224 protein-coding genes, 3 tRNA genes, 4 pseudogenes and 1 riboswitch (2 of these 232 only partly in view) are annotated in these 222,157 nt (G+C 65.4%); of the genes and pseudogenes, 133 read left to right on the top strand and 98 right to left on the bottom strand.

Annotation, left to right across the window (positions count from 1 at the left end; all coding sequences use genetic code 11):
* The 5 genes from AC1G9C_RS15910 to AC1G9C_RS15890 form a co-directional block, all read right to left on the bottom strand.
* Positions 1-687: the 5' portion of a cytochrome c biogenesis CcdA family protein gene (locus AC1G9C_RS15910; protein ID WP_480408135.1), read on the bottom strand. The gene continues 24 nt to the left of window position 1, outside the view; the window shows 687 of its 711 coding nt (coding positions 1-687); its start codon is at positions 685-687; the stop codon falls past the left edge of the window.
* The gene (locus AC1G9C_RS15905) at positions 684-1,055 is read right to left on the bottom strand and encodes a thioredoxin family protein (RefSeq protein ID WP_480408134.1); all 372 of its coding nucleotides are present in this window, start codon (positions 1,053-1,055) and stop codon (positions 684-686) included. Before AC1G9C_RS15905 ends, AC1G9C_RS15910 begins: the two co-directional genes overlap by 4 nt.
* 213 nt (positions 1,056-1,268) lie before the next feature.
* The gene (locus tag AC1G9C_RS15900; RefSeq protein WP_480408133.1) at positions 1,269-1,670 is read right to left on the bottom strand and encodes a hypothetical protein; all 402 of its coding nucleotides are present in this window, start codon (positions 1,668-1,670) and stop codon (positions 1,269-1,271) included.
* Positions 1,671-1,735: 65 nt separating this feature from the next.
* Positions 1,736-2,548 carry an alpha/beta hydrolase gene (locus AC1G9C_RS15895; protein ID WP_480408132.1) on the bottom strand — a complete coding sequence of 271 codons (813 nt, stop codon included), beginning with the start codon at positions 2,546-2,548 and terminating at the stop codon, positions 1,736-1,738.
* 75 nt (positions 2,549-2,623) lie between these two features.
* Positions 2,624-3,196: a carboxymuconolactone decarboxylase family protein gene (locus AC1G9C_RS15890; RefSeq protein WP_480408131.1), complete on the bottom strand. Its 573-nt coding sequence runs from the start codon at positions 3,194-3,196 to the stop codon at positions 2,624-2,626.
* Between the two features lie 321 nt (positions 3,197-3,517).
* On the opposite strand from AC1G9C_RS15890, the gene AC1G9C_RS15885 reads away from it, so the two are divergent.
* The 13 genes and pseudogenes from AC1G9C_RS15885 (at position 3,518) to lapG (ending at position 16,319) form a co-directional block, all read left to right on the top strand.
* Positions 3,518-4,048 (top strand): TetR/AcrR family transcriptional regulator, encoded by a 531-nt coding sequence (locus AC1G9C_RS15885; RefSeq protein ID WP_480408130.1) that lies wholly within the window; start codon positions 3,518-3,520, stop codon positions 4,046-4,048.
* Positions 4,049-4,119: 71 nt separating this feature from the next.
* Complete coding sequence (locus tag AC1G9C_RS15880; protein WP_480408129.1) at positions 4,120-4,812, top strand: haloacid dehalogenase type II; 693 nt, start codon at positions 4,120-4,122, stop codon at positions 4,810-4,812.
* A gap of 65 nt (positions 4,813-4,877) precedes the next feature.
* Positions 4,878-5,858, top strand: coding sequence for an arsenosugar biosynthesis radical SAM (seleno)protein ArsS (gene arsS / locus AC1G9C_RS15875; RefSeq protein WP_480408128.1), 981 nt, complete (start codon positions 4,878-4,880; stop codon positions 5,856-5,858).
* A gap of 13 nt (positions 5,859-5,871) precedes the next feature.
* Positions 5,872-8,064: an FAD-dependent oxidoreductase gene (locus AC1G9C_RS15870; RefSeq protein WP_480408127.1), complete on the top strand. Its 2,193-nt coding sequence runs from the start codon at positions 5,872-5,874 to the stop codon at positions 8,062-8,064.
* Positions 8,061-9,140 carry an FAD-dependent oxidoreductase gene (locus AC1G9C_RS15865; protein WP_480408126.1) on the top strand — a complete coding sequence of 360 codons (1,080 nt, stop codon included), beginning with the start codon at positions 8,061-8,063 and terminating at the stop codon, positions 9,138-9,140. Before AC1G9C_RS15870 ends, AC1G9C_RS15865 begins: the two co-directional genes overlap by 4 nt.
* Before the next feature lie 77 nt (positions 9,141-9,217).
* Positions 9,218-9,622: a DoxX family protein gene (locus tag AC1G9C_RS15860; RefSeq protein WP_480408125.1), complete on the top strand. Its 405-nt coding sequence runs from the start codon at positions 9,218-9,220 to the stop codon at positions 9,620-9,622.
* 116 nt (positions 9,623-9,738) lie between these two features.
* A pseudogene (locus AC1G9C_RS15855) lies at positions 9,739-11,070 on the top strand (OprD family porin).
* Between the two features lie 231 nt (positions 11,071-11,301).
* Positions 11,302-12,342 carry a methyltransferase domain-containing protein gene (locus tag AC1G9C_RS15850; RefSeq protein ID WP_480408124.1) on the top strand — a complete coding sequence of 347 codons (1,041 nt, stop codon included), beginning with the start codon at positions 11,302-11,304 and terminating at the stop codon, positions 12,340-12,342.
* 10 nt (positions 12,343-12,352) lie between these two features.
* A complete protein-coding gene (locus AC1G9C_RS15845; protein WP_480408123.1) occupies positions 12,353-13,162 on the top strand; it encodes a phosphate ABC transporter substrate-binding protein in 810 nt (269 codons plus the stop codon).
* A complete protein-coding gene (gene pstC, locus AC1G9C_RS15840) occupies positions 13,128-13,985 on the top strand; it encodes a phosphate ABC transporter permease subunit PstC (protein ID WP_480408122.1) in 858 nt (285 codons plus the stop codon). The genes AC1G9C_RS15845 and pstC overlap by 35 nt, the downstream gene beginning before the upstream one ends.
* Positions 13,982-14,812, top strand: a complete 831-nt coding sequence (pstA, locus tag AC1G9C_RS15835) for a phosphate ABC transporter permease PstA (RefSeq protein WP_480408121.1) — start codon at positions 13,982-13,984, stop codon at positions 14,810-14,812. Before pstC ends, pstA begins: the two co-directional genes overlap by 4 nt.
* A 3-nt stretch (positions 14,813-14,815) precedes the next feature.
* On the top strand, positions 14,816-15,589 hold the full coding sequence (locus AC1G9C_RS15830) for a phosphate ABC transporter ATP-binding protein (RefSeq protein WP_480408120.1): 774 nt from the start codon (positions 14,816-14,818) through the stop codon (positions 15,587-15,589).
* A gap of 28 nt (positions 15,590-15,617) precedes the next feature.
* Positions 15,618-16,319: a cysteine protease LapG gene (lapG, locus tag AC1G9C_RS15825; RefSeq protein ID WP_480408119.1), complete on the top strand. Its 702-nt coding sequence runs from the start codon at positions 15,618-15,620 to the stop codon at positions 16,317-16,319.
* 33 nt (positions 16,320-16,352) lie between these two features.
* Here lapG and AC1G9C_RS15820 read toward each other — a convergent pair whose 3' ends face one another.
* The 5 genes from AC1G9C_RS15820 to AC1G9C_RS15800 form a co-directional block, all read right to left on the bottom strand.
* Positions 16,353-16,967, bottom strand: coding sequence for a DUF6088 family protein (locus AC1G9C_RS15820; RefSeq protein WP_480408118.1), 615 nt, complete (start codon positions 16,965-16,967; stop codon positions 16,353-16,355).
* A gap of 2 nt (positions 16,968-16,969) precedes the next feature.
* Positions 16,970-17,233, bottom strand: coding sequence for a BPSL0761 family protein (locus AC1G9C_RS15815; RefSeq protein ID WP_045735151.1), 264 nt, complete (start codon positions 17,231-17,233; stop codon positions 16,970-16,972).
* Positions 17,234-17,347: 114 nt separating this feature from the next.
* Positions 17,348-17,656 carry a hypothetical protein gene (locus AC1G9C_RS15810; RefSeq protein WP_480408117.1) on the bottom strand — a complete coding sequence of 103 codons (309 nt, stop codon included), beginning with the start codon at positions 17,654-17,656 and terminating at the stop codon, positions 17,348-17,350.
* A gap of 89 nt (positions 17,657-17,745) precedes the next feature.
* Entirely contained in the window at positions 17,746-19,146 is a 1,401-nt protein-coding gene (locus tag AC1G9C_RS15805; protein ID WP_480408116.1) for a DEAD/DEAH box helicase, read from the bottom strand.
* Positions 19,143-19,733: a hypothetical protein gene (locus tag AC1G9C_RS15800; RefSeq protein WP_480408115.1), complete on the bottom strand. Its 591-nt coding sequence runs from the start codon at positions 19,731-19,733 to the stop codon at positions 19,143-19,145. The genes AC1G9C_RS15805 and AC1G9C_RS15800 overlap by 4 nt, the downstream gene beginning before the upstream one ends.
* 104 nt (positions 19,734-19,837) lie before the next feature.
* Between AC1G9C_RS15800 and AC1G9C_RS15795 the strand changes: the two genes are divergently transcribed.
* Positions 19,838-20,059 carry a helix-turn-helix domain-containing protein gene (locus tag AC1G9C_RS15795; RefSeq protein ID WP_480408114.1) on the top strand — a complete coding sequence of 74 codons (222 nt, stop codon included), beginning with the start codon at positions 19,838-19,840 and terminating at the stop codon, positions 20,057-20,059.
* A 345-nt stretch (positions 20,060-20,404) separates the two neighbouring features.
* Positions 20,405-20,617 (top strand): SdiA-regulated domain-containing protein, encoded by a 213-nt coding sequence (locus AC1G9C_RS15790; protein WP_480408113.1) that lies wholly within the window; start codon positions 20,405-20,407, stop codon positions 20,615-20,617.
* A 23-nt stretch (positions 20,618-20,640) separates the two neighbouring features.
* Here the strand turns inward: AC1G9C_RS15790 and AC1G9C_RS15785 are convergent, their stop codons facing one another.
* From AC1G9C_RS15785 to AC1G9C_RS15760, 6 genes are all read right to left on the bottom strand, one after another.
* Positions 20,641-20,937, bottom strand: a complete 297-nt coding sequence (locus tag AC1G9C_RS15785) for a hypothetical protein (RefSeq protein ID WP_480408112.1) — start codon at positions 20,935-20,937, stop codon at positions 20,641-20,643.
* Positions 20,938-21,297, bottom strand: a complete 360-nt coding sequence (locus AC1G9C_RS15780; protein WP_480408111.1) for a hypothetical protein — start codon at positions 21,295-21,297, stop codon at positions 20,938-20,940.
* A 178-nt stretch (positions 21,298-21,475) separates the two neighbouring features.
* Positions 21,476-22,762, bottom strand: a complete 1,287-nt coding sequence (locus AC1G9C_RS15775) for a hypothetical protein (protein ID WP_480408110.1) — start codon at positions 22,760-22,762, stop codon at positions 21,476-21,478.
* Entirely contained in the window at positions 22,759-23,298 is a 540-nt protein-coding gene (locus AC1G9C_RS15770; protein WP_480408109.1) for a hypothetical protein, read from the bottom strand. Before AC1G9C_RS15770 ends, AC1G9C_RS15775 begins: the two co-directional genes overlap by 4 nt.
* A gap of 1 nt (position 23,299) precedes the next feature.
* Complete coding sequence (locus AC1G9C_RS15765) at positions 23,300-25,162, bottom strand: hypothetical protein (protein ID WP_480408108.1); 1,863 nt, start codon at positions 25,160-25,162, stop codon at positions 23,300-23,302.
* Positions 25,155-26,783 (bottom strand): hypothetical protein, encoded by a 1,629-nt coding sequence (locus tag AC1G9C_RS15760; protein ID WP_480408107.1) that lies wholly within the window; start codon positions 26,781-26,783, stop codon positions 25,155-25,157. The genes AC1G9C_RS15765 and AC1G9C_RS15760 overlap by 8 nt, the downstream gene beginning before the upstream one ends.
* A gap of 266 nt (positions 26,784-27,049) precedes the next feature.
* On the opposite strand from AC1G9C_RS15760, the pseudogene AC1G9C_RS15755 reads away from it, so the two are divergent.
* Together AC1G9C_RS15755 and recX are read left to right on the top strand one after the other, a co-directional pair.
* Positions 27,050-27,601, top strand: a pseudogene (locus AC1G9C_RS15755) (recombinase RecA family protein); the annotation flags it as partial.
* Positions 27,602-27,612: 11 nt separating this feature from the next.
* Positions 27,613-28,074: a recombination regulator RecX gene (gene recX / locus AC1G9C_RS15750; protein WP_397497067.1), complete on the top strand. Its 462-nt coding sequence runs from the start codon at positions 27,613-27,615 to the stop codon at positions 28,072-28,074.
* Between the two features lie 83 nt (positions 28,075-28,157).
* Here the strand turns inward: recX and AC1G9C_RS15745 are convergent, their stop codons facing one another.
* Positions 28,158-29,033 (bottom strand): DUF6685 family protein, encoded by an 876-nt coding sequence (locus tag AC1G9C_RS15745; protein WP_480408106.1) that lies wholly within the window; start codon positions 29,031-29,033, stop codon positions 28,158-28,160.
* Positions 29,034-29,174: 141 nt separating this feature from the next.
* On the opposite strand from AC1G9C_RS15745, the gene AC1G9C_RS15740 reads away from it, so the two are divergent.
* Both AC1G9C_RS15740 and AC1G9C_RS15735 read left to right on the top strand, forming a co-directional pair.
* Complete coding sequence (locus AC1G9C_RS15740; protein WP_031302573.1) at positions 29,175-29,396, top strand: DUF2835 domain-containing protein; 222 nt, start codon at positions 29,175-29,177, stop codon at positions 29,394-29,396.
* A gap of 86 nt (positions 29,397-29,482) precedes the next feature.
* On the top strand, positions 29,483-30,505 hold the full coding sequence (locus tag AC1G9C_RS15735; protein ID WP_021446197.1) for a quinone-dependent dihydroorotate dehydrogenase: 1,023 nt from the start codon (positions 29,483-29,485) through the stop codon (positions 30,503-30,505).
* Positions 30,506-30,585: 80 nt separating this feature from the next.
* On the opposite strand, the gene rmf is transcribed toward AC1G9C_RS15735, so the two are convergent.
* A complete protein-coding gene (gene rmf, locus AC1G9C_RS15730; protein WP_003244273.1) occupies positions 30,586-30,801 on the bottom strand; it encodes a ribosome modulation factor in 216 nt (71 codons plus the stop codon).
* A 418-nt stretch (positions 30,802-31,219) separates the two neighbouring features.
* Between rmf and rlmKL the strand changes: the two genes are divergently transcribed.
* Positions 31,220-33,397, top strand: a complete 2,178-nt coding sequence (rlmKL, locus tag AC1G9C_RS15725) for a bifunctional 23S rRNA (guanine(2069)-N(7))-methyltransferase RlmK/23S rRNA (guanine(2445)-N(2))-methyltransferase RlmL (protein ID WP_480408105.1) — start codon at positions 31,220-31,222, stop codon at positions 33,395-33,397.
* Positions 33,398-33,508: 111 nt separating this feature from the next.
* Here rlmKL and dacB read toward each other — a convergent pair whose 3' ends face one another.
* The gene (gene dacB, locus AC1G9C_RS15720) at positions 33,509-34,945 is read right to left on the bottom strand and encodes a D-alanyl-D-alanine carboxypeptidase/D-alanyl-D-alanine endopeptidase (protein ID WP_480408104.1); all 1,437 of its coding nucleotides are present in this window, start codon (positions 34,943-34,945) and stop codon (positions 33,509-33,511) included.
* Between the two features lie 214 nt (positions 34,946-35,159).
* On the opposite strand from dacB, the gene AC1G9C_RS15715 reads away from it, so the two are divergent.
* A complete protein-coding gene (locus AC1G9C_RS15715; protein ID WP_480408103.1) occupies positions 35,160-35,501 on the top strand; it encodes a YggL family protein in 342 nt (113 codons plus the stop codon).
* Positions 35,502-35,574: 73 nt separating this feature from the next.
* Here AC1G9C_RS15715 and AC1G9C_RS15710 read toward each other — a convergent pair whose 3' ends face one another.
* The 3 genes from AC1G9C_RS15710 to AC1G9C_RS15700 form a co-directional block, all read right to left on the bottom strand.
* Positions 35,575-38,526, bottom strand: a complete 2,952-nt coding sequence (locus AC1G9C_RS15710) for an HD domain-containing phosphohydrolase (protein WP_480408102.1) — start codon at positions 38,524-38,526, stop codon at positions 35,575-35,577.
* Positions 38,527-38,733: 207 nt separating this feature from the next.
* A complete protein-coding gene (locus tag AC1G9C_RS15705) occupies positions 38,734-39,795 on the bottom strand; it encodes an FUSC family protein (RefSeq protein ID WP_457787555.1) in 1,062 nt (353 codons plus the stop codon).
* A 7-nt stretch (positions 39,796-39,802) separates the two neighbouring features.
* Positions 39,803-41,134 (bottom strand): deoxyguanosinetriphosphate triphosphohydrolase, encoded by a 1,332-nt coding sequence (locus tag AC1G9C_RS15700; RefSeq protein ID WP_480408101.1) that lies wholly within the window; start codon positions 41,132-41,134, stop codon positions 39,803-39,805.
* A 650-nt stretch (positions 41,135-41,784) separates the two neighbouring features.
* Here AC1G9C_RS15700 and AC1G9C_RS15695 point away from each other — a divergent pair.
* Positions 41,785-43,590: a multicopper oxidase family protein gene (locus tag AC1G9C_RS15695; protein WP_480408100.1), complete on the top strand. Its 1,806-nt coding sequence runs from the start codon at positions 41,785-41,787 to the stop codon at positions 43,588-43,590.
* An 18-nt stretch (positions 43,591-43,608) separates the two neighbouring features.
* On the top strand, positions 43,609-44,271 hold the full coding sequence (locus AC1G9C_RS15690; RefSeq protein WP_480408099.1) for an SCO family protein: 663 nt from the start codon (positions 43,609-43,611) through the stop codon (positions 44,269-44,271).
* Here AC1G9C_RS15690 and AC1G9C_RS15685 read toward each other — a convergent pair.
* The 5 genes from AC1G9C_RS15685 to AC1G9C_RS15665 all read right to left on the bottom strand — a co-directional run bounded on the left by AC1G9C_RS15685 (position 44,257) and on the right by AC1G9C_RS15665 (position 47,536).
* A complete protein-coding gene (locus AC1G9C_RS15685; RefSeq protein WP_480408098.1) occupies positions 44,257-45,156 on the bottom strand; it encodes a c-type cytochrome in 900 nt (299 codons plus the stop codon). The genes AC1G9C_RS15690 and AC1G9C_RS15685 overlap by 15 nt on opposite strands.
* 132 nt (positions 45,157-45,288) lie before the next feature.
* Positions 45,289-46,452, bottom strand: coding sequence for an EAL domain-containing protein (locus AC1G9C_RS15680; RefSeq protein ID WP_480410417.1), 1,164 nt, complete (start codon positions 46,450-46,452; stop codon positions 45,289-45,291).
* Between the two features lie 98 nt (positions 46,453-46,550).
* Complete coding sequence (locus AC1G9C_RS15675; protein ID WP_480408097.1) at positions 46,551-46,856, bottom strand: hypothetical protein; 306 nt, start codon at positions 46,854-46,856, stop codon at positions 46,551-46,553.
* On the bottom strand, positions 46,853-47,209 hold the full coding sequence (locus tag AC1G9C_RS15670) for a phage holin family protein (protein ID WP_122107326.1): 357 nt from the start codon (positions 47,207-47,209) through the stop codon (positions 46,853-46,855). The genes AC1G9C_RS15675 and AC1G9C_RS15670 overlap by 4 nt, the downstream gene beginning before the upstream one ends.
* A 9-nt stretch (positions 47,210-47,218) precedes the next feature.
* Positions 47,219-47,536, bottom strand: coding sequence for an ElaB/YgaM/YqjD family protein (locus tag AC1G9C_RS15665; protein WP_021442523.1), 318 nt, complete (start codon positions 47,534-47,536; stop codon positions 47,219-47,221).
* 370 nt (positions 47,537-47,906) lie between these two features.
* Between AC1G9C_RS15665 and AC1G9C_RS15660 the strand changes: the two genes are divergently transcribed.
* Entirely contained in the window at positions 47,907-49,115 is a 1,209-nt protein-coding gene (locus AC1G9C_RS15660) for an ammonium transporter (RefSeq protein WP_122107325.1), read from the top strand.
* Between the two features lie 45 nt (positions 49,116-49,160).
* On the opposite strand, the gene tsaA is transcribed toward AC1G9C_RS15660, so the two are convergent.
* The 6 genes from tsaA to AC1G9C_RS15630 all read right to left on the bottom strand — a co-directional run bounded on the left by tsaA (position 49,161) and on the right by AC1G9C_RS15630 (position 52,911).
* Positions 49,161-49,859 (bottom strand): tRNA (N6-threonylcarbamoyladenosine(37)-N6)-methyltransferase TrmO, encoded by a 699-nt coding sequence (tsaA, locus tag AC1G9C_RS15655; protein WP_397497109.1) that lies wholly within the window; start codon positions 49,857-49,859, stop codon positions 49,161-49,163.
* Positions 49,860-49,903: 44 nt separating this feature from the next.
* The gene (locus AC1G9C_RS15650) at positions 49,904-50,671 is read right to left on the bottom strand and encodes a DUF2182 domain-containing protein (protein WP_480408096.1); all 768 of its coding nucleotides are present in this window, start codon (positions 50,669-50,671) and stop codon (positions 49,904-49,906) included.
* An 8-nt stretch (positions 50,672-50,679) separates the two neighbouring features.
* Complete coding sequence (locus AC1G9C_RS15645; protein WP_397497054.1) at positions 50,680-51,315, bottom strand: DUF1326 domain-containing protein; 636 nt, start codon at positions 51,313-51,315, stop codon at positions 50,680-50,682.
* 98 nt (positions 51,316-51,413) lie between these two features.
* A complete protein-coding gene (locus tag AC1G9C_RS15640) occupies positions 51,414-51,599 on the bottom strand; it encodes a hypothetical protein (RefSeq protein ID WP_021442518.1) in 186 nt (61 codons plus the stop codon).
* 44 nt (positions 51,600-51,643) lie between these two features.
* A complete protein-coding gene (locus AC1G9C_RS15635; protein ID WP_397497053.1) occupies positions 51,644-52,354 on the bottom strand; it encodes an rRNA pseudouridine synthase in 711 nt (236 codons plus the stop codon).
* Positions 52,355-52,416: 62 nt separating this feature from the next.
* Positions 52,417-52,911 (bottom strand): P-loop NTPase family protein, encoded by a 495-nt coding sequence (locus AC1G9C_RS15630; protein ID WP_480408095.1) that lies wholly within the window; start codon positions 52,909-52,911, stop codon positions 52,417-52,419.
* A gap of 147 nt (positions 52,912-53,058) precedes the next feature.
* Here AC1G9C_RS15630 and wecB point away from each other — a divergent pair, with 147 nt between their 5' ends.
* The 4 genes from wecB to AC1G9C_RS15610 are packed head-to-tail and all read left to right on the top strand — an operon-like array spanning position 53,059 to position 60,373.
* The gene (gene wecB / locus AC1G9C_RS15625; protein WP_480408094.1) at positions 53,059-54,201 is read left to right on the top strand and encodes a non-hydrolyzing UDP-N-acetylglucosamine 2-epimerase; all 1,143 of its coding nucleotides are present in this window, start codon (positions 53,059-53,061) and stop codon (positions 54,199-54,201) included.
* A gap of 6 nt (positions 54,202-54,207) precedes the next feature.
* The gene (gene nfrB / locus AC1G9C_RS15620) at positions 54,208-56,382 is read left to right on the top strand and encodes a cyclic di-3',5'-guanylate-activated glycosyltransferase NfrB (RefSeq protein ID WP_480408093.1); all 2,175 of its coding nucleotides are present in this window, start codon (positions 54,208-54,210) and stop codon (positions 56,380-56,382) included.
* Positions 56,379-59,528 (top strand): NfrA family protein, encoded by a 3,150-nt coding sequence (locus AC1G9C_RS15615; RefSeq protein ID WP_480408092.1) that lies wholly within the window; start codon positions 56,379-56,381, stop codon positions 59,526-59,528. The genes nfrB and AC1G9C_RS15615 overlap by 4 nt, the downstream gene beginning before the upstream one ends.
* On the top strand, positions 59,528-60,373 hold the full coding sequence (locus AC1G9C_RS15610) for a DUF4434 family protein (protein WP_480408091.1): 846 nt from the start codon (positions 59,528-59,530) through the stop codon (positions 60,371-60,373). The genes AC1G9C_RS15615 and AC1G9C_RS15610 overlap by 1 nt, the downstream gene beginning before the upstream one ends.
* Before the next feature lie 7 nt (positions 60,374-60,380).
* Here the strand turns inward: AC1G9C_RS15610 and AC1G9C_RS15605 are convergent, their stop codons facing one another.
* The 5 genes from AC1G9C_RS15605 to AC1G9C_RS15585 form a co-directional block, all read right to left on the bottom strand.
* Positions 60,381-60,800 (bottom strand): thiol-disulfide oxidoreductase DCC family protein, encoded by a 420-nt coding sequence (locus AC1G9C_RS15605; RefSeq protein ID WP_305955977.1) that lies wholly within the window; start codon positions 60,798-60,800, stop codon positions 60,381-60,383.
* A 38-nt stretch (positions 60,801-60,838) separates the two neighbouring features.
* The gene (gene rimO, locus AC1G9C_RS15600) at positions 60,839-62,161 is read right to left on the bottom strand and encodes a 30S ribosomal protein S12 methylthiotransferase RimO (protein WP_480408090.1); all 1,323 of its coding nucleotides are present in this window, start codon (positions 62,159-62,161) and stop codon (positions 60,839-60,841) included.
* A 96-nt stretch (positions 62,162-62,257) separates the two neighbouring features.
* Entirely contained in the window at positions 62,258-62,806 is a 549-nt protein-coding gene (locus AC1G9C_RS15595; protein WP_480408089.1) for a cytochrome b, read from the bottom strand.
* A gap of 136 nt (positions 62,807-62,942) precedes the next feature.
* Positions 62,943-63,019 (bottom strand) — tRNA-Met (locus tag AC1G9C_RS15590).
* A 115-nt stretch (positions 63,020-63,134) separates the two neighbouring features.
* Positions 63,135-63,211, bottom strand: a tRNA-Met gene (locus AC1G9C_RS15585).
* A 783-nt stretch (positions 63,212-63,994) separates the two neighbouring features.
* On the opposite strand from AC1G9C_RS15585, the gene dinB reads away from it, so the two are divergent.
* Positions 63,995-65,053 (top strand): DNA polymerase IV, encoded by a 1,059-nt coding sequence (dinB, locus tag AC1G9C_RS15580; protein ID WP_480408088.1) that lies wholly within the window; start codon positions 63,995-63,997, stop codon positions 65,051-65,053.
* Between the two features lie 61 nt (positions 65,054-65,114).
* Here the strand turns inward: dinB and AC1G9C_RS15575 are convergent, their stop codons facing one another.
* Genes AC1G9C_RS15575 through AC1G9C_RS15560 form a run of 4 tightly spaced genes read right to left on the bottom strand, consistent with a single transcriptional unit; the run spans position 65,115 to position 69,732 of the window.
* Positions 65,115-65,513 carry an META domain-containing protein gene (locus AC1G9C_RS15575; protein WP_397497027.1) on the bottom strand — a complete coding sequence of 133 codons (399 nt, stop codon included), beginning with the start codon at positions 65,511-65,513 and terminating at the stop codon, positions 65,115-65,117.
* 4 nt (positions 65,514-65,517) lie between these two features.
* Positions 65,518-65,949 (bottom strand): hypothetical protein, encoded by a 432-nt coding sequence (locus AC1G9C_RS15570; RefSeq protein WP_480408087.1) that lies wholly within the window; start codon positions 65,947-65,949, stop codon positions 65,518-65,520.
* A 27-nt stretch (positions 65,950-65,976) separates the two neighbouring features.
* Positions 65,977-66,972, bottom strand: coding sequence for a 2-hydroxyacid dehydrogenase (locus tag AC1G9C_RS15565; RefSeq protein WP_480408086.1), 996 nt, complete (start codon positions 66,970-66,972; stop codon positions 65,977-65,979).
* 9 nt (positions 66,973-66,981) lie between these two features.
* Positions 66,982-69,732: a response regulator gene (locus tag AC1G9C_RS15560; protein WP_480408085.1), complete on the bottom strand. Its 2,751-nt coding sequence runs from the start codon at positions 69,730-69,732 to the stop codon at positions 66,982-66,984.
* 118 nt (positions 69,733-69,850) lie between these two features.
* On the opposite strand from AC1G9C_RS15560, the gene AC1G9C_RS15555 reads away from it, so the two are divergent.
* The 7 genes from AC1G9C_RS15555 to AC1G9C_RS15525 all read left to right on the top strand — a co-directional run bounded on the left by AC1G9C_RS15555 (position 69,851) and on the right by AC1G9C_RS15525 (position 78,282).
* On the top strand, positions 69,851-70,561 hold the full coding sequence (locus tag AC1G9C_RS15555) for a response regulator transcription factor (RefSeq protein ID WP_480408084.1): 711 nt from the start codon (positions 69,851-69,853) through the stop codon (positions 70,559-70,561).
* Positions 70,558-71,892: a HAMP domain-containing sensor histidine kinase gene (locus tag AC1G9C_RS15550; RefSeq protein WP_480408083.1), complete on the top strand. Its 1,335-nt coding sequence runs from the start codon at positions 70,558-70,560 to the stop codon at positions 71,890-71,892. The genes AC1G9C_RS15555 and AC1G9C_RS15550 overlap by 4 nt, the downstream gene beginning before the upstream one ends.
* 113 nt (positions 71,893-72,005) lie before the next feature.
* Positions 72,006-72,917 carry a cysteine synthase CysM gene (gene cysM / locus AC1G9C_RS15545; RefSeq protein ID WP_122107286.1) on the top strand — a complete coding sequence of 304 codons (912 nt, stop codon included), beginning with the start codon at positions 72,006-72,008 and terminating at the stop codon, positions 72,915-72,917.
* A gap of 3 nt (positions 72,918-72,920) precedes the next feature.
* Positions 72,921-74,273, top strand: coding sequence for a 23S rRNA (uracil(1939)-C(5))-methyltransferase RlmD (gene rlmD, locus AC1G9C_RS15540; protein ID WP_480408082.1), 1,353 nt, complete (start codon positions 72,921-72,923; stop codon positions 74,271-74,273).
* Between the two features lie 119 nt (positions 74,274-74,392).
* On the top strand, positions 74,393-76,636 hold the full coding sequence (gene relA / locus AC1G9C_RS15535; protein WP_021442157.1) for a GTP diphosphokinase: 2,244 nt from the start codon (positions 74,393-74,395) through the stop codon (positions 76,634-76,636).
* A gap of 93 nt (positions 76,637-76,729) precedes the next feature.
* Positions 76,730-77,560: a nucleoside triphosphate pyrophosphohydrolase gene (gene mazG / locus AC1G9C_RS15530; RefSeq protein ID WP_480408081.1), complete on the top strand. Its 831-nt coding sequence runs from the start codon at positions 76,730-76,732 to the stop codon at positions 77,558-77,560.
* 182 nt (positions 77,561-77,742) lie between these two features.
* Positions 77,743-78,282 (top strand): DUF2058 domain-containing protein, encoded by a 540-nt coding sequence (locus tag AC1G9C_RS15525; RefSeq protein WP_021442159.1) that lies wholly within the window; start codon positions 77,743-77,745, stop codon positions 78,280-78,282.
* 90 nt (positions 78,283-78,372) lie between these two features.
* Here the strand turns inward: AC1G9C_RS15525 and AC1G9C_RS15520 are convergent, their stop codons facing one another.
* From AC1G9C_RS15520 to AC1G9C_RS15510, 3 genes are all read right to left on the bottom strand, one after another.
* Positions 78,373-78,648: a Rho-binding antiterminator gene (locus AC1G9C_RS15520; RefSeq protein WP_480408080.1), complete on the bottom strand. Its 276-nt coding sequence runs from the start codon at positions 78,646-78,648 to the stop codon at positions 78,373-78,375.
* A gap of 105 nt (positions 78,649-78,753) precedes the next feature.
* Positions 78,754-80,025 (bottom strand): OprD family porin, encoded by a 1,272-nt coding sequence (locus AC1G9C_RS15515; RefSeq protein WP_457787527.1) that lies wholly within the window; start codon positions 80,023-80,025, stop codon positions 78,754-78,756.
* Positions 80,026-80,167: 142 nt separating this feature from the next.
* The gene (locus AC1G9C_RS15510) at positions 80,168-81,172 is read right to left on the bottom strand and encodes an MBL fold metallo-hydrolase (protein ID WP_480408079.1); all 1,005 of its coding nucleotides are present in this window, start codon (positions 81,170-81,172) and stop codon (positions 80,168-80,170) included.
* A gap of 132 nt (positions 81,173-81,304) precedes the next feature.
* On the opposite strand from AC1G9C_RS15510, the gene AC1G9C_RS15505 reads away from it, so the two are divergent.
* The 3 genes from AC1G9C_RS15505 to AC1G9C_RS15495 all read left to right on the top strand — a co-directional run bounded on the left by AC1G9C_RS15505 (position 81,305) and on the right by AC1G9C_RS15495 (position 83,368).
* On the top strand, positions 81,305-81,862 hold the full coding sequence (locus AC1G9C_RS15505) for a TetR/AcrR family transcriptional regulator (protein ID WP_480408078.1): 558 nt from the start codon (positions 81,305-81,307) through the stop codon (positions 81,860-81,862).
* Between the two features lie 84 nt (positions 81,863-81,946).
* A complete protein-coding gene (locus tag AC1G9C_RS15500) occupies positions 81,947-83,083 on the top strand; it encodes a DUF5610 domain-containing protein (protein ID WP_480408077.1) in 1,137 nt (378 codons plus the stop codon).
* Between the two features lie 48 nt (positions 83,084-83,131).
* Positions 83,132-83,368 carry a glutaredoxin family protein gene (locus tag AC1G9C_RS15495; protein WP_021445715.1) on the top strand — a complete coding sequence of 79 codons (237 nt, stop codon included), beginning with the start codon at positions 83,132-83,134 and terminating at the stop codon, positions 83,366-83,368.
* A gap of 221 nt (positions 83,369-83,589) precedes the next feature.
* On the opposite strand, the gene AC1G9C_RS15490 is transcribed toward AC1G9C_RS15495, so the two are convergent.
* From AC1G9C_RS15490 to AC1G9C_RS15455, 8 genes are all read right to left on the bottom strand, one after another.
* Positions 83,590-83,805, bottom strand: a complete 216-nt coding sequence (locus tag AC1G9C_RS15490; RefSeq protein WP_480408076.1) for a hypothetical protein — start codon at positions 83,803-83,805, stop codon at positions 83,590-83,592.
* Between the two features lie 180 nt (positions 83,806-83,985).
* A complete protein-coding gene (locus tag AC1G9C_RS15485; protein ID WP_480408075.1) occupies positions 83,986-84,648 on the bottom strand; it encodes a DUF4406 domain-containing protein in 663 nt (220 codons plus the stop codon).
* The gene (locus AC1G9C_RS15480) at positions 84,645-84,872 is read right to left on the bottom strand and encodes a hypothetical protein (protein ID WP_480408074.1); all 228 of its coding nucleotides are present in this window, start codon (positions 84,870-84,872) and stop codon (positions 84,645-84,647) included. The genes AC1G9C_RS15485 and AC1G9C_RS15480 overlap by 4 nt, the downstream gene beginning before the upstream one ends.
* The gene (locus AC1G9C_RS15475) at positions 84,865-85,014 is read right to left on the bottom strand and encodes a hypothetical protein (RefSeq protein WP_480408073.1); all 150 of its coding nucleotides are present in this window, start codon (positions 85,012-85,014) and stop codon (positions 84,865-84,867) included. Before AC1G9C_RS15475 ends, AC1G9C_RS15480 begins: the two co-directional genes overlap by 8 nt.
* Entirely contained in the window at positions 85,011-85,400 is a 390-nt protein-coding gene (locus AC1G9C_RS15470) for a DUF7694 domain-containing protein (protein WP_480408072.1), read from the bottom strand. Before AC1G9C_RS15470 ends, AC1G9C_RS15475 begins: the two co-directional genes overlap by 4 nt.
* Entirely contained in the window at positions 85,397-86,026 is a 630-nt protein-coding gene (locus tag AC1G9C_RS15465) for a hypothetical protein (RefSeq protein ID WP_480408071.1), read from the bottom strand. The genes AC1G9C_RS15470 and AC1G9C_RS15465 overlap by 4 nt, the downstream gene beginning before the upstream one ends.
* A complete protein-coding gene (locus AC1G9C_RS15460; RefSeq protein ID WP_480408070.1) occupies positions 86,023-87,021 on the bottom strand; it encodes a hypothetical protein in 999 nt (332 codons plus the stop codon). The genes AC1G9C_RS15465 and AC1G9C_RS15460 overlap by 4 nt, the downstream gene beginning before the upstream one ends.
* Positions 87,022-87,112: 91 nt before the next feature.
* The gene (locus AC1G9C_RS15455) at positions 87,113-87,295 is read right to left on the bottom strand and encodes a hypothetical protein (RefSeq protein WP_480408069.1); all 183 of its coding nucleotides are present in this window, start codon (positions 87,293-87,295) and stop codon (positions 87,113-87,115) included.
* Positions 87,296-87,377: 82 nt separating this feature from the next.
* On the opposite strand from AC1G9C_RS15455, the gene AC1G9C_RS15450 reads away from it, so the two are divergent.
* Complete coding sequence (locus tag AC1G9C_RS15450; protein WP_480408068.1) at positions 87,378-87,671, top strand: hypothetical protein; 294 nt, start codon at positions 87,378-87,380, stop codon at positions 87,669-87,671.
* A 25-nt stretch (positions 87,672-87,696) separates the two neighbouring features.
* Here the strand turns inward: AC1G9C_RS15450 and AC1G9C_RS15445 are convergent, their stop codons facing one another.
* Positions 87,697-88,062 carry a VVA0879 family protein gene (locus AC1G9C_RS15445; protein WP_480408067.1) on the bottom strand — a complete coding sequence of 122 codons (366 nt, stop codon included), beginning with the start codon at positions 88,060-88,062 and terminating at the stop codon, positions 87,697-87,699.
* 170 nt (positions 88,063-88,232) lie between these two features.
* On the opposite strand from AC1G9C_RS15445, the gene AC1G9C_RS15440 reads away from it, so the two are divergent.
* Complete coding sequence (locus AC1G9C_RS15440; RefSeq protein WP_480408066.1) at positions 88,233-88,481, top strand: hypothetical protein; 249 nt, start codon at positions 88,233-88,235, stop codon at positions 88,479-88,481.
* 2 nt (positions 88,482-88,483) lie between these two features.
* Here the strand turns inward: AC1G9C_RS15440 and AC1G9C_RS15435 are convergent, their stop codons facing one another.
* From AC1G9C_RS15435 to AC1G9C_RS15340, 20 genes and pseudogenes are all read right to left on the bottom strand, one after another.
* On the bottom strand, positions 88,484-88,951 hold the full coding sequence (locus tag AC1G9C_RS15435; protein ID WP_480408065.1) for a hypothetical protein: 468 nt from the start codon (positions 88,949-88,951) through the stop codon (positions 88,484-88,486).
* A complete protein-coding gene (locus AC1G9C_RS15430) occupies positions 88,948-90,756 on the bottom strand; it encodes a DNA cytosine methyltransferase (RefSeq protein ID WP_480408064.1) in 1,809 nt (602 codons plus the stop codon). The genes AC1G9C_RS15435 and AC1G9C_RS15430 overlap by 4 nt, the downstream gene beginning before the upstream one ends.
* On the bottom strand, positions 90,753-91,025 hold the full coding sequence (locus AC1G9C_RS15425) for a hypothetical protein (protein ID WP_480408063.1): 273 nt from the start codon (positions 91,023-91,025) through the stop codon (positions 90,753-90,755). The genes AC1G9C_RS15430 and AC1G9C_RS15425 overlap by 4 nt, the downstream gene beginning before the upstream one ends.
* Positions 91,022-91,273 carry a hypothetical protein gene (locus AC1G9C_RS15420; protein ID WP_480408062.1) on the bottom strand — a complete coding sequence of 84 codons (252 nt, stop codon included), beginning with the start codon at positions 91,271-91,273 and terminating at the stop codon, positions 91,022-91,024. Before AC1G9C_RS15420 ends, AC1G9C_RS15425 begins: the two co-directional genes overlap by 4 nt.
* Positions 91,270-91,644: an Arc family DNA-binding protein gene (locus tag AC1G9C_RS15415; protein WP_480408061.1), complete on the bottom strand. Its 375-nt coding sequence runs from the start codon at positions 91,642-91,644 to the stop codon at positions 91,270-91,272. Before AC1G9C_RS15415 ends, AC1G9C_RS15420 begins: the two co-directional genes overlap by 4 nt.
* Positions 91,637-91,840: pseudogene (locus tag AC1G9C_RS15410) on the bottom strand (DNA translocase FtsK); the annotation flags it as partial. The pseudogene AC1G9C_RS15410 and the gene AC1G9C_RS15415, both read right to left, overlap by 8 nt.
* Positions 91,841-91,885: 45 nt before the next feature.
* Positions 91,886-92,881 (bottom strand): annotated as a pseudogene (gene yejK, locus AC1G9C_RS15405) (nucleoid-associated protein YejK); the annotation flags it as partial.
* Between the two features lie 28 nt (positions 92,882-92,909).
* The gene (rdgC, locus tag AC1G9C_RS15400) at positions 92,910-93,830 is read right to left on the bottom strand and encodes a recombination-associated protein RdgC (protein ID WP_480408060.1); all 921 of its coding nucleotides are present in this window, start codon (positions 93,828-93,830) and stop codon (positions 92,910-92,912) included.
* Between the two features lie 10 nt (positions 93,831-93,840).
* A complete protein-coding gene (locus AC1G9C_RS15395; protein WP_480408059.1) occupies positions 93,841-94,251 on the bottom strand; it encodes a hypothetical protein in 411 nt (136 codons plus the stop codon).
* Positions 94,252-94,264: 13 nt separating this feature from the next.
* Complete coding sequence (locus tag AC1G9C_RS15390) at positions 94,265-94,522, bottom strand: hypothetical protein (RefSeq protein WP_480408058.1); 258 nt, start codon at positions 94,520-94,522, stop codon at positions 94,265-94,267.
* Complete coding sequence (locus tag AC1G9C_RS15385) at positions 94,515-95,021, bottom strand: zinc-finger-containing protein (RefSeq protein ID WP_480408057.1); 507 nt, start codon at positions 95,019-95,021, stop codon at positions 94,515-94,517. The genes AC1G9C_RS15390 and AC1G9C_RS15385 overlap by 8 nt, the downstream gene beginning before the upstream one ends.
* 10 nt (positions 95,022-95,031) lie before the next feature.
* Positions 95,032-95,622, bottom strand: a complete 591-nt coding sequence (locus tag AC1G9C_RS15380) for a 3'-5' exonuclease (RefSeq protein ID WP_480408056.1) — start codon at positions 95,620-95,622, stop codon at positions 95,032-95,034.
* Between the two features lie 92 nt (positions 95,623-95,714).
* A complete protein-coding gene (locus AC1G9C_RS15375) occupies positions 95,715-96,779 on the bottom strand; it encodes a hypothetical protein (RefSeq protein WP_480408055.1) in 1,065 nt (354 codons plus the stop codon).
* Between the two features lie 6 nt (positions 96,780-96,785).
* Positions 96,786-97,577, bottom strand: coding sequence for a hypothetical protein (locus AC1G9C_RS15370; RefSeq protein ID WP_480408054.1), 792 nt, complete (start codon positions 97,575-97,577; stop codon positions 96,786-96,788).
* Positions 97,578-97,587: 10 nt separating this feature from the next.
* Complete coding sequence (locus AC1G9C_RS15365) at positions 97,588-97,818, bottom strand: helix-turn-helix transcriptional regulator (protein ID WP_096826866.1); 231 nt, start codon at positions 97,816-97,818, stop codon at positions 97,588-97,590.
* 100 nt (positions 97,819-97,918) lie between these two features.
* Positions 97,919-98,059 carry a hypothetical protein gene (locus AC1G9C_RS15360; RefSeq protein ID WP_480408053.1) on the bottom strand — a complete coding sequence of 47 codons (141 nt, stop codon included), beginning with the start codon at positions 98,057-98,059 and terminating at the stop codon, positions 97,919-97,921.
* A complete protein-coding gene (locus AC1G9C_RS15355) occupies positions 98,052-98,303 on the bottom strand; it encodes a hypothetical protein (RefSeq protein WP_480408052.1) in 252 nt (83 codons plus the stop codon). The genes AC1G9C_RS15360 and AC1G9C_RS15355 overlap by 8 nt, the downstream gene beginning before the upstream one ends.
* A complete protein-coding gene (locus AC1G9C_RS15350) occupies positions 98,296-98,448 on the bottom strand; it encodes a hypothetical protein (RefSeq protein WP_480408051.1) in 153 nt (50 codons plus the stop codon). The genes AC1G9C_RS15355 and AC1G9C_RS15350 overlap by 8 nt, the downstream gene beginning before the upstream one ends.
* Positions 98,445-98,804, bottom strand: coding sequence for a hypothetical protein (locus AC1G9C_RS15345; protein ID WP_480408050.1), 360 nt, complete (start codon positions 98,802-98,804; stop codon positions 98,445-98,447). Before AC1G9C_RS15345 ends, AC1G9C_RS15350 begins: the two co-directional genes overlap by 4 nt.
* A 146-nt stretch (positions 98,805-98,950) precedes the next feature.
* Entirely contained in the window at positions 98,951-99,628 is a 678-nt protein-coding gene (locus AC1G9C_RS15340; RefSeq protein ID WP_480408049.1) for a LexA family protein, read from the bottom strand.
* A 75-nt stretch (positions 99,629-99,703) separates the two neighbouring features.
* Between AC1G9C_RS15340 and AC1G9C_RS15335 the strand changes: the two genes are divergently transcribed.
* The 48 genes from AC1G9C_RS15335 (at position 99,704) to AC1G9C_RS15100 (ending at position 143,538) form a co-directional block, all read left to right on the top strand.
* Positions 99,704-99,949, top strand: a complete 246-nt coding sequence (locus tag AC1G9C_RS15335; RefSeq protein ID WP_480408048.1) for a helix-turn-helix domain-containing protein — start codon at positions 99,704-99,706, stop codon at positions 99,947-99,949.
* A 10-nt stretch (positions 99,950-99,959) separates the two neighbouring features.
* Positions 99,960-100,133: a hypothetical protein gene (locus AC1G9C_RS15330; RefSeq protein WP_158234269.1), complete on the top strand. Its 174-nt coding sequence runs from the start codon at positions 99,960-99,962 to the stop codon at positions 100,131-100,133.
* Positions 100,134-100,152: 19 nt separating this feature from the next.
* Complete coding sequence (locus tag AC1G9C_RS15325; protein WP_480408047.1) at positions 100,153-100,341, top strand: hypothetical protein; 189 nt, start codon at positions 100,153-100,155, stop codon at positions 100,339-100,341.
* Entirely contained in the window at positions 100,328-101,296 is a 969-nt protein-coding gene (locus tag AC1G9C_RS15320) for a DUF1376 domain-containing protein (protein WP_480408046.1), read from the top strand. The genes AC1G9C_RS15325 and AC1G9C_RS15320 overlap by 14 nt, the downstream gene beginning before the upstream one ends.
* On the top strand, positions 101,293-102,042 hold the full coding sequence (locus AC1G9C_RS15315; RefSeq protein WP_480408045.1) for a replication protein P: 750 nt from the start codon (positions 101,293-101,295) through the stop codon (positions 102,040-102,042). The genes AC1G9C_RS15320 and AC1G9C_RS15315 overlap by 4 nt, the downstream gene beginning before the upstream one ends.
* A complete protein-coding gene (locus AC1G9C_RS15310) occupies positions 102,032-102,205 on the top strand; it encodes a hypothetical protein (protein ID WP_480408044.1) in 174 nt (57 codons plus the stop codon). The genes AC1G9C_RS15315 and AC1G9C_RS15310 overlap by 11 nt, the downstream gene beginning before the upstream one ends.
* On the top strand, positions 102,202-102,555 hold the full coding sequence (locus AC1G9C_RS15305) for a hypothetical protein (protein WP_480408043.1): 354 nt from the start codon (positions 102,202-102,204) through the stop codon (positions 102,553-102,555). The genes AC1G9C_RS15310 and AC1G9C_RS15305 overlap by 4 nt, the downstream gene beginning before the upstream one ends.
* The gene (locus tag AC1G9C_RS15300) at positions 102,552-102,914 is read left to right on the top strand and encodes a hypothetical protein (RefSeq protein ID WP_480408042.1); all 363 of its coding nucleotides are present in this window, start codon (positions 102,552-102,554) and stop codon (positions 102,912-102,914) included. Before AC1G9C_RS15305 ends, AC1G9C_RS15300 begins: the two co-directional genes overlap by 4 nt.
* A complete protein-coding gene (locus AC1G9C_RS15295; protein WP_480408041.1) occupies positions 102,907-103,302 on the top strand; it encodes a hypothetical protein in 396 nt (131 codons plus the stop codon). Before AC1G9C_RS15300 ends, AC1G9C_RS15295 begins: the two co-directional genes overlap by 8 nt.
* A gap of 241 nt (positions 103,303-103,543) precedes the next feature.
* Positions 103,544-103,873 carry a hypothetical protein gene (locus AC1G9C_RS15290; protein ID WP_480408040.1) on the top strand — a complete coding sequence of 110 codons (330 nt, stop codon included), beginning with the start codon at positions 103,544-103,546 and terminating at the stop codon, positions 103,871-103,873.
* The gene (locus AC1G9C_RS15285) at positions 103,870-104,061 is read left to right on the top strand and encodes a hypothetical protein (RefSeq protein ID WP_480408038.1); all 192 of its coding nucleotides are present in this window, start codon (positions 103,870-103,872) and stop codon (positions 104,059-104,061) included. Before AC1G9C_RS15290 ends, AC1G9C_RS15285 begins: the two co-directional genes overlap by 4 nt.
* On the top strand, positions 104,058-104,762 hold the full coding sequence (locus tag AC1G9C_RS15280) for a recombination protein NinG (protein WP_480408037.1): 705 nt from the start codon (positions 104,058-104,060) through the stop codon (positions 104,760-104,762). Before AC1G9C_RS15285 ends, AC1G9C_RS15280 begins: the two co-directional genes overlap by 4 nt.
* Positions 104,755-105,114 carry a hypothetical protein gene (locus AC1G9C_RS15275; RefSeq protein ID WP_480408035.1) on the top strand — a complete coding sequence of 120 codons (360 nt, stop codon included), beginning with the start codon at positions 104,755-104,757 and terminating at the stop codon, positions 105,112-105,114. Before AC1G9C_RS15280 ends, AC1G9C_RS15275 begins: the two co-directional genes overlap by 8 nt.
* A gap of 11 nt (positions 105,115-105,125) precedes the next feature.
* Positions 105,126-105,968, top strand: coding sequence for a hypothetical protein (locus AC1G9C_RS15270; RefSeq protein ID WP_480408034.1), 843 nt, complete (start codon positions 105,126-105,128; stop codon positions 105,966-105,968).
* The gene (locus AC1G9C_RS15265) at positions 105,965-106,165 is read left to right on the top strand and encodes a hypothetical protein (protein ID WP_480408033.1); all 201 of its coding nucleotides are present in this window, start codon (positions 105,965-105,967) and stop codon (positions 106,163-106,165) included. The genes AC1G9C_RS15270 and AC1G9C_RS15265 overlap by 4 nt, the downstream gene beginning before the upstream one ends.
* A gap of 98 nt (positions 106,166-106,263) precedes the next feature.
* Positions 106,264-106,758, top strand: coding sequence for a hypothetical protein (locus AC1G9C_RS15260; RefSeq protein WP_480408032.1), 495 nt, complete (start codon positions 106,264-106,266; stop codon positions 106,756-106,758).
* Between the two features lie 12 nt (positions 106,759-106,770).
* On the top strand, positions 106,771-107,061 hold the full coding sequence (locus AC1G9C_RS15255; RefSeq protein ID WP_480408031.1) for a hypothetical protein: 291 nt from the start codon (positions 106,771-106,773) through the stop codon (positions 107,059-107,061).
* A 72-nt stretch (positions 107,062-107,133) separates the two neighbouring features.
* Entirely contained in the window at positions 107,134-107,412 is a 279-nt protein-coding gene (locus AC1G9C_RS15250; RefSeq protein WP_480408030.1) for a hypothetical protein, read from the top strand.
* Positions 107,413-107,512: 100 nt separating this feature from the next.
* Positions 107,513-107,716 (top strand): hypothetical protein, encoded by a 204-nt coding sequence (locus AC1G9C_RS15245; protein ID WP_480408029.1) that lies wholly within the window; start codon positions 107,513-107,515, stop codon positions 107,714-107,716.
* Between the two features lie 86 nt (positions 107,717-107,802).
* Positions 107,803-108,651 carry a terminase small subunit gene (locus tag AC1G9C_RS15240; protein WP_480408028.1) on the top strand — a complete coding sequence of 283 codons (849 nt, stop codon included), beginning with the start codon at positions 107,803-107,805 and terminating at the stop codon, positions 108,649-108,651.
* A gap of 3 nt (positions 108,652-108,654) precedes the next feature.
* Entirely contained in the window at positions 108,655-110,271 is a 1,617-nt protein-coding gene (locus tag AC1G9C_RS15235) for a terminase (RefSeq protein ID WP_480408027.1), read from the top strand.
* Positions 110,272-110,282: 11 nt separating this feature from the next.
* The gene (locus tag AC1G9C_RS15230) at positions 110,283-112,556 is read left to right on the top strand and encodes a portal protein (protein WP_480408026.1); all 2,274 of its coding nucleotides are present in this window, start codon (positions 110,283-110,285) and stop codon (positions 112,554-112,556) included.
* Positions 112,557-112,728: 172 nt separating this feature from the next.
* Positions 112,729-113,778 carry a hypothetical protein gene (locus AC1G9C_RS15225; RefSeq protein ID WP_480408025.1) on the top strand — a complete coding sequence of 350 codons (1,050 nt, stop codon included), beginning with the start codon at positions 112,729-112,731 and terminating at the stop codon, positions 113,776-113,778.
* A 33-nt stretch (positions 113,779-113,811) separates the two neighbouring features.
* Entirely contained in the window at positions 113,812-115,104 is a 1,293-nt protein-coding gene (locus AC1G9C_RS15220) for a phage capsid family protein (protein WP_397496977.1), read from the top strand.
* A gap of 59 nt (positions 115,105-115,163) precedes the next feature.
* Positions 115,164-115,646 (top strand): hypothetical protein, encoded by a 483-nt coding sequence (locus AC1G9C_RS15215; RefSeq protein ID WP_480408024.1) that lies wholly within the window; start codon positions 115,164-115,166, stop codon positions 115,644-115,646.
* 59 nt (positions 115,647-115,705) lie between these two features.
* The gene (locus AC1G9C_RS15210) at positions 115,706-116,578 is read left to right on the top strand and encodes a RyR domain-containing protein (protein WP_480408023.1); all 873 of its coding nucleotides are present in this window, start codon (positions 115,706-115,708) and stop codon (positions 116,576-116,578) included.
* A gap of 3 nt (positions 116,579-116,581) precedes the next feature.
* Positions 116,582-117,274 carry a phage adaptor protein gene (locus AC1G9C_RS15205; protein ID WP_480408022.1) on the top strand — a complete coding sequence of 231 codons (693 nt, stop codon included), beginning with the start codon at positions 116,582-116,584 and terminating at the stop codon, positions 117,272-117,274.
* A 78-nt stretch (positions 117,275-117,352) separates the two neighbouring features.
* On the top strand, positions 117,353-117,619 hold the full coding sequence (locus AC1G9C_RS15200; RefSeq protein ID WP_480408021.1) for a holin: 267 nt from the start codon (positions 117,353-117,355) through the stop codon (positions 117,617-117,619).
* Complete coding sequence (locus AC1G9C_RS15195) at positions 117,616-118,170, top strand: glycoside hydrolase family protein (protein WP_480408020.1); 555 nt, start codon at positions 117,616-117,618, stop codon at positions 118,168-118,170. The genes AC1G9C_RS15200 and AC1G9C_RS15195 overlap by 4 nt, the downstream gene beginning before the upstream one ends.
* A 10-nt stretch (positions 118,171-118,180) precedes the next feature.
* Complete coding sequence (locus AC1G9C_RS15190) at positions 118,181-118,342, top strand: hypothetical protein (RefSeq protein WP_480408019.1); 162 nt, start codon at positions 118,181-118,183, stop codon at positions 118,340-118,342.
* Entirely contained in the window at positions 118,339-118,824 is a 486-nt protein-coding gene (locus AC1G9C_RS15185) for a lysis system i-spanin subunit Rz (protein ID WP_480408018.1), read from the top strand. The genes AC1G9C_RS15190 and AC1G9C_RS15185 overlap by 4 nt, the downstream gene beginning before the upstream one ends.
* Entirely contained in the window at positions 118,821-119,039 is a 219-nt protein-coding gene (locus tag AC1G9C_RS15180; RefSeq protein WP_480408017.1) for a hypothetical protein, read from the top strand. The genes AC1G9C_RS15185 and AC1G9C_RS15180 overlap by 4 nt, the downstream gene beginning before the upstream one ends.
* A 334-nt stretch (positions 119,040-119,373) precedes the next feature.
* Positions 119,374-119,859: a Gp49 family protein gene (locus AC1G9C_RS15175; RefSeq protein ID WP_480410416.1), complete on the top strand. Its 486-nt coding sequence runs from the start codon at positions 119,374-119,376 to the stop codon at positions 119,857-119,859.
* Between the two features lie 10 nt (positions 119,860-119,869).
* On the top strand, positions 119,870-120,475 hold the full coding sequence (locus AC1G9C_RS15170) for a hypothetical protein (protein WP_480408016.1): 606 nt from the start codon (positions 119,870-119,872) through the stop codon (positions 120,473-120,475).
* Positions 120,472-121,884: a hypothetical protein gene (locus tag AC1G9C_RS15165; RefSeq protein ID WP_480408015.1), complete on the top strand. Its 1,413-nt coding sequence runs from the start codon at positions 120,472-120,474 to the stop codon at positions 121,882-121,884. The genes AC1G9C_RS15170 and AC1G9C_RS15165 overlap by 4 nt, the downstream gene beginning before the upstream one ends.
* The gene (locus AC1G9C_RS15160) at positions 121,881-122,585 is read left to right on the top strand and encodes a hypothetical protein (protein WP_480408014.1); all 705 of its coding nucleotides are present in this window, start codon (positions 121,881-121,883) and stop codon (positions 122,583-122,585) included. Before AC1G9C_RS15165 ends, AC1G9C_RS15160 begins: the two co-directional genes overlap by 4 nt.
* A 96-nt stretch (positions 122,586-122,681) precedes the next feature.
* Entirely contained in the window at positions 122,682-123,890 is a 1,209-nt protein-coding gene (locus AC1G9C_RS15155) for a hypothetical protein (protein ID WP_480408013.1), read from the top strand.
* Entirely contained in the window at positions 123,887-124,396 is a 510-nt protein-coding gene (locus AC1G9C_RS15150) for a hypothetical protein (RefSeq protein ID WP_480408012.1), read from the top strand. Before AC1G9C_RS15155 ends, AC1G9C_RS15150 begins: the two co-directional genes overlap by 4 nt.
* A gap of 12 nt (positions 124,397-124,408) precedes the next feature.
* Positions 124,409-124,828 carry a phage tail fiber protein gene (locus AC1G9C_RS15145; protein ID WP_480408011.1) on the top strand — a complete coding sequence of 140 codons (420 nt, stop codon included), beginning with the start codon at positions 124,409-124,411 and terminating at the stop codon, positions 124,826-124,828.
* Positions 124,818-125,264 carry a hypothetical protein gene (locus AC1G9C_RS15140; protein ID WP_480408010.1) on the top strand — a complete coding sequence of 149 codons (447 nt, stop codon included), beginning with the start codon at positions 124,818-124,820 and terminating at the stop codon, positions 125,262-125,264. Before AC1G9C_RS15145 ends, AC1G9C_RS15140 begins: the two co-directional genes overlap by 11 nt.
* A 12-nt stretch (positions 125,265-125,276) precedes the next feature.
* The gene (locus AC1G9C_RS15135; protein WP_480408009.1) at positions 125,277-127,220 is read left to right on the top strand and encodes a hypothetical protein; all 1,944 of its coding nucleotides are present in this window, start codon (positions 125,277-125,279) and stop codon (positions 127,218-127,220) included.
* Complete coding sequence (locus AC1G9C_RS15130; protein WP_480408008.1) at positions 127,217-129,601, top strand: hypothetical protein; 2,385 nt, start codon at positions 127,217-127,219, stop codon at positions 129,599-129,601. The genes AC1G9C_RS15135 and AC1G9C_RS15130 overlap by 4 nt, the downstream gene beginning before the upstream one ends.
* Positions 129,594-130,535 (top strand): hypothetical protein, encoded by a 942-nt coding sequence (locus AC1G9C_RS15125; RefSeq protein ID WP_480408007.1) that lies wholly within the window; start codon positions 129,594-129,596, stop codon positions 130,533-130,535. The genes AC1G9C_RS15130 and AC1G9C_RS15125 overlap by 8 nt, the downstream gene beginning before the upstream one ends.
* Positions 130,535-131,086 (top strand): hypothetical protein, encoded by a 552-nt coding sequence (locus AC1G9C_RS15120; protein ID WP_480408006.1) that lies wholly within the window; start codon positions 130,535-130,537, stop codon positions 131,084-131,086. The genes AC1G9C_RS15125 and AC1G9C_RS15120 overlap by 1 nt, the downstream gene beginning before the upstream one ends.
* Positions 131,083-131,637 (top strand): hypothetical protein, encoded by a 555-nt coding sequence (locus tag AC1G9C_RS15115; protein ID WP_480408005.1) that lies wholly within the window; start codon positions 131,083-131,085, stop codon positions 131,635-131,637. Before AC1G9C_RS15120 ends, AC1G9C_RS15115 begins: the two co-directional genes overlap by 4 nt.
* A gap of 70 nt (positions 131,638-131,707) precedes the next feature.
* Positions 131,708-133,459 carry a hypothetical protein gene (locus AC1G9C_RS15110; RefSeq protein ID WP_480408004.1) on the top strand — a complete coding sequence of 584 codons (1,752 nt, stop codon included), beginning with the start codon at positions 131,708-131,710 and terminating at the stop codon, positions 133,457-133,459.
* Between the two features lie 481 nt (positions 133,460-133,940).
* Positions 133,941-134,537: a J domain-containing protein gene (locus tag AC1G9C_RS15105; RefSeq protein ID WP_480408003.1), complete on the top strand. Its 597-nt coding sequence runs from the start codon at positions 133,941-133,943 to the stop codon at positions 134,535-134,537.
* A gap of 232 nt (positions 134,538-134,769) precedes the next feature.
* Positions 134,770-143,538 carry an LPD38 domain-containing protein gene (locus AC1G9C_RS15100; RefSeq protein ID WP_480408002.1) on the top strand — a complete coding sequence of 2,923 codons (8,769 nt, stop codon included), beginning with the start codon at positions 134,770-134,772 and terminating at the stop codon, positions 143,536-143,538.
* Here the strand turns inward: AC1G9C_RS15100 and AC1G9C_RS15095 are convergent.
* The 6 genes from AC1G9C_RS15095 to mobA all read right to left on the bottom strand — a co-directional run bounded on the left by AC1G9C_RS15095 (position 143,535) and on the right by mobA (position 146,570).
* Positions 143,535-143,750, bottom strand: a complete 216-nt coding sequence (locus tag AC1G9C_RS15095; protein WP_480408001.1) for a hypothetical protein — start codon at positions 143,748-143,750, stop codon at positions 143,535-143,537. The genes AC1G9C_RS15100 and AC1G9C_RS15095 overlap by 4 nt on opposite strands.
* Positions 143,751-143,784: 34 nt before the next feature.
* Positions 143,785-143,979: a hypothetical protein gene (locus tag AC1G9C_RS15090; protein WP_480408000.1), complete on the bottom strand. Its 195-nt coding sequence runs from the start codon at positions 143,977-143,979 to the stop codon at positions 143,785-143,787.
* Between the two features lie 88 nt (positions 143,980-144,067).
* Positions 144,068-145,297, bottom strand: a complete 1,230-nt coding sequence (locus AC1G9C_RS15085; RefSeq protein ID WP_480407999.1) for a tyrosine-type recombinase/integrase — start codon at positions 145,295-145,297, stop codon at positions 144,068-144,070.
* Between the two features lie 169 nt (positions 145,298-145,466).
* Positions 145,467-145,543, bottom strand: a tRNA-Pro gene (locus tag AC1G9C_RS15080).
* A gap of 131 nt (positions 145,544-145,674) precedes the next feature.
* Positions 145,675-145,896 (bottom strand): YgdI/YgdR family lipoprotein, encoded by a 222-nt coding sequence (locus AC1G9C_RS15075; protein WP_021445716.1) that lies wholly within the window; start codon positions 145,894-145,896, stop codon positions 145,675-145,677.
* An 86-nt stretch (positions 145,897-145,982) separates the two neighbouring features.
* Positions 145,983-146,570, bottom strand: a complete 588-nt coding sequence (mobA, locus tag AC1G9C_RS15070; RefSeq protein WP_480407998.1) for a molybdenum cofactor guanylyltransferase MobA — start codon at positions 146,568-146,570, stop codon at positions 145,983-145,985.
* A gap of 67 nt (positions 146,571-146,637) precedes the next feature.
* Here mobA and moaB point away from each other — a divergent pair, with 67 nt between their 5' ends.
* From moaB to AC1G9C_RS14945, 25 genes are all read left to right on the top strand, one after another.
* Complete coding sequence (gene moaB, locus AC1G9C_RS15065) at positions 146,638-147,177, top strand: molybdenum cofactor biosynthesis protein B (protein WP_021445718.1); 540 nt, start codon at positions 146,638-146,640, stop codon at positions 147,175-147,177.
* Positions 147,174-148,388, top strand: coding sequence for a molybdopterin molybdotransferase MoeA (locus AC1G9C_RS15060; RefSeq protein ID WP_480407997.1), 1,215 nt, complete (start codon positions 147,174-147,176; stop codon positions 148,386-148,388). Before moaB ends, AC1G9C_RS15060 begins: the two co-directional genes overlap by 4 nt.
* A gap of 3 nt (positions 148,389-148,391) precedes the next feature.
* Positions 148,392-149,171 (top strand): NAD-dependent deacylase, encoded by a 780-nt coding sequence (locus tag AC1G9C_RS15055; RefSeq protein WP_122108602.1) that lies wholly within the window; start codon positions 148,392-148,394, stop codon positions 149,169-149,171.
* A 55-nt stretch (positions 149,172-149,226) separates the two neighbouring features.
* Positions 149,227-149,835, top strand: coding sequence for a C40 family peptidase (locus AC1G9C_RS15050; RefSeq protein WP_480407996.1), 609 nt, complete (start codon positions 149,227-149,229; stop codon positions 149,833-149,835).
* 86 nt (positions 149,836-149,921) lie between these two features.
* Positions 149,922-150,440, top strand: coding sequence for a C40 family peptidase (locus AC1G9C_RS15045; protein WP_021445722.1), 519 nt, complete (start codon positions 149,922-149,924; stop codon positions 150,438-150,440).
* Positions 150,437-151,096 carry an O-methyltransferase gene (locus tag AC1G9C_RS15040; protein ID WP_122108599.1) on the top strand — a complete coding sequence of 220 codons (660 nt, stop codon included), beginning with the start codon at positions 150,437-150,439 and terminating at the stop codon, positions 151,094-151,096. Before AC1G9C_RS15045 ends, AC1G9C_RS15040 begins: the two co-directional genes overlap by 4 nt.
* Before the next feature lie 6 nt (positions 151,097-151,102).
* Entirely contained in the window at positions 151,103-151,423 is a 321-nt protein-coding gene (locus AC1G9C_RS15035) for a hypothetical protein (RefSeq protein WP_021445724.1), read from the top strand.
* Positions 151,424-151,462: 39 nt separating this feature from the next.
* Positions 151,463-151,667: riboswitch (cobalamin riboswitch) on the top strand.
* Between the two features lie 173 nt (positions 151,668-151,840).
* On the top strand, positions 151,841-152,452 hold the full coding sequence (gene cobO / locus AC1G9C_RS15030; RefSeq protein ID WP_480407995.1) for a cob(I)yrinic acid a,c-diamide adenosyltransferase: 612 nt from the start codon (positions 151,841-151,843) through the stop codon (positions 152,450-152,452).
* On the top strand, positions 152,449-153,741 hold the full coding sequence (locus AC1G9C_RS15025; protein ID WP_480407994.1) for a cobyrinic acid a,c-diamide synthase CobB: 1,293 nt from the start codon (positions 152,449-152,451) through the stop codon (positions 153,739-153,741). The genes cobO and AC1G9C_RS15025 overlap by 4 nt, the downstream gene beginning before the upstream one ends.
* Entirely contained in the window at positions 153,738-154,391 is a 654-nt protein-coding gene (gene bluB, locus AC1G9C_RS15020; protein WP_480407993.1) for a 5,6-dimethylbenzimidazole synthase, read from the top strand. The genes AC1G9C_RS15025 and bluB overlap by 4 nt, the downstream gene beginning before the upstream one ends.
* 27 nt (positions 154,392-154,418) lie before the next feature.
* A complete protein-coding gene (cbiB, locus tag AC1G9C_RS15015; RefSeq protein WP_480407992.1) occupies positions 154,419-155,327 on the top strand; it encodes an adenosylcobinamide-phosphate synthase CbiB in 909 nt (302 codons plus the stop codon).
* Positions 155,320-156,315, top strand: coding sequence for a threonine-phosphate decarboxylase CobD (gene cobD / locus AC1G9C_RS15010; RefSeq protein WP_480407991.1), 996 nt, complete (start codon positions 155,320-155,322; stop codon positions 156,313-156,315). Before cbiB ends, cobD begins: the two co-directional genes overlap by 8 nt.
* Complete coding sequence (locus AC1G9C_RS15005) at positions 156,312-157,769, top strand: cobyric acid synthase (RefSeq protein WP_480407990.1); 1,458 nt, start codon at positions 156,312-156,314, stop codon at positions 157,767-157,769. The genes cobD and AC1G9C_RS15005 overlap by 4 nt, the downstream gene beginning before the upstream one ends.
* A 129-nt stretch (positions 157,770-157,898) precedes the next feature.
* On the top strand, positions 157,899-158,420 hold the full coding sequence (gene cobU / locus AC1G9C_RS15000) for a bifunctional adenosylcobinamide kinase/adenosylcobinamide-phosphate guanylyltransferase (RefSeq protein ID WP_457787514.1): 522 nt from the start codon (positions 157,899-157,901) through the stop codon (positions 158,418-158,420).
* Positions 158,417-159,472, top strand: coding sequence for a nicotinate-nucleotide--dimethylbenzimidazole phosphoribosyltransferase (cobT, locus tag AC1G9C_RS14995; RefSeq protein ID WP_480407989.1), 1,056 nt, complete (start codon positions 158,417-158,419; stop codon positions 159,470-159,472). The genes cobU and cobT overlap by 4 nt, the downstream gene beginning before the upstream one ends.
* A complete protein-coding gene (gene cobC, locus AC1G9C_RS14990; RefSeq protein WP_480407988.1) occupies positions 159,469-160,044 on the top strand; it encodes an alpha-ribazole phosphatase family protein in 576 nt (191 codons plus the stop codon). Before cobT ends, cobC begins: the two co-directional genes overlap by 4 nt.
* Positions 160,041-160,775, top strand: coding sequence for an adenosylcobinamide-GDP ribazoletransferase (locus tag AC1G9C_RS14985; RefSeq protein WP_397496933.1), 735 nt, complete (start codon positions 160,041-160,043; stop codon positions 160,773-160,775). Before cobC ends, AC1G9C_RS14985 begins: the two co-directional genes overlap by 4 nt.
* A gap of 59 nt (positions 160,776-160,834) precedes the next feature.
* Positions 160,835-161,692 carry a hypothetical protein gene (locus AC1G9C_RS14980; RefSeq protein WP_397496932.1) on the top strand — a complete coding sequence of 286 codons (858 nt, stop codon included), beginning with the start codon at positions 160,835-160,837 and terminating at the stop codon, positions 161,690-161,692.
* Positions 161,693-161,777: 85 nt separating this feature from the next.
* A complete protein-coding gene (locus tag AC1G9C_RS14975; protein WP_021445174.1) occupies positions 161,778-162,182 on the top strand; it encodes a MarR family winged helix-turn-helix transcriptional regulator in 405 nt (134 codons plus the stop codon).
* Positions 162,183-162,246: 64 nt separating this feature from the next.
* The gene (locus AC1G9C_RS14970; RefSeq protein WP_021445175.1) at positions 162,247-163,452 is read left to right on the top strand and encodes an MFS transporter; all 1,206 of its coding nucleotides are present in this window, start codon (positions 162,247-162,249) and stop codon (positions 163,450-163,452) included.
* A complete protein-coding gene (locus tag AC1G9C_RS14965) occupies positions 163,449-163,574 on the top strand; it encodes a hypothetical protein (protein WP_256679207.1) in 126 nt (41 codons plus the stop codon). Before AC1G9C_RS14970 ends, AC1G9C_RS14965 begins: the two co-directional genes overlap by 4 nt.
* Positions 163,575-163,840: 266 nt before the next feature.
* Positions 163,841-164,389: a glutathione peroxidase gene (locus AC1G9C_RS14960; RefSeq protein WP_397496931.1), complete on the top strand. Its 549-nt coding sequence runs from the start codon at positions 163,841-163,843 to the stop codon at positions 164,387-164,389.
* A 160-nt stretch (positions 164,390-164,549) separates the two neighbouring features.
* Entirely contained in the window at positions 164,550-165,476 is a 927-nt protein-coding gene (locus AC1G9C_RS14955; RefSeq protein WP_122108588.1) for an esterase/lipase family protein, read from the top strand.
* Between the two features lie 46 nt (positions 165,477-165,522).
* On the top strand, positions 165,523-166,587 hold the full coding sequence (locus tag AC1G9C_RS14950; RefSeq protein WP_480407987.1) for a lipase secretion chaperone: 1,065 nt from the start codon (positions 165,523-165,525) through the stop codon (positions 166,585-166,587).
* A gap of 12 nt (positions 166,588-166,599) precedes the next feature.
* The gene (locus tag AC1G9C_RS14945; RefSeq protein ID WP_480407986.1) at positions 166,600-168,369 is read left to right on the top strand and encodes an ATP-binding response regulator; all 1,770 of its coding nucleotides are present in this window, start codon (positions 166,600-166,602) and stop codon (positions 168,367-168,369) included.
* A 6-nt stretch (positions 168,370-168,375) separates the two neighbouring features.
* Here AC1G9C_RS14945 and AC1G9C_RS14940 read toward each other — a convergent pair whose 3' ends face one another.
* From AC1G9C_RS14940 to AC1G9C_RS14925, 4 genes are all read right to left on the bottom strand, one after another.
* The gene (locus AC1G9C_RS14940) at positions 168,376-168,987 is read right to left on the bottom strand and encodes a response regulator transcription factor (RefSeq protein WP_021442619.1); all 612 of its coding nucleotides are present in this window, start codon (positions 168,985-168,987) and stop codon (positions 168,376-168,378) included.
* 63 nt (positions 168,988-169,050) lie between these two features.
* Positions 169,051-170,316, bottom strand: a complete 1,266-nt coding sequence (locus AC1G9C_RS14935; protein WP_457787504.1) for an OmpP1/FadL family transporter — start codon at positions 170,314-170,316, stop codon at positions 169,051-169,053.
* A 218-nt stretch (positions 170,317-170,534) separates the two neighbouring features.
* On the bottom strand, positions 170,535-171,014 hold the full coding sequence (locus AC1G9C_RS14930) for a hypothetical protein (RefSeq protein ID WP_021442621.1): 480 nt from the start codon (positions 171,012-171,014) through the stop codon (positions 170,535-170,537).
* Between the two features lie 194 nt (positions 171,015-171,208).
* Positions 171,209-172,063, bottom strand: coding sequence for a sulfurtransferase (locus AC1G9C_RS14925; protein ID WP_480407985.1), 855 nt, complete (start codon positions 172,061-172,063; stop codon positions 171,209-171,211).
* A gap of 88 nt (positions 172,064-172,151) precedes the next feature.
* Here AC1G9C_RS14925 and AC1G9C_RS14920 point away from each other — a divergent pair, with 88 nt between their 5' ends.
* From AC1G9C_RS14920 to AC1G9C_RS14910, 3 genes are all read left to right on the top strand, one after another.
* Positions 172,152-172,958 carry a lysophospholipid acyltransferase family protein gene (locus AC1G9C_RS14920; protein WP_021442623.1) on the top strand — a complete coding sequence of 269 codons (807 nt, stop codon included), beginning with the start codon at positions 172,152-172,154 and terminating at the stop codon, positions 172,956-172,958.
* A 184-nt stretch (positions 172,959-173,142) separates the two neighbouring features.
* Positions 173,143-174,480, top strand: a complete 1,338-nt coding sequence (gene gdhA, locus AC1G9C_RS14915; protein WP_480407984.1) for an NADP-specific glutamate dehydrogenase — start codon at positions 173,143-173,145, stop codon at positions 174,478-174,480.
* A 168-nt stretch (positions 174,481-174,648) separates the two neighbouring features.
* Positions 174,649-175,329: a spermidine synthase gene (locus tag AC1G9C_RS14910; RefSeq protein ID WP_480407983.1), complete on the top strand. Its 681-nt coding sequence runs from the start codon at positions 174,649-174,651 to the stop codon at positions 175,327-175,329.
* A 42-nt stretch (positions 175,330-175,371) separates the two neighbouring features.
* Here the strand turns inward: AC1G9C_RS14910 and AC1G9C_RS14905 are convergent, their stop codons facing one another.
* Positions 175,372-176,433 (bottom strand): SMP-30/gluconolactonase/LRE family protein, encoded by a 1,062-nt coding sequence (locus AC1G9C_RS14905; RefSeq protein ID WP_480407982.1) that lies wholly within the window; start codon positions 176,431-176,433, stop codon positions 175,372-175,374.
* Positions 176,434-176,565: 132 nt separating this feature from the next.
* Between AC1G9C_RS14905 and rnd the strand changes: the two genes are divergently transcribed.
* The 5 genes from rnd (at position 176,566) to AC1G9C_RS14880 (ending at position 180,810) form a co-directional block, all read left to right on the top strand.
* Positions 176,566-177,699 carry a ribonuclease D gene (gene rnd, locus AC1G9C_RS14900; RefSeq protein WP_457787498.1) on the top strand — a complete coding sequence of 378 codons (1,134 nt, stop codon included), beginning with the start codon at positions 176,566-176,568 and terminating at the stop codon, positions 177,697-177,699.
* Positions 177,696-177,989 (top strand): YcgL domain-containing protein, encoded by a 294-nt coding sequence (locus AC1G9C_RS14895; protein ID WP_480407981.1) that lies wholly within the window; start codon positions 177,696-177,698, stop codon positions 177,987-177,989. Before rnd ends, AC1G9C_RS14895 begins: the two co-directional genes overlap by 4 nt.
* A 3-nt stretch (positions 177,990-177,992) precedes the next feature.
* A complete protein-coding gene (locus AC1G9C_RS14890) occupies positions 177,993-178,925 on the top strand; it encodes a D-2-hydroxyacid dehydrogenase (protein WP_480407980.1) in 933 nt (310 codons plus the stop codon).
* 95 nt (positions 178,926-179,020) lie between these two features.
* Positions 179,021-179,470 carry a YcgN family cysteine cluster protein gene (locus tag AC1G9C_RS14885; RefSeq protein WP_021443827.1) on the top strand — a complete coding sequence of 150 codons (450 nt, stop codon included), beginning with the start codon at positions 179,021-179,023 and terminating at the stop codon, positions 179,468-179,470.
* Between the two features lie 107 nt (positions 179,471-179,577).
* Entirely contained in the window at positions 179,578-180,810 is a 1,233-nt protein-coding gene (locus tag AC1G9C_RS14880; protein WP_480407979.1) for a hypothetical protein, read from the top strand.
* 57 nt (positions 180,811-180,867) lie between these two features.
* Here AC1G9C_RS14880 and AC1G9C_RS14875 read toward each other — a convergent pair whose 3' ends face one another.
* Complete coding sequence (locus AC1G9C_RS14875; RefSeq protein WP_122108575.1) at positions 180,868-181,218, bottom strand: YajD family HNH nuclease; 351 nt, start codon at positions 181,216-181,218, stop codon at positions 180,868-180,870.
* Positions 181,219-181,302: 84 nt separating this feature from the next.
* Here AC1G9C_RS14875 and AC1G9C_RS14870 point away from each other — a divergent pair, with 84 nt between their 5' ends.
* Positions 181,303-181,620, top strand: coding sequence for a hypothetical protein (locus tag AC1G9C_RS14870; protein ID WP_457787496.1), 318 nt, complete (start codon positions 181,303-181,305; stop codon positions 181,618-181,620).
* On the opposite strand, the gene AC1G9C_RS14865 is transcribed toward AC1G9C_RS14870, so the two are convergent.
* The 3 genes from AC1G9C_RS14865 to AC1G9C_RS14855 all read right to left on the bottom strand — a co-directional run bounded on the left by AC1G9C_RS14865 (position 181,617) and on the right by AC1G9C_RS14855 (position 185,989).
* Positions 181,617-182,087, bottom strand: a complete 471-nt coding sequence (locus tag AC1G9C_RS14865) for a Crp/Fnr family transcriptional regulator (protein WP_457787495.1) — start codon at positions 182,085-182,087, stop codon at positions 181,617-181,619. The two genes, AC1G9C_RS14870 and AC1G9C_RS14865, sit on opposite strands and share 4 nt — an antisense overlap.
* Before the next feature lie 123 nt (positions 182,088-182,210).
* Complete coding sequence (locus tag AC1G9C_RS14860; protein ID WP_480407978.1) at positions 182,211-183,833, bottom strand: methyl-accepting chemotaxis protein; 1,623 nt, start codon at positions 183,831-183,833, stop codon at positions 182,211-182,213.
* Positions 183,834-183,946: 113 nt separating this feature from the next.
* Positions 183,947-185,989: a S9 family peptidase gene (locus AC1G9C_RS14855; protein ID WP_480407977.1), complete on the bottom strand. Its 2,043-nt coding sequence runs from the start codon at positions 185,987-185,989 to the stop codon at positions 183,947-183,949.
* Positions 185,990-186,103: 114 nt separating this feature from the next.
* Here AC1G9C_RS14855 and AC1G9C_RS14850 point away from each other — a divergent pair, with 114 nt between their 5' ends.
* The 4 genes from AC1G9C_RS14850 (at position 186,104) to AC1G9C_RS14835 (ending at position 188,530) form a co-directional block, all read left to right on the top strand.
* Positions 186,104-186,568 (top strand): MFS transporter, encoded by a 465-nt coding sequence (locus tag AC1G9C_RS14850; protein ID WP_480407976.1) that lies wholly within the window; start codon positions 186,104-186,106, stop codon positions 186,566-186,568.
* A gap of 58 nt (positions 186,569-186,626) precedes the next feature.
* Positions 186,627-187,073, top strand: a complete 447-nt coding sequence (locus AC1G9C_RS14845; RefSeq protein ID WP_397496917.1) for an HIT family protein — start codon at positions 186,627-186,629, stop codon at positions 187,071-187,073.
* Between the two features lie 4 nt (positions 187,074-187,077).
* A complete protein-coding gene (locus AC1G9C_RS14840) occupies positions 187,078-187,851 on the top strand; it encodes a class II glutamine amidotransferase (RefSeq protein ID WP_021444880.1) in 774 nt (257 codons plus the stop codon).
* A gap of 154 nt (positions 187,852-188,005) precedes the next feature.
* Positions 188,006-188,530: a DUF2937 family protein gene (locus AC1G9C_RS14835; protein WP_480407975.1), complete on the top strand. Its 525-nt coding sequence runs from the start codon at positions 188,006-188,008 to the stop codon at positions 188,528-188,530.
* A gap of 6 nt (positions 188,531-188,536) precedes the next feature.
* Here the strand turns inward: AC1G9C_RS14835 and AC1G9C_RS14830 are convergent, their stop codons facing one another.
* From AC1G9C_RS14830 to AC1G9C_RS14820, 3 genes are read right to left on the bottom strand one after another with little or no spacing between them, the layout of a single operon-like run.
* Positions 188,537-189,880 (bottom strand): TolC family outer membrane protein, encoded by a 1,344-nt coding sequence (locus tag AC1G9C_RS14830; protein ID WP_397496915.1) that lies wholly within the window; start codon positions 189,878-189,880, stop codon positions 188,537-188,539.
* Between the two features lies 1 nt (position 189,881).
* Entirely contained in the window at positions 189,882-191,228 is a 1,347-nt protein-coding gene (locus AC1G9C_RS14825) for an HlyD family type I secretion periplasmic adaptor subunit (protein ID WP_397496914.1), read from the bottom strand.
* 6 nt (positions 191,229-191,234) lie between these two features.
* Positions 191,235-192,974 (bottom strand): type I secretion system permease/ATPase, encoded by a 1,740-nt coding sequence (locus tag AC1G9C_RS14820; RefSeq protein ID WP_397496913.1) that lies wholly within the window; start codon positions 192,972-192,974, stop codon positions 191,235-191,237.
* Positions 192,975-193,659: 685 nt separating this feature from the next.
* Between AC1G9C_RS14820 and AC1G9C_RS14815 the strand changes: the two genes are divergently transcribed.
* Both AC1G9C_RS14815 and AC1G9C_RS14810 read left to right on the top strand, forming a co-directional pair.
* Positions 193,660-204,294 (top strand): peroxidase family protein, encoded by a 10,635-nt coding sequence (locus AC1G9C_RS14815; RefSeq protein WP_480407974.1) that lies wholly within the window; start codon positions 193,660-193,662, stop codon positions 204,292-204,294.
* Between the two features lie 81 nt (positions 204,295-204,375).
* On the top strand, positions 204,376-205,044 hold the full coding sequence (locus AC1G9C_RS14810; RefSeq protein ID WP_457787488.1) for a response regulator: 669 nt from the start codon (positions 204,376-204,378) through the stop codon (positions 205,042-205,044).
* An 11-nt stretch (positions 205,045-205,055) separates the two neighbouring features.
* Here the strand turns inward: AC1G9C_RS14810 and AC1G9C_RS14805 are convergent, their stop codons facing one another.
* Complete coding sequence (locus AC1G9C_RS14805; RefSeq protein WP_480407973.1) at positions 205,056-206,519, bottom strand: sensor histidine kinase; 1,464 nt, start codon at positions 206,517-206,519, stop codon at positions 205,056-205,058.
* 566 nt (positions 206,520-207,085) lie between these two features.
* Between AC1G9C_RS14805 and AC1G9C_RS14800 the strand changes: the two genes are divergently transcribed.
* The gene (locus AC1G9C_RS14800) at positions 207,086-213,784 is read left to right on the top strand and encodes a peroxidase family protein (RefSeq protein WP_480407972.1); all 6,699 of its coding nucleotides are present in this window, start codon (positions 207,086-207,088) and stop codon (positions 213,782-213,784) included.
* Between the two features lie 176 nt (positions 213,785-213,960).
* On the opposite strand, the gene AC1G9C_RS14795 is transcribed toward AC1G9C_RS14800, so the two are convergent.
* Together AC1G9C_RS14795 and AC1G9C_RS14790 are read right to left on the bottom strand one after the other, a co-directional pair.
* A complete protein-coding gene (locus AC1G9C_RS14795; protein WP_122108555.1) occupies positions 213,961-215,139 on the bottom strand; it encodes a vWA domain-containing protein in 1,179 nt (392 codons plus the stop codon).
* Positions 215,140-215,327: 188 nt separating this feature from the next.
* Positions 215,328-216,173, bottom strand: coding sequence for an AAA family ATPase (locus AC1G9C_RS14790; RefSeq protein ID WP_122108554.1), 846 nt, complete (start codon positions 216,171-216,173; stop codon positions 215,328-215,330).
* 208 nt (positions 216,174-216,381) lie between these two features.
* On the opposite strand from AC1G9C_RS14790, the gene cysK reads away from it, so the two are divergent.
* On the top strand, positions 216,382-217,356 hold the full coding sequence (gene cysK, locus AC1G9C_RS14785; protein ID WP_021444876.1) for a cysteine synthase A: 975 nt from the start codon (positions 216,382-216,384) through the stop codon (positions 217,354-217,356).
* Positions 217,357-217,428: 72 nt separating this feature from the next.
* Here the strand turns inward: cysK and AC1G9C_RS14780 are convergent, their stop codons facing one another.
* Positions 217,429-218,319, bottom strand: coding sequence for a DMT family transporter (locus AC1G9C_RS14780; RefSeq protein ID WP_122108553.1), 891 nt, complete (start codon positions 218,317-218,319; stop codon positions 217,429-217,431).
* Positions 218,320-218,530: 211 nt separating this feature from the next.
* On the opposite strand from AC1G9C_RS14780, the gene aceK reads away from it, so the two are divergent.
* Together aceK and AC1G9C_RS14770 are read left to right on the top strand one after the other, a co-directional pair.
* Positions 218,531-220,249 (top strand): bifunctional isocitrate dehydrogenase kinase/phosphatase, encoded by a 1,719-nt coding sequence (gene aceK / locus AC1G9C_RS14775; RefSeq protein ID WP_480407971.1) that lies wholly within the window; start codon positions 218,531-218,533, stop codon positions 220,247-220,249.
* Between the two features lie 92 nt (positions 220,250-220,341).
* On the top strand, positions 220,342-220,476 hold the full coding sequence (locus AC1G9C_RS14770; protein ID WP_457787484.1) for a hypothetical protein: 135 nt from the start codon (positions 220,342-220,344) through the stop codon (positions 220,474-220,476).
* 39 nt (positions 220,477-220,515) lie between these two features.
* Here the strand turns inward: AC1G9C_RS14770 and AC1G9C_RS14765 are convergent, their stop codons facing one another.
* Together AC1G9C_RS14765 and AC1G9C_RS14760 are read right to left on the bottom strand one after the other, a co-directional pair.
* Positions 220,516-221,244 (bottom strand): MBL fold metallo-hydrolase, encoded by a 729-nt coding sequence (locus AC1G9C_RS14765; protein WP_480407970.1) that lies wholly within the window; start codon positions 221,242-221,244, stop codon positions 220,516-220,518.
* Between the two features lie 420 nt (positions 221,245-221,664).
* Positions 221,665-222,157: the 3' portion of a 5-guanidino-2-oxopentanoate decarboxylase gene (locus tag AC1G9C_RS14760; protein ID WP_480407969.1), read on the bottom strand. The gene runs 1,109 nt beyond the window's last position; the window shows 493 of its 1,602 coding nt (coding positions 1,110-1,602); its start codon lies beyond the right edge, outside the window; the stop codon is at positions 221,665-221,667.

Below are 222,157 nucleotides of genomic sequence, written 5' to 3'. Positions count from 1 at the left end.
CAGAATGCCGAGCGCAAACTCTTCCAGCACTTTGTCCATACCGCTGAAGACCATGGCGCCCAACAGCAGCAGCAAGCTGCCCAGAACAACCTTTCCGCGACCGGCATTGTTCAGCAGCCCGGGTCGCCAGCGGTTCAGCACCTTGCCGGAGAGCATGGCGGCCATCAGCAATACCCCCGCCGTGCCGATACCGAATACCAGCATGACGACGAAGGCCATGCCCATGTCCTGCCCCATGGAGGCCAGGGCAATAGCGGCTCCCAGGGTCGGCCCCACGCAGGGCAGCCAGACCAGCCCGAGCACAGCACCCAGGATGAACTGACCCAGGCCCGAGTTAGGCTGATAACCGCTGGTGTCGACGCGGCTGCTGAGCAATGACAAGCGCAGGGTTAGCCAATCCCCCAGGGGTTTGACGACCAGGGTAAGGCCCATCAGCAGCAAGAGGGCGGCGGCGAAGTAGCGAAATATGACCGGATCAATGCCCAGGTTGAGCAGCACGAAACTGACCAGTGTCCCGGCAACGGCGAACGACAGACTAAGGCCCAGCGCCAGGTACAGGGCATCGGATTTGCGACCGCTCACATTGGAGCTCATCACCACCGGCACCAATGGCCAGACGCAGGGCGAAAGAATGCTCAGCATGCCGGCCAGCAGCGCCAACGGGATGGAAACAAGCTCAATGCTCATCGGCTGGCCAGGGCCTGCTCGATGGCGGCAGTGATCACCTCATCACGGGTCTCGGCCACACTGAACCAGAGTTGCTGGTTGTTCTTGTAAAGCAGCAGGGTGGACTGGCGCGGCGCACGGAAATGGGTAACCAGTTCCTTCTGGGTATCAAAGTCGACCCTGAGCACATGCAATTCTTTGTCCGGGTTGTTGCCCAGCCAGGCCTTGATGATCGCCTCCTGCTTCTTGCAGGTGGGGCACCAGTCGGCCGCGACATCGACCAGGACGGTTTTGCCGTCGGCTTGCAGGGCGTCAAAGCGCTCCTGGGTAAAAGCTTCTCCGGCAAAGGCATGAGCAACCAGTGACAGGCTGAGCAGCAGGGCAGACATCAGTGATTTCATTGAGCATTCCTTGGAAGTAGGTAATAGGGCAGCGCAGAACCGTTGGATAGCGCCGTCGAGTTAATGACGACTGAGCGTTTGGATTGATTGCATGGCGCGTGAAATTTTTAGGTCCCCTAGGGTCTGTTGCCGTTTCATCGCGAGGCGCGTTGCTGCGAGAAATGGGCTCCGGCGCGGCCGCGAATGAAATGGCAACAGACCCTAATGATCTGCGTCAGGTTTTGTTCGTAGGAAAACCAGTCCCAGCAGTACAAACACTATGCCAAAGGCGAACAGACCAAGGTTGATGCCCAGTACGAGCTTTTCCGAACCGTCGGACAACACCATCGAGCCGCCGTAGAAGTGACGCGCAAAGAAGGCAAAGAGAAAGCCACCGGTGACCAACATGCTCAGCAGACTGGCCAGGCGGATCTGTTGGCGTCTCCAGGTCAGCCAGAGTGCCAGCAAAGCCAGGGCTGAGTTGGTCGCCAGTTGCCAGACTTCGTGCAGCCGAGCGTGGGCTTCCCACTGCGGGTTGAAGACATGGGTTTGGTTGATTTCCAGCAGGGGTACGCCAAGGCCGTAGAGCAGGGCGCCGATGGTGATAATGAGTTTTGCCAGCATGATGGAAGATCCTGCACATAGGGCGTTAGGAATAGGGCCGCTAGTTTGCTTTGGCTACGCGGGCGTTATGCGCTGACAAATTCAGTCAGCGCAGCCTTGACCTCTGGAGCATTGAGAATTCGGGTGTGGCCGTAGCCCTGGGTTTTGAGTAACTGCGCTGTGGGCATCAGCCCGCTCAGCTTGTCGCCTTCCTGGTGACTGACGATGCGATCATCCTGGTCGTAGATCAGCAGGGTCTTCTCGCTGAGTCCGCGGTAAAACGCACCGGCCTGCATATCGTCCCAGGATGCGCCCAACTGCTCGGCTATCAGTGCCTGGTAATGCTGGATGACTGCCGGTCGAGGAGCCAGCTTGCGGCGGATCACCTCGATGGGCGGAAAAGGGTGGGAGGGCGCGCAGATACAGGCATAGCGGCTGGCTTCTACTTCACCGGCATGACGGGCAGCCATCATGGCCAGGGCGCCAGCCGAGTGGCCGATCAGGGTATGGATGTCTTGCTCCAGTGATCTGAGCAACTGCAGCAGGTCGCTGCGGAAGAATTGCCATTGCGTGCGTGTGCCGGGGGAGTCGCCGTGACCTGTGATGTCGAGGGCCACGGTGCGATAACCTTGTTCGGCAATGTGACTGGCCAGGGGGGCCATTTGCGCTGCTCGCCCATTCCAGCCATGTACCAGCAATACCAGCGGCCCTTCCCCCCAGCACCAGGCCGTATGGCTGGCCTGTGTGCCATAGCGCAGGGGCTGCGCCTGATGGATGGCGTCGCGCTGTACCTGATCCAGGGGCGGGCGCTGTGTCCGCGATGCCAGGGCATCGACCAGGCGCAACGCCAGTGAGTCGGGAGTCAGGTTAAGTGTCAGTTTGGCCAAGTCGAGTAGCATGATGTTGTCCACTCCGTCCGTTGTGATGATGCCGGTAGCACCCGAGGTTGCTCGGGTGCTGCGCCACTGATGAGCTTATTTCTGCGTCCAGGCACGTGCGCTGAACATTTCATCCAGCGGCGTGTGGAACAGGTGGTTGGCGTAGTTGCTGAGGGTTTTCACCGCCAGGGCCAGCACAATCTCCAGAATCTGGCGCTCGCTGTAGCCAGCAGCGAGGAAAGTTTCGACCGCCGCCTTGGGTGGCAGCCCACGGGTATGAAACAGGGTGCGGGTGAACTCGGCGAGGGCGGCGAGTTTGGCGTCGGCGATAGGGTTACCGTCACGGATAGCGTTGGTCACGTCTGTAGCAAGGCCTGATTTCATGTCGGCCAGAAAGCTGTGGGCCGAGACGCAATATTCACAGCCGTTCTCGCGGCTGATGACCAGAAAGATCACTTCCTGCTCGGCCGGAGTAAAGCCGGACTCCGCGCGAAAGGCCGCGTAGCCATCCAGATAGGTCTCCAGCAGCCCCGGAGAGTGGACCATGTTGGCGTACATGTTGGGGATAAAGCCGACCTGCGCCTTGGCCTTCTGCAGCACCTCGGCACCGCGGGGTGTGCTGGTGTCGAGGCTGAGGGCGGGCAGGGTAAGGGGGTATTCGCTGAGCATGGCATTGTTCCTCTTTATCTGGACTGTTTAGTCTTTAAATCTGTGCCGCCTTGCCTGTCACCTTCAGCAGGCGGCAGAACAAGGCAACATAGGGGCTGACTGATTCTGGACTGATTGGTTCGGATGTCAATCTGCATTGCCTCCTCGTCGAGCCAATCAGCATCTGTAGTGGCTGAAGCTGGAGTTCGGATGCAACAGGGGAGGTTTTGTTACAGCTTGAAGGGTGTGAGTGTTGAATTAAATAATGATCGGTCCATAATGCGGCCTATGAATCGTGGACGCCCAAGAACATTCGACCCTGACCAGGTACTGGAAAATGCCATGCAGCTTTTCTGGAGCCAGGGCTATGAGGCCACCAGCCTGCAGGACCTGCTCTTGGCCACCGGGCTGTCCAAGAGCAGCCTATATGAAAGCTTCGGCAACAAGCAGAGCCTGTTTGAAGCCGCCTTCACCCGCTATTTCGACAGCCGTTCCCAGCAGATGCGTGAGCGGCTGCAACAGGCCGAGTCGCCGCTGGGCTTTATCCGCGGTTGCCTGCTCTCGGTGCTCGAAGACGCTCAGCAGCAGACCCCGCGTGGCTGCATGCTGGTCAATGTGGCCAACGAGTTTTCCACCGGCGACCCGGCCGTACAACCGTTGATCGAGCTGGCGACACGACACTTTCGCCAGGTGTTCGAGCAGGCCTTCACCCAGGCCCAGGCCTGTGGTGAGTTATCGACTAGCCAGTCCCCTGTGGCGCTGGCGTTGTTTATGCACTGCGCCATGAGCGGTTTGCGCACCCAGGCCAAGTCCGGTATCGCCCGCAATGAACTGCTTAGCGTTATCGATCTGGTCATGACGAACCTGCGCTGATTTTTTTGCCTATTTTTGGACTTTTCAGTCCGTAAGCTAATGCCATCCTTGGCATAACCCGGAGCCTGCCCATGAACAGCGCTGTTGCCTTCGACATCTACGGAACCCTGATCGACACCCAGGCCGTGCTGACGCGACTGACCGAGTTGGTGGATGACAAGGCTCCGGCAATTTCCAAGGCCTGGCGACAAAAGCAGCTTGAGTACAGTTTTCGCCGCGGCTTGATGGGCGATTACTGCGATTTTTCCGTCTGTACACGCCAGGCCCTGGTCTTTAGCTGCCACGAGCAGGGGGTAGAGGCCACGGACGAACTGGTTGCCAGTGCCATGCAGGCCTATGCCGACCTTGATGCCTTTGCCGATGTACCCGCCGGGTTGGCGGCATTGCACGCGCAGGGCTTGCAGTTACATGCCTTCTCCAATGGCAGTCGCACGGCCGTGCAGCGGCTGCTGGAGAGAGCGGGTATTGCTCATTACTTCAGCTCCGTGGTGAGCGTCGAAGATGTGCGCTCATTCAAGCCAGACCCTGCGGTTTATCAGCACCTTCTGCACAGTTGTGGCGTATCCGCTGCCCAGCTGTGCCTGGTATCGAGTAATCCGTTCGATGTGCTTGGCGCCGCCCATGCCGGTTTGCGCAGCGCCTGGCTCAGGCGCGATCCAGCCAGTCTGTTCGATCCCTGGGAAAGGCAACCGGACATCATTCTTGAGGGCTTTGCCGAGATGACGAAGCGCTTGCCAGCACTGTTTCGGCAACTCTCAGCATGACCCTTGGCGTAACGAATGAGTCTCTCGCGTCTCAAAAGAGCAGTATCCCAGGAGCTTGAACCGCCATGCATGCCACCTTACCCCTGCTCAACGCGCTGAGTTTTCCGGCCATTACCCGCGCTCCGTTGCAAGCGCTGCAGGTCAACCTGACCTACCGTTGCAACCAGCGCTGCCTGCACTGTCATGTCAATGCCGGGCCAACCCGTACCGAAGCCATGACCGATGAGAACCTGGCGTTGCTGCATCAGGTGATCGATGCCCATGCGGTACAGACCCTGGATCTGACCGGCGGCGCGCCCGAGATGCATCCGCGTTTTCGCGAGATTGTCCGTCACGCCCGCTGCGAAGGGCTGCGGGTGATCGACCGCTGCAACCTGACCATTCTCAGTGAGCCGGGCTATGAAGATCTGGCCGAGTTTCTTGCCGAACAGGGCGTGGAAGTCAGCGCCTCCTTGCCCTGTTACTCGCGGGACAACGTCGATAAGCAGCGCGGCGATGGTGTATTCGACGCCAGTATCGAGGGCCTGCTGCAACTTAACCGCTTGGGCTATGGTCGCGAGGGCAGCGGCCTGCTGCTCAATCTGGTGTACAACCCGCAGGGGGCGAGCCTGCCGCCCGCGCAGGCGCAGCTCGAAGCCGACTACAAGGCCCACCTGGCAGTGGATTTTGGCATCCAGTTCAATCATCTGTTGTGCATCACCAACCAGCCGATTGCCCGCTTCGGCAGCACCCTGGTGAGCAAGGGCACCTTCAACAGCTATATGCAGCTGCTGCGCGACAGCTACCGCCCGGAAAACCTCGAAGCGGTGATGTGCAAGCAGCTGGTCAGTGTCGACTGGCAGGGCTATCTGTATGACTGCGACTTCAATCAGATGCTTGAGCTGCCTCTGGCCCTGCCTGAGGTGATCGGTCGCGACCGCCCCCATCTGCGCGATCTGCTCGGCTCATCGAGCCTGGCAGGCAACCCCATCGTCACCCGCGACCACTGCTATGCCTGTACGGCCGGGCAGGGCTCCAGTTGCGCTGGCGCACTGGATAACCACTAAGGAGAGGTTTGTCATGGACAAGCGTAAAGCGGCCCTGTTAGCCATTATTCTGCTCGCGATAGCGGGTTTCTTTCTGTTCGACCTGGGCCAGTACCTGAATCTGGCGAACCTCAAGGCGCAGCAAGCCGCCCTGGCTGCCCAGGTATCGGCCAATCCGCTGCTGGTGGGTGGAGTGTTTTTCCTCTTGTACGTTGGGGTGACGGCCCTGTCCTTACCCGGTGCGGCCTTGATGACCCTGGTGGCCGGGGCCTTGTTTGGTCTGCTGGGCGGCACTCTGTTGGTGTCCTTCGCCTCTACCCTGGGCGCGACCCTGGCCATGCTGATTAGCCGCTTCTTGTTGCGCGATTGGGTGCAAGCCAAATTCAGCCAGCGTCTGGCCGGCATCGATCAGGGTATCGAGCGGGAAGGGGCCTCCTACCTGTTTGCCCTGCGCCTGGTGCCGGTCTTTCCGTTCTTTTTGATCAATCTGGCCATGGGCCTGACCAAGCTGCCGGCACGTACCTACTGGTGGGTCAGCCAGCTGGGCATGTTGCCCGGCACCCTGGTGTTCGTGAATGCCGGGCGTGAGCTGGGCCAGCTGGACTCGCTGGGCGGCATTCTTTCTCCAGGCTTGCTGGGGGCTTTTGTCCTGCTCGGCCTGCTGCCGATTGTCTCGCGCAAGCTGCTGGAGTTGGTCAAGGCGCGCAAGGTGTATGCCGGCTGGGTCAAGCCTAAGGTATTCGACCGCAATATGGTGGTGATCGGTGCCGGTTCCGGCGGCCTGGTGTCGGCCTATATCGCCGCCGCGGTGAAGGCCAAGGTGACGCTGATCGAGAAACACAAGATGGGCGGCGACTGCCTGAATACCGGTTGTGTGCCGTCCAAGGCCCTGCTGCGCTCAGCCAAGCTGGCCAATGAAATGAAGAAGGCGGAAAAGCTCGGCTTCAAACCGATCAAGGCCGAGGTGGACTTCGCCGCGGTGATGCAGCGTGTGCAGCGAGTGGTGGCCGATGTCGAGCCTCACGACTCAGTCGAACGCTACACCGGCCTGGGTGTGGAAGTGATCGAGGGTGAAGCGAAGATCACTTCGCCGTGGACGGTGGAGGTCAATGGCCAGACGCTAAGGACCCGTTCCATCGTGATCGCCACTGGTGCCCGCCCGCTGGTGCCGAAGATTCCGGGCATCGAACAGGTGGAGCCGCTGACCTCGGATAACGTCTGGAATCTGCGCGAACAACCCAAGCGCCTGCTGGTACTGGGCGGTGGGCCGATTGGTTGCGAGCTGGCTCAGGCCTTCCAGCGCCTGGGCAGCGCCGTGACCCAGGTGGAAATGGCCGAGCGCCTGCTGGTGCGTGAAGACCTGGAGGCCAGCGAGGCGGTGATGGCCAGCCTGCGTCAGGATGGCGTGGATCTGCGCCTGCGGCACAAAGCGGTGCGCTTTGAAGTGGTCGAGGGCCAGCGGCAGCTGGTCTGTCTCAACCTGGCCGACGACAGCGAAGTGCGCATCGCTTTCGATCAGGTGCTGCTGGCCCTGGGCCGGGTGGCCAACGTCAAGGATTTTGGGGCCGAAGCGTTACAGTTGGCCGTGCGCCCCAATGGCACTCTGGAAGTTGATGAATACCTGGCCACGCGCTTCCCCAATATCTTCGCTGTGGGTGATGTGACCGGCCCTTATCAGTTCACTCACACCTCGGCGCATCAGGCCTGGTTTGCCGCGGTCAATGGTCTGTTCGGCACCTTCAAACGCTTCAAGGTGGATTACCGGGTGATCCCCTGGGCCACCTTTACCGACCCGGAAGTGGCACGTGTCGGGCTCAACGAACAGGACGCCAAAGAGCAGGGCATCGCCTATGAGGTCAGCCGCTTTGGCATTGACGATCTGGACCGCGCCATCGCCGACGAAGCCGCCCATGGCTATATCAAGGTGCTGACCGAACCTGGCAAAGACCGCATTTTGGGTGTGACCATTGTCGGCGAACATGCCGGTGAGCTGATTGCCGAGTACGTGGCGGCGATGAAGCAGGGCTACGGCCTGAACAAGGTGCTCGGCACCATTCATATCTACCCAACCATGGCCGAAGCCAACAAGTATGTGGCCGGCGAATGGAAGCGTGCCCATGCCCCGCAGGGGGTATTGAACTGGGTGGCACGTTTCCATCACTGGCGCCTTGGCATGAGCAAAGCCGATGTTCAAGCTGAACTCAAAGTGAGCGAGAAAGCGCTTTGAACGGTCAATTCGACCTGTTGCTTGCGGGGGCAGGCCATGCCCATCTAGGCGTGCTGCGCCTGTGGATGAGTGACCAACGACCCAAAGGGCGCATCGGCCTGATCAGTCCGGGGCCATATGCCTGGTACTCGGGCATGTTGCCAGGCTTGCTGGCCGGCCGTTACTGCGCCGAGCAGTGCCGCATACCTCTACAGACTCTCTGCGCCGCAGCCGGTGTTGAGTTGCTGCTGGGACAGGTCGAAAGGTTGGATTCGGCCGCCAGGTGCGTCGAACTGGCTAATGGCAGGCAGTATTCGGCCACCTGGCTGTCACTCAATCTCGGCTCCATACCCAAGGCGCCACAAGTGGGTGAGAGCTTGCTGGATATCCTGCCGGTCAAGCCATTCGACAGCTTTCTGCAAGGCTGGCAACGCTGGCAACAGGCCCCCCAGGCATTGGCCATTCTGGGCGGCGGCGCTGCGGGTGTAGAGCTGGCGTTGGCCGTGGCACCTCGGGTGCCACAGCTGACCGTGTTAAGTAGCGCCAGGGTCTTGGCCGGCCATCCCCGTGCATTGCGTCAGCGTGCCTTGCGCCATTTGGCAGATGCCGGAGTCAGGGTCGAGGAGGGCGTGGCCGTCGACTCAATTCATGGCGATGCCCTGGTTGCGGGGGATCGGCTTGTCTGGTGTGGTACCCGGGTGATTCTGGCCACTGGCGCCAGCGCTTTACCCTGGCTTGCCCTGTCTGGCCTGGACTGCGACGAGCGCGGGTTTGTGCGCGTCGGTCAGACATTGCAGAGTTTTTCACACCCCCATGTATTTGCCGCCGGTGACTGTGCCAGCCTGACAGCAACTCCCAGTAGCGGTGTTTATGCCGTACGCCAGGGTCCTGTATTGGCGACCAATCTGGGCGCTGCACTGTCCGGCCAGCCACTGACGCGCTTTCAACCACAACGTCGCGCCCTGGCGCTATTGGCCGATGGCCAAGGTGGTGCACTGCTCAGTTGGTCTGGCATGACGGCAGAGGGCGCCTTGCTGGGGCGCTGGAAAGACCGTCTCGACCGCAGCTTTATCGACCGCCACCACGGCGCGCCGTAATCCCCATCACTGCTCAACCATTTGGGTTGGGCTAACCCTATGCCGGCTTGAAGGTCGGCCGTTAAAGGAGGCATTGCATGAAAAACTGGACCCTGCTGTTGCTGCGCATTTCGCTTGGTTGGCTACTGGTGATCTGGGGCGCGGACAAGGTGTTCAATGTCGAGCACGGTATGGCGGTGGCCAACAAGTTCTACTTCGGCTTTCTCGCGGCCGAGGGCGCGATGCGTATAGCGGGCGTGCTGCAGATGCTGGTCGGCCTGGCAGTGGTTGTCGGCTTTGCCCGGCGCTGGGTGTATCCGCTGCAGGTTCTGCTCAACGGTGCGTCACTGCTGGCGGTGATGCAGTCGGTTATCGACCCCTGGAGCTGGGTATTCGAAGGCAGCAACGCGCTGTTCTATCCCTCGTTGATCATCTTCGCGGCCAGCCTGTTGCTGATCGCCTATCGCGATGAAGACAAATGGGTGCTGGGAAAAAAGTACTGAGTTGTAACAAAGCACTGGATACCGACTCGAAGTAGGTCAGCAAGATGTGGCTGGCATTGGCACAACAACAAGCGCTACCCACAGGTGGCGCATCGCCTACGCAAGAGGGGTATCCAATGCACCGCTTTACACTCAGTTTGTGCGGCTTGGCTGTGGCAGCAGCTTTCAGCCATACGGCCCTGGCCAGCCAGCAATCGGAGGCGCAGGGTTTTATCCAGGACAGCAGTTTCAACCTGCTCAATCGCGCCTTTTATTTCAACCGTGATTTCCGCAACGGCGGCTTCAATGGCGCCGGCACCAATGCAAACAAACCTGGCCAGGAGAACGGTTACCGCGAGGAGGCCGCTTACGGGATCATGGGTTTCTTTGAGTCCGGCTTTACCCAAGGCACGGTTGGCTTCGGTGTGGATGCCTATGGCTTTCTCGGTATCCGTCTCGATGGCGGCGGTGGCCGCACTGGGACCTTGCTGGCGCCCATCGGCAATGATGGCGAGCCCGAGCGGGACTGGAGCGAGGCGGGCGGGGTGGTCAAGCTGCGGGTGTCGAACACCGTACTCAAATACGGTGAGCAGCAATTCGCCAACCCTGTCGTCGGGACGGGCGATGCTCGTCTGTTGCCGGAAACCGCCACGGGCTTTTTCTTAAGCAGCGAGGAAATCGAGGGCGTGAGCCTGGATGCTGGCCACATTACGGCCATGAACGGTTTCAATAGCAGCAATTCCGATGATGAGTTGCTCATCCAGTATGCCGGCGACGTGGGTGACTCCATCAGTTGGGCGGGCCTGACCTATGCGCCAGCGGAGAGCCTCTCCCTCAGCCTGTACGGCTCTCAGGTCGAAGACACCTGGCGGCGCTATTACGCGGGGCTGGCCTATACCCTCGACCTGGGTAGCGAGCGCTCGCTGGGCTTTGATCTGAATGTTTATCGCACCAACGACCGTGGCCGCGCGCTGGCCGGTGAGATCGGCAACACCGACTGGTCGCTGGCCAGCAAATACGCCTGAGGTGGGCATGCAGTGACCCTGGCCTATCAGCAGATCGACGATGATGCCGGTTTCGATTACATCGGTTTCGATGGCATTTACCTGGCCAACTCAGTGCAGTATTCCGACTTCAACGCCCCGGGCGAGCGTTCCTGGCAACTGCGTTATGACCTGGACATGGCCAGCTATGGCGTGCCGGGCCTGACTCTGATGGCGCGCTATGTGCGTGGCAGCGATATCGACAGCACCGATGCGGATGACCGTGGTGGCTTCTTCGACGCCGATGCCCGTAATGAGAAACACTGGGAACGTAACCTGGAAGCCAAGTACATCGTGCAAGGCGGCCCGGCCAAGGACCTGTCCATGCGTGTACGGCATGCCGTACACCGCGGATCTTCCAATCAGATCGACGGAGATGTCGACGAGGTGCGCTTGATCGTCGAGTATCCGCTGAGCCTGCTTTAAGCTTTCACTCGTCGTGGAGTGAAAAATAGGGGTTGCTCCTTTCCTCCCCGTCTTGGGGGCTGTGTCGGCCATGGCCCCCTTTTTTTATGTTTCTCTTGGCTCTCTGCCAGCGCTGATGGGCTGTAACAAAGCGCCTTTGTTTTTATCTAGTAGTTAAGTGACATCTCAGTAATCGATCCTGATTGTCGGCGCGCATTGTTCGCCAATCGACATTCTGAAAAGAGGTTTTCCATGCACGAGTCGGTACAGAACTATTACGGCAAGGTCCTGCAGAACAGCGGCGATCTGAAAACCAGTGCCTGCTGTGATCCCAGCAGCATGCCGAATTGGCTCAAGCCACTGCTGGCCAAGGTTCATCACGAAGTCAGCGCCCGTTATTACGGCTGTGGGCTGGTCGCACCGGCCTTGCTGGAGGGCTGCCGGGTGCTTGATCTGGGCAGTGGCTCGGGCCGCGATTGTTATGTCCTGGCGCAATTGGTCGGGGCTGAGGGCTCCGTGCTCGGTGTGGACATGACCGCCGAGCAGCTGGCGGTGGCCAATGCCCATCTGGATTACCATGCCGCGCAGTTCGGCTACGCCAATGTGGAATTTCGCCACGGCTATATCGAGGATCTGGCGGCACTGGACCTGGCCGACGCCAGTTTCGATGTGATCGTATCCAACTGCGTGATCAATCTGTCGCCTGACAAGGACAGCGTGTTACGCGAGGCCTATCGCCTGCTCAAGCCGGGCGGCGAGTTGTACTTCTCTGATGTGTACGCGGATCGCCGTCTGGCTGACGCGTTGCGCCAGGATGAGGTGTTGTACGGTGAGTGCCTGGGCGGTGCCCTGTATTGGAATGACTTCGAGAACCTGGCCCGCCGGCATGGCTTTGCCGACCCACGCTTGGTGGAGGATCAGCCCATCAGCATCAGTGACCCGGCGCTGGCGGAAAAACTCGGTGATGCCCGTTTCTTCTCCGCCACCTACCGGCTGTTCAAGCTCGATGGTCTGGAGCCGGCCTGCGAGGACTACGGCCAGGCCGTGATCTATCGCGGCAGCATTGCCGGTGTGCCCACTGCATTTGTGCTGGATAAACACCACCGTATCGAAACGGGCCGGGTGTTCCCGGTGTGCGGCAATACCTGGCGCATGCTCAAGGACAGCCGTTTTGCTGCGCATTTCGAGTTTATCGGCGACTTCAACCGTCACTTCGGTTTGTTCGAGGGCTGTGGCGGTGGTCTGCCGTTCGATCAGGGCGCTGCGTCTGGGACTGCGGCCAGCTGCTGCTGAGGATAAGGGGATGCTGACTCAGAAGTTGTGTGCCGTTGCCTGCTCTGTCCTGCTGCTCAGTGCCTGTTCACCCGAGCAGAAGCAGACCATCAGTGTCTCGGGCTCAAGCACCATCGCCCCATTGATGGCGGACATCGGTAAGCGTTTTGAGGTGTTGAACCCTGATATCCACGTGGACGTGCAATCGGGCGGAACCTCGCGTGGCATTCAGGATGTGCGCACTGGTCTGGCCTCTATCGGCATGGCCTCGCGTGCCCTGACAGATGCGGAAAAAGACCTGCAGGCTTATCCCCTCGCCGACGATGGCATTGCCCTGATCGTGCACGTCAGCAACCCCCTGACGCAAATCACGGGCGAGCAGGTGGTCGCTATCTACACCGGCAAGGTCAGTGATTGGAGTGCATTGGGTGGCCCGGCAGGATCGGTGGTCAAGGTGCACAAGGCAGAAGGGCGTTCGACCTTGGAGTTGTTTCTGCAGCACTTCCACCTCGACAACGGCGATGTGCGGCCGGACTTGGTGATAGGTGACAACCAGCAAGGCATCAAGTCTGTGGCGGGTAATCCTTTGGCCATTGGTTATGTGTCGATCGGCAGCGCCGAGTACGAAGCGCAGCAGGGTGTACCCATTAAGCTGCTGGCCCTGGATGAGCAAGCGGCATCGAGCCAGGCCGTGCGTGATGGGCAGTACCCATTGAGCCGCACCCTTAATTTGGTGGTGCGCGGCGCGCCGGATGCCAGCACCCAGGCACTGTTGGACTTTGCTCAATCCAGCGAGGTGGCCGATCTTGTTCAACAGCATGCCTTTGTCCCGGCGCGATAGCGCCGACCGTCTGCTGCGCTCGCTCAGCCTGCTGTGTGCCCTGACAGCGGCCGTGATCCTGTTGTTGATTCTGGTGTTTCTGACCCAGGCCAGTTGGCCGCTGCTACAGGAGCCCGGCAATCTGCTTGGCGACACCTGGCAGCCGAGCAAGGGATTATTCGGCTTGCAGGCCATGCTGGCCGCCAGCCTGCTCAGCAGCCTGCTGGCCCTGCTGCTGGCAGTGCCGGCCGGCCTGTTGGTCAGCGTCTGGCTAATCTTTTACGCGCCAAGTCCGGTGGCAAGCGCCTACTCGGCGCTGCTCGGCCTTATGGCCAGTATCCCCTCCGTGGTCTATGGGCTATGGGGCCTGGTGGTACTGGTGCCACTGCTCAACAGCTGGTTTCCACCGGGTGCCAGCCTGCTCACGGCAGGTCTCGTTCTTGGCTTGATGATTCTGCCGCTGCTGATGGTGCAGGCCGATGTGATCCTGCGTGAAAGCGCACGCCGCCATCTGCCGGCGGCTCTGTGTCTGGGGGTGTCGCACTGGGCGGCGATTCGCCGGGTGCTGCTGCCCGCAGCCTGGCCACGGCTATGGCCATCCATCCTGCTGCAACTCGGGCGCGCCCTGGGTGAAACCATGGCGGTGCTGATGGTGGCCGGCAATGTGGTGCAGTGGCCGGGATCGATCTTTGATCCGGTGCGTACCCTAACGGCCAATATCGCCCTGGAGATGAGCTATGCCACAGGTCCTCACCTGCAGGCGTTATACCTCAGTGGCTGGGTGCTGTTGGTGCTGGCGCTGCTGCTGATGGGCTTGGCCCGCCTCTATGGAGCTCGCACATGAATCGGCAGGAGCGTTGGCGCGGTTATACCCTGGCGAGCTTGGCTCTGCTGCTGGCTCTGGCGCCGCTGAGCCTGCTGCTGACCCTTTTCGCCGAGGGTTTCAGCCATCTGGATTTGAGCTTTCTCAGTACTGCGCCCGAGCAGGCAGGGCGGAGCGGGGGGATTGGCCCGATCATTCTCTCCACGCTCTGGGTGCTGCTGATCTGTTTGGCCATTGCCGTGCCACTGGGCCTGGGCACCGCACTGTTTCTGGTGGAGCAGCTGCGGCCGGACAGCCGTGCCAATCTGGCGCTGCAGTGGGCCCTCGATGGGCTGGGCGCCGTGCCCTCGGTGGTGTTTGGCCTGTTCGGGCACCGCGTGTTCGTAGTCGAACTGGGCTGGGGCTACTCCCTGCTGGCCGGTGGTTGCACGCTGGCCTGTATGGTTTTGCCACTGTTTATTCGGGGCTGCGAGCAGGCCCTGCGTGACTGCCCCCACAGCTATCGCCGGGCTGCTGCCGGCTTGGCAATTTCCCGCGTTGGTTACCTACGGCGCATCCTGTTGCCCTTTGCCGCACCGGGTATTGCGGCTGCTCTGGTGCTGAGTGCGGGGCGTGCCCTGGCGGAAACGGCCGTGCTGCTGTTTACCGCCGGTTATGTGATGCGCTGGCCTGAAAGTGTATTCGACTCGGGGCGCACCCTGGCCGTGCATATCTACGACCTGGCCATGAACGTCTCGGGCGGCAGCCCGGCCTCGGCGGCTTCGGCTCTGGTGCTGCTGGGCCTGGCCCTGATCATTCAATTGCTGGCCTGGCGCCTGGGGCGTCGGCCGGCAACCTTTGCGAGATAAGTCATGCAAGTGCCGCCGTCCATTCAGATTGAAAACCTCAGCGTGCATTACGCCGGTCAGGTAGCGCTGCAAGGCGCTTCATTGACAGTCGCCCCCGGGGAGTTGATGGCCCTGGTCGGCCCCAGTGGCTGCGGTAAGAGCAGCCTGCTGTCGGCGGTCAATCGCATGAGTGATCTGGTGCCAGGTGCGCGGGTCAGCGGGCGTGTACTGATCGACGGTCGGGATGTATTGAGCGAAGCCGAAGATGTACAAGCTTTGCGCCGCCAGATCGGCATGGTGTTTCAGCAGCCCAACCCCTTTCCCTTGAGCATTGCCGAAAATATCCGCTTTGCCTTGCGCGAGCATGGGGTGCGCAACAAGGCCGTACTGGAAGAGCGTCTGGAGCAAGCCCTGCAGGCCACGGGGTTATGGAATGAAGTGCGCGATAGGCTGGATAAGCCAGCACTGGGGCTGTCTGGCGGTCAACAGCAACGCCTGTGCTTCGCCCGCGCCTTGGCCTTGCAGCCGAGTGTGCTGTTGTTGGATGAGCCCTGCAGCGCCCTGGACCCGATGGCCAGCGCCACGGTTGAGGCGCTGATCGACAGTCTCAAGGGGCGCTACACATTGTTGATGGTGACCCACAACCTGGCCCAGGCTCGGCGTCTGGCTGACCATGTGGCGGTGTGCTGGGTACGGGATGGCTGCGGCTGCGTGCTGGAGAGTGGGCCCGCTCAGGACCTGTTCCAGAGCAGCCGCGATCCCCTGGCTCATCGTTACCTTAACGGTCTGCTGTGCTAGCGCAGCAGTATGCGGAGGACAGGAACCGATGTCTGGTGCCAAAGACTCCGCAGCCAAGGCATACAGCCGGCGTACCATCTTGCAACTGTTGGGCTGTGGCCTAAGCGCTGTTCTTTTCGGCCCATCCTGGGCTAATCGTCAGCCAGGTTGGGACTTCCAGGAAGTCATCCGCCGTGCAGAGCTGCGCCATGGTCCACTGGGGGATGCGCGCCAACGCATTCTGGATTGGAAAGCGCTGCTACTGCAAAGCCAGGGGCTCGGCGAGATGGACAAGTTGCACGCCGTCAATCGCCATTTCAATCGGGTGTTGCAGTTTGTTGACGACATCAAGATCTGGGGTGAGCAGGATTACTGGGCCACACCGGTCGAAGCGCTGATAAAGGGTAAGGCGGACTGCGAGGATTACTCCTTGGCCAAGTACTTCAGCCTGCGCCAACTGCAGGTTCCCGCAGACAAATTGCGCATCACCTACGTCAAAGCCTTGCGTCTGAATCAGGCGCATATGGTGGTGACCTATTACTCCAGCAGCAGCGCCGAACCCTTGGTGCTGGACAACCTGATCAATCAGATCCGCCCGGCCAGTCAACGTAACGATCTACTGCCGGTGTATGCCTTTAATGCGGAGGGCGTGTATTTGTTCAAGGCCGATGGCGTCAAGCGTGCCGGGGACACCAAAAAGCTTTCACGTTGGCAGGATGTACTCAAGAAAATGGGTGGGGAGGGCTTCTAGGTCACTATTTGGGTTCCAGGGCCTGGCAATGAGTCAGAGCGTTACCAATGCCTTACGCATCCATCCCGGCATTTTGCACAACATAAGTCTTGTGAAATCATCGGTCTTTAGCTGCGCTTGAATTGCTGCAATGCACTCTGGTGTGACGCCGTCTTTACCGAGATAAAACAATGCACTGATAGCCGTACCCACCTCAGTGCCGGCATGCTGCATGACCATCGGTGCCGCGTGTATCAGCCGGATTTCAGCCTTACCTATGAATATTGAGCGGCTGGACCCATTGGTGTAATAGACAGGAATGAGTGGCATCTGTGTACTGAGCCCAAACCTCCTGACAGCATTTGCACCATGGATCTGCAGATACAAACGCTTCTGCCTGGTAATCAGGCTAAGCAATGTCCACGGATTGGGGCGAGCCCTCGTAACGTAACGTCCGGGTTTCGGGCGCATATAAATCCCGCGATACACCCGTTCGAGCTCGCCCCGGTTGACCAGTCGAGCTATTGCTTTGGATACGGCGTTTTTCGTTCCAAACCCTGTGAAACGTCTAATACTGAACGGCTGCCCTTTAGGTAGGCGCTTGACTCGTTGCGCAACCTGGACGGATACCGATTGGGCTTTATCAGTGCTGAGCATCGTGGCGTTCACGCTTATAGCGTGAAGTCTAGCGACGAACTGAAAAGCGGCTGATGGAACGCTATCACCCTTCGCCGATATTCATCATCTTGAGCGCCGTTTATCAGGCACTCTTCGAGGCGCCCCAGCGAGAAAACTTGATCGGCGGACGGGTAGTGTCGGAGCAGGCTTTTCGCATAGCTGCGAATGTCATCAGGTAGCTCGGTGTTACGAGAGAGGTCGCGGAGAAAAGCTTCGGTCTTGACGACACTCCGGGTTCTCTCATGCGGAAGGGTCAAAGCGGCTACCTCCTTATTCAGTTATTCCAATCTACGAGACCAGAACGGGCAAGCCGCGCGCTTACCCCTCATTTGTCCGCGATTCGACGTGGTGCGGCTGATGGATTTTCAAACCTACAAACAGCTCTTTACCCAGTAGTTGTCTTTGCTGACCAGACCAAAATCTTCGGAAGCAAATGGCTGATCATCATCGAACATACCATTGACCATGCGCTCCCGACGCAACCCACTCAGCACCCGGAAAAAGCAGGGATCACAGAGATGCACCCGGTAGTGCTCCCCATCATGCTGCGAGCCATATCCCCATTGGGCCTCAAGCTTGCCGTATTGGGGACCATAGCCGGGAGTATGCGTTCCAGAGCGGCACACGTCGCAGATCACATCCTCAACGACATCAACTAATGCCTGCGACTTAATCTCCATACGCTCCTCATGAATACGTTCCACGCGGTACCGGCCAGTGATGGAATCACGCAACCGGTATCATTTGAGCAGCCTCGACTGGCTGAGCATCAAAAACAAGCCAGTAGCTGCTGCCGATAATGCTGGGAAAAGCTGACCTGGTAAGCGGGCTCAATTGCAAAGCCACTCATCGAAATCATGTTCGTAGGCTGCGATCCAATATCCGGTTCTGCGCCACCGAACCCAGAACCATCGACACCTTCGACAAGCCCCAAAGCCCCCACCGGCTCAGGCCTGTAGCCTGGAGTAAAACCAGGCATCTGCAAATCGCTCAAAACTGCCAGGTCATCAGGCAAGTCATCCGAAATTCGCTCCGCAAAACCCTGAAGCGTCGGTTCCGCCAACATGAATAGCCATGCCTGGTCATCGGACTCTCCTGTGCGCCGCAGCACTCGCCCCAGCACTTGCCGGTAATGCAGTTCGGTGCGGATACGGCTGAGGTAGCAGCACACTTGCAGGCGGGGAATGTCGGTGCCTTCGCTAATCATTCCGACAGCGACAATCCAGCTGCAGGTGCTGCTGCGGAATGCGTTGATCACCTGCTGCGCATCCGGGGTTTTGTTGGTCACGATGCGGCACTCTTCACCCATGGCTTCCAGTGCAAATGCAATTTGCTGAGCGTGTTCAATATCGGTGGCCACCACCAAACCGGCGGCATCAGGCTTGATCTGGCGTAGCTCGTTCAGCTTGCTGCAGCCAAGGTCGAGGATTGGGTTGATCACCTCATCATGGCGCAACAGTTCCTCATAGGTGACTGGTGACTCCCCTAAAAGCTTGGCGATGCTGGGAAACAGCCTCACGGAGCTATCCGCGCCAATCTCTTCCGTAAGTTTCACCTTCTGATTGTCGAGCAATACAATTCGAGGTGATCGGCACACGTCGTCGGCAATGGCATCTTTCAAGCCATAACGGTAATCACAGATCAAATACCCGTCGGGCGAAGAGTAACGAGCCAATGCGATGGCCTTGTCGTCCGAACGCCAGGGCGTGCCAGAAAGAGCCAATGTGAAGGCAGCCCGATCCTGTATCCGATGCAGTATCTGCTGCCCCCAGGCATTGCTGAGCAGCGGATCGTGGCCGGAGCAATGGTGGATCTCATCGAAGACCACGAACACCCGGTAGTCATCAAGAAGCTGCCAGAATCCCTCATCACGGTATTCCATAGCCTGATAGGTATAGGCCGCGCCCACGGCACCTATCTGGCCGTCGAGACGCCTGCCTAGCACAGCCGCAAAGGTCGAACGAAAACCCTCCACGACCTGGCAGGACGGCGCAAAGCACAGCACCAGATCAATTCTGTCATGCTCAAGCAGTCGGCTGGCCAGTTCTGCAGCCATGCGCGTCTTTCCGGCTCCAGGCGTTGCCTGGCAGAAGAAGTGCGGCGTGACGGTAAAGTGCTCCAACGCCCTGGTGATGCAGCTGTCCTGCCAGCTGCGTAGCGAGCTGCTCATCGTGGTGCAGCGAGCGTTTTGAGGGCCTTCTCAATGGCGCGCAGATGCCCCAAGAGGCGAGAACTGCGATCCCTTGCTTCCAGGTAATCGCCTTCAAGCTTGTCCCGCAAATGCGGCATCTCGTCCAGAAGCAGCTTGAATCGCTCCGCTTCGCCCATTGAAGTGAGAAAGTCCAAGCGAATTTCCTTGTGGAGCGCTTCCAACTGCAAATCCGTATTGGCTGACGGCTTAAGCGACAAAGCTTCAACATCGCGTACCGCTTTGCCTGGCTCGGGCATTCCGGCGGCCATCAGGCTGTTCTCAAAACCGTTGTCGATCAGTTCGAGTTGCAGATGTGTCGGAATCGGCTGCAGGTGGTAGACCTGCCCTCGAACACGGCGGTCCTCGTCCGGTGAAACCCAGCCCGCGCGCACTAATCGGCGAATCTGCTCATACACATAGCGGCGCACATCGGCGATACGGAATTGTGTGCCAGTCAAGCGAGCCGCATAGGCATCGCGCAGTTCGCGGGTCGTAAACGATGTACGCCCTTGCTCCTGAAGCAGCTCATACAGACGCCTGTCGAAGATAAACGAGGCCGATTTCATTGAGGCACCAGAAGAGTTAGCGCGGAAGAAATGAGGATTATAATCCGTGGCCTGGGCCTCCGCAAACGCACGATAGTGCCGCCTCAAGTTGAATTGAGACGGTCATGGATAAGTTGGCGAAAGCGCTAGGGGAACGCATCCGAGTGCAGAGGAAGGCCTGCCGGATATCCCAGGATGAATTGGCGCTGGCGTGCAGCATCGACCGCAGCTACATAGGGCGAATCGAGCGTGGTGAGGTCAACATCACCGTCGAGAAGCTCTACCGCATCGCAGGCGAACTCGCCTGCGACCCTTCAAGCCTTCTGCCAAAGCCGTCTGAAATCTAACCCGAGCACGCAAGAAGGTCAGACAGCCGCGCCGCTATCACCTAACCCCAGCCCCGCCTGCTGCGTCAGCATCTTCAAAATCACCAACGCAAACGCCCAGCTCTCAATCTCGTTGCCTGCACTTCCAACGACAGCTTAGGGGGGCGTGTCGTGCAACATCTGCTTTCAGCAGTGACGAGGCGCTACATAGTACTCTGCTCACCTTGCAGGCTGCCGGAGCGCTCTAGAATAAGCTTTATAGGCAACTATAAAGTGATTATAGGGCGATTATAGAATCTGTTTTTTTAAGCCCGATACCCAACCAAGGTATTCAGCTTCAAAACTCGATGGCTATGGTCGTTCTTTGTGGGCACGCCGCTAGCACATATTGGAAGTGAGCTAGACCTTGGTTTCCTGGGTTACTGGCTGGGATTTGAAGGTTCTGATGCTGGAGCGATGGGCAACCTGCACTGCGCCATGTCGAAAGCGTCGGATATTCCAGGCAGTTGGGCATCCCATAACCTGTACGTGGTTAGCGAGCCGAACCTGTTCTATCGCTTTACCCAAGAAAATGATTGATCAGTTATCAACCCTTGTGTTGCTCAAAAAGATGCCGCCAGCGTCAGTTGTGCACGGGCCTCGATGATCTCAATCAGCTCGAAGTGCTTGGGGAACTCGCGCTTGAGCCAGCCACCGGGCACGAAGTGGTGATCGAGGTGAACGATTGTGCTTTGGCCTTCGTCAGCCGCGCAGAGCATGACGTTCAACTCTGAGTCATCGCCAGCCATCGCAGCCGGCACGAAGACGATGCCGTTGTCGCTAATACCAAACGAGCGCCTCCATTCTGGGAAGCGCTTCTGCTCGGGGTTTGAAACGGCAAACCAATGGATTCTGTCCATCTAATCCTTCTCGAATGGGAGCAACGTGGAGTAAGGCAGCAAATCACCTTCGGCTGCGGCTAATACCTGGTCCAGAACAGCCTCGGGGGCATCGAGAGCACCGAGAATCACGTACAACTCGGAGAACACGTTCATCCTAGCGGCACGGTCGAAGCCAGCATCACCGCCTACCGACTCGGCATGGTCGAGCGCATTGGCAATGACATTCTCCCTGAGAAGATAACGTGCGCCGCATTCGCAGAGAAAAGGCTGTTTAGCGTTATAGAAACGATCTTGGGCTTCCCAACCATGCAGCCTCGGCTCCATGGGTTTGCCGCACTGAGGGCAATAGGCAGGTTGGACATCCGAAAGATAGAGCATAGCGTGAGTTCTGTTTCTGGAGCGGCGTTCCATATTTGGAGGGCCGTAGAATGCACGCTATTGTCATAACCCCGATTCACCGTTGTCCAGAAAAGGTACAAAGGTACAAGTGCCCCTCTCGCTTGATGCCACTTCTGCTGACCACTCCGGGTTAGAAAAATAGAAGAAGTGTAGCATTTCAAGAGAGCTTGGCTTGTATCAATGCCGTTATTGCCGTGAGCTTCTCATCAGGGGATCTGTCGTCAGTTGCATCGACAATGCTTTGGATCGCATGGAGGGTCGTGGACGCATTTGGTTCTGCTTTCAGGATGTCTTGTATTTCAGCATCTTGTGTGAGATGGATATAAGTAGAGAGTGTGCTCTTGGATGCGTGGTATGAGTTTTTGCGAGCGATGGCCATCGCTACGTCTAGAATATTGGCTTTCGACATTTTTGAAAGGGTACTGATGTTCTTGGCGACTAATATGGTGAAGTATCGGTGGCGGAAGTTATGATAGGAGATACCTTTGAGGAGTTCTGCGTGTCTTGAAGTCTTGATGACTACGTTGTAATAGGAATTAAAGGTGGTGCGCGCCAGAGGATATCCAGTATCTTCGCTAACAAATATCCTGTCATGAAACTCGCTATGAGGATGGCTGGAGCGAGTGAGTAGAACGAATTTGTAGATTTCTTGAAGCTCGGTTCTCGGTATTAGTACCTGGCGTAAGCAACCCTTGTATTTTCCTTTTAAAACGGGAATGTTTGTTACCGGGCCATTATTTTTATAGGCATTAATAATGGAGCTTGCTGGGATGTTAATGGCTTCTTCTATTCGGCTGCCTGTGTGTTCGAGTAATGTGGCAAGGATGTACCATCTATCAATTATATACTGGTTGGATGTGTAGTCGTGAATAGCTTCATGCCATGCGTTCAGTTCATTGTTTCTTATGAAGCTTGTTGGTTTGGTCGGAGTATCCCTTAGTTCGTCTAGGCAGGGATGGGTTAGAAAACGCAGTGGCGTCCGCCTGTTAAGTCTGTAGAAGTCCTCTGTAGCATTAATTTGAAAGTTGTGTGAGCGAGGGTCAGTGGTAAGTAGGTTCTGGAATTTGTTTTCTTTTTGCGTGTGCTCTAATAGAGCTAATATGCGTCGGACAATTTTCTTGATTGTGGCCGAGTTTGCCGTTCTAGAGTTTTGTTTGTACTTGACGAAGTCGTAAAGGGTTTCGTCAGTGACATCAAAGATGGTTAACTTATTGCGTTCTATGTATTTTTGGAAGATATTTAGAGTATCAGCATAGCTGAACACTGTTTTAATTGCTGGTCGGACCCCATAGCTGTTGGCACCACCGCCGAAACTTGTAAGGTAGCTATTGAGCTCCCAGCAAAAGTTTCCACGGGAGTCAAAAAGCATTGGAAGAGATGGAGGTGTGGTGTGGCCGTGATTAAAAAGGAAGTCAAGACGCGGAGCTTTTGCTACATGTATCATGGTTTCACCAAGGTGAGATGAGCTCTATCAAGTGCCAGGGTGTGGCTTTTCAAAACTTGCTGATATCTGATGTCCTGGCGAGTGTGTTCGTCCACTCTAGCAACCAGTTGCATGTACGCCCTGTAGACTTCGCCTAATGTGTTTGTGAGGTAGTCGACTTGATTTTTTAGAGTGGAGATTTCTTCTTGCTGTGAACGCTGGGTTGTTCGCTTTTGAGGTGGAAGGGTTTGTGTGGTGGGTGTGAGGTTGTTGTATGTTTCTAAGGCGGCTGCTAGTTGATCTGAGTACTCAGTGTTGTAGGGTTCTCGCGATGTATTATAAGAGCAAGAAATAACTCCAAGGTCGGCATCTGACCAATTAAGGGCGGACTTGAACGGTATGCCTCTTTTGCTCTTAAGTGCGTCTAGGGAAGGAAGTCTTTGACGGTCTTCGATTGCTTTTCTAATCAGCAATATTTTGGTAATCAGGCTTTGTGTTTTGGCTTGCTTCTCCTGAAGCTTGGCTGCTGAAGTTTCACCCTTTGAATAACGACTCATATTATTTACTCGCGTAGACAAAGATTTTTTTGTTGTTGATGATTTGGATTCTTATTTCGCGATGGTTTGCCAGTTCTTGGAGGTGTTCAGATAGTAAGGCGTGGTCGCCAAGTTTGATTTCAAGCTCACACTCAGCAAAATTTTCTTGCAGATCTTCGTCGACTAATACGTTTTTGCCTACATGCCCCTCCAAGTAGTCTATTAAGAATTCTAAGGTTTCTCGCTCCCAACCGGGCTGGTTCGCGATATTGGCGTAGTAAAGGGTCACGTTAGGTTCAATGTGCCCCATCATCCAGCGCAATGGTTCAATTTCTGTACTGCCGCTTAGGTAAAAGAAAAAGGCGGCGAAGAAACGCCTGAACTGATGAGGTCGTGCATACCATCTAGTTTCGCCTATCTTAGGTACTTGAATCCAATCGGAGTATTGGTCCAGTTTTTTTAGTAGAGTCATTTCACTGCGATCTTTTCCTTTGAATGAGCTGGAGGGCCAGATGGAGGTCATGCCTGGGTGGCGATCCGCCATAAACTCTATGTACTCGTTAATGAATTCCCAAATGACTTTAGGTATTGGGCGCTTTATAATTTCAAGCTCATGGCTGTTACTGGCTTTCGGGATTTTAAGTTTCAAATCCCATAAGCCATCCAGTTTTGAAATTGTAAGACAGTCAGCGTCGAGCAAGGCGGTACTCAATACTCGGCAAGCTGAAAAGGTATGGATAAGGATGCGTGTTGTGATAGCGTAAAAATCAATTAGTTCATCGGTGGAGATGTGATCGCGCATAATCGAGTTGCAATAAATACCACCTCTGTTGCTGCCGCACTTACCATATGTTTTAATGTTTAGATGTTGTAGTGCCTTGGGGATTGGTACAGCCTCAAAGGTTTGCCTCTTGAAGGTGTGCACATTTGATCTAATTGTGCTTGCGGCATATTTTTCTATGATTTCTCTGTTGTAATAGTTGTCCAGTTGCTTTATGTAGGCTCGGATGTGTGGCGCATAATTGCGATGAAAAACAATCGCATTGCTGATGTAGTGGAATGCAATATTTGTAGGCATCAGTGGGGTTTGGTTTTTCTCGACAAATCTGCCGGTCATACTGTTAAGTGCATCCGAGATTTCGTGCACTCCAACCTTAAAGGGGTGAAATTGATATTCTTTAGTGGAGTGTAGGTAGGTTAAGTTAGTGCATTTGTTTTGGATTGTGGAGATACTGAGTGTGTCCTCTTCATTCTCTTCATTTGCTGAATGCATACAGGTGAATTCCCGACAGATGTCAGACCTGTTGTTTTTAAGTTTTTGGATTAAAATCTTTTGTGTTATGGGTGGTATGTGCGTTCCTGAAATGTAGGATAAAATGTTTTTGCGGCCTCTTGGAGTAGGCCCTAACTGCGTGTCGAGATTTAGGGCATTTATGCCCATGAACGTGAGGTCGTGAGCTTCTAGGAAGGTCTTTATGTCTTCCAAGGTGATATCGGCTAGGGTGACGATTTTAGGGGGCTGATTTAAGCGGTGTCTGGCCTCATACACATGGTCGGCAATTTCAAAGGCCGTTCTAACAAAGTCTACTAATGCGCGCGGTCGTTTTGATTTTGAGCTTTCGATGAGAGCTATCGCTGATGATTGTAAATCTCTGACAAATAAATTCCATATCAGATCTGATGTGGATGACCCATCAAATAGCTGGTAGTCAAAGCTAAGCTTCACATAGCGACTGCTGTTCGGATCTTCCGAAATTGTAACCTTGGTGCCGGTGCGAGGAAGATACCACTTCATATTTGAGGAGTTGGGGTGGATCCAACTAGGAAGGATCGCTTGGGAGGTTGCTGTAGATGGAGAGCTATTCTTGATCTTTTCATTATTCATTTGCGTGTACCTCAAGAAGCTCAAAGTTCATTGGTGTCGGAGTAGCATCCGCCAGTAGCTTGATCATCTTTCGACTGCCTTCGTCTTGGATTTTTGTGATGATTTTCTTGCAGGTCGAGATGAGCTCTTGTTTTGTCCCATATGTCGCGTAAGAGACTATCAACTCAATTGCTTCTGGTGAGCAAAGGAAACAGAATACTTGACCTGGGTTGTGAGTTGTCGTGTGGCGGCTGTTGGTTCTTAAAAATTTCACGGCCTCGATAAACTGCATCTTGGCGCGCTCGTAATTACTATTCTTAATGCGGGGGGAGGGGTTTGAGATATCTTCTGCTATTAGTAGTTGAATTTTTTGATGGTCACGTATTCTCTTTCGGTAAACAAATTCTTGAATTGAAGGTGGGATGTAGTTTCTCAGGGCAGTTAGCAGAGAATTTCCTAGGTAAATGGTCGTTTCCAAAGTGTCTCCACCACTCTCAATCCATTTCAGTAGTCCCCGTGAAACCCTAATTTTAGGCATGGTTGGTTCAGCTTCAGCTACCCATGAAGGCAGCGAATCAATGATTGCTTTGAAAGTATTTTTACGTCTCGTGTCTAAGATACGGTAGAGGTGTTCATCCCCGTGGCGAGTGGGGCTAGAACCATCCATGACGAAAAGATAGTTGGAATTCAAGGCTTTGGAGTGCTGGGTTCTCATTTGCAATAGCATCCATAGCGCAGTATGAGCGTCTATACTTTCTGCATCGACTTCAATCTCGTCCGTAGCTTTTGGTGCGTGGCGCTCAATTAACTTGTTAGCCCGAGGTTTAAGGGTAGTGATAGTTATGCCGCCATCTTCTCGGATGGTGACAAATTGACCATCTTTTGTTTTCTTGACTTGGGCATTTGCTAAGTCGAAAACATTTATCCCGAGTTCGTCAATAATGATGCACATGGCCGCCACAGCAAACTCTTCGGTAATTCCTAGGTAGGATTTTATTTTCGTAGTAGACCAGGAATAAATGTGGTGCGCGCCAGGGAAAGATTTGCGTGTAAATAGCCCGTCTTGTTCTGTGGCTAGGTACGCAACAGAGTTGCTGAAGCCATTTGGATGTGATGGTGAGAAAAAGCTTATATGTTGACCAGAGCGAGATCCTCTCAGGTTAGGATCTAGGTTGTCTTTTGTGAGTCGGATGGCAGCCACATCGCTTCTGCGAATCATGCCTGGAACTTCCAAAAACCGTGCATAACCCTCTGCTACAATGCGCTTGCATTTGGAGAGAATGACAGTTCTATGTTTTTCGATTTGATGGGCAATCTCGTTAAGAGCGTTTTCCATTGAATTCGCTTGAATGGCATGTTCCAAGGTCAGATAGCCAAGAATGTTGCATTCTTTTTCTGAGAATACGTCTGTCGAGTTTGGGACTGGTAGGATCAGCGCATTGCTAGGTAGCTTTTTGGCTTTTTGAAGCCTATTCAAGTAATAACGAACGGCGGTGTAGTCAGAGATGACGGTGACTTCTTTGATTGGCTTGCCTGTAATTTCGGATATTGCACTGCGTCGATGAGAGAGAAATTGGCGGCAAGCATTGGTGATTGCCACAGGGTTCCGATACCACTCTGGATCAAGTTCGTGAGCGATCATGAAAAAAACGCGGATGAGGGGTGCCCGGCGCTTCGGAGGATGCTTTTCTACCCAGATTAGGATGTCCTCAGGGCAGCAAGCCCTGATACTATCGACCAAATCTTCCCGCATCCTGCTCATCGCTTTCCTACCTGAAATTGGTTCAGATAGACAGTGTAGTCAGGGATAGAGCTTCCGTAAGGGTAAAGTGTATGAACAGTATGGCTTTGCAACGTGTTGGTTTCTCAGGCGCCAGCCTATATGAACCCAAATCCGTACTGCTTCCCCTCCAGGCCCGTCTGATGAGCCAGGCGCTGCGCAAGATCACCGGCAACATCAAGAACGCCAATTGCCTGGTGATCTTCATCAACCAGATCCGCATGAAGATCGGCGTGATGTTCGGCAGCCCGGAAACCACCACCGGCGGTAACGCGCTGAAGTTCTACGCCTCGGTGCGCCTGGACATCCGCCGCACCGGCGCGGTGAAGGAAGGTGAGGAAGTGGTGGGCAGCGAAACCCGCGTGAAGATCGTCAAGAACAAGGTGGCGCCGCCCTTCCGCCAGGCCGAGTTCCAGATCCTCTACGGCAAGGGCATCTACCGCAACGGCGAGATCATCGACCTGGGCGTGCAGCAGGGCCTGGTGGAGAAGTCCGGTGCCTGGTACAGCTACCAGGGCAACAAGATCGGCCAGGGCAAGGCCAACGCGGCCAAGTACCTGGAAGACAACCCGGAAGTGGCGCGCGCCATCGAGGGTCAGGTTCGCGAGAAGCTGCTGGTCGGCGGTGCACCGGTGAAAGCCTCGGCCGATGACCTGGCCGACGCCGAAGTCGACTTCTAAGCCTGCGCAGCATGTCCGTGGTGCTGGATAACCCGCTCGCCGTCAGGCGGGCGGCCATGGATCTGCTGGCGCGGCGCGAACATGGACGGGTAGAGCTGACGCGCAAGCTGCGCAAACGCGGCGCCCCCGAGGCGCTGATCGAGGCTGCGTTGCAGCGTTTGGCCGAAGAGGGCCTGCTCTCGGAGGCGCGTTACCTGGAAAGCTTCGTCGCCTACCGCGCCCGCGCCGGCTATGGCCCGCAGCGCATTCGCGAAGAGCTGGGCCAGCGCGGTCTGGCGCGCGGCGACATCGACCAGGCGCTGCGCGACAGCGGCATCGACTGGTTCGAACAGCTGCGCGAGACCTGGCAGCGCAAGTATGGCGGCCAGCTGCCGGGCGATGTTCGCGAGCGCGCCCAGCAGGGGCGCTTTCTCGCCTATCGCGGTTATTCCCTGGAGATGATCGGCCGTCTGCTGCGTGGCGGTGACGAGTAATCGCAGGGTGCGCCGTGCGCACCAGCTCGGATGGTATGGCCGGTGCGCGCAGCGCACCCTACGCGAATGGGCCCGTCACCGGGTTACAGAGCCAGCTGGCGCAGATAGCCCAGTACGTCGGGCGCGCCGGCCAGGCGCAGGCCTTCGCCGAGGGCGGTGGCCTGGGGATGTTCCTTGGGCAACAGGAGGAATTCCGGCGCGCCAGCGGTCTTCAGCAACGACAGGCGCGCATAGGGCAGGCCGTTATCCAGCAGCAGGCCCATGAAGTGCGGGTCGCTCCAGGCTTCGCCCGGCATGGCCAGCACGTGGTAGCGCAGCTGCAGGTTTTCCAGCCCGCTGGCGCTCAGCCGGTAACGGGTCAGGCTGGCCGGCAGCAGCACCTCCAGGCCGCGCCTGCGGGCATAGACGATGGCTCCGGCGAAGGCTTCGCCCTGCTGCTCGCCCGCCCAGAAGGTGCGGGCGCCGTGCCAGCCGGCCTGACGCAGCTCGACGGCCTCGCCGGCGAGAAAACGCGGCAAGGCCTGGCTGATGGTCTTGACGAAATCCTTGTAGCTGATGATGCGTACCTGCTTGCAGTGCTCGCTCGCCGCATAGTCCTCGAAACTGGCGTAGCCGTGCTGGCTGCTCGCGTTGCAGGCGAAGCCGTCGACCAGGCGCAGGTCGAAGGCTTGCAGGTGTTGGCGTTCGGTCGTCACCACCTGGGTCAGGGCGGCATGGGCCTGGGCCTTGTCTTCCTGCACCGGGCCTGAGAGCGCACCGCGTGGCAGGTCGACCAGGCGCTGCAGGGGCGGGCCCTCGTGCCAGCAGATGCTTGTCCCGGGTGGCGGCAGCACCCGGAACGGCAGGCGCAGTGCGCTGGCCCGGGCGAATATCTGCCGCGAGCCGCGACCGATCAGCCCCAGGCGTTGGGCCAGAGCGGTCAGGCGGGTGCTGAGGGTCGAGGGCTCGGACAGGCTCATGGCCGGCAGGTCGCTCCAGGGGCGTCTACAGCAGTGTGGCAGACGCCGGCAGCTCCTGCTTGCACGGTGCCGCGCGACGCGTCAGCGGCGGCGAGGTGGGTCTGTGGCAAAATAGCCGCATTCATTTGCGAGGGTGCCTCCATGCCCAGCTTGGTGCTGGATATTGCGTTATCGGCCGAACGGTTGCAGGCCGTCTACCGTGGCCATGCCAACCGGATTATGGCGCAAAGCCGCGACGGCCGCCGCGTCAGTTTGCCGGCCCACCATTTGCGGCCCTATCTGACCCACGAGGGGATCTATGGTTCCTTCGTACTGGAGTTCAGTACCGCCGGCGAGCTGCTGAGCTTACGCCCTTTGCCCTGATCCGGCGTGCCCGCCTCGCGCCGGTGGGCCGCGCGCGGCTATAATCGCCGGCCTGCCCACCCTCATCTATCGAGCTAAGCCTGCCCATGTACTCCCTGGCCCGCGAGCTGCTGTTCAAACTGTCCCCGGAAACCTCCCACGAGCTGTCCATCGACCTGATCGGCGCCGGCGGCCGTCTGGGCCTCAACCGCCTGCTGAGCAAGGCGCCGGCCAGTCTGCCGACCACGGTGATGGGCCTGCAGTTCGCCAACCCCGTGGGCCTGGCCGCCGGGCTGGACAAGAACGGCGACGCCATCGACGGCTTCGCCCAGTTGGGCTTCGGCTTCGTCGAGATCGGCACCGTCACCCCGAGGCCGCAGCCGGGCAACCCCAAGCCGCGGCTGTTCCGCTTGCCGGAGGCCGAGGCGGTGATCAACCGTATGGGCTTCAACAACCTGGGCGTCGACCACCTGCTGCAACGGGTGCAGGCGGCGAAGTTCAAGGGCGTGCTGGGGATCAATATCGGCAAGAACTTCGATACCCCGGTCGAGCGTGCGGTGGACGACTACCTGGCCTGCCTGGACAAGGTCTATGCCCACGCCAGCTACGTCACGGTCAACGTCAGCTCGCCGAATACCCCCGGCCTGCGCAGTCTGCAGTTCGGCGATTCGCTCAAGGAACTGCTCGAAGCGCTGCGCCAGCGCCAGGAGAACCTGGCCCAGCAGCACGGCAAGCGCGTGCCGCTGGCGATCAAGATCGCCCCGGACATGAGCGACGAGGAAACCGCACTGGTGGCCGCGGCGCTGCTGGAGGCGGGAATGGATGCGGTGATCGCCACCAACACCACCCTCGGCCGCGAAGGCGTCGAAGGCCTGGCCCATGGCGACGAGGCCGGCGGGCTGTCGGGTGCGCCGGTGCGCGACAAGAGCACGCATATCGTCAAGGTGCTGGCCGGCGAGCTGGGCGGGCGTTTGCCGATCATCGCGGTCGGCGGCATCACCGAGGGCAGGCATGCGGCGGAGAAGATCGCCGCCGGTGCGAGCCTGGTGCAGATTTATTCGGGATTCATCTACAAGGGCCCGGCGCTGATTCGCGAGGCGGTGGATGCCATTGCGGCATTGCGCAAATAAAGAGGGCTCCCGAAGGAGCCCCTGGGCTTGCGCCCGCCGCCCGGAGGGGGTCGGCATGGTGAAGTCGGAAGTGATCCTGATCAGCCGACAGCGTGAAGTTCGTTGAGTCGATGAATACCGGCGGTGCCGGTCAGCCCATCCCAGTTGTCGCCGCGGCCCTCGCGCCAGCCATTGAGCCAGGCTTGACGTACCGAAGGCAGGGTGAAGGGGCAGAGTTCGCGGGATTTACCATTGATGCCGTACTGATAGCCGCGCAAAAAAGCTCGTTCTAACGGATCACGCTTAAGTCTTCTCATAGGGTGTTGCCCTCACTGTTGACTGTTATGTCCCGTTGGCCTTGTGGCAAGGCCGGGCAGAGAGTCTTCTGCCTGCGAAAGTTCGCTGCCGGCGTGGCGAACTTTCTATGCCCTCGCCATTGCAGCGAAAGCCTTAGATGGTGTTCTAACGAATGCGCCGAGGCCTGTGAATGATCGATTTGTCATAAGGGCGTAACCTAAATGAGGGTGAGGCCATAAGGGCGCTGGGCATATGTCCAGCGTCTTCCGGCCAGGCGCCGTGGGGCCTGGCCGCAAGCGGCAGTGGCGTCATTGTGCTAGTGCAAATGAGACTGCTTGCTTATTCCGACGAAGGGTCGCGATGTGACGTTTTGTCACTTATTTTGAGTCGAGGCGCGCAGGTCGCGTCTCCCTGATTGCCATAGGCACTGGAAAGTCCATGTCGGATCGTTACGAAATCGTTCTCACCTGCCCCAAGGGGCTCGAAGGCCTGCTGCTGGAAGAGGCCAAGGCACTGGGCCTGGAGGAGGCGCGCGAGCAGACCGCCGCCGTGCGCGGCCAGGCCGAGCTGGAGACCGCCTACCGCCTGTGCCTGTGGTCGCGCCTGGCCAACCGCGTGCTGCTGGTGCTGGCGCGCTTCTCCATGAGCAACGCCGACGACCTCTACGAGGGCGTCAAGGCGGTGGACTGGCGCGATCACCTGGAGCCGGCCGGCAGCCTGGCGGTGGAGTTCAGCGGCCATGGCTCGGGCATCGACAACAGCCACTTCGGCGCGCTCAAGGTCAAGGACGCCATCGTCGACCGCCTGCGCACCAGCAGCGGCGAGCGCCCCAGCATCGACAAGCTCAACCCCGACCTGCGCGTGCACCTGCGCCTGGACCGTGGCGAGGCCGTGCTGTCGCTGGATCTCTCGGGCCATAGCCTGCACCAGCGCGGCTACCGCCTGCAGCAGGGCGCTGCGCCGCTCAAGGAAAACCTCGCCGCCGCGGTGCTGATCCGCGCCGGCTGGCCGCGCATCGCCGCCGAGGGCGGGGCCCTGGCCGACCCCATGTGCGGCGTCGGCACCTTCCTGATCGAGGCGGCGCTGATGGCCGCCGACATCGCTCCCAACCTGCGCCGCGAGCGTTGGGGCTTTTCCAGCTGGCTCGGCCACGTGCCGGCGCTATGGAAGAAACTGCATGCCGAGGCCGAGCAGCGCGCCGCTGCCGGCCTGGCCAAGCCGCCGCTGTGGATTCGTGGCTACGAGGCCGACCCACGGTTGATCCAGCCCGGGCGCAACAACGTCGAGCGCGCCGGCCTGTCCGACTGGGTGAAGATCTATCAGGGCGAGCTGGGCAGCTTCGAGCCGCGCCCGGACCAGAACCAGAAGGGCCTGGTGATCAGCAACCCACCCTATGGCGAGCGCCTGGGCGACGAGGCCAGCCTGCTGTACCTCTACCAGAACCTCGGCGAGCGCCTGCGCCAGGCCTGCCTGGGCTGGGAGGCGGCGGTGTTCACTGGCGCGCCGGAGCTGGGCAAGCGCATGGGCCTGCGCAGCCACAAGCAGTACGCTTTCTGGAACGGCGCATTGCCCTGCAAGCTGCTGCTGATCAAGGTGCAGACCGAGCAGTTCGTCACCGGCGAGCGACTCGGACGCGAGGAGGTGGAGCCTGCGGCCGAGGCAGCGCCGCAGGCACGCCTGTCCGAAGGCGGGCAGATGTTCGCCAATCGCCTGCAGAAGAACCTCAAGCAACTGGGCAAGTGGGCACGCCGCGAGGGCGTGGAGTGCTACCGCCTGTACGATGCCGACATGCCCGAGTACGCCCTGGCGGTGGACCTGTACCGCGACTGGGTGCACGTGCAGGAATATGCCGCGCCGCGCTCGATCGATCCGGACAAGGCCCAGGCGCGTCTGCTCGACGCCCTGGCGGCGATTCCCCAGGCCCTCGGCGTGGCGCAGAACCGGGTGGCGATCAAGCGCCGCGAGCGGCAGAGCGGCAGCAAGCAGTATCAGCGCCAGGCCGCCCAGGGCCAGTTCATGGAGGTCAGCGAGGGCGGGGTCAAGCTGCTGGTCAACCTCACCGATTACCTGGACACCGGGCTGTTCCTCGATCACCGTCCGCTGCGCCTGCGCATTCAGCGCGAGGCTGCCGGCAAGCGCTTTCTCAACCTGTTCTGCTACACCGCCACGGCCACCGTGCATGCGGCCAAGGGCGGCGCGCGCAGCACCACCAGCGTCGACCTGTCGAAGACCTACCTGGACTGGGCGCGGCGCAACCTGGCACTCAATGGTTTCTCCGACAAGCACCGCCTGGAGCAGGGCGACGTGATGGCCTGGCTGGCCGAGGATCGCAACGAGTACGAGCTGATCTTCATCGATCCGCCGACCTTCTCCAACTCCAAGCGCATGGAGGGGGTGTTCGACGTGCAGCGCGACCACGTCGAGCTGCTCGACCTGGCCATGGCGCGTCTGGCCCGCGGCGGGGTGCTGTATTTCTCCAACAACTTCCGCAAGTTCCAGCTCGACGAGGGCCTGACGGCGCGTTACCAGGTCGAGGAAATCAGCGCGCAGACCCTCGACCCCGACTTCGCCCGCAACCCGAAGATCCACCGCGCCTGGCGCTTCAGCGCGCGCTAGCGTGAGGTTGTCGGGCCTGCGTAGGGTGGATGACGCTCTTCTCATCCACCATAAGTGCATCGCCGGTGGATGGGTAAAGCGTCATCCACCCTACGCCCCGCCCACAGATCTTCAGCGCTTCGGCTGTTTGTAGGTCTCCAGCAGCACCTGGTCGAGGATCGAGGTGGCGCCCCAGGGTTTGGAGTCGTTGAGGATGGCCACCACCGCCCAGTCCTGACCGTTGCTGTCGCGGCTGTAACCGGCGATGGCGCGCACATTGTTCAGGGTGCCGGTCTTGATATGCGCCTCGCCCACCAGCGGGGTGCGGCGCAGGCGCTTGCGCATGGTGCCGTCCAGCGCCACCAGCGGCATCGAGCTGCGGAACTCGGCGGCGTAGGGGCTGCGCCAGGCGGCCTGGAGGATGGCCGCCATCTCCCGCGCGCTGATGCGTTCGGCGCGCGACAGGCCGGAGCCGTTCTCCATCACCAGGTGCGGCGCGGTGATGCCCTTGCGTGCCAGCCAGCTGCGGATCACCCGTTGCGCCGCCATGGCGTCGTCCTGGTCGGCGGCGGTGCGAAACTGCGCGCCGAGGCTGAGGAACAGCTGCCGGGCCATGGTGTTGTTGCTGTACTTGTTGATGTCGCGGACGATCTCCACCACGTCCGGCGAGTAGGCGCGCACCAGCAGGCGAGCCTTGTCCGGCACTTCGGCGAGGCGATCCTTGCCGAGGATCTTGCCGCCCAGCTCCTGCCAGATGCCGCGAACTGCGCCGGCGGCGTAGCTGGGGTGGTCGAGCAGCGACAGGTAGGTCTGCGCGCTGCAGCCGTCGGCCAGCTGGCCGCTGACGATCAGGGTGGTGCCGTCGTACTGCTTCACGGCGTTGTAGCGCACGTCGGGCCAGGCCGGGCAGGGGCCGGCCTTGAGCAGCTTGACCTGGTTGTCGATGCGTACCGTGGCGATCGGCGGATCCATGGCGACCTGGACCTTGCCGCCTTCGGCGCGGGTGATGAAACGCTGCGCCTTGAGGTTGACCAGCAGCGAGTCGGGCGCCACCAGGAAGGGCTTGTTGGCGTCGCCGCCGTCATCGTTGAAGGCCGGCAGTTGCGGCGCGACGAAGAAGCTGCGGTCGAGCACCAGATCGCCCTGCACCTGACGCACGCCGTTGAGGCGCAGATCGCGCAGCAGCAGCCAGAGCTTCTCCATGTTCAGCTTGGGATCGCCGCCGCCCTTGAGGTAGAGGTTGCCGTGCAGCACGCCGTCCTTGACCGGGCCGTCGGCGTAGAACTCGGTCGTCCACTGGTGGTTGGGGCCGAGCAGCTCCAGCGCGGCGTAGGTGGTCACCAGCTTCATGGTGGAGGCCGGGTTGACCGAGACGTCGGCATTGAACTGCAGGCCGCCGCCCTGGCCGGCCAACGGCAGGGTCACTACCGCCAGCGAGTGGTTGGAGATCTTGTTGGCCTTCAGTGCCTGCTCGACCTTGGCCGGCAGGGCGCCGCCGGCGGCGTGGCAGGTGAGGGCGAGGGGCAGGAACAGGGCGCTCAGCGCCAGTTGGCGAAACCGCTGGATCATGATGAAAAACCTTGCGCACTGAGGCGGCAACTGCGACGGGGCGGATCGGCTCGTTGGTCAAGCCGCGAGCGAGGGTGCTCGAGTAACTGAAGTCAACGACAGCCAGCCGCCGGGAAAAGTTGCCGCACATTATGCCGCAAGGCGGCAGGGCAGCGAGCGACAAGTCGGGCGATCTGCTAGAGTGCCGCGCGTTATTACTTTTGAGGATTGTTTCATGGCGACCAACCGTTCCCGCCGTCTGCGCAAGAAGCTCTGTGTCGATGAATTCCAGGAGCTGGGCTTCGAGCTGACCCTGAACTTCAAGGCCGACCTGAACGACCAGGCCGTCGATGCCTTCATCGACCAGTTCCTCGCTCAGGCCATCGCCGGCAACGGCCTGGATTACGTCGGCGGCGAAGACTACGGTCTGGTCTGCCTGGCCAAGCGCGGCTCGGTCGACGAGGCGCAGCGTACTGCCGTCGAGGCCTGGCTGAAGGGCCGCGACGAGCTGCAGGGCTTCGAGATCAGCCCGCTGCTGGATGTCTGGTACCCGGAAAACCCGATCAACCAGGCGTGATCCGCGTTCGGCGCCGGGTTCTCCGGCGCCGCCTCCCCCGGATCAGCCGTTCGGCCGATCCGGGCCACGGCCGTCAGGCCAGCCCCGCCTTCTCCAGCAACGCCTGCTCGTCCACCGCATCGATCTGCTCGGCCAGCATGAACCGCTCGGCATAGTGCCGGTAGATGCCGGCGCGGATGAACAGGGCGAACAGCGGCGGGTCGATGTGCGCGCCCTTGCACATGCCGACCATGATGTTCAGCGCCTCCGACAGCGTCTTGCCCTTCTTGTAGGGGCGGTCCACCGCGGTCAGCGCCTCGAAGATATCGGCAATCGCCATCATCCGTGCCGGCAGGCTCATCTCGTCGCGCGTCAGGCGCTTGGGGTAGCCCGTGCCGTCCATCTTCTCGTGGTGGCCGCCGGCGATCTCGGCGACGTTCTGCAGGTGCTTGGGGAACGGCAGCCGGCCGAGCATGAGGATGGTCTGCACGATGTGGTGGTTGATGATGTAGCGCTCCTCGGCGGTCAGGGTGCCGCGGGCGATGCTCAGGTTGTGCAGTTCGCCGCGATTGAACTTGTGCGGCGGCACCTCCAGCTTGAAGCCCCAGGGGTTGTCCGGCGCGATCAGCTCCTGCGCCGGGCGCTCGATCAGGTGTTCGACCTTGTCCGCCAGCAGCGCTTCTGCCACCGGCAGGCTGGGCGCCGGGCTGCGCTGCTGACGCTTGGCCTCCTCCCAGGACACGCCCAGGCGGTCGTCGAGGGTGCGTAGCCAGGTGCGTTCGGCGATCTGCTTGAGGCGCGCCTGGTCGGCCTCGGCCATGGCCTCGCCACCGAGGTTGGTGCGCGCGACGAAGGCGAACTCCTCGTCCAGCTCGTTCAGCAACTGGTCGCGCAGCGCCGCCAGCGCGGCGTCTTCGCCACCCTCGGCGCGGCCCCGCCAGTAGGCGATCCACGCGTCGCGCTTGAGCACCTCGAAGCGCATGCGCACCTCGTGGATGCGGTCGTACAGGGTCTCCAGCTTGGTCGCCTTGTCCACCACGTATTCCGGGGTGGTGACCTTGCCGCAGTCGTGCAGCCAGGCGGCGATATGCAGCGCCTCCCATTCCTCGTCGCTGGGCCGGTAGTCGCGAAAGGCCGGCTCGTCGCTGTCGGCGGCGGCGCGGGCGAGCATCAGGGTGATTTCCGGCACGCGCTGGCAGTGGCCGCCGGTGTAGGGACTCTTGGCGTCGATGGCGCCGGCGATCAGCTGGATGAAGGCGTCGAGCAGCTGCTTCTGCCGGGCCAGCAGGCGCTGGCTCTCGATGCACAGCGCGGCGCTGCCGGACACCGCGTCGACGAAGGCCAGTCGTTCCGGGCGCAACATGCTGTCGTTGCCGTCGCCGTGGTCGCGCTGCAGCAGTACCAGCACGCCGACGGTGTCGCCCTGGCGGTTGTGCAGGCCGGCGGCGATCAGGTGCAGGCGCGGGCTGTCCAGCGCCGAGAGCAGGCCGCGGAAGCTGCCGGCCTGGTCGAAGCCCAGGGACATGGCGACGCTGGCGCCGCCGCTGGCCGGCCCGCGTAGCCAGTCGGGCAGCGCCGCGTCGTCCAGGGCGAAACCCTGCAGGCCCAGCTCGTCCAGGCCATGGGCTTGGCCGTCGAGCACCAGACCCTGGGGTTCGAGGCGGCCGCTGTCGGCGTCGAGCAGGTAGATCACCCCGCCCTGCGCCTCGCTGATCGCCACCGTGGCGTCCATCACCCGGCGCAGCAGGGCGTCGAAGCGGGTTTCCGCGGAAAGGCTGGCGGCGATGTCGAGGAAGCGGCCGAGGGTGTCCTTCATCCGCGTCATCGACACCGCCAGCTGATCGACTTCGAGGATCGGCGAGCGGCCGCTGGCCGGGTGATCGAAGTCGAAGCGGCGAATCGCCTCGGCCTCCTGCACCAGCGCGCGCAGCGGCTTGACCACCAGACGCGAGGCCAGCCAGCCCAGCGGCAGGCACAGCAGCAGGGTGGTGAGGGTGATCAGCGCGCCCTGCCAGCGGATGCGGTAGGCGTCGGCGAGCAGCTCGCGCTCGGGCACCAGCAGCGCCAGGTGCAGGCCCTGCGGGCCGCCTTCCTGGATATGCCGGTGGGCCATGGCCCAGCGCTGCTGGGCCAGCACCACGGTGCCCTGGTCGCGCTCGTTGAGTTCGCCGTCGAGCAGCTCGCCCAGCACCGGGTTGATCTCGCGCACCTTGACCAGGCGCCTGCTGTCGCCCTCGACGCGGATCAGCCGGCTGCTGTCGGGATAGGCCACGGCGTTGCCCTCGGCATCGGCCAGTACCAGGTCGCTGTTGGGGGTGACGCGGTGTTCGGCGAGGGTGGCGGACAGGTCGGCCAGGGTCAGGTCGGCGCCGAGCACCGCGGTCAGGCCGCTGCGCCGGGCCAGGGTGGTGCCGACCTCCTCGGTGGAGAAGAACACATAGGGCGCGGTGGTGATCTGCCCACCGTCGCCGCGGGCGCGCTTGTACCAGTCGCGGCTGCGCGGGTCGTAGCTTTCCTTGAGGCGCTGGCGACGGCTGAGCTGGTTCAGCGAGCCGTCGTAGAACAGGTAGTAGGCCTCGGTGCCGGTGGCGCTGCGGTCGATCGACCAGATCTGGTAGGCGGCGCCCGGCGGGGCGTCGAAGCGCTGCTTGAGGGCGTCGCTGCGCAGCGGGCGGACCATGAAGAAGTCGCCGTCGTCGTAGCCCAGGTACAGCGAGCCGAGCTTGGGGTTGTCGCGCAGGGCCTGGACGAAGGGGCGCAGCAGGGCCAGGCGGGTGTCCAGGTCGTCGCCCTGGGTGGCTGGGTCGAGGGTCAGCAGGCTGAGCAGGTGGCGGATCGGCCGGTAGGTGCTGTCCAGGTCCTGCTGCACGTCGTGCTGGATGCGCTCGAACAGCTTGGCGCTGCTGGAGACGATCATCTGACTGGTCTGCTGGTAGTTGAACAACCCCAGCACCACGCCGGTGAGCAGCAACAGGAGGGTGAACAGGGCGCTGATATGGACGTGTAACGGGAAGCGACGCTCGCGCGAAACGGCGGTCTTGGGCATCGCACTTCACTCCTTGGGTGGCGCTGCGGGCAGAGCAAGCATAGTGAAGAGTGGCCGGGCCTGCTTGGCCGCTGGCAGCCAGCGGGCCGGTGTGTCGCCGCGCAGCGATGTTCAGGGTGCGGCGGCCGGCCTAGAGGGCTCCATGCGCATCGGCGATCTCCTGGTGCGCGTGGCCCAGGCGGTCCCGCGACACCCTAGGCGTCGGCGTTATGGCGATTCCTGCCCCTGTTGCAGCTTGTGCGGCTTGCTCAGTTGCAGGCGCAGGCCGTGCACCAGCAGGGCCACGGTCAGGGCCAGGGCGACGCCGATCAGGGCGTTGAGCAGGCGCACCTCGGCCAGGTGCCAGTCCTGCGCCAGGCTCTCGGCCAGCAGCACGAAGCACAGGCTGGTCTGCAGCACGAACAGGCCGTAGTGGTTGGCCTGCAGGGCACGGCTGAGGATCACCAGCGGCAGCAGGGTCATCACCATCAGCGGCGGGTTCTGCAGGCTGTGGCCGAAGGCGATCAGCAGGCCCGCCGCGGCCAGGCTGGCCAGGCTGGCCTGCAGCGCGCGCACCAGGCTGCCCTGGAACTCCAGCTGCAGGGTGGTGATCACCGTCAGGGTCAGCCAGTAGCCGCGCGACAGCCCGGCCAGGTTGACGATCAGCCCGGAGGCGGCGAACGCCAGCACGCAGGCCAGCGCATGCAGGCGCCACTGCTGGCGCGGCAGGCGCTGGGCGTGGCGTTTGAGCACCTTGAGAATACTGATGAAGCGCGGCATGTATGGCCACATGCGCAGCCCGTGCAGGCCGCGCAGGCCGAAGGCCAGCAGCATCACCCAGAGCCCGCCGAGGATGAACAGCATGGCCACCGCATAGGGGTTGTGCAGATTGCCGACGCCGAACTGGCCCTGGCCCAGGCACAGGCAGATGGCCAGGCCGATGCCCAGCTTGCCGGCCTCGCTGCCGAAGCGCTGCAGCCAGGCCAGCAGCAGGCCGAAGGCGGCGAAAATACCGAGGCTGACCAGCGGATGGCTGGCGGCCCAGAAGCCCAGGCCCGCGCTGCAGGCGCCGAGGCCGGTGAGCAGCAGCATGCGCAGCATGCCGAAGCGGTGCAGTGGGTTGGCCTGGGCGGCCTGGAAGGCGCCGGCCGAGGCCCAGAGGAAGCCGCTGTGGGCGGTGAACAGGCCGAGCAGCAGGGGCAGGGCGCAGCCAAACCCGGCGACCAGCGCCGGGCCCCAGGCCGGCGGCCCGGCATGCCAGGTGAAAGTGCTGCGGATCAGGTTCTTCATATGCTCGCTACACCGGGCTGGAACGCCCGGTCATCTCCCTCGCCATTTCCGTAGCGTAGCTGTCGGTCATGCCGGCGATAAAGTCGATCACCCGCATGAAGGAGCGGTACAGCGGCCAGCTCGGGTCGGGCGCATTGTTGCCGAGCAGGTCGAGGATGCGTCGGTGCTTGAACGACGGCGCGCGCCCGCCGTGCTGCTCCAGGGCGGCGCCGCAGAAGGCGTTGAGGAGGATTTCCAGGGTGGTGTAGGCGCCGATCTCGTGCAGGGTCTTGCGTTTGTCGTGGAAGATCTTTTCCCGCGCCAAGGATTTGGCGCTCTGTACGCAGTGCTTGGCCGCACCGTGCATGTGTTCCACCAGATCGCCCTGCAGGCAGCCGGCGAGCAGGTCGCGCTGCTGCTCGACGAAGGCGCCGGCGGCGGCGTTGGTCAGGTGTTCGATGGCCTTGCCGCGCAGGATCGCCAGCTTGCGCCGGCGCGAATCCTGGGGTCCAAGTTGACGGTAGGTTTCCGGAATATCGTCGCCAACCAGGTCGAGCAGCAGCGCCTCGACCTCGGCGTAGTCGAGCAGCCCCATCTCCAGGCCGTCTTCCAGGTCGATCAGGCCATAGCAGATGTCGTCGGCCGCCTCCATCAGGTACACCAGCGGGTGGCGCGCCCAGCGCTGCGCCTCCAGCTGCGGCAGCTCCAGCTTGGCGGCGATCTGCTCGAGCAGCGCCAGTTCGCTCTGGTAGCAGCCGAACTTGTGCTTCTTGTAGCCCTGGGCCTCGGCATGGCGCGCGGTCCAGGGGTACTTGAGGTAGCTGCCGAGGGTGGCGTAGGTCAGCCGGGTGCCGCCGTCGAACTGGTGGTATTCCAGCTGGGTGAGCACGCGAAAGCCCTGGGCGTTGCCTTCGAAACTGAGGAAGTCGGCGCGCTCGGCCTCGCTCATGGCGTCCAGCCAGCCGCGCCCGGCGGCCTGCTGGAACCAGTGGCGGATGGCGTCCTCGCCGGAGTGACCGAACGGCGGGTTGCCGATGTCGTGGGCCAGGCAGGCCGACTGCACGACCATGCCCAGGTCGCTCGGTGCGCACCAGTCGGGCAGCTCGTTGCGCAGCATCTCGCCGACGCGCATGGCCAGCGAGCGGCCGACGCAGCTGACTTCCAACGAGTGGGTCAGGCGCGTGTGGATATGGTCGTTGCTGCTCACCGGGTGCACCTGGGTCTTGCGCCCCAGGCGGCGGAAGGCGCCGGAGAAGATGATGCGGTCGTGATCCTTGTGGAAGGGGCTGCGGCCCAGTTCCGCAGAGCTGGGAGCGGGTTTGCCGAGACGTTCGCGGGTGAGCAGGGTGTGCCAATCCAAGGCCGATCCTCGCCGGAGGTGAACAGAGCCCTAGCTTCGGCGTTCGCGCCGCGCGGCGCAAGCCGTGCACGGACGAGTCGAGATCGCCTCGTGGTTGGCTGTGGCGGATGGCCTTTGGCCAGTTGCATAAGGCGCTGCAGCCCAGGCGCGGCGCGGGCTGCAGGCTTGTGTGTCAGAAAATTTACTTTTTTTACATATGTTTATTGTTTCTATGCACTTGGGTTCTGAGGAGTGACGATTATTTGACTCGCTGTTGATATTGGACTTAAGTTAGGGCTGTAGTTGTTGGTTATTTGACGGTGGCGGGCGAAGGAGAGGGCGCTGGTTGCCGTGGTTGAGAGGTTTGCCGCTAGGGAGAACGCCATGGACAGCTATTCGACGTGCCGTACCATGCACCCCGTCGGGCTCAGACGCTTCTGGCGTCTGTTCCACGCCCCGCCCTCTACCCGCTGATTGCCTGCGCACCGACCCTGCCGGAGCCGAGTCGACTCGCTCCGGCGCACCTGCCCATCGGCTGGTGTGGTCGCTGACAGTTGTTCCGGCCCGGATGCCAAGTCGAGTCGACCCCATTTTCAGGCGGCGCGCGTTCATTGCGCCTGCACGTGGGCCGTACGCCTGCGAGCAGCGGACGCACGCCGGGGAGATGCAGCATGAAACCGGTATTGCCGAGTCAAGGGCCGGGCGAGGCGCAAGACGTCGCCACGTCCACCAATCAGTCCACGGCGCCGCCAGGCCAGTTGTCGCGGCGCGGCTTTCTCCAGGGCAGTGCGGCGCTGGCCGCGGCGCCGCTGTTCCTGGCGCCCAGCCGCAGCGAGGCGGTGGTGCCGCCCAGCCCGGCGACCATCGCCTGGCAGGAGTTCCTGCCCAACGAGCCGCCGCTGCTCTACGGCAAGACGCTCAATCCGCCGCCCACCGAGCACGCCAACACCGCCGCCGGCGAGGCCGGGCGTCCGGCGCACCAGCGCTGGGCCGAGTTCGGCCCGCAGGCCGAGCACTACGAATTGCACGCCGCGCAGCGCGAGGGCTGGGTGTTCAACCCGGCCTATCCGCCGCAGCCGGTATGGACCTTCCAGGCCGCTTATCCGGATCTCGCCGTGCTCAGCCCGGTGGTGCATTCGCATTACGGCCATCCGATGATCTGCCGCATCTACAACGACCTGCCGGCCAACCATACCGGCTTCGGCACGCCGGAGATCAGCACGCACCTGCACAATGCCCACATCGGCTCGGAGAGCGACGGATTTCCCGGCGACTACTACAGCGCGACCAAGGCCGGGCCGACCCTGACCGCGCCGGGGGGGTTCAAGGATCACCTCTACTCCAATATCTACGCCGGCTACGACGAACTGCAGAACGGCATCGGCGACTACCGCGAGGCCCTCGGCACGCTGTTCTACCATGACCACACCCTGGACTTCACCGCGCCCAATATCGTCCGCGGGCTGATGGGTTTCTTCCTGCTGTTCGACCATATCGACTCGGGCAACGAGAAGGATCCGAGCCCCGCGGCCCTGCGCTTGCCCAGCCATCCCTACGACTACCCGCTGAGCTTCTGCGACCGGCGTTTCGACCCCAACGGCATGCTCTACTACGACCAGGTCAGCCCCGAGGGCATCCTCGGCGACAAGACCATAGTCAACGGCAAGATCCAGCCGGTGTTGCGGGTGGCGCGGCGCAAGTACCGCCTGCGTCTGCTCAACGGCGGGCCGAGCCGCTTCTACCAGTTCTATCTGGTGCGGCCGAACAACGTGATCCAGCCGTTCACCTATATCGCCAACGACGGCAACCTGCTGGACAAGCCACTGCTCAACCAGACCAACGTGCGCCTGGGCGTGGCCGAGCGGGCCGACATCGTGGTGGATTTCTCGCGCTACCCCATCGGTACCGAGCTGTACCTGGCCAACCGCCTGACCCACCGCCCGGAAGATACCCGCCGGCCCTATCAGGTGGTGGCGCCCGGCGAGTGGGTGCTGAAGATAGTGGTCGACCGCGAGCCGCCGGAGCAGGACCTCAGCCGCGTGCCCAGCACCCTGCGGCCGCTGCCGCCGTTGCCGAGCACCGCCCAGCTGGCGGCGCTGCCGGTGCGCAAGTTCCTCTTCGAACGGCGGCAGAACATGTGGGCGATCAATGGCCAGTTCGTCAATGTCAACACGCCGCGGGCGCTGGTGCCGATGGGCGCCATGGAGATCTGGGAGCTGTCCAGCATCAACGACGGCTGGGATCACCCGGTGCATATCCATTTCGAGGAGGGGCGACTGCTGAGCAAGACCACCGATGGCCGCAACGTGGTCATCCCGGCCCACGAGCGCGGGCGCAAGGATGTGTTCAACATCTCCGACCGCACCACCCTGCGGGTGCTGATGCGTTTTCGCGACTACAAGGGCAAGTACGTGATGCACTGCCACAACCTGATCCACGAAGACCACGCCATGATGCTGCGTTGGGACATCGTCTGAGCCAGCCGGAGGTTTGCCATGAATACGCGAAGAAAGGTACTGGCAGGGCTGGGCGTCGCCGCCTTCGGCTGGGCCGCCTGGCGCTCGGGCAGCAGCCTGCAGCAGCCGGCCGCGTCGCTGGCCGGGGTGGGCGGCACGCGCTTTCCCAATGTCCCGCTGCTGACCCACGAGGGCCGTCAGGTGCGCTTCTATGACGACCTGGTGCGCGGCAAGGTGGTGGCGATCAACATGATGTACGCCCAGTGCACCAATAGTTGCCCGGCCACCACCGCCAACCTGCGCCTGGTGCAGAAGATGCTCGGCGAGCGCGCCGGGCGCGACGTGCACCTGTATTCGCTGACGCTGCAGCCGGAGCTGGACAGCCCCGAGCGCCTGCGCGAGTACGTCGAGCGCCACCATATCGGCCCGGGCTGGCAGTTCCTCACCGGCACCCGCGCCGATATCGAGCAGTTGCGCCGCGCCCTGGGCTTCTACGACGTCGACCCGGTGGTGGACCTCAACGAGCTCAGCCATACCGGCATGCTGCGCATCGGCAACGACGCGCTGGATCGCTGGACCATGGCGCCGTCGCTGACCGACGCCGCGCAGATCCTCTCCACCATCAATCATGTCGACAGCAAGATGGTGCACACCGCCTACCGTCCGAGCGAGGCGCCGGCCGAGCAGCTAGCGCAGGCGTAGGCGTTCCACCCGCACGCGGCCGCCGGCGTCGAGGCGGCCGCGCACCTGCACGTAGGCGCCGGGACGCGGCGCGTCGTCCAGGCGCGTGCGCGCGTCGATCAGCAGTGCCAGGCCGTCCAGCTTGCCGGCCTCATCCAGGCGGCCGTGCAGGCGCAGCTTGGCGCCCAGCGGCACGGGTGCCGGGCGGCCTTCTGCGTCGCGCGCGCCTTGCTCGATCCAGGCCACTATCAGGTCGATTTCTTCTTCCGTGAGATAGGGTGGGCCGTCGTAGGGCATGCGCGGCCGCGCCTGGCCGCGAATGCGCCGCACCAGCTCGCTGGCCGCGGGATTGCCGGGCACCACCCGGGCGCGCTCGCCGCTGGCCAGGGCCGCCGCGTAGCTCGACAGCTGATAACCCTCGGGCGCCGCGCCCATCAGGCCGTTGGCGGAATGGCAGGTGGCGCAGCGGCGCAGCAGGATGACCTCGACGTGGCGGTAGTCGAGCGCCTCGCCGGGGTTTGGGAGGGTGGCGGCAGGCCGGGTTGCGATTGCGCTGCCTGCTGGCAGGCCGGCGTTGATCCAGCGTTCGACCAGGGCGATCTCGGCGGCATCGAGAAAGGGCGGGCCGGTCAGCGGCATGCGCGGCTGGCTGCTGCCGGTCAGGCGGCGCAGCAGCTCGCTGCCGGCGGCATCGCCGGCGCGCACCACCGGGCCGCGCTGGCTGCCGCGCAGCAGCTGCTCCAGGCTGTCCAGGCGCAGGCCCAAGGGCGGCTGGGCGCCGCTGTGGCAGGCCAGGCAGCGGCTGGCCAGCAGCGGGGCGATGTCGGCGTGGTAGGTCGGCGCGTCGGCCAGCGTGGCGGCGCTGAGCAGCAGCGGGGCGAGCAGGCGCAGGAGGAACCCGGGCATAGGTGCAGCCTCGACGGTTGATATGGAGCCGTTCGGCGCGGTGCACCCTGCAGGCGCGGATTGCTCCGCGAATTTCGCCGCAGCGTGCACCTGGGGCAGCGGCATCGCCTGCTCTTAAGCCTAGTCGCGCACTCAGAGGCCGGCGGCGTCGATATCCACCAGCAGCAAGCGGCGGCCGTGGTCGATGAACTGCCCGGCGGTCAGGCAGTACTGGTTGCTGGTGGCGTCGCGGTAGGTGGTGGACAGGGTCAGGCGGCGCTCCTCCCAGCCTTCGGCGAGCAACTGGTAGAAGTAGGGGCGCCACGACCAGTTGTGGCCCAGGTAGCGGTCGTCGCTGTGCCAGGCCTGCTGGCGCCATTCCAGGTTGGGGGTGAGCTGGGTGCCGTGGCGGTCGCACTGGTAGATGCGCAGCAGCCAGGGGTAGTGATCCGGCGCGCGGAGGCGGGCGGCCGGCGCGCCGCTTTCGGCCCACGCGCGCAGCTCGTGCATCAGCTCCGCCAGTTGCTGGCGCAGGGTCATCAGCCGCGCGCGCTCGGCGAGCTTGTGCTGCACGTAGCTGTCGCGCAGACGGGCGAAGCGGCCGGCGAAGGCCTCGCTGGCGAACAGCTCGCGGGCGGGCTTGGCGAACAGGAAACCCTGGACGTAGCGGGCCCCGCATTCCAGGGCGAAGTTGAGCTCCGCTTCGGTTTCCACGCCCTCGGCGATGATCCAGCAGCCGGTCTTTTCCGCCATCTGCGCCAGCGCCTTGACCACCTCGCCGCTGGGGCCGCCGCGGGCGGCGGCCTGGAACAGGCGCATGTCCAGCTTGAGGATGTCCGGCTGCAGCGCCAGCACCCGGTCGAGTTGCGAGTAGCCGGCGCCGAAATCGTCGATGGCGATGCGCGCGCCGGCCTCGCGGTAGCGCGCCACCACGTCCGGCAGGCGTTGGCTGGCGCCGCCCAGTTCGGTGATCTCGAAGACGATGCGCGTCGGGTCGATGCCGCTGCGCTGCAGCTGCAGCAGGCTGGGCAGCGGCTGCGCCGGACGCAGGCGGCTGATCCAGCGCGGCGAGATGTTGAGGCTGAGAAACCAGTCCGCAGGCGCCTGGTGAAAGCGTGCCAGGGCATCCTCGCGCACCTGGCGGTCGAGGCGGCGCAGCGCCGCCGGCGGGGTCTTCGGGTCGGCGAACAGCGGGCCGGCGGAATGCGCCTGGCCGTTGGCGTCGCGCAGCCGGGCGAGCGCCTCGACCCCGGCGATGCGGCCGGTGGCGGTGTCGATAAAGGGCTGGAAGACGGCGAAGGGCTGTCCGTCGATCACCTGGGTGTCCTTAGCAGCGAGCATTGGGCCGCCACCGAGGCGGGCGGATCGCTCGATCTAGCAAGATCGCGGCCAGCCCAGGTCTAGACCAGCGGCATTCAGGCCTCGGCGGCGGGGCGGCGGCGCCGCAGCAGCGGGGCGACGATCAGCGCCAGGCGCAGCCAGCGGCGCCAGCCACGCTTGCCGCCGAGCAGGCCGGCCAGGGCCAGGGCGCCGCCGGCGAGCCAAAATGGTGCAGTGCCCTGACGCAGGCGCAGGCCATAGTCGCGCGCCTGGCGCAGCGGCTGGCTGAGCTGCAGCGCTTCGTGGCGCAGCTCCTGGCGGTGCATCTCCAGGCGCATGCGCAGCACCGCCTTGCGCAGCTGTCGGCGCGAGGCGCCTTTGGGGAGGGGGGGCAGGCTCATGGCAGCAGTTGCTCGCGGTCGCGTTGCAGTTCTTCCAGGCTGGCGGCGAAGGGCGGCTCGGCGCGCTGCAGGCTGAGGGCCAGCCAGGCGCCACTGGCCAGCAGGCCGGCGGCGTAGAACAGGCACAGGCCGACGGCCACCGCCAGGCGGTGGCTGTCCCAGTAGAGGATCAGCAGCAGCGCCGACAGGCCGATCAGCAGCAGCAGGGCGAAGCCCAGGCACAGGCCGCCCAGCAGCAGGGCGCGCAGGGCCTGGTTGCGCTGGTCCTCCAGTTCGTGGCCGAGCAGCGCCAGATGGCCCTGCAGCAGGCCGAGCAGGGCCGCGCCGAGGCGGCGGGGGGAAGGGCCGCTCATGGCGCGCGCTCAGCGGCGGCTGAGCAGCAGGCCGAACAGCAGGCCCACCGCAGCCGCCAGGCCGAGTGCGCGCCAGGGGTGCTTGTGCACGTAGTCCTCGGTGGCGTCCACGGCGATCTTGCCCTGCTCGCGCAGGCCAGCTTCGGCGCGATGCAGGGTCTCGCGGGCGCGGCCGAGGCTGTTGCGGATATCGTCGCGCAGCGCCTCGGCCTGTTCGCCGGCGAGGCTGGCAGTGTGCTGCAGGAGTTTTTCGGTGTCGCTGACCAGGGCCTGGAAATCTTCCAGCAGGGCATCCTGGCTGCTCGGGGTGGCGTTTTTACGGGGCATGGAGCGCGTCCTCTGCGTTGGGCATGTAAGGCTTACGAGTGCGTCGAGGCTCGAGGGTTCCGCAAGGGTAGTCGGTAAATGGCCAAGGGCCAGACTGGTATAGCGCTTGCATTGTGCTGGTGCGCGAAGTCTCGGAGCTGCCCCGTGTTGGGGCTTTTCCGGTCTGGGTCAGGAAGGCCGATCGCAAGCCTAAGTTATTAATTAATAAGAAATTAGTACCAAGGAACCAGAATCGAGCGGCGCCATTTCGGGGCCGTGGCCTGGCGCTTTATGTGGGCATGGCGGTACGGGCGGCTGCATTGTGGTGCGTGCCGGCTTGTCGATGCCTTGCTTTGGTGCTTTTTCCCCAACGCCGGAGTTTTCTTCGCAGATGGAAAACATCAACAGCGCCGTGGAAACCCTGATCCACGGCTCCAATACCCTGTTCATCCTGCTCGGCGCGATCATGGTGCTGGCCATGCACGCCGGTTTCGCCTTCCTCGAAGTGGGCACGGTGCGGCAGAAGAACCAGGTCAACGCGCTGTCGAAGATCCTCTCGGACTTCGCCATCTCGGCCCTGGCCTACTTCTTCATCGGTTACTGGATCGCCTACGGGGTGACCTTCCTCGAACCGGCGGCGGTGCTGACCGAGAACCATGGCTACGGCCTGGTGAAGTTCTTCTTCCTGCTGACCTTCGCCGCGGCCATCCCGGCGATCATCTCCGGCGGCATCGCCGAACGCGCCAAGTTCGGCCCGCAGCTGTGCGCCACGGCGCTGATCGTGGCCTTCGTCTACCCCTTCTTCGAGGGCCTGATCTGGAACGGCAACTACGGCCTGCAGGCCTGGCTCCAGGCGCGCTTCGGCGCCGGCTTCCACGACTTCGCCGGCTCGGTGGTGGTGCACGCCATGGGCGGCTGGCTGGCGTTCGGTGCGGTGCTGCTGCTGGGGCGGCGCAACGGCCGCTATCGCGACGGCAAGCTGGTGGCCATGGCGCCTTCGAACATTCCCTTCCTCGCCCTCGGCTCGTGGATCCTGATCATCGGCTGGTTCGGCTTCAACGTGATGAGCGCGCAGACCCTCGACGGCGTCAGCGGCCTGGTGGCGGTCAACTCGCTGATGGCCATGGTCGGCGGCACGGTCGCCGCGCTGCTGGTCGGGCGCAACGACCCGGGCTTCCTGCATAACGGCCCGCTGGCCGGCCTGGTGGCGATCTGCGCCGGCTCCGACCTGATGCACCCGGTCGGCGCCCTGGTCACCGGCGCCATCGCCGGCGCGCTGTTCGTCTGGGCCTTCACCGCGACCCAGGTGAAATGGAAGATCGACGACGTGCTCGGCGTCTGGCCGCTGCACGGCCTGTGCGGCGTGTGGGGCGGCATCGCCTGCGGCATCTTCGGCCTGGAGGCCTTCGGCGGCCTGGGCGGCGTCAGCCTGGCAAGCCAGCTGATCGGCACCGCGCTCGGCGTGCTGGTGGCGCTGCTTGGCGGCTTCCTGGTCTATGGCGTGCTCAAGGCGCTGCTGGGCATTCGCCTGAGCCAGGAAGAGGAATACAACGGCGCCGACCTGTCGGTGCACAAGATCGGTTCGATCAACCTCGATTGAGCCTCGTGCCGCCGGCAGCCCCTGCCGGCGGCGCGCCTTTTGGCGCTACTGCGCCACTCGCTGCAGATCCAGCACGCGGATGCGCCCCGGCTCGGGGTAGTGCCAGTGCACGTCCAGGTCCCACAGGCGCGCGCCGTAGCGGCGCTCGGGCTCGGGTTGCTGGTAGGCCGGGCGCGGGTCCTGCGCCAGGCATTGTTCGATCAGTTCCACCAGCGGTTCGCCCAGGCGCAGGGCGTGGGCCTGCGCCTGCTGCAGCGCCTCGGCCTGCCAGGCCACCGGGATCAGCTGCGGCGCACCCTCGGCCATGGCGTTGCGCGCCTCGGGCAGGCAGTCGGCGTAGGGCACGTAGGGCTTGATATCCAGCACCGGGGTGCCGTCGAGCAGGTCGATGCCGGACAGGTGCAGGCGGCCCGGCTCGACCCGCTCCAGGCGTACCACCGACTGGCCGATGCCGTTGGGCCGGTGGGTGGCGCGGGTGCTGAACACGCCGACCGCCTGGTTGCCGCCCAGGCGCGGCGGGCGCACCTTCAGCCGCGGCTGCTGCTCCAGCGCCTGGTGGAAGAGAAACAGCAGCCAGACGTGGCTGACCTGCTCCAGCCCCTGCACCGCGTCGCCCTGGTCGAACGGCGGCAGCAGCTCCAGCACGCCGCGCGCGGCCGGCGCCAGCTGCGGCTGGCGGGGGATGGCGAATTTTTCCTTGAAGCAGGAACGGACGAAACCGATCGGGGAAACGCTGTAGGTCATGGCGGCGGCATACGGGTCGGGGGCGGCCATGTTAACCCAGGGGCTCAGCCGAACAGCAGCCACAGGCCCCAGGCGATCAGCAGCAGCCCGCCCAGGCGCGCCAGCCACAGGCCCTGCGGCAGGCACTTCTCCAGCAGCACCCAGGCGCCGAGCGCCGCCACCCACAGCAGGTTCATCACCCCCACCACCAGCAGCAGGCCCATCAGCGCCCAGCAACAGCCCAGGCAGTAGCCGCCATGGGCCAGGCCCATGCGCAGGCCGCCGAGCGCCCCGTCGCGCCAGTTGCCGAGGAAGAACTGCAGCGGCCCGCGGCAGCGCGTCAGGCAGGCCGCCTTGAGCGGCAGCCACTGGTAGAGGCCGGCGCCGAGCAGCAGTAGCGCAGTGAGCTGAGTACTGGCGCTGCGCATCGTGTTGTGCACCAGGCTGAGCTGTTCCAGCCACCACTGCAGCGCGGTGGCGGCAATGGCGAAGACGCTCCACACCAGCAGATAGGCCAGGGCGAACAGCGCCACGGCCAGGTGCCGCCGCGGGGCGGCCAGGCGCCCGCGCAGCAGCGCCTGGTAGAGCAGCAGCGTGGGCAAGGCGCCGGGCAGCATCATGGCGACCATCATCACCGCCCACATGGCGAGCATCAGCAGGGCATCGCCCGGACTCCAGGGCATCGGCATGCCGCTCATCGCCGCATCCGCCATACCGCCCGGCGCGCTCATGGTCAGGGCCATGCGCTGCAGCGCCAGCCAGGCGAGCGCGATCAGCGTCAGCAGGCACAACAGCCACAACGCCTGTTCCGCCGTCAGCGGGCGGCGAGGCACAACCGCGTTCAGGGCTGCACACCCTGGCCGGTGAAGTGCACCCGCGCCAGGTGGCTGTGGCCGCCGCTGGACTCCAGGTGCAGTGCGGCGTGGGTGCTGTGGCTGCCGCTGGCCATCTCCGCCTCGAGGAACTCGAAGCCCTCCGGCAGGACCAGGCGTGCCCGCTGCGGCCTGCCGTCGACTGGGCTGCGGATCGGTTCGCCACTGGCCTGCAGCACGCCGGGGATGTGCAGCGTGGCGAGGCGCGCGTCGACATCGATGCTGAGTTCGATGGGCACGAACAGCGGGTCGAACACCTGGCTCAGGGTGGTGCTGAAGACCTGGAACACATTGGCCCCGGGCTCGCTTTCCTGGCCGGAGAGGATAGTCAGCAGCGCCTGACGCTGCGCGGCGTCGGCGCGCTCGTCGATAAACAGCTGGACGCTGCCGTTACCCTTGTGGATGGGGCCGGGCCAGGCGAAGGTGGCGGCCCAGCACAGGCCGTCCAGGGGCGTGGCCTGGAAATGGCCATGGGCGATGCGCATCGCCACCACCGCCTCGCAGTTGCCGTGGGTGGGCGGGGCGCTGAACTGGCAGGGACAGCCCCAGTTGCAATTGCAGGAAATGAATTCGACGCCTTGCAGGCGCCAGTCGAGGGTGGCCATGAGCGGTCTCCTTCACCTCGAAGGTGAGTCAGATCCCCCATGGCTAATGCTAGTCGAGCATGGCCCGGCGCCAGCAGGCGGTGACCAAAGGCGCTTCGCTAGTCGATCACCCGGCAACCGGCGTCGCGAAAGGGCCCGGCGAAGCGCACCCAGCCTTCGCCGGGGCTCACCTGGGCGCAGGTCAGGTGGCCGTCAGCCTTGCTCTGCCAGAGAAAGAACGGTGCCGGCGCGGCCAGGCAGGCGGCGCTCAGGGCGAGCAGGGCGGTCAGTAGCAGCGTACGCATGGCGATGGTCTCCGCAAGACGAGAGGCAAACCCTAGCATGGTTGTCAGAAGCGTTCCTTCTCGCCCAGGTAGCGCCACTGACCGAGCGGCAGCTTGGCCATGGGCACGCCGCCGATGCGGATGCGCTTCATCGCCAGCACCGTCAGCCCCAGCGCCGCGCACATCTGCCGCAGCTGCTGCGGCTGCGGGTTCTTCAGGGCGAAACGCAGGCGCTGCTCGCTCTGCCAGCTGGCCTTGCACGGCGGGAACTGCACGCCCTTGTGCAGCAGGCCCTTCTTCAGGCGCTCCAGGCCGTTCGGCGCCAGCTCGCCGCTGACCTCCAGCAGGTATTCCTGTTCCAGCTTGTGGCCGTCCTCGCGCAGCTTGCGTTGCGTGCGCCAGTCCTGGCTGAGCACCACCAGGCCGCTGGCGCCGACCTGCAGCGGCAGGCTCTGCTCCTGGCGGAGGAAATGCCCATGCAGCACGCGTTGCGTGTGCGGGTCGTCGCTCCAGTGGTTGACGGCGGCCAGCGACTGCTGGATTCGCGCGTTGTCGGCGTCGGCCGCGCAGTGCAGCAGCAGGGTCACCGGCTCCACCGGATCGAGGCTGGCCTCGGGGTGCAGTTCGACGCGCTGGCCCTCGACCTTGAACTGCGGCGCCTCGACCACCTGGCCGTCGACGCTGACCCAGCCGCCGGTGATGTACAGGTCGGCCTCGCGCCGCGAACAGCCGAACAGTTCGATGACGCGTTTGGACAGGCGGACGGGTTCGCTCATGCGGGGTGGCTCGGCTGGCAAAAGGGCGGCCATTGTAGCGCCCCGCCTGTAGGCATGCGGGGTTATTCGGCAGATGAGTTCGGGTAGTCGTGCGGGCTTTGGTATTCGCGCTTGCGCCCGGTGAACCCCTCGAACAGCGCACGATGGCGCGCCAGGCCGTACTCGTCCTGCCGTATGGGGTACTCGCCGACCCACTGGATTAGGTTGTCGAGCATGGCCTGCTGCTCGGTGGCACTGGCGAACTTCTCCGCCTCCCAGGGGCGCCGTCGGCATTGGGCGATACAGGTATCGACGCCGGGATTGAGGAAGATCAGCTCGTCGCAGTGGGGCAGCGCGGTCTCGATCAGGTCGCCATAGCAGCCTTCGATCACCCAGTGTCGATGTGCCTGGATAAAGCCCATCAGCAATGCCCGGCTTTCGCCAAGCGGTTTGCGCTGAGGCCCCTCGTTCCAGGCGATCTCGTCCAGCGCCAGGCGGGCGACGGCGCGGCCGCCGATCAACTGCCGGGCCAATGTGCTCTTGCCGGCGCCGGCATTGCCCAGCAGCACGATACGCATAGGTGCGTCTCCATTGATTTGGCTCAAGGCAACTCTAAATCGGCCTGGACAGGGCGCGATAGAGCGACTTGTATTGCCGGTGCGAGTTCTTCTCATCAGGCAGGCGGCCGATTCCCCCTCATGGAGAGCCAGGCCAAGGAGCGGTGCATGTCCCTCAAAGTTCAGATGGTCTTCGGCACCCGGCCCGAGGCGATCAAGATGGCGCCGCTGGCGCGGGTACTCAAACACTGGCCGGGGGTCGAGCTGTTCGTCTGCTCCACCGGCCAGCACCGCGAGATGCTGCGCCAGGTGCTCGCCGCCTTCGAGCTGGGGGTGGACGAGGACCTCGACCTGATGACCCAGGGCCAGACCCTCAACGGCCTGGCGCAGCAACTGCTGCTGCGCCTCGATGCCAGCTACGCCCGGGTGCAGCCGGATATCGTCCTGGTCCACGGCGACACCACCACCAGCTTCGTCGCCGCGCTGGCCGCCTTCCACCGGCAGATCGCCATCGGCCACGTCGAGGCCGGCCTGCGCACCGGCAACCTGCGCGCGCCCTGGCCGGAGGAGGCCAACCGCACCCTCACCGGAGTGCTCGCCGACCTGCATTTCGCCCCCACCGACAAGGCCCGCGACAACCTCCTGCGCGAGGGGCGCGCGCCGGCCGATATCGAGGTCACCGGCAATACGGTGATCGACGCCCTGCTGTGGATGCGCGATCACCTGCGCAGCAGCGGCTGGCAGCCGGCGGCCGATTCGCCGTTGGCGGCGCTGGCGGCGGAGCAGCGCCTGGTGCTGATCACCGGGCACCGGCGGGAGAACTTCGGCCAGGGTTTCGAGCAGATCTGCCAGGCCCTGGCCGAGCTGGCCGGGCGCTACCCCGAGGTGCAGTTCGTCTACCCGGTACACCTCAACCCGCAGGTGCAGGGGCCGGTGCGCGGGCTGCTCGGCGGTCTGGCCAACGTCCATCTGGTGGCGCCGCAGGACTACCCACACTTCGTCTGGCTGATGGACCGCGCCTACCTGATCCTCACCGACTCCGGCGGCGTGCAGGAAGAGGCGCCGGCGCTGGGCAAGCCGCTGCTGGTGCTGCGCGAGGTCACCGAACGGCCCTCGGTGCTGGAGGGCGGCACGGTGCGGCTGGTGGGCACCGACCCGGCGCGCATCGTCGCGCAGACCGCGCGCCTGCTCGACGATGCCGAGGCCTACCGGGCGATGAACCGGGTGTTCAGCCCCTATGGCGACGGCCACGCCAGCGAGAAGATCGCCCAGCGCCTGCTGCGCTGGGCCGCAACAGCCAAAACCGAGTGACGCGCGATGAGTCTGGATCTGGTCGACCTGCTGGCCTATGTGCTGTATGCCCTGAAATACCTGGCCATCCTGCTCGCCGCGCTGATGTTCCTGCTCGGCCTGGATGACCTGTTCATCGACCTGGTGTACTGGGGGCGTGCGCTGATCCGCCGCTTTCGCGTCTACGCCGAGCACGAGCGCGCCGACGAGAAGCTGCTCTATGGCACGCCGGAAAAGCCCCTGGCGATCATGGTGCCGGCCTGGCAGGAGGTCGGCGTGGTCGGCGAGATGGCGCGCCTGGCGGCCTCCACCCTGGACTACGAGAACTACCAGATCTTCGTCGGCACCTACCCCAACGACCCCGACACCCAGGCCGACGTCGACGCCGTGTGCCTGCATTACCCCAACGTGCACAAGGTGGTCTGCGCCCGCCCCGGGCCGACCAGCAAGGCCGACTGCCTGAACAACGTGATCGATGCCATCCTGCGCTTCGAGGCCGAGGCGCGGGTGGAGTTCGCCGGCTTCATCCTGCACGACGCCGAGGACGTGATCTCGCCGCTGGAGCTGCGCCTGTTCAACTACCTGTTGCCGAACAAGGACCTGATCCAGGTGCCGGTCTACCCCTATGCCCCGGAGTGGAGCGGCTTCACCGCCGGGCATTACGTCGACGAGTTCGCCGAGAACCACGGCAAGGACGTGGTGGTGCGCGAGGCGCTCACCGGCCAGGTGCCCAGCGCCGGCGTCGGCACCTGCTTCAGCCGCCGCGCCATCGCCGCGCTGCTGGAAGACGGCGACGGCATCGCCTTCGACGTGCAGAGCCTGACCGAGGACTACGACATCGGCTTCCGCCTCAAGGCCAAGGGCATGAAGTGTATCTTCGCCCGCTTCCCGGTCAGCGATCCGAAACTGGCCCTGGCGCAGGAGTCCGGGCTGGGCATGAGCCAGCGCTTCGCCCAGGTGATCTGCGTGCGCGAGCACTTTCCGCGGACCTGGGCGCACGCCATCCGGCAAAAATCGCGCTGGATCACCGGCATCGTCTTCCAGGGCACGCGCAACCTGGGCTGGAGCCCACGGGCGGCGCTCAATTACTTCCTCTGGCGCGACCGCCGCGGGCTGTTCGCCTACCTGCTGAGCTTTCTGGTCAACCTGCTGTTCTTGGTGCTGCTCGCCATGTGGCTGATCGGCCTGTTCAACCCCGAGGCCTGGCATTTTCCCTCGATCCTTTCCGGCAGCCCGCTGCTCAGCACGCTGCTCTGGCTCAACGGCCTGCTGCTGCTCAACCGCCTGTTCCAGCGCGGCTACTTCGTCACCCGCTTCTACGGCATCGGCCAGGGCTTGCTGTCGGTGCCGCGGATGATGTGGAGCAACTTCGTCAACTTCTTCGCCAATGTCCGCGCGCTCAAGCAGGTGTTGGAGATGGGCGACTCGCGCCGGGTGGCCTGGGACAAGACCACCCACGAATTCCCCTCGCTCGGGCAGAGCCCGCAGACGCCGCTGGGCCGGCGCCTGGTCGAACAGGGCCTGATCGGCGAGGCGCAGCTGACCGCGGCGCTGACCAACCCGGTGCGGCGTCGTCTCGGCCGCCAGCTGTTGCTCGACGGCCTGCTCGACAGCCGCCAGCTGGTGCAGGCCCTGGCAGCGCAGCTGGACGAGCCCTGGGCGCCGCTCAACCCCTTCCGCCTCGACCAGCGCCTGATCCGCGCCTTTCCCCGGCGCCTGGCGCTGCGCTATGCGGTGTTGCCGGTGGCGGAGGAGGGCGAGACCCTGGTGCTGGCCAGCGAACGCCTGCTCAGCCAGGTCTCGGTCGGCGCCATCAGTCGCCAGCTCGGTCGTCCGGTGCGCTGGCAGCTGGCGCCGCAGGGGCGGGTGACCCTGGGCCTGCGCCACTGGTATGGCGGCCGCCACAGCAGCGAGGAGAGCCGCGCCATGCTTGCCGCACTGCAGCGCCATGCCGACGACGAGGCCCTGCTGGAGCAGGTGTGCAAGCACCAGGTGCTGTTCGGCGACCTGCTGCAGGTGCGCGGCCTGCTGCCGCCGTCGCTGTTCAACCAGGCGCTGATCGACTTCGACCCGGAGCGGCACTCCCTCGGCCAGCACCTGCTGCAGCGCGGGGTGATCGGCGAGGAGGTGCTGCGGCAGGCGCTGCGCGAACAGGCCGAGGAACAGCACGAGTCCTATCGGCTGGTGGAGGCGCTGGTATGAAGCGCCTGCTCGGTGTGTCCCTGCTCGCCGGTCTGGTCGCCACTGCGGCGATGGCCGCCGAGCCCTTGACCGGCTTCCAGCAGTTTCGCAGCTACCCCTTCCTCGACCGCGCCTACCGCGAGGCCGGCCGCGGCAACTGGGCGGAGGTGGAGCGGCTGATGCGCCATCTGCTCGAGCGCGTGCCGCGCAACGACGAGGCGCGCAGCCTGCTGGTCGAGGCGCTGGCCAAGCAGCGCCGCTACCGCGAGGCCGAGGCGCTGGCCACGCAGCTGAGCGACGGTCACGATGCCCTGCTGGAGCTGCGCCTGACCTGGATCGAGCAGGACCCGCCGGGCACCTCGCTGGTCGAAGCCTGGCTGGCGCAGAGCGAGGGCGACGACCATGTGCGCCTGTGGCAGGCCTACAGCCTCAGCCTGGCCAGGTTCGGCGGCGCCAAGCGTGCACTGGACTGGCTCAACGAGATTCCGCCCAAGGGCGACGACCAGGTGCTGCGCATGGCCCGCGCCAACTGGGCCGAGCGCCTGCGCGACTGGTCCGCCACCGAGCAGCAGCTGGCCGCGCTGGAGGCCGATGGCCGGCTGAGCGAGGACGACTGGCGGCGACTGGCCAATGCCCGCGTGCAACTGCTCGACGAGGCCGGCCTGCAGCGCCTGCTAACGCGGCCGCCGTCGCCGGCGGCGGAGCGGCAGCTACGCCTGGCCATGCTCGATCGCGCCGTCGCCCTGGGGCAGCTGGAGATGGCCAAACGCTGGCTGGCCAGCCTGCCGCCGGCCGACCGCGACAGCGCCGAGCAGCGCGGCCGTCTGTGGGAGCTGGCGCGCCAGGGCGGCGATACGCCGCTGGTGCGCGAACTGGGCGAGCAGCTCGGGCGGCCCTGCCTGGAGACCGCCGAATGGCTGTCGCGTCATGACCCGGGCGCGGCCCTCGAGCAATTGCGCGACTGCCGCGCCGAGGACGATCCGCAGACCTGGCTGGTGCTGGCCCAGCGCCTGCAGGCCGAGGATCTGCTGCAGCGCCAGCGCCTGGCCGAGCCCTGGGACTCGGCGCGTCGCGACAGCCTGCTGGCGCTGTGGCGCGAACAGGGCCGCGGCGACCTGGCCCTGGCCTGGCTGGCGCGTCAGCCGCAGACCCCGGCGGTGCAGCGCCAGCGTGCCGAACTGCTGCAGGCCGCCGGCCAGCGCGAGCAGGCCGAGCGCCTGTGGTTCGACTACTACCGCAGCAGCGGCGACCTGCAGGCGCTGGATCAGGCCAGCTACCTGGCAGTGCAGGCGGGGCGCCACGATGTGGCGCGGCAGTGGCTGGAGCAGGCCTTCGACAGCCGCGGCGGGCGTCTGCCGGCGCCGCTGTTGCAGCGCCTGGCCGGGCTCTATGCCGAGGCCGATGCGCCTCTGGATATGGCGCGCGCCCGGGCGCTGCTGGCGCATCTGGACGGCGACAGCCGTGCCGCGCTGCTCGGCCGCCTGGCCGAAAGCGGCCACTGCGCCTGGGTGCGGGGCGAGATCGCCGATACCACGCGCAACCCTGCCGAGCTGCGCGTGCTCGGCCGCTGCGCCTCGCCGGCGCGTCCCGGCGAGGCGGTGGTCTATTACCAGGCGGCGCTGGCTCAGGGCGATCAGGCCAGTCGCCTGCCGCTGGCCTATGCCCTGGAGGCCGCCGGCGATGCGCCGGCGGCCTGGCGCATCTGGCGCGAGCTGGCGCCGGCGCAACTGGACAACATCGGCCGGCTGACCGCCGCGCGCAGCGCCCTGGGCGCCGGCGAGGCGCAGGCCGCCGAGCGCTACTGGCAGGCGGCGCAGTCGACCAGTGCCGACGACTGGGCCCTGGGGGCAGCCATCGCCCAGGCCGGCGGTGACCTGCCGCTGGCCCTGCAGCGCCAGCGCCTGGCACTGGACCAGCGGCCGCAGGCCGGTCACTACTATGGCGCCGCGGCCACCGCCCAGCTGGCCGGCGACACGCAGCAGAGCACGGCCTGGCTGGCCGAGGCGGCGCGGCTGGAGCCGGCCAACCCGCGTTACAACGCCGACTACGCCATGCGTCTGGCCGCCGCCGAGAGCGCCGAGGAGCGGCGCCGCGCCATTGCCCCGCTGCAGCGTGCGACGCGCGACTATCCCGAGGACTACCGCCTCGGCGAGACCCTGGCCTGGCGTTACGCCGAGGCCGAGGACAGTGTGGCGGCGCGCCTCGAGCTGCGCCGGGTGATCGACCTGGAACAGCACCCGGTGGCCGGCGACGACCAGTACGGCAGCCTGGAGGCGCGGCGCTACCGTCAGCGCCGCGCCCACGAGAGCCTGTCGCGGCGCGACAGCTTCACCCTGGCCAGCGTCTGGTCGCCGGCCGGGGTGGCCACCAACGACATCCTGCGCGACGACGGCAGCCGCGCCGGAGAGAGCCGGCGGGCGGCGTCCAGCAACGTGCAGATGGCCGTCTGGGACCACGCCCTGGGCGCCGAGCCGAGCCGCGCCGGACGCAGCCTGTCGGTCTACGGCCGGGCGCTGCTGGGCGGCGACGGGCGCCACCGCTACGGCCGTTCCCTGGGCACCGGTCTGGGCCTGCGCTATCGGCCGCTCGGCACGCACAACCTCAATCTGTACAGCGAGCTCTATGCGCAGAGCGAACTGGACGACGCCGACTTCGACGGTTTCAGTCTCGGCCAGTGGCTCAATCCGGCCGCGGTGTCCGAGGCGCTCAACGATCACGTGCGCAAGGGCCAGGTCAGCACCGACCTGCTGCTGCGCGCCACCGCCTCCTTCTTCGATCAGGGCGACTGGCGCAACGACTGGCGGGTCGACGAAACGCAGTGGAACGAGCGCTCCCTCTATCTCGACGCCGCCTGGTGGACCCGCGCCGGCGATCATGCCTGGCTGTCGCGCTACCAGCAGGGGCGCACCTACAAGCTGGCCGCGGCCGGCGCGCAGACCCTGATGCCCTACGGTTTCGTCGAGTTCAGCGTGCAGGACCCGCGCAGCCACTGGCGGCAGGACTGGCGCAGCGGCCTCGGCCTGCGCTGGCAGCTGTGGTACGGCGACAGCCGGTACAACGCCTATCCGGCCAACCTCAAGGTCAATGCCGAGTACCAGTGGGGGCTGGGCGGCAACCTGTACGAACGGGCCAGCGGCGTGCTGCTGCGAGTGGAGGTGGATTTCTGATGCGTAGCCTTGTTCTGGCCTTCTGTCTGCTGCTCGTCGCCCAGCTGCACGCCGAGGAGCGCCTGTTCTTTCAGCCGCTGAATGCCGACAGCCGCCTGCAGGAGCAGGCCTGGCGGGATATCTGGCGCGCCAGTGCCGACGCCGGGGTGAAGACCCTGCTGGTGCAGTGGACGGCCTATGGCGAGGCGGATTTCGGCGGCGCCGACGGCTGGCTGGCCAACAGCCTGCGCGCCGCGCAGGAACAGGGCCTGCAGCTGGTGCTGGGGCTGTACATGGACCCGGCCTATTACCAGCGCCAGCGCGAGCTGGACGGCCCGGGCCTGCAGGTCTACTGGCAGTACCAGCTGGGCCTGTCGCTGGCGCACCAGCGGCTGCTGCGCGAGCAGTGGCAGTTGCCGGTGGCCGGCTGGTACCTGCCGCTGGAGTTGGACGACGTGCAGTTCCTGGCCGGCGAGCGGCGCCGGGTGCTGCGCCGCCAACTGCAGGATTTCGCCGCCCAGCTCGACGCGCCGCTGCACCTGAGCGCGTTCAGCGCCGCGCGCCTGAGTCCGAACGCCTATGCGGCCTGGCTCGGCGACTTGCAGGCGCTGGGCATCTCGGTCTGGTGGCAGGACGGCGAGGGCACCGCCAGCCTGGCGACGCCGGTGCGCCGCGCCTATGGCCAGGCACTGCCCTGCAGCATCGGCATCGTCCGCGAAGTCTTTCGCCAGACCAGCGCAGACGGCCAGCCGTTTCGCGCCGAGCCGGCCGAACCGCAGCGGCATTACTCCGGCTGTCATGCCGATGCCGTGTTCTCGCTGCGTTATCGCCCCTGGGGCGCGCCGCTCAGGGACAGTGCGCACTAGCGCTGCATCAGCCGGGTGGCCAGCGCCCCTGACGGCGCAGGCGGCGCAACACCCAGCGCCGGTAGGTCCACGACAGCAGCGGGCGCAGGCCGGGCAGGGCCAGCAGCCAGGCCAGCGGGCGCAGGCGCGCAGTGCGTTGCAGCAGCAGGATGTAGGCGTCCAGCTCGCGGTGGATGCGGCCCTGTTCGTCCGCCACGTGCAGTTCGCTCAGTGCCGCTTGCGGGTCGATGCCGGCGGCGCGCAACTCCTCGTCGCGGCCACTGATATCCAGCCACTGCACGCTGTCGGCGGGCTGGTCGCTGAGGCGTTCGTAGCGGCGGCGGTCGGCGACACAGCGCGGACAGGCACCGTCGTAATAGACCTTGATCGGCATGGTGGCGAAGCGGTGAGGAACCTGCCGTTGAGTATAGGCCTGCAGAAATGACAAGCCCCGCTCGGGGCGGGGCTTGGCGGTGCGGTGCAGGCTTAGATCAGTTCGCCCCACATGTCGTACTCATCGGCATCGACGATGCGCACGCGCACCTTGTCGCCCGGCTTGACCGCGGTGGAGTCGATAAACACGCTGCCGTCGATCTCCGGGGCGTCGGCCCAGGAACGGGCCACGGCGCCTTCGCCGTCCACTTCGTCGACCAGCACGTCCATCTCCAGGCCGATCTTGGCCTGCAGGCGCGCGCTGCTGATCGCCTGCTGGTGGGCCATGAAACGCTCCCAACGCTGCTGCTTGATCTCGTCCGGCACAGGTTCGAGATCCATGTCGTTGGCCGGGGCGCCGTCGACCGGGCTGTACTGGAAGCAGCCGACGCGATCGAGCTGGGCTTCGCTGAGCCAGTCCAGCAGGTACTGGAAGTCTTCCTCGGTCTCGCCGGGGAAGCCGACGATAAAGGTGGAGCGGATGGTCAGCTCGGGGCAGATCTCGCGCCATTTCTTGATCCGCGCCAGGGTCTTGTCCTCGAAGGCCGGGCGCTTCATGGCCTTGAGCACTTTCGGGCTGGCATGCTGGAAGGGGATGTCCAGGTAGGGCAGCAGCTTGCCGGCGGCCATCAGCGGGATCACGTCGTCGACGTTGGGGTAGGGGTAGACGTAGTGCAGGCGCACCCACACGCCCATCGCCGACAGCGCCTCGCACAGTTCGAGCATGCGCGTCTTCACCGGCTGGCCGTTCCAGAAGTCCAGCTTGTACTTGAGGTCGACGCCGTAGGCGCTGGTGTCCTGGCTGATCACCAGCAGTTCCTTGACGCCGGCCTTGACCAGGCGCTCGGCCTCGGAGAGCACGTCGCCGACCGGGCGGCTGACCAGCTTGCCGCGCATCGAGGGGATGATGCAGAAGCTGCAGCTGTGGTTGCAGCCCTCGGAAATCTTCAGGTAGGCGTAGTGGCGCGGGGTGAGCTTGATGCCCTGCGGCGGTACCAGGTCGATCAGCGGGTTGTGCTCGGTTTTCGGCGGGACCACCTCGTGCACGGCGTTGACCACCTGCTCGTACTGCTGCGGGCCGGTGACGGCCAGCACGCTGGGGTGCACGTCGCGGATGCTGTCTTCGGCCACGCCCATGCAGCCGGTGACGATCACCTTGCCGTTCTCGGCGATGGCCTCGCCGATGGCATCCAGCGATTCGGCCTTGGCGCTGTCGATAAAGCCGCAGGTGTTGACCACTACCACGTCGGCATCCTGGTAGGTCGGCACGATCTCGTAACCTTCCATGCGCAGCTGGGTCAGGATGCGTTCGCTATCGACCGTGGCCTTGGGGCATCCCAGAGAAACGAAGCCGACTTTCGGTGTGGCGGTGGACATGCGGGCTAACCTCGATGGGCGCCCCGGGGGCGCCGCTGATCAAAAAGTGCGCAATTCTAGCGGCGGATCGGGCACTTGACCAGAGGCGCCTGGTCTTCAGTTGCGTTTGGGCAGCATGCGGACCAGGGTGTTGTCGCCGCCTATATAGTGGTGCAGCAGTCCGGCCGCGGCGTGCAGGCCGATCAGCCAGTAGCCGGCAGTGCCGGCCAGCTCATGCAGTTCCTTGAATTGTCCGACCAGCTCCTTGTTCGGGCCGATCAATGCCGGCAGCTCGAGGCCGAAGAAGGGGACGGGCTTGCCGGCGGCACTAAGGATCAGCCAGCCGACCAGCGGCGTGCCGATCATCAGGGCGTACAGGGCGACATGCATCAGTTTCGCGGGTACGGCTTGCCAGGCGCTTAGCGCCGGCTCGATCTTCGGCGCCGGGGCGATCACGCGAGCCAGCAGGCGCAGCCAGACCAGGGCCAATACGCTCAGGCCGAGCATGAAATGCCATTGCTTGAGCAGCTCGCGGGCGTCGCTGCCCTTGGGGAAATTGCCTTTGAGTTCGATGCAGGCGTAGACGGCGGCGATCAGGATCAGCATCAGCCAGTGCAGGCCGATGGACAGGCTGCCATAGCGGGACGGGGTGTTCTTCCAGTTCATCAGGGCGTTCCTCTGTCGATAACCTGCGTCTTCTGCAGGTACGGTAAGGGTATGCCCGTCTTGCTTAAGGGAAGCTGAGGAAGATCAACGGCGGAAACGAAAAAGGCCACTCGTTTGAGTGGCCTTTTTCTGAAGGTGGTTGCGGGAGCAGGATTTGAACCTACGACCTTCGGGTTATGAGCCCGACGAGCTACCAGACTGCTCCATCCCGCGCCGATGATTCTACGCCTGATTTAAATGCTGTCAATCGGTTTGTTTGTTTTAATCGACTGAGTCAATTGAAGGCGCAAACAAAAAGGCCACTCGCTTGAGTGGCCTTTTCGATGTTTGGTTGCGGGAGCAGGATTTGAACCTACGACCTTCGGGTTATGAGCCCGACGAGCTACCAGACTGCTCCATCCCGCGTCTGTGGGTCGGCATTCTACCGTCGGCTGCGCCGCTGTCAACCATGTATTTGAAGAAAACTGTTTTCAACTCAGGTGCTTAGCGTTAAACAGCTGTTAGATTTCAGGGCCTAGGCCAGGCCGGGCAAGGCTTACAAGGGTGTCGTGCGCCAGATGATCCACGTCGACTGTGCATCCCTTATCCGAGTGTTTTTGGCGTCCCACTGGTGGTCGACTGGGTGTTTTGTGTCCGTTAGCGTTCGCAGGCGTGCGGGTCCAGCAGTGGAAAAAGCGGGTATTCACGCGGGGTTCGTAAACCGCCAGGAGATACCCTACTGGACGACAGGCAGCGTATATGGGCGCAGACGGAGTTCGCCCGTGCGCTTGCGGTGGAGGGGAGCATCCGCTCCCTGGAGATATTGACGCAGTGGGCAAGGCACTATCGCGAACGTTTCCTGCATTCAGGCGGGTGGCATGAAGTCCTGGGAGCCACCGACGAACTGCTGCGGCAAGACATGCCTTCAACCACGCCCTATCACCTGCAAAGCGCCTATGTGGCGCTACGCGCACTGGTGTAGGACGCTGTTTGCCAGCGATGCCGTGCTTGGCCTGTTGCTTCACTCCCAGAGATCGCTATTCTGGCCAGCCCAGGCTGACAAGTAGCTTTGTTCTGCCACCCGTTCTTCGGTTGATCAATGGCTCTGGCGTCGTCCGACCTAGAGAATCCAGCCGAGAAAACAGAGGGTGTTGAAGCGGCTATCGGATGGCGTTCTCCTTTGGTTTGTACAAGTAAAATCAATAGCTTATGAATCAAAGGAAAATCATCCACATCGACTGCGACTGCTTCTATGCCGCCATCGAGATGCGCGACGACCCGAGCCTGGCCAATCGGCCGCTGGCGGTGGGCGGCTCAGCCGAACGGCGCGGGGTGATCGCCACCTGCAACTACGAGGCGCGCGCCTACGGCGTGCGCTCGGCGATGTCGTCGCGGCATGCGCTGAAGCTGTGCCCGGACCTGTTGATCGTCAAGCCGCGCTTCGAGGCGTACCGCGCCGCGTCGCGGGAGATTCATGGCATCTTTCGCCAGTTCACCGACCTGATCGAGCCGCTATCGCTGGACGAGGCCTACCTCGACGTCAGCGACTCGGCGCATTTCGCCGGCAGCGCCACCCGTATCGCCCAGGAGATCCGCCGGCGCGTGGCGCAGGAGCTGCACATCACGGTGTCGGCCGGAGTGGCGCCGAACAAGTTCCTGGCCAAGATCGCCAGCGACTGGCGCAAGCCCAACGGGCTGTTCGTCATCACGCCCGACCAGGTCGAGGATTTCGTCGCGGCGCTGCCGGTAAGCAAGCTGCACGGCGTCGGCAAGGTCACCGCGGACAAGCTGGCGCGCCTGAGGATTCGCACCTGCCTGGATCTGCGCGACTGGAACAAGCTGGCGCTGGTGCGCGAGTTCGGCAGTTTCGGCGAGCGCCTGTGGCGCCTGGCCCACGGCATCGACGAACGTGCGGTGCAGGTGGACAGCCGCCGTCAGTCGCTCAGTGTCGAGCACACCTATGACCAGGATCTGCCCGACCTGGACAGCTGCCTGGCAAAGCTGCCGGCGCTGCTGGAGGAGATGAACGGGCGCCTGCAGCGGCTGGATGCCAGCTACCGACCGGACAAACCCTTCGTCAAGGTCAAGTTCCACGACTTCACCCAGACCACCCTGGAGCAGGCCGGCGCCAGCCGCGATCTGGACAGCTATCGACAGCTGCTGAGCAATGCCTTCGCCCGCGGCGGCAAGCCGGTGCGTCTGCTCGGGGTAGGGGTGCGCTTGCACGATCTGCGCGGGCGGCAGGAGCAGCTGGAGCTGTTCGCGTAGCTCGGATGCAATCCGGGAGTTCCTTGGGGCAACCGCCCCGGATTGCATCCGGGCGACGCCGTCATTCCGCCCAGAGACGAATCGGCTTGCCGGTCGCCGGCCACAGCTGCAGTTGGCCGATGGCGTTGAAATCCCAACGCTGCACCTGGCCGATGGCGTCGAGGAAGCGCTGTTCCTGTTCCATCAGCGCGGGGGCGCACAGCTTGCGGGTGCTGCCGGGGCGCTCGAAGGCGAGTGCATTGCCCTGCAGCTGATAGCCGGCGAACCAGTGGTTGCAGCCGGCATGGCCGTGGGCGCGGCCGTCGGCGGCGAAGGTGATGGTCAGGTGGCTGCGGTCGATCAGCGGGCGTTCGCCGATCCACTCCACCTGGTAGCTGCGCTCGGTCTCCAGTTGCGGCGCGTCGCTGGCGCAGCCGCCCAGGGCGGCAGCGAGCAGGGCGAGGGGCAGGGCGCGGGGCATGATTTCAGTCCTCCTGACAGGTGGGGCACAGGTGCTGGCCATCAAGCTTGCGCCAGCCCAGTTCGGCGATACGGGCCTCGGCGGCCGGCGCCTGGGCGGCCTTGCCCAGGGCGGCGTCGACGGCGAATTCGAAGTCCAGTTGCTTGCCACAGCCGTCGCAGTTCACCTGCCAGTTGTGGATGGCCAGCTCCTTGAACTGCGGGCCCTTGCACACCGCCAGCCACTGGCCGGGCGGGTTGATCAGGTGACGGACCTTTTCCACGTCCAGGCGCATATGCAGGTCGCGGCTGCCCTTGAGGGTGACCAGCAGGCTGTCGCCGGCCTGGATCGAGCCGCCGTTGCCGGTGACCTGATAGCGGCCCGGCGCCAGGGCGCGGCACTCGGTGAGGGTGTGCTGGGGGGTGAGCAGGGAATAACGGAAATCGTGTTCGGCCATGGGTCCTCCGGATCAGCCGGCATGCTATCACGCGCCGGCCCTGACCTCATTGCACGGGCGGCCGGCGGCCCAGGCGGCGATATTGTCCAGGGTGGTGCGGGCGATGGCGGCCAGCGCCTCCTGGGTGAGGAAGGCCTGGTGGGCGGTGACGATGACGTTGGGGAAGGTCAACAGGCGCGCCAGCACGTCGTCCTGCAGCGGCAGGTCGGAGCGGTCTTCGAAGAACAGTTCGGACTCTTCCTCGTAGACGTCCAGGCCCAGGTAGCCGAGCTGACCGCTCTTCAGCGCGCCGATCAGCGCCGGGGTGTCGACCAGCGCGCCGCGGCCGGTGTTGATCAGCATGGTGCCGCGCTTCATCTGCGCCAGGCGCGCGGCATCGATCAGGTGATGGCTGCTGGCGGTCAGCGGGCAGTGCAGGCTGAGGATGTCGCTCTGGCTTATCACCTCGTCGAGCGGCGCCTGGCGCGCGCCGATGGCATCGAGTCCGGTCACCGGCAAGGGGTCGTGGATCAGCACCCGGCAGCCGAAGCCGGCCATGATGCGGGCGAAGCTCAGGCCGATCTTGCCGGCACCGATCACGCCGACGGTCTTGCCGTGCAGGTCGAAACCGGTCAGCCCGTGCAGGGAAAAATCGCCCTCGCGGGTGCGATTGAAGGCGCGGTGGATGCGCCGATTCAGCGCCAGGATCAACGCCACCGCATGCTCGGCCACCGCATGCGGCGAGTAGGCCGGCACCCGCACCACGCGCAACCCCAGGCGTTCGGCGGCCTTGAGATCGACATGGTTGTAGCCGGCCGAGCGCAGGGCGATCAGCCGCGTGCCGGCGGCGGCCAGGTGCTGCAGCACCGGCGCCGAGAGCTCGTCGTTGATAAAGGCGCAGACCACCTCGCAGCCGCTTGCCAGTGCCGCGCTGGCTGCGGTCAGGCGCGCCTCGTGGAACTGCAGCTGCCAGCCATCCGGGCGCGCGGCGGCGAGGAAGCTGTCGCGGTCGTAGGTCTTGCTGCTGAACAGACAGATGCGCATGCGGGCTCCTCAGGCGCTTTGCGCGGCGATCTCGGTCAGCCGGGCGATCGCCGCATCCAGTTCGTCGAGGGCGCGCTGGGCGCCCGGGTCATCCTGCTTGAGCAGGGTTTCGCTGCGCTGGCAGGCGGCGCGCAGTTGCGGCACGCCGCAGTAGCGGGTGGCGCCGTGCAGGCGGTGGACCCGCTCGATCAGCGCGCTGCGCTCGCCGGCTTCGCGGGCCTGGCGGATGGCCTGGCGGTCGCCGGGCAGCCCGGCCAGCAGCATGTTCAGCATGTCGGCGGCGAGGTCAGCCTTGCCGGCGGCCAGGCGCAGGCCTTCCTCGGCGTCGAGCACCTGCGGCTGCGCCGAGGTGACGGGGGCCTCGAGGGGCTTCGCCGCGGGCTGGTTGCGCAGGCTCAGGCCGGTCCACTTGAGCACCACCTGGGCCAGCTGACGTTCGCTGATCGGCTTGGTCAGGTAGTCGTCCAGGCCGCTTTGCAGCAGGATGCGCTTCTCGTTGGCCAGGGCGTGGGCGGTCAGCGCGACGATGGGGGTGGCGCTGCGGCCCTGTTCGCTTTCCCACTGACGGATCGCCTCGGTGGCCTGGCGGCCGTCCATGCCCGGCATCTGCACGTCCATGAACACCAGGTCGAAACTGCCGCGCTGCACCGCCTCGATGGCGGCATAGCCGCTGTCCACCGCGCTGACCTGGGCACCCAGATCGTCGAGCAGGGTCTGCACCAGCAGCAGGTTGGCCGGGTTGTCGTCGACGCAGAGGATCTGCGGGCGACGGCTGCTGGCCAGGTTCGCGGGCTCGCTGACCGGGCGTTGCGGGCAGGCCAGCTCGATCAGCGCCTTGTGCAGCTTGCGCGTGCACGGCGGCTTGGCCTGCAGCTGGGTGTAGGCATCGGGCAGCGATTCGTGGAACAGCCCCAGCTCGGTGGTGGGGCACAGCACCAGGGCCTTGCAGCCGAGGCGGTCGAGGTCCCAGATGCGCTGGCCGAGGGCATCGGCCGGCAGCTGGGCGGCGGTGATGCCGAGCACCGCCAGGCTCAGCGGGCGTTCGCGCTGCTGCTGGCTGGCCACGGCGTCGAGCAGCTGGCCCAGGTCGGCGAAGCTTTCCACCTCCAGGCCGCAGTCTTCCAGTTGATGGGCCAGGGCCTGGCGCGCCAGTTCGTGGCTTTCCAGCACCGCCACGCGGCGGCCCTGCAGCGGCGCGCGCGGCAGGTCGTCGGCGTCGTCGCGGGCCTTGGGCAGGGTCAGGCTGACCCAGAATTCCGAGCCTTCGCCCGGCGTGCTGTCGACGCCGATCTCGCCGCCCATCTGCTCGATCAGGCGCTTGGAAATCACCAGGCCCAGGCCGGTGCCGCCGGCCTGGCGGCTGAGCGAGTTGTCGGCCTGGCTGAAGGCCTGGAACAGCGCGCGCAGGTCCTCGTCGGACAGGCCGATGCCGGTGTCCATCACGCTGATGCGCAGCTGGGCACGGTCGGCGCTCTCGTCCTCGACCATGGCGCGCATGACGATGGTGCCTTCGCGGGTGAACTTGATGGCGTTGCTCACCAGGTTGGTCAGCACCTGTTTCAGCCGCAGCGGGTCACCGCGCAGGGCCAGCGGGGTGTCGCGGTAGATCAGGCTGACCAGCTCCAGCTGCTTCTCGTGGGCGGCGGGGGCGAGGATGGTCAGGGTGTCCTGCAGCAGGTCGCGCAGGTTGAAGGGGATGGATTCGAGCACCAGCTTGCCGGCCTCGATCTTGGAGAAGTCGAGCACCTCGTTGATGATGCCGAGCAGGCTGTCGGCGGACTTCTCGATGGTCGCCAGGTAGTCCTGCTGGCGCGGGCTGAGCTCGCTCTTCTGCAGCAGGTTGGTGAAGCCGAGGATGCCGTTGAGCGGGGTGCGGATCTCGTGGCTCATGTTGGCGAGGAACTCGGACTTGATGCGGCTGGCCTCCAGGGCCTCCTTGCGCGCGAAGTCCAGCTCGATGTTCTGGATCTCGATGGTCTCCAGGTTCTGCCGCACGTCCTCGGTGGCTTGCTCGATGCTGTGCTGCAGTTCTTCCTGGGCGTTCTGCAGGGCCTCGGCCATGCGGTTGATGCCGGCGGCCAGCTCGTCCAGCTCAACGCTGCCCAGCGGCGGCAGGCGGGTTTCCAGGTGGCCGTCCTTGAGCTGGGCGACCCCAGCCTTGATCGCGCGCAGCGGGCCGTTGATGCTGCGGCTCATGCGCAGGGCGAGCAGGGCGGTGACGCCGAGGCCGCCGACGATCAGCAGCAGGCTGGCGAACAGGCTGCGGTAGCCGCTGAGCAGGGTGCCCTGGTGCGACAGCTCCAACTCGACCCAGCCGAGCAGTTCGGCGCTGCGCTCGTCGCCGGAGTCGTCGCTGAGGGCCAGGTGCTGGTCGTACACCGGCAGCAGAAAACGCGTGGCGTCCTGGCCACTGAGGCGGCTGAGCCCGGGTTGGTCGTTCGGCACCGGGTTGAGCATGCTCGGCCCGGCATGCGCCAGCGGCGCGCGTTCGGCGGCGAGGAAGCTCACCGCGCGCACGTCCGGGTGCTCCAGCGACTGCCGGGCGATGCGTTCGAGCAGCGGTTTGTTCTGCTGCTGCAGGGCCGGCGCGGCCAGCGGCGCGAGGTGCTCGACCAGCATCTCGCCGCGCTGCAGCAGCTGCGCCTGCAGCCCGGACAGCTGCACCCAGGTGAAGTAGCCGCCGAGCACCAGCGCCAGCAGGCTGGTGGGCAGCAGGGTGAGCAGCAGCACGCGGCCCTTGATGCCTAGATCCTTGAACACGCCTGGTCTCCTTTATGACGTCTGGGCAGTGTAGCGATTCGCTGCCGAGGAATCTGTAGATGAGTGGTCCGGGTTTAGTAGGTAGAATTGTTCGCATTCGTTTTTTCGGTCGTTCGCCATGCTGTCCACCGCCCATCCCGCCGCCCGCATCCTCGCCGTCGAAGACGACCCGCTGCTCGCCAGCCACCTGCAGGCCCACCTGCAGGGCTGCGGCTACCGCGTCACCCTCAGCCGTGACGGCAGCGAGGGGTTGCGTCTGGCCGAGAGCGAGGACTTCGACCTGATCCTGATGGACATCCTGCTGCCCGGCACCAACGGCCTGGACGCCCTGCAGCAGCTGCGCCGGCGGCGCGGCGTGCCGGTGCTGCTGATGTCGGCGCTGGGCGACGAGCCCCATCGCATCGCCGGCTTCAGCCAGGGCGCCGACGACTTCCTGCCCAAGCCGTTCAGCCTCGGCGAACTCAGCGTGCGCATCGAGGCGATCCTGCGCCGGGTCGCCTACGAGCGGCGCGAGCCGTCGCCGCGCGAATCGGCCGACGCCCTGTGGTTCGACGAGGACCGCTGCGACGTGGCGCTGGCCGGCCACTGGGCGGGCCTGACCCCCAGCGAGTACCGGGTGCTGGAGCTGCTCTGGCGGCACCGCGACGAGGCGCTGAGCAAGCCCTTCCTCTATCAGCAGGCGCTGCGCCGCGGCTACGCCCAGCACGATCGCAGCCTGGACATGCACGTCAGCCATATCCGCCGCAAGCTGCAGACCATCGGCTACCAGGGCGGGCGGGTGGAAACGGTGTGGGGCCGGGGCTACATGCTGGCGCGGGCGGGCGCATGAGGCTGCCGGGACGGCACTCGCTGCTGTGGAAGCTGACCGGCGCGCTGGCGCTGTTCTGCCTGCTGCTGGTCAGCCTGCATGTCGATTTGGAGCGCCTGTTCATCCAGGCCACCTCGCGTCTGCCGGCCTCGACCAAGGCGCTGCTGCGCGCCTATGGCCAGGAGGCCGAGGCCGCCTGGCGCGAGGCGGGGGCGAGTGGGATCGATGCCTTCCTGGCGCGCCTGCGCGAGCGCGAGCAGGTCTGGGCGGCGGTGGTCGACGGGCAGCAGCGCGCCCTGTCGTCGCAGGCGCTGGACGGGGACGAGCGCGCGCGGCTGGACTTCGTGCGCCGTCTCGACTGGCTGGTGGGGCGACCCGGCGGTACGCCGACCTTCTATGTGCCGTTCAGCGACGGCGAATCGCGCCTGGTGATGGAGCTGCCCCAGCGCCTGAACCCGCGCCAGCACCTCGAACTGTGGAACCTGCTGCTGCAGCGGATAGTGCCGGCAGTGCTCGCGGTGCTGCTCGGCGTGCTGCTCTATCGCCTGCTGATCGCCCCGCTGGCGATCCTGCGGCGCCAGGCCAACGCCCTGCACGCCGACGATCTCAGCGCGCGGGCCGGCGACGTGGCGCGGCGCCGCGACGAGCTGGGCGAGCTGGCCCGTGCCTTCGACCACATGGCCGAGCGCCTGCAGGCCACGGTGTCGCTGCAGCGCCAGCTGCTGCGCGACCTCTCTCACGAGTTGCGCACCCCGCTCAGCCGCCTGCGGGTGGCCGGCGAGAGCGGCCAGGATGCCGAGCAGCTGAGCCAGCGCGTGCTGCAGGAGGTCGACGGCATGCAGCGCCTGGTGGCCGATACCCTGGAGCTGGCCTGGCTGGACACCGAGCGCCCGCGGCTGAGCGCCGAGCAGGTCGAGCTGGCCGCGCTGTGGGATGTGCTGGCGGAGAACGTGCGGTTCGAGAGCGGCTGGTCCGGCGCACGGCTGCGCTACGAGGTGGCGGGCGACTGCCGCCTGCACTGCAACCTCAATGCCCTGGCCCAGGCCCTGGAGAACGTGCTGCGCAACGCCGTGCGCCATTCGCCGGCCGGCGGCACGGTGCGTCTCGGCGGGCGCCGCGAGGGCGCCTGCTGGCACCTGTGGCTGAGCGACGAGGGCCCCGGCGTGGCCGAGGCGCAGCTGGAGGCGATCTTCCTGCCCTTCACCCGCCTCGACGGTTCGCGCCCCGGCGACGGCGGTTTCGGCCTCGGCCTGAGCATCGCCCGCAGCGCCATCGCCGGGCAGGGCGGGCGCATCTGGGCGGAAAACGGCGCGCCCGGGTTATGCGTGCATTTTCAGCTGCCGGCCGCCTGAGCCCGGGGGCCTTGCGCGCCTCTGCAGCGTCTCGCGCGACAGCATGGCGTGATGCCGTCGCGGGTTAGGCGTATCATGATGGCCCTTCGCGGCAGTCCGGATTCGAGCGACCCATGACCCTGCACTTTCCCACCATCGCCGATTGCGTCGGCAACACCCCGCTGGTGCGCCTGCAGCGCCTGCCGGGCGACACCTCCAACACCCTGCTGGTCAAGCTGGAAGGCAACAACCCGGCCGGTTCGGTCAAGGATCGTCCGGCGCTGTCGATGATCACCCGCGCCGAGCTGCGCGGCGACATCCAGCCCGGCGACACCCTGATCGAGGCCACCAGCGGCAACACCGGCATCGCCCTGGCCATGGCGGCGGCGATCAAGGGTTACAAGATGATGCTGATCATGCCCGACAACATGAGCGCCGAGCGCAAGGCGGCGATGACCGCCTACGGCGCCGAGCTGGTGCTGGTGAGCAAGGAAGACGGCATGGAAGGCGCCCGCGACCTGGCCGAGAGCCTGCAGCGCGGCGGTCGCGGCAAGGTGCTCGACCAGTTCGGCAACGGCGACAACCCCGAGGCCCACTACGTCGGCACCGGCCCGGAAATCTGGCAGCAGACCGACGGGCGCATCACCCACTTCATCAGCTCGATGGGCACCACTGGCACCATCATGGGCGTGTCGCGCTACCTCAAGGAGCAGAACCCGGCGGTGCAGATCGTCGGCCTGCAGCCGCAGGAAGGCTCGGCCATCCCCGGCATCCGCCGCTGGCCGCAGGAATACCTGCCGAAGATCTACCAGGCCGAGCGCGTCGACCGCGTCATCGACATGGCCCAGGTCGAGGCGGAAACCGTGATGCGTCGCCTAGCGCGGGAAGAGGGGATCTTCTGCGGCGTGTCCTCCGGCGGTGCGGTGGCGGCCATGCTGCGCCTGTCGCGCGAGGTGGAGAACGCGGTGATGGTGGCAATCATCTGCGACCGCGGCGACCGCTACCTGTCCACCGGCGTCTACGACGAACCCGCGGCAGAGCACTAATTCATGGCCAAACGCAGCTCCGGTCTGCGCTTTCAACCCAGTGGCGGCAGCCGCGCTCCCCAGGTGCCGGTGGGCAAGAAGCAGCAACTGAGCATCGAGCGCCAGGCCGGCGACGGTCGCGGCATCGCCTTCGACGGCGGACGCACCTGGTTCGTCAGCGGCGCCCTGGCCGGCGAGCGCGTCGAGGCCAGGGTGCTGGCCGCGCGCAGCCAGACCGTCGAGGCGCGCGCCGAACGCATCCTCGCGCCCAGCGCCGCGCGGCGTCAGCCGCCCTGTGCGCATGCCGGGCGTTGCGGCGGCTGCAGCCTGCAGCACATGCCCCATGCCGATCAGCTCGCCCTGAAACAGCGCACCCTGGCCGAGCAGCTCGCCCGCCTCGGCGGCGTGCAGCCGGACGAATGGGCGGCGCCGCTGGTGGGGCCGGAATTCGCCTACCGCCGCCGCGCGCGCATCGCCGTGCGCTGGGACGCCAAGGCGCGCCAGCTGCAGGTGGGTTTTCGCGCCGAGGCCAGCCAGGAGATAGTCGCGATCGACGACTGCGTGGTGCTGGTACAGCCCTTGCAGCCGATTCTGCGCGGTCTGCCGGCGCTGCTGCGGCAGCTGGGCAAGCCGCAGGCGCTGGGGCATGTCGAGCTGTTCAGCGGCAGCGCCGAGGCGCTGTTGCTGCGCCACACTGCACCGCTCGATCAAGCCGACCTGCTGCTGCTGCGTGTCTTCTGTGCCGAGCACGGCGCGCAGCTGTGGCTGCACGGCGAGGGCGAGCCGCAGGCTGATCAGGCCGGCGCCGAGCTGGGCTTTGCCCTGGAGCGCTGGCAGCTGCAACTGGCCTATCGGCCGGGAGATTTCGTCCAGGTCAACGGTCCGGTCAACGAGGCGATGGTCGCCCAGGCGCTAGACTGGTTGGCAGTGCGGCCCGGTGAACGGGTGCTGGATCTGTTCTGCGGCCTGGGCAATTTCGCCCTGCCGCTGGCGCGCCAGGCCGCCGAGGTGGTGGCGGTGGAGGGCGTTGAGACTATGGTCGCGCGCGCCGCGGCCAACGCCGCCGGCAACGGCCTGGACAACGCGCACTTTTTCCGTGCCGACCTGTCCAAGCCGCTGGCCGACGAGGCCTGGGCCGGCGGCGGTTTCGCCGCGGTGCTGCTCGATCCGCCGCGTGACGGCGCGCTGCAGGCGGTGCGCGGGATGACGGCGCTGGGCGCGCGACGCCTGGTCTATGTCTCCTGCAACCCGACCACCCTGGCGCGTGACGCCGCCGAGCTGGCGCAGCAGGGCTACCGCCTGCGCCGTGCCGGGATTCTCGACATGTTTCCGCAGACCGCGCATGTCGAGGCCATGGCCCTGTTTGAGAAACCCTAGGCTGCGGCCCGGGGCACGAGGGATGCGCAGGACGCGCGTGCTTTCAGTTAATCCGACCGGTTCGCAGAAACCGGCGACTGCTCGGCGCACCTTGGGCGCGCCGTAGGGAAGGTAAGACGATGGTTCAGGTGAGAGCGCACCAGCCGATCAACGACGACGGCAGCATCAACCTCGAGGCCTGGCTCGACCATGCCGCGAGCGTCGATCCGGCGCTGGATCGCGAGGCCCTCAAGGAGGCCTGCGAATTCGCCCGCGATGTCGAGCAACAGGCCAATCCCACGCAGAACCTGTGGGTCGAGGGCACCTCCAGTTTCCGCGTCGGCCTGGAGATCGCCGAGATTCTCGCCGACCTCAAGCTCGACCAGGATTCGCTGGTGGCCGCGGTGCTCTACCGCGGCGTGCGCGAGGGCAAGGTGACCCTGGCTGCGGTGCACCAGCGCTTCGGCCCGGTGGTGGCCAAACTGATCGAGGGCGTGCTGCGCATGGCGGCGATCAGCGCCTCGCTCAACCCGCGCGATTCCCTGGTGCTCGGCTCGCAGGCGCAGGTGGAGAACCTGCGCAAGATGCTGGTGGCCATGGTCGACGACGTGCGCGTGGCGCTGATCAAGCTGGCCGAGCGCACCTGCGCGATCCGTGCGGTCAAGGAAGCCGACGAGGAGAAGCGCCAGCGCGTGGCGCGCGAGGTGTTCGACATCTACGCGCCGCTGGCCCACCGCCTCGGCATCGGCCATATCAAGTGGGAGCTGGAGGACCTGTCGTTCCGCTACCTGGAACCGGTGCAGTACAAGCAGATCGCCAAGCTGCTGCACGAACGGCGCCTGGATCGCGAGCAGTACATCAACGACGTGATGAACCAGCTGCGCGCCGAACTGGAGGCCACCGGGATCAAGGCCGACATCAGCGGGCGGGCCAAACACATCTATTCGATCTGGCGCAAGATGCAGCGCAAGGGCCTACAGTTCAGCCAGATCTACGACGTGCGCGCGGTGCGCGTGTTGGTGCCGGAGGTGCGCGACTGCTACACCGCCCTCGGCATCGTGCACACCCTGTGGCGGCACATTCCCAAGGAGTTCGACGACTACATCGCCAACCCCAAGGAGAACGGCTACCGCTCGCTGCACACCGCGGTGCTCGGCCCGGAGGGCAAGGTGCTGGAGGTGCAGATCCGCACCCACGCCATGCACGAGGAGGCCGAGCTGGGCGTGTGCGCGCACTGGCGCTACAAGGGTACCGACGTCAAGTCCGGCTCCAACCACTACGAGGAGAAGATCTCCTGGCTGCGCCAGGTCATCGAGTGGCACGAGGAACTGGGCGATATCGGCGGCCTGGCCGAGCAGCTGCGCGTCGACATCGAGCCGGACCGGGTCTACGTGTTCACCCCCGACGGCCACGCCATCGACCTGCCCAAGGGCGCCACGCCGCTGGATTTCGCCTACCGCGTGCACACCGAGATCGGTCACAACTGCCGCGGCGCCAAGATCAACGGGCGCATCGTGCCGCTCAACTACAGCCTGCAGACCGGCGAGCAGGTGGAGATCATCACCAGCAAGCAGGGCACGCCGAGCCGCGACTGGCTCAACCCCAACCTGGGCTACATCACCACCAGCCGCTCGCGGGCGAAGATCGTCCACTGGTTCAAGCTGCAGGACCGCGACCAGAACGTCGCCGCCGGCAAGACCATGCTCGAGCGCGAGCTGGGCCGCCTGGCCCTGCCGCACGTGGATTACGACAAGCTGGCGGAGAAGGCCAACCTGAAGACCGCCGAGGATCTGTTTGCCTCGCTCGGCGCCGGCGACGTGCGCCTGGCCCATGCGGTCAACCTGGCCCAGCAGCTGGTGGAGCCGGAGCGCGCCAGCGAGCAGCTCGAGCTGATCCCGCGCAAGGCCCAGGGCTTCAAGCCGGGCAAGCGCGGCGACATCCAGATCCAGGGCGTCGGCAACCTGCTGACGCAGATGGCCGGCTGCTGCCAGCCGCTGCCGGGCGATCCGATCGTCGGCTACATCACCCTCGGTCGCGGCGTCACCATCCACCGCCAGGATTGCGCCACGGCGCTGCAGCAGGCCGCCCGCGAGCCGGAGCGGATCATCCAGGTGAGCTGGGGCGAGGCGCCGGTGCAGACCTATCCGGTGGAGATCGTGATCAAGGCCTACGACCGCTCCGGCCTGCTGCGCGACGTGACCCAGGTGCTGCTCAACGAGAAGCTCAACGTGCTGGCGGTCAACACCCGTTCGAACAAGGAGGACAACACCGCCTCCATGTCGATCACCGTGGAGATCCCCGGCCTGGACGCTCTCGGCCGCCTGCTGGCGCGCATCAGCCAGTTGCCCAATATCATCGAGGCGCGCCGCCACCGCGCCAATTGAGCCTCAAGCGGCAAGCTTCAAGCAGCAACTGAACAGCGGCACTCGGCGCTTTCTTGCGGCTTGAAGCCTGTGGCTTGCAGTCCAGGAGCTTGCATGTACCGACTCGACGACCTGCTGCATCTGATGGCCCGCCTGCGCGACCCGCAGCACGGCTGCCCCTGGGACCTCAAGCAGAGCTACGCGAGCATAGTGCCGCATACCCTCGAGGAGGCCTACGAGGTGGCCGACGCCATCGAGCGCGGCGACTTCGAGCACCTGTCGGGCGAACTCGGCGACCTGCTGTTCCAGGTGGTCTACTACAGCCAGCTGGCCCGTGAGGAGGGGCGCTTCGACTTCGCCCGGGTGGTCGACGGCATCACCCGCAAACTGATTCGCCGCCACCCCCACGTGTTCGTCGACGGCGATCTGTACGGCGCGCCGGATGCGGCGAAGCTGGAAGAGGCGGCGGTCAAGCAGCGCTGGGAGGAGCTCAAGGCCGAGGAGCGCGCCGAGAAGGCCGCCGCGCCCGAGCAGCTGTCCTTGCTCGACGACGTGCCCGCCGCGCTGCCGGCGCTGAGCCGCGCGGCCAAGCTGCAGAAGCGCGCCGCCCAGGTCGGCTTCGACTGGCCGGACGCGCTGCCGGTGGTGGACAAGGTGCGCGAGGAACTGGACGAAGTGCTCGAGGCCATGAGCGAGAACGATGCCGAGGCGGTGGCCGAGGAGATCGGCGATCTGCTGTTCGTCGTCACCAACCTGGCCCGGCATCTCAAGGTCGACCCGGAAGGCGCGCTGCGCGCGGCCAACGGCAAGTTCGAGCGGCGCTTTCGCTTTATCGAGCAGAGCGTGCGCGAGGCCGGCCGCAGCCTGGACGGCTGCTCGCTGGAGGAACTGGACGTCCTGTGGGGCGAGGCGAAGAAGCTGGAGAAGCAGACGCCGGGGTGCTGAACCGAGGTGGCCCGGATGCAATCCGGGGGATTGCTCGGCACGCCGTTCCCGGATTGCATCCGGGCTACGCGGTGCTTTCGGGCTGGAGCCGCGGCCGCTTAGCCCTTATGCTGGGCACCTTCGACCGGCGGCGCCGAGGGCTCGGCGCCGCTGCAACTGAATCATGTTCGGGATCTCTAGTCATGGGTCTTTCCCTGCGCGACCAGCTGCTCAAAGCCGGCCTGGTCAACGAAAAACAGGCCAAGCAGGTTGGCAAGCAGCAGCAGAAGCAGAAGCGCCTGGCGCACAAGGGCCAGGCCGAACTGGATGACAGCGCTCGCCAGGCCGCGCTGCAGGCCCAGGCCGAGAAGGCCGCGCGCGACCAGGAACTCAATCGCCAGCAGCAGGAAAAGGCCGAGCAGAAGGCCCGCGCCGCGCAGATCAAGCAGCTGATCGAGCGTTCACGCCTGCCCAAGCTGGACGGTGACGACTACTACAACTTCGTCGACGACAAGAAGGTCAAGCGCCTGGCGGTCAACACCCTGATGCGCAACAAGCTGTCCAACGGCTGGCTGGCCATCGTCCGCCACGGCGGCGGCTACGAGGTGATCCCCCGCGAAGCGGCGCTGAAGATCCAGGAGCGCGATCCCTCGCGCATCGTCCTGCTCAACACCCATGTCGAAGCGCCGGACGCCGACGACCCCTACGCCGCCTACCAGATTCCCGACGACCTGATGTGGTAACCACCTAGGGTACTTCGTGCGCACCGACAATGCCGTGAGGCAGGTGCGCATGGCCTGGGGGGCCCCGCGACACCCTACGGCTTGCCCCGCTCAACAGCGTTCCCCGCCCAACAGCACCCGACCGAAGCTCGCCCCGTCGTCCTGCGGGGTGATCGCCAGCAGGCGATCCAGGCGCAGGCGCCGCTCGCCATCGGCGCAGCGCAGGAGCAGAAATTCCTCCTTACTCGCCGTGGTCTCGGTGGTCAGCGCCTGGCCGTGCAGGCGCGTGCCGTCGAGCAGTTCGATCTCCAGGCGGTAGCGGTGCAGGCAGGCGATTTCCAGGTAGTCGTACAGGTCGCAGGCCAGGGGTTGGTAGTCGCTGTCCATCGAATCGTCCTCCGCGTCGATCTGAGCCTAGCCGAACGCCCAGACCAGCAAAAGCGCCGCGACTCCGTAAGCAGAGTGGCAGCGCTTGGGGGCTCGCAGGCGGCCTTACATCAGCGGGATGGTGTAGCTGACGATCAGGCGGTTTTCGTCGAGCTCGCCCAGGGCATCGGAACGCAGGGTGGCGTTGCGCCACTTGAAGCCCAGGTTCTTGAAGGTGCCCTCCTGGACGACATAGGTGATGTCCATGTTGCGCTCCCACTCTTTGCCGTCCGAGACGCCGGGGCCGCGGTCGATATTGTCGCCGTTGAGGTAACGGGTCATGAAGCTCAGACCCGGCAGGCCGAAGGCGGAAAAATTGTAGTCGTAGCGCACTTGCCAGGATTTTTCGTCCTTGTTGGCGAAGTCGCCGATCTGCACATAGTTGACCAGGAAAGGATCGGTGCCGTTGATGTAGGCGTAGCCGGTGTCGCCGCTCATGCTCTGGTAGCCCAGGCCGAACGCATGGCTACCCAGGGCGTAGGTGAACATGGCGCCAAAGGACTTGTTGTCGATATTGCTGTGGCCGTCGTCGGTGGTGCGTGCATAGCGCACGTCCGATTTCAGCGATTGCTTGTCGGCGATCGGCAGGACATGGACCAGGTTGAAGATGTGCTGCTTGTACAGGTCTTCCAGCTCGCCGTAGTGGTAGCTGGCGGTCAGGTCCTTGGTCAGTTGATAGGACAGACCAGCGAAGTTGAAGTCATCGCCGACGTTGCCCTTGCCGTTGAACGTGAAGCCGCGAATGCCGCCACCTGCGTTGACGCTGAGGTCTTCGAAGTTGGTGGAGTCGCGCTGGTTCTGTTCCTTCAACTGGCCGGCATGCAGCGTCAGGCCGTCGATTTCGTTGGAGGTCAGATGGCCGCCAAGAAAGGTCTGCGGCAGCAGGCGCGCGTCGTTGGAAGAGACGCTGGGTAGCTTCGGCATCATGCCGCCGACCTTGGCGACGGTCTTGGATATCTTGACCTTGGCTGCGCCGGTGGCCTCGGAATACTCGCCCGGGCCCTCGTCGCCGAAGGCATTGGGCAGCAGGTTGGTGCCGGCGCGCTCGTCCGAGGAGTCGAGCTTCACGCCCAGACCGGCATAGGCGTCGAGGCCGAAGCCCACAGTGCCCTCGGTAAAGCCGGATTCGGCCTTGAAGATAAAGCCCTGGGCCCATTCTTCGCGTTTGGACTGCTGCGCCGAGGTGGTATGGCGCAGGTCGCGGTTCATATAGAAGTTGCGCAGCTCCAGGCTGGCCTTGCTGTCGCCGATGAAGTCGGCCTGAGCCATGCCTGGCAGGGTGAGGCTGGCGCCCAGCGTGGCGAGGGCCACGGCGCGGGCGAGGGGAGTCTTACTCATTATTGTTGTCTCCTCGTTCTTATAGTTGGGTCGGCCACGATGTGACCGGCCAGTTACGGCGTTGTGAAATAAAGCATTTCAGTGGCGAGTCGACTGTAAGACTTTAGTCTGGACGGACGAGCGGTAGCTGGCGCCTGGCCGTCTATTGCAGCCACTGTGGGTAGACCGGCAGCGCCTGTTGGGCGAGCGCATCGTGCGCCGGCAGCACCTTTAGCTCGGGCTGTTGCTGCATCAGCCGGTGCACCTGCTGCAGGACGTCGGTGGTGGCGACGCGGTCGTGATCGACCAGTCGGCGGCTGATCCAGAACTTCTCCCGCGGTCCGGTGAAGCCCTCCAGGCGCCAGCTGGCGTCGCCGGTGAAGAACAGGCGGCGACCGTCCTCGAGGGTGACGAACAGGCCGACCGAGCCGGGGGTGTGGCCACGCAGCGGCACCAGCACCAGGGCGCCGTCGCCGAACAGATCGAGGCTCTCGGCGAAGCCGAGAAAGGGCTGCGGCGCGAAGTCGTACGGCACCCAGCGCACGCCGTGCTCGAACTGGCTGGGCAGGATCGCCGGCGGCGCGGCGATGCGGCTGAACTCGATTTCCGCGTAGGGCGCCCAGACCGGCACTTCGGGGAAGTCGGCCAGGCCCGAGGCATGATCCCAGTGAGCGTGGGACAGCAGGATGCGATCGACGCGGATGCCGTCGCGCTGCAGTTGGTCGCGCACCGGCCGCACCGCGCCGTACTGCATCAGCTGCCGGCTGTGCCAGGGCATCTCGGCGAACTGGCGGTCCACTTGGCGGCCGAGGCCGGTGTCGAACAGCAGGGTGGCGGCATGGTGCTCGATCAGCACCGCCACATGGTTGGCGGTGGCGCTCTGCGTCCACTTGCCGCCGGCCACGGTGAAGGCGTCCAGGGTCGTGGTCGCGGAGGTCTTGACCAGGCTCAGGCGCAGCTCGGCCTGGGCGCCGAACGCGAGGCCGGCCAGCAGCAGGGCGAAGGCGTAGCGGTAGCAGCGCACAGGTTCGCTGTCCTTGGGGGCGGGAAGGGACTGATCATGCCGCCGTCCAGGGGTAGCGCGGCGCAGCAGCGCGCGGTCGATCAGGCTGGCGAACGAGCGCCCCTGGTAGCCGTTGGCGGGCAGGTTGAGTTCGAACCGCGTCATGGCGAATGCTCCAGGGCTGGGGTGAATGGATGTTAGACAGACAGGTCTGTATATTTCAAGCGAGGATTTTCTCCCCGCCGCGGTCGACCTTTGCCGCACCTTGCGCATAATGGCCGCCTCTGGAGGTTGCACATGGCTTCGAACAAACGCGAACAGCTGCTCGCCACCGCGCTGCAGCTGTTCTACCGCGAGGGTTACCACGGCACCGGCATCGACCGCATCCTGGCCGAATCCGGGGTGGCGAAGATGACCCTGTACAAGCACTTCAAGTCCAAGGACGAGCTGATTCTCGCGGCCCTGCAGCTGCAGCACGAGCAGCTCGGTGCGCGCATGCAGGCGGCCCTGGCCGGTCTGGCGCCGCGCGAGGCGATCCTGGCGACGTTCGATGGGCTGCAGCAACTGCTCGGCGAGGCGGATTTCTGTGGCTGCCTGTTCCTCCATGCCACGGCGGAGTTTCACGACCGCGCGCACCCCATCCACCGCCAGGCGGCGGCGCACAAGCGCGCCTTGCTCGAGCACTTCCGTCTTGCGCTGCAGGCTCTGGGGGCGACGGATGCCGACGCGCTCGCCGCGCAGCTGCAGTTTCTCTTCGAGGGGGCGTTGAGCATGGCCCATGTCTACGGCCCGGGCGATCAGGCGCGCCAGGCGCGGGCGGCGGCCGTGCGCCTGCTGCAGGCGGCGGGGCATTGACTGGCAGACCGTTGGTCGTGTGCGACTAAAGCTTGCGCGGCGGCGGCCGTTAACCCGGCAGATGTCCTGCCCCGGTACCTTGCCATGAACAGCCTGGCCTCGCTCAACCCTTCCGCCTCGCGCGCCGCCCAAGCCGCTCAATCGCCGTCGCCGCGCAGCAATGCGGCGGATGCGCAGTCCGTTCTGGCCAACCGCTTGGCCGACAAGCTCGGTTTGCAGCCCGGCGCGCTGAGTGGCAAACAGGACGATTTCACTCCCGAGAAGGTCGCCGGGCGCATCCTCGGCTTTATCGAACAGCGCCTGCAGAGCGAGGCTGCGGCGGGTGCCGATCCGGCCAAGCTGGAGAAACTCCTCGGCCAGGCACGCGAAGGCGTGGAGAAGGGCTTCGCCGAAGCGCGCAAGATTCTCGACGGCATGGGCGTGCTGGCCGGCAAGGTGGCCGGCGATATCGACGATACCTATCAGCGCATCCAGGACGGCCTCGGCGATCTCGACCGGCGCTTCGGCGCTGCCGCACCGGCGTCGGGCTCGCTCGCCCTGGCCGGCTACAGCGAGCGCTTCAGCGCCCTGGCGGAGACCTTCGACCTTTCGGTGACCACCCGCGACGGCGACCGCCTGCGCATCTCCGTGGCGCAGGCCTCGGCCAGCTGGTCGCAGAGCAGCTTCGCCGCCGCCAGCAACGGCAGCGGCACGGCCGTGACGGCCAACAGCCAGTCCGGCAGCCTGCAGATCGGCGGCTGGCAGGTCAGCGTCGAAGGCGAGCTGGATGCCGACGAGGTCAAGGCGCTGGAGAAACTCTTCAGTCAGGTGCAGGAGCTGTCCAACCAGTTCTACGCCGGCGACCTGGCCGGCGCCTTCGACCGCGCCATGGCCCTGGAAATGGACGGCGAGCAATTGGCCTCGATGTCCCTGCGCCTGACCCAGACCAGCGTGCGCCAGGCCACCGATGCCTATGGCGCCGTGGCCGGGCAGGGCGCCAGCGCGGTCAATGGCGACCTGCAGAACTATGCCCAGGGCCTGCTCGAGGCGCTGCGCAGCGCCGAAGGCCTGGCGCAGGACGCCGGCGGCCTGCTCAAGGACCTGCTCAAGGGCGGCTTCTCGCTCGACGAGCGCTTCGACTTGCCGCGCCTGGAGAAGGCCGACAGCCTCAACCGCAGCCTGCTCGACGGCCTGCAGGCGCTGCTCACCGGTCAGCTCGGCGAGGGCGCGGCCGCGAGCTGATTCGCGTCGGTGCTAAACTGCGCACCTTGCCGACAGTGAGGTGCGCACATGACGCCGGAATGCCAACTCTTCGGAACCCTGGGCTGCCACCTGTGCGAGGTGGCCGAGGCGCTGCTCATGCCGTTCGTCGAGAACGGCCTGCTGGTGGAGCTGATCGATATCGCCGAGCACGAGGGTATGGTCGAACAATACGGCCTGCGTATCCCGGTGCTGCGTCGTTGCGACACCGGCGCCGAACTGAACTGGCCGTTCGACGGCGAGCAGGTGGTGGCCTTTCTTCGCTGAGGCGTTGGCCGGCGGCAGGCGGGATGGTAATCGCAGGCATAAAAAAACCCGCCGGTTAAGGCGGGTTTTTGATTTGGTCAGAGACAGGATTCTAACGTCTTTTCCAACCTGCTGTTTTTACTTGGTTTTTCTGTGGTTGGATTTTTCGGGCATACCTTTAGGCATACCATTCGGGTTATTCGCCCGCCCCCTTTCTGACAAACGGTCGAGAAAGGGGGCGGTTACGCATCGCCTTGCAGTTGGTCTTCCGCAAGGCGCCGCTCGTACAGCACCGCGGCGCGAGCATCGCCTGTTGCGTAGAGGATCTGACTGCAGACCTGCTGCACCTCGGCACCAGCAAGCAGGTCGGCCACCAGCCTATCAATCTGGTCAAAGGCGCCGGTCGCCGCAGTCGCGGTATCGATGATGCTGATCAATAGTCCTTCGCGCGATTCCATAACTACTTCCCTATGGCTGATTACGATATTGGTATAACGCGCTGAGCACCGTTTTTATCTGCGAGCAGAAAAAATGCTCAGTTCCCAAGTTGGGATACCAGCCTATAGCCATCATGGAATATGCAACCCCTATCTAGAATGGGCATTGCAGGCGGTCATGTCTGCGGACTATTGTCGGAATCAACCGCCTGCCGGTACTGCGCCGAGAACTCCAGCATTTCCCGGCTCAGATCCATGGCGCGGACGCTGCTGGACTGGCCGACATAGCGCCGGGCTTCGTCCAGCAACTGGACTGCTCGGGCCAGCGTGATGCCCTTGTCCTGGGCCTTGATCAGGTTGATGGCGTGGGATTGGCTCATGCTCATGGTGCACTCTCCTGGCGACGATTCGGGCGGCTGGGGTGATGGTCATGCCGATGCGTACCGCCTCCTGCCGTTCGCGCAGCGCGCCGCGCGACTCCGACCAGCCAGGCAGCAGGGCGATGGTGTCGCAGGTACGCATCTGCGGGATGCAGACGGCCATGTAGGCGTCCCAGCTATCCTGGGGCGGGTTCTCGGCGGGGTTCTCGACGTGGTAGCCGAGGGCTCGCAGGCGGGCGGCCTCGGCGTTGAACGCTGGATAGTTGAAGTCCGGCAGCCCGGTCATCGGACCGCTCAGGTACAGGCGTTGCGGTGTGTTCGAGGGCGCCACATTGGTGCCCTTGACGTGCTCGGTGCAGATCACGATCACGTCGGTACCGTCCTGGCGATGAATGGGCATGGTGTGGAAGGGCAGCGCGCTGCAGTCCTCCCAGAGCTTGGTGCAGGCGCGGCAGCGGCCGGCCTTGGGGTGGTAGTTGGTCATGCGCGCTCTCCGGTCGACAGGCGTTTCAGTTCCTTGACCAGGGCCGGCAGGGTTTCCGGTTGAATCAGGATCTGCCGGCCTTCCTGGGTCAGCGCCAGCAGGCCGGCGGCGTCGCGCTCGACCAGAATGGCCGGCTCGCCTGGGCCGCGAGCCTCGACGTAGGGCTGCCAGATCACGGCCTGCCTGGCGCAGGTCATGACGCTGGCCGTGATGGGCTTAGCCATTGCGATTCTCCTGCTCTCGCCGGCGCAGGGCCTGGCGCTTCTTCGAGCATTTCTGGTGGCCACCAGCACTGCGAGGGCGCAGGCAGATATCGCAGATGGCGTTCCAGTCGTAGACGGTGGGGCGGTCGGTGTCGGGGATCATGGCTTTCTCCAGGCGAAGGCCACAGGCTCAGGCGGCAGCCACAGGTGGCGCATGTTGGCCACATTGATGACGTCCTTGTCGGCCGGGTAGACCTCCAGCGCGTCCCGATCGCCGCGCCCGGCCTGACGCTTGAGCCCCATCAGGTCGTCCCAGGTGATTCCGTCCATCCAGCGCTCGCCGTGCAGAGAAGTCCTGCTGATGCTCATGCGCTCGATGCCGTTGGGCTCTTCGTAGATCTGCACCAGGAAGTCGCGAGAGCGCCAGACCTCCTTGGGCTGGCGCTGATGCTCTGGCCATTGACTGCGAGGAACAGGCTGGAGGGTTCGCGGTTGTTTGGCGTTTTCCTTTTCCAGCAGTCGGCGCTGCTGTCGACTTAGGCTGGTCATGCTGCCACCTCTGCGCCGGCCTTCAGCTTGTCGTACTGGTCGATGCCCCATACCAGCGCGCGACAACACCACAGATAGCGGTGGGTGAAGCGCCGGAAGTTGCGCTCTAAGAAGTCGGTGAACTGATAGGTGTGCCCGCCAACTTCTGCGCTGAACTCGTAGGCCCGCTTGTAATTGCCATGCTCATCGTTTGCGTCCGACCACTGCAGAACATCGTCGTCTACGGCCTCACACAGGTCCGCTGCAGCTTCTTCGTCGAGCCCCTCGAGCCAGTCGCTCAGGTATTCGTTTACGACTGCAAGGAAACGGTCGTGGTCATACTCGAATACGCAGCCAGGGTGGCGTCCGCCGTCGGCGGCCTGAACCTTCTCCGACCAGTATCCTGGGTTGATCGGCAGCGCATCGGAGCAGTCGCGCCGAAAGAACTCCAGCATGTCCTCGACGCGCTGGAACACGTAGGTGCCCATGTCGCCGGTGTAGCAGAGGTGGCCTGGCCAGGTGATCAGGTCGAAGTACATGCAGCTGGTGTCCGGCTGCTTGAAGCGGAGGTGGCGATAGAGCCCGTCGTCGCGCAGGATTTTAAGGCCATGGTTGGCTACGTCACTCAGAAACTCAGCGTCGGTCATGGCTGCTGCTCCTGCTGCTGGGCTTGTTCGGCACGATCCAGGCGCTCGATCTCGGCCAGGATCAGGGCGCCTGCCTTGATGAGGTTGCGGCGAGGGGCGCCTGGCTTCCACCAGGCTGGTTCGGTTCGCACCGGGCCTTCACCGCGGCCAGCGACCTCGTTGTGCCACGGCCAGCAGCCCGGAGCTTCATCGCCGCCGTCGCCCTGGCTGTACGGGTGCAGATGATCGGCGGCATGCATGGCGTAGGCCGCAGCTGCTGCAGCGAGCTCGCCACTGTCGTGCTCGTCGTCGTGCTCTGGCGTCCAGCCCTCTTTATCAACCTGGCGCTTGCGCTCGAGCAGAACGTCGATGGCTGCAGGAGTAAACCGCTGGTTTACAGCTGCAGGGGCTGGCTGGACGACCTGCATTCCGGCTGCTTCGATGGCTGCCTCAACGTCACGCAGGTAGAGGGCATAGTTGAAAGAGTCGCCTTCAACATCCTCGAAGTACTCCTTGTACTTGTCGTCGAGTCGATCGGGCATGACGACTTCAGCTTTAATGACGGGGCGCTCGGCCAGCTTCTTCTCCAGCGCCTTGCAGTGCTGCAGCAGGTTGTCGCGGTGCTCGTTGGCTTCTTCGGCCAGGATCTCGTAGTGCTCCAGCGGCGTGAATGGCGAGCGAATTACGTCGAAGCGGCAGCTATATCTCTCGACCGCCAAACTGAACATCTCGGCCAGCTCGGCGGCTTGGCGCTCGGCGGCTTCCTTGGAGATCATCGGGTGCAGTTCGCCCGGGCCTACGCTGTGGAGCACCCACAACTCGGGCTGTTCCTTGGCCAGCAGTTCCTTCATCGAGGACAGGATGTTGTCTTTCTCGACGCGCTCCAGCTGGTCGCCAAACTCGACAACATCCAGCAGGCGGGTCAGCGCCTTGCTGGATATCTCGACGAAGGGCTCGCAAGGCTCAGGGCGTTTGCCCATAAGCAGTGCGGCGAATGCGGGGTCGATAGGTTCCATAGCTTCGTTCATTGGTCACCTCACAGGTGTGGGATAATCGGTGTCTGGCCTGGTCGGCGGCGTCGGGCAAGGAATGCCGGCCGGGCTGGTTTCAGCGGTTCTGGCGCAGGTCTGCGAGCTTGCGGGTCAGATCCATCGAGGCGCGGCGCAGGGCGCCGGCCTCTACCGGCACACGCTTGCCGTCCGACTTCTTCCGCGCCGAGCGCAACGCACGGGCGGCGCGCAGGCAGCGGGCCAGTTCGAGAATCGTTTGGTCGAGGGTATGAGCGCGCACGGTGATACCTCCCGTTGGCGTGGTGGGTGGTTGTGGGCTAGCGTTGAGGACTCCGGCACTTGGCCGGCACAAGGAGATAGAGATGCCTGTAAAGGGGTTGGACGCGGTTCGGCGGCGGTTGAAAAAGCTAGAAGGTATGAAGCAGGTGTCGTTTGGCGAGCTATTCCCACCTGCCTTCATGGCCTCAAACACGAACTTCCAGAGCATTGAGGAGATGTTCGAGAAGTCAGGCTTTAAGTGCGATTCAATGGAAGACCTTGCAGCCATCCCTGACGATGAGTGGGATGCCTTTATCTCGGCGCAAACTCGATTTGACTCTTGGGCCGAGATGCAAGAAACAGCCTTCGGCCAGTTCCTCAAGCGCACTCTGTCGTGATTGGCGCCGCGCAGGACTGTAATTCTCATGCGTCAGCTACCTGATGCGCCTGAGCTTCTTCAGGCGTGACAGGCTCAAACCGGGGATGGTGCTTGCCGTCCTCGGTCACCACTTCCAGTTCATGGGTCTGGAACAGGCCGCCCAGCGTCCAGTTGCAGCCGATGCCCTTGCCCTTGGTGGTGGACGGGCTGCCGGCACCGGTGAAGCGGCCGACGCAGGAGAAGGCCAGGTACTTCTCGACGCTGTCGAAATCGGCACCGGCGCCGGCCGCAATCAGGTCGTGCGCGGACTGGACCGTGCTGCACATCGGGCAGCGGAACGCCAGGTGTTCACGCGGTACGCCCTGGTCTTTCAAGGTTTGGTGGAACTCTTCGAGCTGCATGGTCTTCATTGCTGCTGATCCTTCTGTGGCTTGCTGCAGCGCTGGCACGGGCATACGCCGATGCGCAGACCGGTCTCGCGGCAGTAGGTGGGGGTGTTGAGTGCGAGCCATGCATCGGCCGCCGGTGACGGTCGGCCGGTTGCGTGCAAGAATACTGTTTTTATATCCAGTATTCCGCCATGAAGAAACCGCTCCCCGACTTCCGTCCAGTGACCCAGGCCGAGCTGCGCCAGATCTGGGCAGAGCACCCGGACATGCGCCGCCTGGTGCTGGAAATCGAGCGCTACCGCCGGGTCATCGCCGAGATCGATGGGCTGTACAAGGCCACGCAGGAGGCCTGGCGCGCGAACGGTGGCGGGCATCTGGTGGCGCTGCACCTGCTCAAGACGTTGATGAGCGAGGAGCGCAACCGGGGCGCCGGGAACTAGGTTCATGCGCTCACCTGCTTGACCTGATTCCAGGCGCCGGCTCTGGTGAATACCTCGGCGGCTAGGCCTTCGCTGATTTCGGCAGGGTGCGGCACGGCAATAAAGCCGCAGCCGATTACGTGCTTGGGATTGCAGCCGGCCATGATCTTGGCCTTCTCGTCCTCAATGCCTTCGTAGAGGTTGTCCAGCTTGTAGCGCCCGGGTAGCAAGACTTCACCGCCCTTGAGGTATTCGCCGGTCTCCCGTGAGGTGCAGAATGCCGCGAAGAAGATGGTCCACTGATACGGGTGCTCGGCCATTGCATGGGCGATGCGGTTTTCATCCTTCACGCGCAGCAGATGCTTGAGGCTGACGACGATCTGGCGCTGGGCCGGTTCGATGTGAACCAGGGCGGCGTGATACTGGCGAAGAGTTGCGGCTGCAGCTCGCTCGCGCCGGAGCTGGTTGTTGTTGGGCTTGCGGCGGCTCATGCCTGCGGTACCTCGGCGACGCTCAGGCCAACGGCTACCGGGCGAACCCAGACCGGCATATTGCTGAGCATGAAGGTCTCGCCCTGAGCGGCCAGCAGCAGGGTGGTGCCCATGACGTGGGCGATGGCCTCGGCGGCTTGCGGCGGCACGGCGTTGCCGATGCGCTCGCTCCAGTCCTTGTCGCTCAGGCCGTCCAGAATCAGCTGCTCTTCTGGGTCGACCAGGCTCTGTAGTGCTGCCTTCTCCAGGGTGGTGAAGGGGCGATGCCAGGTGCCGTCGATGCTGCGGATGATGCAGGTCAGGCGGTCATTGGCGGCAGGGATGCGCGGGTCTGCGACGCTGAAGCGCCCGCTGTCGTAGCGCGAGCTGGCGGCGATCGCGCCGCAGTTCTGGTCAAACGGGATAACGCCGTAGTGGCCGCCGGTGAGGTAGTTGTCGCCCTTGCCGCGGTGCAGGATGCGAGGATCTGCCACGGACTGCTGGCCACCCTGCACACCCTTGCCGCCGGCGATGATGGTGCCGGCAGGCTTGTCGAACGGAACAACGCGGTAGTTGCCGCTGTGGCGGTTCCAGTTCGGGCGCGGGTCGGCGATCGACAGGGCGCCGCTGGCCACCTGCTGAGAGCCGGTCACGGTACCGGTGTGGCCGTCCCACTTGCCGACGTGTAGCTTGCGGCTGCTCGCGCCCTGGTGCCAGTTGTGATAGCGCGGATCGGCAACGCTGAAGGTGCCCTGGCCGGGCATGGTTTGCCCGGGGATGGTCGGCGACGAATCGTCCCAGCGAATGACGCCGAACTGCTGGCCGTGATTCCAGTTCGCGGCCTGGCGGTACCGTGGATCGGCAACCGAGAAGGCGCCATTGGTGGGGCTGCTGCGGCCGGCGATGGTGCCGCTGGTATCGCCCCAGCCATGCACGCCCAAATAGCCGGAGCGGTACTCCGGCACGATGATCAGGTCACGAAGGTGGCCATCCTCGATCGCCAGTTCGTTGAGGCTGCGCCAGTCGCTGCCGGCACGCACCAGGGCGAGGCGTACCCAGGTCTGCCACTGCAGCGAGGGCACGCGGTGCATCGGGCCGGCGGCGTCAATATCGCCCGGCAGAGGCATGCGGCCGAGGATATCGCCGACGGCGCGCAGGCTCTTTTTCTCCGGCTCGTACAGGAACGGCGGCACCTTCTCGACGTGGCGCGCTACCAGCAGGAAGCGCTTGCGAGACTGCGCCAGGCCCCCGAGCTCGCCGCAGTCGTGGGTAGTTTCGGCGACGGCATAGCCGAAGTGGCTCAGCAGGCTGTTGATCTGGTCAAGCAGGTGCCGGCCGCGGGTGGCCAGGCGCGGCACGTTCTCGAAGACGATCAGCGGAACCGGGTCGTTCTTCCAGGCCTCTCCCATCAGCCAGATGCAGCGCAGGGTCAGTTCGTTCAGCGCCTGGTACTTTGGGGTCTGGCTCATCTTCTCGGAGAGCAGGCCGCTGGCGCCCTTGCAGGGGCTGCTGATGAACACAGCATCGGGGCGCTTGTTCTGGGCGGCGCGCCGCACGTCGTCGGCCGAGGCCTCGCGCCAGCCTGCAGGCGGCTCCTTCCCGTGGAAGCGGGTGTACTGGTCGCGGGTGAACAGATCCATGAGCGTGCCAGGCACGCCGGCGAGCTGCTCGAAGTCGCGCAGGCCAGCCGGGTCAACGTCGATTCCGCCCAGGCATTCCCAGCGCGCCTGCACGTTGCCGACGATGGGTTTCGCCCGGTTGAAGCCCTTGGCGCCGCCGCCCAGGCCGCAGCAGAAATGGAAGTGGTGCAGGGTCTGGGTGATCATTCGGCGGATTCCTTGGCGATATCGTCCTGCTGCTCGGCATCGAGCAGGGCGAAGAGGTCGGTCTGTTCTTCCTTGCGGACAGCTGTTTGCGCCTGATCCCCAGCAGGGTGGGGGCCCTGGCCGGCCATGTAGAGACAGTTGGCCTCGATGCCGTGTTGGCGCTGGGTGTCTGGATGAACGATGGTGATCACGCCGCCGAAGGCTTGCGCGATCAGCGCGTGCTCGGCAGCGACCTTGGCAATGTGGGCGTAGGCTTCTTCGCGGGTCATGCCGAGGCCTCCGCCGGATGGCCAAGACACTGGCCTTTATCGCCGTGGTGGTCGCAGCTGGGGATCATGGTGAATCCGCGCTCTGCGCACGCCAGGGCGACGGTCAGCACCTCTTCACCAGGAAGAGGGCGGCCGGTACCGCGCTCTGACAGCAGGTCATCCAAAACGCGCGGGCGACGTGCGCGCTCGATCACGTAGCTGACGGCAACGCAGACGTGGAAGGTTCTGGCTTGGTTGGTCAGGCTCATGACACCACCTCAACCGGAACGCTCGGCAGCTTGGTGATGGTGTCGCCTTCGAAGATCGGCAGGACTGCGACATTCGGCGCCCAGTTGCTGGCGACCTTATGGTCGTTCGTCTCTTCCAGATAATCGGCGGTACGCCAGCCGATCAGCCGGGGTGCCGCTTGCACCCGGGCGCTGTGAATGCCAGAGGCGGCCTGCTCCAGGGCGTCCAGCAGCAGTTCCTGGCGCTTGGCGCGAGCCAGCTTTTCCTCGATCGCCTGGACCACGAAGGTGTTCATGCTGGTGTGGTCAAGCTGTGCGGCAGCGTCGACGCGGGCGCGGACACCATCAGGCATGCGGACCACGAACTTGTCGGCGGTGCGAGAGTTAGCCATGGCGGATCACCTCGCGGTTGCCGTGGCTGTCCATAGCGGTGACCACGCCGGCCATTTCCATGGATTCGATTAGGCGGGCGGCGCGGTTGTAGCCGATCAGCAGCTTGCGCTGGACGGCAGAAATGCTGGCGCGCTGGCTCTTGCGGACGAATTCGACGGCGGCCTCGTACAGAGGGTCTTCACCTTCTGGTGAAGGTTCGCCGGCTACACGTCCATGCTCGATGGATTGGCCATGCTCGGCCCGCTTGAGCTGGTCGACCAGTTGCTGGGGCAGGTTGCGGATCACCAGTTGGCTGCGCGCTTGGTCAAACTCGACCTTGTTGCCCAGCAGGTGCGCCTCGAAGCTGATCGACAGGCCTTCGGTGCGGGCGGTGAAGCGGCGGAACTGGTTGAGGGTGCGCTTATCCGCCGGGATCTCTGGCGACAGGCCGTAGTCCTTGTTGCGGATGAACTCATAGAAGGCGGCGGGGCGATCCTCGTCGATCAGGGCGGCCAGTTCTTCCAGGCTGATCGGTTCGCCCATCTTGGCCTGGCTGGTGGCGTAGCCAACCAGGGTGTTGGTCTTCTCGCGGGCGGATTCTTCCGGCAGATCCTCGCTCTCGACAAAGTCGCTGAACGCCTTGAGCAGGGTGCGGGTTTCGCCGGGAGCGTCGATGCCTTCCTGGCAACCGATGAAGTCGCGGAAGTAGTCGTAGACGCGGCGGCCGCCCTTGCCCTTGATGAACGAAATGTACTGGCGCGACTTCGGGTTGTTGCGCCACTCGCTCAGGTTGATGCGTGCGGCCAGGTGCAGTTGGCTCAGATCCAGATACTTCACTGGTGCCAGGTTCATGACGATATTCGCTGCTACGCCATTGCTGTGATGCAGCAGGGCGATAGCTAGGTATTCGGTCATGCCTTGCTGGTAGTGAACAATGAATACGTGGCCGCCAATGGTGAGGTTCGATTCATCCATCAACCTCTGCAGGTGCTCGACCGCTTCAAGGCTGAAGGCAGTGAAGTCCTGCTTGCTGTCGAGGTAGTCGCGCAGCCAGCCGCTGAACGGGTAGGCTCCAGATTCCTCATGGAACAAGCCCCAAGCCTTGCCGGGCTTGGCGTTGTAGGCCTCGTTAAGATCGGTTAGCAGGTTGTCGCGCGCTTCAGATTCAGGCACCTCAGTGATGGCTGCATGGAGCACGGAAGGGCTGCCGTCGGGCTTCTTGTCGATCAGGTGGATGATGCTGTGACGGATAGGCATGATGATTTTCCTGTTCGCTGCTGGCTGGTCAGATACCGGTGGGGACTTCTTCGCCGCCCAGGGCGGTGAGCAGTTCCGGCACGAACTCGCGGAAGGTGCTCATCATCAGGAAGAAGCTGGCGGACTGCTGGGACAGGGCGTCTTCGCCGCCGTCCTGCTCGGCCTGGTCGGTCAGCAGGTCTTCGAAGCGCAGGCGCTTGATCTGCAGCTTGTCGTCGAGGTCGAAGGAGAGCTTGTTCTGCCAGGCCAGCGACAGCTGGGTGACCTGCTTGCCGGTGGAGAGGTGCAGCTGGATCTCCTCGCTGGTCAGGTCCTGGTGCTTGGCGGCGATGCTGCCGCCGTCGGCGTGGGTGTCGCGCAGCAGGGTCTGGTCGAGCACAAAGAAGCCTTCGGCCGCCTTCTGGTTTTTCAGCCAGTCGGTGAGGGTGGCGGTCGGCGCGATCTTCACGCACACCGGGCGCACCGGTAGGGAGCCGAGGCATTCGCGCAGGGTGGACAGCAGATCCTCGGCGCGCTTCGGCGAGCTGGCGTCGACGTAGATCAGGCCGGCGGCCGGGTCGATGCCGGCGAAGGTCGAGACCTTGCGGGTGAAGGCGCGCGGGAGGAAGGCCTGGACGATCTCGTCCTTGAGCTGGTCGCGCTCCTTCTTGTAGACCTTGCGCAGCTGGCTGGCTTCGATCTCGTCGACCTTCTCCTTGAGGGCGTCGCGGACCACATGCCCGGGCAGCATGCGTTCCTCCTTCTGCGCGCGGATCAGCAGCATGCCCTCGACGGCGTGCACCAGGGGCGCGTCGGCGCCCTTGCCGAGCGGTGCGGCAAAGCCGTAGGTGGTCAATTCCTGGCTTTCGCACGGGCGGGCGGGCTTGCTGGCCAGCGCGACTTCCAGCGCTTCGGCGGCCAGGTCGATGGCTTGGGTGATGCGGTAGATCAGCAGGTTGCGGAACCACATGGCTGAGTCCTCAGGCGACTTTCGGGGATTTGGTGTACTGGGGGATGCCGTGCTTCTCGGCCAGACGCTCAAGGCGAGTGGTGCCGATCTGAAGGCGCTTGGCGGCGGTGGACTTGGCGATGCCCAGGCCGGCCAAAGCGCGGGCGCGCCGGATCAGCGCGGGGCTGTCCTCGACTACCGAGCCGGCGGGGCGGCCACACTTGCGCAGGGCCTTGGCGGCCTGCTCATGACGGCGGGACTCGGTGATGATCGTCATGTCGGCAGCGCTCCACTGGCGGTTGACCAGTGGGCGTTGCTCGATCGGCGATTCCAGTACCTGCTCGGCCCCGGCCTGGTACTCGGCCAGCATGGCGGCGAGCCGTTGGCGGTCGGCTTCCTTCGACGACGGGGTCGGCAGGTTGAGTGTTGTCAGGTGGTGCATGGCATTGTTCCTCTCAGTCGTCGGACTTGTTGCAGTCGTGTTCTTCGTTGCTGAACAGGTGCGCGTCGGTGAAATACGGCGAGTCGGTGAGGTGGCTGGTAGCCTCTCGATATGCCGCGTACTGCCCAGTGCGCTGCTCTTGCTTGATCGCCTTGCATGACTTGCTGCAGAACAGGCCCCAGCCGCGTTTCACGTCAGAAGCGCGAGCTTGGAAGGGCTCGCGGCAGCCTTTGCATATGCGATCCACCATCTTCGGCATGGGCTTACGCATGACTTGCTCCTTTCTGGCGGCTGGTGCCGGCCAGGAATCGCTCGCAGAGCTGGCGGGCCTGCTCGCAACGCTTGGCGTCGAACAGGCCGAAGTGGCATTCGTGGGCCTGGATGCCGAGCTGACGGGTCAGCCAGGCATAGGCCGCTTTGCGGGTCATGTGTCCCTCGCGCCAGATCCGCTCGAACGGCTGCTTGCAGCGGTTGCGGGCGCTGCGCAGGGGCTTGTCCGCCAGGGTGCCGAGGGGCAGGTCGGTGCCCGGGTGCAGGCCGACATAGGCGAAGCAGTCCGGGCACAGGTAGGCGTAGGGCCATTCGCCGAACGAGCGGCCGCCATAGATTTCCGAGTTCTCCACCAGGCGCACGCGGCCGCCGCTGCAGCAGTTGCAGGTGGTGGGGATCGGCAGGGCGTCCTTCACTCGGCGCAGCGCGCGGCGGCTGACAACTGGTAGCGGCGCCGGCGCGACGATGGGTTCCTGGCTATTGGCGCGAGGGTCGATCATGGCGGCGGGCTCAGGCTGCGGCCGGCACGGGCGGCATGGCCACGCCCTGCAGGGCGAAGTAGATGCGGGCGCAGGCAAGGGCATCGGGCATGGCGCGGTGGGCTTCCACCAGGTCTTCGCCGGTGAAGTGCTTGTAGGCCTCGGCCAGGGTCGGCAGCTTGTTGCCGATGCCGTCGACCTTGCCGCGTGCGCTGTAGCAGGTGCAGAACTTCTCGGTGGAAACCTTGAAGGCGTCGGCCAGGTCCTTGCCGTGGTAGCGGGCGATGGCGATGCGCGCGATACGGTCGTCGAAGGTGGCGTTGTGGGCGACACGGATGGTGGCGCGGGCGTGGATGGCCAGGAACCCGTCCAGGGCCTCGATCTCCGGAATGCCCTCGTCCATGGCCTGCTCTTGGCTGATGCCGTGGATGGCGGTCATTTCCGGGGTGATCTCCCAGCCGGCCGGGCGGACGATCGCCTGGTAGCGGTCGATGATGTTGCCGGCGGCGTCGTACAGCAGGGCGGCGACTTCGACGATATGCGGCTGGTGGCCGGCCTCGCTGGGTTGCTTCCAGTCAGGAATGCCGGTGGTCTCGAAGTCGAATACGTTGGCGTTGCTCATTGGGCTATCTCCAGGGTCGTGGGCATCTGGCTGCGCTCTGCTGCAGAGCGCACCCGGATGCCGCGCCTTGCGGCGCGGGGTATCGGTTTGGGTTAGGCGGCGTGAGTGGCCGGCACCGGCTCGGCGAAAACGCCGGGCAGTTCCAGGCCGTTGCGCTTGTCGTTGGCCAGGCTGTCCAGGGCGGCCTGGTCGACGATCAGCAGATCCTCGGTGCCGTAGCCGGCGGCGATGGCGGCGATCAGCGCGGACTTGTCGACCACCACGGCATGCCACTGGCGGTTGTCTGCGGACGGCTTGCGGGGGGCGGGCTTCTCGGCGGCTACCGGGGCAGGGGCTGCGGGCTCTGCGGGCGCCGCGGCAGCGGTGGGCGCCGGTTGTTCTGCGACCGGTTCGGCAGCGGGTGCGGGCTGGGCGGCGGCCTGGGCGCGCTCCAGCTCCTCGCGCTGCTGGCGCATTTCGTCCTGCTGGCGCTGGATCTCTTCCTGCTGGCGGCGCAACTCATCCTGCTGGCGCTGCATTTCGGCGCGTTGCTCGGCCAGCTGCCGCTCCAGACGGGCTTGCTCTGCCTGCGCCCTCTTGCGTTCTTCCTCAGCCGCTTCGAATGCCTGGCGATCAATGAGCATCTGCGCCAGTTCATCCAGTGCACCCTGGCGGGCGGCAATTGCTTCCTTGGTCAGGTCGTAGAAGTCGTGCGCGGCGTCGATCTCTCCGACGCGGTCGATCATGTCGGCGATTTCCTGGCTCGACTTGCCACGCACCTGGCCGGGCATAGCCTTGATGGCGTCGACTTTCACCTGCAGGCGAGCGATACGCTCTTGGCTCTCGCGCTCGACACGGTCGTCGTATTCCTTCTTGGCGGCCTTCATCGGGTCTTCGAGCTTCTGCAGCTCTTCGGTGATGCGCTTGGCTTCGGCGTCGATGATGCGGCCAGCCTGCAGGTGCGGTTCCTTCTCCCGCTTGCGGGCGGCTTCCAGGCTGGTGCGCAGGGTAGTCAGTTCCTTGATACCGACCTTGTGGAACTCGTATCCGTCAGGGGTGTTGATATCGGGCAGGTTGCTGTACTTCTCGCGCAAGGCCGCCAGGGCGGCTTCGGTCTGGCTGTACTCGGCAACGTCGACGGTGCCTTGTTCGAGATTCACGTTGTTCAAAGTGGTCATGGCTGCTTACTCTTCGTTGGCTTTCTGGATGGGGCGGGCTGCCGGGGTGGGGTTGTCGAGCAGCCACTGCTTGCGCTGCTCGACGGCTTCGTTGATGTGGCGCTCGACTTCGGCGGGGTCGTACTTCACGACCTTGGATTTCTCGCGGGCCTGCTCGGAGAGGTTCTTCGCCAACAGGACTAGGGCGCGTTCGTTGGGGGAGCGGACGATTGCGGCGATCTGGCGGTCGAGCCATTCGCGGAACTCGCCACGGGCTTCCTTCATGGCCTCGGTGACGCCGTCCTCTCCCGCTTCTTCTAGGCGCTGTTTCAGGCTGAGCGCGTAGAGATAGTTCGGGTCATCAAACATGCCGAGGTGCACGTCGGCGCAGACGCCGGCCAGGGAAAACGCCTTCTTGATCGCGTCGGTGACACTCTTCTTCGGGGCGTCGAAGTCGGTGTAGGCGCCGTATTTGCTGCTGCGCACGAAGGGCGTGTGCCCGTAGTGGGTGATGTAGTGCTTCTTGCCGCCGCGCAGATACCAGGCCTTGAGCTTGGTGGTGTGCATGACTTCGTGGGCGATGACGCGGCGGTCATCACCGGAGCCGGCCCAGATGGGGGCGCCGTTGTCGAAGCGGTCTTCGAGAATGTCGTAGCCCCAGCCTTTGCCGATCGGACCAAAGGTCTCAGTCAGGCGGCGCGCGACATAGGTGCCGTTGATGCTGGTGACCAGGCGGCCATCGAGCTCGGCGGTCTTGGTGTAGGCCTTGTCGGTGGTCTGAACCGAATCCCACAGGGCCATATTCTGGTTGGTTGCCATGGTCTGGCTCCTACTGTTCTTCGCCGTCGTTGGCGGGGTTCTTGCGTTGATCGATCCAGGCCTGCACTTCGTTGGCCGAGAAACAGATGGGCGAGCTGCGGCCGGTGCCCATCAGCTTCCGCTTGGCCGGGAAGTCGCCGGCCTCCATCAGGCGGTACACCGAGGTGCGGGAGAGGCCGGTTCTCTTCAGCACTTCGGGCAGGCGGATCAGGCTGTCCTGTGCTGTCGCTGTTGTTGTCATGCGGGCGGTGCTCCGTACTGGATGAACGCAGCGGCGATGGCCAAGCCCCAGATGGCGAACCAGACAGCGGCGCTGCGCAGCGTTTCTTTGGTGAAGCGGTTCATGCCGGCACCTCACAGGTGATGAACCAGGTGCCGCGGCGGCGAACGATCCGCTTGATCTGGCTGGCATGGGTGAGGCCGCCGGCCAGGGCGCGGCGAAAGGCCTCGTTGAACTGGTTGCCGGTGAAGGGCTTAAGCACGGGGCACCTCCAAGCCCAGAAGGGCGGCGTTGTGGCTGGCGCGCAGCTGCTTGCGGCGCGCTGCCACGGTGTTGGCGATCTGCTCGTTCAGCTCGTTCAGCTCGCTGTCGGTCAGCAGGTCGAGGGCGTAGGCCATTTCGATCATCCCTTCGCAGGTCTGAGCCGAAGGGACTTGCGACGCGCTCTCGAAGGCGATCTGGTTGGCGATCAGCTGGCGCGCCTTGGCTTTTCTCCAGTCAGACATGGGCCACCTCTGCGTCCTGGGCGCGGCACTCGGCCAGCCAGGCGTCGTTGTCGTCTTGCTCGGCCTGCTCTTCATCGGTGGGCGGGTCGAGGTATTCGGGGTCGCGCGGGTCAAGCACCCAGCGCCAGGCGTTGGGGTTGTTCATCGCGGCAGCTCCAGGGCCTCGAACTTGGCGGGGAGGATGCGGCGTTCCACTTCCTCGGCCACGAACAGCGGACGGCACTTCTCGACGTGCTCGGTTACCCAGGCGTTGGCCATAGCCTTGGCGTCTTTCTCGCCGGTGATACGGGAGAGGCACAGGGCATAGCGGGTGTCGTGGTCGAGGCGATCAGCGCAGAACTCGGCGAAGGCGTTGCACAGCGCCGGCTCACCCTGTTGCAGGTCGTTCAGCACCAGGCGCTGGATCACTGCCAGGGAGCGGTTGCGGTTCTGTTCGCGCTCCGGCAGGCCCGGATAGGGCAGCGGCTGGGCGCTTTTGATCAGGTCGGGATGCAGCATCATCGTCTTGCCCTCGCAAATTCTGCTTAAAGAGCAGATTTATGGTTTGCATTATGAGCAGAATCGAATCTGTGTCAAGAGCAGAAAATTAAAAAGCGCGCAGAAAAAAGCCCGCTCAGTGGCGGGCTCTTGATAAACGGGAAGGTGGGTTAGATCAGCGGCTCATGCTTCGCGATAGCGACGCCGCATATCTCGGCGTTGCCGTTGATGGGGTAGATCCGGTTCGGCCAGGAGGGGTTGAGGGCCATCAGAAACCGCTGGTCATCCTCGATGAGCAGCTGCTTGAAGGTTGCTTCCTGGGTATCGGTCAGCTTGGCCACGATCAGTGAGCGGTGGATGGCCTCGCGATCGGGGTCGACGAAGATGATGTCGCCGTCATTGAAGGAATGGCGCTCGCTGGGGTTGTACATCGAGAGGCCGCGGACGCGGAGGGCGAAGGTGCGCGGCCCGTGAGAGGCAGGGCAGGGCAGCCACTGCTCGGCATCGCCGACTGCATAGATGTCCGACACCTCGCTCCAGCTCCCGGCCTGAACCCAGGAAATCAATGGCACCTGTCCCTTTACGCGAAGGATCTCGCCGACGTTGGCGTCGAGCATCGGAACGCCGCCGGTAAGGGATATGCCAAGCACATGAAGGATCCGCTCCAGCAGGTCCTTGTTGGCCCCTTGGAGATCTCGTTCTAGGCGGGAAAGGTTGCCGGTGTCAGTGCCAGCCTCATGGGCAAGCCTCTCCAGCGTCCATTTCTTCGCTTTGCGTGCAGCTCTGATAGTCGCGCCAATAGTCATGCGCTGATTTTCCTTGGCTTCAGTTCTATCGACAAAGCGCATTGCGCAGATTCTGCTTGTGCTGCAATCTGCTCATAGAGCAGAATATTTCTAGGAGACCACCTTGGGAGGTGTTTCATGTCCCCTCTTAGAAAAGCGCGCAAGCAGCGTGGATGGCGTTTGCAACACGTCGTCGATCGCCTGCGCGAAATCAACTGCAGCCTGGATACGGGAAACCTTTCCCGAATCGAGCGCGGCAAGCAGACCGCCTCTCCGGCGCTGGCCGAGAAGCTGTGCCGCGTCTTCGGCGGCGAACTGACAGAGCTCCAGATCCTGTACCCAGAAAGGTTTATGGATCAGGCCTCGAACGAGGCTGCCGCTTGAGGAGAGCTGCATGTTTCCCCCGGTAAAGCACAACGAAATCAAGGCGCGTTTCGACGATGAAACCCTCGACCGGATCGAGGACCAGTGCCGCAAGCAGCGGAAACGCCGCGCGGTGCTGGTGCGGGAAATCGTCGAGCGCTGGCTCGACGAGGAAGAGCGTAAAGCAACCAGTGCAGCGGCCTGAAGGCCCTCAGGAGGCCCTTATGGGCAGGACAACACCGACAACCGAGCAGATCGATGACGAGGTGGAGCGGTACATCGCTGAAATGCCAGCGGTGCAGCGCATCCGGCTCGAGCACTACGCGCGCAGCAAGGGCATTACGCCCGAGCAGGCCACTGTGCAGATCGTGACCGACTACCTGGCTGCCGAGGGCGCTGATGTCGGCCATTGAGGTGATCGGCAAGCCGGCACCGCTGGTACCCGCCGAGGTTGATCTGCGCGGGTTGCCGTTCATGCCGCTGGATGTGAACCGGCTGCGTGACAGCGACCTGGCCATCGAGGCGAGCGGTGATGAGTTTCGCGCTGCGGTGCTGCTGTGGTGCGCGAGCTGGAACCAGGTGCCGGCCGGTTCGCTGCCGAACGCCGAGCAGGCCCTGGCGGCGTATGCCGGGTTTGGCCGTGACGTGAAGGGCTGGAGGAAGGTGGCCGCCGGCGCGCTGCGCGGGTTTGTGGAGTGTGCCGATGGGCGCCTGTACCACCCGGTGGTGGCTGAGAAGGCGATTGAAGCCTGGGCGCGGCGGGTTGAGTACGGAGAGGCGAAGGCAGGTGTGGTCGAGCGCAAGCGTAGGGAACGAGAGGAGCGATCACACATGTTCGAGGTGTTGCGTGGCGCAGGCCAGGTGTTGCCTTGGAACACGACCACTAAGGCATTGCGCGAGGCATTCGCGGCGATTGGTTTGAGTGGCGACGAGGCCGTGACAGGTCACGCAGCTGTCACGGTGACAGGTCACGCGACTGACACGGCTAAGACAGGGACAGGGACAGGGACAGGGACAGAACCCCCTATAGCCCCCCTTGGTGACAAAGCGCAGGGCAAGCCGCCGGCGAAGGCTGATTCGAAAGGCGCGCGCGCCAAGCCGAAAAAGCCGCTGCCGCTGCCGTTCCTGGTTACGACGGAAATGCAGGAGTGGGCCAGGGAGAAGGCGCCCGACGTGAATCTGGATTGGGAACTGGAGCAGTTCCTCGATTACTGGAAGGGCAACGGCAAACCGATGGCCGATTGGAAGGCCACGTGGCAGCGCTGGATGCGTACCGCGCAAGCCAGGCTGGTGGAGCGTGGTCTGGCCAAGCCGGGGAAGAAAGACCCGAACGATACACGCTGGATCGACGAGGACGACGGTGTATGAAATCCGCGACCGAGGTGATGAAGACGCTGCCCAACCTGCCGGCCGAGCCGGTGCTGGACAACGTGGCGCGCAAGCCCAACGCCGAGACGGCGAAGATCGTCAACACGCTGTTCGACGAGCTGAAATCGATCTTCCCCGCATGGCGCCAGGCCTGGCCAAACGAGGCTGCCGAGAACCGCGCCAAGCGCACCTGGGTGAAGGGCTTCATGCGGGCCGGGGTCAGCACCATTGAGCAGCTGCGCTACGGCATCGAGGCCTGCCGCCAGCTCGAAACCGACTTCGCGCCCAGCGTGGGCAAGTTCGTGAAGCTGTGCACGCCGACCGCCGAGGATCTGGGTTTTCCCGCTGATGACTCGGCCTGGCGCGAGGTGGTGCGCCACTGCGCCAATCCTGGCCGGCACACGTGGAGCCATGAAGCCGTGCGCCTGGCTGGCGACGCCGTCGGCTGGTTCAACCTGCGCTGCAGCAGCATCCCCGAGGAGACCCTGCGCAAGCGCTTCGACCATGCGTACTACCAGCTGCGCCGCCGTGAGTCGCTGGGCCTGCCGCTGGAGCCGCCGCGCCAGGGCATCGAGGACCAGAGCGAAGGTCGCGAGCTGACCCCGGAACAGGCCGAGCGCCGCGGCGAGCGGTTCGTGCAGCGCCTGATGCGCGCCCAGGGCCTGGACACGCTCACCGGCGAGCAGGCCCGCCAGCAGTTGCTGGCCAAGCTCCGCATCCAGCGAGGAGACACCCATGAAGCTTGAACGCCGCCTGCAGCAGACGCTGCGGGAAGCCGTCGATTTCCTGATCGCCCGGGGCTACGCCATGGCCCGCGATGGCGAGCAACTGATTCTGAGCCGTGGCCGGCGCCGCTTGGTGGTGGCCGACGGGCGTTTGGCCGTGATCGGTCAGGGAGGTGTGCGGTGAACCTGATTGCCCAGCAAGCCCTGGCCCGCGCGATGGCCAGGGGCGCCAGGCCGGTACCGGCTGCCGAGGTGCTGCCGGCGGCGCCGGTACCTGCACCTGAACCTGCACCTGAACCTGCTCCAGTTCCTGCGCCTGTCGCTGGCGGCGGCCACTTCGACCGCTTCGGCTACCTCGAAGGCCGCAAGCACGCGCTCGACATTGTGCGGGATCAGCGCCTGCTGCTGGAACTGCAGGGAGGTCGCGCCCAGCTGATCGAACGGCTGCACCAGTGCATGCAGAGCAAGCCCGCCAGTTTCGCTCAGGGCGTGGCCAGCATCGTGGCCCTGGTTGGTCAGGAGGTGGTCCAGTGAACAACGCCAAGCAACAGCGCCTGCGCGAACTGGCGCTGATCATGCTCCGTGACGCGCACGGCGAAGACTTCACCGCGGAGCAGGCCGCACTGCTGCCGGCGCAGATCGAAGAGTACCGGCGCCTTACCGAGCCGCAAGAGATCCTTTCGCTGCTGGATGCCAAGCAGCCAGCCGCCAGCGGCGCGCAGGGTAACAGCCTTCTGCTCGGCGAAGTGCTCGGACGCTACCTGAGAGATCTGCGCCTGCGCACCTTCCCCGATAACGACGAGGGCGATTACAGCTTGCGCTGGACTGCTGGCGAGATTCAGCGAGTTGAGCTCCTTGTCGCTGCGGTGCGGGAGGGTGTTGCTCATGCCTGAAGTACTCGCATTCCTCGCTGCCCTGCGCGACGTGCACCCGGATATGGCCCGCTGGGGCCTGCGGGGCGGCTGCTTCCGAGTGTTCCTGCTGCTGCAGCAGCGCTTCCCGACCGCCGAGGCCTGGTACGACGGTAACCACGTCATCACCAGGGTAGGCATCCGCTTCTTCGATATCACCGGGGAGGTTGAGCCGGGCAGTCACCTGCCGATGGCGCCGGCCGAGCTTGAGGAGGCTCACACCTGGGCGACTCTGCCGCACGCCTTTGCCTGCCCGCCGGGGTTCCTGATGGTGCACCAGGATCTGGTGCGCGACCTCATGGATCAGGAGCCGCTGGACGCCGAGCAGCAGAACCGCCTGCAGAAGTGCATGGAGGTGGCCAATGGGTAAGGCAGCGACAGCGACAAAGCCGGCCGCAGTCGAAACAACAGCGACATCGCGTAAGCCGTCGAAGGCCAAGAAGCGGCCAGATCGCCCAATCTATATGCGCTGGCGCCGCCTGGTAGACCCATCGACCGGCGAAGAGATCAAGGCGCTTTGTGCGGACGGCAGAACTGACCAGTTCCTTTGCCGTGAACGCGAATACCGGGTCGGTGACCTTGTGCGCTGCGATATTAAACAGCCGCGCAACGTGAAGTTTCACCGCCTGGTGCATGCCCTCGGCCGCATGGTCGCCGAGCAGGTCGACAAGTTCCAGGGCCTCGACGCCCACACCACCATCAAGCGCCTGCAGCTCGACGCTGGCGTGTGCTGCACCTTCGAGGCATTCGACATTCCCGACCTGGGCCGCGTCATGCGCCAGGTGCCTGAGTCGATCGCCTTCGACTACATGACCGAAGAGCGCTTCAAGGAGTTCTGGCGCGGCATCTGCCAGCACCTGATTGCCACCTACTGGCCAGGCCTCACCGAGGAAGCGATCGAGAACATGACCGGCCTGATGCCTGGGGAGCGTGAGCAGTGACGACTCTGGAAGAGATCAGCCGCTGCCCAGTGGCCAACCGCGAATTTTGGACCGCCAGGGCGCGATTCAACCTGGCTTGCTACCGATCCATCGGCGCCGAAGCTGCTGATCGGCAGCTGGAGCGCTTGAACTTCCGTAAGAACATGGCGCACCGCAGGTCGCAGACCTATCTGCAGGTGCAGCCATGAAGCGCACCGAACTGAAGCGCAAGACGCCGCTGAAGGCTAAGGCCAGCGGCATTGCCGAGCGCAAACCGCGCCAGCGCAAGTGCGATAACCCAGCCTGTGACGTGAAATTCACGCCCAAGATTGGCCAGAAGGTCTGCTGCTGGCAGTGCGGCCTGGCGATCGCTGATCAGCCTGCAAACCAGAAGAAGGCGCGCATGGCCATCGAGCAGCGGGAGCGGCGGGAGATCAAGGTGCGCAAGGAGAAGCTGAAGAGCCATGGCGATTACGTTCAGGAGGCCACCAGAGCGGTGCAGGCGTACCGCCGGGTTTATGAACTCTCGATCGGTAGCGGCTGTATCAGTTGCGGCAAGAGCCAGGCAGAGATCGAGGCCGCTCAGGGCTGGAAAACAGGCGGCGCCTGGGACGGTGGCCACTTCCTCGGCAAGGGCGCCAGGCCTGAACTGCGCCTGGAAGAGAACAACATCTGGCTGCAGTGCAAAGGTTGCAACGGTGGCTCAGCCAAGTACGCCCGCAAAGGTGAATCTGTGCGCAACGGTTTCCGTGCTGGCCTGATCGAGCGCATCGGCCTGCCGGCAGTGGAAGCGCTGGAAGCCGATCAACGACCCCGCAAGTACACCATCGACGAACTCAAGCAGATCACCGCCCATTACCGGGCGCTGCTGCGAGACCTGAAAAAGCAACAGGAGGTCAGCCATGTCTGAACCGACGAGAACCGGGGCCGATATCGAAGCCGACTACGCGGCCGCAATGGCCAGGCATTACGCCGAGCTGGAGAAGAACCGGCGCGAAGTGATGGCCCAAGTCGCTCTGCTGGTGAGTCCGCGCAAGCTGAACAGCATCGAGCAGTTCATTGACTACTGCGACGACAGCATTGTGTGCGATTTCGAGCTTACGGACGCGCACGGCGGTGAGCGCCAGGACGAGCCTGGTACCGCGTTCCGTTACATCTACATCGACCAGCATAGCGGTGGCTGCCCTGCCGGCGACGACTACTACGGCTGGATCTGGATTCCCTTGCCGCAAGGCAAGTACCTGAAATTTCACTATGCGTGATGGTGAGCGAAATGACTGAGCAAGTGAAGCGAGTGTGCGCAAACACACTGACGGGGCTGATCGATCTGGCCCACGAACACCGTCATGCCCTGGCCAGCCAGACGTTTCCTGATAACGATGAAGGCGACGCTTTCAGCCGAGTGCGTGATTCACGGGTGGCGCGCATCGACCGGATTATTGAGGCTACACGTGCCGCGCCGGCCACCGACTACGACGCCCTGCACCAGCAGGTCGAGGGGCTGGAGGTCAAGAATCAGCACCAGCTTGAAGAGATCAACATCCTGACTGGGCAGCTCGACAAATTCAGGAGCCAGTCGCACGGCATTCCTGCTCTGGCAGAGATCGAGCGCCTGCGTGCCGCACTGCAGTCGTGTGCCAAGGCGTCATCTGCAGCTGAGGTCGGCTTGATCGTCGATGAAGCGCTGGCCGCCAGCCAGGCGCAGCGGGCGCTGGCCCCAGAGAACCAGCGCGTATTGCCGGTAGAGCCTTTGCTGGCCAAGCCGCATCCATTTGAGGCAATGCGCAAGCGCTTCAGCGACATCGAGGACGAAGTGGCGCGCGGAAAGCACAGCGCTATGTCGTGCTTCACGGCCATGCGGACGGCAGCGCTCTACACCGATACGGAACGCGCCCAGGTGAACCGCATCCCAGCCGGCCTATACGCCGAACTCGAAGCCCTTCGCACCCTGCGTGACGCCACTGGCGTGTACCTGCAGGGCTACATGCGGGACGAGATAGATGACGAGGACAACTGCGTTTCTGTCGACCAGCACGATGCCGCCTGCAGCGTGAAGTCAGCGCTGGATAACGCCAGGGCGCTGGAGTGGAAGGGCGGCGTGGAGCAAGAAGCATGACGCATTTCAAAACCAGAGGTGGCGGTATTGGCGTGGTTCTTCCCGCGCTACCACCTATTCCTGAGCCGCACCCTGAACAGGACGCAGACGAACACTTGACCGAGTACAACGCCGCGAGACGGATGCGTGCTCAGTGCGCTGATGCTTTGCGAGAAGCGGGCGTGGTGGTCGTCTTTGCAGACGAAGGAAGGGGGTGAGAGGGGATGTGTCCAGTATTCCAGGCCTGGCTGGCCGAGCAGTGGCAAATCCTGCGTGAGCGGGGGTTGATTCGATGACAAGCATGGGGAGAGCGAGCATGACGAAGCGATCATCGACGCAGATCGTCCTCGAGGCGCTGCAGGATCTGCATGCGCAGGAGCAGATCGTGACGCGCGAGGCCTTGGCCGAGGTGACGGGGCTGAAGGTGGCGGTAGTGGATGACCGTCTCAAGGCCCTGGTGGCCGACGGCGATGTTGCGCGGGTGCAGCGTGGCATCTACGTGCCGGTCGATCAGCACCCACCGGCCAGGCACATCAGCAAGACCATCCTGCCCGACGGCACGGTGAAGATCGATATCGGCGACCAGGTGCTGACCCTGACACCGCGGGAGGATCGGATGCTCGCCAACCTGTTCGCCGGCGTGACGCTGCAGTCTGCCCAGATCGAACTGGGGCACCATGCCGCGCTGCTCTCCGGCACACTCAGCACGCGCCTGAACAGGCTGGAGCGCATCCTGGCGCGTGTCGGCGATGAAGTGTCGGTCGGTAGAGACGTGGCGCAAAGTCCCGGGCAGAATGTGCTGGACGTTTGAGGGAGGTGGGCGATGGAAATGGTTGAAGTGCTGCTGATAGGCGGCCCGTGTGATGGAATGCGTAGGCGTGTGCTGCCTGGCCAGCCAAGCCTTCAGGCTGTGCCAATGCAGAAGCATGCCCCGTTGATGGGTGACTACAATGCCATGCCGATGAACGAGACCAGGCCGGTGAACACCTACTACCGAGCCACCCTGACGGCGGCGAATGGCAAGAAACACGACGTCTATGTCTACGGCGAGTTTGACGTGGTCGAGGCTCTGATCAAGGGATACCGCGGGCACGTCGGCGTTGACCCCCTGTAGGGTTTGAGACGGCACGGACGCCGGCAGAACACTCGGACTGCCAACCACCTCAACCTGTCGAGGCGTCCGAAGATGAAGAAAGTCCTGCTGTCCGTATTCGCCATCCTGTATCTGACCTGCGGCCTGGCGCTGGCCGCGCCGCTGCCGGTCGACTGCCTGGCCATCCAGGCCTATGCCGACCAGCACATTGCCGCCGAGGCAAAGCGCAACTTGGCCGAGGTGATGCAGCCTCGCAGCCTGGAGCGCTACCGCAGCCCTATCCTGCGCAGCGACATGCGCATCGCCAGTGCAGGCATGGTGTTCAACCGCACCAATGACCAGGTGCTGCACTGGGCGCGATCGAGCGCCTGACCTGCTGATGCTGAGAAAGCCCGCCGAGTGCGGGCTTTCTTGTTATGGGCATGTGGATATACTCGAGCTTCGCTTCACAACCATCAGAAGGAACGTAGACATGGCGATTGAAGATACGAAGAAAGTGAAATCTGTTACCACCGTAAGCCTGGCTAACCGGGCTTTAGAGGAAGGCTGGACATTGCTTGCTGTGCATGAGCGGCGCGACGGTAACGAGTACTACTCTGAGTGGCTGTTGGGATGGCAGAAGGATGAAAAAGAGCAAGGAGCATCGACTAGCTCCTCTGTCCCCCTGATTTTATGACCTCCTGCAGCCCTGCTGGTTTAGGGCTTATTCCTTACCCCCTGTAGGGTTCGACACCCTGTCCCCCGCCCGGAAAGACTCCGGGCATGACCACGAAAGAGAAGGGCGCCAAGCCCGCACCCAAGAAGCCAGCCAAGAAGCCGGTAGCCAAGAAGAAGGCGACCGGCTCGACTGCGCGTGCTCGCAATACGGTGAAGGTACAGAAGGCTGAGGTAGCGCTTACAGCCCTGCAGGTGCGATTCGTCGAAGAGTATCTGGTCGACATGAATGCGACGCAGGCTGCTATCCGGGCTGGGTACAGCGAGAAGACGGCATATTCCATCGCGCATGAGAACCTGAGAAAACCTGAGATCGTCGCCGCGATTGCTGAGGCCAGGGCGAAACAGCAGCAGCGAACCGAGATCACCGCTGACCGTGTGCTGCGCGAGGCGTGGAATCAGGTCACGGCCGATGCTCGCGAGCTGACCGAGCTGGTTGTCGTGTGCTGCCGGCATTGCTACGGCGAAGGGCATCTGCGTCAGCGCACTCAGGTCGAACGGGACTATGCGTTCAATCTGTGGGTGGACGAGGGCGAAGATCCCGAGGATTTCCCCGAAGACGGTGGCGTTGGTTTCGATCCGAACCGCGAGCCATTCCCTGGTTGCCCGGAATGCGGTGGCCACGGCTGGCCGCGCGTGGTGCTGAAGGACACCCGCAAGCTTTCGCCAGGTGCTGCCTCGCTGTATGCCGGCGTGAAGCAGACGAAGTTCGGCATTGAGGTGATGACGCACTCGAAAGATGCGGCCATGGAAAAGCTGTTCAAGCACCTGGGCCTGTACGAGAGGGACAACCAGCAGCGCGTCGACCCCCTGGCCAGCCTCCTGCACTCGCTCGCCAGCGGCAACTCGAACGGGTTCAAGCCGGTGGCGAAAGACCCTGAGCATGGCGAGGACTGATTCATGGCCATGCGGGTGACGCACAACCAGCCGCTGCAGCCTCTGCCGACCAACGCAGAGGAACTGGCGCGCTGCCTGGCTGACCCTGAGTGGCGACTGTTCTCCGGCTGCCTGTACAAGATCATGGTGAAGGGCGACGACAAGGTCGACGAGCTCGGCAACATCGTCGAGGAAGGCGAGTCGTTCGTGACGCCCTTCGAGCCGAATCGAGCGCAGAGGCGTTTCCTGACCAGGCTCTGGCATCGCAACCTGATATTGAAGGCACGCCAGCTCGGCTTCACTACGCTGATCGCCATCCTGTGGCTGGATCACGCGCTGTTCAACGCCAACCAGCGCTGCGGCATCATCGCCCAGGATCGCGAAGCGGCCGAGACGATATTCCGCGACAAGGTGAAATTCGCCTACGAGAACCTGCCGGACGAGATCCGTGAGCGCTTTCCGCTGGCCAGGGATAGCGCGGTCGAACTTCTTTTCGCGCACAACAACAGTTCGGTGCGCGTGGCCACCTCGATGCGCTCGGGCACCATCCACCGCCTGCACGTCTCCGAGTTCGGGAAGATCTGCGCCAAGTACCCGGACAAGGCCCAGGAAGTGGTCACCGGCTCGATACCGGCCGTGCCAACCAACGGCGTGCTGGTGATCGAGAGCACGGCAGAAGGGCGCGAAGGCGAGTTCTTCAACATGGTGCAGATCGCCCAGAAGAACTACCGGGACAAGAAGCCGCTCACGCCCAAGGATTACCGCTTCCACTTCTACGCCTGGTGGCAGGAGCCGAATTATCGGCTGCCGATGCAGACGGTACCGGTCGATCGCGGCCAGCACGCCTACTTCGACAAGATCGAAGCGCTCATGGATTGCAAGATCGACCCGGACCAGCGCGCCTGGTACGTGGCCACCAAGCAGGCCGACTTCGCCGGCAAGGAAGAGCGGATGTGGCAGGAGTACCCTGGCACGCCCGATGAAGCCTTCCAGATCAGCACCGAAGGCAACTACTACGCCGAGGACATGCAGGCCATGCGCAAGCGCGGCGGCATTACTCGCGTGCCGGTGCTGGATGTGCCGGTGAACACCTTCTGGGATATCGGCAACACCGATGGCTGCGCTGTGTGGTTCCAGCAGGAGCTGCGCGGCGAGGATCGATTCGTCGACTACTACGAAGAGCACGGCAAGGATCTGCGCCACTACGCCCAGGAGCTGAAAGACCGCGGCTATCTCTACGGCGTGCACTACCTGCCGCATGACGCTGCTCACAAGCGGCTGGGTGACTACAACCGCAGTGTGCTGGAAATGCTTGAGGACCTGCTGCCCGGGCATACGTTCGACATCGTGCCGCGAATCACTGAGCTGATCACCGGCATCCAGCAGACCCGCAAGCACATGAAAGGCTGCTTTATCGATGAAGTGGCGTGCGCGGACGGTATCAACCGCCTGGACAACTACCGCAAGAAGTTCAGCCGCTCCGAGAACCGCTTTCTCGACAACACCCCCAACAAGGCCAACGGCTGCAGCGAGGGCGCCGACGCCTTCCGCCAGTGGGCGCAGGCCAAAGAACTGGACATGTTGGGCCACCAAGGCCGGCAGTCGTACACCGAAGCCCCAGCGCCTGACTGGCGCACTTGAGGAACCACCAGATGGACGCTACCGCACTCAAGCAGCCCGAGCATGACGGCGATCAGCCGAAGGACGAACTGGCGCTGAGCCTCGACGAGTACACCGAGATCATGCGCGAGATCGAGGAGCAGCCGAACTGGCGCACCACGGCCGACAAGGAAATGGACTATGCCGACGGCAACCAGCTGGACAGCGAGCTGCTGGAGCGGCAGCGCAAGTTGGGCATTCCGCCGGCGGTGGAGGATCTGATCGGCCCGGCGCTGCTGTCGATCCAGGGCTATGAGAGCGCGACTCGCACCGACTGGCGCGTGACGCCCGACGGTGATGTGGGCGGCCAGGACGTGGCCGACGCGCTGAACTACAAGCTGAATCAGGCCGAACGCCACAGCAAGGCGGACAGGGCATGCAGCGATGCCTTTCGTCCGCAGATCGCCGTAGGCCTGGGCTGGGTTGAGGTGAGCCGCGAGAGCGACCCCTTCAAGTTTCCGTACCGCTGCGGCGTGGTGCATCGCAACGAGATCCACTGGGACTTCAACGCCAAGGAGGACGACCTGAGCGATGCGCGCTGGCTGCGCCGGCAGCGCTGGTTGCTGCCTGAGCGTATCGCCCGTGTGTTCCCCGACCACAAGAAGCTGATCATGGCCATCGGGCGGCACGGCTCGACCTGGTGGCTGGACGATCCGGTCGGCGCGAATGACGGCGGTTCGTCCACGGGCCTGCACAACGCCTGGGGCGAGGCGCGTGCCTGGACCGTGCAAGAGGAGCGTTGGTACAACCCAACCTCGAAAGAGACCTGCCTGGCCGAGGTGTGGTACCGGCGCTGGGTCGATGTGGGCGTGATCACCGCGCCAGACGGCCGAGTGGTCGAGTACGACGAGAACAACCTGGCTCACCAGGTGGCGCTGGCCAGCGGCTTCTCGCAGTACAGCCGCGTGGTAGTGGCTCGGGTGCGCCGCAGCTACTGGCTCGGCCCGCACTGCCTGCACGATGGCCCGACCCCTTATAGCCATCGTCACTTCCCATACGTGCCGTTCTGGGGCTTCCGCGAGGACGGTACCAAGGTGCCGTATGGCTACGTGCGCGGGATGATCTATCCGCAGGACAGCCTGAACAGTGGCATCAGCAAACTGCGCTGGGGCATGGCTGCGGTGCGCACCGAGCGCACTAAGGGCGCCGTGGACATGACCGATGCGCAGTTCCGCCAGCAGGTGGCGCGCGTCGATGCCGATATCGTCCTGAACGCTGAACATATGGCGCGGCAGGGCGCCCGCTTTCAGGTCCACCGCGACTTCCAGCTCAACGCCCAGCAGTTCCAGATGATGCAGGACAACCGATCGGCTATTCAGCGCGTCTCGGCGGTGACCACCGGCTTCATGGGCAAGGAAGGAACGGCCACCAGCGGGCGGCAGGAGCAGATGCAGATCGAGCAGAGCAACCAGAGCCTGGGCCGGATGATGGACAACTTCCGCGCCGCCCGGACGATGATTGGCGAGATCCTGCTGTCGATGATCGTCAAGGACCTGGGCAGCAAGCAGCACGAGATCATCATCGAGGGCGACGCGGTACGCGCCGATCGCACGGTAGTGATCAACAAGCCGGAGCAGGACGAGGCCCGCTACACCTACCTGTCGAACGATCTGCAGCGCACCCGGCTCAAGGTCGCCCTGGAAGATGTGCCGAGCACCAACAGCTACCGCGGCCAGCAGCTCGCCGCACTGTCCGAGGCAGTCAAGAGCCTGCCGCCGCAGTACCAGGCCGCGGTGCTGCCGTTCTTGGTCAGCCTCATGGATGTGCCGTTCAAGCGCGATGTGGTGGAGGCGATCCGCGCCGCCAGCGAGCAGGAGTCGCCGGAGCAGATCGAGCAACGTATCAAGAAGGAGGTGCAGGACGCCCTGGCGCGTTCCGGTACCGAACTGAAGATGCGCGAGCTGGCCATAAAGGAGCGCCGCACCGACGCGGAGATCGACAAGATCATCGCTCAGGCGGTGCAGGTCGGCGTCCAGTCCGCGTACAGCGCGATGCAAGCCGCTGCCCAGGTGGCGCAGATGCCGATGATCGCGCCGGTGGCCGACGAGATCATGAAGGGCGCTGGGTACCAGGCGAAGCCGGGCGACGATCCGAACTTCCCACAGGCCGGCCAGACTGCCGCGATGAACATCAAGTCGCCGTATGTGCAGCCAGGCGGCCCGGAGGTGCGTGAGAACACCAGTCCGGCCTTCCCGCCGGTACCGGCCGAGCCAGGCGCTGGCATGGGTGGAATCGAAACTCCGACGGCATCCGACAACCTCGGCTGACCCCATCGTCAACCACAACCCTGCAGGGCTGACCCCCTGTAGGGTTTTTTGTTTTTCGCTCCCTTCTGGACACTCGCTGACAAGTCGGGCCCGTGCTCGACGATGCGCGAGGCGGTGACGCCTCGTAACTGCTGAACCCTTTGCGGCCACGGCGATATGTGGCGGGACAGGCATGAATCCAGGCGACTTTATCCAGCAACACGCACCGGACGGTGAAATGTCCGCAGAGCAGGCCGCTCAGCTCCTCGAGCTGATGGACCAGGGCGATACCGACGCAAGCGCGTTGGAAGTTGGCGGCGAGCCCGACGCTGCCCCTGCAGCTGCAGCAGAACCGAACCCCGTGCGGGCCACCGACGACGTGGCGAACACCGATGACACCGCGGCAGGTGTTGAACCGGAAGATCCGGCCAAGGCCGTGATCATGGCGAAGGACAACGTCCACACCATTCCGTATCAGCGCCTGTTGGATGCGCGAGAAGGAAAGCAAGCAGCGGAAGCTCGCGAGCAGGAAGCTCTGCAGAAGCTGCAGGAGACCCAGAAGGAACTGGAAACGCTCAGGACCCAAGCACAGAACCGGGCGGACGCAGGGATTGCGCCCACCGCCGCCGACCAGAACCTGGCAGCCGCTGAGGCCGCTATGGAGGCTGGCGTCGATCCCGGCATCTTCGGGGACTTCTCCGAGGAGGCGTTGGCCAAGGGTGTGCAGGCCTTGATCGCCAAGAGCGCGCCGGCGCTTCTGGCGGACTTGGTCAAGCAGCAACTGGCCCCCCTGCAGCAGAAGCAGCAGCTGACCGAGCAGGAAGCTCACGCGCAGACGGTCTACGCCAAGCACCCCGACCTCGATTCGATTATCGAGAGCGCGGAGCTTGAAGCGTGGATCGAGTCGCAGCCCAGCTTCGCGCGCACTGCGTATCGCGAAGTGATCAGCAACGGCACTGCGACCGAAGTCATCGAGTTCATCGACACGTACAAGGCAGCCACTGGGAAAGGTCAGGCAGCCGCTGCTGCGCCCTCTGCGGAGAGCGTGCGGCAGGCCGCCAAGCAAGCCATCGCGGCAGCCAAGCCGCCGGTACCCACCAGCCTCTCGGACATTCCGGGCGGTCGTGCGGGGCCGGCGACGGGCAGCGAAGCGCTGGCGAACTTAGGCGCCGCTGATATGGCCGAGGCCTTGATGGACAAGACCCCGGAGCAGATCGAGGCATTTCTGAACCGGAGCGTTTGACGCTCCGGGTCCCGTTGAACAAGGAGATTCACCGTGTCCGACAAGACTCATATGGCGTATGGCGATTCCAAGGCGATGGTCGAGCAGGCCGTCGGCTTGTTTGCCCAGAGCACCCAGCGCAACACCACCCTGAACCGTCTCACCGGCAAGATGCCCAAGGGCACCGCCGGCGCCGAGGCCACCCTGCGCAAGCAGACCACCCAGCACATGCCCATCGTCAAGTGTCAGGACCTGGGCAAGGGCAAGGGCGATGAGGTGACCTTTCACCTGCTGAACCCGACTGGCGGCTACCCGATCATGGGTAGCGCTTACGCCGAAGGTCGTGGCGTGGGCATGAAGCTGTCCGAGGACAAGCTGCGCGTGAACCAGGCGCGCTTCCCGATCGACCTCGGCGACACCATGACCACCATCCGCAGCCCGGCCGACTTCCGTCGTCTGGGGCGCCCGGTCGCTCAGCAGCAGATGGACGCCTATGTCGACCAGAGCCTGCTGGTGCACATGGCTGGCGCGCGTGGCTTCCACGACAACATCGAGTGGAAGATCCCGACCGAAACCAACCCGCTGTTCGCTGAAATCATGGTGAACCGCGTGAAGGCGCCGACCAAGAACCGCCACTACATCGCCGACGGCGGCAACGGCATCAAGCCGTTCACCGTGAACGCGGGTGAGGTCGACCTGGCAACCACCGACCTGATGAAGATGGACACCGTGGACGGCGTGCGCACCTGGATCGACCAGATCGCTCTGCCGCCGCCGCCGGTGATCTTCGAAGGCGACGCTGCCGCCAACGACTCGCCGCTGCGCGTGATGCTGGTGTCCTCGGCGCAGTACAACCTGTTCGCCGCCGACCCCAACTTCCGCCAGCTGCAAGCCAGTGCGATGGCGCGCGCCCAGCAAGCCAAGGGCCACCCGCTGTTCCTGGGCGAGGTGGGTCTGTGGAACGGCGTGCTGATCGTGAAGATGCCAAAGCCGATCCGCTTCTACGCCGGCGACACCATCCGCTACTGCGCCGCGAAGGACAGCGAAACCGAAAGCACCTGCATCGTGCCGGCTGGCTTCGGCACCACCCACGCGATCGACCGCGCCATCCTGCTGGGTGGCCAGGCCGTGGCCGAGGCGATGGCCGCCAGCGAGAAGTCCAAGATCCCGTTCTTCTGGAGCGAGAAGGAATTGGACCACGGCGACAAGGTGGAGCTGCTGCTGGGCTGCATCCGCGGCGTGTCGAAGATCCGCTTCGCGGTCGAGACCGGCAATGGCACCGAGTTCACCGACTACGGCGCCACCGCGATCGATACCGCGGTGCCGATCATCGGCGAGCGCCTGTGATGGGTAGGGCCGGGTAACACCGGCCCGCCTTTCGAAACCAATATCGAGGAGAGCCCATCATGGCCAAAGTGACTCTGAAACAGTTCGGCAACCGCCAATTCGGCGGCGCTGCCGGCGCCTACGGCAACACCACCACCCTGAAGTTTGCCCTGCAAACCGGCGCCAACGGTGCAGCGCTCAATGCCGATTCGGCGGCGGCGATTGCTGCGGGCGACGTGGTCGACCTGGGCCCGCTGCCGGAAGGCATGCGCCTGGACGATATGTCGATGCTGATCAGCACCGGCATGACCGCCACCATCACCGGCTCGCTGGGCTTTGCCTACGCGGACGGTGTGGACAGCACCGAGGTTCCCCAGGACGCCGCGTACTTCGGTACCGGTCTGAACCTGGCCACTGCTGCGCGCCTGCGTGCGGCGGCTGCCAAGGCCCTGGTGACCCTGCCCAAGCCGGCGCGCTTGATCCTGACCACGGCGGTGGCGGACAACGCCAAGGCCAGCAAGATCGAGGTGCTGGTGAGCGGCGAACTCCAGGGCGCCCGCTGATAGCGACTCGGGAGGGCCTTCGGGCCCTTCCTCCTTTCTCCGTCATGCAGGACACGAACATGAAGGTACTTGTCATTGCGCAGGTCGCGCACGCTATCAACGCCGCCTACTGCCTGTCGCTGGGCGACGCTTCGGTGCCGACCTGGGAAGAGGCTGGCGAGCAGCACCAGAAGAGCCTGGTCGCTGGTGTGGAAATGCACCTGGCCAATCCCGACTCCACCCCGGAGCAGGCCCACGAAAGCTGGCTGGCGCAGAAGCTGGCTGACGGCTGGGTATACGGCGAGGTGAAGGACACCGAGAAGAAGGTGCACCCTTGCTGCCTGCCATACGAACAACTGCCGGCCGAGCAGAAGTCGAAGGACTACCTGTTCCGCGCCGTGGTGCATGCGCTCAAGGATCTGCCGGATGCCGACGAGGCCGCTGCTGCTGCCGTGGCCGCAGCCCTGGCCAAGGTTCCGGCAGGACAGCCGGCGCCAGGCGCACCTGCTGGCCCTGGCAAGATCGTGGTGGTCTACATCGGCCGCAAGGAAACCTACACCGATCACCTGTACGGCACTGGCCTGAGCTTCGTTAAGGGTCAGGAACGTGCCATGCCGGCCGATATCGCCCGCAAGTTCCTGCGCCACGGCGACATGTTCAGCGAGGGGCAGGCGATCGCTGCTGCAGCCGAGCCGGCCGCGGACCAGGACGACGACGCCGACGACACCAGCAAGGTGTTGGATGAAGCCAAGAAGCGCCAGGACGAGGAACGCAAGCAGGAAGAGCGCCTGCTCGACCTGAAGCAGCAGATCAACGTCATGACCAAGAAGTCGCTGACCGATTACGCCATGACCAACTACCGGCAGAAGCTCGATCAGCAGAAGTCTGTCGCCGAGCTGCGTCAGCTGGTCACCGGCATGATCGACCAGTACGGCCCCGTCGGCCCGGTGTAAGCCATGACCCTCGAAGAGCTGATCAATGACTTTCGGGTGACCACCCAGGATCTGCGCAGGACGGTCTCTGGCAATGCCGAGGATACCTTTCTGTTCAAGACGCCTGATGTCACCCGATGGCTCATCGAGGCCGAGCAGGAGGCCTGCATCCGCGGGCGCCTGCTGCACGATTCGACGACCGAGGCTGTCTGCGTAGTTCCCGTCGTGGCCGGTGAAGTGGTCTACCCGCTGCATCCGGCTCTGTACGAGATCGATCACCTCGGACTGTTGGAGGTCGGGGCGACCGAGCGCCGGCCCGTCCAGCTGGTGTCGCGCGAGTGGCTGGACGAGAACCACCAGGGCTGGCGTGATCGTGCGGGTATTCCTCGCTTCGCCATCCAGAGCGACACCAGCATTCGTCTGGCGCCGACGCCGAGCGCCAAGGCCACCCTCAAGATCGAGTGCTACCGGCTGCCGCTGCGCGGCCTGAGCACCGAGAAGGCATCGAAGCCAGAGATTCACCAGGCCCATCACCGGCACTTGGTCAACTGGGCGCTCTACCGGGCGTTCAGCCAGCCCGACAGCGAGACCCTGGACCTAGGTCGAGCCGGCGATGCGCTGGCAGCGTTCGCTGGTTACTTCGGCGATCGCCCCGACAGCGACCTGCGCCGCATCACCCGCCACGATGTCGAGCACCACAACAAAGCCTGGCCCTGACCCCCTGTAGGGTTCGCCACCTGAAAACCCTGTCCCTAGCATCCGAGCAAAGCAGATCGGCCGGCATGGGAGCAGGGCATGGCACTACAGATCAATGAGAGCACTGTCGACGCGGCGGCAGTCTCGATCACGAACAAGAGCATGCTCGGTGGCGCCATCGCCGGGGCCTTCGGATGGCTGGCGCAGATCAACTGGATCGGCCTTGGCGGCTTTCTGATCGCCCTGGCCGGTCTGGCCGTCAACTTCTACTTCCAGCACCGGCGTGACAAGCGCGAGCAGGCCGAGAGCCAGGCCAGGATCGAGGCGTTGCGCGAGCGCTGCAGCATCGAAGGGCGGGCGCAATGAGCCGCACGCGCGTGCTGGTTGCTTCCCTTGTGCTGAGCGCCGCGGGCTTTGCTGGCTGGATCGCCAGTGAGGGCGACGGCCCGGTCGAGGTGCGCAACGGCGTCGAGGTGCACCTGCCGTACATCCCGACCAAGGGCGACGTGCCCACCATTGGCCATGGCTCGACCCGCTACGAGGACGGCACACCGGTCACCCTGGCAGATCCTCCCATCACCCGCGAGCGCGCCCAGCAGCTGGCCAGGGCGCTGCACAGCGAGGAAGAGCGCCGATTCCAGGCATCGCTGCCCGGGGTGGAGCTGTTCCAAGAGGAATACGACCTCTACCTCGACTTCGTCGGCCAGTACGGCATCGGCAACTGGCGCAAGCCGAAATCACCGCGCACCTGGCTGCTGAAAGGCGATTACCTGGGTGCGTGTAAGGCGCTGCTCAATTGGCGTTTCGCCGCCGGCTACGACTGCTCAACGATGATCAACGGCAAGCGGAACAAACGCTGCTGGGGCGTCTGGCAGCGACAGCTTGAGCGCCATGCCGCCTGTATGAGCGCTCAATAGGAGGTATCCGATGCAATGGCTCGTACCGCTGTCCGTGTTCCTGCTGGCGTTTGTGTTCTGGCGCCTGTCCTGGCGAACCGATGATCGTGTCGCGGCATGGAGCCGCTTCACCATCGCCGTGTTGCTGGCGCTGCTGAGCGTTGCTGTCGCGATCGGGATGGCGCTCCAGTGATCAGGGTCTTGCTCGTCGCATGCGCCGGCCTGGCGATCGCCCTGGTGATGGTCTGGCTGCGTCTCGACACCGTGTCGCTCGAGCGTGATGGCGCTGTGAAAGTCGCTAAGCAGATTGCTGCATCGGTCGAATCCCTGCGCGGCACCCTGCGCCTGCAGCGCGAGCTGGCCAACGACCAGGCCGCGATCGAGGCCACCTATCTGGAGGAGAAACAACGTGCTGAAGACCGCGCTGAATATCTGCGCCGCTGCCTTGCTGATGGTTCTTGCGGGCTGCGTGTCGCAGCCACCTGCCCCTCAGTGCGAGTGGGGCCAGCCGGGGCCGCTGCCGGCGAGCCTGATGCAGGAGCCCCAGAACTTACACCTGCTGCTCGACGAGCTTATCCAGCCATCGTTGCCGGCCTCAAAGTCCAGCGAGCCCAGATAGTCGGCCTGCAGGACGAGCTGAGGCTGCTGCACAGCCAGTGCAAGTTGGCTCCATGAGCGAGGAGGGCGAGGCGACCAACGTCGTCCGCCTGGATGATTTCAGGCCGCACCTGGTGCTGGCCGCCGCCGACCGGTCGGTGCACATCGTGCCGGTGGCGCTAGTTGAGGCGGTGATCGAGGGCAGGAAGCCCTTCACTGCCATGGATGAACGGGCCGTCCGGGCAATGCTGCTGGACTACCTGACCATGCTGCAGGAGCAGCACGAACCGTAACAGCAACCGAAACCAAAACCGGAGCAACCCAATGACCACCATCACCCCCACCGTCGGCCGCGTGCTGCACTTCATCCCCACCGCCGACTACATGGCCAGCCGCAAGATGGCTTTCGGTGATCCGTCGCAGCCGCTGGCTGCTGTGATCGCCTACGTCCACAGCGACACCATGGTGAACCTCACCGTATGGGACCAGAACGGCGAGCAGTTCGGCGTGTGCAGCGTGCCGCTAGTGCAGGGCGACACTCTGGCCGGCGGCAGCTTCTACGCGCAGTGGATGCCGTATCAGAAGGGGCAGGCGGCGAAGACGGAAGCCGCTGAGTGTGCTCTGTCCATGGCAACGAAGGCCTTCGGTCAAGTCACCAAAGTCGCTCAAGGCGGCTGCGATGCCATCGAACAGGAAATCCAGGTCAAGGGCCTTACCGCGCCGCGAATCACGCCTGCGGATATCCAGGCGAACATCGCGAGCGAGCACTACTTCACCGCCGCGCAGGGGGCCTACGGCACCAGCGACTGGGCGAAGGGTCTGCCAGGCCCGTTCTGCGAGGATGGGCGCAAACCCGATGCGCTCGACCTGCTGACCTTCTGCGTCCTGGTGCTGCGCAACGGCTTCACCGTCACTGGCGAGTCTGCCTGTGCCAGCCCGGAGAACTTCGACGCCGAGATTGGCCGCACGATAGCGCGCCAGAACGCTGTGCAGAAAATCTGGCCGCTGATGGGCTACGAACTGCGCAGCCGTCTGCATCAGCGTGCGCTCTACGAGGCCGAGCCGAAGGTCGGCTATGGCAACGCCCAGGGACCGGCACAGGCCGGCCAGTAAGGAGAACGGCATGTCGGCGCCAGAAATCCCCATCACCATCACCCGCGGCAAGACCTTCGAGTTCGGCTTCCTTTACGCTGAGGACGAGCTGCTGTACCTGCCGATCACCGGCATGCCGAGCAAGGCGCCGGTGCGCCTGACGGTGGTAGGGCACGGCGTGCCGGACGGCTGGCCGGTGCAGGTCACCTGCGTGAAAGCGCCGGACGAGCTCAACACGCCCGACGATGAAAGCCAGATCGCCAAGCTGGTGGACGCCGACACCATCGAGCTGAACGCCCTGAACGCCCACTGCTGGAAGGCGTTCAGCGGCTCGGGCCTGCTGGTGCTGAACAAGCCGATGGATCTGACCGGCTGGCACTGTCGGGCCCAGGTGCGCGACCGGGTGGGCGGCGAAGTGCTGTTCACCTGGCACAGCGATCCGGGCGAAAGCCCCGACGGCGAAATCGAGGTCGACCTGGCGCACAGCGCCTTCGTGCTCAAGTTGGACGCCGCCACCGCGGCAGCCTTGGAGTGGAGGCGCGGCAAGTACGACGTGGAGGCGATCGCCCCGGGCGGCGAGGTCTACCCGCTGACTGCGATCAGCGATATCGAGGTTGCTGACGAGGTGACCGCATGAAAGTGATCGCCGCCGGCCAGGTGGCCAAGCCTATCGTCCTGGGCGCAGCACCGCGACGGATGCCGGTTGTGATCTTGGCGGGTCTGCGCGGCGCGCCAGGGGCTGGTGGTGGCGGTAGCTCCGGTGTCAGCAGCTTCAACACCCGCACCGGAGTCGTGACGCTGACCGGCGCCGATGTGACCACTGCCCTGGCATACACGCCAGCGAACAATGCCAGCCTGGCGGCCGTCGCATTCAGCGGCAACTACAGCGACCTGACAGGGAAGCCATTCATTCCGGCCGCGCCTGGCGATATCGGCGCCGCCACCGAAGCGCAGGGCGCTCTGGCCGACACGGCTGTGCAGCCTGCCGCGCTGGCCGTGCAACTCGACCTGAAGGTCGACAAGGTCGCTGGCTACGGTCTGAGCCAGGAGAACTTTACCGCGGCTGAGAAGGCCAAGCTGGCAGGGCTGGAAGGCAGCCGCTTCAAGGGCGTGTTTGCCAGCCTTGCCGCTCTGCAGGCTGCATTCCCAACCGCCAGTGCAGGCGACTACGCCGATGTAGATGCTGGCGTGGGCAGTGCGACCATCCGCTATGTATGGGACGCTAGCGACGAAGAATGGCAGCCGATTGGTTCCGGTACGCCGCTCACTGCGGCCGACATCAAGACTCTCTACGAGAGCAATCCAGACACCAACGCCTACACCGATGCTGAGAAGTCGAAGCTGGCTGGCATCGCTGCCGGCGCCACGGCGAATGACAACACCGACAGCCTGGCCGAGGGTTCGACCAACTTCTACCACACCGCGGCGCGCGTGCTTGCCACTGTGCTCAGCGGCCTGAGCCTGGCCAGTGGTGCCGCAGTGGTCGACACCGACAGCGTGCTGGTGGCGTTCGGCAAGCTGCAGCGCCAGATCAACGACTTGGCCGCGGCGATCGGCGGCAAGCAGGACGCGCTGGTCAGCGGCACCAACATCAAGTCGGTCAACGGCAACAGCCTGCTCGGTAGTGGCAACCTGAGTATTGGCGCGGTCTGGGGCGCTCTGACCGGCACACTCTCCGATCAGGCCGATCTGCAGACCGCTCTCAATGCCAAAGCCGGGCTTGCTGGGAGGCCGTCACGCACCATCATCGCTAGCGGCGCAGTCACCCCATCCGACGCCGGGAAGTGGCTGCTGTGCGACAGCGCAACACCAATCACGCTGACTATCGGCGCAGAGGCAACTGCAAGCTGGGCTGTCAGTGGCGTGTTGCCGGAGTTTTACGTGCTGCAGGTCGGCGCTGGCGCAGTGACCGTTACGGGGGACGGGTTTTCAGTGACCTATAACGCTGCAGATACAAACGTATTGGATGGTGCAGGTTCGGCCGCTACGCTGCTGCGCACTGCGAGCAATACGTGGTGGATGGCCGGTAGGATGGCGGCAGCGTGAGTAACCCGGGAATCCTGGCGCAGCGCCGGCAAGGTGGCGGCGGACCTACGCCGCTGCCGGGGCCTGAGCAGACGGTTGATTTCATTGCTGGCTCGTATCTCAACCAGACGAATGCGACAAGCAGCCGTTCGCTGGTACTTCCGGGGACGATGGTTGTAGGCGACTTGATGATTGCAACCGTCTATCACAGTGGGGTTGTGACGGCACCAGCTGGCTGGACGCTCTATCTGGCCGTGCCTGGGACAAGCGCGTTCTTGAGTGTGTACACAAAGACTGCAGAAGCGGGCGATATAGGCGCGAACATGACATGGACGCAGAACGTTTCCGCGAACTTCACGGTGCACTACACCGTGTTCAGAGGTGCGCAGCCGCTGAGTGTGCTGTCCAACGCGACGGCGAACGGGACCACTGCGGAAACCAATCTGGCTATGCCTGAAACGTCTCCTACAAGGAAGGGGCAGTACCTGTTGAATGTTCTATCAAGAGCGTCCGCGAACAATGCATTCCCGGCAACGCTCACTTACAGCGCTGGTTGGGATGTTAAGTCGACTACGTCGGAGGCCTCACTGCCGATACGTAAGACCCTGGCGATCAGGGAGGCTGTCAACGAGGGAGATACAGCCGCAACGCTATCCATGACTCCAGTTTCTGGCAGCCCATCGTGGCGTGCAGCGCAATTGCTTATCGGCTACACGCCATAACCTCTGACCCCCTGTAGGGTTCGCCATCGTATCCCGTGACCTTGAGACTTTCACCTGTACCGCCTGGGGTTCTCCCGGGCTCAAGGTGAAAGCGGAATGGCGCGTCAGGAAAACTGGAAACTTGGGATCGACAACAGATCGCCGGCTGCACGCATTGCCGCCGGCGCTGTTCGTGACTCCCTGAATTTCTCGCCGACCGACGCCGGCACCTTCGCGCTGCGCCCTGGTTTCGAATCGATCTTCTCCGGCTCGCGCATTCGCTTGGCCTTTCCTGTCGGGCGTGGCCGCGCGCTGGTTGCTGACGACACCGGCCTGGTTGAGCTGGATCTGCTGTCGCAGGCTGCCCGCACGCTAGCGACCATCACGCCAGCTGGGCCGCTTTGCGCAGCAAGCCTGGCAGGTGACACCTTCGTCGCATCGGCGCGTGACATGTTGCGCTATTCCGGCGGCGCTGTGCGCCCATGGCTGGTGCCGGAGGCGCCGGACAACTTCGCCGTGAGTCTGGTCGACGGCAGCCTGCAGCCTGGGCTCTATCGCCTGGCCTGCACCTTCGTCGATGCCTACGGCGACGAGTCGGGCGTGATGGATCCGCTGCGCATCAGTGTGCCTGCTGGCAAAGCGCTGCAGGTTGACGTACCAGTGCCGCCGGCCGGCCTGAGCGTGCGCCTGTACGCAAGCGTGGCGAACGGTGAAACCCTCTACCTGCAGGCGTCCGATGCTGGCGTGCGCCAGGTCGGCGCTGTGCGAGACGACACTGCCCGCTGCACCACGGTCGGCCTCTGCGCGATGCCGCGCCCTGACGCGCTGTGCGTGCTGTCCGACTCTCGCCTGGTGAGCGTGCGCGGCAAGTGCCTGTACCTGAGCCGGCCCTACCGCCCGCACCTCCACGACCCCGTGGCCGATTTCTTCCAGTTCGAGGCGGTACCCGCCGTGGTGCTGCCCTGCGGCGCCGGACTGTTCGTGTGCGCGGGGCAGGGCACCTACTTCCTCAATGGCATCGGAACCGAGCAACCGCAGGCGCCGAAGGTGCTGGAGTACGGCGGCGTTTCCGGTACCGGCCGCGTGCTGCCGGACAAACGCTGCGCCTGGATGTCGCCCTATGGGGTGGTGGTGGGCACACCTGATGGGGTGGCTTCGCCGATTGCCAGTGAGCGCTTCGTGCCGCAGCAGGGTGATCGCGGGGCAATGGGCCTGGTGCACAGCAACGGCAGCTCGCTGCTGGTTACCACAATGCGCGGTGCTGGCGAGGGCGTCAGCCCGCTGGCCGCCCGCGACTACTTCCAAACGGAGTACATCGAGCCATGAAAGAGCATGGGAAATGGGGGTTTCGTTACGACTACGAGTACTCCGAGGGCGGGATCATCGTCGAGCGTGGTCATGCCACCAATCTGATCCCGCAGGTTGGTATGGACCATCTGGCAGGCCTTCTGCGGGGCACGGCGACGCCGATCAGCAGCTGGTACCTGGGGCTGTTTTCCGGCAACTACGTGCCGGAAGACACTGGTGTGACCGCGGCCGACCTGCCGGTGAATGTCGGTGAGTTCACGGCCTATGAGGGGGCGTCGCGCCTGGACTGGGAGCATGAGTACGACGACTTGAGCGAGGTCAGTAACGCCAACAACCGCGCCGAGTTCGTTTTTACCGGGTCTGGCACGGTGCGTGGCGGCTTCCTCATTTCCAACTCGACCAAGGGCGGCAACACCGGCTTGTTGATGTCGATCGTCCGCTTCCCCAACCCGCGACCTGTTGAGCCGGGCGGCATTCTGCGCGTGCTGGCTGGTGTCGTGTTCATCCCGACCACTGTTGCGTAATAGGAGACGACCGTGAGCAATTCCAGTCATGCCAGCCAGGAGATCATCCGGCTGCTGTTCACCACCGTGGCACTCGCCACGCGCCCGACCGTCTGGTACGTCGGCCTGCACACCGGCGACCCCGGTATCGACGGCAGCGCAAACGAGCTGACGACGGTGACCGACCCGAACTACGAGCGCACCGCGGTGACCTGGGACGAGAGCGTTGTCACCAGCCTGACCCGTGTAGCCAACGACGCCGAGGTGGCATTCCCTGCGTCCGGCGCGGCCGGCAGCTACAACGTCCAGTTCATCACCATCTGGGACGCCGACACCGCCGGTAACTGCCTGGCGCGCCTGCCGCTGGTGCCTGAACGAGTCGTGGCGCCGGCCGGCATTGTGCGTTTCCCCATTGGCGAAATCATCATCGAGGGCGGCATCAATGACGACTAAGATCAGCACCGGCCTGTCCGGTTACATGCTGGCCACCGGCTCGCTGCGGCAGGCCTTCGCGTCCAGTTTCATCCGCGTGTACCAGGGCACCGAGCCAGCCACCGCGGATGCGGCGCTGCCGGGCGACGCCACGCTGCTGTGCGAGATCAGCGTGGATGGGGAGGGCAGCGGCATCAACCTCAATGCCACGGCCGACGGTACCTACATCAGCAAGAGCCCGACCGAGACCTGGCGCGGTGAAGCGCTGGTGACTGGCACTCCGACCTACTTCCGTTGGGTGACCGGGCCGGATGCCGGCGGCGCCAGCAGCGTGCTGCCGCGCATCCAGGGCAAAGTCGGCCTGGCCGGGGTGGAGCTGAATTTCTCGTCGCTGAACTTCGTCGAGGGGGCGATCCAGAAGGTCGACTATTTCGTCGTGGCCATGCCGTCGAACTGATGGGGGAGCGTCATGGCGAACCGCCTGGTCAAGCCGCCGCGGATTACGCAAACCGCTGAGGTTAAGCACGTCCCGTACCGGCCGGCGTACTGCATCAGCACTACGATCAGATCCGGCAGCGGACGCTCAACCGGGTTTAAGAGCAGCGGCACCCCAGGGTTGCCGCTTAATTTCAGTGGGCCGTACATGCTGGCTACTGCGCAGGCCAGCCCCATCGTGTTTGCTGGTGGTGCTTACGCGGGAAGCATTGCTAAAGGTGGTGGCGAAACTTCGCTGACCAGCTCTACCAGTACCGCCTGCTACCCGGCTCGGCCAGAAATCAAGGGCGAGCCGGCCAGGCTGGTGGTTTCCCTTGAGCCAGGCTGGAACGCCAGCGCCTCGTCTCGGCAGCGCCTGGTCGGCGACTTCGTGTTCAGCTTCGAGGTGTGCGCCTACCCTATCGGGGTGGTGATTGGTGTAGCGCCAGCCAATCAAGACACGCTTTTCGCCACTGCAGAGCACGCCTTCTACCTGCGCGGCGATCAGATCAGTGTGTTGGAGCGGGGCGAGATCGTTGCGAGCTGCCCTTTCTCGCCGAGCGATCTGGTTCGCCTGAGCATCAGTCGGGTCGGGCAGGTGGTGGTCTACTCAGCCGATGGCTGGGCCTACGTCAGCCTGAGTGCCTCGATCGGTGACAAGGTCGGCGATGCGCTGTTGTACTCGGCCGGCGACTATGTGGATAACCCGGCTATCTCAGTGGCGATTGCCGCTCGCGCAGTAGGCGCGGTCGGTATCCGCAGCCGCGTGCGCGATACGGCATCGGCACGCGGGCGGGTAGGCTTCACCGCGGCCATGCGCAAGGTGCGTGGTTCGCTGGGGATCAGAGGCAGCGCCTCGGCGGTGCTCGATACCGCAGCATCGGCTCGCGGTCGGGTGGGCTTCTCCGGTAGCGCCAGGCCGAGCACCAACGAGGGGGCGGTCACCTTGCCCGGGTTGCAGCTGTTCGCCAGCGACCGCCAGACCGCGTCGGGCAATGTGGCGCTGGCGCGCCCGGTCGTGAGCGGTGATGCCGGGTTCGCGCTGCCCGACATTGCCGTCGGGGCCCTGGGGATTCCGGCGCCTATGCTCAGCGGCATCATGCTGGTGGGCAGTGCAGGATCTGGTGACGTGACGCTGCCTGCGCTGGAGGTGATCGGCGCCGACTATGCCTATGGCATCGGCCGCGTGCAGTTGCCGGCCGTTGATATGGCTGGCCGCGAGCGCGTCTACGACCCCGACGGCGAGTACATGCTCGAGCTGGTGTATCTGCAGGCGCAGCTGGCCACCGACAACGTCGCCTATGTGGCCTGGCGCGAGCGCGTTGGGGTGGGTTTCGACCTGATCGTCTCGGTGTTCATCGAGGACATGATCTACGAGACGCTGATGGTCGGCGACAAGATGAGCCAGTCGCAGATCATGTACGAGGCGCTGCGCAGCGCCGTGAGCATCTACAACTCGGGCAGCCTGGTCGATGACGTGGTGCTGCAGTACGCCACCAACCTGGTGACGGGCGCGGCCTCTCGCTATGAGGGCTTCGCCTTCTCGGGGTTCTTCAACGATGGCCTGGACAGCTACGCCTACGACGAGAACGGGGTGTACCGAATCGTCGATGGCGCCGGTGACGATGGTGAGCCGTTGTCGGCCGCGATCGACTTCGCCGCCGCCGGCGCTGACAGCAGTGCCGAGAAGTACCTGACAGCCGCTTATTTTGGCATCGACACCGACGGTCAGGTCTATGCGCGGGTGACCACTCAGGATGGACGCGAGCAGCTGTACAAGGCGATCCCGGCCAAGGCGCATCATCGCGCGGTGACCGCCAAGGGCGTGACTGCTCGCTATTGGCAGGTGCGCCTGGAGTTGACCGATGCCACCTTCGCGGATCTGGATAGCGTCGAGTGGGACATTCCAGTCGCGCGCCGCCGGATGCATTCGAAATGAGGCCGGTGCGCGTGCGTTTCGCCTGCAAACCTGACCCGGTGGTGCGCCGGCGGGTTATCTCGGTGGGCGAGGAACTGCCGCCCGGGCAGACGCGCAACTTCGTGTTTCGCGGCTATTTGTGCAAGCTGGTCGCCGAGCGTGACGTCTGCCTGGCCGATGTGATCGACATGCCCGTCAGGCTGCTGGGCTTTCGCGGCCCGCTGTTCCGGCTGGGCGAGTTCAGCCCGCTCGGGTACACCGTAGCCGGCAAGCGTGCGCACTACTCCCCCGACAGCCAGCAGGATGAGGCGCTGTCGGCCAGGCTCAAGGCGAAGTACTACGCCAGTGCGGTGCACGGCAGTGCGACGGTGGCGCGCGCCTATGTGGGGGCTGTCATGCCGCCTCGCTATGGCGAACTCATCACGCGCGCAAGCCTGAGCATGGCGTTTCAGTCTATCCCCGCTGACCAGACCATGGATGGCTTCTTCAATGGCTGCGATACCCAGCAGTTTCAGTTGGGGTTGCAGGTGCTTGGTGATGGTCCGCGGTTGGATGCAGTGATTCGCGAGAGTTGGCTGGGGCTGGCTGGCTTGACCTTCGCTACGCCCTACAGTGCCAAGACGTTGCCAGCGCTCGCGGATGCGCCCAGCCCTGCCGGACCATTCCAATCGCCGTATCGGCCGCGCTGGAGTGTGCCGCAGCCGCGCCAGGTGGCCATGCCTGCGGCCCAGTCAGTGATGGTGGGCGAGCAGCAGCAGGTGCTGCTGGGTGTGCAGGTGGCCTTCGATATGCCGGAGCACCATTTCATTCTCGCTGACAAGGGTAATGGCGCCATGTGGTACTCGCTGCAATTTCCGCATGCCAAGGCCGCGCGCACTGGGTTGGTGGTGATGGGGTTCGGGCGTGAGCCGTTCATCGAGGACGAGCTTCCTGCGGGGGTCAGTGTGGAGTACTCGACGGTCGACGCAGTGCCGGCCTGGGCGCAGCCTTCGCAGGAGCCGACCACGCCGCCCGCTGAATACCTGCTGAACAGCGTGGTGGATCTGGTACCGAACGCTGATTGGCCGGCGCACCTGCAGCAGGCGCCCTTCGTGCCTGAACTGCGCATAGCGCCGGCGGTGTTCACCACGGATTTCTCGCTGATTGAGTACTACCCCGACTTGTCGACCCAGGACTGTTTTCGCCCCTGCGTGGTCGGCGCCCTACATGCGACCGAACTGGATGGGGTGGTGGAGTTTGTGGCTGCGGTGCGTGCGGTTGATGAGCACCTGCTGCCAATCACCAGCGAGCTGCGCTTCGACGATAGCGCCGGCATCACGCCGGGCGAAGCGGCCAAGGTCAAGGTCACGCGCACCGGGTTACTGGTGGTCAGCTACACCATAGCCACGGGCGAAAGCACCACGCGCCTGCTGGCTCCGGACGTAATCGGGTCGGACCAGTGCCCCTGGTACGACAGCGGCACGATGGATGGCGCGATCGCCTACTACCCGCAGGTGCTGTGGGGGGGCGTGGTGAACGGTAAGCGGTGCTATGCGGTGCGGGCATTGCGCTACCTGCGCAGCGTGTTCCTGGGCAGCCTGCTGCAGGATGTCGACGGCGGTTGGTGGTGGTTCACCGACAACTATCGAGGCTGGCGCGTCGGGTCGACCGAGGATATCCGGCCGCCGTTGTACCGCACCGATCTGGGCTTCGGCCCTTACATCGACCGCGACCAGCCAGAGGAACTGTGGTGGGTGGTGGATGATGTGGTCCAGCGCGTTGCGTTACCTGCTGGCTATCGTGCCGTGACCAGGGCCAGGCAGACCAGCTTCGCCGTCGAGGGCCAGAACGACCTGAGCGCCTACCTGGCCGAGCTGTATGCGCACATGGGCATCTACGGCGGGCCAGGCACATCGGACTTCGTGTGGCAGGAATATGCGCTCGAGGAGTACCTGCTGCCCAACACCTTACAGCAGCAGTTCGCGGAAGTGGCTGATAACCGGGTGCTGTACTTCCTGCCGCCGAATGATGAGCCGGGTGTCCTGCGGCTTCAGGTATTCGACGGCGAGGCGGTGGCCGACTACGGCGAGGTCGCGGTGCCCTGGGTGTCTGGTACCCACTACACCAGCGCGGAGAACCGATATCCGGTTTATGCCCTGACCTGCTACCAGCGCGAGACCTGGCTGGATGGCGAGTTGGTCACGCCGGCGGGGCTGATCCTGACCGTCACCAGTGGGGCTCGCGGCTATGCGCTGATCTCGCGCGACGGCGCCGCAACCTGGCATCCACTTGTGGCCGCGCCGGACAGCTTCGAGGCGGGGCAGAACTCAGGCATCCCCGGGCACGGTTACATTTTTTCCGGCACGGCCCTGTGGTCGCCAAAGCCGGGCTACCCCTATGTGAAGGAGAACGCCGATGGCTGAGTTCGAGGATGTAACCAGCTTCCTGCAGTCGCAGTCGAGCCGGGCGCTGACGGACGCGATCAACACCCGGAACATGATCTGGAACCAGATGCCGGGCTCGGTGAAGGAGCGGCGCCTGAGTTTCGATTTCACCAAGCCTGCGCTTGGCGGCCCCCCGAAACTCTCGGACATCTTCGGTATGGGCGACAGCACCAATCCGGAGATCATGCGCCTGAACGGCGAGGCCGATGCCTGGATGGCCAAGTACTGCCCAGCGATCAGCGGCGACCTGCAGACGGTGCCTGAAGACATGCTGCTGGGAATTATCTCCGGCTCCAAGCCATACGGGCAGGATCGCACTGTGCTGGAGATCGTCTGGAACCAGGCGCGCGATCGCGCGTACCGGGCGAGCGATGCCGAGGTGCGCACCCTCGAAACTCGCTTCGCGGGGGCAGGGTTCCCCTTGCCGCAAGGCGCCATGGTGGCCGCCATCACCGCGGCCGAGCAGCGCGCTGGCCAGGCGATCGCCGAGGTGAACTGGCAGCAAGCGATCAAGGACGCCGACATCAAGGTGGATCTGCTGAAGTTCGCGGAAGAGCAGGCGATTCGCCTAAAGCTCGGCCTGCTGTCGCAGATGGCTGAGTTCTATCGCATGTGGTACGCGGTGCCTGACCGCGATATCGAGAGGGCCAGGGTGCGCGCGCAGGCACAGGCGACCTTCTATTCGGCGCTGGGCAACTACCACAACGTTGAACTGGCGTTCGAGGCTATGCGCCTGGATATCGCCAAGGCCAAGGTCGATGTGGGGCTGATGCACGACCGTCACAAGGTGGCTCTGGAGACCGGCAACAACACCAGCGGGGCACTGGGGCAGGCCACCAGTGCGCTGGCGCAGGTGGCGGCGTCGAACGGCGCAGCGGCGTCTAGCCTGGTGGCCAAGGTGGAGGATGTTTGATGGCAATTCCGTACTCGGTATGCATCTTCCCGCCGGAGCGATTCCAGGCAGACAAAATGTATGTCTTTGAGCTGAACACCGCCGGTGAAGTGGCCCGTGAGGGTTGGATTGCATGCCCCGGGCTAGGCATTCTGCCGGCGTTGTCTGGGCCTGATGGGGCATTCTACTTCGCGCGCGCTGAAGGCATGGACGGGGCCGGCATCACTTTGTATCGCTCTGAACTGGTTGCCGAGGAGCTGGAGCCGACGCTGGAGGTGCTGCGGGTAGTTGACCTTGAACTGCCGGCACACCTCGCATCGTTTATTGCCGACGTGCCGCCACCATCGGTAATTTGGCTCGACTCACAGGCGGCGATGATTGGTTATGCGGCCTACAGCTACGACGCTGGTGGGACGCTGGTTCAGAACGGGGTTGCCTACTGTTCGACGCCGGCAGGCCTGCAATCGATCGCCGCTATTGAGGTGTCGGCCTGGCGAGCGCCCAACTGGTTTGCCGCGGTGGAGTTTGATAACGGCGCCTTCTCAACCTTCGCCTGGGGGGTTGCGACATGATCGATGAGTTGGTTATCCAGTACTTCACCAGTTTGCCAGCGGTTGCGCCGGCTGGACCGGCATCAGTCCCTGCTATCACCTACAACCTGCCATCCGACGCCGAGTACCGCACCCATCTCAACGTCGATGCGCTTGATGCGGCTGTTCCGGATGACGACGAGCTGGGCGGGAGAGAGAACGCCAATCGCTGCGCACAGGTACTGGCGCCATTGATCCGGGCGCTTAAGTACTACGCGGGAGAGGGTAATAGCCCTGTGCGGGTGCAGAGCGTTTCAGTGGTGGGGCGCTTGCAAGGCGATATGTGGGTGTTCTTCCTGCCGGCGTCTGGGTTGGTGATGCGCTGCGACGATTCGCTGTCCATTGGCTCTCAGGTGTTCGAGCCGGAGTCCGCTTATCTGGCAGCGGCTCAAATCATGGTCAACGACGGGGCGGCTTTCCCTGTGGTGCCGTGGCAGATGCTGAATTACTTCCTTTCCAGCAGCCTCGACACTTCAATTCCGCCAAGGCCTGCATTCTGGGCATTGCACGTGAAAACGGCGGAAGTGATCTAGGCCCCCTGTAGGGTTTGGGCTTGAGTGGCCAGGGTCTCACAATCCGCTCATCTGAAATGGGAGAGTGGCAATGTACGGCATCCCCAAGCGCAAGAAGGCAGCCGACGGCGGTTTGATCGTCGGCCCTGGCACCGGCACCTCTGATTCCATCGACAAGGAGGTGCCGGCTGGCTCCTATATCCTGCCGGCCGACACGACCGCCAAGCTCGGCTTCGGTCTGCCGGGCTACAACGGTAATCCGAAGATGCCGCAGAAGGAGCAGCCTAGGCTGGGTATCCCCGGCTACAACAAGCAGGTGCCGGTAGCGGTGAGCAATGGCGAAATGGAGCTGCCGCCGGAGCAGGTGCACGCCGTCGGCGCCGCCGTGCTCGACCAAGTCAAGGACGCCACCCACCAGCCGAAAGGCTTCGGCCTTAGCCGGGAAGTGCTTGCCGCAGCCAAGGGGGCTCGCGCCGAAGAGCCGCGGCAATTCTTCGCCGACGGTGGCCTGGTGGATGACGAAGAGCGGCCGGGTGGCTTTGGATTCCCGGGGCGCAGTACCGGCACTGTTCAGCGTGAAGAGCCGCGGCTGGGCTTGCCGCGCTCTGGCCAGCGGCCGGTGACTGAACAGCCGAGGCTTGGCCTGCCAGGCGCTGCACGCGAGACCGCACCGCGGTCTGGCCTGCTGGATGTGCCGGTAGGTCTCAGCCAGGCTGCAGCTGGCGCGCTGCGTGTGCCAGTGGCCGCCGGCCAGGACGCGCTGCGCAATGTGGCGGCCTATGCCACGGGTGCCGACCCAGACCAACTGCCTGGCGGCGCAACCCGCTTCCGTGACGAAGCGGTCGGTCAGTTTCAATCCGGCCTGGAGCGGGTCGGCGAGGGCGTCTCTGGCCTGCAGCAGGCCGGGCGTCGCGCTCTGGGTATTCAGCCTCAGCAGGAATCTACCGCGGCGCCTGCCACCGATGAGCCGAGGCTGGGTATTCCGCGCCCCCGAGCCACTGAGCCGGAACAGCCGCGTCTTGGTCTGCCTGGGCCGGTGCGTGAGGCTTGGGCCCGGGCAAATGGTGGCATCGCGGCGCGTGTCGGCGCCGACGGCGTGCCGGAGTTCAGCAACGACCCCGCTGCAGTTGCCGGGGCGGGCGACATGCCGGCTGGTGGGGTTGCGCGGGTTGGCGATGGTGTCGGCGGGCGGCTGTCGGTCGGCGATCCTGGCGATGCTGAAGCCGCTATCGCTCGGTTCCAGCGCGCCAACGATATCCGCCAGCAGACCCTGGCCGAGAATCGCGGTACCGTCACCGGGCTGACCGACAATCGTGGCCGTCCGACCCTGGAGGATCGTCAGCGGGTGCGCCTCGATCTGGATCAGGCGCAGGCGGAAGGGTTGCGCGCGCAAACTCAGCAAGGCAGTGCGCTTGCCGGGCAGCAACTAGCGGCCGAAAGCCAGCGCATGGGCACCGAGCAGCTCAACCAGCAACGCCTACAGCAGCAGATCGCCGAGGGCGACCTGGGCATGCAGGACCGCCAGCGCCTGGAGCAACTGCGTTCGCAGATCGCCGACCCGAACCTCAGCGAGGAAGAGCGCAACGTCGCGCGGCAGGCCTACAATGTCCTGGCCACCCAGGCGAAGGATCGCTACATAACGCAGGACGTGATCTTGGATCGAGACGAAACGGGCAGGCCGATCGTCGGCAAGCAGGTGCTGGACGTAACCACCGGCCAGCCCGTGTCGACTGGAGGGCAGGGAAATCAGGGTAGGCAGGCGCCTGCTGTTGGAACTCAGCAAGGTGGGTATGAGTTTATCGGTGGTGATCCGGCCAGCCCGAGCAGTTGGCGTAAGGTGTGATCCGCTACATGTAGGAGCACCAGGGGCCTGGGTTTTCCTTTTCGCAGGCTTCCTTGGTGCTGGGCTGGGGGACGTCATACAGCCTGTTGCATGACGCCCTGATCATGTAGGCGGCATCGCGGCTGCGAGTGTCGCCTGACTTGCTCAAGGCACAGTCCGCACCTGACTCGAAGGAGAACACGCCGCGTCCAGAGCCTTTCGGGACTGACTCAAGGCCGCCAGGAAAATTTGCACGGCAGACCTGCACGGCAGCGGAGGCTGCGTGATCGTTCTCCAGTCCAGGCAGCTTATCCAGCAGGCACGTCGCATAGTTGCCGGCTTGAGCGTGGACGGCGAGAGTGAGGAGCGCTGAGGTGGCGAGCAATTTGATCATGCTGGCGTTATAGACCTCAATGTGAGGTTAGGGCAAACCCGAAGCTGATTATTGGATGATGATGCGCCACGGTGATAGCCTCATGCCATTGGCTAGGAGCGGCCGAGAATGCGCACCCATTACGACAACCTTCACGTCAGCGAAAAGGCGAGCCCAGAAGTCATTAGGGCTGCATACAAAGCTCTCGCTCAGAAGTGGCATCCCGACAAGCATAGCGAGCAGCGGGAGAAGGCCGAGCGCTACTTCAAGATTATAAATCGAGCATTTGAAGTGCTTTCGGATCGGGAAAGCCGCGCTGACTACGACGCCTGGCTAGAGGAGCAGCGGGGCAACGCCAGCGAATCGTTCTCGCAGGCCATCATGGAAAAGTCCTGGAATGAAGGCCGAGAAGCGGGTGTGCATGGGATCAGTTCAAGCACCTGCACCAGGAGTGGCACTTATCGGAAGGCCTGGCTTGACGGTTATCAAGTAGGTGTTGAGCGTAGAGCCGAGATGGCAGAAGCATGGGAAAGCGGCAGGCGTTCTGGTGAGCGGGGAGGGTCGTCAGGAGATTGCCATTATCGTGACGATGATCTGGTACGCGCCTGGGGTGAGGGATTTCAGGCTGCTTTGCTGAGAGGTCAAAGTAGTAGTGGCCTACACTGGTTTTTCATGTGGTTGGCGATAGTGCTGGCCGCTACTTTCATCTTCGGGGTGATGAGCTAGATACAAACCCCCTGTAGGGTTAGGCCATATTTGCGCCACCTCTGAAACTCCCGCTACGGCGGGATTTTCTTTTTGGAGGGTGGCAATGGCTGGGCCTTGGGAAGAGTACGGGCAAAGCAACAGTGCAGGCGATGGGCCGTGGTCGGAGTACGGCGGCATTCCGGATGCGAAACCATCCCCAAAGCAGAACACCTCCCTTCTCGGTGACTTGGGCACCGACCTCAAGCGCGGCGTGCAGCAGCTGCCTGGCGTGGTCACTGGCCTGGCCGATGTGGGCGTGGCTGGCTTGACCGGCCGCCGTTTCGTCGATGAAGCCGCGGACAAGGTGGGCGAAGCGACTGGCTTTCAGCCGAGCCAATGGCAGGAAGAGGCTCGCGAGGAGTACAGCCCGGCGCGCCAGGCCGGTACCGCCGAGATTGACCAGGCCTGGGAAGAGGGCGACGCCCTGGATGTTGCCGGGGCCTATGCGCGCAACCCGGGGAACGTGGCCGGCCTGGTGGCCGAGTCGATTCCTCAGATGCTGGCTGGCGGCGCCATCGGGCGAGGCGCCCTGGTTGGCGGGCGTGCCGCTGGGCTGATCGCCGCGCCGGCCACGGCTGGGCAGGCGGCGCGCCAGGCCATTGCCGCGGGCGCCGGCGGCGAGGGTGCGGTGATCGCCGGCGGCACGATGGACCAGATCGACCGCGAGGTTGACCCGCAGCGAGCGGCTGCCGCTGCAGCAGGCGCTGGCGTTATCGGGGCCGCGCTGAGTGGTTTCGGCGCCAGGCTGGCGCAACGTGCCGGCCTGATCGATGTGGATAGCGTGCTCGCTGGCGGCGTTGGCCAGGCTGCCGGGCAGGCGCCGGGGCTGGCGCGCCGGGTGGCTGGCGGCGCCTTCACCGAAGGCGTGCTCGAGGAACTGCCGCAGTCGATCCAAGAGCAGATGCTCCAGAACTGGGCCGAGCGCAAGCCGCTGATGGAAGGCGTGCCGCGCGCGGCCGTGGAAGGCACGCTGGCTGGCTCCGCTATCGGCGGTGCGGTGAACGTGGCGCGGCGCCCATCCGAGCAGATGGGGATTGACCCTGCTGCAGGCCCGCTGTCTTCCGCAGCGGCTACCGCAGTGGACGGCGCAGCAACTCCCGTGCGTGACGCCACCCGTACCGGCTTGCTGAGCGGAGCGCCGGAGCCCCAGCCTGGCGACGGGTACCAGCCCATCGATCAGCAACTGGCGATCGCGCAGGAGCTCTTCCCGACCGACCTCGATGCCGAAGGCAATCTGCACTTCTACCGCTACGACCGCGACTTGCAGGTGATGGTCGAGGTGCCGGAGGCTGAGGCGCTGGCGGCCGCCAGGGCGCAGCTTGCCCAGGCTGAGCGGGAGGGTTTCGACCCGCAGGACACGCGCGGCCTGGATGAACTGGTGCCGCAGGTCGAGGAGCTGCCGGAGCAGCCGCCACTGCCGACAGTGGAGGTGGATTCTGGCCCGCAGGCTGTTGAGCGGGTCGAGCAGCCGCTGCCGCTGGCCACGGTCGATTCCGACACCGGGCCGATGGTGGTCGAGGAAGTGCAGGCCACGCCCGTCGCTGGTGATTCCAACTTCGAGATCCGCGTGCAGAAGAACGGTCGCCCCTTCCGCGGCGAGCGTGACGTGCGCCTGCTCAAGCTGTTCAACGACCTGCAGCAGGCCGGCGAGCGGCCGGTGGTCGTGCCGCATGAGGGCGGCTGGGCGGTGGCCGTGCCGCGCGAACCGGCAGCGCCGCCGGCGCCGCTCGGGTTGCCGGCACCGAGCACCATGGTGGTGGACAGCCAGGGCAACGCCGAGCGCGGCGCGACCGCGCCATTCGTCGAGCCGCGCGCCCAGGTTCGCCCCATCGGCGGGCCCGGTATGGAGCGGCAGGCGCCGGCGAGCAGGGTTGATCGGCAGGCGCAGGAGGCGGCCACCTCGCCGAGCAACGACCTGCCGGAGCCAAGCCAGGCGCAGATCGAGGCCGGCAACTACCGCAAAGGCCACGTGCGCGTGGCAGGGTTGGATATCTCGATCGAGAGCCCGCGCGGTTCCGTTCGGCGCGGCCGGCGGCCAGATGGCAGCGAGTGGTCGCACGAAATGAGCGACCACTACGGCTATATCCGCCGCACCGAGGGTGCCGACGGCGAGCAGGTCGATGTGTATGTCGGCCCGCAGGAAGACAGTGAGCGGGTGTTCATCGTCGACCAGGTGAACCAGCAGGACGGCAGTTTCGATGAGCACAAAGTGATGCTCGGCTATCCGGACATGGAGGCCGCGATCGCTGCGTACCGCTCCAACTTCGACGCCGGCTGGAAAGTGGGCCCGGTCACTGAGCTGTCACGTGACAGGTTCCGTGACTGGTTGCGTGACGGCGATCTGACCGGCCCGCTGCAGGAGGCGCAAGATGCTGATAGTCGGGCAGGGGCTGCTGATGACGGAGCCGCAGGCAATCCGCCTGCTGCAGCAGATGCGGCTGATAACGTGGCGCGAGAGCCAGTTGTGGCTGAACGGCCTGCCGCTGCCGGGCGATCGGCAGAATCTGGTCGACCTGGTGTTCCTGCTGCAGTTCAGGGGGCCGACGGACAGCGTGCACTGAGCGAGCCGCCGGCGGATCAGCAGCAGGATCAACCCGCACTGCCAGAGATCCTGGCGATGCCGCGCAAGCGCTACATCGACCGCCAGGCCAAGGCCGCCGGCATCAAGAAGGGGTCGCCTGGCTATGACCAGGCTATCCAGCGCCTGCAGGATCAGTACGAGGCGGATGTCGATCGCGCCTCGGCCGGGCTGACCTTCGAGCAATACAACGCCCTGAACAGCGACAGCCCCGCCGGCGTTAACCGCCAGGCCTGGGAGGCGCTGCGGCAGGAGTACGGTGTCGATCAGAGTGATGTTCCGCAGCCGGCCGCCGAGCAGGCCACCCAGGAGGGTGAGCGGTCCAAGGAGAAGATCGACGACTTCGGCGAACGCCTTGAGGGCGCCCGCAAGTTCATGAGCTATACCCAGCGCCTGGAGGAGGCCAGCCAACTGGATGTGGCGGCTGTGCCGCTGTCCAAGTCGTGGCCTGAGCCGGATTATCAGGCAATGCTGGACGAAGGCGCGGATCCATGGGGCGTTGCCTTCATGCGTGCCGCCCGCGAAGAGATCCCGACCAAGCCCAGCAAGAGCTACAAGCTGTCGCGCTGGAGCGATCAGGTGAAGGCTTTGCGCGATATGGCGCAGCAGGTCGCCGGCGATCCTGACTATGCCCAGCGGGTGAAAGCCAGAGCAGGAGAGTTCAGTACCCTGGATCGGGGGTTCCTGGGGCGCGTCGAGCTCTACGAGCGCTTCGGTCACGCGGTGCCGTTGAAGGGGGTCACGTTCCGATCGAACTGGTACAGCCTCTACCACGGCGAGAAGAACGTCGAGAAGTGGGTGGTGGCAGGGAAGCCCGCCAAGTCGATGCTCAGCAACTGGCCGCGGGAGATTGCCGTCGGCAATACCCGAGACGAAGCGCTCGTCGGATTTTCCCGCTGGCACGCCGCTCAGGTCGCCAAGCCGGAGGCTGATTCGGCAGGGCCTACCGTGCGCTTCGACCTGTTCACGGATCGATACACCCGCGAAGTCTTCATCGGCAAGAAGAACGGCAAGCGTGTGGTGAAGATGAAGACCTTCCCCAGCCTGCGCGAGGCGTCCGACTACCGGCGTGATCACCAGGCTGATCTCGAAGCGCAGTACCAGCGCATGAAAGAGGCGCCGCCGACCAGGGCAGAAGACAACGCGCCCCGCCTGGGCGTCGACCACCGCAACGGTCAGGACGTAACGCCTGAACTGTTCGCCGAGACGTTCGGCTTCCGCGGTGTGCAGTTCGGCAACTGGGTCGAGGACAAGCGCCGGCAGCAAGACCTGAACGATGCGTTCGATGGGCTGATGGACCTGGCGGGCATCCTGAACATCCCGGCGCGATCGCTCTCCCTCAATGGTGAGCTTGGCCTGGCGTTTGGCGCACGCGGCCGTGGCGGTAGCGACGCTGGTGCTGCGCACTACGAGCCCGACACCGTGGTGATCAACCTGACCAAGGCGCGGGGTGCTGGCTCCCTGGCGCATGAGTGGTGGCATTCGCTGGACAACTACCTGAGCCGCGCCAGGAATCAGGATGGATACCTGACCGAGAGCCCGTACGAGCGTGGCCCAGGCGTGCGTGCTGAACTGGTTGCGGCGTTCAAGGAATTGATGCGCGCCATCGGCACCACCGGTATCAAGGCCCGCTCCGAAGAACGCGACAAGATGCGCACGTCGGACTATTGGTCCACCGGCCGCGAAATGACGGCGCGGGCATTCGAGAGCTACGTGATCGCCAAGCTGGATGATCACGGCCTGCGCAATGACTACCTGGCCAACGTGATCAGCGGCGAAGCGGTGGAGCGGGAGGACAGTTACCCATACCCGACGGCAGCAGAGATTCCGGCGGTGCGCGCGGCCTACGATGGCATCTTCAGCGTCATCGAGTCGCGCGAGGACAGCGACGGGAATGTTGCGCTGTACTCCAGGCAGAGCTATCGCCTCGGCCAGCCTGGTGGTGGCAGCCGGGCGGCGCAGATCCGCTTGCAGCTCGCTCGTCTGACCGGAGGCTGGCAGAACGCCCCCGAGGTCAAAGTGGTGCAGTCGGTGAAGGACTTGCCGGACCGCCAGCGCCGCACCGTCGAGCGTGATGGGGCATTCGATATCGAGGGCACCCTGAGCGACGGCACGGTGTACCTGGTGGCCGACAATCTGCGCGATGTGAAGCATGCGGCGTTCGTGCTCCAGCACGAAGTACTCGGCCATGCCGGCCTGCAGGGCGCCTACGGCGCGCGCCTCAAGCCGCTGCTGATGAGCATCTACAACGGCAACCCCGAACTGAAAGCCCAGGCCGACCAGTTCGTGCGGCGGCATGGGTATGAGCCGGCCGTGGCGATGGAGGAGGTGCTGGCCGACATGGCGGCCGATGGTTCGATCCAGCAGCAGGCATTCTGGTCGCGCTTGGTGGCGGCCATGCGTGCGGCCTTGCGCTCGATCGGCATGAATCTGCAGTGGAGCGAGGGCGATATCCAGCTGCTGCTGGGCAACGCGCGACGCTATATCCAGTCTGGCCGCCGGTCTGGCAGCGGGCGCACGGTCTATTCGCGCAACGGCGACAGCGGCCGCCTGGTGGAATTGCTCGATGACAAGGGCCGGCTGTTGGCGCCGAACGGCAAACCGTCGAACCTCAACCAGAAACAGTGGCACCAGGTGCGAAGTGACAACTTCAAGCGCTGGTTCGGCGACTGGCAGGCGGTGGACGCCCAGAAGCGCCTGGACGCCAAGGCGCCGCTGAAGCTGCGGATGCCCGCGTCGTGGAAGGAACTCAGCGAGCGCGAGCGCCTGGCCAAGGTGGAGGAGTCGTTGAAGGGCATGGCCAGGCTCAGCGAGGCGCTACCGCACGATGAGCTGGGCGACGTGACCATGGCCATGTCTGGCGCGAAGAAGGCGGCCTCGACTGCTGCCGACCCGGCCAAGCAGGCGGTGTTGAGCAAGTTGCAGCAGTCGTTTGAGAACTCGATCTACGCGAGCAGCACGCTGTCGACCCAGAGCGGGCAGACCGCCGCGTATCACAAGCTGCTGGCGCCGATCGATATCGATGGGGTTCCGCTGGTGGCGGTGTTCACCGTGCGGGAGGACGTTAACGGTCGGATGTTCTACAACACGGTGACCGTCAACAGAAAAGAAGACGCCTTGGCAGTTTCTCCGGGCGATGTGAGCAAAGCTCAGGGGTCGCTCCCGGCCAATACCAAGGCGTTGGACACCTTTGTACGTCGACCGCTCGACCGCGTCAATCCCGAGGACGTATCCGCGGTGACGGACGGCAATGGTGAGCCGATGGTGCTGCACCATGGAACCGCCGAGCAGTTCAACGTGTTCGACCAGGGGCGCGCGGGCGTGAGCACCGGGCACACCACGGCGCCGCTGGGTATCTTCCTGACCAGTGACCCCGAGCTGGCCCAGGCCTACGCCGAGAAGGCGACCGACGGCATGCCCGGTCTGGCCAACGTGATGCCGCTGTTTGCCTCGATCAAGACCCCCTACCGCATGAGCATCGCCGAGTCGCAGGCGCTGGATACCACGGACAAGGCGATCGCGTTCCGCCAGAAGCTGGAGCGCGAGGGCTATGACGGCATCCAGCTGCAGGGCTCGCCGACCTGGGTGGCCTTCTACAACAGCCAGGTGAAGTCGGCGACCAACAACACCGGGGCATTCGACGATATCGACCCGGATATCCGCTACTCCCGTGCCAGCCAGCGCGAAATCGAGGCCATGCGCAAGCTGGGCTTGGCCGGCAGCGAGGCGCAGAACCTGCTGGATCAGGTGCGTAATCTGACCCTGGGCGGCCTGCAGGCGAAGCTCAAGGAATGGTCCGTGCGCTCGGAAGAAGGCATCTTCGACGGCCTGGCCGGTATTCGCCGCGCCGAGGAAGCCGTCGGCGTCACGGACGTGAACCAGCAGGGCTATGTCTCCGCGCGGATGGCCAGCGGCATCGCCGACGTGATGCACGGCGTGCTGCACTACGCGGCGCCCGAGTGGCGCGATGGTGTGGTGTCCGGCAAGGCCGGTACCCGCGGCGTGCTGGAGATCCTGGGCGACCTCGGCCAGGACAACCTGACGCCCTGGCTCGCCTGGCTGGGCGGCAAGCGCGGGCAGTTGCTCAAGGCGCAGGGCCGCGAGAACAACCTGAGCGACACCGATATTGCCGAGCTGCTGGCCATGGGCAACGGCATGGAAGAACTGTTCGAGCGGGTATACCGCGAGTACGCGCAGACCAACGAGGCGGTGCTGGACCTGGCTCAAGAGGCGGGGCTGATCGATCAGGATGCCCGGGCCAAGTGGCTGACCGACTACTACGTGCCGTTCTACCGCCAGGACGAGACCGAAGGCATCTTCACCGCACCGCGGTCGAAGCGCGGCCTGTCGCACCAGACTGCCGCCATCAAGGCGCTCAAGGGAGGCGCGGTGCCGACCAACGACCTGCTGGCCAACATGCTGGCCGGCTGGACCAAGCGCATCGACGCAGCGATGAAGAACAAGGCCTTGCTCGAGGTGGTGGACAACCTGCAGGGCAGCGACTTCCTCACCGACGAGAGCCCGCGCTGGCAGCAGGTGCTGATCTCGCGCGACCAGATCGCCCAGCAGATCCGCAAGGATCGCAAGGCCCTGGTGCTGGCCGCCGACTTGCTCGACCTGCCGGCCGGCTCCAACGCCATCAAGGTGGTCAACCAGCTGATGAAGCCGGAAAACGAGGGCTTCGAGAAGCTGTGGACCCGCGTCGCGCCGACCGACCCCGATATCATCCGGGTGCAGCGCGGCGGCAAGAGCGAGTACTACCGGGTCAACGACGAGAGCCTGCTGCGCGGCCTGAAGTTCATCGAAGGCAGCGTGTTCAATGACCCGATCACCAAGATCGGCCGGGCCTTCAAGCGCCTGCTCACCACCGGCGTGACAGCCTCGCCGGACTTCATCCTGCGCAACTTCATCCGCGACGCCGCGCATGCCTGGCTGATCAACAAGGACGGCTTCACCCTCGGCAAGGACTCGATCAAGGGCATGCGCGACGCGCTGCGCGAGGATCAGGACTACCGCGACCTGATGTTCGCCGGCGGCAGCTTCCAGGGCGGCTACGTGCACGGCACCGACCCCGAGGCCTCGGCGCAGATCATCCGCCGCGCGCTGGAGAAGAAGGGCTTCACCCGCACCCAGCAGGACGCCTACCTGGGCAGCCTGGTGAACACCCCGGCCAAGGCCGCGGCGATGCTCGGCATGGGCTGGCAGAAGTACCGGGCCCTGGGCGACAAGGTGGAGAACGCCAACCGCCTGAGCACCTACAAAGCCGCGCTGGAGGCTGGCAAGGGCCGGCGTCAGGCCGCCTACGAGGCCAAGGACCTGATGGACTACAGCCTGCGCGGCAACTTCGCCGCGGCGCAGTGGTTCACCGACGTGGTGCCGTTCCTCAACGCCCGCCTGCAGGGCCTGTACAAGCTCGGCCGGGCGGCCAAGGGCGACAAGACCCTGCTCGCCAAGGAAGTGGCCATGAAGGGCGGCTACATCGCGCTGTTCTCCCTGCTGCTGGCCGGGCTGAACGATGACGACGAGCGCTACCAGGCCCTGATGGACTGGGACAAGGACATGCACTGGCACATCTTCCTGGGCGACCAGCATTTCCGCATTCCCAAGCCGTTCGAGCTGGGGCTGATCTTCGGTACCGTGCCCGAGCGCATTCTGCACGCCATGACCGGCAGCCAGGACAGCGGCGACCTCGCCAGCGCGGTGAGCCGCGGGGTGTTCCAGACCCTGGCGTTCAACCCGGTACCGCAGTTCTACCAGCCTATCCGCGAGCTGCAGGCCAACCGCAACTTCTTCCGCGACGCGCCGATCGAGGACATGAGCGACGAGGGGAAACTGCCAGAGGCACGGTACGACGAGCGCACCAGCGGCATCGGGCGCCTGCTCGGCCAGGTCACCGGGCCAATCGCCGGGCTTTCGCCGAAGCAGATTGACCACCTGGTGGCCGGCTACACCGGCACCATCGGCCAGTACGTGCTGGATATGTCCAGCCTGCTGGTCAGCGCCTTCGATGATGCCGACCGGCCGGCCAGCCGCGCCGGCGACGTGCCGATCCTGAAAGTGCTGTACCAGGGCGATGCGCCGCGCTCCACCAAGTACCAGAGCGAGTTCTACGACATGATGCGCGAGGCCGACCAGCTGAACCGCACCATCAAGGCCTACCGGGAGGAGGGGCGCGTCGAGGCGGCCGACCAGCTGCTGGTGAAGAACCGCGAGAAGCTGCGCCATCGTCCGGCGCTGGGCCTGGCCCGCAAGCAGTTGGGGAACATCCGCAACCAGATGGATGCGGTGTATCGCGATACCCGGATGACGCCGGAGGCGAAGCGGCAGCGCCTGGACGCGCTGCAGCTGCAGGCGAATCAGGTCGCCCAGCGGATCGTGAATCTGGCGGGAGGGGACTTCTAGGCCAGGCCGAGGAGGGCCACGACACCAACCACTGCGCCGCAGAGCAGGGCGAACCCCCAGAAGGTCGACTCAGCCGCGGCGCGCGTGGCCTTGCTGGTGTTGGCGTATAGGGCGTAGCCGATCGCGATCATGACGCCACCGGCTACAGGATTGGCCAGCAGCATGAACATGCCGAGGACGAGAAGGATGCCGCCGATCCAGACTTGAAGCATGCGCGTGTCCTGTTGAGGTGGATGTGTCGAACTGCTAATCGGGTCTGCCAGCGGTTTCAAGCACCTCGACGCGCACATCAGAGTCAAATTCGAGGTTCGATAGGCCTGCTGGGTGTACATGCTCGCGGACAACGTCATCAAGCCGTTGCCTCAACTTCTCCACTTCGGCTTCATCTTTCAACTGAAGCCGGTGCAGATCGACGCCAAAGCTCACATAGACAAAAGCCATTATCCACCTCGCATAAAACAGGCGTGGGGTATCTCCCAGAAACTCAAGTCCAGTTTCGGCGCGCTGGCGGGGCAGGGCAAGGGCCTGGTCAGGCCCTCTTTCCGATCTGCACCACGTTGCCACGTTCGAGCGTGTCGAGGTGATCGGCATACCACTGCATCATCGTGCGCCGCTGCTCAAGGTACTTGGCCTTGTTGTAGACGCCGGCGACGCCAGACTTGGCGTGCGACAGCTGGGCCTCGATGTGGTTTTCGTCGAAGCCGTTCTCGTTGAGGATGGTGCTGGCGATATGGCGGAAGCCGTGACCGGTCTGCTGGCCCTGGTAGCCCATTCGGCGTAGGGCCATGTTGAACACCATATTGCTCAGCGGCTTGGTGCGGTCGTTTCGCCCGGGGAACAGCAGGTCGTAGGAGCCAGAGTAGATCTTGAGCTCCTGCAGCAGATTGAGCGACTGGGTGGAGAGCGGCACGATGTGCTCGCGGCGCTTCTTCATCCGCTCGGCGGGGATTTCCCAGATGGCGGCTTCGAGATCGAACTCGGACCAGCGCGCTTCGCGCACCTCGCTCGGGCGCAGGCCGTTGAGGATCAGCAGGCGCAGGCCGATCTTCACCACCCGGTTGGTGTAGGCGCTGATCGACTGCAGCAGCATGGGCAGGTCGGCCTGGTCGACGTGGGCATAGTTCTCGCTCTGCTTCTTCTGCAGGAACTTGTCGAGCCCGTCCACCGGGTTGGTGGTGGCGCGGCCGGTAACCCGGGCCAGGTCATAGATCTCCTTGCAGAACCGGCGCACATTGCCCATCTGGTCGAGGATGCCTTTCTTCTCCATGGCCCTGAAGAACTCCATCCACTCCATCGGGGTGATATCGACGTACGAGCGCTTGCCCATCTTGGGGAAGACGTGAAGTTCCAGGGCGCCCATCACGCGCTTGGCATACCCGTCGCCCCAGCTCTTTACCCGGGCGGCATACCACTCGCGGGCCAGTGGCTCGAAAGTGCTCTCGGCCTTGGCCTTCTCCTGGGCGACTTCGGCCTTGCGCTGGGTCGATGGGTCGATCCCTTGGGCGATCAGTTCGCGCGCTTCCTGTGCCTTTGCCCGGGCCCTGGCGCCGTTCACGCTAGGGTAGGGACCGAGGCCGAGCCAGGAACGGGCGCCGGAGCCAGGTTTCGAGTAACGTAGCTCCCACAGTTTTTGGCCGGACGGCTTGACCCGGAAGTACAGGCCCTGGCCGTCATGCTCGCGGTAGGTTTTGTCTTCTGGCTCGAGGTTGGCGAGGGTGGTATCGGCCATTGGCCGGCGCTTGATATCCGCTCTTTTCATGGCTTTTTGGTATGCCGAGTTCGAATGATCCGGCAGCATACCAACGGGCATACCAAACTGGTAGGTATAGGCAGGGATAGAGTGGTACAGCCAGAAACAGAAAACCCGGCGCTAGAGGCCGGGTTTTCTGGGGTTCCGATACATGTGGGTACATGCTGGAACAAGGGATTGGTCGGAGAGACAGGATTCGAACCTGCGACCTTCTCGTCCCGAACGAGACGCGCTACCAAGCTGCGCTACACTCCGAATGAGCCGTATTCTACCGAAAAACTTTTACCGCACAAGGGGTTAGCCCGAAAAAAAATTAGCGCAGCGGCCGTTTTCGTGCCAACCCCACAGCCTGCCTGGGCCTCGCTGGGGAGGCCCGGGGCGTCGATTCAGAGTTCCTTGACGGTCTGCACCTGGTCCTTGTTGACGGTGGCGCGCTTGCCGTCGAGTTGCTCGAACTCGTAGAAGCCGGAGTCCTCGTCGAACTTGGGCTTGTCCACGGTCTGGATCTCGCGGCCGTCGTTCAGGGTGATCACCGACGGCGAGGCGCAGCCGGCCAGTGCGGCGAAACCGAGGGCGATAAGCAGGGCGGGGATGATCCGTTGAGTCATGGTCTGTCTCCTTGGGTGATACAACCTATGTACCCAGGCTCAGACGCAGTAGCGGCGTGCGAGTTCCACCGAGTTTTCCCGGCGCCTCAGTCGGGGCGGGCGGCGGCGAGGAGTTCCGGCGTATTCAGGTTGGCCAGGCGCGCATCGTCGAGCGGGCAGTCCAGCGGCGTCGGTGCGAGGCTGTCGAGCCAGCGCTGCGGGCTGCGCTGGCCGGCCTGCCAGGCGCGTTCCAGATCGTCCCGCAAGTCGGTCTGCAGCAGGCAGAACAGCGGCTGCCAGTACTGCCCCTGGCGCACCACCGCCGGTTTGCTACCGGCGCGTTCGAGCAAGGCGTCGAGCAGCGGGCGATCCACCAGCGGCGCGTCGCAGGGCAGTACCAGCAGCTGGCTGTGGCGCGCCGCCGCCAGGCCCGCGCGAATGCCGGCCAGCGGTCCCTGGAAGTCGCTGTCCTGGTCGCTCACCAGGCGGTCGGCATAGTGCGCGTAGCGCTCGGCGTTGCGGTTGCAGGAAATGATCAGGTCGTCGCTCAAGGGGCGTACCAGCTCGTGCAGCCAGGCGATCAGCGGCCGCCCGCGCCACTCCAGCAGGCCCTTGTCGCGACCGCCCATGCGTTGGCCGCGGCCGCCGGCAAGCAGCAGTACGGAGCAGGGCGGTGGGGCGTTCGAGGCGGGCATGCTGGCGTCTCCGGTGGCGGGTGGTGTGATATAACTCCGGCCATTCTCTCGCAATTGGAAGCCTGCCATGAACCATAAGGCCGAGGCGCTGTTCGTGCCGCTGCAGATCGCCGTGCTCACCGTCAGCGACACCCGTACCCTGGAAACCGATACCTCGGGACAACTGTTCGTCGATCGCCTGCAGGCGGCCGGTCACCAGTTGGCCGCGCGCGTCCTGCTCAAGGACGATCTCTACAAGATCCGCGCCCAGGTCGCCGGCTGGATCGCCGATGACGGCGTGCAGGTGGTGCTGATCACCGGCGGCACCGGTTTCACCGGGCGCGACAGCACGCCGGAGGCGGTCGCCTGCCTGCTGGATAAACAAGTGGACGGCTTCGGCGAGCTGTTCCGGCAGATCTCGGTGGCCGATATCGGCACCTCCACCATCCAGTCGCGCGCCTTGGCCGGCCTGGCCAACGGTACCCTGGTGTGCTGCCTGCCGGGTTCGACCAACGCCTGCCGCACCGCCTGGGACGGCATCCTCGGCGAGCAGCTGGATGCCCGGCATCGTCCCTGCAATTTCGTCCCCCATCTGAAACAGGTGGCCGCCTGCGAGAGCCGCGGATGAGCGGTTGCGAGCAGCCCGGCCTGTTGCCCATGGAGGCGGCGCTGGCACGCCTGCTGGCGCTGGCCGAGGCCGCACCCATCGCGCAGCAGGAAACCGTCACGCTGGCCGATGCCGATGGTCGGGTGCTGGCCGAGCCGCTGCTCGCCGCACTCGACCTGCCGCCCTGGGACAACAGCGCCATGGACGGTTACGCTCTGCGCCTGGCCGACTGGCACGGTGAGGCGCTGCCGGTCAGCCAGCGCATCCAGGCCGGTACGGCGCCCTTGCCGCTGCAGCCGGGTAGCTGTGCGCGCATCTTCACCGGTGCGCCGCTGCCAGCTGGCGCCGACAGCGTGGAAATGCAGGAAAACGTGGAGCTGGATGACGCCGGGCGGGTGCGCTTTCGCCAGCCGCTCAGGCTTGGCCAGAACGTCCGCGCCCGCGGCCAGGAAACCCGTGTCGGCGACTGCGTGCTGCCGGCCGGCACGCGCCTGGGGCCGATCGAGCTGGGTCTGGCCGCCTCCCTCGGCGCGGCCGAACTGCGCGTGCGGCGGCGGCCGCGGGTCGCCGTGCTGTCGACCGGCGACGAGCTGGTCGAGCCCGGCCAGGCGCTCGGTCCGGGGCAGATCTACAACAGCAACCGGCGCCTGCTCAGCGCCTGGCTGCAGCGCCTGGGTTGCGCCGTGGTCGACGCCGGCATCCTGCCGGACGACCTGGAGCTGACGCGCGAGGCCCTCGGCAGGCTCGGCGACGTCGACCTGATCCTGTCCACCGGCGGGGTCTCGGTGGGCGAGGCGGATTATCTCGGCCTGGCCCTGCGCGAGGCCGGCGAGCTGGCGCTGTGGAAGCTGGCGATCAAGCCGGGCAAGCCTTTGACCTTCGGTCATTACCAGGGCGTGCCGGTGATCGGCCTGCCGGGCAATCCGGCCTCGACCCTGGTTACCTTCGGTCTGCTGGCGCGCCCCTACCTGCTGCGGCGTCTCGGCGTGCAGCGCATCGAGCCGCTGGGCTTCGTCGTGCCGGCCGGATTCGCCTGGCACAAGCCGGGCATACGCCGCGAATACCTGCGCGCGCGCCTGGAACACGGTCGCGCGGTGCCTTACGCCAACCAGAGTTCCGGCGTGCTGCGCAGCGCCGCCTGGGCTGAAGGGCTGGCCGAGGTTCTGGAGGGGACGACGCTGGAGGAGGGCGACAGCCTGCGGTTCATTCCCCTCAGCGAGATTCTGGGCTAAGGCATGGACGAGGCGCTGCGGCGAGTCGCGCGGGCCATCGAGCAGGCCGAGCGCATTCTGGTCATTACCGGGGCGGGGTTGTCGGCCGACTCCGGGCTGCCCACCTACCGCGGCCTCGGCGGCCTGTACAACGGCCATACCGCCGAAGGCTTGCCGATCGAGGCGGCGCTGTCCGGGCCGATGCTGCGCCGCGACCCTGCACTGTGCTGGAAGTACCTGGCCGAGCTGGGCAAGGCCTGCCTCGGTGCGGCGCCGAATGCCGGCCACCTGGCCATCGCCGAGCTGCAACGGCGTAAGCCCGGTTGCTGGGTGTTGACGCAGAATATCGACGGTTATCACCGCGCCGCCGGCAGCCCCGGCGAGCGTCTGATCGAGATCCATGGCGAGCTGGCGCCGCTGTACTGCCAGTCCTGCGGCGCCGAGGACAGCGAATTGGCCGAGCACCTGCAGCGGCCGTTGCCGCCGCGCTGTCGGCAGTGCGGCGGAGTGTTGCGCCCGCCCGTGGTGCTGTTCGAGGAAATGCTCCCGGAGGCGGCCGTCGACAGTCTCTACGGCGAACTGCGCAAGGGCTTTGCCGTGGTGCTCAGCGTCGGCACCAGCGCCAGTTTCCCCTACATAGTCGAGCCGGTGCTGCGTACCCGCCAGGCCGGCGGCCTGAGCGTGGAGATCAACCCCACGCTGACCGACCTCAGCGACGTGGTGGATGTACGGCTGGCTGGGCGGGCCTTAGATGTTTTGCCGGAACTACTGGGTCACATTTCGAGCGATAGAATTTGCAAATAGACGGCATAGAGGGCATAGTCGCGCACTTGTAAATTCAACCGACACGGTCGTGCCCATGCCCAAACGCTTCGCACCCCTCGTGCCTTTTGCACTCATCGCCTTTCTCGCCGCCTGCGCCGGCCATGCGCCGCAGCCGCAGCTCGACGAACCCATGGTCAAGCCCGTCGCTCAGCAGGTCGAACCTGCCGAGGACGAGATGGCCGCGCTGATCGACGACCAACCCTACGAAATGCCGCAGCTGGCCGACAGCCTGCTCGACCTCGGGCGTTCGCTGGTCGGCACCCGCTATCGCTACGGCGGCAACTCGGTGCAGTCCGGCTTCGACTGCAGCGGCTTCGTCGGCTACCTGTTCCGCAAGGAAGTCGGCCTGGAACTGCCGCGCTCGACCCGCGAGCTGATCAACCTGGACGCGCCCAAGGTGGCCCGCGCCGACCTGGAACCGGGCGATCTGATCCTGTTCAACGACCGCGGCCGAGGCCGCGTCAGCCACGCCGGCATCTACCTCGGCGACGACCAGTTCATCCATTCCAGCAGCAGCCGCAGCGGCGGCGTGCGCATCGACAGCCTGGACGACAGCTACTGGAATCGCAGCTACCTGCAGGCCAAACGCGTCCTCGCCCTGGCCCAGGTGGACGACGAGCAGGCCGCCAAGCGTCATCCCTGATGGCTTGCGGCGCGGCCCCGCAGGGTTGCGCCGTTCGTCGTGAGCCGGCAGAGTAGGGCGCATCCAGGCTCAGGATCGCCTCGCTCATGCCCGTCACGACCCGTGTTGCCCTGCTCGTTCTCGCCCTGCTGCTGAGTGCCTGCAGCAGTCGCGCTCCCACCCCCCAGCCCAGCTACACGCCAGCCACTGGCCAGTTCCAGGGCGGCGCCGATGACGTGCTGTTCCGCGCCCTCGGCCTGGTCGGCACGCCCTATCGCTACGGCGGCAATACCCCAGACGGCGGTTTCGACTGCAGCGGCCTGATCGGCTACGTCTATCGCGACGCCGCCGGCATCAGCCTGCCGCGTTCGACCCGCGAGCTGAGCGCCATGCGCAGCCCCAAGGTGCGCCGCGACGCCCTGCAGAGCGGCGACCTGGTGTTCTTCGCCACCAACGGCGGGCGCGGCGTCAGTCATGCCGGCATCTATGTCGGCGAGGGACGTTTCGTCCACGCGCCGTCTTCGGGCGGCACGGTGCGCCTGGACAGCCTGGACAACAGCTACTGGCAGCGCGCCTATCTGGACGCCAAGCGCGTGCTCGCCCCCGAACTGGCGCGCAATCCGTGACCCAGCGCAGCCTGCAGCTCGACGACGCGCTTTACCAGTACCTGCTGGACGTCTCCCTGCGCGAGTCGCCGTTGCTCGCCCGCCTGCGCGCGGAAACTGCGCAGCTGAGCGAGGCGCGCTGGCAGATCGCCCCGGAGCAGGGTCAGTTCATGGCCCTGCTGGTGCGGCTGGTCGGCGCGCGGCGGATCGTCGAGGTCGGCACCTTCACCGGCTACAGCGCCATTTGCCTAGCCGATGCCATGGGGCCGCAGGGTCAGCTGATCTGCTGCGACCTGCCCGGCGACTACAACGCCACCGCGCGCCGCTATTTCGCCGAGGCCGGTCTGGCCGAGCGTATCCAATGGCGTCTGGGCCCGGCGCTGGACAGCCTGGCGGCGCTGGAGCACGAAGGGCAGGGCGACTTCGACCTGATCTTCGTCGACGCCGACAAGGCCAACTACCCGGCCTACCTGGAGCAGGCGCTGCGCCTGTTGCGCCAGGGCGGCCTGCTGCTGTTCGACAACACCCTGTGGAGCGGCCGGGTGTTGCAGCCGCAGCCGGACAGCGCCGACACCCGCGCCATTCAGGCGCTGAACCGGGCGCTCAAGGACGATGCGCGCGTCGAGCTGTCGCTGCTGCCGCTGGGCGACGGCCTGACCCTGTGCCGCAAGCGCTGAGCCGCCGTGGCCGACGCCATCCGTCTGCCGCCCCAGCCCGACGCCTGCGAACTGTGCGCGCGGTCGGTGGCGCTGACCCGTCACCACCTGATCCCCAAGGCCCTGCACGACAAGGCCTATGTGCAGAAGCGCTATCCCCGCCACGAACGCATCACGGCCACGCTCTGGGTCTGTCGCGCCTGCCATAACCAGATCCACCGGCTGTTCAGCGAGAAGGAGCTGGCACTGAGCTACAACAGCCGCGAAGCGTTGCTGGGCGACGAGCGCTTGCGCGGTTTCGTCGAGTGGCTGGCGCGCAAGCCGGCCGGCTTCGTCCCCCGCCACTGAGTCGCGTCGGCGTTGACGGGCGAGGCGGCCAGCCTCTACCCTGCGCGCCTTGCTTCAGGTGCCCGACGCCACGCGCGTACGAGGTGAAACAGGGAAGCCGGTACAGAATCCGGCGCTGCCCCCGCAACGGTAGGTGAGTCAAACGCCGCTCTATTGCCACTGTGCTTCGTGCATGGGAAGGCGCGGCGCTAGCCCGCGAGGCTCGCTCACAAGCCCGGAGACCGGCCTGCTGCAGTCCACGGCATCGCGGAGGGCGTTGTCTGGCGTGCGGGCTCGCCTTCCCGGTGGCCTGCGCGCGCCGTTCTCCGCCTGCCTTGTCCAGCCCAGTGTGTTCGGGAGCGTAACGATGCCGCCACGCCAGCTTGCCAGTCGTGCACGGCGGCCCGCGCCCGGATGCCCGCAGACCAGGAAACTTCGATGAGCGAATCGGCTGATCGCGACGCCCGGCACCAGGCGCGCATGGCGCGCAAGAAGGCGCTGATCGACGCGAAGATCGCCCAGGCCCAGGACCAGTACGGCCTGCTGCTGGTGCACAGCGGCAACGGCAAGGGCAAGAGCAGCAGCGCCTTCGGCATGGTCGCCCGCGCCCTCGGCCACGGCATCAAAGTCGGCGTGGTGCAATTCATCAAAGGCGCCGCCAGCACCGGCGAGGAGGCCTTCTTCCGCCGTTTTCCCGAGGAAGTCAGCTACCACGTGATGGGCGAGGGCTTCACCTGGGAGACCCAGGATCGCCAGCGCGATATCGCCAAGGCGGGCGAGGCCTGGGCCGTGGCGCAGCGCCTGCTGAGCGACGAGGGCGTCGGCCTGGTGGTGCTGGACGAGCTGAATATCGCCCTCAAGCACGGTTATCTGCAGCTCGATGCGGTGCTCGCCGATATCCAGGCGCGGCCGCTCTCGCAGCACGTGGTGGTGACCGGGCGCGGCGCCTTGCCGGGGATGATCGAGGCGGCCGATACGGTGACCGAGATGGGCCTGGTCAAGCATGCCTTCAAGGCCGGGGTGAAGGCGCAGAAGGGGGTGGAGTTTTGACCTCGCGCCAGTGCCCGGCGCTGCTGATCGCCGCGCCAGCCTCGGGGCAGGGCAAGACCACCGTCACCGCCGCCCTGGCGCGCCTGCACAGCCGTCAGGGTCGGCGGGTGCGGGTGTTCAAGTGCGGCCCGGATTTCCTCGACCCGATGATCCTCGCCCGCGCCAGCGGCGCGCCGGTGTACCAGCTCGACCTGGCCATGGTCGGCGAGGCGGAGAGCCGCCGCCTGCTCTGGCAGGCGGCGGGCGAGGCCGAGCTGATCCTGATCGAGGGGGTGATGGGCCTGTTCGACGGCCAGCCCTCGGCGGCCGACCTGGCGCGGCAGTTCGGCGTGCCGGTGCTGGGGGTGATCGACGGTTCGGCCATGGCCCAGACCTTCGGCGCCCTGGCCCATGGCCTGGCGACCTTCCAGCCCGACCTGCCGTTCGCCGGCGTGCTCGGCAACCGGGTGGCCAGCGCCCGTCACGGCGAGATCCTGCGCGCTGCGCTGCCGCCGACTATCCGCTGGTACGGCGCGCTGCCGCGCAATGCCGCGGTGGAGCTGCCCAGCCGCCACCTGGGGTTGGTGCAGGCGCAGGAGCTGGCCGACCTGGATGCGCGCCTGGATGCCGCCGCCGATGCCCTGGCCGCCAGCGCCGAGGTGGCCTTGCCGGCACCGGTGCGCTTTGCCGCGCCGCCGCCGCGGGTGGTCGAGCCGCTGCTGGCCGGCGTGCGCATCGGCGTGGCGCGCGATGGCGCCTTCGCCTTTCTCTACCAGGCCAACCTCGATCTGCTGCGCGAGCTGGGCGCCGAACTCGAATTCTTCTCGCCGCTGGCCGGCGACGGCCTGCCGCAGGTGGACAGCCTCTACCTGCCCGGCGGCTACCCCGAATTGCATCTGGCCCAGCTGCAAGGCAACCAGGCCATGGCCGCGGCGATCCGCGCCCATCACCAGGCCGGCAAGCCGATCCTCGCCGAGTGCGGCGGCATGCTCTATCTGCTCGACGAGCTGGCCGACAAGCAGGGCGCCAGCGGCCGCATGCTCGGCCTGCTGGCCGGCCGCGCCGCGCTGCAACCGCGATTGACCGCCCTGGCCCTGCAGCAGGTGACGTTGCCGGAAGGCGAGCTGCGTGGCCACAGCTACCACCATTCGCGCCTGGACAGCCCGCTGGCGCCGCTGGCTCTGGGCCGTTGCCCGAACGGCAAGGCGGTGGCCGAGGCGGTCTATCGCCTGGGACGGCTGACGGCCAGCTATATCCACTTCTACCTGCCGTCCAATCCCCTGGCGGCGGCGGCGCTGTTGCGTCCATGAGCGACCAGGCCTTCAGCGCCGCTGAGCGCGCCGCGGTCTATCGCGCCATCGCCGAGCGCCGCGACATGCGTCATTTCAGTGGCGGCGAGGTGCCGGCCGAGGTGCTGGCACGCCTGCTGGAGGCGGCGCACCGCGCACCCAGCGTCGGCCTGATGCAGCCCTGGCGCTTTCTGCGCATCAGCGACCCGCAATTGCGCGAAGCCGCCTACGCGCTGGTGGAGGCTGAGCGGGTGCGCACCGCCGAGGCGCTGGGCGAACGCTCCGATGAATTCATGCGGCTCAAGGTCGAGGGTATTCGCGAGTGCGCCGAGCTGCTGGCGGTGGCGTTGATGGACGGGCGCCAAAAGCATGTCTTCGGCCGCCGCACCCTGCCGGAAATGGATATGGCGTCGGTGGCCTGCGCCATTCAGAATCTCTGGCTGGCCGCCCGCGCCGAAGGCTTGGGCCTGGGCTGGGTGTCGTTGTTCGAGCCCGAGGCGTTGGCCGCGCTGCTGGGCATGCCCGCCGGCAGCAAGCCGGTGGCGCTGCTCTGCCTGGGGCCGGTCGCGGCCTTCTATGACCAGCCGATGCTGGTGGAAGAGGGCTGGGCCAGGCCGCGGCCGCTCGCCGAGCTGCTGTTCGAGAATCGATGGGGAGAACGTGTTGACTGACCTATCCACTGGCAACGGGCGGTGGCGATGAGCCTGGCGCTCAGCACCCTGGCCGGGGTGGCGCTGGACGCCGCGCTCGGCGAGCCGAAGCAGGGCCACCCGCTGGTGGCCTTCGGGCGCCTGGCGAATCGTTTGGAGCAGCGCTTCAACCCCGCCGGCGGCGGCTGGCGCAGCCATGGGGTGAGCGCCTGGTGCCTGGCGGTGCTGCCGCTGACCCTGCTGACCTGGCTGCTGGCCCAGGTCTCGGCCTTCGGCTGGGCGGTGGAGATCGCCGCGCTGTACTTCGCCCTCGGCCTGCGCAGCCTCGGCGAGCACGCGCGGCCGGTGGCGCAGGCGCTGCGCCTGGGCGATCTGGAGCTGGCGCGCGAACGCGTCGGCTGGATGGTCAGCCGCAACACCGCCGCGCTGGACGCCGGCGGCGTGGCCCGCGCCGGCACCGAGTCGGTGCTGGAAAATGGTTCGGATGCGGTGTTCGCCGCGCTGTTCTGGTTCGTCGTCGCCGGCGCACCGGGCGTGGTGCTGTACCGCCTGAGCAATACCCTGGACGCCATGTGGGGTTATCGCAATGAGCGCTTCGAGCGCTTCGGCTGGGCCGCGGCGAAGATCGACGATGTACTCAATTACCTCCCCGCGCGCCTGGTGGCGCTGACCTACGCGCTGCTCGGGCGCACCGCCCTGGCGCTGCGCTGCTGGCGCCGCCAGGCGCCGCAATGGGACAGCCCCAACGCCGGCCCGGTGATGGCCGCCGGCGCCGGCAGCCTGGGGGTGAGCCTGGGCGGTGCGGCCGAATATCACGGCGAGCTGCATGTGCGCCCGCAACTGGGCGAGGGGCCGCCGCCGCGGGCGCGCGATATCGAACGGGCGCTGAATCTGGTGTGGGGCGGCGTGCTGCTGTGGCTGGCGCTGCTGGGACTCTGGGAGGTGCTGGGTGCTTGAGCATGGAGGCCGCCTGCGCGCGGCGGCGCAGCAATACGGCATCGCCCGGGAGGACTGGCTGGACCTGTCCACCGGCATCGCCCCCTACGGCTGGCCGCTGCCGGCGATTGCGGCCGAGGCCTGGGCCCGCCTGCCGGAGCCGGACGATGGCCTGGAGGCCGTCGCCCGCGACTACTACGGCGCGGCCAGCCTGCTGCCGGTGGCCGGCTCGCAGGCGGCGATCCAGGCCTTGCCGCGCCTGCGCAAGGGCTGCACGGTGGGCATCCTCTCGCCGACCTACGCCGAGCATGCCGCCGCCTGGCGCCGCGAGGGGCACCGGGTGATGCAGCTCAGCGAGGGCGCCATCGACCGCGCCCTGCCGCGCCTCGACGTGCTGTTGCTGGTCAACCCGAACAATCCCACCGGCCGGCGCATCGAGACGCCGCGCCTGCTCGCCTGGCACGCGCAACTGGCCGAGCGCGGCGGTTGGCTGCTGGTCGACGAGGCCTTCATGGATTGCACCCCCGAGCACAGCCTGGCCGCTCACGGCGCGCAGCCGGGACTGATCCTGCTGCGCTCGTTCGGCAAGTTCTTCGGCCTGGCCGGCCTGCGCCTGGGCTTCGTCCTCGCCGAGCAGGCGCTGCTCGACGAATTGGCCGAGCTGCTCGGGCCCTGGGCGGTGAGCGGCCCGGCGCGGCAGCTGGCGCGCCAGCTGCTGGCCGACGACGCCGGCCAGGCGCGTCAACGCCAGCGCCTGCAGGCCGACGGCGAGCGCCTGGCCGCGCTGCTGCGCGACTGCGGCCTGCCGCCCACCGGCGGCTGCGCGCTGTTCCAGTTCTGCTGCCCGCCGCGGGCCGGCGACTGGCACGCGGCGCTGGCGCGGCGCGGCATCCTGGTGCGGCTGTTTCCCTTTCTCGATAGCCTGCGCTTCGGCCTGCCGCCGCACGAGGCGGGCTGGCAGCGCCTGCAACAGGCCCTGCGCGAGTGCGCCGAGGAGCTGGTGCAATGATCGGCACCACCCTGATGGTGCAGGGCACCACCTCCGACGCCGGCAAGAGCACCCTGGTGACCGCCTTGTGCCGCTGGGCGCGGCGCCAGGGCGTGGCGGTGGCGCCGTTCAAGCCGCAGAACATGGCGCTCAATTCGGCAGTGACGGCCGACGGCGGCGAGATCGGCCGCGCCCAGGCGGTGCAGGCCCAGGCCGCCGGCCTCGAACCTCACACCGACATGAACCCGGTGCTGCTCAAGCCCAACAGCGACACCGGCGCCCAGGTGATTATCCACGGCCGCGCGGTGGGCAATATGCAGGCGCTGGCCTATCACGGCTACAAGCAGGTGGCCATGGCCGCGGTGCTCCAGTCCCATGAGCGTCTGCGCCGGCAATACCCGCTGGTGCTGGTGGAGGGCGCCGGTTCGCCGGCGGAGATCAACCTGCGCGCCGGCGATATCGCCAACATGGGCTTCGCCGAGGCGGTGGACTGCCCGGTGATCCTTATCGCCGATATCGACAAGGGCGGGGTGTTCGCCCACCTGGTCGGCACCCTGGCGCTGCTCAGCCCGTCCGAGCAGGCGCGCATCCAGGGCTTCGTGATCAACCGTTTTCGTGGCGACATCGCCCTGCTGCAACCGGGGCTCGATTGGCTGGAGCGGCGCACCGGCAAGCCGGTGCTCGGCGTGTTGCCCTACCTGATGGATTTCCACCTAGAGGCCGAGGACGCCGTCGACACCCGCCAGCAGGCCAAGGCCGAGGACGCGTTGCGGGTGGTGGTGCCGGTGCTGCCGCGCATCAGCAACCACACCGACTTCGACCCGCTGCGCCTGCACCCGCAGGTGCAGCTGAGTTTCGTCGGCCCTGGTCAGGCGATGCCGCCGGCCGACCTTATCGTCCTGCCCGGTTCCAAGAGCGTGCGCGCCGATCTGGCGCGGCTGCGCGAGCAGGGCTGGGACGCCGCCATCGCCCGTCATCTGCGCTACGGCGGCAAGCTGCTGGGCATCTGCGGCGGCCTGCAGATGCTCGGCCGGCACATCCACGACCCGCACGGCCTGGAAGGCGCCGCCGGCAGCAGCGAGGGCCTCGGTCTGCTCGATTTCGAAACGCGGCTGGAGCCGGAGAAACAATTGCGCAACGTGCGCGGCCGCCTGTGCCTGGAGCAGGCCGAGGTCAGCGGCTACGAGATTCATGCCGGGGTCAGCACCGGCGCCGGCCTCAATGGCGCGGTGAGCCTGGACGATGGCCGTCGCGACGGCGGCCTGAGCGGCGACGGTCAGGTGCTCGGCACCTACCTGCATGGCCTGTTCGAGCGCCCTGAAGCCTGCGCCGCGCTGCTGCGCTGGGCCGGGCTGCGCGAGGTGCAGGCGGTGGACTACCAGGCCCTGCGCGAGCGCGATATCGAGCGCCTGGCCGATCTGGTGGAGGCGCATCTGGATACCGATCAACTCAAGGCGCTCTGTGGCCTGGCGTAGGGTGGACGACGCTTTGTTCGTCCACCGCTGTGATCGCTGGACACCTGCCAATGGTGGATCGGTAAAGCGCGATCCACCCTACGTATTTGATCTGCCAACGGTGCGCACGGCGCACCCAACGGAGTGGACATGCTTGAACTGATCCTCGGCGGTGCCCGTTCCGGCAAGAGCCGGCTGGCGGAGAAGCTGGCGGCCGAGTCCGGCCTGGAGGTGGTGTATATCGCCACCAGCCAGGCGCTGGACGGCGAGATGAGTGCGCGCGTCGCCCAGCACCGTGCGCGCCGTCCGGCGCATTGGGCGCTGGTGGAGGAACCTGTGGCGCTGGCCCGTGTGCTGCGTGAGCAGGCGCGCGAGGAGCGCTGCCTGCTGGTGGACTGCCTGACCCTGTGGCTGACCAACCTGCTGCTCTTGGACGACGAGGCGCGCCTGGCCGCCGAGCGCGACGCGCTGCTCGATACCCTGGGCGAGCTGCCCGGGCGCATCCTGCTGGTCAGCAATGAAACCGGCCTGGGCGTGGTGCCCATGGGCGAGCTGACCCGACGTTATGTCGACGAGGCCGGTTGGCTGCACCAGGCCCTGGCCGAACGCAGCCGGCGCGTGCTGTTCTGCGTCGCCGGGTTACCGATGATCCTCAAGGGAGAGGCGCTATGAGCCTGCACTGGTGGCAGGGCCCCTGCCAGCCGCTCGATCACGTGGCGCGGGCCAAGGCCGAGGCGCGCCAGCAACAGCTGACCAAACCGGCCGGCTCGCTCGGTCGCCTGGAAGCCCTGGCGATCCAGCTGGCGGCGCTGCAGGGCAGCGAGCGACCGAGGCTGGACAGGCTGTGGATCGCCATCTTCGCCGGCGATCACGGCGTGGTGGCCGAGGGCGTGTCGGCCTACCCGCAGGCGGTGACCGGGCAGATGCTGAGCAACTTCGTCCACGGCGGCGCAGCCATCAGCGTGCTGGCCGGCGAACTGGACGCCGCGCTGGAGGTGATCGACCTGGGCACCGCCGTGCCGCTGGAGACTCTGCCAGGTGTGCGTCATCTGTATGTCGGCGCCGGCACGCGCAATCTCGCCCGCGAACCGGCGATGACCAATGCCCAGGCGCTGATCTGCCTGCAGGCCGGCTGCGACAGCCTGCTGCGCGCCCGCGCGGTGGGCTGCGAGCTGTTTATCGGCGGCGAAATGGGCATCGGCAACACCACCGCCGCCGCGGCGCTGGCCTGCTGGCTGCTCGATTGCCCGCCGGCCGAGCTGGCCGGCCCCGGCACCGGGCTGGACGCCGCCGGAGTGGCGCACAAGGTACGGGTGATCGAGGCGGCGCTGGCCCTGCACCGGCCGCAGCTCGCAGGGCCCTTGCAGGCGCTGGTGCACCTGGGCGGCTTCGAGATCGCCGCGCTGGTCGGCGCCTACCTGGCGGCGGCGCAGCAGGGCGTGGCGGTGCTGGTGGACGGTTTCATCTGCAGCGTCGCCGCGTTGCTGGCGGTGCGCCTGAACCCCGGCTGCCGCGACTGGCTGCTGTTCGCCCACCGCGGCGCCGAGCCCGGGCATGCCCGGGTGCTGCAGGCGCTGGACGCCGAGCCGCTGCTGGAGCTGGGTCTGCGTCTGGGCGAGGGCAGCGGGGCGGCGCTGGCCGTGCCGCTGCTGCGCCTGGCCTGCACGCTGCACGGGCAGATGGCGACTTTCGCCGAGGCGGCGGTGGCGGAGCGTCCGGCATGAGCCTGCACCTGGAGCTGCTGCGCCACGGCGAAACCGAGCAGGGCGGCGGCCTGCGCGGCAGCCTCGACGATGCCCTGACCGCCGCCGGCTGGGCGCAACTGCGCGCCGCGGTGGCCGGCGCCGGGCCCTGGGACGCGCTGGTCAGCTCGCCGCTGCAGCGCTGCGCACGCTTCGCCGAGGAACTGGCGGCGCAGCATGAGCTGCCTTTGGCCTTCGACGCCGATCTGCAGGAGCTGCACTTCGGCGCCTGGGAGGGGCGTAGCGCCGCCGAGCTGATGCAGACCGATGCCGAGGCCCTGGGCCGCTTCTGGGCCGATCCCTATGCCTTCACCCCGCCGGACGGCGAGCCGCTGCTGCGCTTCGAGGCGCGCATCCTCGCCGCCCTGCAGCGGCTGTACCAGGCGCACCGCGGCCGGCGCCTGCTGCTGATCACCCATGGCGGGGTGATGCGTCTGCTGCTGGCGCGCGCCCGCGGCCTACCGCGCCACGAGCTGCTGCAGGTCAATGTCGGTTACGCCCAGCGCGTGCGCCTGCAGCTGGACGGGCAGGGCGCCCTGACGGAGCTGGCATGAGCCCGGCGCTGATCGCCCTGCAGTTTCTCACCCGCCTGCCGGTTCGCCTGCCGGGCATGCCCACGGCCGAGCAGCTCGGCCGTTCGCTGCTCTGGTATCCGGCCGTGGGCCTGCTGCTCGGTCTGCTGCTGTGGGGGGCTCACTTGCTGCTGGGCGCGGCCCCGGCATTGCTCCAGGCGGCGATCATCCTGGCGCTGTGGGTGGGCTTGAGCGGCGGCCTGCACCTGGACGGCCTGGCCGACAGCGCCGACGCCTGGGTCGGCGGCTTCGGCGACCGCGAGCGGACCCTGGCGATCATGAAGGACCCGCGCAGCGGGCCGATGGCGGTGACGGTGCTGGTGCTGCTGCTGCTGCTCAAGTTCGCCGCCCTGGTCAGCCTGTTGCAGGCCGGGCAGGGCCTGCTGCTGGTGCTGCTGCCCTGGCTGGCGCGCGGCCTGCTGCCGTTGCTGCTGTGGACCACGTCTTACGTACGCGCCGGCGGCCTGGGCCAGGCGCTGGCCGAGCAGCTGCCGCGGCGCCAGCTGCCCTGGCTGCTGGCCGGTCACGGCCTGGCCATCTGCCTGCTGTTCGGCTGGGCCGGCGGGCTGGCGCTGGCGGTCGCTGCGCTGGTGTTTTTCTGCTTGCGGCGTCTGATGTGCCAACGCCTGGGCGGCACCACCGGCGATACCGCCGGCGCCCTGGTCGAGCTGGCCGAGTGTGCCGTTGTCCTGGCGCTGGCCTTGCTGGTCTGAAGGCAGAACCCGCGGCATCACCTAGGCTTCAGGCATAACCACAAAGATTGCCTGCCTTTATGCCTCTTCTGCGCTGGATGCTCGTGCTGCTGTGCCTGCTGCCGCTCGGCGTGCGCGGCGAAACCCTGACCTGGGGCGTGCTGCCGCTGCCCGGGGTATTCAACGTACGCGACGGCGAGTTGGTCGACGGCGTGCTCTACGAGGCCATGCAACTGCTCGATGCGCAGCTGGCGGAGTTGCAGATCCGCTACGAGGTGCTGCCGTTCGCCCGCCTGGAGCAGCGCCTGCTGGCCGGCGAGCCGCTGTGCATCAGCGGCCAGTTGCAGAGCGCCGAGCGCGACCGCCTGGGACACTTCGTCGCTTTTCTGCAGTCGCCACCGATCCATGTGCTGGTGCGGCGCCAGACCTATGCCCAGCTGGCCCTGGACGAGGGCCGGGTCAGCCTCGCCTGGCTGCTGGCCAACCCCTACCTGCGCGGCGCGCTGACCCGCGGCCGGGTCTACCCGCCGGCCATTCGCGAACCCCTGCAGCAGGCGCTGGACGCTCGCCGCCTGCTCGAACTGGCGGCCGGCACCGCCGGCGACAACCTGCTGCTGATGGTCAGCCACCGGCGCATCGACTACGCCTTCGAGTACCCCATGGTCTACACCGAGGTGGCGCGCAGCTTCAGCCTCGGCGACAGCCTGGTCAGCGTGCCCTTGCTGGAGGGCGATGCGCTGGTGCCGGTGGGTTTCTACTGCCCGCGCACGGCCTGGGGCGCGCGCATGGCCGCGCGCCTGGAACGCGCCGTGGTCGCGCTGCTGGCGCAGCCGCAGGGCCTGCTGCAGGTGCAGCGGCGTTGGCTGCCGGAGGAGGTCTACGCGCGTTTCGCCGCGGATTTTCGCCGCTATTACCGGCAGCGCGCCGCCGGGCGCTAGCGGAAGCCCCTGGCGGACTGTTATGCCGACAAAGCGGGCAACTGTGCCTGTGTCTCGGCGCGAAGCGGGTATATACCTGTACCCCATGTTGCCGACCACCTGCCTCTGCACCCAATTGCGCCGCGCCAGCCGCGGAGTCACCCGACGTTACGACGACGCGCTCGCCGCGGTCGGGCTCGGCGCCGCCCAGTTTTCCCTGCTGCGCCATGTGCAGCGGCTGGGGCAGCCGAGCATTTCCGCGCTGGCCGAGGCCATGGGTCTGGATCGCAGCACCCTGGGGCGCAACCTGCGGGTGCTGCAGGAGCAGGGCTTGCTGCAGCTCGGCGAAGGCCGCGATCAGCGCAGCCGCGAAGTGTTGCTCAGCGCCGCCGGTGTGCAGCGTCTGCAGCAGGCGCTGCCGCTCTGGCAACAGGTGCAGGACGAACTCAACGCACGCCTCGGCGAGGAGCGCCGCGCCGAGCTGATGCAACTGCTGGAACAACTGGCCTGATCGCGTATCGGCTCTTACTTATCGCCTTCACGGCCGCGACTGGCCGTCCCTGGGAGACACCCTAATGACCACCGCATGGCGCTCGACCACCTGGCTGCTGCTGGGCGCGTCGCTGATCCTGGCCCTGTCGCTGGGCACCCGCCACGGCTTCGGCCTGTTCCTGCCGCCGATGAGCGCCGAGTTCGGCTGGGGGCGCGAGGTGTTCGCCTTCGCCATCGCCCTGCAGAACCTGATCTGGGGCCTGGCGCAGCCATTCACCGGGGCGCTGGCCGACCGCTTCGGCGCACGCCGCACCATAGTGGTCGGCGGCCTGCTGTACGCCATCGGCCTGCTGCTGATGGGCCTGGCCGACTCGCCGCTGTCGCTGTCGCTGAGCGCCGGCCTGCTGATCGGCATCGGCCTGTCCGGCACCTCCTTCTCGGTGATCCTCGGCGTGGTCGGCCGCGCCGTGCCGGTGGAAAAACGCAGCATGGCCATGGGCATCGCCGCGGCGGCCGGCTCCTTCGGTCAGTTCGCCATGCTGCCCGGCACCCTGGGGCTGATCGGCTGGCTCGGCTGGTCGGCGGCGCTGCTCGCCCTCGGCCTGCTGGTGGCGCTGATCCTGCCGCTGGCGGCGATGATCAAGGAGCAGCCGATGCCGCTACCGAGCGGGCCTCAGCAGACCCTGGTCGAGGCGCTGCGCGAGGCGGCCGGCCACTCCGGCTTCTGGTTGCTGGCGCTGGGTTTCTTCGTCTGCGGCTTCCAGGTGGTGTTCGTCGCCGTGCACCTGCCGGCCTACCTGGTCGACCATCATCTGCCGGCGCTGACCGGCACCACGGTGCTGGCCCTGGTCGGGCTGTTCAATATCTTCGGCACCTATATCGCCGGCTGGCTCGGCGGGCGCATGTCCAAGCCGCGCCTGCTCAGCGCCCTGTACCTGACGCGCGGGGTGGTGATCACCTTGTTCCTGGTGGCGCCGCTGACGCAGTGGAGCGCCTACCTGTTCGGCATGGCCATGGGCCTGCTGTGGCTGTCCACGGTGCCGCTGACCAACGGCACGGTGGCGACCCTGTTCGGCGTGCGCAACCTGTCCATGCTCGGCGGCATCGTCTTCCTCTTCCACCAGCTCGGCTCCTTCCTCGGCGGCTGGCTGGGCGGCTACCTGTACGACCACACCGGCAGCTACGACCTGGTCTGGCAGATCTCCATTCTCCTCAGCCTGCTGGCTGCAGTCCTCAACTGGCCGGTGCGCGAGGTGCCGGTGGCGCGTCTGCAGGAGGCCGGCGCGTGAGCACGCGGCCGCTGCTGATCGGCGCCGCGCTGCTGGCAGCGGGCCTGCTGCTGGCGCTGGCCTGGTGGGGCTGGCGGCAGGGCGGCCTGGCGCTGCTGCAGCTGGGCATGAGCTTCTGCTGAGTTGCCCTGGGCACGCATGACGAGTAGCGTGACCGGATAGCAGGCCGTTGAAAAACTACCTGCGTTGGCAATACTGCGTTAAAAACAGCCTCAAAATGCTCATTTACAGTATGTAAACTCCGCTTTTTTCGGCTGTTTGACTCGTTGCACTCGCCCTGCGGGCCAGCCTTCGGCTGTTACTCCCGTTGGTCGTTGCGCCTTGTCTTGCCTGCCTCGCCTACGTTTTTAAACGACCTGCCCGCACCAGACTCTTCAGGGAAACCACCATGTCGCTGCGCCGCTTCGCCTGTACCCTCCTGTTGTCCGGCCTGGCCGTGCCGGCGCTGGCCGCCGACTGTCCGACCCTGCTGCAGGGCGAGCTGCCGCGCCTGCGGGCCAAGGACAGCATCGATCTGTGCCAGTTCGCCGGCAAACCGCTGGTGGTGGTCAACACCGCCAGCTTCTGCGGCTTCACCCCGCAGTTCAAAGGCCTCGAGGCGCTCTATCAGCGCTACAAGGGCCAGGGCCTGGAAGTGCTCGGCGTGCCCTCCGACGACTTCCGTCAGGAAGCCGACGACAGCGAGAAGACCGCCACCGTCTGCTACGTCAACTATGGCGTGACCTTCACCATGAGCGAGCCTCAGGTGGTCACCGGCGCCGAGGCCATTGCGCTGTTCAAGGGCCTGGCCGAGCAGAGCAAGGCGCCGCGCTGGAATTTTTCCAAGTACGTGGTCGACCGCCAGGGCAAGGTGCTCGCCAGCTTCTCCAGCCTGACCAAGCCGGACGATCCGCAGCTGATCGAGGCGGTCGAGCGGGCCATCGCCTCGCAGCCCTGAGCCCGCGGCAGGCGCGCCGCCTGCCGTCTTAGCAAACGAGACCCGATGCACAGCCTCTCACCCATCTGGGCGATGGGCCGTGCCCGGCTGCCTGCCTAGACTGGCGCGGCGCCGGACGCAGTTCCCCGGCGTGCCCACAAGAACAATAACGGAGGCACCCATGCGTCGCGTCTATACCACTGCCCTTGCCACTCTGGCCCTGCTCGGCGCCGCCCAGGCCCAGGCCAACTACACCCAGACCAAGCACCCGATCGTGCTGGTGCACGGCATCACCGGCTTCGACACCATCGGCGGGCTGGTCAACTACTTCCACACCATCCCCTGGAACCTCGAACGCGACGGCGCCAAGGTGCATATCGCCAGCGTCGCCGCGTTCAACGACAGCGAACAGCGCGGCGCCGAGCTGGCCCGGCAGATCGTGCCCTGGGCCGCCGCCGGTGGCGGCAAGGTCAACCTCATCGGCCACAGCCAGGGCTCGCCCACCTCGCGGGTGGCGGCCTCGTTGCGCCCCGACCTGGTGGCCTCGGTGACCTCGATCAACGGCGTCAACAAGGGCTCCAAGGTGGCCGACGTGGTGCGCGGGGTGATCCCGCCGGGCGGCGCCATCGAAGGCGGCGCCAACGCCATCGCCAATGCGCTCGGTTCGCTGATCAACCTGCTGTCCGGCGCCAGCAACCCGCAGAACGGCCTCAATGCCCTGGCCACCCTGACCACCCCCGGCACCACCGCGCTCAACGGCCGCCATCCCTGGGGCGTGAACAGCAGCAGCTACTGCGCCAAGTCCACGGAAGTGCATAACGTGCGCGGACACAGCATTCGCTATTACTCCTGGACCGGTAACGCCGCCTACACCAACGTCTTCGATGCCGCCGATCCCTTCCTGGCCTTCACCGGCCTGGCCTTCGGCAGCGAGAAGAACGACGGCCTGGTGGGCGTCTGCGCCACCTACCTGGGCCAGGTGCTGGGCGACAGCTACAACATGAACCACGTCGATGCGATCAACCACCTGTTCGGCATCCGCGGCTGGACCGAGCCGGTAGCGCTGTATCGCCAGCACGCCAACCGCCTGAAGAACAAAGGCATCTGACCTCCCACCCGCGGCGGGCCCACCGGCCCGCCGCAGCGAGTTGCCCATGTCCCGATCCCTGAGCCTCTGCCTGGCCGCGGCGCTGCTCGCCGGCGGTCTCACCCTGTATTGGCGCTGGCCGGCTGCCGAGGCCGTGCCGGCCGCCTCCGTCGCTCCCGTCGGTGCCCGCGTCGAGCAGCCAGCGCCAGCGCCGGTGCCGCGCGCAGCCGCGCCGACGCCCACCGCCACGCCACAGGCGCCAGCGGCGCCGCTGCCGAGCCTGGCCGGCACCGAAGTCGACGGCCGCCTGCAGACCGATGCCGCCGGCAATCTGGTGCTGGAGCTGGCGCTGCGCGATTACTTCGATTATTTCCTCAGCGCCGTCGACCACTCCGGCCTCGACGCCTCGATCGCGGCGCTGCTGGCCGATGCCGGCGCACGTTTGCAGGAGCCGGCGCTGGGTCAGCTGACCAACCTGCTCGGCGACTACCTCGACTACAAGCGCGCCAGCCTGGCACTGTTGCAGCAGCCGCTGAACGCCCGCCAGCAGGTCGCCCCCCAGGCCCAGCTGCAGGCGCTGCAGCAGGCCTTCGAGCGCCTGGATGCCCTGCGCCGCACGCATTTCTCGGCCGCCGCGCAGGAGGCACTGTTCGGCGCCGAGCAGGCCTACGCCCGCTACACCCTGGACAGCCTGGCGCTGCAGCAGCGCGACGACCTCGGCGAGGCGCAGCGCGCGCAGTTGCACGAGCAGCTGCGCCAGCAGTTGCCGGAGGCGCTGCGTGCCAGCGAGCTGCGCCAGGAGCAGGCCCAGGCACAACTGGCGCGCAGCGAACAGCTGTGGCGCGACGGCGCGGACGAGCAACAGGTGCGCGAGTTCCTGGCGATGACCTATGATCCGCCCACCGTGCAGCGCCTGCTGGCCGAGCAGCGCCGCGAGCGCGACTGGCAGCAGCGCTACCAGGCCTACCGCGCCGAGCTGGCCGGGTTGCAGGGCCAGGGGCTGAGCGCGGCGGATGGCGCGCAGGCGCAGCAACGGCTGCGCGAACGGCTGTTCGCCAGCGAAGATCGACACCGGGTGGAGACCTATGACGCCATCGCCGCCAAGCAGCCGCAGACGCCGCCCAAGCCCTGAGCGGCTGTGCCCATGAGCGTTGAGCAGCAGGAGCGCCTGCTGCTGGCCCAGCAGCGCCGCGGCTACAGCCGGCTGTGCTTCGTGCCGGCGCTGGAGCAGGCGTTCGCCGAGCACCGGGTGCAGCGCATTCGCCGCCGCCTGCCGCTGATCGCTGCCACCGCGGTGCTGTTCCAGCTGGCCTACGCACTGCTGGATATTTTCGCCATGCCGCTGGCCGTCAGCCTCTCGGCCTTGCCGCTGCGCCTGCTGGCGCTGGGCGCGGTGCTGCTGGCGTTCGTCTACTGCCGGCGTGCGGCTACGCCGCCGCGGCGGGCGGCCGCGGTCTACGCCGGCGCCTACCTGTGCAACGGCGTCAGCGTCGCGGTGATCGTCCACCTGTGCTGGCAGCAGGGCGTGGCGATGCCCTACGACGGTCTGTTCCTCATCCTGCTGTTCGGCTACGCGCTGCTCGGCCTGTCCTTGCGGGCGATCGGCCTGTGCAGCTGGGGCTTCTGCCTGCTGTTCGTCGGGCTCGGCCTGGGCCTCGGCGAGGCGGGGGACGAGCTGGCCTATCAGGCCATGTTCCTGTTCTGCGCCAACCTGATCGGCACGGTCGGTGCCTATATGCAGGAGCACGGTCAGCGCGGCGCCTGGCTCAACCTGCGCCTGCTCGATCTGGCGCGCCAGCGCGCCGAGGCCGACGACGCGCGCAAGCTGCGCCTGCTGGCGGCGGCCAGCCACGACCTGCGCCAGCCGTTGAACGCCATGGGCCTGTACGCCCAGCACCTGGTGGAGCAGGGCGGCGATGCCCAGACCCGGCGCATCAGCGCACGCCTGGCCGCTTCGGTGGAACAGCTCGGCCGCCTGCTGCAATCGCTGCTCGACTACAGCCGGCTGACGTTGCCGGGCGGCGTGCAGGCCAGACCGCATGCCTTCGCCCTGCGCCCGCTGCTCGAACGCCTGCTCGGCGAGCTGGCCCCGGAGGCGCAGCAGCAGGGCGTGGCGCTGCGCCTGGAGTGCGCCGACTGTGGCGTGCGCAGCGACCCCCTGCTGCTGGAGCGGCTGCTGCGCAACCTGCTGAGTAACGCCCTGCAGCACGCCGGGGCGCGGCAGCTCAGCCTGAGCGCGCGCGTGCAAGGCGGCGCGCTGCTGCTGGAGGTGAGCGACGACGGCCGCGGTTTGAGCGAGGCGGAGCAGGCGCTGGTGTTCGAGGAGTTTCGTCAGCTGGACAACCCCGGGCGCAATGTCGAGCGCGGTCTGGGCCTCGGCCTGGCCATAGTGCGGCAGCTGGCCGCGGTGCTGGAGCATCCGCTGCAACTGCACTCGCAACCCGGCGCCGGGGCGCGTTTCGTCCTGCGTCTGCCGCTGGCCGAGGTGCCGGCGTCGGCGCTGGCGGCGAGCGACGGCGTGCGGCGGTTGCGCGGACGCATCCTGCTGCTGGAGGACGACGCCACCGGGCGCGAGGCCCTGGCCGGCCTGCTGCGCCGCTGGGGCTGCGACGTACAGGCCTGTGCCGACCTGGCCGGCGCCCTGGCCGCCCTGCGCCGCGAACCTCCGCAGCTGCTGATCAGCGATTACCGCCTGGCCGAGTCGGGCGACGGGCTGCAGGCCATCGAGTGCCTGCGCGAGGCCGCCGGACAGATGCTGCCGGCGCTGCTGATCAGCGCCGATCTGAGCCCCGAGCTGCAGGAGCGCTGCCTGCCGGCGCACGTCATGCCGCTGGGCAAGCCGCTGCTGCCGGCGCGCCTGCGCCAGGTACTGGTCAGTCTGCTGCCGCGCACGGCGGAGCAGGAAACGGCCTGACGCCGATCATAGCCAGCCGCGCTGGCGTGCGGCGCTGACGCAGGCGGTGCGGGTGTGCACGGCGAACACCTCGAACAGCGCCTTGAGGTGGGTTTTCACCGTGTCCTCGGCCAGGCCCAGCTGGCGGCTGATGGCCTTGTTCGGCAGGCCTTCGGCCAGCAGCTGGAGGATTTCCAGTTGGCGCGGGGTCAGCGGCGAGGCGCTGGCCGGGGCCGGCAGGGTTTCGCCGAGCAGCACGCGGGTGACCGCCTGGCGCAGGGCGTTGCCATCGGCGCTCTTGGGGATGAAGCCGAGCGCGCCGGCGGCCAGCGCGGCCTGGGCATCCAGGCTCGAGTCGCTAGCGCTGAGGATCGCCACCGGGGTGGCGTCGCCGCGTGCCAGCCAGCGCTGCAGCAGCTCCAGGCCGGGTTCGTCGGGCAGGCGCAGGTCGAGCAGGATCAGGTCGTAGGAATGCTGGCGCAGGCGCTGTTCGGCTTCCGCGGCGCTGTGCGCGGTGTGCACCTGCAGGTCTCGGGCGAGTGGCGCCAGGGCCAGGGCCAGGCCATCGAGGAAGATCCGGTGGTCGTCCACCAGCAGCAGGCGCAGGCGGTCGGGCAGGGTGGTGCAGAGGGCAGTCATGATGTTCTCACGCGGCTTTTCTTGTTGTTCTGCCGCGCGAGTGTAGCCAATCTCCGGCGCCGATTAGTAGCGGTAGGTCACCTGGGCGCCAAGACCGTGGGCGCTGTTCCGGTAGGTGGCGCGGTAGGAGCCCTTGAGCGGCTCGTCGAGGTCGATCTTGGCGTCTTCTTCCATCAGGTAGGAGTAGGCCAGGTCGAGGGTCAGGTCGTCGTTCGGGCTCCAGCCGGCACCGACGCTGAAGATGGTGCGGTCGCCGGTGGGGATGCGCGGCGAGCGGTGCCGATTGTTGGTCGGCGACTGGTCGACGGCCACGCCGGCGCGCAGCACCCACTGCTTGTTGAGCTGGTAGGCGGCGCCCACGGCATGCGCCCAGGTGTCGTGCCAGCCCTGTTCCTCGGTGATGGTGGTGAGGTTGGCGGCGAACGGGCCGGCCACGCCCTTGTTGTCCACGGTGATCTCCTGCAGGCGGCTCCAGCGCGTCCAGGTGCTGCCGGCGTAGAGGGTCCAGCGCTCGTCGAGGGCGTGGGTCACCGAAAAGTCCACCGACTCGGGCGTCTGCAGCTCCAGGCTGGCATCGTACTTGCCGGCGGAGCCGGCCAGCAGACCGTCGCTCTCGACCTTGGTGTGGCCCTTGAGCTTGTAGTCCACCTTGGAGTGATAGGTCAGGCCGAAGCGGGTGGCAGCGTTCAGTTCGAACAGCACGCCGGCGTTGAAGCCCATGGCGAAGTCGTCGCCCTTGACCTTTACCTGGCCGGCCGCCGAGCTGGGCAGGAAGGGGTTGGGAATGGTCGAGGTCAGCTGGCCCTCGATATGGTTGAGGGTGGGGCCGAAGCCGACCGACCACTGGTCGTTGAAGCGGTAGCTGAGGGTCGGCTGCAGGGTGATCACCCGCACTTCGCTGAGGTTGGCGTAGCCGCGGCCCTGGAAGTTGCGCTCGTAGTCGGTGACCAGGCCGAAGGGCACGTAGAGGCCGAAACCGAAGCTCCACTGCTCGTCCAGCGGCTTGACGTAATAGCCCATGGGCGCGGCGACGAACGGCACCATGTCGCCGTCGTTGCTACCGGGGATGGTGCTCTCGGCGTCGTCGATATCGCTCTTGGCGATGATCGCCGCCAGGCCGCCGCTGACCTGTTCGCGCTTGAGGCGGGCCATGCCGGCCGGGTTGCCGAAGACGGTGGTGGCGTCATCGGCGGCCGAGGAACGCCCGGCGAAGGCGGTGCCCATGGCGCTGACGCTCTGTTCGTTGATGGCGAAGCCGCTGGCCAGGCCGTGGCTCGAGGTGGCGGCGATGGCCATGGCCAGGCCGGTCTTGAGGAGGCGTTTGCTCACGAGAGAACTCCTGTGGGTGAGGCGGGGGGCGCACGCTACAGTTTTTCCTGACCCCTGCCAAGCCACATAAGTTCAGAGAAAATGGGGATATTGTCGGACAATTTTCGCGAATTGTCGGACATTACTACAGATTGTGTTTGGCGCTCTCGGGCCTTGCCGCGGCGCCTCGGCACCCTGCCTGTGGTGACTGTGCTGCGCGGGGTGCGGCGTGCTGCCCGCTAGGCGACCCGACTGAACTGACCGACCCAGCGCTGCCAGGCGTCGATGAAGTCGCACAGCCGTCCCTGCGGCTGGAACACCTGGCGCCACACGCGGGCCAGGCCGAGCAGGTCGTCGGCGTCCGGCAGCTCGGCCTGCTCGGCTTCTATAAGCAGCCAGGCGATGGCGGTGGCGTAACGCAGGTTGACCGTCAGCTCCAGGTGCGGCGCGGCGAGAAAGGCGTGCTGGCTGGCCAGGCCACGCACCCGGCTGGCCAGCTCCGGGTCGCGCGCCAGGTGCTGGTCCCACAACTGCAGGTGGCGCTGTTCGGCGATGCGGTACAGGCCATGGCCGCGACGGTCGTCCAGGGCGCTGCCGAGCGCCGACTGGCTGGCCGCGGTGCCGAGCAGCAGGGCCTCGGCGACGGCTGAGTGACGCCCCAGGTAGAGCAGGGTAGGGCGGATGACGTGCTGGCTGAGATCGCAGGCGGCTATTCCCATGGCATCCTCGCGAAGGGTGCCGGTGGGGCCGGGCGCTTGGCAGCCTTGTTCGTCGTTCTGATAAAGGCCCCACCGGAAGCGGGGTTAGCCGCTCATCCTCAAGTCTAGTGCGACCTTTTCACTGTAAAGAGCTGTTTTTAAATTGTTTTCGGCTTTCGGTTATTTGCCATATTCCTGCTGGTACTTAAGCCGCTTCAATCGCCGGTGGCGATGGGGCGCCGCTGATCGGTGATCCATTCGCTCCAGGAGCCGGCGTAGAGCGGCGCCAGCGGATAACCGGCGAGGCTCAGGGCGAACAGGTTGTGGCAGGCAGTGACCCCCGAGCCGCAATAGGCCACCAGGCCTTGCGCCGGGCGCGCGCCGCGCAGGGCATCGAAACGCGCGCGCAGCTGTTCGGCGGGGAGGAAATAGCCGTCGGCGTCGAGGTTGTCGGTGAACGCCGCGCACTGGGCGCCGGGGATATGCCCGGCGACCGGGTCGAGCGGCTCCACGTCGCCGCGAAAACGCGGCAGGGCGCGGGCGTCGAGCAGGCACAGATCGGCCGAACCCAGGCGCCGGGTCAGTTGCTCGGCGTCCACCAGCAGGCTGGTGTCCGCCTGGCCGGCGAAGTCGCCCGGGGTGGGCGTCGGTTGCCGACGGTCGAGCGCCAGGCCGGCCTCGCGCCAGGCTTTCAGGCCGCCGTCTAGCAGGTACAGGCCGTCGCGCTTGCCCAGCCACAACAGCAACCACCAGGCGTGTGCGGCGAAGGCGCCGGGGCCGTCGTCGTAGAGCACCACCTGGCTGCCCGCGCGCAGGCCCCAGTCGCGCAGGCGCTGATTCAGCCGGGCCGGGTCGGGCAGCGGGTGGCGCCCGGTGACACCTTTGACGATCGGCCCGGACAGGTCCTCTTCGAGGTCGGCGAAGCAGGCGCCGGGAATATGCCCTTCCAGATAGCTGCGCCGGCCGTAGGCCGGGTCGTCGAGGGCGAAGCGGCAATCGAGCAGGACCAGCTCGGCTTGCCCCAGGCGTTGCTGCAGCTGGGCGGGGGTGAGCAGTTGCGCGAGCGGCATGGTGGCTCCTGTGTCGTGGCGGCGATTGCCGGCATCATAACGCCAAGCCTTTGCGCTGCAGCCATCTCCCGCGAAGAAGGAGCTATTTATGCTGAGCCTGCAACCCATCGCCCAGAGTGCGACCCTGGCCCGCCGTGTCGGCGTGGTGCTCGGTTCGCTCGCCGTGACCCTGTATTTCTGCCTGCGGGTGATCGGCCTGGCAGCCGTCGGTCGGCTCGACCGCGCCCGCGTCGACCGTTACACCCGCCGCTGGTCGCAGCTGCTGCTGCGCCTGGTGCGTATGCGCCTGGCGGTGCACGGCGCCTGTCCGGACTTCGGCGACGGCCGCCGCTACCTGATCCTGTGCAGCCACGCCAGCCACTACGACATCCCCGCCAGCTTCGTCGCCCTGCCTGGCTCGATCCGCATGCTGGCCAAGCGCGAGCTGTTCCGCATCCCCTTTCTCGGCCGCGCCATGCGCGCCGCCGAGTTTCCCTCCATCGCCCGCCAGCAGCATGAACAGGCGCTGCGCGACCTGGCACGGGCGCGGCAGATGATGGAGAGCGGCATCGTCCTGTGGGCCGCGCCGGAGGGCACGCGCTCGCCGGATGGCCGCCTGCAGCCGTTCAAGAAGGGCTGCTTCCACCTGGCCCTGGATACCGACGCGATCATCGTGCCGGTGGCCATTCGCGGCATCCAGCACGTGCTGCCGGCGCGCACTTGGCGCTTCAACCTGGATCAGTCGGTGCAGCTGCTGATCGGCGCGCCGATCGACGCCGGCCGTTACCGCCGTGACGAGCTGCCGCGGCTGATGCTCGATACCCGTGCCGGCATGGAGCGCCTGCTCTACGGCGCCGCATCGCAGATGCCGGCGCCGAGCCCGGGCGTTGCACCTGCTTGTGTGCTCGAAAAGTGAGCGTAATCTGAGTCGATCTGGTGCGATTTTCTGTTGGGTGCTCTGAATTCACTGTTTTAGAGGGTTTTTCCCGATAGGTTTTGCGCACCAAATAGTTTCATAAAGGCGACATATCGATCTGTTTTGGTGCCTTGGCTGCTGATAGAGTGCCGCGCATTCTGTCTGCCTGGCGTCGAGGTGCCGCATGTCGTTGTCCGTTGAAAGCTTCCTGTCGCGCCTGAAGCAGCGCGATCCCGATCAGCCGGAATTTCACCAGGCGGTGGAGGAAGTGGTGCGCAGCCTGTGGCCCTTCCTCGAGGCCAATCCGCGCTACCGCGAGGCGGGCATTCTCGAGCGCATGGTCGAGCCGGAGCGCGCCATCCTGTTCCGCGTGCCCTGGGTCGACGACCGCGGCCAGGTGCAGGTCAACCGCGGTTACCGCATCCAGATGAGCAGCGCCATCGGCCCGTACAAGGGCGGCCTGCGCTTCCACCCCTCGGTCAACCTGGGCGTGCTCAAGTTCCTCGCCTTCGAGCAGGTGTTCAAGAACTCGCTGACCTCGCTGCCCATGGGCGGCGGCAAGGGCGGTGCGGACTTCGACCCCAAGGGCAAGAGCGAGGGCGAGGTGATGCGCTTCTGCCAGTCGTTCATGAACGAGCTGTACCGCCATATCGGTGCGGATCTGGACGTGCCGGCCGGTGATATCGGCGTCGGTGGCCGCGAGATCGGCTACCTGTTCGGCCAGTACAAGCGCCTGTCCAACCAGTTCACCTCGGTGCTCACCGGCAAGGGCCTGAGCTACGGTGGCAGCCTGATCCGCCCCGAAGCCACCGGTTATGGCTGCGTGTACTTCGCCCAGGAGATGCTCAAGCGCATCGACCAGGGCTTCGAGGGCCAGCGCGTGGCCATTTCCGGCTCCGGCAACGTCGCCCAGTACGCGGCGCAGAAGGTCATGGAGCTGGGCGGACGGGTGATCTCGCTGTCCGACTCCGAAGGCACGCTGTACGCCGAGGGCGGGCTGAACGAGGAGCAGTGGCAGTACCTGATGGCGCTGAAGAACGTGCGTCGCGGCCGCCTGCGCGAGATGGCCGAGCACTTCGGCCTGCAGTTTCTCGCCGGCCAACGGCCCTGGCGCCTGGCCTGCGACATCGCGTTGCCCTGCGCGACGCAGAACGAGCTGGACGGCGAGGATGCCCGCGCGCTGCTGAGGAGCGGCTGTATCTGCGTGGCCGAAGGCGCCAACATGCCCTCGACCCTGGAAGCGGTGGACCTGTTCGTCGAGGCCGGCATCTGCTACGCCCCGGGCAAGGCCTCCAACGCCGGCGGCGTGGCCACCAGCGGCCTAGAGATGAGCCAGAACGCCATGCGCCTGCACTGGAGCGCCGGCGAGGTGGACGAGCGCCTGCACGGCATCATGCAGAACATCCACCACGCCTGCGTGCACCACGGCGAGGAGAAGGGCCGGATCAACTACGTCAAGGGCGCCAACATCGCCGGCTTCGTCAAGGTGGCCGATGCCATGCTGGCGCAGGGCGTGGTCTGAGAACCTGCTCAAAGGCTGACTTTGAAAAGGCTCTGAAAGCAGCGTCGCTGTAGTCACGAGGCCTCGCGTGTCAACGCGGGGCCTCGTCGTTTCTGGCGGGGCTGTGCTGCTCGGCCGATTCAGGCATGCTGCCTGCCCTCACGCTCGCTACACAGGTCTTCGCTCTGCATGAAACGTTTTGTCTTGCTCGACACCGCTCCGCTCCCGGGCACGAATGGTGCGCTGAACCTGTTCGAGTATGGGGACGACTTCGTCATCAAGATCGCCGGCGGCGATGGCGGGCAGCTGATGAATACCCGTATGCACGGCTCGGAAGATGCCCTGGCGGCGATTCCCTGCAAGCAGATCGCGAGCCGGCCAGAGGTGCGGGTACTGATCGGAGGTCTGGGCATGGGCTTTACCCTGGCCTCGGCGCTACAGCACCTGGGGGCTGACGCCGAGGTGGCGGTGGCCGAGCTGGTGCCGGGCGTGGTCGAGTGGAACCGTGGCCCGCTCGGGGCGAAGTCCGGTTATCCGTTGAATGACCCGCGTGCAGTGATCATTCAGGAGGACGTCGCCAAGGTGCTGCAGGCCGCCGAGCAGCGCTACGACGCGATCATGCTGGACGTCGACAACGGCCCCGAAGGCCTGACTCAGAAGGGCAATGACTGGCTGTACAGCATGGATGGCCTGCGCCAGTGCGCCAAGGCGCTGAGGCCCAGGGGCATGCTGGCAGTGTGGTCGTCCAGCGCCGACCGGGCCTTTTCGGAGAAGGTGCGCAAGGCCGGCTTCAAGGGTGAAGCGGTGCAGGTGTATGCCCATGGCAACAGGGGCACGCGGCATACCATCTGGATTGCCCAGAAGGTCTGAGCGGGCTGCCCAGGTCGTGAGTGACCTGGGCAGCTGCATTGCTCAGTGAATCTGCAGTTTGCCGATACGGTCGTTGTCCAGGCTGCCGAAGTACAGATGGTCGCCCACCGGTTTCACCGAGGTGACCATGCGCAGGTGGGTGCCGCTGGTGTCGTGCAGGCTGCGCACGATCTCGCCCTGTTCGTTGAGGGCGATGGCGAAACCGTAAGGGATCGCCTTCGGCCATAGCGCGCGCGGCAGCTTGGCCAGTTGCGCCTTGAGCCAGGGGTGACGGTGGAGGAAGTCGGCGTCGGCCTTGCGCGGGGTGGGCAGGGCGACCCAGAAGGTGCCCTTGCGGTCGCCCTGCAGGTTGTCCGGCAGGCCGGGCAGGTTGTCGATGAACACCTCGTGCTGGCCGGCCTTGTCGCCCTTGAGCCAGTAGCGGGTGATGCGGTAGCGGTAGGTCTCGTTGACCAGCACGAAGTCCTCGTTCGCCGACAGCGCCACGCCGTTGGCGAAGTACAGGTCCTTGAGCAGCACGCGGGTCTGGCCTGTGGCCGGGTCATAGGCCAGCAGGCGGCCGTGCGGACGGGCCTCGAGCAGGTCGAGCAGGTAGTCCGGCTGCTGGAAACGCGAGGAGGCGTCGCTGAAGTAGATGGTGCCGTCGCTGGCGATATCCAGGTCGTCGGTGAAGGCGAAGGGCAGGCCCTCGGCCTCGGTAGTCAGTACCTTGACGTTACCTTGTGGGTCGATGCTCAGCAGGCCCTTGTAGGCGTCGGCGACGATCAGGTTGCCGCTGGCGTCGAAGTCCATGCCCAGCGGCCGGCCGCCGGTGTCGACGAAGGTCTCCACGCTGTCGTCTGCCAGCACGCGGACGATGCGCCCGTCGTGCAACCCGGCATAGACCCGGCCTTCGGCGTCCACGGCGGTGTCTTCCGGACCATGCAGCTGGCCGCGGGCCAGCAGTTCGGCCTTCATCAGGGTGTCGTTGGGCTCCAGCACGCCGGTCATGGCCGGCGCGGCGGGCGCGTCCCAGCCCAGCGGGTCGATGGGACTGGGGGTGATGGCCAGATAGCCGGCCGCGGCGGCCAGCAGCACGACGAGCAGGGCAAGCAGTTTCTTCATTGTTGTTCTTCCGTGTCGGGGGCAAGCGATGCGCGGCACAGGTTACACAGTTCGCCGGCGCAGTGGCAGGGCGCTGCCCCGTCCGGCGGCCGGGGCATATATACTGCGCGGCATTCTTCACGGGAGAGCCGCGTGGCTAACGATATTCACTGGATTCGCGACGACGCCAGCCTGGCCGAGCATTGCGCCGCCTGGCAGGCGTTACCCTTCGTCGCGCTGGACACCGAGTTCATGCGCGTCGACACCTTCTACCCGATCGCCGGCCTGCTGCAGGTCAGCGAGGGCGCGCGGGCCTACCTGATCGATCCGCTGTGCATCGGCGACTGGGCGCCCTTCGCCGCGCTGCTGCAGGCGCCGCAGGTGGTCAAGGTGCTGCATTCGTGCAGCGAGGACCTGGAAGTCTTCCTGCGCCTGACCGGCAGCCTGCCGACGCCGCTGTTCGATACCCAGCTGGCCGCCGGCTACCTCAACCTGGGCTTCTCCATGGGTTACTCGCGCCTGGTGCAGGCGCTGCTGGGCATCGAGCTGCCCAAGGGCGAGACCCGCTCCGACTGGCTGCAGCGGCCGCTGTCGCAGACCCAGGTGAGCTACGCCGCCGAGGACGTGCTGCACCTGGCGGAGGTGTACCAGGCGCTGACCGCCCGCCTGTCGCCGGAGAAGTATGCCTGGGTGCTGGAGGATGGCGCCGAACTGGTCGCCGGCCTCGGCCGCGAGGTCGACCCGGAGCAGGCCTGGCGCGAGGCCAAGCTGGCCTGGAAGCTGTCGCGTCAGCAACTCGCCGTGCTGCGCGCACTGTGCGCCTGGCGCGAGCGCGAGGCGCGGGCGCGTAACCAGCCGCGCAACCGCATCCTGCGCGAGCATTCGCTGTGGCCGCTGGCGCGCACCCAGCCGGACAACCTGGTGGCCCTGGCGCGCATCGAGGACATGCACCCGAAGACCGTGCGCCAGGACGGCGAGACCCTGCTGGCGCTGATCCGCGAGGCCGCCGCGCTGCCGCCGGGCGAGTGGCCCGAGGCGCTGCCCGAGCCGCTGCCGGTGGAGGCTTCGGCGCTGCTGAAGAAACTGCGTGCCATCGGCCAGCGCGAGGGCGAGCGCCTAGAGATAGTGCCCGAGCTGATGCTGCGCAAGAAGACCCTGGAAGCCCTGCTGAAGAGCGGCTATCCCAGCGGTCCCTACCAATTGCCCGAGTCCCTGCGCGGTTGGCGCCGGGAGTTGATGGGCCAGGCGCTGCTCGACTGCCTGGCCGCCGAAGGAGAATCCGCGTGAAACGCATCTGTTCCATCTACAAGAGCCCACGCAAGAACGAGATGTACCTCTACGTGCTCAAGGCCGACGCCCTGAGCCGGGTTCCGGAGGGCCTGCTCGGCGTGTTCGGCGCGCCGGTGCACGCCTTCGACCTGGTGCTCAGCCCCGAGCGGCAACTGGCTCGCGAGGACATCGCCCAGGTGCTGGAGAACCTGGATAAGCAGGGCTACCACCTGCAGATGCCGCCGCCGGAGGAGGAGTACATCGAGCACCTGCCGGACGAACTGCTGCGCCGCAACGACCCGGTTTGAGCCATGCGCCTGCTGATCGCCGAGCACGACCACGGGCGCTACGCCGAGCTGATTCGCGCGGCGCGGCCCGAGTTGGCGCTGCTGGCCAGCGCCGACCCCGTCGAGCTGGCCGCGGCTGCCGGCGACTGCCCGTTGTGGCTGGGCCAGCCCGATCTGCTCGCGCCCTTGCTGCGCCAGGGCCTGCGTCCGCAGTGGCTGCAGTCGACCTGGGCGGGGATCACGCCGCTGCTGGCGCCCGACCTGCCGCGCGACTATCGCCTGAGCCGCGCCGTCGGCATCTTCGGCCAGGTGATGGCCGAGTATGTGCTCGGCCATCTGCTGGCCCATGAGCGGCGCCTGTTTGCCCTGCTGGCGGCGCAGGTGGCGCAGCGCTGGGAGCACAGCCTGCCGCGCAGCCTGGCCGGGCGGCGGGCGCTGATCGTCGGCTGCGGCGATATCGGTCAGGCCGTGGCGCAGTTTCTCGCGCCCTTCGGCCTGCAGCTGCGCGGCGTGGCCAGCGCGCCGCGCCAGCAGCCGCCCTTCGTCGAGGTGGCCGGCCTGGACCAGCTGCCGCGCCTGGCCGCCTGGGCCGACTATCTGATCAACCTGTTGCCCGATACCCCGGCCACCCGCGATCTGTACGACGCCGAGCTGCTGGCCCGGCTGCGCCCCGAGGCGCTGCTGATCAATGCTGGGCGCGGCGCCGCGGTGGTCGATGCCGATCTGGTGGCGGCGCTGGAGCAGGGCCAACTGGCCGGCGCGGTGATCGACGTCTGCCGCGAGGAGCCGCTGCCGCCCGGTCATCCATTCTGGAACGCGCCGCGTCTGCTGCTCACCGGACACAGCGCTGCGCCCACCGAGCCGGCGCTGATGGCCGCGCTGTTTCTCGACAACCTGGCGCGCTGGCAGGCCGGCGAGGCGCTGCGCGGCGAGGTGGCGTTCGCCCGCGGCTACTGAGCCCAAGCGCTGCCGTTCGGCATCCGCCGCTTGGCCGTGACCGGCGCTCGGGCTAGACTGCCGCGCTTTTCTCCTCCGAGCTTCTGCCTGTCGCCATGGCCGCCAAAGTCGAACCCTTCTGGAAACGCAAGACCCTCGCCCAGCTCGATCAGGACGAGTGGGAGTCGCTGTGCGACGGTTGCGGTCTGTGCTGCCTGCAGAAGCTCGAAGACGAGGACGACGGCGCCGTCTACTACACCCGCATCGCCTGCAAGCTGCTCGATCTCAAGAGCTGCCGCTGCAGCGACTACGCCAACCGCGCCAAGCACGTGCCCGACTGCATCCAGCTCACCCCGGCGCAGGCCGACCAGTTCCAGTGGCTGCCGCCGACCTGCGCCTACCGCCTGGTCAGCGAGGGCAAGGACCTGCCGCTGTGGCACCACCTGGTCTGCGGCGATCCGGAGGCGGTGCATATCGAGCGCATCTCGCAGTCCGGGCGCATGCTCAGCGAGAACAGCGTGGCCGAAGACGACTGGGAAGAGCACCTGATCTTTCGCGCCGGTTGATCGGCGCCGGGCTTCGTGGCAAATCTGTGCGCCCAGCCATGGAATTGCCCGAGGGCGTCGCGGTCATATCGGATCGCCGCGTCCCACCGCATCAGGAGCTTTGCGCGATGCCCGTTCGTTACCCCTTGTTGTCCCTGCTGTTACTGAGTCTGAGCCTGCCGACCTGGGCGGCCACGCATAAGGTCGATTTGGACTACCGCGTGCGCTTTCTGCCCGAAACCAACCAGGCCGAAGTCAGCCTGACCCTGGAGCAGGGCGAGCGCGTGCTCAGCCTGGACTTCGACCTGGGCAAGGAGGGCCGCTACAGCGACTTTTCCGCCGACGGCCAGTGGCAGCAGGAGCAGCCCGAGCGCGGTACCTGGCAGCCGGCCGCCGGCAAGAGCCGCCTGAGCTACAAGGTGCGCATCGACCACGAGCGCCAGCCGGGGAGCTTCGATGCGCGGATGACCGAGGACTGGGCGCTGCTGCGTGGTGACGACCTGGTGCCCAGCGCCGTGCTGCGCCAGCAGGACAAGACCGAGCTGGTGGCGCGCCTGCAGTTCGAGCTGCCCAAGGGCTGGAAAAGCGTGGAAACCGGCTGGCCGCGCATCGGCAAGAATCGCTTTCGCATCGACAACCCGCTGCGCAAGTTCGACCGCCCCACCGGCTGGCTGGTCGCCGGCAATCTCGGCACCCGCCGCGCCCGCCTCGGCGAGACCGATGTCGCCATCGCCGCGCCGGTGGGCGAGGGCATGCGGCGCATGGACATCATGACCCTGCTGACCTTCGTCTGGCCCGAAATGCAGGCGGTGTTCCCGCGCGATCCGGCCAAGCTGCTGATCGTCGGCGCCGGCGACCCGATGTGGCGCGGCGGCCTGTCGGCGGCCAATTCCTACTACATGCACGCGGACCGGCCGCTGGTCAGCGAGAACGGCACCAGCTCGCTGGTGCACGAGCTGGTCCACGTGTTCAGCCGCATCCAGTCGCGCGACCGTAGCGACTGGATCACCGAGGGTCTGGCCGAGTACTACGCCATCGAACTGATGCGCCGCGCCGGCGGTATCGGCGAGGACCGCTACCAGAAGATGCGCGAGCAACTGACGCGCTGGAGCAAGCCGGTGAAGAGCCTGCGCACCGCGCGCGCCACCGGCCCGGTCACCGCGCGCGCGGTGCTGCTGTTGCAGGAGCTGGACCGGGAAATCCGCCAGAAGACCAAGGGCAATACGCAACCGCGTTCGCTGGACGACGTGACCCGCGGCCTGATGCGCCTGGACAAGGCCAGCACCGAGGATTTCATCGACATCGTCGAGAACGTCATGGGCGGGCCGTCGCGGGTGCTGGATACGCGGTTGTTGCGCTGAGACCAAGGCGGCGCGCGCGGCGCGCCCTACGGATAAGCCGGCACCGCCCCCGCTTCTCTAACGCTTGAGCAGCGCCTCCAGCCCGGCCAGCGCCTTGTGGGTGACCTTGCTGCCGGAGCCGGCGCTGGCGGCTTCTTCCTTCTGGTAGTGCAGGTCGACCTGGCGCTGGTGCTCGTTGTCGTGGCAGTACAGGCACAACAGTTCCCAGTTGGAGCCGTCTTCCGGGTTGTTGTCGTGGTTGTGGTCGCGGTGGTGCACGGTCAGCTCGCTCAGGCGCTTGCCGCTGAACTCGCGGCCGCAGCGCCCGCAGATATGCGGGTACATCTTCAGGGCTTTTTCGCGGTAGCTGGTTTCGCGGCGCCGTTGCGCCTCGGCGAGGATCTGGTCCAGCTTGCTGGTGGTGCTCATGGCGTGGCTCGTGCTCGGGTGGCGAACGTTGGCGTTCGGATGCTGCCAGAATAGAACGAAAGCTCGCCGATCAGGAGCCCCATCATGCGTCGCTCGATACTTGCCGCTTCGATCCTGGCCTGCGCCGCCGCTGCGCTGGCCCAGACCCAGCAACCGCCGCGCATGCCGACGTCACCCGCCGCCGGCGCGCCCGGCACCGCCACGCCGCAACCCTACGGTCAGCCGCAAAGTGCGCCGATTCAGCGCCAGGGGCCGGGGACGGCGCCCTTGCTACCGCCACCGCAGGGTCAGAGCCTGCCGCGGCTGGCGCCGCAAGCGCCCAAGGATCAGGCCATCCCGCTGCTGGAACAGCAGCTGCAGCGCAATCGTCAACCGGTCGAGCCGGGGCAGAAGCGGGACTAGACCTGGTTGACCAGCTGGCCGTCGGCCATGCGCAGGCGTTTCGACATGCCCACGGCGATGGCGCGGATGACCTGGGCGGCGGCTTTCGGCGCTTCCTGCAGCATCTTGTCCAGGGCGTCCTTGCCCAGGGTCAGCAGCACGCTGTCGCTGGCCGCGACGCAGGTGGCCGAGCGTCGTTCGCCGTCGAGCACGGCCATTTCGCCGAAGGCGCGGCCCTTGCGCAGGCAGGTGATCTCCACCTCCTCGCCGCTGACGTTGGTCTTGCGCACCGAGACGGCGCCCTGCTGGAGGATGCACATGAAGGTGCCGGCATCGCCCTCGCGGAAGATCAGCGTGCCTTCGTCGATCTTGCTCAGGCTGAAATAGCCGGCAGCGGTGAGTACGTCGCCGGCCGGCAGTTGGTCGAACAGGCCGCAGTCCAGCAGCATGTCGCGGATGGCGTCGATCAGGTGGGAAGTGTCGGGCATGGTTGGGCGGTATGGCGAGAGCGGGGAGGCGACCTTAGCCGCAACGGCAGGCGTTGCCAATCGCTGTTGGTCGCCTGCCGCGGCGTTTCTCGAGGCCGTTCACGCTCTCGCCTGCACGGGCGCTCAGAAGCTGAAGCGGCGCATTACCCCCTGCAGGCGCTCCGACATGCCCTGCAGCGCGCGGATGGCCTGGACTATGCCGCCCTGCGCCGCGGAGTTCTCCTCGACTATCTGCGCCACCTGTTCGACGTTCTGCGCCACCTGCTCGCTGGCGGCGCGCTGCTGCTGCAGGGCGGTGGCGATGCTGCCGACCGACTGCAGCGATTCGTCCAGCGCCTGGCGGATCTTGCCCATCGCCGCGGCGCTGCGTTCGACCAGCTGCAGGCCGTTGTCGACGCCCGCGCAAGTCGCCGCCATGCTGCCGTGCGCCTGACGCACACCGCCGTGGATGGCCTCGACCAGGGCGACGATCTCGGTGGTGGATTGCGCGGTGCGCCCGGCCAGGCTGCGCACCTCATCGGCGACCACGGCGAAACCGCGGCCCTGCTCGCCGGCGCGCGCGGCCTCGATGGCGGCGTTCAGCGCGAGCAGGTTGGTCTGCTCGGCAATACCGCGAATCACCTCGACTATGGCGCCGATATTGCCCGATTGTGCTGCCAATCGTTGGATGTCCGCCGAGCACTGCGCCACCAGGGCGGCGACCCGGCGGATTTCTTCTATGGCCTGGCCGGTCACCGCCAGGCCGCTGTCGGTCAGCTCGCCGGCCTGCTGCGCGCGGTCGTGGGTGTGCTGGGCGTTTTCGGCGATATGGTTGATGCTCACCGCCAGCTGCTCCATGGTCGCGGCCATCGCCGCGGCGGTGTCGCTCTGGATATTGGCGCTGTTGAGCACCTGTTCGGAGGAGGCGGCCAGCTGCAGGGTGGCACACTCGATCTGCTCGGAGGCCTCGCCGATATTGCCGATCACGTCGTGCAGGCCGTGGCGCATGGCCTGCACCGACTTCATCACCCCGCTGCTGGCGCGACCGTCCGCCGGCGCGCCATCCAGGCGACCGGCGGCGATGCGCGCGCTGATCGCCTCCAGCTCGCCGGGTTCGGCGCCCAGCTGGCGGCCGAGGCGGCGGCTGAAATACAGCGCATGGGCGCTGCCCAGCAGCAGGGCGAGCAACAGCAGGGCCAGGCTCAGGCGCAGATTGGCGGCGTACTCCGCCTCGCCCAGCTGGAACTGGTGCTTGGCCTCCACCAGTTGCACCTCGATCAACTCGGCGAACTTGGCCGACAGCGGGTCGATCAGCGGGTACAGCTCGCTGCCGGCGAAGCGCTCCAGCGCCGCCTGGTCGCCACGGGCGAGCAGGCTCTGCAGCTGCTCCAGCGGCGGCCCGGCGCGCTCCATCAGCGGGGCGATCTGCTCGATCAGGCGGCGTTCCTCGGCGATCAGCTCGGTGGCCAGGTAGGCCTGCCAGGTTTGCGTGATGCGCTGCTGGGCCTGTTCGATCAGCTGCTGCGCGGCGTGGCTGGTCAGTTCGCCGCTGCGCGCCTTGTGCGTGGCGTCGACTATGTTCACCGCGTAGAGGTCGGCGATCAGCTTGAGGTCGCGCAGCGGCACCACGCGATCCAGGTAGACGGTCTGCAGCCCGCCGACGGTGGCTTTCAGCCCGTGCAGGCCGAGCAGGCCGACGGCCAGCAGGGCGCTGAGCAGGGCGCCGGCGAGCAGCAACAGATGGGTGCGAATCTTCCAACTCTTCATGGCGGATCTTCCTTGGCGGCAGGCAGAAAAAGGACGCTTATGGCCTTTCGCCATAAGCGTGCCTTCAGCCTAGATCAGATTCCGCAGCTGGCGAACGAAAGCTGATTGCTCGGTCAGCCTTCGGCGAGGCCCAGCACCTTGAACAGGAACGCGTATTCCAGGGCCACGTCGCGGATGCCCTGATAGCGCCCGCTCATGCCGCCGTGGCCGGCTTCCAGATCGGTCTTGAGCAGCAGCAGGTTGGCGTCGGTCTTGCGCTCGCGCAGTCGCGCCACCCACTTGGCCGCTTCCCAGTACTGCACGCGGCTGTCGTTGTAGCCGGCCACCGCGAGGATTGCCGGGTAGGCCTGCGCGCGCACGTTTTCGTAGGGTGCGTAGGCCTGGATCCGCGCGAACACCTCGGGCTGGTTGGGGTCGCCCCATTCGTCGTACTCGGTCACCGTCAGCGGCAGCTCCGGGTTGAGCATGGTGTTGAGCACGTCGACGAAGGGCACCTCGGCGATGGCCGCGGCGAACAGCTGCGGGCGCTGGTTGAGCACCGCGCCGATCAGCAGGCCGCCGGCGCTGCCGCCGCTGATGGCCAGCTGCGCCGGGGTGGTCAGGCCGGCGTCGATCAGGTGTTCGGCGCAGGCGATGAAGTCGCCGAAGGTGTTGGGCTTGTGCTCCAGCTTGCCGGCACGGTACCAGGCCTCGCCCATCTCGCCGCCGCCGCGCACGTGGGCGATGGCGAAGACGAAACCGCGCTCGAGCAGGCTCAGGCGGGCATGGGAGAACCAGGGATCGAGGCTCTCGCCGTAGGCGCCGTAGCCGTAGAGGTAGAGCGGCGCCGGCGTGCCGGCGGCGAGCACCTCGCGGCGCGCCACCAGGCTGATCGGCACCTGCGTGCCATCTGCCGCGGTGGCCCACAGCCGGCGGCTCTCGTAGGCCTCGGCATCGAAGGGGCCTTCCACCGGGGTCTGCTTGAGCACCTGCTGGGCGCCCGTGGCCAGCTCCAGCTGGCGGATCTGCGCCGGGCGGCCGAGGGCCTCGTAGCGCAGGCGGATCACCGCGCTGTGGAACTCCAGGCCGTCCTGCACGTGCAGGCTGTAGGCGGCGTCCGGCAGTTGCACCCGGTAGGCGGCCGCGCCCTGCGGCTGCACTTCCAGCACCGGCAGGCCGCCCTCGCGCAGGCTCAGCACCAGGGCGTCGCGGTTGAGGGTGACGCCTTCGAGCATCACCACCGGGTCGTGGGCGCGGATTTCACGCCAGTGCGGGCGCTGCGGCGCGGCTTCGTCGGCGGCGTAGAGGGCGAAGTTGATGCCGCTCTGGTTGCTGCGGATCAGCCAGCTCCAGGCGCCGTCCTGCAGACCGTGGTCGACGTCGTACTCGTGGCCTTCCTCGCGTGGCGCCAGGCAGACGAAGGCGTCCTGCGGCCGTTCGGCATCCAGTACCCAGACCTCGCTGGTGGTCTTGCTGCCGAGCTGGAGGATCAGCTGGCGTTCGGAGCTGGAGCGGTAGCAGTGCAGGAAGAAGCGCCCGTCGCCCTCCTCGAACACCGCTTCGGCGCCATCCGTACCGAGGCGGTGGCGGTACAGCTTGTAGGGGCGGTGGGTGTCGTCCAGTTCGGTGAAGAACAGCGTCTGACTGTCGTTCGCCCAGGTCATGCTGCCGTCGCAGTCGTCGAAGGGCAGCTCCTGGATCTGGCCGCTGTCCAGCTCCTTGACGAACAGGCGGTAGATCTCGTCGCCGCTGCGATCCAGGCTGTAGGCCAGACGGCGTTGGTCCGGGCTGATGCTGAAGGCGCCGAGCGCCAGGTAGCCGCCGCCGGCCAGGGCGTTGGGGTCGAGCAACAGCTGCTCGCTGGCGGCGTCGAGGGTCAGCGAGCCGTCCGCCGGTTTGCGGCAGCGATAGTGGCGCGGGTACTCGTCGCCGGCGGTGGTACGCTGGAAGTAGAGGTAGTCGCCCCAGGGCACCGGCAGCGACAGGTCGGTTTCGCGGATGCGCCCCTTGATCTCCTCGAACAGCCGCTCGCGCAGCGCCTGCTGCGGCGCCAGCTCGGCCTCCAGGTAGGCGTTTTCGGCGCGCAGGTGGTCGAGCACCTCGTCGCTATCGCGATTCTCCAGCCAGCGATAGGGATCGGCGCCGGATTCTTGGCGGGCGATGGGGGCAGCGATCATGCGACGACTCCAGGGCGGCGCGGCCGACGGCAGGGGCGCCGGGCCGGGGAAAAGCCGTTATCATAAGCGCCCCTCCGTCAGCCCCGCCAACTTCGAGGCCAGGATCGCCGCTTTATGATGAACGAGAACGACTATCTGCTCGCATGGGCCGCCTATGGCGTCGCCGCCCTCGGCTGCCTGCTGGTGTGGCTGCGCATGACCAGCTGGATGTGGCGCTACCTGCGCGAGCCGTTGCGGGTGCTGGTGGCGGTGCTGCTGTTCAGCCCGACCATAGTCGACCCAGCGCGCGAGTTGTTCGCCCCGGCCATCGCGGTGACCGCCATGGACCTGCTGCTCAAGGTGGGCAACAACGCCTGGCGGGCGGTGGCCGACCTGACCCTCTACAGCCTGATCTCCTTCGCCCTTTACCTGGTCTTCGTCGCCGTGCGCTGGCCCATCGAGCGCTGGTGGCAGGGGCGCCGCGAGGAGACTGTGGTGGAAGACGAAGACCCGCGCACCCTGCGCGAGCTGATGGAACAGGACGACGAGCGCCTGGCACATCGCTACGAGCGCGGCGGCCGACTGGAACCGCGCCTCTGACCCTTGCGCCTGGCCGGTTAGCCGATCAGCATGATGGCCATCGTGGATGGGAGGCCTCATGGACTGCGTATTCTGCGCCATCGCCGCTGGCCGTTTGCCGGCGCACCAACTGTACCGGGACGAGGATTTCATCGTCCTGCTGGATATCTTTCCCATGCGCCCGGCGCACGTGCTGATCGTCAGCCGCGCCCATGCCCCCTTCCTCGAGGATCTGCCGGCAGCAGTGCGCGACCGTCTGCTGGCCCTGGCTGACAAGATGGCGGCGGCGTTGCGCGCGGCGGGCTACGGCCGCGAGGGGATCAACCTGCTGATCAACGACGGCCCCGATTCCAACCAGCACGTGCCGCACCTGCATCTGCACCTGATCCCGCGACGCCGCGGCGATCTGCCGGCGCTGCTCTGGCGCCTGCTGGTGCGTTTCCTGCCCCTGGGCCGTCGGCGTTTGCAGGCACGCCTGCAAGCCGAGGCCGAGCAACTGCGCCGTGCCCTCGGCGAGGAGAACTGACTCGATGTGCGAATTGCTCGGCATGAGCGCCAACGTCCCCACCGATATCGTCTTCAGCTTCACCGGGCTGATGCAGCGCGGCGGGCGCACCGGGCCGCACCGCGACGGCTGGGGCATCGGCTTCTACGAAGGCCGGGGCCTGCGCCTGTTCCAGGATCCGCGGGCGAGCAGCGAGTCGGAGGTGGCGCAGCTGGTGCAGCGCTACCCAATCAAGAGCGAGGTGGTGATCGGCCATATCCGCCAGGCCAACGTCGGCCAGGTGTGCCTGGCCAATACCCATCCCTTCGTGCGCGAGTTGTGGGGGCGCAACTGGTGTTTCGCCCACAACGGCCAGCTGACCGGCCTGGTCGGTGCCACCAGTTTCTACCGGCCGGTGGGCGACACCGACAGCGAGGCGGCCTTCTGCGACCTGCTCAACCGGGTGCGCCGCGCCTTTCCCGAGCCGGTGTCGGTGGAGATGCTGCTGCCGGTGCTGGTGGCGGCCTGCGCCAGCTACCGCCAGCTCGGCGTGTTCAACTGCCTGCTCAGCGACGGCGACTGGCTGTTCAGCTTCTGTTCGAGCAAGCTGGCGCATATCACCCGGCGCGCGCCCTTCGGCCCGGCGCAGCTCAAGGACGCCGACCTCAAGGTGGATTTCCAGGCCGAAACCACGCCGAACGACGTGGTCACGGTGATCGCTACCGAGCCGCTGACCGACAACGAACAATGGACGCTGTACCAGCCGGGCGAGTGGCGGCTGTGGCGCCGTGGCGAATGTATCGCCGACGGCAAGGCTTGAGAGCTTGTGAAGAAATCGTCGCGAGCGAAGGCAGGTCGCGTTTCGCCTGCGCGCAGCAAGCGGAGTGTATTGAAATACATGAGCATTGCGAGCACAGCCGAAACGTGAGATGCCCAGCGCAGTAGATTTATACACAAGCTCTGAGGGGGGAAGGATGTTGCGAAGCTATCTGCGCCTGGCGCTGTTCGCCTGCGGTCTGCTGCTCGGCGTGCAGGTGCCGGGCTTCGTCGACGACTACGGCAAGCGCGTCGAGGCCCATCGCCTGGAATCGCAGCAGAGTCTCAAGGGCTTTCAGGACACCGCGCGGCGCTTCTTCAAGGGCGACCTGGATGCGCTGGTCGCGCACTACCGGGTCAGCGACGATGCGGTGATGCGCAGCGACGCGCAGAGCGTGGCCCATCTGGTGCAGCGCGCGACCTTGCTGGAGCGCGAGTGGCAGGCCATGCAGGGGCCCTGGTACGCCCAGGCCTGGCACCTGGCCACGGCCGCCGACGGCGAACTGTTCGAGGAAACCCTCGAGGCCTACCGCTACCAGGTGCTGCTGACTCCCGAGGCGATGCTCTGGGGCCTGAGCTGCGCCTTGCTGCTGGCCTGGCTGGCGGAGTCGCTGGCGCTGCTGCTCGCCTGGATGCTGGGCATGGGGCAGACGCGACGCACCCAGCAGCGTCACTGGCGCTGAGCGTACTCAGTAGCCGATCGCCAGCTCCGGGCCCAGGTAGGCATTGGCCTGGAGGATATCGTCCTCGCCGAGCAGGCCGACCGCCGCGGCCAGCTGCAGACGGGCCAGCAGGTAGCGCAGCTTGGCTTCGAGCAGGTCGCGGCGGGCGATGAACACCTGTTCCTCGGCGTTGAGGATATCGACGTTGGTGCTGGAGCCGGCGAGAAAGCCCTTGCGTGCCGAGTCCTGCGCCCGTTCGCTGGAGGCGACGGCCTGTTCCAGGGCGCGGATGCGCGCCTGGCCGCTCTGTACGCCGCGGAACTCGCGGGTGGTGGCGGAGAACACTTCCTCGCGCGCGGCGTTGACTTCCTCGCCGGCCTGTTCGCGGCTGGCGGTGGCCTGGCGCACCCGCGCGCTGACCCCGCCGCCGGCGTACAGCGGCATGTTGAATTCCAGGCCGATGGAGTTGTAGCGGTTGGTCTGATCGATGGTGGAGATCGAGTCGCTCTCGCTGTCGGTATAGCCCAGCACCAGATCCAGGGTCGGCCAGTGGCCGCTGCTGGCGCGTCTGACTTCCTCTTCGGCGAGGCCGTGGTTGACCTGCCGCGCGCGCAGCGTGGGGTTGTTCTGGCGCGCCTTGTTCAGCCAGTCCTGCAGGTTGTTAGGCTGCAGCGGCGGAGTGGGAAAGTCCGCCTGGAGGGTGGCGAGCTGTCGGGGGATGTCGCCGAGCAGTTCCTCCAGCAGGCGCAGGGCGACCACCAGGTTGTCCTCGGCTTCGATCACCTCGGCCTGGGCCAGGTCGCGCCGCGCGGTGGCCTGGTCGACGTCGGTGATGGTGCCGTCGCCCAGGTCGAAACGGCGCTGCGCGGCGGCCACCTGCTGCTCGAAGGCCTTGAGCTTGGCGCGCGACAGGTCGATGGTCTCGCGCGTCAGCAGCACGTCGAAGTAGCGGCTGGCCAGGCGCACGGCGACGTTCTGCGTCTTGGCGTCGAACACCGCCTCGCTGTAGCTGGCGCGCTGCTTGCCCTGGCGGTACTCGACCATCTTCTGGCGGTTGTACAGCGGCTGGCGCAGCTGCAGGCTGAGGTTCTGCGAGTCGTAGTCCAGATCGTTTTCGATGCTCTGGCCGAGCAGGTTTTCCTGCTCCTGGGTGCCGTCGACCCGACTCTTGCTGGCCCGCGCGGTGATCTGCGGCAGCAGCCCGGCCTTGCCTATGGCACGGTTTTCCAGGCCGGCGTCGCGCTCGTGGATGGCCGCGCGGTAGGTCGGACCCTGCAGTTGCAGCTGCTCCCAGGCCTGCAGCAGATCGAGGGCGTGGACGGGCACGGCGGCCAGGCAGCAGAGGCCGAACAGCGTTTGACGCATGAGCATGTCATTGCTCCTTGAAGGCTCCATCGATGCGGTCGAGCAGGGGTTTCATCAGGTAACTCATCAGGTTGCGTTCGCCGGTCTTGATCGTCACGGTGGCCGGCATGCCGGGGCGGATACGGTTGCTGCCGAGCTTGTCCATGCCTTCGGCGGTCACCTCGACCTGGGCCAGGTAGTAGGGCTGCTTGTTGGCCTCGTCGATCAGGCGGTCGGCGGAGATGGTCAGCACGCGGCCGGGGATGTTCGGCGTCTGCGCGTGGTTGAAGGCGGGGAAGGCGATGTCCACCGGCAGGCCGGGCTGCATCTTGTCGATGGCCTGCACCGGCACCATGGCGTCCACCTGCAGCGGCTCGTTGGCCGGCACCACGTCCATGATCCGCGAGCCGGCCTGGATCACCCCGCCGATGGTGGAGGCGGACAGCCCCAGTACCACGCCGTCGATGGGCGAGCGGATCACCGTGTTGGTCACCTCGTAGTCCAGCGCGCGCAGGCGGTCGGCGAGGGCGGCGGCCTCTTTCTGCGCCTCGGTCAGTTGCGATTGCACTTCCTTCTGGAAGTCCTGTTCCAGTTGCAGGATGCGCAGCTTGATTTCGGCGATCTGGTTGCGCGTACGCCCGCTGTCGGCGACGTTCTGCGCCAGCGAGGCGCTCAGTTCGGCGGCGTTGCGCTCCAGTTCGAGCATGCGGTTGCGGGTCACGTAGCCTTCGGCGGCCAGGCTGCGCACGCCGTCGAGTTCCTGGTTGAGCAGCTTGATCTGCGAATTGCGCGAGTACTGCACCTGGCGCAGGCCCTTGAGCTGCTCCTCGGCGCCGCGGATGTTCTCGCGGAGAATCTCGGCCTCGCCGCTCAGCGCCGCGCGGCGGGTGGCGAACAGGCGCTGCTGCAGGGCGACCGAGGCATCCAGACGTGGGTCGCCGGCGAAACGGCTGAGCAGTTCAGGATCGAACTCCACCTGCTCGGCACCGTCGCGCTCGGCCTGCAGGCGGCTTTTCACCGTGCTGACCACTATGTATTGGGCGCTTACCATGCCCTGCTCGGCGATGGCGCGGGTGGCGTCCAGCTCGATCAGTGGCTGGTTGCGCGCGACCAGGTCGCCCTCGCGCACCAGGATGGCGCCGACCGAGCCGCCGGTCAGGTGCTGGATAGTCTTACGGTTGTCGGTGACGTTGACCGTGGCGTTGGCCACTACCCCGGCATCCAGCGGCGCGAGCAGGGCCCAGAGGATGAAACCGCCGAAGCCGGCGAGCACCAGCGACAGGCCCCAGCGGCTCGGCTTGCGGTCGTCCATGTCGATTTCGCAGGGGCTGTCCGCCAGCTGCAGGCTCTTGCTCTCGAACTGTAGGTCGGACATGGCATGTCACTCCTTGCCCCGCACCGAGGCCAGGGTCGGCGCCCCTTTGCCGGTGGGGATCACGTTGGCCTGGCGCAGGGCGGCGAACACCTCGTCGCGGGTGCCGAACATCTGCACCGCGCCTTCGCGCAGCACCAGCACCTTGTCCACCATGTTCAGTACGGTGGGGCGGTGGGAGATCAGCACCAGGGTCTTGCCGCGTTGCTTGAGGTCGACCAGCGCCTGCAGCAGCGCCGCTTCGCCGACGTCGTCGAGGCTGGCGTTGGGTTCGTCGAGGACGATCAGCGACGGCTCGCCGTACAGTGCGCGGGCCAGGCCGATGCGTTGCTTCTGCCCGCCGGACAGCGAGCCGCCGTCGGCGCTGAGGCGGGTGTCGTAGCCCTGCGGCAGGTGCAGGATCATGTCGTGCACGCCGGCCTGCTTGGCGGCGAGGATTACCGCGTCGCTGTCGATCTCGCCGAAGCGGGCGATGTTCTCGGCGACGCTGCCTTCGAACAGCTCGACGTCCTGCGGCAGGTAGCCGAGCCAGGGCCCCAGCTCGGCCTTGTTCCACTGGTAGAGGTCGGCGCCGTCCAGGCGTACCTTGCCGCCTTGCGCCGGCCATACGCCGACCAGCAGGCGCGCCAGGGTGGACTTGCCGGAGGCCGAGGGGCCGATGATGCCCAGCGCCTCGCCGGGCGACAGGTTGAAGCTGATACCGCGCAGGATCGGCGTGGGCGAGCCCGGCGCGCTGGCGAAGGCGTTTTCCACCTGAAGCATGCCCAGCGGCTTGGGCAGCGGCATGGACGGCTTGTGCGCGGGAAAGTCGGCCAGCAGGTCGGACAGCCTGGCCCAGGCGGCGCGGCTGGAGAGCAGCTGCTTCCAGGCCGAGATCACCTGTTCCACCGGCGCCAGGGCGCGGCCGGAGAGGATCGAGCAGGCGATCATCATCCCCGGGGTGATCTTGCCCTGGATCGCCAGCAGCGCGCCGGTGCCGAGGATCAGCGACTGCAGGGTGACGCGCACGAAACGGGTGGCGCCGTTGATGTAGGCGGCGCGGTCGGAGGCCAGGGTCTGCAGTTCGAGGATCTTCAGGTGGTTGCCGAACCAGCGCTGGCGGATCGCCGGCAGCATGCCCATGGCCTCGATCACCTCGGCGTTGCGCAGGTTGTTGTTGGCGAAGCTGCCGGACACCAGCGAAGCCTGGTTGGCCTCGGCCAGCGGCTTGCGCGTGCTGACCTCGGTGAGCCAGGCCAGGGCCACCAGCAGCAGCGAACCGATCAGGGTGATCAGGCCGAGCAGCGGATGCACCAGGTAGATCACCAGCAGGTAGATCGGTGTCCAGGGTGCGTCGAAGAAGGCGAACAGGCCGTTGCCGGTGAGGAACTGGCGCACCTGCGACAGATCCTGCAGGGCCTGCGCCGGGTTGCCGCCGGCGCGGCGCAGGTTGCGCTCGAAGGCGGCGCCGAAGATGCGCTTGTTGAGCATCATGTCGAGGCGGTTGCCGACGCGGATCAGCACGCTGGAGCGCACCACCTCCAGCAGCGCCATCAGCACATAGAGGCCGACCACCAGCAGGGTGAGCATGAGCAGGGTGGTGACGTTGCTGCTGACCAGGGCGCGGTCGTAGACCTGCAGCATATAAACGGCCGGGGTCAGCATCAGCAGGTTGATCACCCCGCTGAAGGCGGCCAGGGCATAGAAGGTACGGCGCAGGCGAAACAACACCTCGGCCAGCTCGGAACGCGGGGACTGCGGGGCGTTCATAGAACCCTCCGGCACTGCATGTTCGCTGAGCGTCCTGCATGGGGAGTGACGGCGTTCCGGCGCTCTGCGGGCCGGTGCGCCTGCTGGGAGACATTTTCCCGTCTCCTCGAATGTCGCCCCCTAGGTATAGATGGGACTTTCGTCGGGGCGCAAGGCGGTTTGGCGGCTTATTTTTCCCATGTTTCATTTTGTTTCTTAGAGAAAATCTTTATGCAGTAAAGATTTATGGCGCAACGCCGCATTTTGATGAGATGACCGACGGTATCTTGACAAGGCTAAGGGCTGGGACTTAAGTCTAACCGTGTAATTGCTGGAAAAGGCCAAGAAACCGTCACGGTTCCCACCAGACCAGCAGCAATACCGAGAAGACCATGACTAGAGTCTTGCTTGACCAGACGCCTGAGGCGTCTCCGCTAGGGCACTTCGCCGACCCGCAATTTCACGGGCCTCCTTCTGCCTGATTTCTGACGCCAGGCTTCGAGCCGGCTTCAGCATAGGGACATACCAAATACCGATTGGACGCCGACGATCCCAGCATGTCGGCGCGGCGGCGTTTGGCCTCTATCCCGGGAACACTCTGACGAATGCGTGACGCGCGCCTGGAGAGGGTGAGTTGTGTCTGCGCCGGGGGTTCTTTGGCTGTGAATTTGCGATTTCAACTGCTGGGCATCAGAGGTGGAAGGAAATGGCCAATTTCATCAAGTCCGATCTCGAGTTCATCCTTCAGCAGATTCTCATCGCCGAAGCACATGCCGCCGGGCAGAGCCTGGACGAGCTGCTGCCCAACTCCCAGGTACCCTGGGGCCTGCGCACCGTGGATGGCAGCTACAACAACCTGGTGGAGGGCCGTACCTTCTGGGGCGCCGCCGACCAGGAGTTCCTCCTGCTGCTGGATCAGCAGTTCCGTAATGACCAGGACGGCGACACCTTCGACATGAACGGCGGTGCGCCGGGCGGAGAGGTGACCAATACCGATTACGGCGCTACCGGCAACGTGGCCGATGCCGACCCGCGGATCATCTCCAACCTGATCGTTGACCAGACCATCAGCAACCCGGCGGCGGTGGCAGTCTACGTCCAGGCCGGTCTCGGTGTACTCGCTGACGGCAGTCAGTTGGACCCGGGTGGCAACCCCTATCCGGTCGGCACCCTGCTGGATCTCGACGGCTTGGCGATTCCCGCCGGCCAGTCGCTGTTTATCCCCAATACCGCGCCGGACGAAGGTCTGTCCGCCGGCTTCAACACCTGGTTCACCTTCTTCGGCCAGTTCTTCGACCATGGTCTGGACCTGGTCAACAAGGGCGGCAACGGCTTTATCTTCATTCCGCTGCAGCCGGACGACCCGCTGTACAACCCGGCCACGCCACAGACCAACTTCATGGTCATTACCCGCGCCAGCGTCGAGGTGGACGCGGACGGCAACCGCGTGCACGTCAACCAGACCACTCCGTTCGTCGACCAGAACCAGACCTACAGCTCGCACGCTTCGCATCAGGTGTTCCTGCGCGCCTATGTGCTGGTGGACGGCCAACCCATGGCCACCGGCAAGCTGCTGACCAACCGCGACCTGGGGGCAGACGGCATCTTCGGTACCGAGGACGACGTGGAACTGGGCGGCATGGCTACCTGGGGCGTGCTCAAGGCTCAGGCCCGCGACGTGCTGGGTATCGAGCTGGACGATTTCGACGTCGGCCGGGTGCCGCTGCTGGCCACCGACCAGTACGGCAACTTCATCCCGGGCGCCAACGGCATGCCGCAACTGGTTACCGCCGGCGGCCTGGTCGAGGCCAGCCTGGCCGCACCGGTGGATGCCTCCCTGGCGCTGAGCACCGGTCACGGCTTCCTCGACGACATCGCCCACTCGGCCAACCCCTTCAACAGCCAGACCGGCGCGCCGTTGGTGGCCGATGCCGATGGCGTGGCCGGGGTCAACGATGGCCTGGCCGGTACCTATGACGACGAACTGCTCGACGCCCACTTCATGGCCGGCGACGGCCGGGTCAACGAGAACATCGGCCTGACCGCCGTGCACCATGTGTTCCACGCCGAGCACAACCGCCTGGTCGAACACACCAAGGACGTGGCCCTGCAGGCTGCCGCCGACGGCGATATCGCCTTCCTCAATCAGTGGCTGCTGCAGCCGGTCGGCGCGATTCCGGCCGATCTGTCGACCCTGGTATGGAACGGCGAACGCCTGTTCCAGGCCGCCAAGTTCGGCACCGAGATGCAGTACCAGCACCTGGTGTTCGAGGAATTCGCGCGCAAGGTGCAGCCGCTGGTGGACGAGTTCCTCATCCCCAACGGTTACGACGCCACCATCAACCCGGCGATCATGGCCGAGTTCGCTCACACCGTGTACCGCTTCGGCCACTCGATGCTGACCGAGACGGTCGACCGGCTCGACCCGAGCTTCCAGAACGACAGCAGCATGGGGCTGATCGAGGCCTTCCTCAACCCGCTGGCGTTCAACGACAACGGCACGTTGTCGCCCGAGGAGGCCGCCGGTGCCATCGTTCGCGGCCTGACCCGGCAACTGGGCAACGAGATCGACGAGTTCGTCACCAGCGCCCTGCGCAGCAACCTGCTCGGTCTGCCGCTGGACCTGGCGGCGATCAATATCGCCCGCGGTCGCGACACCGGCGTGCCGTCGCTGAACGAGGCGCGTGCCGAGTTCTATGCCATGACCGGCGATAGCCAGCTGCGCCCCTACACCAGCTGGCTGGACTTCGCCCTGCACCTGAAACACCCGGAATCGCTGATCAACTTCATCGCCGCTTATGGCACCCATATCAGCATCACCGGGGTAACCTCGTTGGCGGCCAAGCGCGCTGCGGCCATGGATATCGTGTTCGGCGGCGGGGCGATTTCCGACGATGAACGCATGGCTTTCCTCAACGGGCCGGCAGCCAGCACCGGGGTCAACGACATCGACTTCTGGATCGGTGGCCTGGCCGAGCAGATCATGCCCTTCGGCGGCATGCTCGGCTCCAGCTTCAACTTCGTCTTCGAGACGCAGATGGAGGCGCTGCAGAACGGCGACCGCTTCTACTACCTGGCCCGTCTGGACGGCCTCAACTTCCTCACCGAGATGGAGAACAACTCGTTCGCCAAACTGGTGATGCGCCATACCGATGCGGTGCACCTGCCGGCGGATATCTTCTCCACCCCGGGGCTGATTCTCGAGGTGAATCAGGGTGCGCAGTTCAACGAGGGCCTCGGCAGTGCCGACCCGCTTGGCGACAGCCCGCTGATCCCGCTGGTGATCCGCGACAACCCGGAGACTCTGGGGGGCGATACCAACTACCTGCGCTACACCGGTGACGAGCACGTGGTGCTCGGCGGCACCGCCGGCGACGACATCATGGTCAGCAGCCTGGGCGACGACACCCTGTGGGGCGACGGCGGCAACGACCGCCTGGAAGGCGGCGACGGCAACGACGTGATCGAAGGCGGCGCTGGCGACGACATCATCACCGACAAGGGCGGCGACGATGTGCTCAAGGGGGGCGACGGCAACGATGTGATCCACGGCGGCAACGGCTTCAACCTGATCCTCGGCGGCCATGGCAACGACTTCATCATCACCGGCGAGGACGTCTCGGAGGTCTTCGCCGGCACCGGCAACGACTTCATCCTCGGTGCTAAGGGCAACCTGCAGACCATGGGCAACGAGGGCGACGACTGGATCGAGATCGGCACCCAGGACGGTGCGCCCGGCGACAACCTGGAGCCGTTCTCCACCGATACCGTGAACGGCCATGACGTGTTCATCGGCGGCCCCGGCTTCGACGAGGTGATAGGCGAGGGCGGCGACGACATCATGGTCGGCTCCGAAGGCGCCGACCACTTCGACGGCAACTCCGGCTTCGACTGGGCGGTGTACAAGGACGATCGGGTCGGGGTGAAGGTCGACCTGATCGTCGACGACTTCGTCGAGCCGCCGGTGGCGCCATCCAATGCCGGTATCCTCGACCGCTTCGCCGAGGTAGAAGGTCTGTCCGGCTCGGCCTTCGGCGATATCCTGCGCGGCGACAACGCCGACGCGGCGCTGATCGCCCAGGCCGGTGCCCAGGGCAGCGTGCTGACTGCCGAGGGCATCGCCCGTATCACCAACCTGCAGCAGATGCTCACCGAGTTCTTCGGTGCGCCGCAGACTTCCTTCGGTAGCGGCAATATCATCCTCGGCGGCGGCGGCAGCGACGTGCTGGAAGGCCGTGGCGGCGACGACCTGATCGACGGCGACCGCTGGCTCAACGTGCGCATCAGCGTGCGTGCCGGAGTGGATGCCAACGGCAATCCGACCGGCCCGGAAATCGATTCCTTCAACAGCATGAAGGACATGATCACGCTGATGCTCGACGGCGTTTACAACCCGGGGCAGTTGATGATCGTGCGCGAGATACTCGACAGCGCCGATAGCTTCGATACCGCGCTGTATGCCGGGCCGCGTGAGAACTACACGGTGACCACGCTGGCCGGTATGACCATAGTCACCGACAACGTCGGCGACGAGGGCAGCGACCGCCTGCTCAATATCGAGCGCATCCAGTTCGCCGACAGCGCGCTGGTGCTGGTCGGCGGTCAGTTCGTCGAGGAAGTGCCGGGCACCGAACAGGGCGGCAATTTCTCGCCCACCGGCGCGCTGCAGATTCTCGACGTCAATGGCGACCCCGTCGATGCACCGGCTGTGGGCCAGCTGCTGCGGGTCTCCGCCGCCGGCGTCGGCGACGAGGACAATGCCAGCGGCCTGATCACTGGCCGGCCGGTCAGCTATATCTGGCAGTACGAGGCGGTGCCCGGCTCGGGCATCTTCCAGGATATCGTCGAAGAAGGCGGGGCGCGGCCGTCCACCCAGGATGGCGTTTCCTATCGCGTCAGCCCCAACCTGGACGGGCTGGCGATCCGCGTGATCGCCATCTACCAGGACGATAACGGCGTGATGGAACGGGTGGCCTCGGCGGCCACCGACCCGGTAGCGGGCGGTCAACTGCCGCTGCCGCCGGCCCCGTTGCCGGTGGAAAGCGAGGTGGCCAGCCCGGGCGATGGCCTGCGCCTGATTCGCTCCGATCTGCAGTTCATCCTCGACCAGATCATCATTGCCGAGCGCCATGCCGCCGGCGAGGATCTGATGGACATCATCCCCAACTCGCGCCTGCCCTGGGGGCTGCGCACTGTGGATGGTTCGTACAACAACCTGGTCTTTGGGCAGGAGCACTTCGGTGCGGCGGATCAGCCGTTCCCGACCTCGACGACGCAGAACTTCATCAATGATCCCGATGGCGACACCATCGACTTCAATGGGCCGGGCATTCCGGGCGGTGAATTCAGCAACGGCAACTATGCCTACGATCCGGCCGATGTGACCGATCCGACCGATCCCACCGCGCCCTGGAACGTGGTGGACGCCGATCCGCGGATCATCTCCAACCTGATCGTCGACCAGACCATCACCAACCCGGCGGCGGTGCAGGCCTATGTCGATGCCGGTCTGGGTACCCTGGACGTCAACGGGGTGCTGCTGGATCTCAACGGCCAGCCGATTCCGGAGGGTATGCCGCTGTTTATCCCCAACAGCGCACCGGACGAGGGCCTGTCGGCCGGCTTCAACTCCTGGTTCACCCTGTTCGGTCAGTTCTTCGACCATGGCCTGGACCTGGTCAACAAGGGCGGCAACGGCACGGTGTTTATCCCGCTGCAGCCGGACGACCCGCTCTATGTCGAGGGCGGTTCGACCAACTTCATGGTGCTGACCCGTGCCACCAACCAGGCGGTGCTGGCCGGTACGGACGGTGTGCTCGGCACCTCCGATGACGTGCATGTGCATGTCAACCAGACCACGCCGTTCGTCGACCAGAACCAGACTTACACCTCGCATGCCTCGCACCAGGTATTCCTGCGCGAGTATGCCATGACCGACGAGGGCCCGGTGGCCACCGGGCGCCTGCTCAACGGCGCCGACGGCGGCCTGCCGACCTGGGCCGAGGTCAAGGCGCAGGCACAGGCGCTGCTGGGCATCATCCTGACCGATGCTGATGTGGTGAACGTGCCGCTGCTGGCTACCGACCAGTACGGCAAGTTCATCCCGGGTGCCAACGGCTATCCGCAGTTCGTTACTGGAGGAGGATTGGAGCCGGCTGGTCCCGGTGGCGTGGCGGTGCCCAATGACGTGATTCGCACCAATCACGCCTTCCTCGACGATATCGCGCATAACGCCAACCCGATCAACGGTCAGACGGGCGCGATGAAGACCGCCGATGCCGATGGTGCGGTCGGGCTGACCGATGATCTGGGTAACCCGGTGTCGTCCAATCTGTTCTTCGACGACGAGCTACTCGATGCCCACTTCATCACCGGCGACGGTCGCGGCAACGAGAATATCGGCTTGACCGCCATCCACCATGTGTTCCATGCCGAGCACAACCGCGTGGTAACGCATACCAAGGACGTGGTGCTGGCCTCCAACGACCTCGACTTCATCAACCAGTGGTTGCTGGAGCCGGTGACAGAGCTGCCGACCAGCCCGGACGGCCTGGTGTGGAACGGCGAGCGGCTGTTCCAGGCCGCGCGCTTCGCCACCGAGATGCAGTACCAGCACCTGGTGTTCGAGGAGTTCGCGCGTAAGGTGCAGCCGCAGGTGGACGTGTTCTTCAACGCCACCCAGGTCTACGACAGCACCCTCAACCCGGCGATCATGGCCGAGTTCGCCCACGTGGTGTATCGCTTCGGCCACTCGATGCTGACCGAGACGGTGGATCGCTTCGACCCGAACTTCGTCTCCAGCGAACTGGGGCTGATCGAGGCCTTCCTAAACCCGCTGGCCTTCAACCAGCTCAGCGATGGTAACGGTGGCTTCGTCACCGTCAGCGCCGAGGAGGCCGCCGGTGCCATCGTCCGTGGTATGACCCGACAACTCGGCAACGAGATCGACGAGTTCGTCACCGAGGCCCTGCGCAACAACCTGCTCGGCCTGCCGCTGGACCTGGCCACCATCAACCTGACCCGCGGCCGGGAGACCGGGGTGCCGTCGCTCAACGCGGCGCGTCAGGAGTTCTACAACATGACCGGCGATAGCCAGCTGAAGCCCTACACCAGCTGGGTCGACTTCGCCATGAACCTCAAACACCAGACCTCGCTGGTCAACTTTATCGCCGCCTATGGTACGCATGCGGCCTTGCAGGAGCTCGACGTCAATACCCTGGCCGAGAAACGGGCGGTGGCCTTCGCCCTGGTATTCGGCGGCACGGCGTTGATCAATGAGGGAACCGCCGAGGAACGGCTATTCGACGCAGATGGCGCCGGTGTCGACCGCATGGCCTTCCTGCATGGGCCTGCAGCCACTACCGGGGTCAACGCCATCGACTTCTGGATCGGCGGCCTGGCCGAAAAGATCATGCCCTTCGGCGGCATGCTCGGCTCCACCTTCAACTTCGTCTTCGAGACGCAGATGGAGGCGCTGCAGGATGCCGACCGCTTCTACTACCTGGAGCGTCTGGCCGGCCTGAACATGCTGACCGAGATGGAGAACAACTTCTTCTCGCGCATGGTGATGGCCAATACCAATGCCACCCACCTGCCGGGGGATATCTTCTCCACCCCGGGCTTTATCCTCGAGGTGGACCAAACCAAACAGTACACCGGCCTGGGCGACGATGGCCGCGCCGATCCGGAAGGCGACAACCCGTTGCTGCCAGACGTGATGCGTGGGCCCAACTTCCTGCAGTACAACGGCGGTGAGCACGTGGTGCTCGGCGGCACGGACGGCAATGACACCTTGGTTGGTGGCATCGGCGACGACACCCTGTGGGGCGACGCCGGCAATGACCGTCTGGAAGGCGGCTTCGGCAACGACCTGATCATGGGCGGGGCCGGCGACGACATCATCACCGACATGGGCGGCGACGATGTGATCCGGGCCGGCGAAGGCAACGACGTGATCCATGCCGGCAATGGCTTCAACCTGGTGATGGCCGGCCATGGCAAGGACTTCGTCATCTCCGGCGAGGACTCCACCGAGGTGTTCGGCGGCCCGGGCGACGACTTCATCCTCGGCACCCGCGGCAACGAGGCGCAGTTCGGTAACGAGGGCAACGACTGGCTGGAACTGGGCGGTCCCGACGGCAACGGCGGCGACAACTTCAACGAGTTCGGCCTGGACAACGTGATCGGCCACGACGTATTCATCGGCGAGTTCGGCATCATCGACCGCATGGACGGCGAGGGTGGCGACGACATCATGTTCGGCAACGGCGGCGAGGGCGACCGCTACGTCGGCGGCTCCGGCTTCGACTGGGCGGGTTTCCGCGACGATCCGTTCGGGGTCAACGTGGACTTCCGTCTGCGCGCCTTCGACGAAACGCCGGTGGCACCGTCCGATGTATCGGTGCTGGCGCGCTTCGAGTTCATGGAAGGGCTGTCGGGCTCGCACCATGCCGACATCCTCAACGGCGATGACCGTGACGCCACGGCCATCGCCCTATCCGGCGCCTACGGCAGCGTGCTGAGCAACGACTACATGGACATGGTCGACGGCTTGCGGGCGTTCATCAACGAGCTGGCCGACCCGCTGACCACCGCCGGTGAGGTCACCTCCTTCGGTGCGGGCAATATCATCCTCGGCGGCAACGGCAGCGACCTGATCGCCGGTAACGGCGGCGACGACCTGATCGACGGCGACATGTGGCTCAACGTGCGCATCAGCGTGCGGCAGAACCTCGACGGCACGGGACCGGAAATCGCCACCTTCAACAGCATGGTGCCGATGATCCCGCTGATGCTCAACGGCACCTACAACCCGGGGCAACTGGTCATCGTCCGTGAGCTGATGTCCGGCACGGTCGACCCGAACAACCTCGGGCAGTCCTTCGATACGGCGGTCTACTCCGGGCTGATGTCCGAGTACGAAGTGATCGAGTGGGGCGATGGCCTGTGGGGTGTCCGTCACGTCGGCCTGGATGGCGTGGACAACGACGGCGACGGCTTCCTCGATGTGGTCGGCGCCGATGGCGCGGACATGATCCGCAATATCGAGCGCATCCAGTTCAACGATCAGGCCATGGTGCTGGTGGCGGGACGCAACGCCGAGGTGGAAGGCGCGCTGCGCATCAGCGACGGCTCGCCCAGCGTCGGCCAGGTGCTCAGCGTTTCGGCTGCGCTGGTGCGCGACGCCGATAATATCGGCGCCGGCAATCCGAACGGTGCCGTCACCGGCCCGATCAGCTACTACTGGCAGGTGGATGTTGAGGGCGACGGTACCTTCGCCGATATCGTCACGGAAAACATCGGCGGCGAGGCCGCCCGTGCCACCGGCCCGACCTTCACCGTGAGGCCGGAGTTCGAGGGCCTGGCCCTGCGCGTCAAGGCGATCTACAAGGACGCCCACGGCGTGCTGGAAACCGTGTTCTCGGCGCCGACCAGCCTGGTCGTGCAAGGTGGCGATCCGAACGATCTGCCGGTGGGCAGCGTGCTGATCAGCAATATGGCGCCTTCGCTGGGCAATGAGCTCACGGCGATCAATGCCTTTACCGATGCCGATGGTCTCGCCGGCGTGGCGTTCTCCTACCAATGGCAGGCCGGCACGGGTGGCAACTTCGCCAATATCGCCGGCGCCACCGGGGTGAACTTCACCCCGACCGTGGCCCAGGCCGGGCAGCAGATCCGGGTGGTGGTCAGCTACACCGATAACGGCAATACCCTGGAGTCGCTGACGTCGGCGGCTACTGCGGTGCTGGCGGGGATCATGGTCATGACGACGTTCGGCGGCACCCTGACGGGAACCGCGGGTAGCGAAATCATGCTGGGCAGCGACGGGGACGACAGGCTCCTTGGCATGGGGGGGGACGATACGCTGGAGGGTGGAGTCGGTAATGATGTGCTGATAGGTGGCACGGGCAATGACATCATGCGCGGTGGTATTGGCAATGACACCTATGAGGTGACCGAGGCGGGCGACCAGGTGATCGAATTGGGCAGTGAGGGCGTTGATACGATATGGACATCGTTGGCCAGCTATACGCTGCCAGTCAACGTGGAGCGCCTGATGTACGGTGGTAGTGGCAACTTCACCGGGACGGGCAACGGTCTGGATAACTGGCTCCAGGGCGGAGCCGGTGACGACAGACTCAGTGGGAGTGCCGGTAACGATACCCTGGTCGGTGGGGTTGGCAACGATGTGCTGATCGGCGGCGCGGGCAACGACATCATGCATGGCGGTGCCGGCAGCGACACCTACGAGGTGACCGAGGCGGGCGATCAGGTGATTGAGCAGGGCGGTGAAGGCTACGACACGGTGTGGACATCGTTGGCCAGCTATACGCTGACCGCCAACGTGGAACGCTTGATGTACGGTGGCAGTGGCAACTTCACCGGGACGGGCAACGGTCTGGATAACTGGCTCCAGGGCGGATCCGGCCTCGACCGACTCAGTGGCGGTGCCGGTAACGACACCCTGGTAGGGGGACTCGGCAACGATGTGCTGATCGGCGGCACGGGAAACGACATCATGCGTGGCGGTGTCGGCAGCGACACCTACGAGGTGACCGAGGCGGGCGATCAGGTGATCGAGCTGGGTGGTGAGGGCTACGACACGGTATGGACGTCGCTGGCCAACTATACGCTGACGGCCAACGTGGAGCGCCTGATGTACGGTGGCAGTAGTAACTTCACCGGCACGGGCAACGGACTGGAGAACTGGCTTCAGGGGGGAACCGGTCACGATAGGTTTAGTGGCGGTGCCGGCAACGACACGCTGGTCGGTGGGGCTGGCAACGATGTACTGATCGGTGGCACGGGCAACGACATCATGCGTGGCGGTGCCGGCAGCGACACCTACGAGGTGACCGATTCGGGCGACCAGGTGATCGAGCTGGGCGGTGAGGGTTACGACACGGTGTGGACGTCGCTGGCCAGTTATACGTTGACGGCCAATGTGGAGCGCCTGATGTACGGTGGCAGCGGCAACTTCGCAGGCACCGGTAATGCCTTGGACAACTGGATCCAGGGCGGCGCCGGCAACGATGTGCTGACCGGCGGTGCTGGCAACGACACGCTGGTGGGCGGCCCCGGCAACGATATCTTCCTGTTCGGGCCGAACTTCGGCAATGACCGGATCACGGACTTCGATGCCAACCCTGCCGGTGGCCAGGATCTGCTCAATATCGCCGCGCTGGGGATTACGGCAGCGACCTTCGCCGCTCGGGTGAGTATCGCCGATGCCGGTGCCGACACCCTGGTGACCATCAACGGCGCTAATGGCGGCACCATCACCCTGGTGGGCGTCACCAACCACACCACGGTCACCTCGGCGGACTTCCAGCTGGGTTGAGCTAGGGGCGAGTCCAGGGTGTCTGGCCTCGGCCAGGCACCCTGGGCGACAAGGGTATAAACCTTGAGGGGAGCATATTCGATGAGCGACAAGATCAAGGTAGGCATAGTCGACGACCACCCGTTGCTGCGTCAGGGGGTGGCTGCGACCCTGAACCGGGTGGAGGACTTCGAAGTGGTGGAGCAGGGCGGCTGTGCCGACGAGGCGCGGGATATCTCCGCGCGCTGTCAGCCGGACGTGCTGCTGATGGACGTCAACATGCCCGGCGATACCTTCGCCGCGGTGCGCGCCATCAGCAAGGCGCAGCCCAGGGTCAAGGTGCTGATGCTGACGGTGTCGGAGTCCGAGGACGACGCCTATGCGGCGCTGGAGGGCGGCGCTCAGGGCTATGTGCTCAAGGGTGTCAGCGGGCCGGAGCTGATCCAGGCGATCCGTACCGTGGCCAAGGGCGAGACCTTTATCACTCCGGCGCTGGCGGCGCGCCTGCTGAGCAACTTCCGCAAGCATCGCAGCGAACAGCACGGTCCCGATCTGACCCACCGCGAAGAACAGATCATCCGCGAGGTCGCCAGCGGCCTGACCAATCGCGAGGTGGCGGCCAAGCTCGGCTTGAGCGAGAAGACGGTGAAGTACTACATGACCAACGTGATGCAGAAGCTGCATGCGCGCAATCGGGTCGAGGCGGTGGCGGCGGTGCGCCGTTACTGGGAAAGCCGCAAGACCTGGCATGTGGGCATTAGCACGCCCTGATCCATTGACTGCTACTGGCGGCTATCGCCGCCGCGCAAATCGAATCTGGCCTTGACCCGGGTGCCTTGCCCGGGGGCCGATTCGAGTTCGAAGGTCCCGCCCAGCGATTCCACCCGATAGCGCATACCCGCCAGCCCGAGACGCGAGCGGTGCGACCCCGTCGCGGCCTGACGCGCCTGATCGATGCCTGCGCCGGCGTCCGCCACCTGCACCTCCAGCACGCCCTGCCGGCACCCCGCGCGCACCGACTGACCCTGGCCACCGGCATGGTGGAAGGCGTTGTTCAGCGCCTCCTGCACCAGGCGATAGACGCAGATCTTGTAGGGCAGGCTCAGCGTCGCCGGCAGTTCGCCGAGCTCGAGCTGCACCTTGGTTTCGCTGCGCTGCTCATGGCGTTGCACCACCAGCTTGAGCAGCTCGTCCAGGCTCAGCTCGTTGATCTCCGGCAGCGCCAGGCCGCGGGAAATGCCGCGTATCTCGCGCAGGCTCTCCTGGGCGGCGCTGCGGATGGTCTCCAGCGCGTCGTTTTCCCCGGTCTGGCAAAGCTCGGCCAGCTCGTCCAGACGCAGCAGGATCAGGGTCAGGAGCTGCGCTGGGCCGTCGTGCAGGTCGGCGCCCAGGCGCCTGTGGGTCAGCTCGTTGATGGTGGCGAACTCGCGGCTGGCGGTATTGACCCGCTGCTGCAGGGCGGCGTTCTGCTGGTGCAAGGCCTCCTGCTCGCGCATCTGCTGGCGCAGGATCGCCTGCTGGCGGTCGATGATGCGGTCGCCACGGCGGACGATGAGAAAAAGCAGCAGGAGCATGGCCAGGGTGGCCGCGGCGATGATGGCCCAGACCTGCTGGTGGATGCTGCCGATCTCGTGCTCCATCTCGTAGAACTCGCCGATGGCGATGATCCGCCCGCTGCCGAACTCGCGCAGCGGCACATAGGTTTCGTATAGCGGCCGGTTGAAGCTGCGCTCGTAGGCGTGCTCGTCGTGATCCAGCGGGCTCAGGCGGGTGACTACCTTGCCCTGCATGGCGGCGGCGATGGGGGAGGCCGGATAGTAGTAGAAGGCCGCACGTTTACTGGTGCTGTAGACGTTGCGGCCGTCGGGCAGCCAGATCTTCACCGAGACGACGTGCTGCTTGAGCGAGGTGTCTTTCATCAGGTTATCGATGGCTTGCACGCTCTCGGCTTTCAACGCGCTGGCTGAGGCCAGCTCCTGCACGTATTCGTCGAGGTAGGCCTCCATGTAGATGGCTGCGCCTTCGCCCGCGCTCTGCGCTGCGGCGAGCTTGATCTGCTGGCTGACCAGACTGCCGACGAAGACCATGCTCACGCCGAGGATCAGCGCCGCGGCGAGGACGAACTGCAGCGAGCGGTTCGATTGCCCCAGGCGGCGCCACCAGGACGAGGCGGATTCGACCAAAGTCCCATCGACGGCCTCGACCAAGGTCTTCGAATTTGATTCGACCTTTGCATCTATGGACATCGTCGTCGCTCCCCGATGCTTGCAACCAAGTGCTGAAAGATCTCCCGGTGGTTCCCGTACTACTGAGGTCTATCAACAAGCTAGTTCAGGATTCGCCTCGCAGGGTCGCCGCGACGTCGTTACCGACTCCCGTCAAGTCGGTCGAGTCGCGCAGGCCGAGGTGCGAGGGCCGTTACAGCCGTAGCTTGATGGGGCTCAGGGAAGTGGGCCTCGGGCATTGCAAGCGTGGCGTCGGCGGCGGGATGCGGTGCAGGAGAGGGCACAGCGACCGTCGCACCGCGTCACCCGCGCCGGAGCGCAAGAACATGGACAGCAGTCCACGCCGCACTGAAGCGGCGACCTCATGCGGCACCGCCGGCTTGTGGCATTGCCACGGACCGCCCTAGCCACGTCCTGCTGCCCCGCAGCCGCCCGGGTTGAGCAAGCGCCAGTTGCGGCTCGATCCCCCTGCACCGATCCAGACACTCTTCTGCCTGCGCTTAGCCACGCCGTTGCAATGTTGCCGTATGCATGTGGTTTTTCTGACGCCTTCGTCAGTCGCACTCACATCGAGGGAGCACAACAAAATGGCCGTCAATACAACCCAATCCGATCTGGAATTCATCCTCCAGCAAATCAAGATCGCCGAAGCCCACGCCGCCGGCGCCTCGCTCTACGACCTGGTCGGCAACCCGCTGCTGCCCTATGGTCTGCGCACGGTCGACGGCACCTACAACAACCTGGTGCCTGGCCAGGAGTACTACGGCTCGGCCGACCAGACCATGCCGCGCCTGTTGGAGCCGGAGTTCCGCGATGCGGAGAACGGTATCGACGGCGCCGGCGCGCCCCCCGGCTTCCCCGGTTCGGGTACCCAGACCAGCTACGAACAGACCAGCGGCTATGTGGTGGATTCGCAGCCACGGGTGATCAGCAACCTGATCGTCGATCAGAGCCTGAACAATCCTGCAGTGATAATGGCCGCGCTGGAATACGCCGGATCCAGCGACGTCTTTGGCGATGCGCAACTGGTGGCGTCGGCCTGGGCTGCCCTGAAGGCGGCCGAGGCGGCAGAGCAGGACACCCTGGCGGCGCTTGAAGCCAGCGAAGCCAATCTGCTTGTTTCCGCCGAAGCGGTGCTGGCTGCACACGCGGCGGTCGTCGACGCCCAGACCCAGGCCGATGCCGATGCCCTGGCGCATACGGATGCGCTGGCGCTGGTGGCGGCCGCGCAGGCGGATCAGGCGCTGGCCCAGGCGACATTGCTGGAAGCGTTCAACACCAATGGCGACGTCATGACCGCGCTGGCCGCATACAGTGATGCCGTGGCCGTCACCAATGCCGCGGTGCAAGCCGCTGGGCTGCTCGGCGAGATCGCCACCGCTTCGGCCGCAGTGGCAGAGTCTGCCATGGATGACGTCACAGCTGCGCTGGCGCAACTGCAGAGCGATACCGACGCTCGCGATGCCTTGCTGGAGGTGCTGCCCGCGGCCAAGGCCGCCGAACTCGATCAATTGCTGGCCAACCTGGGCATCGTCATGGACAACGGCAGCGTGCTGGTGCCCAACCTGGCCCCGGACGAGGGTTTGAGCGCTCCTTTCAACGCCTGGATGAGCCTGTTCGGCCAGTTCTTCGACCATGGCCTGGATCTGGTCAACAAGGGGGGCAGCGGCATGGTGTATATCCCGCTGCAGCCGGACGATCCGCTGTACGTCGAAGGCTCGCACAGCAACTTTATGATCCTCACCCGCGCCACCAACCAGCCGGGGCCGGATGGCATTCTGGGCACCGCCGACGACGTGCGTGAGCATGTCAACCAGACCACCCCCTTCGTCGACCAGAACCAGACCTACACCTCGCATGCCTCGCACCAGGTGTTCCTGCGCGAATACATGCTGCACGATGGTAAGCCTGTAGCCACCGGGCATATGCTCGACGGAGCCAACGGGGGGCTGGCCACCTGGGCCGACATCAAGGCGCAGGCGCGCGAGATGCTCGGCATCGACCTGACCGATGCCGATGTCGGCAACGTGCCGCTGCTGGCCACCGACCCCTATGGTCAGTTCATCCGTGGCGAGAACGGTTTTCCCAAGCTGGTGATGGCCGGCCCGCCGCCCTATGAGGTCGAAGGCAACCCCGACAGCCCGATCTCCACCGCTGGTGCCGCCCGTACCGGCCATGCCTTTCTCGACGATATTGCCCACAGCGCCAACCCGTTCAACTCCAATGGTTCCATGAAGGTGGCCGATGGCGATGACGAAGTCGGCCTGGGTGGCCCGCCTGTTGCGAATCCGGATTTCAACCCCGGTTTGCCGGTAGGCCCTGGCAATCTGCCGACACTGGCGCAATACGACAACGAACTGCTCGACGCCCACTACATCACCGGCGACGGTCGCGGCAACGAGAACATCGGCCTGACCGCGGTGCACCATGTGTTCCACTCCGAGCACAATCGCCTGGTCGAGTCCAACAAGCAGACCATTCTCGCCAGCGGCGATCTGGCCTTTATTAACGAATGGTTGCTGGTACCGGTGAATGAGGTGCCGGGTAGCGCCGATGGGCTGATCTGGAACGGCGAGCGGCTATTTCAGGCCGCGCGCTTCGTCAACGAGATGCAGTACCAGCATCTGGTGTTCGAGGAGTTCGTGCGCAAGATCCAGCCGTTCACCGACATCTTCATGGTGCAGCCGGATATCGAGATCGACGCGGCCATCGTCGCCGAGTTCGCCCATGTGGTGTACCGCTTCGGCCACTCCATGCTCAACGAAACGGTGGATCGGCTGAGCTTCGACATGCAGTCCAGCGACATCGGCCTGATCGAGGCCTTCCTCAACCCGGTCGAGTTCGGCAGCGCCGATGCCGATGTCATGGCCGGCTCGATCATCCGCGGCATGACCCGGCAGACCGGCAACGAGATCGACGAGTTCGTCACCGGCGCCTTGCGCAACAACCTGGTGGGGCTGCCCCTGGACCTGGCGGCGATCAATATCGCCCGCGGCCGCGACACCGGCGTGCCGTCGCTCAACAGCGCGCGCGAGCAGTTCTTCGCCGCCACCGGCGACAGCAACCTCAAGCCCTACGTCAGCTGGACCGACTTCGCGCTGAACATCAAGAACCCGGCGTCGATCATCAACTTCATCGCCGCTTACGGCCAGCACGACAGCATTCTCGCGGCCGATACCGCCGAAGCCAAGCGCGCCGCCGCCACCCTGCTGGTGATGGGCGGTAGCGGCAGCCCCAGCGATCGCACCGACTTCCTCAACAGCAGCGGAACCTGGGCCGACCGGGAGTCCGGCCTGAACCTGGTGGACTTCTGGATCGGCGGGCTGGCCGAGCGCAAGATGCCGTTCGGCGGCATGCTCGGCTCGACATTCAACTTCGTCTTCGAAGTGCAGATGGAGAAGCTGCAGGACGGCGACCGCTTCTACTATCTGTCGCGCACCCAGGGGCTCGACCTGTTGGGGGCGCTGGAGGCCAACTCCTTCGCCTCGCTGGTGATGGCCAATACCGACCTCGGCCGGCCGGGTTCCTCGCACCTGCCGGGTGATCTGTTCGCTTCGGTGGACCATATCCTCGAGCTGAACCAGGCGCTGCAGATCGGCGCCGACCCGGTATGGGACGATCCCATCATGCAGGCGCTGACGCCCATGGTGGAACGTGGCGAGGGCTACCTGCGCTACAACGGTGAAGCCCATGTGGTGCTGGGTGGCAGCGAAGGCAACGACACCCTGATCGGCGGCATCGGCGACGACACCCTGTGGGGCGACGGCGGAAACGACCGCCTGGAGGGTGGCTACGGCAACGACATCATCCAGGGCGGCGACGGCGACGACATCATTACCGACATCGGCGGCGACGACATCATCAAGGCCGGTGCCGGCAACGACGTGATCCACGGTGGCAACGGGCTGGATCTGATCTTCGGCGGTGAAGGCGACGACTTCATCATCGGCGGCACCGACGGCAAGGAAATCATGGGTGGCACCGGTAATGATTTCATCCACGGTGGCGACGGCATCGACGCGCTGTTCGGCGGTTCCGGCGACGACTGGGTGGAAGGCGGTGGACGTTTCGACTACATCGCCGGCGATAACGGCGACATCTTCTTCGAGAGTCCGATCCTTGGCCACGACGTGCTCAACGGTGGCCAGGGCGACACCGACTACGACGCCGACTCCGGCGACGACATCATGTTCGCCGGCGCCGGCATCCAGAAGAACATCGGCATGTGGGGCTTCGACTGGGTGATCCACAAGGACAGCACGGTGTCCGCCTACTCGGATCTCAATCAGATGGTGTTCGACACCGAGCCGCTGAAGGTATTGCGCGACCGCTTCAGTCAGGTCGAAGCACTGTCGGGATGGGATCTGGACGATGTGTTGCGCGGCGATGATCGTGCCAACGATCCGGAAGCCGAAGCAGAGCGGCAGATGGACGAGAACAATTTCCTCAGCCAGGCTGGCGTGGATCGCATCAACGGATTGCGCGAGCTGCTGGACTACCTGGTTCCTCAGAAGCCGGAGCCGCTCGCGCCCGGACGCCTGGATGACATCGTCGCCGAGGTCGATGCGCTGCTTGCGTCCTTTATGGGGGATACCGGATCGGGTCCGCTGAGTCAGCTTGAATTCCTCTTCGCCTTCCTGGAAAACCCGCAGGATACCGAGGTGGGAAATCTCGTCGAGGCTTTGCACGCCGAAGTCGATTTCTTGCTAGGCGGCACGGCCAGCCTGGGCAACCTGGGAGCACTGGTCACAGGGCTGACCGAGGTGGTGGCCGCGCGGATCACCGACCTTTCGGTCGAGGATCTGCAGACCGTCACCAGTGGTCTGACGGATGCGTTGGCTAGCCTGATTGCCGCGGATCTTGAGTCGGCGATTGCCTTCAACGCCGGCAATATCCTGCTAGGCGGTGGCGGTAGCGATGTGATCGAGGGGCGCGGCGGCGACGACTATATCGACGGCGCGGCCTGGCTCAACGTGCGCATCAGCATTCGCGACGATGCAGGCACTGAGATTGGCACAGCCGACGGGATGACCAAACTCATCACTGGCAAGAGCGGCATCCTGGCTGGCACTTCGGACAACCTGACGCTGGATCAGGCCATGTTCAGCCGCCTGCTTAACCCTGGGCAGCTACATATCGTCCGTGAAATTCTCTACAGCAAGGATGAGAACGATATCGACACCGCCGTGTACTGGGGACTGGCGGAAGAGTACGACATCATCGAGAACTTCGATGGCACCTGGACCGTTGCCCATACCCGCTTCGCTGGAGGCGGTGGCACCGTGACCACCTTCGACCCGCTCGATCCGGATGGCCTGCACACTACTCGCCGGATAGTGTCGGATGGCACCGATACCCTGCGCAATATCGACGTTCTGCGGTTCGCTGACCGGGAGGTGTGGCTGGTGGATCGACCGGCCGAGGGTAGTGTGACCATCAGCAACATGGCGCCCAGCGAGGACGAGATGCTGCTGGCGGCCGCCATCGTCAGCGACCCCAACGGCAGCCAGTTTGCCGTGCTCAGCTACGCCTGGCAGGCGCTGGTGGCCGGCGAGTGGGTGCAGGTCGGCACGGGGCAGAGCTTCCAGCCCGGCGATGCCGAAGTGGGCTTGCCGCTGCGCGTGGAGGTCAGCTTCAACGATGATATGGGCAACCCCGAGACGTTGATTTCCGAAGTCACCGAACCGGTGGTCAACGTCAACGACGCGCCCACCGGGCTGCCGCAGCTCAACAATCCGACGCCCAGTGTCGGTCAGACGTTGATCGCTTCCGCCGCGCAGATCGCCGATGCCGACGGCCTGGTCGGCGTGACCTTCGCCTACCAGTGGCAGGTCGGCAGCGGCGATAGTTTCAGCAATATCGCCGGCGCCACCGCGCAGAGCTTCACCCTGACGGCGGCTCAGGCCGGCCAGCAGGTGAGGGTGGTGGTCAGTTACACCGACAACCGCGGTACCTTCGAGTCGTTGACCTCGGTGGCCACTGCCATTGTGGCCAGTGCGGTGATCATGGGCACCAGCGGGCCCGACACGATTAACGGCACGGCAGCGGATGATCACATCATGGGGCTCGGTGGGGACGACCGCCTCAGCGGCCTCGGTGGCAATGATGTTCTCGAGGGGGGGGCAGGCAATGACACTCTGATTGGCGGTGCGGGCGACGACATCATGATTGGCGGTACCGGCAACGACACCTACGAGGTGACCGAGGCGGGCGATCAGGTGATCGAGCAGGCCGGAGAGGGCTATGACACGGTGTGGACCTCGCTGGCCAGTTATGCCCTACCAGCTAATGTGGAGCGCCTGATGTATGGCGGTTCGGGAAACTTCACCGGTACCGGCAATGGTCTGGACAACTGGATCCAGGGTGGAGCCGGCAATGATCGCCTGAGCGGTGGCGCTGGCAACGACACCCTGGTGGGCGGCGCCGGTGACGATATCCTGATTGGCGGTGCGGGAAACGACATCATGCGCGGCGGCGCCGGCAACGACACCTATGAGGTGACCGAGGCGGGCGATCAGGTGATCGAACTGGCCGGGGAGGGTTACGACACGGTATGGACCTCGCTGGCCAGTTACACGTTGACGGCCAATGTGGAGCGCCTGATGTATGGCGGTTCGGGAAACTTCACCGGTACCGGCAATGGTCTGGATAACTGGATCCAGGGTGGAGCCGGCAATGATCGCCTGAGCGGTGGCGCTGGCAACGACACCCTGGTGGGCGGCGCCGGTGACGATATCCTGATTGGCGGTGCGGGCAACGACATCATGCGCGGCGGCGCCGGCAACGACACCTATGAGGTGACCGAGGCGGGCGACCAGGTGATCGAGCTGGCAGGTGAGGGTGTTGATACGGTCTGGACTTCGCTCGCCAGCTATACCCTGACGGCGAATGTGGAGCGTCTGATGTATGGCGGCTCGGGCAACTTCACCGGGACGGGTAATGCCTTGGATAACTGGATCCAGGGCGGCGTCGGCAACGACGTGCTGACCGGCGGTGCCGGCAACGACACGCTGGTGGGGGGGCTCGGCAACGACATCTTCGTGTTCGGCCCCAACTTCGGCAACGACAGCATCATCGGCTTCGACGCCAATCCGGCTGGAGGTCAGGACCTGCTCAATATCGCGGCCTTCAACCTGACCGCGGCGACGTTCGCCAGTCGAGTCAATATCGCCGATGCGGGCAGCGATGTGCTGGTGACGGTTAACGGTGCGGACGGCGGCAGCATCCGCCTGGTCGGTGTGACCGACCACACCACCGTGACCATCGCCGACTTCCAGTTGGCGTGAGGCGGCGTGATCCCTGGCGTTCGGGTCACGCGCGGTAGGCCAGGGTCGGCGCCAGGTTTGCTACGGCACGTCGCCTGCGGGGGCGGCGTTCCGTAGTTTCTTTGCCTCCAGTAGCAGAAACCCCAGCCTGGCTGGGGTTTCTTTTAGCGTTATCTGTTGATGCCCCGATCTGGCCCTTACTTGGACAGGAACTTCATGCCGTCTTCCAGGCCCTGCAGGGTCAGGGGGTACATGCGGTCCTCGATCAGCTCGCGGACGATATTGGTCGAGGCGGTGTAGTTCCAGGTGTCCTTGGGGTAGGGGTTGATCCAGATGAGCTTCTTGTACTTCTCCATGAAGCGCTTCATCCACACGTAACCGGCTTCCTCGTTCCAGTGCTCGACGCTGCCGCCGGCCTGGGTGATCTCGTAGGGCGCCATGGCTGCGTCGCCGACGAACACTACCTTGTAGTCGGCGCCGTACTTGTGCAGCAGGTCCTGGGTGGCGGTGCGCTCGCTGGTGCGGCGCATGTTGTTCTTCCACACGCTTTCGTAGATGAAGTTGTGGAAGTAGAAGTACTCCAGGTGCTTGAACTCGGTCTTGCAGGCGGAGAACAGCTCCTCGCAGACCTTGACGTGGGCGTCCATCGAACCGCCGATATCCAGCAGCAGCAGGAGTTTCACCGTGTTGCGCCGCTCCGGGCGCATCTGGATATTGAGCAGGCCGCCGTCCTTGGCGGTGTGGTCGATGGTGCCGTCCAGATCCAGTTCCTCGGCGGCGCCTTCGCGGGCGAACTTGCGCAGGCGGCGCAGCGCCACCTTGATATTGCGCGTGCCCAGTTCGACCTGGTCGTCGAGGTTCTTGTACTCGCGCTGATCCCACACCTTGACCGCCTTGCCCTGGCGCTTGCCGGCGTCGCCGATGCGGATGCCCTCGGGGTTGTAGCCGCCGGAGCCGAACGGGCTGGTACCGCCGGTGCCGATCCACTTGTTGCCGCCGGCGTGCTTTTCCTTCTGCTCTTCGAGGCGCTTCTTGAATTCCTCGATCAGCTTGTCCAGGCCGCCCAGGCTCTGGATCTGCGCGCGTTCCTCGTCGCTCAGCAGGCGCTCGAACTCCTTGCGCAGCCACTCGTCGGGGATCATTGCCTCGATATGTCGGTCGAGGTTCTCCAGGCCCTTGAAGTAGGCGGCGAAGGCGCGGTCGAACTTGTCGAAGTGGCGTTCGTCCTTCACCAGGATGGCGCGCGACAGGTAGTAGAACTCGTCCATGTCGGCGAACACCACGTTGTGCTTGAGCGCGTTGATCAGGTCGAGCAGCTCGCGCACCGACACCGGCACCTTGGCCGCGCGCATTTCGTTGAATAGATTAAGCAGCATGGCTGCGCCCTCATGTCAGTTCTGGCCGGGCTGCTGCGCGTCGGCCATGCGGCGTTGAAAGCTCGCTGCCCATGCTCACGTACTGCAGTACGCTGCGCTGTTCAGCTCGTTTTCGCCTTGCCTGGCTCTAGCTCGCGAGCCCTGTATCGAGTGGGTTGCGCGCCAGCCGACGCGCAGCAGCCCGATTTTTACCGAGAAGCGCGGCGTGCCATAAAGGCCAGGCGTTCGAGCAGCATCACGTCCTGCTCGTTCTTCACCAGGGCGCCGGCCAGCGGCGGGATGGCCTTGGTCGGATCGCGCTCGCGCAACACCGCCTCGCCGATATTGTCGGCCATCAAGAGCTTGAGCCAGTCCACCAGTTCGCTGGTCGAGGGCTTCTTCTTCAGCCCCGGCACCTTGCGCACGTCGAAGAACACGTCGAGCGCCTCGGCCACCAGCTCACCGCTGATGTTCGGGTAATGCACGTCGACGATGCGCTTGAGGGTGTCGCGGTCGGGGAAGGCGATGTAGTGGAAGAAGCAGCGGCGCAGGAAGGCGTCCGGCAGCTCCTTCTCGTTGTTCGAGGTGATGATGATGATCGGGCGCTGCTTGGCCTTGATCGTCTCGTTGGTCTCGTAGACGTAGAACTCCATCTTGTCGAGTTCCTGCAACAGGTCGTTGGGGAACTCGATGTCGGCCTTGTCGATCTCGTCGATCAGGAGGATCACCCGCTCGTCGGCCTCGAAGGCCTCCCACAGCTTGCCCTTCTTGATGTAGTTGCGAACGTCGTGGACCTTGTCGGAATCGAGCTGCGAATCGCGCAGGCGGCTGACCGCATCGTACTCGTACAGGCCCTGGTGGGCCTTGGTGGTGGACTTGATGTGCCAGGTGATCAGCTTGGCGCCGAAGGCCTCGGCCAGCTGCTCGGCGAGCATGGTCTTGCCGGTGCCCGGCTCGCCCTTGACCAGCAGCGGGCGCTGCAGGGTGATGGCGGCGTTGACCGCGAGCTTGAGGTCGTCAGTGGCGACGTAGGACTGGGTGCCTTCGAACTTCATCGGAAAATCCTCGAACGGTAACGCGCGGGGCCGGCCCGCTGCAGAGATTCAGACGGTGACTATAACGCGCAGGCCCGGCGGCTGTGAACGTGGACGCGGTATTCAGTCACTGAATGGCGAGTCACCCGGCTTTCGGTCTGCTGGCTGGACGGCGCCGGGCGGCAGGCATAGGCTTGAGGCTTTTCCCGTCATGCCAAGGACTTCCGACATGAGCCGCATCTTTGCAGACAACGCCCAGGCCATCGGCAACACGCCGCTGGTGATGATCAACCGCCTGGGGCCGAAAGGGGTCACCATCCTGGCCAAGATCGAGGGGCGCAACCCGGCCTACTCGGTCAAGTGCCGCATCGGCGCCAGCATGATCTGGGACGCCGAGGAGCGCGGCGTGCTCAAGCCGGGCATGTGCATAGTCGAGCCGACCTCGGGCAACACCGGCATCGGCCTGGCCTTCGTCGCCGCCGCACGCGGCTACAAGCTGCTGCTGACCATGCCGGCGTCGATGAGCCTGGAGCGGCGCAAGGTACTCAAGGCCCTCGGCGCCGAGCTGGTGCTGACCGAGCCGGCCAAGGGCATGAAGGGCGCCATCGAGAAGGCGGCCGAGATCGCTGCTTCCGATCCTGCCACCTATTACATGCCGCAGCAGTTCGACAACCCGGCCAACCCGGCGATCCACGAGAAGACCACCGGCCCGGAAATCTGGCGCGACACCGATGGCGCCATCGACGTGCTGGTGGCCGGCGTCGGCACCGGCGGCACCATCACCGGGGTGTCGCGCTATATCAAGCAGACTCAGGGCAAGCCGATCCTCTCGGTGGCGGTGGAGCCGATCGGCTCGCCGGTGATCAGCCAGACCCTGGCCGGCGCCGAGGTCAAGCCGGCGCCGCACAAGATCCAGGGCATCGGTGCCGGCTTCGTGCCGAAGAACCTCGATCTGGCGATGGTCGATCAGGTCGAACAGGTGGCCGACGACGAGGCCAAGACCATGGCCCTGCGCCTGATGCGCGAGGAGGGCATCCTCTGCGGCATCTCCTGCGGTGCGGCGATGGTCGCCGCGGTGCGCCTGGCGGAGAAGCCGGAGATGCAGGGCAAGACCCTGGTGGTGATCCTGCCGGACTCCGGCGAACGCTACCTGTCGTCGATGCTGTTCGACGGGCTGTTTACCGAGCAGGAGCTGCAGCAATAGTCATTATTACCGCCTTATAACAAAGCCGCCCTCGGGCGGCTTTTTCGTAGGGTACGCCGTGCGCTCCGCCGCTCAGGTTCTGGCCATGCTCGGCCTGACCACCAGCCACAGCGCCACGCCGATCAGCGCGCAGCCCGGCAGGTAGGCCCAGCTCAGCGGCTCGCCCAGCAGCAGGGCGCCCCAGAGCACGCCGAACGGCGGAATCAGAAAAGTGGTGGTGCTGGCCTTGATCGGCCCGATATCCGCCAGCAGGCGGAAATACAGCACGTAGGCGAAGGCGGTGCAGAGCAGGCCGAGGCCGGCCAGCGACAGCCATACATTCGCTCCGCCCCAACTGGGCGGCGCCTGCAGCGCCAGGCTGCCGGCGAACAGCGGGGTGAGGAACAGGCTGGCGCCGACCAGGCTGGCGAAGGCGGTCAGACGGTTGTCCAGGCCGCCCTGCTGGCCGATCCAGCGTCGGGTAAGGAAACCGGCGAAACCGTAGCAGGTGGTGGCCACCAGGCAGGCGGCGGCGCCCAGCAACAGCTCGAGGTCGAAGGCCACCGGCCCGGTACGGGTCAGCACCGCCACGCCGAGCAGGCCGAGGAACACCCCGGCGGCCTTGCTCGTGGTGATGCCCTCGTGGAAGAACAGCGCGCCGATCAGCACGCCCATCAACGGCGTCGTCGCATTGAAGATCGCCGAGTAGCCGGCCGGCAGGATCAGCGCGGCCAGGCAGTACATGGCCGACGGCAGGCCGGCGTTGATCACCCCGAGCAGCAGGCAGGCCCTGAGCTTGCCGCGAAAATCCCAGCCCACCCGCATCAGCAGCAGAAAGGCGAGCAGGCCGAGGGCGCCGAAGCTGGCGCGGAAGAAGGCGGTGGGCATGCTGCCCAGCACCGGCGCGGCGACGCGCATGAACAGGAAACTGGCGCCCCAGATGGCGGCGAGCAGCAGCAGGCGGAGCAGGTCGGCGGTACGCAAGGCGGGGCATCCGGCAGGTGGGGAGCGAGAGTGTTGCCGGCTGCCGCCGTTCTGGCAATCCGCATCGCGCTTTCGAACCGGGCCTGTGCCAGCCCGTCGCCCGGATGAAATTCGGGAGGACTTGGGCGATAGTCCCCGGATTGCATCCGGGCTACGTTTTGCCGGCTTTGCGGCTAAGCTCGCTTCACTCATTTCCTTGCGAGGCACTTCCATGGCGCAGCAATGGCCGGCCGGCGAGATCGCGCAGCTGATCCTCGACGGCTTCGACGACTACCGCGAGCACTTTCGCCAGATCACCGACGGCGCCCGCGCGTGCTTCGAGCTGGCGCAGTGGCAGGAGGCGCAGCGGGCCTCGGCGGCGCGCATCAACCTGTACGAGGACAAGGTCGGCGAGACCCGCGATCGCCTGCAGCAGGTCTTCGACGAGGTGCTGCTCGAGGTCGGCCAGTGGCCGCTGGTGAAGAGCGCCTATATCGCCCTGATCGACCTGCGTTTCGACGACGAGCTGGCGGAAACCTGGTTCAACTCGATTTTCTGCAGCCTGTTCAGCCACGACCTGATCAGCGACGGCTGCATGTTCGTCCACACTACCCGGCCGTCGCTGCGCAGCCACCCCGGCGCGGCGCAGACGCGCAGCTACCGCCCGGCCGGCGAGCTGGCGGACATGCTGCGGGCGATCTTCGAGGATCACCGTTTCGACGTGGCCTACGAGGACCTGCCGCGCGATCTGCAGCGACTGGAGCAGCAGTTGCGCGCCAGCCTGCCGGATTGGGTGTGCAAGGACCCGGAGCTGTGCATCGAGCTGTTTTCCTCGGTGCTCTACCGCAACAAGGGCGCCTACCTGGTGGGGCGCATCTACACCCGCGACGAGCAGTGGCCGCTGGCGATCCCGCTGCTGCACCGCGAAGGTCACGGCATCCAGGTCGACGCGCTGATCACCGACGAGGCCGAGGTGTCGATCATTTTCTCCTTCACCCGCAGCTACTTCATGGTGGATGTGGCGGTACCGGCGGAGTTCGTCGGCTTCCTCAAGCGCATCCTGCCCGGCAAGCACATCGCCGAGCTGTACACCTCGATCGGCTTCTACAAGCACGGCAAGTCGGAGTTCTACCGCGCGCTGATCGGCCACCTGGCGACCAGCGACGACCGCTTCGTCATGGCTCCCGGCGTGCGCGGCATGGTGATGAGCGTGTTCACCCTGCCGGGCTTCAACACTGTGTTCAAGATCATCAAGGACCGCTTCTCGCACGCGAAGAACGTCGACCGCAAGACGGTGATCGAGAAGTACCGCCTGGTGAAGAGCGTAGACCGTGTCGGGCGCCTGGCCGATACCCAGGAGTTCGCCGATTTTCGCTTCCCCAAGGCCAAGTTCGCGCCCGAGTGCCTGGCCGAGCTGCTGGAGGTGGCGCCCTCCACCGTGGTGCTCGAAGGCGATACCGTGCTGGTGCGCCACTGCTGGACCGAGCGGCGCATGACCCCGCTCAACCTCTATCTGGAGAATGCCAACGAGGCGCAGGTGCGCGAGGCGCTGGAGGACTACGGCCTGGCCATCAAGCAGCTGGCGGCGGCGAATATCTTCCCCGGCGACATGCTGCTGAAGAACTTCGGCGTCACCCGCCACGGTCGCGTGGTGTTCTACGACTACGACGAGATCTGCTTTCTCACCGAGGTGAACTTCCGCCACATCCCGCCGCCGCGCTTTCCCGAGGACGAGATGAGCTCCGAGCCCTGGTATTCGGTAGGGCCGATGGATGTGTTTCCCGAGGAGTTCCCGCCTTTTCTGTTCGCCGATATCAAGCAGCGCCGGCTGTTCAGCCAGTTGCACGGCAACCTGTACGACGCCGACTACTGGAAGGGGCTGCAGGAGGCCATTGTTCAGGGCAAGGTGATCGACGTGTTTCCCTACCGGCGCAAGAGCCCGGTCGCTTGATCGGGATCAGTTGAATTCGCCGGCGACGGGGCTAGGCTCAGTACAGGAGCCGTCCGGCTCCGTCTCTCATGAACTTGGCAGGAGGTCGTACCATGCTCGCCAAGCTGCAACATCATCTGCACGCGCTGCTGCTGGCCTTCGGCTGGGGCGCACCCCGGGCCCAGCCCCTGCGAATCGACCCGGCCGAGCAGGAGCGTCTGCACCGCGAGGCGCGCCAGCGGCGCTGATCCCTTCGTCCTGGGCGGTGCGTGCGGCCCCGCGGCACCTTACAGGGCGTGGCGGGCGAACCAGGCATCCATGAGTGCGCGCATGCGCTCGCCGGAGAAGCTGGGAAAGTGCCCGCCGTGCACGACACGCACCGGCAGTTGGCGCAGGCGCGCGAGGCTGCGCGCGTAATCCTCCAGGTTGGAATGGTAGGCATCCTCGATCAGCGGGCCGTCGTAGAGGATGTCGCTGGAAAACAGCGTCTGCGTCGCCGCTTCCCACAGGCTGATACCGCCGGGCGAATGGCCGGGCGTGTGCAGCACCTGCAACACCCGATTGCCCAGATCCAGCACGTCGCCATCCTCGATCAGACGGGTGGCCGGCGCCGCCTTGACCCGATACTCGGCGTAGCACAGCGGGCAATCCGGATGGGCCTCGAACATTTCGTCGCCGACGAAGGCCGTGGCCAGGGTATTGGCGCCGGTCGGTGCGGCGAGTATCTCGGCCTCGGCCGGGTGCACCAGGCGCTCGGCGAATTCGTGATGGCCGGCGATATGGTCGAAATGGGTATGGCTGGCCACCGTCAGCAGCGGCTTGTCGGTGAGCCAGGGCAACTGCTCGCGCAGGCTGACCAGGCCCGAGCCGGAGTCGATCAGTGCGTCGCGCTCGCGGCCCTGCACATGCCACATGTTGCAGCGGTAGAAGGGGCGCACATAGGGCTCGTGGATCAGGCGCACGCCGTCATCCAGGCGGCGTACCTCGAACCATTGATCGCGCGTGACGATTCTCATGGCTGTTTCCTCAAGCTGGGTCGCGCACGGCTTTTTCGGGGGCGAGGGGGCGGCTAGGTCGTACGCACCGATCAGCCTCGAATTGCATCCGCGCTGCGAGCTCGCTGCTGCCGATCGGGTAATTGTAGGAGCCAGCTTGCTGGCGATCGGTGAAGGATGGCAGCCACCGCTCCAGTTGGCTTGCCGCATTTCCTCCATCCGTGGAGGTCACCAGCTGGTTCATACGGGGGCTGCGTCAGGCCTGCTGCGCCCGCGGCAACAGCGCCCAGCGGCGCAGCTGTCGGTCGGGACGAACGCTGACAGCCGCAGATGAGGATGCCGGTGACCACCAGGCTGGGGCCCGGCTAGAGGGCGATGGTGCCGTCGTCGGTTCTTGTGCTGATGGCCGTAGCCCGGATTGCATCCGGGCTACGGGGTGGTTCAGGGATGGAAGGGCGCTTGCTCCAGCACTTCGATGATCAGCGGTCGGTCGCTCGGCGCGGTGCGCAGCAGCTCGGCCAGGTGCGCGTGATCGCGCGCGCGTTCGGCGGCGCAGCCGAAGCCGCGGGCGATGGCCAGCAGGTCCGGGGTGTAGATATCCACGCCAAGCGGTTCGATATCGCGGCGCTGCATATAGCGCTTGATCTCGCCGTAGCCCGAGTTGTTCCACAGCAGCACGATGATGCCGACGCCGGCCTCCACCGCGCTGGCCAGCTCGGGCAGGGTGAACTGCAGGCCGCCATCGCCCATCAGGCTGATCACCGGGCGGCCCGGCTCGGCCAGCTTGGCGCCGATGGCTGCCGGCAGGCCGTAGCCCAGGGTGCCGTAGCCGGTGGAGGCGTTGAACCAGCGCCGCGCGCCGTCCAGTTCTACCAGGTGGTTGCCGCTGTACACCGTCTGCGTCGAGTCGCCGACGAAGCGCGCCTCGGGCAGC

Source organism: Pseudomonas sp. ABa2 (genome assembly GCF_056676075.1).
This window is presented reverse-complemented; position numbering and strand designations above follow the sequence as displayed.

Bases quoted from the DNA above. Each gene is read 5' to 3' on its own strand.
- AC1G9C_RS15905 (WP_480408134.1), bottom strand. From the start codon at position 1,055: ATGTCTGCCCTGCTGCTCAGCCTGTCACTGGTTGCTCATGCCTTTGCC.
- AC1G9C_RS15900 (WP_480408133.1), bottom strand. From the start codon at position 1,670: ATGCTGGCAAAACTCATTATCACCATCGGCGCCCTGCTCTACGGCCTT.
- AC1G9C_RS15895 (WP_480408132.1), bottom strand. From the start codon at position 2,548: ATGCTACTCGACTTGGCCAAACTGACACTTAACCTGACTCCCGACTCA.
- AC1G9C_RS15890 (WP_480408131.1), bottom strand. From the start codon at position 3,196: ATGCTCAGCGAATACCCCCTTACCCTGCCCGCCCTCAGCCTCGACACC.
- AC1G9C_RS15885 (WP_480408130.1), top strand. From the start codon at position 3,518: ATGCAGCTTTTCTGGAGCCAGGGCTATGAGGCCACCAGCCTGCAGGAC.
- AC1G9C_RS15880 (WP_480408129.1), top strand. From the start codon at position 4,120: ATGAACAGCGCTGTTGCCTTCGACATCTACGGAACCCTGATCGACACC.
- arsS (WP_480408128.1), top strand. From the start codon at position 4,878: ATGCATGCCACCTTACCCCTGCTCAACGCGCTGAGTTTTCCGGCCATT.
- AC1G9C_RS15870 (WP_480408127.1), top strand. From the start codon at position 5,872: ATGGACAAGCGTAAAGCGGCCCTGTTAGCCATTATTCTGCTCGCGATA.
- AC1G9C_RS15860 (WP_480408125.1), top strand. From the start codon at position 9,218: ATGAAAAACTGGACCCTGCTGTTGCTGCGCATTTCGCTTGGTTGGCTA.
- AC1G9C_RS15850 (WP_480408124.1), top strand. From the start codon at position 11,302: ATGCACGAGTCGGTACAGAACTATTACGGCAAGGTCCTGCAGAACAGC.
- AC1G9C_RS15845 (WP_480408123.1), top strand. From the start codon at position 12,353: ATGCTGACTCAGAAGTTGTGTGCCGTTGCCTGCTCTGTCCTGCTGCTC.
- pstA (WP_480408121.1), top strand. From the start codon at position 13,982: ATGAATCGGCAGGAGCGTTGGCGCGGTTATACCCTGGCGAGCTTGGCT.
- AC1G9C_RS15830 (WP_480408120.1), top strand. From the start codon at position 14,816: ATGCAAGTGCCGCCGTCCATTCAGATTGAAAACCTCAGCGTGCATTAC.
- lapG (WP_480408119.1), top strand. From the start codon at position 15,618: ATGTCTGGTGCCAAAGACTCCGCAGCCAAGGCATACAGCCGGCGTACC.
- AC1G9C_RS15810 (WP_480408117.1), bottom strand. From the start codon at position 17,656: ATGGAGATTAAGTCGCAGGCATTAGTTGATGTCGTTGAGGATGTGATC.
- AC1G9C_RS15805 (WP_480408116.1), bottom strand. From the start codon at position 19,146: ATGAGCAGCTCGCTACGCAGCTGGCAGGACAGCTGCATCACCAGGGCG.
- AC1G9C_RS15800 (WP_480408115.1), bottom strand. From the start codon at position 19,733: ATGAAATCGGCCTCGTTTATCTTCGACAGGCGTCTGTATGAGCTGCTT.
- AC1G9C_RS15795 (WP_480408114.1), top strand. From the start codon at position 19,838: ATGGATAAGTTGGCGAAAGCGCTAGGGGAACGCATCCGAGTGCAGAGG.
- AC1G9C_RS15785 (WP_480408112.1), bottom strand. From the start codon at position 20,937: ATGGACAGAATCCATTGGTTTGCCGTTTCAAACCCCGAGCAGAAGCGC.
- AC1G9C_RS15780 (WP_480408111.1), bottom strand. From the start codon at position 21,297: ATGCTCTATCTTTCGGATGTCCAACCTGCCTATTGCCCTCAGTGCGGC.
- AC1G9C_RS15775 (WP_480408110.1), bottom strand. From the start codon at position 22,762: ATGATACATGTAGCAAAAGCTCCGCGTCTTGACTTCCTTTTTAATCAC.
- AC1G9C_RS15770 (WP_480408109.1), bottom strand. From the start codon at position 23,298: ATGAGTCGTTATTCAAAGGGTGAAACTTCAGCAGCCAAGCTTCAGGAG.
- AC1G9C_RS15765 (WP_480408108.1), bottom strand. From the start codon at position 25,162: ATGAATAATGAAAAGATCAAGAATAGCTCTCCATCTACAGCAACCTCC.
- AC1G9C_RS15760 (WP_480408107.1), bottom strand. From the start codon at position 26,783: ATGATCGCTCACGAACTTGATCCAGAGTGGTATCGGAACCCTGTGGCA.
- recX (WP_397497067.1), top strand. From the start codon at position 27,613: ATGTCCGTGGTGCTGGATAACCCGCTCGCCGTCAGGCGGGCGGCCATG.
- AC1G9C_RS15745 (WP_480408106.1), bottom strand. From the start codon at position 29,033: ATGAGCCTGTCCGAGCCCTCGACCCTCAGCACCCGCCTGACCGCTCTG.
- AC1G9C_RS15740 (WP_031302573.1), top strand. From the start codon at position 29,175: ATGCCCAGCTTGGTGCTGGATATTGCGTTATCGGCCGAACGGTTGCAG.
- AC1G9C_RS15735 (WP_021446197.1), top strand. From the start codon at position 29,483: ATGTACTCCCTGGCCCGCGAGCTGCTGTTCAAACTGTCCCCGGAAACC.
- rmf (WP_003244273.1), bottom strand. From the start codon at position 30,801: ATGAGAAGACTTAAGCGTGATCCGTTAGAACGAGCTTTTTTGCGCGGC.
- rlmKL (WP_480408105.1), top strand. From the start codon at position 31,220: ATGTCGGATCGTTACGAAATCGTTCTCACCTGCCCCAAGGGGCTCGAA.
- dacB (WP_480408104.1), bottom strand. From the start codon at position 34,945: ATGATCCAGCGGTTTCGCCAACTGGCGCTGAGCGCCCTGTTCCTGCCC.
- AC1G9C_RS15715 (WP_480408103.1), top strand. From the start codon at position 35,160: ATGGCGACCAACCGTTCCCGCCGTCTGCGCAAGAAGCTCTGTGTCGAT.
- AC1G9C_RS15710 (WP_480408102.1), bottom strand. From the start codon at position 38,526: ATGCCCAAGACCGCCGTTTCGCGCGAGCGTCGCTTCCCGTTACACGTC.
- AC1G9C_RS15705 (WP_457787555.1), bottom strand. From the start codon at position 39,795: ATGAAGAACCTGATCCGCAGCACTTTCACCTGGCATGCCGGGCCGCCG.
- AC1G9C_RS15695 (WP_480408100.1), top strand. From the start codon at position 41,785: ATGAAACCGGTATTGCCGAGTCAAGGGCCGGGCGAGGCGCAAGACGTC.
- AC1G9C_RS15690 (WP_480408099.1), top strand. From the start codon at position 43,609: ATGAATACGCGAAGAAAGGTACTGGCAGGGCTGGGCGTCGCCGCCTTC.
- AC1G9C_RS15685 (WP_480408098.1), bottom strand. From the start codon at position 45,156: ATGCCCGGGTTCCTCCTGCGCCTGCTCGCCCCGCTGCTGCTCAGCGCC.
- AC1G9C_RS15675 (WP_480408097.1), bottom strand. From the start codon at position 46,856: ATGAGCCTGCCCCCCCTCCCCAAAGGCGCCTCGCGCCGACAGCTGCGC.
- AC1G9C_RS15670 (WP_122107326.1), bottom strand. From the start codon at position 47,209: ATGAGCGGCCCTTCCCCCCGCCGCCTCGGCGCGGCCCTGCTCGGCCTG.
- AC1G9C_RS15665 (WP_021442523.1), bottom strand. From the start codon at position 47,536: ATGCCCCGTAAAAACGCCACCCCGAGCAGCCAGGATGCCCTGCTGGAA.
- AC1G9C_RS15660 (WP_122107325.1), top strand. From the start codon at position 47,907: ATGGAAAACATCAACAGCGCCGTGGAAACCCTGATCCACGGCTCCAAT.
- tsaA (WP_397497109.1), bottom strand. From the start codon at position 49,859: ATGACCTACAGCGTTTCCCCGATCGGTTTCGTCCGTTCCTGCTTCAAG.
- AC1G9C_RS15645 (WP_397497054.1), bottom strand. From the start codon at position 51,315: ATGGCCACCCTCGACTGGCGCCTGCAAGGCGTCGAATTCATTTCCTGC.
- AC1G9C_RS15640 (WP_021442518.1), bottom strand. From the start codon at position 51,599: ATGCGTACGCTGCTACTGACCGCCCTGCTCGCCCTGAGCGCCGCCTGC.
- AC1G9C_RS15635 (WP_397497053.1), bottom strand. From the start codon at position 52,354: ATGAGCGAACCCGTCCGCCTGTCCAAACGCGTCATCGAACTGTTCGGC.
- AC1G9C_RS15630 (WP_480408095.1), bottom strand. From the start codon at position 52,911: ATGCGTATCGTGCTGCTGGGCAATGCCGGCGCCGGCAAGAGCACATTG.
- wecB (WP_480408094.1), top strand. From the start codon at position 53,059: ATGTCCCTCAAAGTTCAGATGGTCTTCGGCACCCGGCCCGAGGCGATC.
- nfrB (WP_480408093.1), top strand. From the start codon at position 54,208: ATGAGTCTGGATCTGGTCGACCTGCTGGCCTATGTGCTGTATGCCCTG.
- AC1G9C_RS15615 (WP_480408092.1), top strand. From the start codon at position 56,379: ATGAAGCGCCTGCTCGGTGTGTCCCTGCTCGCCGGTCTGGTCGCCACT.
- AC1G9C_RS15610 (WP_480408091.1), top strand. From the start codon at position 59,528: ATGCGTAGCCTTGTTCTGGCCTTCTGTCTGCTGCTCGTCGCCCAGCTG.
- rimO (WP_480408090.1), bottom strand. From the start codon at position 62,161: ATGTCCACCGCCACACCGAAAGTCGGCTTCGTTTCTCTGGGATGCCCC.
- AC1G9C_RS15595 (WP_480408089.1), bottom strand. From the start codon at position 62,806: ATGAACTGGAAGAACACCCCGTCCCGCTATGGCAGCCTGTCCATCGGC.
- dinB (WP_480408088.1), top strand. From the start codon at position 63,995: ATGAATCAAAGGAAAATCATCCACATCGACTGCGACTGCTTCTATGCC.
- AC1G9C_RS15575 (WP_397497027.1), bottom strand. From the start codon at position 65,513: ATGCCCCGCGCCCTGCCCCTCGCCCTGCTCGCTGCCGCCCTGGGCGGC.
- AC1G9C_RS15570 (WP_480408087.1), bottom strand. From the start codon at position 65,949: ATGGCCGAACACGATTTCCGTTATTCCCTGCTCACCCCCCAGCACACC.
- AC1G9C_RS15565 (WP_480408086.1), bottom strand. From the start codon at position 66,972: ATGCGCATCTGTCTGTTCAGCAGCAAGACCTACGACCGCGACAGCTTC.
- AC1G9C_RS15555 (WP_480408084.1), top strand. From the start codon at position 69,851: ATGCTGTCCACCGCCCATCCCGCCGCCCGCATCCTCGCCGTCGAAGAC.
- AC1G9C_RS15550 (WP_480408083.1), top strand. From the start codon at position 70,558: ATGAGGCTGCCGGGACGGCACTCGCTGCTGTGGAAGCTGACCGGCGCG.
- cysM (WP_122107286.1), top strand. From the start codon at position 72,006: ATGACCCTGCACTTTCCCACCATCGCCGATTGCGTCGGCAACACCCCG.
- rlmD (WP_480408082.1), top strand. From the start codon at position 72,921: ATGGCCAAACGCAGCTCCGGTCTGCGCTTTCAACCCAGTGGCGGCAGC.
- relA (WP_021442157.1), top strand. From the start codon at position 74,393: ATGGTTCAGGTGAGAGCGCACCAGCCGATCAACGACGACGGCAGCATC.
- mazG (WP_480408081.1), top strand. From the start codon at position 76,730: ATGTACCGACTCGACGACCTGCTGCATCTGATGGCCCGCCTGCGCGAC.
- AC1G9C_RS15525 (WP_021442159.1), top strand. From the start codon at position 77,743: ATGGGTCTTTCCCTGCGCGACCAGCTGCTCAAAGCCGGCCTGGTCAAC.
- AC1G9C_RS15520 (WP_480408080.1), bottom strand. From the start codon at position 78,648: ATGGACAGCGACTACCAACCCCTGGCCTGCGACCTGTACGACTACCTG.
- AC1G9C_RS15515 (WP_457787527.1), bottom strand. From the start codon at position 80,025: ATGAGTAAGACTCCCCTCGCCCGCGCCGTGGCCCTCGCCACGCTGGGC.
- AC1G9C_RS15510 (WP_480408079.1), bottom strand. From the start codon at position 81,172: ATGACGCGGTTCGAACTCAACCTGCCCGCCAACGGCTACCAGGGGCGC.
- AC1G9C_RS15505 (WP_480408078.1), top strand. From the start codon at position 81,305: ATGGCTTCGAACAAACGCGAACAGCTGCTCGCCACCGCGCTGCAGCTG.
- AC1G9C_RS15500 (WP_480408077.1), top strand. From the start codon at position 81,947: ATGAACAGCCTGGCCTCGCTCAACCCTTCCGCCTCGCGCGCCGCCCAA.
- AC1G9C_RS15495 (WP_021445715.1), top strand. From the start codon at position 83,132: ATGACGCCGGAATGCCAACTCTTCGGAACCCTGGGCTGCCACCTGTGC.
- AC1G9C_RS15490 (WP_480408076.1), bottom strand. From the start codon at position 83,805: ATGGAATCGCGCGAAGGACTATTGATCAGCATCATCGATACCGCGACT.
- AC1G9C_RS15485 (WP_480408075.1), bottom strand. From the start codon at position 84,648: ATGACCAACTACCACCCCAAGGCCGGCCGCTGCCGCGCCTGCACCAAG.
- AC1G9C_RS15480 (WP_480408074.1), bottom strand. From the start codon at position 84,872: ATGGCTAAGCCCATCACGGCCAGCGTCATGACCTGCGCCAGGCAGGCC.
- AC1G9C_RS15475 (WP_480408073.1), bottom strand. From the start codon at position 85,014: ATGATCCCCGACACCGACCGCCCCACCGTCTACGACTGGAACGCCATC.
- AC1G9C_RS15470 (WP_480408072.1), bottom strand. From the start codon at position 85,400: ATGACCAGCCTAAGTCGACAGCAGCGCCGACTGCTGGAAAAGGAAAAC.
- AC1G9C_RS15465 (WP_480408071.1), bottom strand. From the start codon at position 86,026: ATGACCGACGCTGAGTTTCTGAGTGACGTAGCCAACCATGGCCTTAAA.
- AC1G9C_RS15460 (WP_480408070.1), bottom strand. From the start codon at position 87,021: ATGGAACCTATCGACCCCGCATTCGCCGCACTGCTTATGGGCAAACGC.
- AC1G9C_RS15450 (WP_480408068.1), top strand. From the start codon at position 87,378: ATGCCTGTAAAGGGGTTGGACGCGGTTCGGCGGCGGTTGAAAAAGCTA.
- AC1G9C_RS15445 (WP_480408067.1), bottom strand. From the start codon at position 88,062: ATGAAGACCATGCAGCTCGAAGAGTTCCACCAAACCTTGAAAGACCAG.
- AC1G9C_RS15440 (WP_480408066.1), top strand. From the start codon at position 88,233: ATGAAGAAACCGCTCCCCGACTTCCGTCCAGTGACCCAGGCCGAGCTG.
- AC1G9C_RS15435 (WP_480408065.1), bottom strand. From the start codon at position 88,951: ATGAGCCGCCGCAAGCCCAACAACAACCAGCTCCGGCGCGAGCGAGCT.
- AC1G9C_RS15430 (WP_480408064.1), bottom strand. From the start codon at position 90,756: ATGATCACCCAGACCCTGCACCACTTCCATTTCTGCTGCGGCCTGGGC.
- AC1G9C_RS15425 (WP_480408063.1), bottom strand. From the start codon at position 91,025: ATGACCCGCGAAGAAGCCTACGCCCACATTGCCAAGGTCGCTGCCGAG.
- AC1G9C_RS15420 (WP_480408062.1), bottom strand. From the start codon at position 91,273: ATGAGCCTGACCAACCAAGCCAGAACCTTCCACGTCTGCGTTGCCGTC.
- AC1G9C_RS15415 (WP_480408061.1), bottom strand. From the start codon at position 91,644: ATGGCTAACTCTCGCACCGCCGACAAGTTCGTGGTCCGCATGCCTGAT.
- rdgC (WP_480408060.1), bottom strand. From the start codon at position 93,830: ATGTGGTTCCGCAACCTGCTGATCTACCGCATCACCCAAGCCATCGAC.
- AC1G9C_RS15395 (WP_480408059.1), bottom strand. From the start codon at position 94,251: ATGCACCACCTGACAACACTCAACCTGCCGACCCCGTCGTCGAAGGAA.
- AC1G9C_RS15390 (WP_480408058.1), bottom strand. From the start codon at position 94,522: ATGCGTAAGCCCATGCCGAAGATGGTGGATCGCATATGCAAAGGCTGC.
- AC1G9C_RS15385 (WP_480408057.1), bottom strand. From the start codon at position 95,021: ATGATCGACCCTCGCGCCAATAGCCAGGAACCCATCGTCGCGCCGGCG.
- AC1G9C_RS15380 (WP_480408056.1), bottom strand. From the start codon at position 95,622: ATGAGCAACGCCAACGTATTCGACTTCGAGACCACCGGCATTCCTGAC.
- AC1G9C_RS15375 (WP_480408055.1), bottom strand. From the start codon at position 96,779: ATGACCACTTTGAACAACGTGAATCTCGAACAAGGCACCGTCGACGTT.
- AC1G9C_RS15370 (WP_480408054.1), bottom strand. From the start codon at position 97,577: ATGGCAACCAACCAGAATATGGCCCTGTGGGATTCGGTTCAGACCACC.
- AC1G9C_RS15365 (WP_096826866.1), bottom strand. From the start codon at position 97,818: ATGACAACAACAGCGACAGCACAGGACAGCCTGATCCGCCTGCCCGAA.
- AC1G9C_RS15355 (WP_480408052.1), bottom strand. From the start codon at position 98,303: ATGTCTGACTGGAGAAAAGCCAAGGCGCGCCAGCTGATCGCCAACCAG.
- AC1G9C_RS15350 (WP_480408051.1), bottom strand. From the start codon at position 98,448: ATGAACAACCCCAACGCCTGGCGCTGGGTGCTTGACCCGCGCGACCCC.
- AC1G9C_RS15345 (WP_480408050.1), bottom strand. From the start codon at position 98,804: ATGATGCTGCATCCCGACCTGATCAAAAGCGCCCAGCCGCTGCCCTAT.
- AC1G9C_RS15340 (WP_480408049.1), bottom strand. From the start codon at position 99,628: ATGCGCTTTGTCGATAGAACTGAAGCCAAGGAAAATCAGCGCATGACT.
- AC1G9C_RS15335 (WP_480408048.1), top strand. From the start codon at position 99,704: ATGTCCCCTCTTAGAAAAGCGCGCAAGCAGCGTGGATGGCGTTTGCAA.
- AC1G9C_RS15330 (WP_158234269.1), top strand. From the start codon at position 99,960: ATGTTTCCCCCGGTAAAGCACAACGAAATCAAGGCGCGTTTCGACGAT.
- AC1G9C_RS15325 (WP_480408047.1), top strand. From the start codon at position 100,153: ATGGGCAGGACAACACCGACAACCGAGCAGATCGATGACGAGGTGGAG.
- AC1G9C_RS15320 (WP_480408046.1), top strand. From the start codon at position 100,328: ATGTCGGCCATTGAGGTGATCGGCAAGCCGGCACCGCTGGTACCCGCC.
- AC1G9C_RS15315 (WP_480408045.1), top strand. From the start codon at position 101,293: ATGAAATCCGCGACCGAGGTGATGAAGACGCTGCCCAACCTGCCGGCC.
- AC1G9C_RS15310 (WP_480408044.1), top strand. From the start codon at position 102,032: ATGAAGCTTGAACGCCGCCTGCAGCAGACGCTGCGGGAAGCCGTCGAT.
- AC1G9C_RS15295 (WP_480408041.1), top strand. From the start codon at position 102,907: ATGCCTGAAGTACTCGCATTCCTCGCTGCCCTGCGCGACGTGCACCCG.
- AC1G9C_RS15280 (WP_480408037.1), top strand. From the start codon at position 104,058: ATGAAGCGCACCGAACTGAAGCGCAAGACGCCGCTGAAGGCTAAGGCC.
- AC1G9C_RS15275 (WP_480408035.1), top strand. From the start codon at position 104,755: ATGTCTGAACCGACGAGAACCGGGGCCGATATCGAAGCCGACTACGCG.
- AC1G9C_RS15270 (WP_480408034.1), top strand. From the start codon at position 105,126: ATGACTGAGCAAGTGAAGCGAGTGTGCGCAAACACACTGACGGGGCTG.
- AC1G9C_RS15265 (WP_480408033.1), top strand. From the start codon at position 105,965: ATGACGCATTTCAAAACCAGAGGTGGCGGTATTGGCGTGGTTCTTCCC.
- AC1G9C_RS15260 (WP_480408032.1), top strand. From the start codon at position 106,264: ATGACGAAGCGATCATCGACGCAGATCGTCCTCGAGGCGCTGCAGGAT.
- AC1G9C_RS15255 (WP_480408031.1), top strand. From the start codon at position 106,771: ATGGAAATGGTTGAAGTGCTGCTGATAGGCGGCCCGTGTGATGGAATG.
- AC1G9C_RS15250 (WP_480408030.1), top strand. From the start codon at position 107,134: ATGAAGAAAGTCCTGCTGTCCGTATTCGCCATCCTGTATCTGACCTGC.
- AC1G9C_RS15245 (WP_480408029.1), top strand. From the start codon at position 107,513: ATGGCGATTGAAGATACGAAGAAAGTGAAATCTGTTACCACCGTAAGC.
- AC1G9C_RS15240 (WP_480408028.1), top strand. From the start codon at position 107,803: ATGACCACGAAAGAGAAGGGCGCCAAGCCCGCACCCAAGAAGCCAGCC.
- AC1G9C_RS15235 (WP_480408027.1), top strand. From the start codon at position 108,655: ATGGCCATGCGGGTGACGCACAACCAGCCGCTGCAGCCTCTGCCGACC.
- AC1G9C_RS15230 (WP_480408026.1), top strand. From the start codon at position 110,283: ATGGACGCTACCGCACTCAAGCAGCCCGAGCATGACGGCGATCAGCCG.
- AC1G9C_RS15225 (WP_480408025.1), top strand. From the start codon at position 112,729: ATGAATCCAGGCGACTTTATCCAGCAACACGCACCGGACGGTGAAATG.
- AC1G9C_RS15215 (WP_480408024.1), top strand. From the start codon at position 115,164: ATGGCCAAAGTGACTCTGAAACAGTTCGGCAACCGCCAATTCGGCGGC.
- AC1G9C_RS15210 (WP_480408023.1), top strand. From the start codon at position 115,706: ATGAAGGTACTTGTCATTGCGCAGGTCGCGCACGCTATCAACGCCGCC.
- AC1G9C_RS15205 (WP_480408022.1), top strand. From the start codon at position 116,582: ATGACCCTCGAAGAGCTGATCAATGACTTTCGGGTGACCACCCAGGAT.
- AC1G9C_RS15200 (WP_480408021.1), top strand. From the start codon at position 117,353: ATGGCACTACAGATCAATGAGAGCACTGTCGACGCGGCGGCAGTCTCG.
- AC1G9C_RS15195 (WP_480408020.1), top strand. From the start codon at position 117,616: ATGAGCCGCACGCGCGTGCTGGTTGCTTCCCTTGTGCTGAGCGCCGCG.
- AC1G9C_RS15190 (WP_480408019.1), top strand. From the start codon at position 118,181: ATGCAATGGCTCGTACCGCTGTCCGTGTTCCTGCTGGCGTTTGTGTTC.
- AC1G9C_RS15180 (WP_480408017.1), top strand. From the start codon at position 118,821: ATGAGCGAGGAGGGCGAGGCGACCAACGTCGTCCGCCTGGATGATTTC.
- AC1G9C_RS15175 (WP_480410416.1), top strand. From the start codon at position 119,374: ATGGCAACGAAGGCCTTCGGTCAAGTCACCAAAGTCGCTCAAGGCGGC.
- AC1G9C_RS15170 (WP_480408016.1), top strand. From the start codon at position 119,870: ATGTCGGCGCCAGAAATCCCCATCACCATCACCCGCGGCAAGACCTTC.
- AC1G9C_RS15165 (WP_480408015.1), top strand. From the start codon at position 120,472: ATGAAAGTGATCGCCGCCGGCCAGGTGGCCAAGCCTATCGTCCTGGGC.
- AC1G9C_RS15155 (WP_480408013.1), top strand. From the start codon at position 122,682: ATGGCGCGTCAGGAAAACTGGAAACTTGGGATCGACAACAGATCGCCG.
- AC1G9C_RS15150 (WP_480408012.1), top strand. From the start codon at position 123,887: ATGAAAGAGCATGGGAAATGGGGGTTTCGTTACGACTACGAGTACTCC.
- AC1G9C_RS15140 (WP_480408010.1), top strand. From the start codon at position 124,818: ATGACGACTAAGATCAGCACCGGCCTGTCCGGTTACATGCTGGCCACC.
- AC1G9C_RS15135 (WP_480408009.1), top strand. From the start codon at position 125,277: ATGGCGAACCGCCTGGTCAAGCCGCCGCGGATTACGCAAACCGCTGAG.
- AC1G9C_RS15130 (WP_480408008.1), top strand. From the start codon at position 127,217: ATGAGGCCGGTGCGCGTGCGTTTCGCCTGCAAACCTGACCCGGTGGTG.
- AC1G9C_RS15125 (WP_480408007.1), top strand. From the start codon at position 129,594: ATGGCTGAGTTCGAGGATGTAACCAGCTTCCTGCAGTCGCAGTCGAGC.
- AC1G9C_RS15120 (WP_480408006.1), top strand. From the start codon at position 130,535: ATGGCAATTCCGTACTCGGTATGCATCTTCCCGCCGGAGCGATTCCAG.
- AC1G9C_RS15115 (WP_480408005.1), top strand. From the start codon at position 131,083: ATGATCGATGAGTTGGTTATCCAGTACTTCACCAGTTTGCCAGCGGTT.
- AC1G9C_RS15110 (WP_480408004.1), top strand. From the start codon at position 131,708: ATGTACGGCATCCCCAAGCGCAAGAAGGCAGCCGACGGCGGTTTGATC.
- AC1G9C_RS15105 (WP_480408003.1), top strand. From the start codon at position 133,941: ATGCGCACCCATTACGACAACCTTCACGTCAGCGAAAAGGCGAGCCCA.
- AC1G9C_RS15095 (WP_480408001.1), bottom strand. From the start codon at position 143,750: ATGCTTCAAGTCTGGATCGGCGGCATCCTTCTCGTCCTCGGCATGTTC.
- AC1G9C_RS15090 (WP_480408000.1), bottom strand. From the start codon at position 143,979: ATGGCTTTTGTCTATGTGAGCTTTGGCGTCGATCTGCACCGGCTTCAG.
- AC1G9C_RS15085 (WP_480407999.1), bottom strand. From the start codon at position 145,297: ATGAAAAGAGCGGATATCAAGCGCCGGCCAATGGCCGATACCACCCTC.
- AC1G9C_RS15075 (WP_021445716.1), bottom strand. From the start codon at position 145,896: ATGACTCAACGGATCATCCCCGCCCTGCTTATCGCCCTCGGTTTCGCC.
- mobA (WP_480407998.1), bottom strand. From the start codon at position 146,570: ATGCCCGCCTCGAACGCCCCACCGCCCTGCTCCGTACTGCTGCTTGCC.
- moaB (WP_021445718.1), top strand. From the start codon at position 146,638: ATGAACCATAAGGCCGAGGCGCTGTTCGTGCCGCTGCAGATCGCCGTG.
- AC1G9C_RS15060 (WP_480407997.1), top strand. From the start codon at position 147,174: ATGAGCGGTTGCGAGCAGCCCGGCCTGTTGCCCATGGAGGCGGCGCTG.
- AC1G9C_RS15055 (WP_122108602.1), top strand. From the start codon at position 148,392: ATGGACGAGGCGCTGCGGCGAGTCGCGCGGGCCATCGAGCAGGCCGAG.
- AC1G9C_RS15050 (WP_480407996.1), top strand. From the start codon at position 149,227: ATGCCCAAACGCTTCGCACCCCTCGTGCCTTTTGCACTCATCGCCTTT.
- AC1G9C_RS15045 (WP_021445722.1), top strand. From the start codon at position 149,922: ATGCCCGTCACGACCCGTGTTGCCCTGCTCGTTCTCGCCCTGCTGCTG.
- cobO (WP_480407995.1), top strand. From the start codon at position 151,841: ATGAGCGAATCGGCTGATCGCGACGCCCGGCACCAGGCGCGCATGGCG.
- bluB (WP_480407993.1), top strand. From the start codon at position 153,738: ATGAGCGACCAGGCCTTCAGCGCCGCTGAGCGCGCCGCGGTCTATCGC.
- cbiB (WP_480407992.1), top strand. From the start codon at position 154,419: ATGAGCCTGGCGCTCAGCACCCTGGCCGGGGTGGCGCTGGACGCCGCG.
- AC1G9C_RS15005 (WP_480407990.1), top strand. From the start codon at position 156,312: ATGATCGGCACCACCCTGATGGTGCAGGGCACCACCTCCGACGCCGGC.
- cobU (WP_457787514.1), top strand. From the start codon at position 157,899: ATGCTTGAACTGATCCTCGGCGGTGCCCGTTCCGGCAAGAGCCGGCTG.
- cobT (WP_480407989.1), top strand. From the start codon at position 158,417: ATGAGCCTGCACTGGTGGCAGGGCCCCTGCCAGCCGCTCGATCACGTG.
- cobC (WP_480407988.1), top strand. From the start codon at position 159,469: ATGAGCCTGCACCTGGAGCTGCTGCGCCACGGCGAAACCGAGCAGGGC.
- AC1G9C_RS14985 (WP_397496933.1), top strand. From the start codon at position 160,041: ATGAGCCCGGCGCTGATCGCCCTGCAGTTTCTCACCCGCCTGCCGGTT.
- AC1G9C_RS14980 (WP_397496932.1), top strand. From the start codon at position 160,835: ATGCCTCTTCTGCGCTGGATGCTCGTGCTGCTGTGCCTGCTGCCGCTC.
- AC1G9C_RS14975 (WP_021445174.1), top strand. From the start codon at position 161,778: ATGTTGCCGACCACCTGCCTCTGCACCCAATTGCGCCGCGCCAGCCGC.
- AC1G9C_RS14970 (WP_021445175.1), top strand. From the start codon at position 162,247: ATGACCACCGCATGGCGCTCGACCACCTGGCTGCTGCTGGGCGCGTCG.
- AC1G9C_RS14960 (WP_397496931.1), top strand. From the start codon at position 163,841: ATGTCGCTGCGCCGCTTCGCCTGTACCCTCCTGTTGTCCGGCCTGGCC.
- AC1G9C_RS14955 (WP_122108588.1), top strand. From the start codon at position 164,550: ATGCGTCGCGTCTATACCACTGCCCTTGCCACTCTGGCCCTGCTCGGC.
- AC1G9C_RS14950 (WP_480407987.1), top strand. From the start codon at position 165,523: ATGTCCCGATCCCTGAGCCTCTGCCTGGCCGCGGCGCTGCTCGCCGGC.
- AC1G9C_RS14945 (WP_480407986.1), top strand. From the start codon at position 166,600: ATGAGCGTTGAGCAGCAGGAGCGCCTGCTGCTGGCCCAGCAGCGCCGC.
- AC1G9C_RS14940 (WP_021442619.1), bottom strand. From the start codon at position 168,987: ATGACTGCCCTCTGCACCACCCTGCCCGACCGCCTGCGCCTGCTGCTG.
- AC1G9C_RS14930 (WP_021442621.1), bottom strand. From the start codon at position 171,014: ATGGGAATAGCCGCCTGCGATCTCAGCCAGCACGTCATCCGCCCTACC.
- AC1G9C_RS14925 (WP_480407985.1), bottom strand. From the start codon at position 172,063: ATGCCGCTCGCGCAACTGCTCACCCCCGCCCAGCTGCAGCAACGCCTG.
- AC1G9C_RS14920 (WP_021442623.1), top strand. From the start codon at position 172,152: ATGCTGAGCCTGCAACCCATCGCCCAGAGTGCGACCCTGGCCCGCCGT.
- gdhA (WP_480407984.1), top strand. From the start codon at position 173,143: ATGTCGTTGTCCGTTGAAAGCTTCCTGTCGCGCCTGAAGCAGCGCGAT.
- AC1G9C_RS14910 (WP_480407983.1), top strand. From the start codon at position 174,649: ATGAAACGTTTTGTCTTGCTCGACACCGCTCCGCTCCCGGGCACGAAT.
- AC1G9C_RS14905 (WP_480407982.1), bottom strand. From the start codon at position 176,433: ATGAAGAAACTGCTTGCCCTGCTCGTCGTGCTGCTGGCCGCCGCGGCC.
- AC1G9C_RS14890 (WP_480407980.1), top strand. From the start codon at position 177,993: ATGCGCCTGCTGATCGCCGAGCACGACCACGGGCGCTACGCCGAGCTG.
- AC1G9C_RS14885 (WP_021443827.1), top strand. From the start codon at position 179,021: ATGGCCGCCAAAGTCGAACCCTTCTGGAAACGCAAGACCCTCGCCCAG.
- AC1G9C_RS14880 (WP_480407979.1), top strand. From the start codon at position 179,578: ATGCCCGTTCGTTACCCCTTGTTGTCCCTGCTGTTACTGAGTCTGAGC.
- AC1G9C_RS14875 (WP_122108575.1), bottom strand. From the start codon at position 181,218: ATGAGCACCACCAGCAAGCTGGACCAGATCCTCGCCGAGGCGCAACGG.
- AC1G9C_RS14870 (WP_457787496.1), top strand. From the start codon at position 181,303: ATGCGTCGCTCGATACTTGCCGCTTCGATCCTGGCCTGCGCCGCCGCT.
- AC1G9C_RS14865 (WP_457787495.1), bottom strand. From the start codon at position 182,087: ATGCCCGACACTTCCCACCTGATCGACGCCATCCGCGACATGCTGCTG.
- AC1G9C_RS14860 (WP_480407978.1), bottom strand. From the start codon at position 183,833: ATGAAGAGTTGGAAGATTCGCACCCATCTGTTGCTGCTCGCCGGCGCC.
- AC1G9C_RS14855 (WP_480407977.1), bottom strand. From the start codon at position 185,989: ATGATCGCTGCCCCCATCGCCCGCCAAGAATCCGGCGCCGATCCCTAT.
- AC1G9C_RS14850 (WP_480407976.1), top strand. From the start codon at position 186,104: ATGATGAACGAGAACGACTATCTGCTCGCATGGGCCGCCTATGGCGTC.
- AC1G9C_RS14845 (WP_397496917.1), top strand. From the start codon at position 186,627: ATGGACTGCGTATTCTGCGCCATCGCCGCTGGCCGTTTGCCGGCGCAC.
- AC1G9C_RS14840 (WP_021444880.1), top strand. From the start codon at position 187,078: ATGTGCGAATTGCTCGGCATGAGCGCCAACGTCCCCACCGATATCGTC.
- AC1G9C_RS14835 (WP_480407975.1), top strand. From the start codon at position 188,006: ATGTTGCGAAGCTATCTGCGCCTGGCGCTGTTCGCCTGCGGTCTGCTG.
- AC1G9C_RS14830 (WP_397496915.1), bottom strand. From the start codon at position 189,880: ATGCTCATGCGTCAAACGCTGTTCGGCCTCTGCTGCCTGGCCGCCGTG.
- AC1G9C_RS14825 (WP_397496914.1), bottom strand. From the start codon at position 191,228: ATGTCCGACCTACAGTTCGAGAGCAAGAGCCTGCAGCTGGCGGACAGC.
- AC1G9C_RS14820 (WP_397496913.1), bottom strand. From the start codon at position 192,974: ATGAACGCCCCGCAGTCCCCGCGTTCCGAGCTGGCCGAGGTGTTGTTT.
- AC1G9C_RS14815 (WP_480407974.1), top strand. From the start codon at position 193,660: ATGGCCAATTTCATCAAGTCCGATCTCGAGTTCATCCTTCAGCAGATT.
- AC1G9C_RS14810 (WP_457787488.1), top strand. From the start codon at position 204,376: ATGAGCGACAAGATCAAGGTAGGCATAGTCGACGACCACCCGTTGCTG.
- AC1G9C_RS14805 (WP_480407973.1), bottom strand. From the start codon at position 206,519: ATGTCCATAGATGCAAAGGTCGAATCAAATTCGAAGACCTTGGTCGAG.
- AC1G9C_RS14800 (WP_480407972.1), top strand. From the start codon at position 207,086: ATGGCCGTCAATACAACCCAATCCGATCTGGAATTCATCCTCCAGCAA.
- AC1G9C_RS14795 (WP_122108555.1), bottom strand. From the start codon at position 215,139: ATGCTGCTTAATCTATTCAACGAAATGCGCGCGGCCAAGGTGCCGGTG.
- AC1G9C_RS14790 (WP_122108554.1), bottom strand. From the start codon at position 216,173: ATGAAGTTCGAAGGCACCCAGTCCTACGTCGCCACTGACGACCTCAAG.
- cysK (WP_021444876.1), top strand. From the start codon at position 216,382: ATGAGCCGCATCTTTGCAGACAACGCCCAGGCCATCGGCAACACGCCG.
- aceK (WP_480407971.1), top strand. From the start codon at position 218,531: ATGGCGCAGCAATGGCCGGCCGGCGAGATCGCGCAGCTGATCCTCGAC.
- AC1G9C_RS14770 (WP_457787484.1), top strand. From the start codon at position 220,342: ATGCTCGCCAAGCTGCAACATCATCTGCACGCGCTGCTGCTGGCCTTC.
- AC1G9C_RS14765 (WP_480407970.1), bottom strand. From the start codon at position 221,244: ATGAGAATCGTCACGCGCGATCAATGGTTCGAGGTACGCCGCCTGGAT.